Origin of the sequence: Vibrio sp. MMG023 (assembly GCF_021654215.1) — a bacterium.
Classification (GTDB): domain Bacteria; phylum Pseudomonadota; class Gammaproteobacteria; order Enterobacterales; family Vibrionaceae; genus Vibrio; species Vibrio jasicida.
The window spans coordinates 634,387-847,009 of the sequence record NZ_JAKFZP010000003.1; the positions used below are offsets into that span (position 1 = coordinate 634,387).

A 212,623-nucleotide genomic window follows, 5' to 3' on the forward strand; every position below is an offset into this window, starting at 1 on the left:
GTAGGTGCGTTCAAATCTACTGACCGCCGTTGGACGTTTACCGGTGTTATCGGCGTGCTAAGTGGTCTACTAATCATGGGTTTCTACCCTGTAGTAGGTGGCTGGGCGCTTGCTTACATCTTTAAAGTAGGTGGTGGTCTACTAAGTGCTCCTGAAGCAATTGGTGACAGTTTTGGCGGCTTCATTTCTGATCCAGTCCAACCGTTAATGTGGATGGGTGTTTACCTGTTCCTTAACATCGTTATCGTTATGAAAGGTATTTCTGGCGGTATCGAAAAGGCTGGTAAAATCCTCATGCCTCTTTTATTCCTTATCCTGATCGTTGTATCAGTGAAAGGTCTGATGCTTCCTGGTGCAATGGCGGGTCTTGAGTTCCTATTCATGCCAGACTTCTCGAAAGTAGACAGCAATGTCGTTCTGGCGGCGCTAGGCCAAGCATTCTTCTCTCTAAGTCTAGGTATGGGTTGTATGATGACGTACGGCTCTTACCTGAAGAAGAAGGAAAACTTAGTTCAAACTACCGGCATGGTTACGGCGATGGATACTGGTGTTGCAATCCTAGCGGGTGTAGCAATGTTCCCAGCAATGTTCGCATTCGGTATGGAGCCAGCAGCAGGCCCAGGTCTAGTATTCGTCGTTGTTCCTCAACTGTTTGCTGAAATGGGCGGCGTAATTGGCCTTCTATTTGCTCTGATGTTCTTCATTGGTCTAACAGTAGCAGCGCTGACGTCTTCAGTATCTCTGCTAGAAGTAGTGGTTTCTTACCTAATTGATGAGAAAGGCCTGAAGCGTTCTACAGCAGTACTGTCTGCGAGTGTCGTAATGGCAACACTGTGTGTGTTCGCATCGCTATCACTTGGTGGTGTTGGTCCGACACTATTCGGTACGGGCGCATTTGATATCTTTGACCTACTAACGGATAAGATCTTCCTAGCGGTTGGCGGTATGTTGGTATGTATCTTTGCTGGCTGGCGTCTAAACCGCGCTGAACTAGAGAAAGAGATCACTAACGACGGCAAAGTTTCTTTCCCACTATTTGGTCTATGGTACAACCTAGTTAAGTACGTAATCCCAGTGGCAATCGCAATCGTAGCCTTCATGGGTATCAAGTCTGGTTTCGACAGCGGTAAGGGCGAAATCATGCTGGTGGGTATCGGCATCATCGCACTGGCGGGTATCTTCTCTAAGAAGTTATAACCAAATAGACTTTGATTGAAAACGGGAACCTTAATCGGTTCCCGTTTTTTATATTCATAATTTATAGGATTGAGAAAACTCATATTAATAACGGGTAGTAATTGTGAGATCGCTCGCATAGAGATGTAGATCACAAAAAAATGTACTCAAGTTGCAGAGGTACGTTCCGATAACCCTTACAAAGCATGTGTAAATATGTGGATTAACCAGTAAGAAAATCCATGACAACGGTAAGGAAGGTTATTAGTGACAATGTCTGTTCGTAAAAAACTGTACGCGAGTTTTGGTGCCATTTTGGCGATCATGCTAGTGATGATAGGGATTATTACATTAGAAGTATTGAACTCGCACAAAGTGGCTGACGAGGTGAGAACGGACGATGTTCCTGAAACAGTTCAGTATCTAATTCTGATCGATGAGGCCGGTGATGTTTATCGCGATGCATTAGGAAGCATTGTTGGTGTCTCTGGCGCTCAGGCTGAATATCAAGTTAATAAAAAGGAGTTTGCAGCAGCGATTGCTGCAGTTAAACGTTTGGAGACGGTAGGTGGTGAAGATTACCGTAACGTTGAGAAAGCTGAGCGTTACATGAGCGATTTTACACGAGACTTTGAATCCCAAGTTCTGTCCAATCTCGGCTTAGAAAATGTTGAAGAGAATGTCGCGCGTCTTCGCTCACTTTATGAAACGAATCTAGCACCGCTTGAGTCTATCCTAGATGCTGCATCAATCGACGGTCGTCAAAGTACTAGTGAAGCTTTGCTTGATCTTTCGGATTCATTTAACAGTATCGAATTGACGATTTATGTGCTTGGTTCGATAGCACTTGTTGCCACTGCTGTTATCGCATACTTGTTGTCTAATTCGATTACTAGTCGCTTGAGTAAATTGGATGAACTGGCGCAGCGCGTTGCAGAGGGTGACCTAACGGTAGCGCCTATCGACGATAAATCAGGTGACGAGCTAGCAAACCTCGCGACATCTTTGAATAAGATGCAAGCATCTTTGACCAGTCTTATTGGTTCTATATCGTTAGTATCCGAAGAAGTGAAGTCCGTGACTGGAGAATTGGCTACCGTCAGTCAAGATATTGTCTCCGGTGCAAGCAGCCAAGCGGACAAAGCGCACTTGATCGCGACAGCGTCAGAAGAGTTGAGCTTGACCATTTCTCAAGTTGCCGAGCAAGGTGCAGCGACGTTTGAAGAAGCACGCAAGTCGGAATCAACTGCAGAGCAAGGGCGTACTGTTATTGTTGAGATGGTTGAAAGCATTCAGCAAGTATCACAGCAAATGTCGGATATGTCGGTGCAAATGAACAGCCTAGGTTCTCATGGCGAGAAAATCGGTGCGGTTATCAAAGTCATTGAAGATATCGCAGAGCAGACGAACCTTCTGGCATTGAACGCGGCGATTGAAGCGGCACGTGCAGGTGAGTTTGGTCGTGGCTTTGCTGTGGTTGCAGATGAAGTTCGTGCTCTTGCTGAACGAACAACAAAGGCAACACAAGAGGTTGGTGAGATCATCCAAGCAATTCAAGTCGGTACTCAAGAGGCGGTGACTTATACTGAGGACGGTTGTCGTTTGGTTGAAATTGGCGTGAGTCAAAGCTCAGGTGCAGTGAACTCACTGGAGGAAATCGTTTCTGGTGCGGCGCATGTTCAAAGTATGGTGAACTCAATTGCGACTGCTGCAGAAGAGCAAACCGCTGTAACGAAAGAAATTGCCGCGGATATTACGTCGATCAGTGATATTTCAGCTCGTTCATTACAACTAGCGAATGACAGCTCTCAAAGTGTTGAGGGCCTGAATCGTAAAGTTCAAGAGTTGGAAGCTCTAGTGGGTAAGTTTAAGCTCGCCTAATTGCTTAGAATCGGTATACTTCTGGCTCCAAACGTGGAGCCAGTTTTTTATGTTCGACATTCTACATACCCATCCAGATTTTCTGATCATCAATAAACATCCCAACGTCTCTGTTCATAAAGACGATGGTGACACTATGTTGCTTCAAGAAGTAGCAAAGCAGAGTGGTGATGAGCAGCTGTATCTTATCCACCGTCTCGATAAAATGACTTCTGGTATTCTACTTCTCGGCCGCAACGCGAAAGCAGCAAGCGCCTTATCTCAAGCATTTGCCAATCGCGAAGTCGAAAAGTTCTACCTTGCGATTGGCTCGAAAAAGCCTAAGAAGAAACAAGGGCTAGTAGTGGGTGATATGGAACGCTCTCGTCGTTCCTCATGGAAACTGGTCAACAGCAAAACGAATCCCGCGATTACCCAATTCTTTTCCCTCGCTGCAGAGCCGGGAGAGCGCCTGTTTTTATGTAAGCCGCACACTGGCAAAACACACCAAATTCGCGTGGCATTGAAATCAGTTGGCTCAGGAATTGTTGGCGATCCTATTTATAATGCAGGCGATGAAGCAGACCGTGGTTATTTGCATGCATTTTCGTTGTGCTTTCCGTATCAAGATGAAACTCATCGCTTTGTTTGCGACCCGCGCGAGCATAAAGTACTTGGCAGTAAATGGCATAATGAAGTCGTCTCTCAAGGTGTAGACTCTTGGCTTTCTCCGTGGGAACTAAACTGGCCTACGATCAAATAACCATCACAAAGAAAACGAATAAGAGAATTCGATGCAAGCATCACAACTTCCGCTGTTTTTCCAGCATCTAGAAGCGGAGCTAACACAAGCTCCCAATGAAATTCGCCGACTGTTTCACGGTCGTGGTCGCCGTTTTGAAGGTTTAGAGCAAATCACGTGTGATTGGTTACAAGGTCAGTTGATCATCAACCTATTTAAAGAAGTGGATGAGACGTTTCTTACTGAATTGAAAGTAGGGTTGAACATGCTTTCAGAATCTGCTCTGTGGGCAGAGAAACAAGGGCGTACGATCGTAATTCAACATCGCTACGCTGACGGCGCACCTTCTGAAACTTTGTTGGGTGAGCTAGATGCTCGACCTGTGGTTGAAGAAAGTGGCTTGAAGTACCAGCTAGACATCGGACGTAACCAGAACTTCGGTCTGTTCCTTGATATGCGTTACGGCCGTGACTGGGTACGTGAAAATGCGAAGCACAAAAACGTACTTAATCTGTTTGCTTACACTTGTGGCTTTTCTGTTGCTGCAATTGCTGGTGGCGCAGATAAAGTGGTTAACGTGGATATGGCGAGAGCATCGCTGTCTAAAGGTCGTGAGAACCATAAGCTGAATGGTCATAACATCAACCAAGTGAGCTTTATGGGGCACGACATCTTTAAGTCGTGGGGCAAGATTAAGAAAGCGGGCCAATACGATGTGATCATCATTGATCCACCATCATTCCAGAAAGGCAGCTTTGCACTAACCAAAGACTACAAAAAGATTCTACGCCGTTTGCCTGATTTATTGGCAGAAGGTGGTCAGGTGTTAGCGTGTGTAAACTCGCCATCGGTGACCAGCGATTTCTTGATTGAAAGCATGAAGGAAGAAGCGCCAGAGCTAACATTCCGCGAGCGTTTGGATAACCCGCCAGAATTTATGGATGTAGATAGCGAAGCTGCACTGAAGGTTTTACTGTTTAGCTGAGTTTAGATAAAGAAACTTCCGAGTTTAATAACACTTTTCCATAAGCAAAAAGCGCCTAGTACGGCGCTTTTTTAATGTTCGTATTAACGGCTTTAACCAATCTGAACTTCAAGATCGGATTCAATCGTCGAAGAGCAGGCGAGTACATAGCCTTGCTCAATTTCTTCTGGGGTCAATGTCTCAAGGCTGGTTGAAGAAACGCTGCCTTTGCGAACCTTACACTTACAAGAACCACAAATGCCGCTTCGACAAGCGACGATCAGCGGTAATCCAGCACCTTCCAATACGTCTGCGAGGACTTGGCCTTTTTGCGCATCAATCGTTTGAGCAAAGTCTGGCACTGACACATTGGCCTTTTCATCTGACACTTCAGCTTCGTCGTTCGCTGCTGGAGTAAAGCTTTCTTGGAAGAAGTTCACCATATCAAAGCCAAGTTCACTCAGGTAGCTTTGGACATCAAGCATAAACTGATTTGGACCGCATAGGTAAATCGTGCGCTGTTTAAAGTCGGGCACCAGTTCTTTTAACCACTCGGTATTCAAACGACCTTCTGGATAAAGCGTTTCACCACGGTTTTTCAATAGTAATTTCAAATTGAAATCTGGATAAACCGAATGGTAGGTCTCTAGCAAATCAAAGTAGATGGTTTCCGGCTTAGAACGGGCAATGTGCAGGAACTCAATATCAACACCAGCGTCGTTGCCTAGCCATTCTTTTGCCATCGCGAATACAGGCGTAATGCCACAGCCCGCACTAATGAGCAGTGCTTTCTTTCTACCGTTGACCTCGATTGGTGGATGATCAATGCAGTTGAAATCACCCGTAGGAGGAAGCGCTTGAACCGTATCGCCAATGAGAAGCTTATCGATGATGTAGTTGGAGACCTTGCCGCCTTCGACACGCTTTATCGTCAGTTGCAGGCAATCGTCACCGGAAAGAGAGCTGAGAGAGTAAGCACGAAACTCCATCTTGCCATCGATTTCAACGCCAAGGTTGATGAACTGACCGGCTTTAAATTCAAACAAGAGCGACTCTGACAGGTCTGCCAACTTGAGGCTCACTGCATCAGCAGTTTCATGGTATTTGTCTACACAGCGTAACGTGACAGGTTGACTGCCTTGCCATTCAAAAAACATAACAATCTCTTTGGTTGTCGAGTACTCAATAGATAAAAGCGCCCCCAATTAAGGAGGCGCGTGATAAGCAAGGTGATTACGCTGCTAGGATGGTTTTAAGATCATCCTGAACATTACCAATGCTACGCATATCGAATTTCTCTTGGATAATCGCAATCAAGTTTGGCGTCAGGAATGCAGGCGCTGTTGGACCCGTGTAAATGCCTTTCACACCAAGAGCGAATAGCGTAAGTAGGATCACAATCGCTTTTTGCTCGAACCAAGACAGAACAAGCGTTAGAGGTAGCTCGTTGATATCGCGTTCGAATTCTTTCGCAAGTGCCAGTGCAAGCTGGATTGCTGAGTACGCATCGTTACATTGGCCCACATCCAATAGGCGAGGGATGCCATTGATGTCGCCAAATGTGTTCTTGTTGAAGCGGTATTTACCACAAGCCAGCGTTAGGATTAGCGTATCTTCTGGTGCTTCTGCAGTGAAGTCGGTGTAGTAGCTACGTTCTGCTTTGTCACCATCACAACCACCTACTAGGAAGAAGTGTTTGATGTTGCCTTGCTTCACTTGGTCGATAACCGCTGGTGCTGCGTTCATTAGTGCGTTGCGACCGAAACCAACCGTGATGTTGTGTTCGATTTCGTCGTGCTGGAAGCCTTCTTGCGCTAATGCACATTCAATGACTTGGCTAAAATCGTCACCTTCTAGGTGAGCGACACCTGGCCAACCAACAATGCTACGAGTGAATAGACGGTCTGCGTATTGGCCAACATTCGGGTTCAATAGGCAGTTTGATGTCATCACAATCGCGCCAGGGAAGTTAGCGAACTCTTTTTGTTGGTTCTGCCAAGCACTACCGTAGTTACCTACTAGGTGAGGGTACTTCTTCAGCTCTGGGTAGCCGTGTGCAGGCAGCATTTCACCATTGGTGTAAACGTTAATGCCTTTGCCTTCAGTCTGTTGCAAGATTTTTTCTAGGTCGTGAAGGTCGTGACCAGAAACAAGGATACATTTGCCTTTCACAGGCTTCACGTTGACAGTGGTTGGCTCTGGGTGACCGAACGTTGCTGTTTCACCATGATCCAGCATTTCCATCACTTTGTAGTTCATAAGACCGATGCGCATTGAGCAGTCTAGCAATTCACCTAGATCTTCAGGGTCAGTACCAAGCCAAGCCATGATTTCGTGGTATTCCGCGAAGATATCATTGTTGGTTTGCTCAAGTACGCGTGCGTGTTCCATGTACGCAGCAGCACCTTTTAAGCCGTACAGGCAAAGTAGGCGCAGGCCGATAACGTCTTCGTGTACTTGGTCTTTACCACGGTTTACCGCTACTTGAGGAGCAAATGCTAGGATTTCTTCTGCACTGTTTGGCAGCTCGAAGTTCGCAACGTTAGGTACGTTCAATACGACTTCGTCAGCAAGTGTTGCGGCAGACATAACTTGGTCTTTTAGCAGTGCTTTGTATGTCGCTGCTTGAGAAGTTAGCTCAAGGATACGTTCAGGATCGAAGTTTACGTTAGTCAACGTAGAGAAGAATGCTCTTGGAGCCCATTGGTTGATTTCATCATTGATGATGTTGAATTCAAGCGCGCGTGCTGCCCAAAAAGAAACCCCTTGCAGAGTGTAAACCAACACGTCTTGTAGATCGGATACCTCTGAAGTTTTGCCACACATACCTTGTGCGAAAGAACAGCCTTTTACAGCTGGGGTTTGGATTGTCTGTTCACATTGAATACAGAACATATTGGGTTCTCCAGTGATTGTAGTAATAGTCGTTTTGTTTTTCCTTTTAGAGCAGAATGCGTGCCAATTATTATCTTATTGATTTTTAATGGTTTTATTGCTTTTAAAGTGCGTTGTTGATGTGATTGTGACAACGTGAATGATGTGCAAATGACAACGAAAATACAGATGTGATGAGAAAAGCAACGCGTGAGAAACGCTTTAACGGGCGATAGTGGAAGTGCTTGTTAAATAGAAGAAAAGTTAAGGCGGTTTTGTGTAGGCAAGGGGTTCCCGATTGAGTTCCTCTGTAGATTTCGGAAGTGACGCAATAGGGCTGCTGAAAACTTGGTGAGTTTAAAGAGTCAGAAGAAAGCAGAGATTTGAGCGGTTTAATTATTTTGAATGAGGAAGAGGGAATGAAAATCGAGTAACCAGATGGAACAGTTAGCCAATGTGCGTTGATGTTAAGCGTTATTCCGGACGAATTTAAGTAAGCCATCCGGAATCCCTCTGTTAAAGAGGTAAGATTTTCCTCCTAGAGAAATGAGCGAAGTAGGGGCCTCTATTTGCTAATGCCGAGCTTTTTACCCATGCGATACAAGTTGCCTCGATCCATTTGTAAAAACTCTGCTGCTTTTGCCCAAACACCGCCAGTTTGGCTCAAAGCGTGTTCAATCAAGTCTCGTTGATAACTCTCTACAAGCTCGCGCATTGGCTGACTCTCTTTCGGCAAGTAATGCGATGTGTTTTTTACATCATCCAATGCCAACGAAGTATCAAAGTGATTGAGCATGATGGTGCTCGCACCTTGTTGAATGGCATGTAACGCTGCTCGCGTTAAGGTATGTTCAAGTTCTCGAACGTTACCATACCAAGGCAGAGATTCTAGTTGAGCCAGTACCTTAGGGTGAACGTGAAGGTTTGGTGCGTTAAATTGCTGACGTACTTTTTCTAACAAATATCCCGCAAGAACTGGAATGTCGCCATCACGTGCACGCAGTGGTGGCACTTTGATTGGGAATACGTTTAAACGATGGAACAAATCCGCACGGAATGTGCCATCTTTCACTTCTTTTTCTAACTGTCGGTTGGTGGCTGCGATAATGCGCACGTTAACCATCAAATGCTGATCGCTACCCACACGTTGCAACTCACCTTGTTGGATAACTCGCAGCAGTTTTGCTTGTAAAATCAATGGCAATTCACCGACTTCATCTAAGAAGATTGTACCGCCATCAGCCAGTTCGAACTTACCTGCACGATGACTATTGGCTCCGGTAAAAGCGCCCTTGACGTGGCCAAACAGTTCGCTCTCCGCCAGACCTTCGGGTAGGGCGGCGCAGTTTACGTAAATCATTGGTTTATCATTACGATGAGATTGAGCATGGACGGAGTGGGCAACAAGCTCTTTACCGGTTCCTGTTTCTCCCGTTACCAATACTGCATAATCTGACTGAGCAACGGTCGCAATATTGTTTCGTAATTGATTGATTTGCGGGCTTAAGCCAACCATGTCACCGTGTTGTGAGCGCGCCTGTTGGATCAGGGTTTGCGTGACGCTCTTTTGCTTTTGGTTCTGCGCTTTAAGGGCTTTTAATTGTGCAATGTTACGCAGTGTTGCCGCTGTTAGTGCTGCGAACGTTTCGATTGCTACTGGGTCGATATTATCAAACGCACCAACCGCAAGTGCGTCCATGGTTAATGCGCCGACAAGCTGCCCCTCAACGTACAAGCTAAAGCCCATGCAGTCATGGACGTCAATACATTGGTCTTCGGTTAACAGTGTTCCATCAAATGGATCGGGTAGGGCGCAATCAGCGTCGAAGCGAACAGGCTCGCGGCTATGAATGATGGCATCCAAACGTGGATGAGCTTTAGGAAAGTAACGGCGACCGAGTACTGAGCTCGACAAACCTTTTACTGCGACTGGCGTTAGGAAGCCATCTTCATCAAAGATAAACAGACAGCTCGCATCGCAAGGGAACACTTGTGCCACCCCGTCAATCAGGTTTTGGTATTGCTGCTCATGAGAGCGATTTGAGCTCAGATTGAGTGCGATATTGAGAAGTACGTGGTCGACAGTAGGAGTCATAACAAGCCCAGAGTTATCTTGAATGGGCTCATGCTAGCAACTTGATGTCATTTGAACATCGAAAGGTGTGAGAGATTGATGTTCCATTGACGACGATCAAGTGACACAACAAAACTGTGATTCAAACAAGTGAAACTGATTGAACTTAAGAGCTAGGAGTGAGAGATTCAGCCTCCACAAATAATATTATCCGAAATTGATATTTTTCCGTTGACCTGAAGTTAACTTGAGCTTTTATCCTCCACCTGTAATTCACGTCAGGAGGACAGGTTATGCAGAATAACTACATTAAAGAATTAGCCGTAAAGAGCTACCAAGAGGACCTACAAAAAGAGTATTACCGCGCTAAACAGCGAACATGGCATTTTCCGAGTTTTGTCTCTGGAATTGTGGTGACGCTGGTGGTGAGTGGGATGCTTTATTGAGGGGGGATTGAAAAGAGATTCCCGACTGCATTCCTTCGTCGCAATCAGGAATCTCTCTTTAAGTTTTTACGGTTTCAACGTATGAAATCCAGAGTAAATACGCGTAAATGTAGTAAACCAACACGCCGCACCAAAGATGTAGGCAATTACGGCAAAATGTTGTGGGAACAAACAGAACAGGACGAAGCAACCGATGGTCTCTGTGCCTTCTGTCAGACCGCTCATGTAGTACAGAGATTTGTGCTTGTAGACAGGGTTATCGATACCACGTTTACCCGCCATGATCGCAAATGCTAAGAAGCTGCTTCCTGTACCAATAAACGAAAAGATCAAGAACGCGCCCGCGACAGCGTTTTGTTCTGGGTTTGCTAGTACAAAGCCAAAGGGGATCAGAGAATAAAACAAGAAGTCTAGGCTTATATCAAGGAAGCCGCCCGCATCGGTGATGCCTTGAATTCTCGCTAGAGCACCATCCAATCCATCACAGATGCGATTCAGCAGAATAAACGCTAATGCAAGCGTGTATTGCTCTGCCATCAATGCAGGTAAGGCAAAACAGCCAAGGGCGAAGCCAAACAAGGTGGTTTGGTTAGCCGTCACGCCACATTTATCAATGAGTTTTGCGCTCTGTGCCAATGGCCACTTAATGATTTTGATACTCAGGCTATCAAGCATGGCTTGTCTCCCAAGGCCAGTTTAGGCAGCGACTGCCCTCAGGTATATCGTCTTCATCGTGCGTCACCATTAAAGCAGGAATGTTAGCTTGTTGAAGCTGCTCCACAACCCAATTGCGAAACTGTACGCGCAGATCTTTATCTAGCTTGCTGTATGGCTCATCGAGTAGGGCAACTTTCGGTTTTGCCAATAACATGCGGGTGAGAGCAATACGCGCGCGCTGGCCGCCTGAGATTTGATCAGGGAAAGACTCTGCAAGTTTAGTTAAGGAGATGTGCTTCAAAGCCTGCATCGCACGCTCTTTGCGCTCTGCGCCTTTGATTGAATCGGGTAGCGCGAAGGCCAGATTCTCCCACACGGTGAGGTGCGGGAAGAGCAAGTCATCTTGGAATAGGATACCCACCTGACGTTTGTGCGCAGGTAAAGCATCCAGCTTTTCGTTATCGAGCGTGATTGAGCCTGAATAGTCGAACTCGGAAGACAGGTGACCAGCAATCGCATCCAACAAGGTGGATTTTCCGCAGCCGCTTGGGCCCATCAGGGTAACAATTTCACCTTTCTTTACGGTCATGTTGAACGCAGAGAAAAGTGTGTCGCCATTGGTTTTACGGATGGCGAGGTTTTCGAGACAAAGACTCATTCGGTAGTAAACCTTTAATAGACAACCGGCGATACTTAACGTGTAAACGACTAAGTAGAATCGCAAAAGAGAAGAACATTAACGGCAAGAGCGCTTGCCAAATTGCATAAATCGCGGTGACACGACGGTCGAAGCCACTTGAGAGGGCTACCGCTTCTGTTGTTATTGTGCTGATGCGACCTGCACCCAGCACGAGTGTTGGTAGGTATTGCGCCAAGCTCACACTAATTCCCACTGCCCAAGCAAAGGCAATGGCAGGCAGAAGAATCGGCAATTTCACTTTCAACCAAGCTTGCATTGGTGATTTACCAAGGCTAAGAGCGACACGAGTCAAACCGTTGTCGAAGCTGCGCCAAGGCCCATCCAATGACAGGTAAACGAATGGGAAAGCGAAGAAGACATGTGCCCAGCATACCCAGAAGAAATACGCATTGCTGTCGAGATACAGAGTGGCGACTTGCATACCAAACAGCACAGAAAGCTGTGGGATCAACATAGGTACAGCGATGATGTACCCCGGCACCTGCCAACGGTATCGTAGGCGGTACTCATGAGCGATCAGCGCCAATACAAGGGCAACAGATGCACTGATAACTGCAATCAACATGCTTTGTTCTAGCGTGCCAAGAATGCTTTGCCACTCGTACTCCCAAAAACGTAAGCTATAGCGGCTTGGTAATAAGTCAGGGAAACGCCAGCGCTGTGCAAAGCTCCACACCACCATTAAGGGCACCATTAACAGTGCGAGTAGGGCAATCATAGAGAACAATGTCTTACCCGGTAAGCGGAAGCCGCTACGGCCGGAGTATTGCCAGCGTTTAAAGCCTTTGGTCACGCTCCACTCGACGAGTCGTGCAAAACCAATCAAAAGGCTTGCAATAGCAAATAGCACCACCGCACCTGCCGCTGCTCTTGGTAGGAGTGACAAATCAGGGTCGTTAAACCACTGCCATACCAACACTGCAAACGTAGGAGGGTTGGTTGGACCGATAATTAGCGCCACATCAACAACCGACAAGCTGTAAGCCAGAACGGCCAACATTGGGAAACGCAGCTTCGCTAACCATTGTGGCAAAACGCATTTCCACCATGCTTGCGCGGAACTGTAACCCATCGAATGGCTGACTTTTTCAATCTTCTCAACTTTTAATTGCTGAAGAATAGGAATGCTCATCAACAATAAAAACGGCACTTCTTTAATAGCAAGCATGACGATCAAACCCAGTGCGTGTGGGTCTTTAATCAACAACGCTAAGTCATTCACCGTTTGCGCATTTGGATCGTAACCAAACATTTGGTTGAGTACACGAACGCCCATGCCTGTTGGTGCGAATAGAAAAGCGAAGCCTATAGCAAACGCGACATGCGGCATAGCAAGAAGAGGGGAAAGACTCATTTCAATCTTGCGCCAGAACTTGCTGCCCCATGAGGCTTGAAGAATCGCGAAAGTGATCAAACAAGCAAGGTAGCTGCTGAAAATGGCGGAATAGAAAGTCAGTCCAATCGACGTCCACACACCTTCCCAGTCAAACACAGCATGAAAGCCATCCAGTGAAAAGTGGTGTAAACCGATAGGTGGGACATAGCCGAGCGCAGACACCACCACCCCGAGTAGCCCCGGGATGGTTGGTAATATACAAACTGCGATAATAACTAGATACAGCGCTCTTAACATGGGTGTGTATTAATTTCCGTAGCGTTTGAGCCATTCTTTTTCTAACGCTGCTTGCCAGCTTGGATGTGGCTCCGCGATAGATTTGAACTGTTGAGTATTCTTAGCCGTGCCGGTTAGGTACTGGCTGCTTAGCACTGAAGGATCACCCCAGATGTTGATGTCACCTTTGCGAGATTGTGCTTCAGGGCTTAATAAAAAGTTTATAGCAACTTGCGCGCCTGCACTGGCGTTTGCGTTCCAAGGAATCGCTAAGAAATGGATGTTCGAAAGCGCACCTGCGTCCATCGCGTATGCTTTGGTGCTTTCTGCTAGGTTGCCGCTTGATTGTGCTGAGAAAACCGCGTTCGGGTTGAACGTGACAGCTAGGTCAATCTGACCATCATCTAACAGCTGTACGGTTTCTGCTGTTCCGCCAGGGAACTGTTTACCGCCGCGCCATGCAACAGTGTGGAATTCATCTAAGTAAGCCCATAGAGGCGGCGTAACGGTTTTGAATGCTTCGTCGGTCACTGGTTTTTGCAGTGCAGGATCGTTGTTACTTAACTCAATGAGTAGAGATTTAATGAAGCTAGTGCCATGGAACTCTGGTGGGCGAGGGTAAGTAAGGCGGTTAGGAAACGCTTTTGCGTAACTTAGCATTTCTGCGTACGAGCTTGGTGGGTTGTTGAGCGTCTCTTCATCGTAGATAAAAACAAGTTGACCGACACCCCATGGCGCTTCAAGGCCATCAGTTGGTTCTGAAAAATCAACATCTACTGGTAGTGTTTTGTCGACATATTGCCAACTTGGTAGACCGTCAACAAAAGGACCAAACAGCAGTTGGTTGTCTTTCATTGATTTAAAGTTTTCACCATTAATCCAAACCATATCCACACTGCCACCGCTGTTTTTACCTGCAGCTTTTTCTGCGATAAGGCGAGTGGTGGTTTCAGAAATGTCGGTGACTTTTACGTGGTTAAGCGTCACGTTGTAGCGAGATTTAAGCTCTTTGCCTGCCCATTGGATATAGCGGTTGATCTCTTGGCTACCACCCCAAGCATGGAAATAAACAGTCTGACCGTCGGCTTGTTGTTCGATTTTTTGCCATTCTTCTGTGTTAGAAGAGGCATAGGAAGAGGTGGCAAAAGTGGCGGTTAAAATGCCAATGGTGCTAAGTAGCTTTTTCATACGTAATCCGTGTTTTTATCTTTGTTTTCATTTTGGAGCTTTGTTTCGCTATGAAGTGGCAACCGTTTATTTTCGGCACTCAACATAGGGCTATTCATCAACTGAATGCTCCGTTCCCTCTAGATGGATAGTAATCTATCTTGCTTTATTATCAACGCGAATTTGACAATAGATTCAGAGAATTACTCGCCTTGTGAGGTCATACCGATCAACATTTATCTTTGGCCTTAAACGTGAGCAATAGGGGCATAAAATATGACCAAGCTGGTATGAATGAAAAGAGTGCAACTCCCGATAAGTCGCACTCTTTTGGCGTCAATAATGGATAGACCGGATTACTTCGCTAATTCTTCCATGTTGATGCCTTTTTTCTTCGCGATGTATTTAGGAATCAGAGACATGCCAAACAGGATAAGACCTGCAACCGCAAACTTCACTAGCAGCATTGCGGACACACCGTTTGTTGCAATATCCCCCGCCATGTAAGCGAAGATGAATGCACCTGGTGCCATCGTTAGTAGAGAAACCAGAGCGTAAGTGCCAAGGTTTAGGCTAGTTAGACCGTAAGCGTAGTTCTGTAGGCTGAATGGGAATACAGGTACGAGACGCGTTAGGATCAAGAAGCTTGTACCGTTTGCTGCTACGCCATCGTCGATTTTCTTGAAGATTGGGTTATCGCCAAACTTCTTCATGATGGTGTTACGCAGTAGGAAGCGTGCCACAATGAATGCCGCCACCGCGCCAAGCGTTGCAGAAAATAGCGCTAAAACGCCACCTTTGATAGGGCCAAATACGATGCCTGCCACGATAGTGAATGCACTGCCTGGTAGTAGGAAAACACACGCAAACACGAATGCTGCTACGAATACTGCGTAACCCCAAACGCCAAAGCTTGCGATCCAATCTTGTAGGCTCTTGATGTCAGTGATGATTTCAAGGATGCCAGTTTGTTTTGCTGCAAATAGAGCGAGAGCGATAACAGCAACAATAAGAGCAATTTTTACGAATTTCATAAGTTCAACTTCACTTAAACCTAATAATTAAAAAGATGTAGCTACAAAAACGTAGCTACAGAGACTTAGCTACACAGACATACACTTGATTAGGCCTGCTTTCGATTTGTAGCGGTTGAACCAAGCTTTCACAGGGCTAGCAAGTACGTTTACTGGCGGCTCATCACCTTGCATGATCACAGGGCCGAACATGAGATCCAGAATGTGCCAAGATTTCGTACCTACACCCATCATGGATGCACGACAAGCCGAGCAGTAAACCACAACGTAGTCTGTCTCAAACTCTTCCACACGGCGTTTGATTACGCGTGTTGCGACGTCTGGGTTTGCTGGCACTACCATGCCGCCAAAGCCACAGCAGCGCGTGTTTTCACGTGTGTGTTCTGGTTCTGAAGTTTTGTAGCCAAGCTCGTTCAAGATCCAGCGGATACCGTCTTGCAGTTCTTTTTCGTAGCGAGTAGAGCAAGAGTCGTGAATGGTGAATACCACGTCACTGTTTTTCGCTTTACCGCGTAGCGCTTCTGGCAGACCGATTTCTGGAAGCAGTTTCCACAATGAAACCGGCTTTTGTGTGCCGCCAGATTTCTTGATCATGCCGTAGCAGCTTTGACACGCCACAATGACTTCTTGTGCGTCTAGCTTATCGAAGTCCGCTTGAAGCTGGCCGTAACGCTCTTTGAACTTCTCAGTCTGACCGATAGCAGCGGTTGGTTTACCACAACACTTCTGCACTGCGCCCATGTCTGGGTACACTTCTTTTAAGTAGCTCGCAATTGCTGCTACGCCTTCTGGTGAGTAGGATGGCAAGCTGCATCCTGGCATAAATACTTTATTACTCATTTTGTCGATACCGCTCGTTTTGCCATAGTGAAGATTTTTGAGAAGCCAAGCTTCTGGTGCATGTTGATTGCTTTGTGACCCGGCATTGGTGATTCACCATTGTTTGCCTTAACAAAGTCAGCACGTGCGCCTAGGAACATTTCCTTCATTGGGAAGTCTTTCGGACATACGATGGTGCACTGGTCACAGGCGTTACATGAGTAAGCCATCAATGGGTCCATTGACTTGTTGTTCACAAAGTCAGAGAAGATGGTCTTCGGACAGTCACTGAAGTCATTCATCATGATGCACTCGGTCATACATAGCTTGCAGCTACATTGCAGACAGCGAGATGCTTCTTGTTTGATTTGAGCTTCAGTAAAGCCTAAATCCACTTGTGCAAAATCTTGTTTACGCTCTTCCGCGTTACGCAATTCACCGTGTAGGCGAGGGGTATCTACCGTACCTTTTGGTAGTGGCACGTCTAGACGAGATGAGTAGCTGTATTCTTGCTCGAAGTCGCGACCTTCAGTCAGTGGGCGAGTCGTTAGGAAGCGCTCAACACTCATTGCAGCTTTGCGACCTAATGCCATCGCTTCAATCACGATGTTACCGCCACACGCGTCACCGGCTACGAAGACGTCTTCAAGGCTAGAAGCTAGTGTTTGTTTATCGACTACGTAACGGCCGCCGCGAGTTTGTTCTAGTGCGCCACCAGTGATGTCAGCCACAACTTGACCCGTAGCGAAAACAACCGTATCCACAGAGATAGTTTTGCTTTCTTCGCTGTACTGAGGCGCAAAGTTGCCTTGCTCGTCGAAGATAGAAAGTACTTTCTTGATCGTAATGCCTGTAACTTTGCCGTTCTCATGTTCAATAGCGACTGGGCCCCAACCTGCGTTGAACTCGACGCCTTCTTCTAGTGACTCGTCGATTTCGATTTGGCTTGCAGGTAGATTCTCTAGGCTCTCAAGCGAACATTGGTAAACGTCGCTTGCACCGATACGCCATGAAGAACGCGCACAGTCCATCGCAACGTCACCACCACCGATAACCATCACGCGTTTACCTGCACGTGGGAATTGGCGAGTTTCAGAAATCTCTTTCAAGTATTCAACCGCAGAGAACACGCCATCGTTGTCATGACCTGGTAGCGGAATGATAGAGCCTACGTGTGCACCGTGAGCTAGAATCACAGCATCGTGTTCGCTACGTAGAGTATCGAAGCTGATGTCTTTGCCGATTTCAACACCGAAACGAGTCGTCACACCTAGCATTGCTAAGTAGCTGTATTCGAAGTCGATAACGTCGCGTGGTAGACGGTATTCAGGGATACCCACACGCATCATGCCGCCGTATACGTCTAGCTTTTCGTAAATCGTTACTTCGTGGCCTTGACGACGAAGCTCAATAGCCGCTTGCGCACCAGCTGGGCCTGCACCAACGATCGCGATGTGTTTGTTGGTTAGGGGAGCAATGTTGAGATCCCAGTGATCTTGGTTATCCAGTTTTTCTGCAACAAAACGCTTGATGCCTGCAACGCTGATCGGCTGACCGAACTCAGTATTACGACGACAAGAAGCTTCACAAGGGTGTGCACAGATGCGGCCAAGCGTTTGAGGTAGGAATAGTTTGCTGCGGATCAGATCCAAAGCGCCTTGGAAATCACCTTCGCCTGCCATGCGAACGTATTGTTTTACGTCTGTGTGCATTGGACATGCGGTTTGACATGCCGGATCGGCATCCCCCATACAGCCATCGACGATAGTTTGAGCGGTGTCGAATAGCTTTTGGCTAAAAATTACATTGTTCATTAACTGCGGTTTCCGTGTTTATTAGCTCTTGCCGTTGATAACGTTCACTTCAGGATTCTTCTGCTCGTAGTGAGCATGGCTGTACTCGATCCATGAGCCGTCGTAGTTGTAGACGCCTTCTGCACCTAATACTTCAGTAAGAATCATGGTTGTGTGGGCAGAACGAACACCAGATTGGCAGTAAGCGATCACTTTCTTTCCTTTGATGATGTTGCCGTAAAGGGCTTGCAGCTCTTCTGCTGATTTAAGAGTCGTGTCTTCGTTTAGTGCTTTTGTCCAGTTGATGTGAACACTGTTTGGAATGGTGCCTGGACCAAATGCACCAGAAACCGCTACTTCGCCGCTAAATTCGTCGTTACCACGCGTATCTAGGATCACCCAATCAGAGCTGTTTTGCGCTTCGATAACCATATCTAACGTTGCTAGCGTATTGTTGTCTTGTTTCGTGTTCGGAGATTTGTATTCAACCGCTGCAACGCTTTGATTTGCAGAGCCAGTTGGGAAACCTGCGCCCATCCAAGCGTTTAAGCCACCGTCTAGGTAACGAACGTCTTGGTGACCAAGGTTATGGATTTGCCAGTAAAGGCGCGCAGCATCGTGGTGAGAGCCTGCCGCGTAAACCACGATTGTGCTGTCCGTTGATGCGCCGAAGCTACCTAAGATGGTTTCCATCTCTTCCGTGCTGTTGCTCATACCGCCGAAATCGTAAACGCTTTCAGCCGCAGAGTAATCGTTACGCCACATAGTGTAAGAACCAGAGATAGGACTATCTGGTTTGATAGGGTTTAACGCGCCGATCACAACCACGTCTTTATCACTGTCCATTAACGATTTCAGTTGCTGTGATGAAATGAAATGCTCTGGGTGAGCGTATTGTGTGAATTTCTGCTCTTGAGCAGCGGCATCCACTGTTACGGCCTCTGCTGAGAACATCGTATTGTAAGCTGAGTAGCCAACAGCTGCGACAGCCGCCAACACACCCAACGCAATCGTCGATTTTTTCATGAGTTGCTTCCATATTTTAATTTAAAGTTTTTGTGCCGAAACTTCGATTTTTCGACAGTTAGAATGCTTTTGAAGGGGAAAGGCCGACATGAACGTTTTTTGTTCGTTAGAGATGTTCATTGTGTGAAATAGGTAAAGTGCCTCTACCCCTTTATGGGTAAGGTATTCTGAGGAAAACGTTTAAATGGCGATATTGTGGTTTCCCACAATAATGATGTGGGATTGATCTAAAGCAACAAAGTAGTAGGGGGGAGTGGTGCTAAAATGTGCCACAACGGTGTTTTGGTAGTATCTCGTAAGTGATTGATAATTATTCTCAAAAGTTAACTCTTTTCATTTGTGCTCTCTTCTTTTTCTTTACCTCTTTTGTGTTTGCTAGTGAACAAAATGCACACAGAACAGACTATGATGTTGGTGTTTTAGCACTGCGCGGACACGCCCATGCGCGTGAAGCTTGGCAACCGACTTTGGATTGGTTAGAGGTGCAAAACCCTGGATACAAATTCAATTTACATACTTACGATTTCGACCAACTGGAAGACGCATTTCTGCACGGTTGGCTCGACTTCATTTTGACCAGCCCGGGGCAGGCGACCAAGCTTGCTCGTGAATACCCTATTAATTGGTTAGCCACACAAAAAACCGCTTACAGCGACTTGCCAAATAAGTCGATTGCTTCGGTGGTGGTGGTACGTGAAGAATCACCCTTTAAAACACTTAGAGACATCAATAAAGCCAATGTCGCTGCTGTGTCTGAAAAAGCCTTTGGTGGTTTTCTTGCCCTGCGTTATGAGTTGGATAAGTTGGGTTACTTCAACTCTTCATTCTTTGAAAAAATCCATTTCACTGGTCCACCAACGGATCAATTGATTTTGGATGTGATCAAAAATGATCTGGATGTGGCGATCGTTCCTGCTTGTACGTTGGAAAATATGGCGAAAGAGGGCAGTATCCAGCTGCATAGTTTAAGAGTACTTAACGAAAAGCGTCCGGCCGATTCAATTTGTGCAGTCAGTACACCTCTTTATCCAAACTGGACCATGGCAATGACTGAACGCACGCCTTTTGATGTCGGGCAAATGGTCGCACAAACACTATTTGCGATGCCTGCTGAGCACCCTGCGGCAATAGCGGCGAATAATGTAGGTTGGATGTTGCCTGCGCCGAGTATCAATGTAGATAAAGTTTACAAGCATTTGGATATGCATCCTTTGCAGAAATCATGGGGACAAAAGGCCAAAGAATGGTTGGGTAAGAACCAAGCGATAGCGATGGCATCTTTGTTGACCTTATTGCTTATGACGGGTTACCACTTTTGGTTGGAATGGAAGTTTCAACGCAGCCAAGAAAAACTAAAATCCACCATGAATAACTTACGACGCAAAAGCAGCATGCTTGAACACGCACAGCGGATCACTATTGTTGGGGAACTTGGCAGCAGCATTGCTCATGAGATTAACCAGCCGTTAGCTGCGATTAAGAACTACAGCCAAGGGGCGAAAGTCCGCATGGAACGAGGGACAACACCCGAAGAGATGTTGCCTATTTTGGATAAGATTCAGCAACAAGTGACTTCTGCCAGTGACATCATTCAACGTTTACGAAGCTTGATTCATCGTACTCCGATTGAAAAAAACTGGATTGACCTTCCAAGTCTCATCGAAGAGTCAATGAAGCTGGTGGATTATGAATTTCAACGCCATCGCATTCAATTAGGGGTGATGTATTCAGGTGAAGTACAACCCATTTTTGCAGACGTAACGGGGTTGCAGCAAGTCATCCTTAACGTCTTAAACAACGCAAAAGATGCGTGTTTGAGTCACGAGCCAAAGCGAAAGGAGCTCTACGTTGACCTGCACATAAGCTTTTGTGACGAAATGGTCATCATAGATGTCATGGACAACGGTATTGGCATCGAAGAACAAGATATTCCGCTGGATCAAGCCTTCTACACCACCAAAGAAAATGGCCTAGGACTAGGACTCGCGATTTGTCGTGATGTTATCGATGCCCATCAAGGCAGTATTCGTTTTCGGTCAATAGAGCCTACTGGCTGCCAAGTGACCATTATTTTACCGTATCAGGAGACTTGTCATGAGTCGTAACCTCTGTCCCCTTTATATCGTCGATGATGAAGAACCCGTATTAGAGTCGATGGCGTTCATGTTAGAAAGCTATGGCTATGAGGTTCAGGCGTTCTGTAGTGGCCCAGATTTTCTGAAAGAAGCCGATTTACCGTCAGCAGGGTGTGTGCTACTCGATAGTCGTATGCCAGAGATGCGAGGGCAAGATGTTCATCAAATCATGAATGAGAAATTTAGCCCAATCAGTGTTATCTATCTTACTGGGCACGGCGATATCCCTATGGCGGTAGATGCGCTAAAAGATGGTGCGCTCGATTTTTTCCAAAAGCCGGTTGATGGCAATGCGTTGGTGTTAGCGATTGAAGATGCTATGGAACAGTCGATCAAAAACTGTGAAAAGCTCGGTGCAAAACAAGTTCTACAGAATCTTACTAAGCGTGAAAGAGAAGTGCTTGGCTTGGTGGTTAAAGGGATGAAAAACCAAGAGATGGCGGACTTGTTGTGTGTCTCCTTACGAACGATTGAAGTACACCGTTCCAACGTGATGAAGAAACTCGAAGCGGAAAGCCTTGCTGTACTGATTCGTAAAGTTGGACATTTAATCTAACAAAGCCGTATTCGGTGAACAAAGCGCATAATTGTGGATAAATGAACCTATCTAGGTCGAAGTAAATACGGTAACTCAATGATAATTAGGGAAAGGTTTGCTCATTTAGTATCTGGAAGATAACATCAGTAACCAGAATAAACCTTACTCTTAATTAGAATCCAACTATGTTTGTCGATACCGTTAAAAGCGCTTTTTCATCATTGAGTGCAAATAAACAGGCTATTGCGAAAGCAACGGCGTTACCCATTCTCCTTTCTCTTATGCTGGATCTTGTTTTGAACTCAGCGCAAGGGGATGTCGCTCCTATTCTTGTTCAGATCTTGATGGCTCTTTTATCTGCAATCGTTGCAATCAACGTTCACAGCATCATTTTGAAAGGCCCTCAGTCTGTGCCTCAGTGGGGACGTTTCACGTTTGGAAAAATCGAAATGTGGTTTATCGGCCACTACTTAGCCATGACGGTGGCGGTGGTCGCAGTGGCTGCGATTTTCGCGATGATTAATCTTGTCCTTGCAGCTATCGCATTATTAGCGTTAAGCGTGGTGTGTTGTCGATTAGTCTTGGTTTTTCCAGCCATCGCGATTGGTAAAGGTGTTTCTTTCCCTTACGCTTGGAACCTTACCAAAGGCCATACTTGGTACATGATGAGCGTTGTGATTATAGTGCCGCTTCTGTTTGGTTTGGCTATGTCACCACTTGCGTTTTTACAGCTTCCTTTCTTAATGAGTCTGTTGAGTTTCTTGGTGACGATTATCGGTATTGCGATTCTTTCCAAAGCTTATGAGCAATTAAGTGGCTTTGATGGAGAAAGGTACTCTCAGCAGTCATTCTAAAAACGGTTGTTACGATAATCCCTTATCCTATAAGGCATAGAGATGATAAGAACGCTTCCTTTGTGAGGCGTTTTTTTGTGGCTCTTTGTAGGACTGTTGACTTTGTTTTGTAAGAATTTATTACAATTTAGATTTTTATAGTGATATAAAGCACACTTCTTTTGGGGGCACTCTCGTTGTTTGTCCTCATTTTTTGGTCCATCAATAGGAAAAGGAAGGTGCTTTTTGCTCATTAGTCCGCCTTAGAACGATCTCTCAGATGCGTTTGCATCACTCCCTTCACCGTGCGCAATGCACCAACTAAGGCAATACGTTTATGAGAGATTTATGTTTAAATTTACAAAAGATACTTGGTTCAACAATGTTAAAGGAGATTGTTTATCAGGAGTTGTTGTAGCGCTGGCACTGATACCAGAAGCTATTGCATTCTCTATTATCGCAGGATTAGACCCTAAAGTTGGTCTTTATGCCTCGTTTTCCATCTGTGTCGTGATTGCGTTTACAGGCTCAAGGTCCGGAATGATTTCCGCGGCTACGGGCGCAATGGCGCTGTTGATGACAACCTTAGTCAAAGACCATGGTTTACAGTATCTGTTGGCCGCTTCATTTTTCGCTGGCGTACTTCAACTGTTGATCGGTTATTTGAGGCTAGGGGATTTAATGCGTTTCGTCTCAAAGTCGATCATGACCGGGTTTGTAAACGCGTTGGCTATCTTAATTTTTATGGCGCAGCTGCCTGAACTAACCAATGTTTCTTGGCCTGTTTACGCACTGACAGGATTAGGGTTGGCCATCATCTACATGTTTCCTTATGTTCCGAAAATAGGAAAAATGCTACCTTCACCTTTAGTGTGTATCGTCGCAGTGACTGTGATTGCCCTAATGTTCAATATTGATATTCGGACAGTAGGCGATATGGGAGAGTTACCTGATTCACTCCCTGTTTTTATGATCCCAGATATTCCTTTTAACCTTGAAACACTCCAAATCATTTTCCCTTATTCACTAGCACTCTCTGTTGTTGGTGTGCTGGAGTCATTGATGACAGCTTCCATCGTGGATGAGCTGACAGACACGGAAAGTGAAAATAATGATGAGTGTAAAGGACAAGGGATTGCGAATATGGTCTCGTCGTTGTTTGGTGGTATGGCGGGTTGCGCTATGATCGGCCAATCAATGATCAATATTCAGTCTGGTGGACGTACGCGGTTGTCTACGTTATGCGCTGGTGTGTTTCTACTTATCATGGTGGTGTTTTTGGGTGACTACCTTAAACAGATCCCGATGGCCGCGTTGGTAGCGGTGATGATCATGGTTTCTATCAGCACATTTTCATGGAATTCGATTGCCGAAATGCGTAAGCACAGTCTGTCCACAAACCTTGTGATGGTTTCAACCGTGATTGCGGTTGTTGCGACGCATAACTTAGCAATAGGTGTGTTAGTCGGAGTGCTATTGGCGTGTGTGTTTTATGTGAACCAGAGTCGAACCCTAATGAAAGTGTCGGATGAGGTGATCATAGATAACGACCACACCATTCATAAAGTGCATGGGCAAATCTTCTTTGCTTCTGCGTATAGCTTTACGGATATGTTTGACTTCGGTAATGCCACTAAGTACATCACGATTGATTTATCGGATGCGCATTTCTGGGATATCACGGCAATATCTGCGCTTGATAAAGCCATCATGAAGTTCCGAAAAGGAGGGGCGATTGTCGCGGTGAGAGGCATGAACGAAGCCACATTGGATATGATTGACCGTCATGCGGTGTATGACGATCCTGAAAAGCTTGCGAAGCAATCTGTCGGACATTAGAAACAAAAAAAGCAGCCAATGGCTGCTTTTTTAGAGACTCATCATTTCAGCGACGTATTGTCTTAGAAACTGAATATGGGATTAGTTTACCCAGTCACGCAGTGTGAACGTTAGTTCGTGATCTGCGTTTTTCAGTACTAGACCGTCGTTAGTCAGAGTAACGTCGCTCCAATCAGAAAGCGTTTCAGACATTACTTTTTCAATCTTCATTTGATCGCCTACGCACATCATCATGGTCATACCCATTTTCTCAATGCGCAGTTGGTTGTCTTTCAGTTCTGCTTGACCGAAGAAGTTGTTACAACCTGCGTTGCCGTTCGCTGTTAGGTTTTCACCAATTTCTAAGCGAGGGGCTTTCTTTTGTTCTTCCGATGCAATGTTTTTGCCATCGATTTGAACCAGCTCCCAGTTATGGTGCTGTAGATCTTGAGCCGTAATTTCTTTCACATTATCACCGTTGCTAGCGCATGCAGTCATCAGAACTGGAAGTGAGATTGCTGCTACTAACGTTTTTAGGCTAAGCTTCATTTTATTGACTCCGTTTTTAGAAAACGTGGTAAGTATAGGTAATAAAACACTGTTTTTGTCAGCATACGGTTATGGTTTCGTATGTTTTTAAACACAGCGTATTTTATAACAGAGATCCCATTATCGGTATTGATATTCACCGAAAACTTAGAAATTTCTTACAGTTATTCGACTATTAACGTATTGGATTTAAACAAGCTAACGATAGAACGGTTTGAGCATGGAGCAACTGGAGTTTTTTACCGTCCCAAGTCCTTGCGTTGGAATTTGCACTTCCGACGAAAAAGGGTATTGCAAGGGATGCATGCGTAAGAGAGAAGAGCGGTTTAATTGGCTAAGCTTTACCCCTGCACAACAGTTACACGTGATCAAGCTATGTCGTCAACGCTATAGAAGAAAGGTATTGGCAGGGAAGGCAAAAGCAGAATCGCTACAGGATGGATCATCACCGCAGCAAGACTTGTTTTAGTTGATAGTGGGATTCAACTATTCCCGGCCCAGTCTGAGATACTTATCCATAAGAGCCGGGAAGCTCCTATCCATTTTCCACCTCTGAAAAAGTGGTTGGCGTTATTTCATTGACCATTGGTCACTGACCCAGCCTCCTGCTTGTTCGTCAAAGTGGCTTCCGGCAAAGCGGTGGTTTTGCTCCACCTCTAATCGACTGGTTGGCAGTTCATCCATCAGTTGATGAATATAGTTTGCCATGGGATCAGTACATGCTTCACGTTCTCTGCGAGTTACCACTTCTTTAATCAGTTGCAGTCTGTAGCTGTTGCTGGCTCGTTTCATTTTTGACCTCCAGAACTCGATGGCAGCAGTTTGAACACATTGACGTCCAGATCGCTGCTCATTGGCGTGCACGTGGAGACACAATGCCGTCGTTTGAAGTCCTAAAGACAAATTGTTTGAGAGCAGTGTTTGTAACGCCATTCAAATCTTTCTCAGAATCATTAGCTGCGCGAATAAAAATGAATCGCGAAAGTTAGTCAATGAATCTGCTTATTTGAAAGACCTTATCAAACATAGAAGCCCCGCACATGGGCGTCAATAATACAAATGAACATTTTTTGAACGATTTATGAAGGGGCTGCTTTTTCAGGGATTTAGCACCAATAAAAAAACCGGAGCCACTTGGGCTCCGGTTGGTCTTAGAGTCAGTCTGACACGCTTTTGTTTCGATTGTTATGCAACCGAATAGCTGTCAACATCTAAGTGTAGACAAGGTCTTAGTAGCTTAGCTACCTGAAGCAGGACAACCTTTCACAGCTTGACCGTTGCTGAAGTACTCGATATTGCCTAGATTCTTGTCAAAGTCTGCCGCAGAGATCTGAGGGTTTTTAACGAAGAACTCACGCAGTACAGAAGCATCTGTCATTTGAGTTGATTCAACATCGATCACTGGGTAATCATCACCGCCAGCCGCGCTGAAGCTGATCACTGAGAACGTGTAAGTATCCGCTAGGTTGAAGCCCTTACCGTTGATGTCTGTGATAGTGACATCGCTTGCGTCACAATCAACAGATAGCGTGATGTTGTCTAGTTGAGCGTAAGCACCAGAGCCCGCAGATTTCGTAGCAACTACGTCTAGGTAATCTTTAACTTCTTGGCCGGTCATCGTTGCTTTGGTTACGAAGTTACCGAAAGGTTGTACGGTTAGTACATCGCGGTAAGCGATATCGCCTTTCTGGATTGAGTCACGCACACCACCTGAGTTCATTACACCAAAGTCAGCGTTAACTAGCTCATAAGTGCGGTATGCCTCACCCAATAGGTGGCCAAGGTTAGTTTGCTCTGAACGAACTACGCCACGGTCGCCTTCAAGTTTGCCGTCAGTTTCTGACACTTTAACATCCAACAAGTCTTGACCTTGTTGTTGGTAAGGAAGAAGGATCGACTTCACTGTTGCATCGTGCTTGATGTACTCACCGATCACTTCATCGTTGTCATCAAGAAGGTTTACAGGGATTAGTGCGTACTTAGCTAGGTGCAGTTTACCGTCGTAAAATTCGAAGTCTGCACGACCTACGTATTTACCCCACTCATGCGCTTGCATGATGTAAGTACCGTTTTGTTGGTCTGGAGCACAGTCATCACCTGGTTTGAAGTCAGCGTAGTTGTTTGTGCCAGGTTCCATACATACTGGGTTTTGAGAGTGACCACCAATGATTGCGTCCAGCTCACCTTCTTCAAGAGAACGTGCAAGTAGAACATCGCCAGGTGCTTCGCTGCCGTGTTGACCATCTTGGTAGTGGCCCATGTGTGTTGTAGCGAACACTAGGTCAACTTTCTCGTTTGCTTCGATTTCTGCAAGTACTTTTTGGATTTCAACTTGTGGATCTTCGAAGTAGATATCAGCAACATTGTCTGGGTTTACCAGTTTTGCAGTATCTTTCGTTGTAAGACCGATAACCGCCACTTTAAGACCGTTAACCGTGAATACTTTGTAAGGGTCGAAGTAACGTTCATCAGTTACTTTGCCGTCTGCATCTTTCTTGTAGATGTTTGCAGCTAGCATCGGGAAGTCAGCAAGCTCCGCCTGCATGTCTAATACGTCTAGAGAGTTATCAAATTCGTGGTTACCGACAGCCATTGCATCGTAACCAATAAGGTTCATACCTACGAAGTCTGGCACGGCATCTTGCATGTCTGACTCTGGTACACCTGTGTTGATGTCACCGCCAGACAGCAGAATTGACTCACCACCGTTTTCAGCAACTTCTGCACGAATAGATTCGATAAGTGTTTTACGTGCTGCCATACCGTACTCGCCGTCGCTGTTGTGCCAAAAGCGACCGTGGTTATCGTTGGTATGAAGAACAGTAAATTTAGTACAAGAGTCTGCGGTCTCACAGGTAACTGGAGAGTTGTCGCTGTCTGAGCCACATCCAGCTAGCGCAGCACCGACAGAAAGTACCAAGAGGGATTTATAAAACTTCATAAGGGATCCTTTCTTTGTGATTTTGATTTTATTACGGCGTGAAATATACGGAATTAGTGTGAAACTTTAGTGATCTATATCTTATTTATAGTTTTGTTGAATAAAGGAAATAACAAGCCTGCAATGGATGTCGACAAATAAACAGAAATCGTATTTAGAAAGGTTTTTGCGAAGTGGTTTATTAAAATTGTGAGCAGCTCAATTGAATGTGTTTTCTTAGTGTGAATCAATACGCATTTTGGCGAGGTATGAACCAAGGATTGATTATTATTTTACCAGATTCATGTTTTTATAATGTATGCGAAACATATAGTTAAGATTTTTCTGTACAGCATGTTGAGAGGTAGGGATGCTCAAAAAATCAGCCGCGCTCACAGCGGAAATCGATTGCTCTTGGCAGAAGCAGTTCACAGCCATCGATAAAATGTACAACGGTTACTCTTACGACCCTGAATATTGGAAAAAGTTCTCCGATCAGGCTGCGGTTTTTTTATACCAATCCGATGCAACGACGTTTATATCCTGTCCCGAAGATCTATGGAATAAAATAAGACATTTTCAACCAAGTGAGATCGAACGGAAATTAAATAATAAGCAATTCTTCTGTGATTATGACGATGTCGACTACTATTTATTTAATGACGATAACGTCAACAATGATGACGAAATAATTCCGCTTACTATCGAATCCGATCTTTCATTACTTGAATTCTTTTTAAGCCAGAATAGTAGTGAGGATATAGAAAAAGCGGACTTTGAGCTGGATAGTCATTTCTTTTATGGCATCTTCGACAATGAAAAGCTCGTTGCGGTACTGGCGTCATATTGTTATCCGGGAAAGGAACCGTTTGAATCTTTGTCCATATTGGTTTCTCCATATGCGAGAGGGAAAGGGTATGGGAAGCGGCTGCTTGCTCACTTAGTCCGTGAGGTGAAGGCAAGACAGCGTAAAGTTAGGTATCGAGTAAACATTGAAAATACACCTTCAATAAAGTTGTGCCAATCACTGGGATTTGAAGCATACAGTCGTCAGAGAGTGTTTACTCAAGAGTTATAAGAAAGGCGCGCAATGGGATATACAGTAAGAAACGCACTAAGGGACGAAGCTAGGCTTATCGCCAAGATTCATGTCGATTCATGGCAAGTCGCCTATAAAGGATTGATGCCTGAAAGTTATATTTGTCAGTTTACTCTTGAGCGCAGAGAAAAGATGTGGACACGAGTGATGACAGAACAATTGGCAAATTTGATTGTGGTAGAGAAGGGTAAAGAGATAGTGGGTTTTCTCAGCTACGAGCTACCGAACCATTCTAGTGAGGATAAGACAGCAGTTGTCACTTGTTGTTATGTTTCGCCTCTTTACTACGGGCAAGGAGCGGGTAGTGCATTGATTGATGAGCTAGAAACGCGTTTGTTGTCCACACCGGTGATGCAAATCAGCCTTAAAGCGTTGGATACGAATCAACAGGGGCTGAACTTCTATAAAAAATGTGGCTTTGTGCGGTCAGGAGAGGAGGAGGCAGAGGTCATTGAGGGCATTGTGTTGAATGACCTCACTTTGGTGAAGTACATCGCACGAACATAGTTGGTTCGAATCCATGGCGCTCCCATGTTTGGGGCTCTCTTGTGTTTGGAGTTTGCGTGGGAATTTTCATCGGCCATATATAGTAAAACCCCGGAGATGGTAAGGCTCCGGGGTTTTGAATTTTTTAGATATCTCGGTTGGTAAGTCCGATAATCTTTTTATGCAAAAGGTTTGGATTTTATCCGTTAATTCCTTGGTAGGGAATTAGATACGGATGAAGTCCATGTGCTCAACTTTTGGCTTGAACGCGTGACGTTGAACGTCTTGTGGCTTAACTTTAACTTCAGCGCCGTCGATCACTAGAACGATACCTTCGTAGAACTCAGGCTTGTCCATTTGGTTAACGATCTCGTCGTGGTTAAGAACGATAGCAACTGCTGCTGCTTCACCGCCGTATACAACTGCAGGGAATTTGCCAGCGTGACGTAGGCGGCGGCTCGCACCTTTACCTAGTTCAGTACGTACTACTGCTTCGAATTTCATAGTATTTACTCTCAAATTAGTAAAAATTAAACTTCACGAACCACAATGCGACCTTGAGTTCGTGGTAAAGCTTGAAACAGGAACTGTTCAAGCGAGCGCGGATACTATCATCCTGGTCTGGGTTCAGCAACCATAAATGCACCCAAATCAATAAAAAGACAGCAATCTTTGGATAGTAAGAGTGCAAGTTTTATCGCTTAGATAAAAGTTTGTTCACTTTGAGGCGATTTTAACCTATTTACCTTCCTTTACTTGTATTTTTCTTCCCTTTCTCGACAGGCATCATTTTTGTGAATGGATAATCATCGACATCTGTTATTAACGAAATGAACGCAAAATGAATGCTGACCTCAGTAACCGTTAAGCCACTCGGTTCTATTCTTGGCCCAACACCTAACGAGAGCATCAATGGAGCGCATTATGAACCCAGTCAGTATCGTGATTATTACCCTAAATGAAGAAAAACGTATTGGTCGACTACTCGAAGATTTAACTAAACAAACACATCAGAAATTTGAAGTGGTTGTGGTGGACTCGAACAGCGAAGATTCGACTCGTGAAGTTGCACAAGCTTACGAAAGCTCATTACCAGAACTTACCGTTCATCAAATGGAGACTCGTGGTGTCAGCTTAGGACGTAACACGGGGGCAGAGTTGGCGAAATACGAACGCATTCTTTTCTTGGATGCAGACGTACGTTTGCCAAGCGATTTTCTAAGTCGTGCAATGAGCAAGTTAGAAGATGCGAAGTTAGAAGTGGCCGGTGTGTACATGGGGGCAAAGGAATTACCACTGGCGCACAAACTTGGCTATGGCTTGTTTAATACGGGCTTGTTCATTACCCAGTACACATTCCCAACGGCTGTTGGTGCGTGTATTTTCTCGACCAAGCGTGCGCATAAAGAGCTTAACGGTTTTGATGAATCCATTACGCTTTGCGAAGATTGTGATTACGTGAAACGCGCTTCAAAAACATGGCGATTCCGCTTTTTACCAATGACATTCGAATTCGATCCGCGTCGTTTGGAGCAAGATGGTTTCTTTAAAATAGGCATGACCTATTTCAAAGCGAATGTACGTCGATTCTTCTTTGGGGAAATGCGTAACAACGAAATGGAATACAAATTCGGTCACTATAAAGATCAACACTCATAATCGTTGGAGGCTGTATGCTGGAAGCAATCAGTCTGTTCTTCGGGGCATTTCTAGATGCGACGATTGGACCAAATCTCTTTGTTCCCGGTGAGCCGTTTTTGCTCGCCGCGGGCTATCAAATACACCAAGGCATCATTTGGGGCGTAATCGCCGTCCTCATTGGTGGTTGGCTTGGTGATCAACTCAGTTACTTTATTGGTAAACGTTCGGGTTCAAAAAACCAGAGAAAATTAATTCGTTGGCAAGCTAAGACGAAGCGCCCAATTGCTCGTTGTCGTTTGCTGATGAAAAAGCGTGGTAACGCCATTTTGATCTTTGCACGCCTACTAGGCCCAGTCGCGTGGGTCGTGCCATTTATGGCGGGTTCAGTGAACGTGAGTTGGAAGCGCTTTACCGTCTGTTCATCAATAGGTTTGATGCTCGGTGTTGGGCAATTTGTCATTGCTGGATACTTGCTTGCTGCAGGTTTACAAACTTGGCTACCACTGGATTCCCTAAAGTTAATCTTAATCGAACATAAACTTCTTATTGCTTCGGTATTGGTGGCTGTGACATTTACCGTTGTTGCGTGGAAAAAGAACTGGTCACGTAAATGGACCAAATCACTGACGGCACTAGTGTTGTGTTTGGTTGCTGCGAATTACGGGCATTTTTTCTATCTTGCTGACGATAATGTTGAGCAAGTCGAGTCCACTGAGATTCGACCAATCGCGTTTAACGAGCTTGGTTTTAAAGTGTATCCAGGACGTTCCAATGTGTTTGACGCTCAGGCCGTAAATTTGGTCTACGTCGGTGAATCACCGAGAGTCTTAATGCAAGAACTCGGTTGGCTAGAAAATCAAACATTCTCAAGAAACGACATTGAGTTCTCTGATTATGTGAGTTTATTGAAGCAAAAGTTGCCACCTGTGTCGGATTTGTTTTGGAATGGCAAACCACAAGCGATGGCGTTTCAAGAACCCGGAAGCTTACTTAAACGCTCTCATATACGCTGGTGGCAAGCAGGGCACGAGGCAAGCTCGAATCAACCGGTTTGGGTTGGGGCGATAAGTTACGATGATGGACTCAAGTTAGCGCATTATTCAGGTATTGTGACTGTGTTGCATCGGATTGATCCCAATGTAGATAGTGAAAGAGACCGTTTGGCAAATCAAATCGAAATGAGTCATTTAGCCTTAGCAGGGGAATTGTATTCGTTGGCGCAACCTGTCGCCATGGACAATCAACATGACTATTACTCTGATGGGAATGTCTTGTTAATTAGCGAGCCTTCACTCGCTTTAAATTTACTTAATCAGCGGCCAGATACAAAAATGGCACCTAACGATGAAGTATCGATAAGTGCCATTTCGGAACTCTTACCGGATGTGATTTAAACTCGACTCTTTTGCAAAATAAGGGTGGCTTTTAAACCGCCCATTTTGCTTTGTGAAAGCTCAAGCTGGCCACGATAACTGTGGGCCATCTCACTCACAATATTTAGGCCTAAACCTGAGCCAGGGGTGGTTTCATCCAATCGGTAACCACGTTTGATTACCTGGCATAACTGCTCGGCGGGGATACCAGGTCCATCATCCTCAACGATGATGTGAATGTTGTCTTTGTCTTGCGTAGAATGGACACGGATAATGCTCGCTGCCCATTTGTAACCATTCTCTAGTAGATTACCCACCATTTCATCAAGATCCGTTTTCTCAACGGCAACGTTCAACTCAGAATCAAGTTCATTGATTAATGTGACTTCTCTTACGGCATACACTTTATCGAACGCCATAGAGATCGCATCAACGCGTTCTGATGGGTTAGATTTTACCGATAGGATGTTCATAGAGCCGGCCATACGAGCTCGGCCTAAGTGGTAATCAATATGTTGTTGAATCTGACTAATCGGCGCATTCAATCTCGTTTGAGTTTCAGGGACTAAGCTCTGCACTTCGTTTTTTAACACGGAGAGTGGTGTTTTTAACGCGTGAGATAAGTTACCCGCGTGGTTACGCGCTCGTTCAAGTAGCTCTTGGTAGTGAAAGAGCAAGGCATTCAGATCGGAAATTAGAGGTGAAATTTCTTTTGGATATTCTTCTTCCAGCCCCTTCTTGTTGCCCGATTTGAGCTCGGCAAGCTCTCTTTGCAGCTTCGTTAGGGGGCTCAATGACCAAGCGATCTGAAGCAAGATAACTGCTAAGACGCCGGCGAATAGCAAGCCTAATATAATCCACAATTGACCGGTGAGAGATTGAATAGTGTGTTCAATTGGATCTTCATCAACACCAATGATGATATCGATAGGACCGTTATAGTCGGGCAGATAAAGGGTTTTCTTTATGGTGATGAGTTTTTCATCTCGTGCACCAAACGCGTTTTTATCGAGCCCCTTATAAGTGATTTTTTTATCCCAAAGTGAACGTGAGCGTTCGAGGCTGGTCTCTGTGGAGGCGCTCCAGTATAAACCACTGTAAGGGCGACTAAAGCGAGGGTCGGAAAGTTGAGTAGAAAGAGAGAGTTGTCCCTTACTGTCAACTTCAAGCTGAGCGGCTATTTCGTCCATAAAGACATTTAATTGTGAACGAGTGTCATCCACCATGTAATGATAAACTTGAGTTGGAATTGTCACGCCGGCAGCGAGGATCATTGCGGTGAGCCAAACCACCGCTGCAAGCACTAAGCGGCTTTTAATACTTAGCCGCTTGAGAACGTGCATTGGCAGTTTGTTTTTACTCGGCATTCAACTGATACCCCAAGCCACGTACTGTCTTAATGATCTTTGGTGCGATTTTCTTACGAATACGACCGATAAAAACTTCGATGGTGTTGGAGTCACGGTCAAAGTCTTGTTTGTAAATGTGTTCCACCAACTCAGTACGCGAAATGACCTTCTCTGGGTTATGCATGAAATACGCGACCACTTTGTATTCCAATGCAGTAAGGCTAACCGCTTGTCCTTGCCATAGAACTTTCGAAGAACGCGTATCTAGGCTCAAATCCCCAATCTTCATTACTGGGGAGGCATTACCAGATGCTCGACGTAATTGAGCTCGTAATCGAGCCGTTAACTCCATCATTTCAAATGGCTTTGTTAAGTAGTCATCCGCGCCTGCGTTTAAGCCTTCAACGCGTTGGGATAGGGTGTCACGTGCACTGAGTATGACAACAGGGGTGTTAATGTTCTCATCTCGAATCCCCTTAAGTACTGTTAAACCGTCCAGTTTTGGCAGGCCTAAATCAAGCACGATCACATCCCACTCTTCAGACGTCGCGCGATAAAGCGCATCAATGCCATCTTGAGATAACTCTGGTACCCAACCATTGTTTTCTAAAGTTTCGATAATTTGTTCGCCTAGGCGAGGTTCATCTTCGACAACAAGTATTTTCATGTTCTTTCTTCTTATTATGTTTGATGGATTATTGCGGTTTGAGCGCTTTATTGAAGTTACGACCTTTGATTTCTAGCATTTCAAGCGTAGCAGCATCGTATTCCACTTTGATCACGCTGTCATCGAATAGGATTTTTAGCTCGTAAACCCATTCATCGTCATCTTCTTCCAACTCTACTTTAATAATACGCCCATAAAGATCATTCTCCACCGCTTCATACATATCAGAGAAAGGGCGAATATAGCCTTTCTGCACAGCGCGATAGACTTCGTCTTGATCTTCATCGAATTCAATTCGGGTTCCCGGTTTTTCAACGTCACGAACAATGGCGTGTCCATCTTTGTCGTCATGATGGTCACTGTGATCGTGATGATTCGCAAAGCTTGGCGCAGACAACAAAAGTGGCACTAAACCTAACAGCATGGGTAGCTTGCGTGTAATGAAGGATTTAGACATAGCAAAGCCTTTTTGGGAGAGTTAGCAAAATTATATCCGCTTGTACATGAATGGAAAGTGAATGTGGATTTAGGTGCAAAGTTTTCTGCGCCCGAACCGTTAAAAATATAAATTCCGTAATTTAAATAGCTTATAGAGAAGATTGACACTAATTAGGCAAAAGGCGGGTTCGCGTTTTGCAACATGCCTATAAACAAAAACACAACAAATGTATATTTTTCGCGCGATATGCTGTTGATATAAATGTTACATATAATTGGTCTGGACAAATCATAGAGCACTTTAATTGGATAGCTCGGTGCAGTTCATAGTGTATGCATGGAGTTCTAGGATAAAGAATGCTTCTTTTTAAATTGTCGAAAAACTCATTAGTGATTTCGTTTTGCCTCTATATCGTCGTAGTTTCAGTGATGAGCGTATGGGCGATCAATCGCAGCGAAAAAGAGTTTGCCTCTATTGCGAACTATCTGGAACTTTATAAAAGTACCGCGATATTAACTGGGCTACGAATTGAGTCTGATTTGAAGAACCAATCCGATGTAAACTTTACCCAACAACAAATAGAGAGCTCGCAACGAGTTAAATCTCTTAACGATGCAGAATTAACCCCAAATGAACGCATCGCGTTTTCTGCTCTAGATGACTTGTTTCGCTACAATAGAGAACTAACAGAACGACCTAACGTTCATATCTACTATCGTTCTTATGAGGGAAAGAAACTTATCTTCTCGAAAGCGAATGATGATCTTGCTATCGACGCATCGATGTTTGATCCCATGCTATGTAGTCAAACTCGTTCCTGTACTTTGAATATGCACGACTCGGACTTAGTGGATCGCGTCATCTTCTCGGAAAACTTCAATAACACAGAAACCGGTGAAACCGCATTCAGCATCTCCAGTCCCGTTTATTTAAATGGTCAGATTTTGGGAGATGTCGTTGTTGAAGTTTATGTGAACTACCATTTTTTAGATGGTCAAAGCCTCACATCAGAAAAAGTAAATGGGCATTACTATGTCACGATTGGGCATGATAAGTACCCTTTTTATGACCTTACTGGAGGATTAGTGCTACCTCTCGATAATACGAGCGTGGTTATCTATCAGCTTCCGGTAGTAAAGGTGCTGATCGATAATCTATGGGTGTTGTTGGTAGCTTGGGGGTTGGTGCGCACCTACCATCGATTGTATTCCTCTAATATAAGGCATCAAAACCACTTAGCGCATGCAATAAAAAATGCCAGCAAAGATGAATTGACGTCTCTACATAACCGGAAGGTGTTTGAAGATGAAGAATTTGAGCTGGTAATAAAACAAGGCCACTACTCTGTGATTTTGATTGACGGTGATAAGTTTAAAGAGATCAATGACAACCATGGCCACAATGCTGGTGACATGGCATTGATTCATATTGCTCGAACGATGCAATCTACGTTCCGTCAGAGCGATTGGTTGATTCGTTTGGGCGGAGATGAGTTTGTAGCGGTGATTCCTTCTTGTTCCTTAGAATCTGCGGAAAACTTAGCTTTACGACTCAAGGAGAACATCGTTGCCAAGCCTTTAGATCGTTATAATGTAGAAGTAAAAGTAACGACAGGTGTGGCCAAAGCAACAGGGAATGAATCCCTGATAGACGTTATCGAACTCGCTGACCGGGATATGTACCGCTCAAAATAACCGAGAGTTTTCAGTAATCATGTCGCGCCGTTGTATTCAATCTGGACGCTATAATGTGCCGATTACTGCTTTAATTCGTCTTCAAAAATCTTGTCTCGTAACTTCCAAAAACGACCAGACTTTCTTGCTATTACAAATTGAGGTAAGCGAAAGCGATGCTGATTCGCGACCACTTTGGTCGGGGAAGCCTCTTCAAATGGGCGATGTTTGTCGGCAAGGTGAGGACGCACAAACTGGTCTTTGAAGGTTTGCTTCTGTTTTTTGGTATTCAATGACCAAAACTCGTGTACCAGTGCATTGCCTTCGCCTTGATAGGTTTCACCAGAGTATGTCACTTTCAGTTGCGACTTACCGTCACTGGACTTAAATACCGACAAATCCATTTCTGTACATTCGAAGATCAGCGCATCTTTCAGGTTTAATGCTTCTTTGAGTTTTTTGTCTGGATCGACAAGGGTGGCATCGCACTCATGACAAATACGCGCCGCAATGTCGTTATCAGCGCCGCATTCACCGCAATATTTTGCTCTAAACCGATAACCACAATGCTCGCGTTCTCCGGTTTCGTCATCTTCAAAATAGCCTTGGCAGCGACGGCCAAAGTGCTCAAGCAAGAAACCATTGCTGTCTAACTTGCCCCAAAAGTTATTGTTGAACCCGCAAGCAGGGCAGGGAATAGTGATGATCTCGCTGGTGGAGTCTGGCTTTGGGTCGCCCACTTCTGGTTGGTATAAGTCATAGCTGTTACCGGCATAATCGAGCACTAAACATTCGGTTTTGCCTTCTGATAAACGCAGACCACGACCTACAATTTGCTGATACAAGCTGACTGATTCCGTGGGCCGTAGAATCGCGATCAAATCTACATGCGGTGCATCGAAGCCGGTTGTTAACACGGAGACGTTAACTAGGTATTTAATCTCACGGTTTTTAAACGACTGAATGATCGCATCTCGCTCTGGAGTTGGTGTATCACCAATCACAATGGATGTTTCCCCTTCAGGTAATAAACCATGAATTTCTTGAGCGTGTCGTACCGTCGCAGCAAATACCATCACACCTTGACGTTCTTTGGCGTATTGAATGATCTGTTCAACGATTTGTGGCGTGGCGCGTTTGGCTTTGTCGATCACCATATCCATTTCGGCTTCTTTGTATCGTCCAGTACTGGCTGGCTTAAGCTGCGAGAAGTCGTAGGACAGTACTGGCGCATCCATCATACGTGCAGGTGTTAAGAAGTTTTCATCCAATAAATAACGAATCGGTAGTTCGAAGATACAATCACGGAAAAAACGAGGTTCTTCGGTACGAACTTGTCCGCGAGTGTGGTATTGGTAAATCCACCCCATCCCAAGACGATATGGCGTTGCGGTTAAGCCAAGGACCTTGATACCTGGATTGAGCTCTCTTAGGTGAGTGATGACTTTTTGGTAGCTGCTGTCTTTATCATCGGGTACGCGGTGGCATTCATCAATGACCAGCAAGGAAAATTGGTTTTTGAATGAATCTAAATTGCGTACGACTGATTGAACGGATGCGAATACCACCTGTTGATCGGTTTCTTTTCTGCCTAAACCCGCCGAAAAAACTGAGCCTTTTAAATCGTAGCCTTCATACTTGGCGTGGTTTTGTTCCACCAACTCTTTAACGTGTGCGAGCACTAATACGCGTCCCTTGGCGAGTCTCGCAAGTTCTGCAATAACCAAACTCTTACCGGCACCTGTTGGTAGTACAATGACCGCTGGTGTGGTGTGTTTGCGAAAATAATGAATCACTGCTTTTACAGAGTCGGCTTGGTAAGGGCGAAGGGTGTACATGAAAATCTGTGAAATTGCTCAACTATTCTAATTAGGATCGCTATAATACCCGACTTTTATACCCAAGTGACTTTTGAGTGCGGTTTTACTTACCGATTGTTAGCTTAAATGGGCTTGGGCAGAGGTCATTTGGGTATAATTCAATGAGGTATTCATGCGTTTAGATAAATATTTGTGTGATGCTCTGGGTGCGACTCGCAAGCAGGCAACAAAGATCATCAAAAGTGGCGAAGTAACCATCAATGGTGAAGTACAAAAAAGTGGTTCTTTTAAAGTACCAGAAGGTGGTGTCGTCCAGTGGGATGGTCGTGACGTTGGTAAACCTGGCCCACGTTACATCATGCTATACAAGCCTGCGGACTTTGTTTGTTCGCATGAAGACGGGCATAACCCGACCGCTTTCGTTCTGCTCGATGAGCCGAAAGTAGAGAACTTGCACTTTGCTGGTCGTTTGGATGTCGATACGACAGGATTAGTTTTGATCACTGACGATGGCCAATGGTCTCATCGTATTACTTCACCTAAACACAAGTGTGAGAAAACCTATCGTGTTTGGTTGGTGGATGCGATTGAGCCAGACTACGTGGAGAAGTTTGCCCAAGGGATAGAACTTCGCAATGAACGTGAACCGACATTACCAGCACACTTGGAAATCGTGAACGAAGCCGAAAACGAAGTGCTATTGACGATTGTCGAAGGCAAGTACCATCAAGTGAAGCGCATGTTTGCTGCTCTTGGCAATAAGGTTGAACACCTTCACCGTGAGCGTATCGGTTCTATCGTATTGGATGAAGCTCTAGAGCCCGGTGATTACCGTGTGTTAACCGAAGAAGAAGTCGAATCGGTATTAAAGTAATTCTTTCTGATTGGAAATAATCGCTGTTCTGGGAAATTGTTTAGTTCTCGATAGGAACTAGTGTTTTGGTAGGAAATCACTCAGAATGGGGTTTCCTACCAAATTTGTGTTAATGACTGAACCAGTCATGTATTCGCTGCTCGTAAACGCAGGCTGAACTGTATTTAATCTGAGAAAAACCTTTTCTCTTGTTGGTCCTTACTGACGATAAGTACAGACGGTGTTAACTTCACCGCCTCTTCGTTTTAGCTCGGTTATATTGTCGCTGCGCATAATCATCATGCAGGTTTAAGCGTCGAGTTAGTCAAGACCGCCTTGGTATACTTTCGTCAGTAATGCTCAAGTGACACTAAAAAAGTGAAAAAGTACTTGAGCATCTGTATTTCTCAATAGTATGGATACTACGCACTGTTTTTTGTAACTCTGTTATGAAGCCAGTGTTCGAGAAGTGTCACTCATCTGTCTCAATCAATGTGGAATGTTGATGGGAGGACCACAACAAGAGGTAAATCAATGACAGAAAAAGCCCAAAGTGCTCCCCAGTCACAAATCAGTTTTTTATTGTTTCTTGTTCTCGGTGCAATCGGTGCATTAACCCCGCTTGCTATCGATATGTATCTGCCAGCTATGCCTACTATCGCGAAAGATCTAGGCGTGACAGCAGGGGCAGTGCAAATTACGTTAACGGCGTACACCGCAGGCTTTGCGTTAGGCCAGTTGCTTCATGGACCGCTAGCTGATAGCTATGGTCGCCGACCTGTACTCATTTTAGGTGTGTTCTTTTTTGGTTTGGCGGCGGTAGTTAGTGCAACTACAAATGGTATTGATGCTCTGACGTATGTACGTACTGCACAAGGTTTTGCAGGAGCAGCAGCTGCCGTGATCATCCAAGCTGTCGTTCGCGATATGTTTGACCGTGAAGACTTTGCACGTGCAATGTCGTTTGTGACCCTAGTTATCACTATTGCGCCGCTTGTTGCGCCTATGATCGGTGGTCACTTAGCGATTTGGTTCGGTTGGCGCTCTATCTTCTGGGTATTGGCTATCTTTGCTGTCGTAGTGATTTTGCTGGTGTTATGGATGATTCCGGAAACGCTAAAACCAGAAAACCGTCAGCCATTAAGATTCCGAACAACAATTCGCAACTATGCACGCTTGTGTTCAAATCCTGAAGCATTAGGTTTAATGCTTTCTGGGGCGTTCTCGTTCTCAGGTATGTTTGCATTCCTGACGGCGGGTTCATTTATCTATATAGATTTGTATGGTGTTCGACCGGACCAATTTGGTTATCTATTTGGTTTGAACATCGTGGCGATGATCATCATGACCAGCATCAACGGTCGTTTGGTGAAAAAAGTCGGCTCTCATACCATGCTTCGTTTTGGTTTAGCTGTGCAATTAACCGCGGGTATTGGTCTGTTTGTTGGTTGGATGTTCAACCTTGGTTTGTGGGGTATGGTGCCATTTGTCGTGCTGTTTATTGGTACCTTGTCTACGATTGGTAGTAACTCAATGGCGTTGTTGTTGAGTGGTTACCCAACCATGGCTGGTACAGCATCTTCACTTGCTGGCACCTTGCGTTTTGGTACTGGTTCACTTATTGGTGCGCTGGTTGCTGCAATGCCGAGCGGTGTTGCATGGCCGATGATCATCGTTATGTTTGCTTGTTCAGTGCTGTCTGCACTGTTTTATTGGACTTTAGGAAGAAAGGCGTAATGTCTAATTACACCAAAGAAATTCAACACTTGGTTAATTCTGCTCTGGAAGAACTGGATCAGGAACATCGTTCAGGTAAATTGGCGAATGCGCCAGTTGCTAACAATCATTACTTGGTTCGTTGGGTGACCAAAGCGCTAAAATCACAGCGTTTCGGTCGCACTGTTGGGGATGATTTAACGCGTTGGCAAAAAGCGGGTCGTTCAAAAGGGAACGATGCTGGCTTGCTGTTTATCTTCAAACGTATTTCTGCTTATTACGCACAATTCTTCCCAGAAGGCGAAGAACAGAAAGTGATCAAAGATTCAGACATTGAAGCGTTTTTGGATCTTATGGAGCAAGCTCAATGGGAAGTGTCGACTTCTGAGCAACTGATTGGTTGTGGTAAAGTACAAATCTTCACCGAGGGTCAAAACTCTCTGGCGCTTTGTGCAGACCAATGTGAAAGCTGTTTTGATGGTGAAGTGCTTGCTAAACCGATGAGTTGGTTTGTTCGCGGTAACCACGCTGAATTTGTCGAGAAAGCAACGCAAGCTGGCTACATGGTCCATAAGGTGACCGATTACAAGTCAATGGTGAAATACCACGGTGAATACCTGATCTTCCCTGCGAATGAAGGAAACCAGTTAGCGGAAATTCCGTTGTCATTTAAAGCAGACTAGACCGTATTAAGCATCTCAATAAGTAATCGAGCTTCACCTACAAGTGAGCGAAAAACGTTACTTATCGGAGATTGCGGTGCTTTGAAGCGTACATACTGTGGTGTGTACGCTTTTTTGTTTTTGAGGGCCTGACATTTACTTCTATCGAGCGATTAAACAAACTTATGGCTGTGGTCGTAGAAATTCATTATCCGTTTTAGGGCCCAATCTCGATATCGGTCGGATTCAATTAAAATGTCATGCCTTGCATGAGGAATGCTTAAAAGCCTTGAACTGGCACAATGCTCATTGAATAAGTCTTGGGCAGGTAAGGACACAACGTTATCACCCTCTGGTTGCACGATTAAAATTGGCGTTTTAATGTCTTTGGCTTGAGCTAAACAATTTTTGCCGGCAGCAACGGCTTCGCTAATCCACTTAGGGCTAACACCACCGAGTCTCAGGTTGGGGTGGTTGCTCAACAAATCACTGTAGGCTTTAAAGCGATTAGGGCTACTTGTATGATCATTACCTTCGAAGGTTTTGGTCACAAATGCCGTTTGGGTAGGGGCGAAATTCGGTGTTTTCTGAAGTTGACTGATGAGTTTAATGGTGGCCGTTTGAATGCCGCCAACCACTTTAGGTAATTTGATACCAAACATTGGGCTTGTTAGGGCGCACGCTTTAACGTTGTGATCATAACTCGCGAGATATTGAGTTGCGACAGCACCTCCCATCGAGTGGGCGAGCATCATAACTTCGTCTTTATGTTGGCTCTCTACAACCTCTTCAAGAAACTGAGCTAAGTCTTCAACATAATGCTCAAACTGGTCCACGTGTCCAAGTTCGCTGTGTTCTGCCAAGCGTTGCGACTCTCCCTGACCTCGATGGTCAAAGGAATAGATATTGAAGTATTGGCTGAGTTCGTAAATGACTTCTTTGTACTTCCAAAACGATTCATTTCGCCCCTGAACAATGACTAACGTTCTTGTATGGTTTTGAGGGTTCACGTTAATCCAAGCGATATCATTATTCATCGCACCTTTAAAGTAACCGCTCTTTCTGTTTTGCCATACGTCATCTATTTGTTGGTGATAATCCTGCTTATGGTGGCTCAATTCCGAGGTAATGGGGTGATAGCGTTTATAGGGCTTGTGAGGAATATTGAGTTTTCTTCCTATGCTGGTCACAAACAAGCGGCCCAGTTGAGCACCGTGTAAATAGTCGGCATCAAGTTGTTTTTTCGTACTCTCAACAACCGAAGATTGTAAGTTCCGCGCTGGAGAAATCTCGTAAATGTTTACATCATCAGGAGGAGAGGCGAGAAAGCGTCGAGTTTGTCGATAAGTTTCTTCGTGTTTGAGCAAAATAGCCGACAGTTCACTCATTGTTTTGGATGGCGCGCGCTTTAGCACGGCTTCTATTAAAGGATGATGTTCGTCAAAATCGATGGGCATCGTCCGGATCACGACGATGTGTTTGTAACCTCGACGATAAGCTTCTTCAACTGGGATTGGTGCAGAAACACCGCCGTCTAACCAACGTGCGCCATTAAACACAACGGGCTTTTTGTGCAGAGCGGGAATAGCACAAGATGCTCTCAGTACATCCTTCCAATTATCAACGGTGACATCAAAACACTCTGTCGTTAGGTTTCGTGCGTGTGTCGCGACAGCGACGACTTGCTTTGTTTTGAGTAAATCAGAACCTTTTTCCCAGTTTAACGGGATGCTTATCTCGGCATTGTCTACTAAAAAATCTAAGTCAAACCCTTCACCGTTGAGCAAGTATTTCGTGAGTTTAAAGAACTCAGGGCGTCGTGTTGTTTCTGTGATGATTTTGTAAGCATGCCCTTGATGCCCACAGATGTACGAGGCGAGGTTGAGAGAGCCAGCAGAAGTACCAATCAGCAAATCAAAAGGATTGAAATCAGCATGTAGGAAGGCATCTAACACGCCTGCAGTAAAAATGCCTCGCTGGCCGCCACCTTCTGTCACCAACGCGATCTTATCGACGTGTTGCTGACGAAGCATAAAGTTATCGTGGTGTTTACTGCTAATGATGTATCGATTGCCCATTGTGATTCCAAAATCTGCTTAACGTTATAGTCACTAAGTTCAGAACAAAGCCGGTCTAAAAAGGTATGAGCTAAGAATAATATGGAGATTGTACTGAAATAAATTCAATTAAATTTACAGAGTGTTAATCAATATAGAACCTTTTCAATAGCACTCTCAAATAGCCTTTATCTGCTTTGTTTGAAAGTGCTATGAGAGGCCAAGCGCAATGGGGCGTTACTCCCGCTCTAGATGCTCTGCTTCTTTGGCGATCGCTTTTACCATACCTTTGAAGATGAATAGGTGTGCTGGCATCATCGCAAACCAGTAAAGCAAACCAGGGAAGCCTTGCGGGTGCCACCATGCGGTGATATCGAATTCGCGCTCTTCGCCATCGTCTTTGATTGTAATTTCTAAACGACCAAGTCCGGGACCTTTCATACCGAAAAACAGTGAGAGGAACTGGTTCTCTTCGCAGCGAATGACCTTCCATGAATCAATGAAATCACCTACTTTGAGCTCTGGCCCCGGTGGTGAAACTCGAATGGGTTTTCCTCCACCAAAGAAGATATCAAGCCACTCTCGGGTGCGCCAAAGGATGTTGGCAAAGTAATAGCCTTTTTCAGGGCTCCCGATCTTTTGTGCGACTTTCCAAAGTGATTCTGCAGAAGCTTTTGTCTTAATGCTTGCTCCTGCTTGTTTTGGATAATAGCCGTAGCCTGGTTGCCAACGTTTGAGAGCTGCTGGTTCAAACCCCCATACGTTACTACGCACAAAAGTTCCCTCCGTAGCGATGGTGTCCGCTACGGACTGTTCATAGCTGATTAACTCTTGTGGAAATCGCTCGTGAATGGCTTTGGTATTGGCAATGTAATCGTGCTCTAAACCAGCAAGCAGCGCTTTACCAATACTTGTGGGAACTGACGTCACAATGGCTAACCAATACGATGCCATTTTGGGTGTTAGCAGTGGCGTTGACCACAGTCTGTAAGGTTTCTTCGTGATTTTACAAATGACTTCAAATTGCTCGCGATAACTTAATGTATCCGGCCCACCAACTTCATAGATTTCACTTTCTGTTGGTTTGGTTTCTGCCAGTTCCAGCAAATAGTGATTGAGGTTGGGTAGGGCGATTGGGTTAGCTTTGGAGTCGACCCACTTAGGCGCAATCAGAATCGGCAGGTTATAGACGAAGTCACGCATGATCTCGAATGCCGCAGACCCTGGCCCAATAATCACGCCTGCGCGAAGCTCGGTAACAGGAACACCAGCCTGACGAATGATCTTCCCCGTCGCTTTACGTGCTGCTAAGTGTTGAGAGTTGCCGGTTTGAGGCTGAATCGCACTCAAGTAGATCACGTGTTCTACGCGACTTTTCTCAAGCGCATTGTTGAAGTTCTCTGCGAGGTTTAACTCGTACTCAACAAAGTCGTGACCTTGTGCCATACCATGCACAAGGAAGAACACCAAATCAAAATCATTTACGACTTCGAGCGTCGCTTCTGCGTCTGCGAGGTCTAAATAAGTGAGTGTGAGATTAGGGTGTGGCTGAGTTCGAGATTCTAAATAGTCAATATGACGAGCTGCTGCAGTGACGCTGTAACCTTTATCGATCAGTTGTGGAAGAAGTTGAGAGCCTATGTAGCCGGAAGCCCCGAGTACCAACACCTTTTTCATTATGAATCCTTTTATTACTGGTGGATTAGTCACCACTGGGTATAATCATGAGACACTTTTCCCGTTCTATCAATAAGTTGTCGTCGGAGCGAGCATGACTTTTTTCTCACAATTGGTTATTCATGCTGATAAGTCGTTTTTACGTCGACTATTTGCCATCGCATTACCCATAACTTTACAGAGCATGATGTTCTCCAGCCGAAGCTTGGTGGACGTACTGATGCTCGGTCAATTGGGAGAGGCGGAAATTGCTGCGGTCGGTGTTGCAGCAAGAGCGACATTTGTAACGACCATTATGTTACTTGGGGTGACAACGGGTGGAGCATTGCTTACGGCGCAGTATTGGGGGGCAGGTAATAAAGTCGGTGTGCGTCAGAGTACGTCGTTGACTTGGATGATTTCCATGGTATTCGCTGCCCTTACGGTGGTGTTATTCGTTCTGTTCCCAGAACCAATCATGCGCCTGACAACGGATTCGGAAGAGGTGATTCGACTTGGTGCTGATTATCTCGTTATTTCATCGGTTAGTATGTTTGCTGTAGCCTGTGTCGCAAGTATGGCTGTCGGTCTTCGAGCCATGCATCAACCCGGGCTTAGCACCTTTTTCAGTGGCATCGGCATTCTGTCCAACATCTTCCTTAACTGGGTGCTCATTTTTGGTCAATTTGGCTTTCCTGCGATGGGTATTAAAGGGGCTGCCATTGCCACCGTTATCAGTGGTGCTATTGAAGTAACTTGTTTATTCAGTTACCTGTGGTTTAAAAAACACATCATTGCGTTTTGTTTGGATGATATTCGTGCCAGCTTGGTGTTGGATAAAATTACACGTTTCTTGAAGCTCTCTCTTCCGACCACATTTAACTTCCTTGCTTGGGCGGGTGGTTTGTTTGCCTATCATGCGATTATGGGGCAAGCAGGCGTTCAAGGTTTAGCGGCATTGTCAGTAATGACGCCGGTAGAGTCAATTGCTCTAGCTATGATGATTGGTTCATCTAACGCTGCTGCAGTATTGGTGGGCAATCAATTGGGAGCGAAGAACTTTGGCCCTGTTTATTATCAAGCTTGGGCGACGGTGATCCTCAATGTGGCGATTGCTATCGTGGTGGCGATTTTACTTCTGTTTTCTAACCAACTTATTCTCGACGCCTTCAGTGCGTTGACACCAGAAACGCGCCACCTAGCTGAACAGTTTATGGTGATTCTTGCCGTCGGCGTGGTTCTTCGCTCTGTTCCTATGATGGCCATTGTCGGTGTGCTTCGTGCGGGTGGGGATGTGAAGTTTTGCTTGTACCAAGATCTGATTGCGCAATGGGTGATTAGCATTCCTCTTGCCGCCTTTGGTGCTATCTACCTAGGCTTTGAACCACAATGGGTTTACTTATTGTTTCTAACCGAGGAAGTGGTTAAGTGGGGGACATGTTTACACCGCATGGCGAGTAAGAAATGGATGAAAAATTTGATCGATGCTTAAGAAGGGTCGCGAGACAAGTTGCATTTGTAGTCTGATAGTGTGATCAACTATTCAAATTACTTCCTACCAACCGGATTTTAGTGTAGATTCTGATTCCAATTTTTAAACACCATTTGAGCGGCAAAATCAATGTTGAAACTGTCAGACCTATGTAAAGGCTATGTAGACGGGGGCGAATTTCATCCTGTACTACAAGGGGCAGAATTAACATTACAACAGGGTGAACAAGTTGCATTAATGGGAGAGAGTGGTTCTGGTAAGAGTACACTCCTTAATTTAATTGCAGGCCTTGATACCGCTGACTCTGGTGAGATCCAATACCCAAGTTTCGCGATGCACAGTGCTCCAGAGCGCTTAAGAACACTTTATCGTCGAAACAACATCGGCAACATCTTTCAGCAATTCAACCTGCTGCCTACTTTGAATATTGCAGATAACATCCGTTTCTGTCGCCAGTTAAAAGGCTTGCCTGAAGACAAAGGTTTATGGCGCCAAATTCTCTCTGCACTCGATCTTATGCCGCTTTTAGGGCGTTATCCAGAAGAGGTATCAGGTGGACAGCAGCAGCGCGCTGCGATTGCTCGTGCGCTGTATATGGAGCCGAAGATCTTACTTGCCGATGAGCCGACTGGTAGCTTAGATGAACGAAATGCTGAAGCGGTAATGCGCTTGTTGACCAGCCTTGCTCGTCAGCTTGAGTGTACGCTGTTGTTGGTGACGCACAGTGAAAAGGTCGCTGAGCACATGGAAGGCCGCATTCGTCTTCAAGGAGGGCAATTGCATGTTATGGCCCGTAGTTAAGGCGCTACTCGGTCATTACCGTCGTTACCCACTTCAAATTATTCTTGTTTGGCTTGGTTTAACCCTCGGAGTATCACTCCTTGTTGGTGTGACTTCAATTAACCAACACGCGAAACAGAGCTACGAAACTGGTGAGAAACTTTTTTCCAACCCTTTGCCTTACCGTATTCGTACTAAACACTCTGCAAACAAAATTCCTCAAGGCTTTTATATCCAGCTTCGTCGTGCTGGTTTTAATCAATGCGCACCATTTGATGTTCTACATTTAGACACCAACACCGATATAAGTTTGATGTTAGTGGGGGTTGACCCTGTTGCATTGCTGCCGCTACAGCAAGGTAAATCGCTTAAAGATCTTCCAATGCTGACGTTAATGAAGCCGCCATATCCAATCTTAGTCAGCCAAGATTTAGCTGCACATATGTCATGGAGCAATGGTGACTTTATTACGCTGAATGATGGCAGTCAGCTCGGGCCTTTGAAGGTTGATAGTGACAACTTGCTTTCTGGTACGCGTTTAGTCACGGACATCTCTCTATTAAGAATGCTGCAACGTAGTTCAGGATTGTCTGCGATTGCCTGTGGTGAAATGCCAGAGGAAAAAGTTCTAGCGCTAAAAAACATGCTACCTAATGGCATGACGTTGGTGCGCAATAGCCGTACAGAGTTAGAATCGCTTACTAAAGCGTTCCACATGAATTTAACGGCCATGGGAATGTTGTCCTTCCTTGTTGGTTTGTTTATCTTCTATCAAGCAATGTCTCTGTCTTTTATCCAACGTCAACGTTTAGTTGGTATTCTTCGCCAAACGGGCGTGAATGGCATGCAGCTCGCGCAGGCATTGATGTTAGAACTGACCATTCTAGTTTTGGTTGCATGGGCTTGTGGTAACTTCTTCGGGTTGATCTTAGCGAATGAACTGATTCCTGCAGTGTCATCCAGCTTAAGTGATTTATACGATGCCAACGTTGGTCTCACCATTGGTTGGTCATGGGAATCGAGTTTATATAGCTTGGCAATGTCGGCGTTGGGCGCTCTGATTTCTTGTTTATGGCCTTTGATTCGTTTGTTGAAATCACAACCCATCCGTCTTTCTTCTCGTTTATCTTTGATGCGCTTTGCTGGACGTGAGTTCTCTTGGCAGGCGTTTGCTGCTTGTGCTTTTTGTGTGGCGGCCGTTGCGGTTTATCAAGCTCCAAGAACGCAAGAGTCAGGTTTTGCTATCATCGCGCTAATGTTAATCAGCGTGGCGTTGTTTATGCCATTTTTGATGTGGCATATGTTCCAAAGTTTCTCTTATTCATTACGTTGGGTTCGTGTCCGTTGGTTCTTCGCTGATGCGGCGGCAAGCATGAGTTACCGAGGTGTTGCTACGATGGCCTTTATGCTGGCACTTGCGGCGAACATTGGTGTTGAGACCATGGTAGGCAGTTTCCGTGATACGACCGACAAATGGTTGAGCCAACGTCTTGCTGCAGATATCTACATCTACCCTACGAACAACTCAGCAGCTCGCATGAGTGCTTGGTTAAAAGAACAACCAGAGGTCGATACCGTTTGGTGGCGTTGGGAAAAAGATGTGCCTACGGAACGTGGAGCGCTTCAAGTAGTGAGTACAGGGGCTTCGGAAGGGGAACTTGATTCACTCACAGTAAAACTTGGCGTGCCTAATTATTGGTATCACTTACATCATTCAAAAAGTCTGATGGTCAGTGAGTCTATGGCATTGAAGCTCGACATTCGCCCTGGTGACTATATTGATCTTCAGCCACCGTTAGGCGGAGGGTGGCAAGTTGTTGGGGTGTACTACGACTATGGCAACCCCTACAACCAAGTGATGATGTCGCACCGAAATTGGCTGTATGCTTTTGCGGGCTCAGGTAACGTTGGGCTTGGCGTTTTACTTGAAGACAATGTTAATGGCGAAGGTTTGAAACGTCGCTTAGAAAACGTGTTCCGCTTGTCACAAGACCGAGTCTTCGACAACAACAATATCTATAACCAAGCCATGCGAGTGTTTGACCACACCTTTGCGATCGCGGGCACACTAGGCAACATTACATTGATTATTGCTGTGTTTGGCTTGTTCTTTGCCACCCTTGCTGGCGAGTTTTCACGGCAAAGGCACTTTTCTTTACTTCGTTGTATGGGCGTGTCGGGTAAAGAGCTTGTCCTCCTTGGTGGGTTACAGTTGTTTGCTTTTGGTATGATCTCCGCCATTATTGCCGTCCCGCTCGGATTAGCGTTGGCACATTTGATTGTTGATATCATTATTAAGCAATCTTTTGGCTGGTCTTTAGAGTTGCAAACGATCCCATGGGAGTATGTTCAGACGATTGCTTGGGCGATGTTTGCCATCATGATCGCGGGGGCATTGCCAGTGATCAGAATGATTAAGAGTACTCCGATGAAGTCGTTGAGGGATGCTCTGTGACGAAGAATATGAAGCCGAAAAAGATCTTCTCGATATCAGTGTTGGTGTTTATTGCTTTCATTGCATTAACGGGTGCGACACTGTATTTCACGCATTGGGCCGAAGCGACGGCAACGAAAGAGAGTGACATTAGCGCAGTACTACAAAGAGAAAGCAAAACGATCTTTGAACCAGTGTTGCCAGATGAACATGTCTCGCTTCCTCAGGATTTTCGCTTCCATCCAGATTATCAACATGAATGGTGGAATTACTTTGCCAAATTACAAGATAAGCATGGCAAGGTTTACAACGTTCAATGGAGCTACTTTAGAGTTGCAACAGATGAGCGTGATACCAGAGGTTGGCAAAATCCACAGCTTTTTATCTCCCATATTGTGATTAGCAATGGATCTAAAGTATGGAAAGAACAAAGAGTGGCGCGTGGTGGCATTGGACAAGCAGGAATGACAAATCGCCCGTTCCGTCTGTGGATAGATAATTGGACGTGGCGAGCGTTAGGTTCTACGCCGTTTCCGGGTAACTTAGAGGTGACAACGGATACCTTTGGTATGGATTTAAATACCACTACTAGCGGCCCGTTCGTCGTGAATGGCGATAAAGGCTTTCAAGTTAAGCACGCGCTCCAATCTGTCGCATCCTTTAGCTTCAGTGCGCCTTTCTTAAATGTAAAAGGCAACCTAACCTTAAATGGTCGGGATATTGAAGTGACAGGGGCTGCGTGGACGCAAAAAGAGTGGGGTAGTGGCCTAATCGGTGAAGGGCAACAAGGCTGGGACTGGTTTGTTTTCAATCTTGATGATGGACGAGCACTTACGGTGAGTCGCTATCGTCATCATGGACAGGTTCCCCATCTGTTTGGCACTTTAGCGACACGTTCCGGTAAGGTGATCAACTTAACTGAGAAAGAATTAACCATGACACCTTTGCAGGTCACTGGCTTATCAAACGGAAGAAGGCTACCGCTGCAATGGATCATTAATGTCCCCGAGCACAACATCAATTTGACGACGAGAATCATAAAATCGGACATGTGGCTTCCGTTTGTGATCCCTTATTGGGAAGGACCGATACTCGCATCGGGTTCCAATGAGGCGTGGGGATTTATGCAACTCACCGGTTACTAAAAAGAACAGAAAGCCACCTCATCAAAGGTGGCTTTTTTATCGTTGAAACACGCAGTTTTCGTCGTAAAACTGCATGTTAATCACGAAAATCAGTCACATATTATACTAAGTTAATAGTAATCTATGTGAATACATAGACTTATAGGGAGATTGTCAGGTCTTGTAAATTTATATGTTCTTGTTGAAAAATACGATGTGTCGTAAAGAATACATCGGAAAAATCGAAGTTTATACTCTGAACAAGCGATTATTCTAAAATTTTCAGCAGCTATACACTCTCATCATTCTTTGTTAATCGTTTATTAAGATAATAAATATAAGGGCGAAATCATGAACGATGTCATTCGTGACTTTTTCAAAATGGAATCCGCTGGTGGTATTCTTCTGGTAATTGCTGCGGCAATTGCGATGACCATTGCTAACACCCCACTTGGCGAAACTTATCAAGCTATGCTGCATACTTATGTATTTGGTATGTCAGTATCCCATTGGATCAACGATGGCCTTATGGCTGTGTTCTTCCTACTAATCGGTCTTGAAGTAAAGCGTGAGCTACTTGAAGGCGCACTAAAATCGAAAGAAACCGCAATCTTCCCGGCAATTGCTGCGGTTGGCGGCATGTTGGCTCCTGCACTCGTTTACGTTGCTTTCAATGCTGGCGACCCTGAAGCGATTTCTGGTTGGGCAATTCCAGCGGCGACAGATATCGCATTTGCGCTTGGTATCATGGCGTTACTAGGTAAACGTGTGCCAATCGCTTTGAAGGTGTTCCTGCTTGCACTTGCAATCATTGACGACCTTGGTGTTGTTGTGATCATCGCGTTGTTCTACACCGGTGACCTATCAACAATGGCCTTGTTAGTTGGTTTTGCGATGACTGGCTTGCTCTTTATGCTGAATGCAAAAGGGGTGACTAAGCTAACACCGTATATGATCGTTGGTGCTATTCTCTGGTTCGCGGTTCTGAAATCTGGTGTCCATGCAACATTGGCAGGTGTGGTGATCGGTTTTGCTATTCCACTGAAAGGTAAGCAGGGTGAACACTCTCCACTAAAACACATGGAGCATGCACTTCACCCATATGTAGCATTCGGTATTCTTCCTCTATTCGCGTTCGCAAACGCAGGTATCTCATTAGAGGGTGTATCGATGTCAGGTCTGACTTCAATGTTGCCATTAGGTATTGCACTGGGTCTGTTGGTTGGTAAACCTCTGGGTATCTTCACATTCAGTTGGGCGGCAGTGAAACTAGGTATTGCTAAGCTGCCGAAAGGCGTGAACTTTATGCATATCTTTGCGGTGTCAGTGTTGTGTGGTATCGGCTTTACGATGTCTATCTTCATCTCATCATTGGCGTTTGCAAACGTGAGTCCTGAGTTTGACACTTATGCTCGACTAGGCATCTTGATGGGCTCTACCACTGCCGCTGTACTTGGCTATGCGTTACTGCACTTCTCGTTGCCAAAGCAGGCGTCAGAAGAGGTTGCTGAGGAATACTAAAGCGAACCGCTTTTAGAGCAGCAATTTGAAATACGAAAACCTCTCAATTGAGAGGTTTTTTTATATCTTGGATTTACTATTTGCTAGTGCATAGCGGGGAACGACAGACGAAAAAAAGCCCAGAAGAAAATTTATCTGGGCGGATACAAACATAGGAGTTAATAAGAAAAAGCAGCAATGTAACAACCAGAAAGAAACAAGTTTGACGGCCTGAAAAACTTTAAATGCCCTAGTTGTTACAGTAATTCAGACCGAGCTAATTCCATTCAGTTCCATTTTTTTTAGAAGTTTTTTTCACAAAATAATATTCGCTTTAAATTCATTCCTTTACGCCTGCACTTTCTATGTCTGGTCAGACCAATGCTTGAAAATGTGATGTTAATCGTTTGTTAATCTGTCGTTTCGGGAGTATATTTTCAAACAGTTGTTTAATACGAGTGATTGAAATGGCCCCGAGAAGTACAACAAAAGAAAAAATACTCGATGTAGCAGAAGGACTATTTGCAGAATACGGCTTCAATGACACATCACTAAGAACCATTACTGGTAAGGCAAACGTAAACCTTGCTTCGGTAAACTACCATTTTGGCGATAAAAAGACGCTCGTTAGAGCCGTTTTAGACCGCTATTTAGAAGCGTTAATGCCGAGCATTAAAACATCTCTGATAGAGCTAAACACCCGTGACGATTACAACATGGATGAGGTATTCGAATCGTTGCGCTTACCCTTACGGGCGTTAAATGATGTGCGACCAAACGGTACTGCCTTGTTTATGTTGTTGATAGGGCGAGGTTACACCGATGTGCAGGGACACTTGCGCTGGTTTATCAGCACCAGATATGACGAAGTGCTGAAATTGTTTATGTTCTCCATAGGCAAAGCAAACCCTGAACTAACAGAAGAACAGCTGTTTTGGCGATTACACTTTACCCTTGGAACTTGTGTTTTCACCATGGCATCTAGTCAAGCGCTAACGGAAATTGCGGAAAGTAAATTCCAAAAAGGCGTCGATGCGAAGTCTGTCGTCGACCTACTGATTCCATACCTGTCGGCAGGAATGTCCGCCAAGTAAACCTGATTAAATCAATAAAAAGAAAAGTGAAAGCCGCGAGCGGTAATGTGAACAAAAGGATCTGAACTATGAGCTCTCTACGAAGAAAATGGATTAGTGACCCAGCATTTAAAATGTTTAAGAAAGTACTGCCACCATTGTCGAGTACGGAAAAAGAGGCAATGGAAGCCGGTAGTGTATGGTGGGATGCCGAGTTGTTTTCTGGCAAGCCTAACTTTACAACGCTTCATCACTACCCAAAACCAGCACTGACGTCTGAAGAACAAGCCTTCATGGACAATGAACTTGAGACGTTACTTGAAATGCTAAACGATCAGCAGATCGTAAAAGATGACCGTGATTTACCACCTGAAGTCTGGGATTTCTTACGTAAAGAGCGTTTCTTCTCCCTGATCATTTCAAAAGAATACGGCGGCCGAGAGTTTTCTGCACTTGCAAACTCAACCATCGTATCTCGTATTGCCACACGAAGCATCAGCGCAGCCGTATCAGTCATGGTGCCAAACTCTCTTGGCCCAGGTGAGCTACTTTCTCACTATGGTACTCAAGAGCAAAAAGACTACTGGCTACCACGTCTCGCTGACGGTACGGATATTCCATGTTTTGCCTTAACCGGCCCTGAAGCTGGCTCAGATGCAGGCGGTATTCCAGACCAAGGCGTAGTTTGTTACGGCACGCACGAGGGTGAAGAAGTTCTTGGTATCCGTGTTAGTTGGAACAAGCGTTATATTACCCTAGCACCTGTTGCGACTGTTCTTGGTCTCGCATTCAAACTCCAAGACCCAGATGGCCTGCTTGGCGACAAGAAAGATGTGGGTATTACCTGTGCATTGATTCCTGCTGATCACGAAGGTGTGGAAATTGGTGAGCGTCACGATCCGCTCGGTTCTGCGTTTATGAACGGTCCAACACGTGGTAACGATGTGTTCATTCCTATGGACTGGCTAATTGGTGGCTCAGAGTACGCGGGTAAAGGTTGGCGTATGTTGGTGGAATGTTTGTCGGCAGGACGTGGTATTTCCCTTCCTGCGCTCGGCACCGCGATCGGTCACCTTACCACACGAACCACAGGCGCTTACGCATATGTCCGTAAACAGTTTGGTATGTCCATCGGTAAATTTGAAGGTGTCGCTGAGGCGATGGGACGCATTGGTGGTTTAACTTATCTACTTGAAGCAACACGTACTTTGACGACGACGTCTCTTGATATGAAAGAGAAACCAGGCATCGTGACAGCTATTGCTAAATACCACATGACGGAAATGGCCCGTACTATCCTGAACGATTCTTTCGATATCCATGCGGGACGCGCGATTCAAGATGGTCCAATGAACTACCTAGCGAAGCATTATCTAGGCATTCCTGTTGCTATCACCGTCGAAGGTGCAAATATTTTGACTCGCAACCTAATGATTTTCGGTCAAGGTGCGACACGTTGTCATCCATACGTACTGAAAGAGATGGAAGCAGCGGCCAACCCAGATTCGAAAGAAGGTGCGAAAGAGTTTGATGATCTGCTGTTTAAGCACATTAAACATGCCACGGGTAACACCTTTGGCGCACTTGGCGCAGCGCTAACTGGTTCTCGTTTTGTTAAGGCGCACATGAGCGGCCCTACGCAGCAATATTACAAGGACATTACTCGTCTAAGCCGTGCGCTAGCCGTAAGTGCTGACTTTGCGATGCTGACGCTTGGCGGTGATTTAAAACGTAAAGAGATGATCTCTGCTCGTTTGGGTGATGGCCTAAGCTACCTGTATATGGCATCAGCCGCGTTGAAGAAGTACGAAGATGAAGGTCGACAACAGGGTGATCTAAACTTTGTCCATTACGCGGTACAGCACTGCTTATACAATGCGTCTAAGTCACTGAATGAAGCGTACTCAAACTTCCCTGTGAAATACGTAGGTGGTGTCCTTAAAGGCTTGTTATTCCCACTTGGTAATCACTTCAAAGCACCGAGTGATGAACTGTGTGTAGGTCTGGCAGAGGCTATGATGACCCCAGGCGCTCAGCGTGACCGTCTGACGCACCTTTGTTACATCGGTAAAGACGAAGACGACAGTGTGGGTTTGATGGAGCGTGCATTTTTAGCGATGTATGACGTTAAGCCATTAGAGCGCAAACTGATGAAGGCGGCTAAAGATGGCAAAGTTGCACGTAAAGGTCTACTACATGACCGCCTACAGCAAGCGTTTGAAGAAGGTGTGTTAACTGAGCAAGAAATAGATCAGATTATGGCGGCGGATAAGCTGCGTTACAAAGCAATTCAAGTTGACCACTTTAGCCATGACTTCTCAGAAGTTCGTACTAATGTGACGACGAAAAAATCGCATTTGAATTCAGCGGCATAACGTCCACACTAAAATGTTCGAAATAAGCACCTCAGCCGAGGTGCTTATTTGTTTCTATCGGTCATAAATGATGCTGTGAGTGCTCCAACCACTTGCATTTTCGCAGCATTTTTACAGAAATTAGGTGCGAAGTAGGGCTGAACCTTTTATCCTAGCAACGTTTTTTAAAGGAAGTTGAATATGATCATCAAACCTAGAATTCGTGGATTTATCTGTACTACTACGCACCCAGTGGGTTGTGAAGCTAACGTAAAAGAACAAATTGCTTACACTAAAGCACAAGGCCCAATTAAAAACGCTCCAAAACGCGTTCTCGTTGTGGGTGCATCAAGTGGCTACGGCCTATCTTCTCGTATCGCTGCGGCATTTGGTGGCGATGCTTCAACTATCGGTGTTTTCTTCGAAAAAGAAGGCACGGAGAAGAAGCCAGGTACAGCAGGTTTTTACAATTCTGTTGCATTTGAAAAGCTAGCTCGTGAAGAGGGTCTATACGCGAAAAGCCTAAACGGTGACGCGTTCTCAAATGAAGCAAAACAGAAAACAATCGATCTGATCAAAGAAGACCTTGGTCAGGTAGATATGGTGGTTTACTCACTGGCTTCTCCAGTACGTAAAATGCCAGAAACGGGTGAACTGATTCGTTCAGCACTTAAGCCTATCGGTGAGACATACACGTCGACCGCTGTTGATACCAACAAAGACGTCATCATCGAAGCAAGCGTAGAGCCTGCAACTGAGCAAGAAATCCAAGATACAATAACCGTGATGGGCGGTGAAGATTGGGAACTATGGATTAATGCACTATCAGACGCTGGCGTGCTAGCAGATGGCTGTAAAACAGTCGCATACAGCTACATCGGTACTGAGCTAACTTGGCCGATCTACTGGGATGGCGCTCTAGGTAAAGCGAAAATGGACCTAGATCGTGCATCAGCAGCACTGAACGAGAAACTGTCTGCAACTGGCGGTAGCGCAAACGTAGCGGTACTTAAGTCTGTTGTGACTCAAGCAAGTTCTGCAATTCCTGTAATGCCTCTATACATCGCAATGGTATTCAAGAAAATGCGCGAAGAAGGCGTACATGAAGGTTGTATGGAACAAATCTTCCGCATGTTCAGTCAACGTCTTTACAAAGAAGACGGCAGCGCTGCAGAAGTAGATGAAGTGAACCGCCTACGTCTGGATGATTGGGAACTGCGTGAAGACATCCAACAACACTGTCGTGACCTATGGCCACAGATCACGTCTGAAAACCTAAAAGAGCTAACTGACTACGTTGAGTACAAAGAAGAGTTCTTGAAGCTATTCGGCTTTGGTGTTGACGGTGTGGATTACGAAGCAGACGTGAACCCAGCAGTAGAAACAGATTTCACACAAATCTAATCGTTTCTAACGGAATTGAAAAGGCGCTCAATGAGCGCCTTTTTTCTGTCTAGAATCTTTGAATAAGGAGCGCTAACTGATCTGTAACGCTCATTCATTGTGATTAACTCAGAATAATCAGAATGGTACCAGCTAGGGTCATCAAGATATTGGCTATCGCGTACGTACCTGCGTAACCAAGCGCAGGAATTGTCGACTTAGCGTATTCGTTCACTACGTCCATTGCTGGAGCACACGTACGAGCTCCGATAATAGCACCAAAGAGTAGGGCGCGGTTCATCTTAAGCACGTAAGCGCCAACTAGATATGCAAGAACAACCGGCACTACGCTTACAATAAATGCTAAACCAATGATCTGTGGACCAACTTGAGTCAAGTGCTCGAACATCTTGCCACCAGCACTTAAGCCTATTCCGACCATAAAGAACATCAAACCTAAATCTTTGACCATATTTAACGCCCCTTGCGGAACATAACCGAAAGTAGGGTGGTTTGCTCGTAGGAAGCCCAGCGTGATGCCTGAAAGTAATAGGCCGACTGCGTTACCTAAGCTGAATGACACTTGACCAAACGTCATGGTCACCAAGCCAAACATAATGCCCAGAATAAAGAAGCTACAAAACGCGAGTAAATCTGCCATTTGGCTGTGGATCGAGATGAAACCGATTTTCTCAGCGAGACCATGTACACGGCTCTTTTCACCACTCACCTGAAGGACATCACCTTTAGCGAGAACAATGTCTAAATCCATCGGCATTTCAATTTGAGCACGCACTACGCGGTTTAAGAAACAGCCGAATTCAGATAGGTTCAAATCAGACAAGCGTTTGCCTGCAATGGCATCGCTCTTAACCACGATCTCTTCTTCGACTATTCGAAGGTCAAGCAGGTTTCGGTCGAATACTTCTTTACCGTTGCGGAAGCTAGGGTCAAGACGCGCATGGCTGTCTGGGAAGCCTACTAGTGCGATTTCGTCACCTTCTTGCAGGATTGCATCACCGTCTGGGTGGGCAAGAATGCCGTTACGACGAATACGTTCTATGTAACAACCCGTCTGGCGGTAAATGCCCAACTCACGAAGGTTCTTACCATCTGTCCAGTCAATCAGCTCAGGGCCAACACGGTACGCACGGATAATGGGTAAATACACCTTTCTTTGACTAGAACTCCCTAAGCCGCGTTCTTGTGCGATTTGTTGAGCTGAGTCGGATAGGTTTTGTTTTTGCAATTTAGGCAGCAGTTTGGCAAACATGATCATGCTGATCAAACCGACCAGATAAGCCATGGCATAACCAACCGATAGATTTTCTAATACGAGAGAAAAATCCATGTTACGCGGAATGGTAGCAAGACCAGAGTTTAATGCATCTTGTGCACCTACCAGAACAGGCGTTGCGGTAAGGGCACCCGCCATCATACCGGCAGATAAGCCAAAATCTAGGCCCATATAATGGCTACAGAAATAAGTTAAGCCGACAGCCGAGACCAACACGGTCATGCTCAAAATGAAGTAATGCTTACCATCTCGGAAGAAGATACCGAAGAAGTTAGGCCCAGCTTCGATACCTACACAGTAGATAAACAGCATAAAGCCAATCGTTAGCGCTTCTGCGTTAAATGAGAAGCCGAGGTGTCCCATGATAAGCGAGGTAATGAGCACGCCAATAGAGTTGCCTAACTGCAGCTTTCCAAAGCGAATTTTGCCAATGGCAAGACCAATTGCTAATACGACGAAGATTAGAAGAATGGGGTTTTGTTCAAGAAGATGTACGACGTCTATGTTCACTGTGTGGCTCGGTAAAGTGTGTGCCAAAGAAAAAGATTAAGAATTGCGAATTGTAACTAAATATAGCAAAAAGATAAGTGAATTTTTTTAGGTTTTACTATTACTTGACGTAAGGGAATAACATTTTGAATACATAATAAAAAAGCCGCTACTAGCGGCTTTTAAAAATTCAGTTATTCGAATTACTCGTCGAATAGACCTAGGTGCTCTTTTGCGTAAGCTTCAAAGTCATCACAACCACCGATGTGCGTTTGGTCGATGAAGATTTGAGGAACAGTTTCTACTGGCTTACCAACTGTTTTCTCTAGGTCAGCTTTAGAAATCCCTTCAGCGTGGATGTCTACGTAGCGGTAGTTGAAATCATCACGTTTTGCCTTAAGTGTTTCAGCGTGCTCTTTAGCACGAACACAGAAAGGACATGCAGGGCGACCAAAGATAACTACGAACATAATCTTATTTCTCCTAAATCTATTCTTATTGAAAGCGAACGAAAACGTCAATGCTGCGATTCGCTCTCGTATGTTGGGACAACTATGCCCGATCCAGAACCGGAAATAAAGCAGCAAATGCCTCTTGTTTCGATAGGCGAAATCTATCGTATAAAAACTAAACACGCACTAAGCTTAAAGCCAAGAAAAGTCACTTTTAGAACAAAAGTTAATCGATCTTTGGGCTTAGCTAACTCTGTGAAGTGACGCATAAAAACACACATTTTGAAGGGTTAATGGCGGCAAGGTGCACTCGGTCAACTTTTTTTTGCGCAAAGCATAGCAATCTAGTCTGAGTTGTTGTTTTGGGGAGGAAGTGTATGTTTCAGTTTATGACTGCAACAAGGATTATCTTCGGCGAAGGGGCGCTTCAATCTTCGTTGTCTGTAATCAATCAATTTGGCTACAGCGTATTACTGGTGACAGGTAAAGACACGCAACGTGCCACACCGATCATTAATTATCTTAAAGCGCAGAATATGCGTTATCAGCATGTCGCTATAAATGGTGAGCCTAATATCACCATGGTGGAAGAAACTGCCATTCTAGGACGAAAGTTTCAGCCGGATATAGTCGTTGCCATTGGGGGAGGCAGCGTGATTGATATGGGGAAAGCGCTGGCTGCTATTATCCCAAATCAAGGGGATGTGTATGACTACGTTGAAGTTGTTGGTCGAAACGTCCCATTAAAAACCAAACCGATTCATTTTATTGCTATCCCTACCACGGCAAGCACAGGTTCCGAAGTGACTCGTAACGCAGTGCTCAAATCTGGGCAAGACCAAGTCAAGGTTAGTTTACGCAGTCCGGAGATGTTAGCGGATGTCGCTATTGTGGATCCCACCTTAACTTATGGTACGGATCAATACACATCTGGAAGGGGAGCGATGGATGCTTTCACTCATTTGATGGAAGCGTATGTATGCGGTGACCCTAACCCTTTAACTGATATGGTGTGCGAAGAGGGGCTCAGACGGCTAAGCCGCTCTGTCATGGCTGGTTGTAAGCAAGATAATCATAAGGCGAGATCAGATTTGTCTTTCGCTGCCTTGTTGGGAGGAATGGCGATCACTAATGCTAAACTAGGTGCTGCGCATGGTTTAGCTTCGGCATTAGGTGGAAAGTTAGATGCCCCCCATAGTGTGATTACTGCAAGATTGGCGCCGCACGTAATGCAAGAGAACATAAAGGCAGCAAAGCAAGCGGGCAGAGCGGATGTGATCAGTCGCTATAGGAGGTTGGCACAACTTGTCACGGATAGAACGAATGCGAATGAACATGACGGTGTGCTATGGGTGAAAATGGTGCTCGATAAACTTGAGTTGCCTCATCTTGGTAAGTTTGGGGTTTGCCAAACCTCTTTTGAACAAGTGGCCGATGACGCCCTCATGTCCGTTGCTATTAAAGGAAATCCTCTTCCGCTCAATCAAGACCGATTAGTCTATATCTTACGTCAAGTGTGCGATTGTAGCGGGGAATGCATGGAAGAAAGCAAGCTTCATGCTAGTTCAGTTGAAATTCTTGAATCACACTCAGATCTCTCTAGTGTCAACGATTGACTGAGATAGCGAATGCGGTTATCTGTACAAAAAAAGGGGAGCAATTAAGCTCCCCTTCGTATCTCTATTAGTACTGACTTAGCTTGTCGTAACGGCTATCTTTTAGCGCGTCTTTTACTCGCTTTAGGTTCTCACGAAACCCAGTACCACGACGAAGCGTAAAGCCCGTTGCAAGTACATCAATGACCGTCATTTGAACCACACGACTCGCCATTGGCATGTATACGTCTGTGTCTTCAGGTACATCTAGCGTGATAGCCAATGAACTCGCTTTCTCTAGTGGTGAGTCTTTTGCTGTGATGGCAATAACCGTCGCGCCGTTCTCACGAGCTAGATTCGCAATCTCAACTTGGCTCTTGGTTCGTCCGGTATGAGAAATCAACACAATTACGTCGTTGTCACTGCAGTTAATGCAGCTCATACGTTGCATTACAATGTCTTCGAAGCAAGTAATTGGGATGTTAAAGCGAATAAATTTGTTTTGTGCATCCCGCGCAACCGCAGAAGAAGCGCCAAGACCAAAGAATGAGATACGCTTTGCCTGAGTAAGAAGATCCACGGCACGATTCACTTGCATCGCGTCAAGGCTATTCTTCGCTACGTCCAAACACGCCATTGTCGATTCAAAAATCTTGTGGGTGTAGGCATCAGGACCGTCGTCTTCTTCAACATTACGGTTTACATAAGGCGTACCATTGGCAAGGCTTTGCGCAAGGTGCAATTTAAAGTCTGGGAAACCTTTGGTATCCAGACGTCGACAGAAACGGTTAACAGTTGGCTCACTCACGTCAGCCATTTTCGCCAACGTTGCAATGCTTGAATGAATTGCAGTTTGTGGAGACGCCATAATTACTTCCGCAACTTTGCGCTCTGACTTACTGAAATTCTCCAGGTTTTTTTGAATTTTTTCTAATGTATTCATAGTGTTCACGAGGGTATAGAGAACAACTCGCTGGCTCTGTTAACGGGTAGAAACACAAAGTTTCTCGGTCGAGAGGGGCGTTAACGAAAACGACCAGCGCCATAAATTCAGTATAAACCCGATCCTTTATCTGGCTAAAATAAATACGGTTACTATTTCGTGAGAATTTGACAAGCCTCAAACAAAATGTTGTAAAAACTACAGAATTGGATGTGGGATCGAAGGTATGTTGCTCTAGTGGCACAATAATGATGTTTGAGTTACACCAAAAAGAAAGAAATTTTCAATTTGATGTAACTCACATTGGCGCTTAAGAATTGAGAATGTCTTCGACAGTTTCTTCAATCTTAGCCATCAAGCTTGGTGCTTGTTGAGCAATTTCACGTTGCTCATCAAGAACAGCATTCAATATGTCGTTCGTAGTTAGAGGGTTCGCCAGCACAACACGAAATACGATGGTATTCATACGTTGCCATTGGTCTGGATTCAGCCTAGTACGAGAGACAAAGGATTTACCAGTTTCGCGTTGGCGCTTCTGAATAAATTGAGTGAGCTGGTTGATCAGTTCGTTCAATTTTTCTTTTTGCGTGCCCTGTGCCTTTTCCAGTGCTGCTCGTAGGTGAGTTGGTAAATAGCGATAGGTCAGTAAACAAAGTTCAGGCTCAGAGACCAGTTCAAAATCTTCTTGTTGCTTGATGAGATCGGCGAAATAGCGCGCTTTTGCAATACTCTGATCGATAAGCAGTTCGTAACCTGGGCGGCTAATGATGTGCATGGCTGCGTAAACTAGCATCGCCATTCCAGAACGAGAGCCTTCAAGCGTATGGCTGCCAAGATCTTTCGAGCCTTTACGCAGTATGTACTGTGCGTGATGCTCGATGGATTTCATTGCATCAGGATCTTTAAACAGAACCATGCCTGCACCCATAGGAATGTACAGTTGTTTGTGCGCGTCAATCGTGACTGAATCAGCAAGCTCAACGCCACCGAGTAGATGACGATGATTGTTCGACATTAGTGTCGCACCACCCCAAGCTGCATCCACGTGGAAGTGGCAATTATGCTGTGCACAAACTTCGGCAATTTGGGCTAGGGGGTCTACGCTACCCGTTTCGGTCGTACCTGCAACACCAACAACAGCGATCGGCTTAATGTTTTGTGCTTCAAGCTCCGTGATTTTTGCCTTGAGGTCATCGACAACAATACGGTTGTTTGCATCTGTCTTGACGGCAACTAAGCCATCTTGGCCTAAACCAAGGACATCGGCGGCTTTCTTAAGTGAATAGTGGCCACGCTCTGATACCAAGATCGCAAGACCTTCGTAGCCATAGTGCTTCATCGCTTTGAAAAGGCCTTCCTTTTCTACACCTTTGAATGCACCATCTGCTTTCAATGCTTTGTTGCGAGCAACCCAAAGCGCAGTAATGTTGGCAATGGTACCGCCAGAACAAAATGCACCTAGAGAATGTTTGGCGCTGTGCATCCACTTACGGTAGAACTTTTCGTCCTGACCGTAGATAAGACTGTGTAGCATGCCTAGCACTTGACGCTCTAGTGGAGTGAAAGCTTTTGAGGTCTCAATCTTCACCAAGTTTTGGTTTAAGGCAATCATGATTTTCGACAGCGGCATTAAAAAATACGGCAGGGCAGAAGTCATGTGACCAATAAAGCTTGGTGCAGAGGTGTGAACCGAGTGAGATACTAAGGTATCTAAAAGGTGCTCGGTATGGTCTGATACAAACTCAGGTTGCTCAGGAATCTGAGCAGAAGAAAAGTCTTTCTCGATTTCACGTAAAGGCTTTTCTTCTGCCACGATGTGTTCACGAAGGAATTGATTTAAGTTTTGGGAAAGACTTTCATCAATTTTCGTCAACGTGGAATCTGGACCTTCAGGAATCGTGAAGATCTTTAACAAGCTCTCGAAGCTAACGTCAGCGGTTTTTTGTTCCTTAACCATAGCAAAGAATCTTTGTAGTTATTTTGGTAATGCGAGCGGCACAATCTAAACCAAAACGGGCGCAAAGTCCCGTTTTAATTATTGAAACCCATGTTGCTGAAATGAAACTTTAGGCGGGGTCTTACTCACACTTCTGCTTTTCAATCTTAGCAATTGATTGATTATACTTGTTAAGCGCAGAATCGATCTGTTTTGGATGGCTTAGCAAGTCAGCAAACGCTGAGCGTAGGTCGTAGTTCTTTGGATGGTTAGCAGATTGACGATCGCTGAAGGTTTTCTTCGCCGCTTCACCTAGGGCATCACTGCGTGTCGCCAGTTGCTTCACATCGTGTTGTTCTAGCTTCAACCATGCTTCAACCGGTTGCTCTGTTGCTACTCGGCTTGGATCGTTTTCTAGAAAATAATGTACTGCTTCACGGTTGAGTTCGAAGTGGTGTTTACGGCCTTCTAAGAACCATTGGCTAACTTCGTTTAAGTCAGGGTATTGAGTCACGGTTAGGTCTACGAGATCTTGATACCACTGTAGGGAAGCATCAATGTAGCCATCGTATTTAGTTGCAAGACATTGCTGATCAGCAGCAAAAGTAAAAGTTGAGCTTGTAGCGAGGAGCGCCGCAACGACAAAGCGTTTCATTATTATTCCTTTTGGTTGTATTCCCTTTGTAACCCCAATAGACATATGCCTTGCCTGTCACTGATTACCGATCCAAGAGTTAAAAATTAAAGGGCTCGATAACAAAGCGGTGAACCAGAAAATTCTCTTCGAATTGAGCATTTTGAGGTTACTTGGGTATTTGAATTTTTGCCGTATTGTAATGGATGTTAATGAATATTCCTGAGATCTAGCTAGCAAGAGACACAAAGAAAAGCATCATAACTGGCACTAATAAGCTCAAGATAAAGCCACTTACAATGGCAACAGGTACACATCGAACACCGCCCGTGGTTTGAATGACGGGTAGGGTAAAGTCCATCGCCGTCGCGCCGGCGTAGCCAATTGCTGTAGATGGATAACTGCGAATAAGTAGTGGAATGGCAATCAACGCGACCAATTCACGCATCAGCTCAATTAAGAAAGAAGCGCCGCCAAAGATAGGCCCAAAGGCGTCACCCATCAAAATGCCAGCCAGTGAATACCAGCCAAAACCAGAAGACATCGCCAAAGCTTGATAAAGAGGAAGCTCCAAAATCATTGCAGCAATTACGCCGCCAAGCATACACGTTGCAATGATCACTGTCGCAATCGCCATACCTTGCTTGTTGAGTAGGATTTGTCTAAGCGTCAAACCACTATTGCGTAGTTGAATGCCGATAAAGAAAAGCAAAAGGAATAAAATCCACTCGCTCGCTGTGTCCACCCAAGACAAACCAATAGGAAGAAACAAGCCAGCAACTAGGCCACCACCCACAACAACGACAAGTTTGATTGACTCTAAAGCCATTGACGAAAGAGGAAGTTTCTTTTGATTCTGATCGGTTTGCAAAGGAAGCAGCTTATCGACCAAAGGTAAAGCGAGTAGGTTGCATACGCTCAGGCAGGCGAAAAATGTGCCAGCGTAAAGAAGAATAGTTTGTAAATTACTACCAAGGTTGTCCAATGCCGCAAGGCTCAAACCCATCAAAGAAAGAATGACGTAAATGAGGTATGAGGTCGACTTGTTGATTTTCTCCAACATCGAAGCTCGAGAAATTGGAATTAAATAGCCCACCACCAATGGGGCGAAGATAAATAGCATCCCTGAGAACATAAAACTCAATGATTCCTTTATGAGGTAAGCAGAATAACTTAGCCACGTATAAACGAATCAAAACACTATTTGAGCTTTAACGTGGCTGGATGTGATGTATCGGGAGATTAAAGGCCGCTGGCACTGAGAACTTCTTTAATTTCACTTTGGAAGTCAGTATCACTCATATTGCTGAGTTCATACAAGACTTCTGCACCAGTTAAATTAAATTCTACTTCGTGTTCTTCAATTCGCTCATCTTGATTACGGAACATGAGTAAATGGTTTGCAATGCGGGCGATATCCAGATAGCTCACTTCTGGACGGGAAGTTTGATATTTTTCGTTTGAAGACACTTCACGGAAATCGTTGTCGAAGCCCCATTTCTCAAGCACGAGTTTACTGGTTGCAGAGCAGCGAGTTTGGAATATTTGCAAAGCAATATCAGAGTCGAGGTAATTCCCTCTATCAAGATACAGGTGGTATTCATTGATAAGGCAGAACAAACCGATATCTGCAAGTAAGCCAACAAGTAAGGCTTTCTCTTGCTCGAGATGCCCATAGGTAGCGGGCTCATGTTTTTTAAACTCTTGAACCACCAATACCATTGCTGCGCCAAGCTCACGGGAGACCGCTGCGCTCTTTACTAAGATGGCATTGCATTCTTTGGTTAAGTTCACCGAGTGCTTTAATTGTTCAATAGCTTGTGCGGTAACGATATCTCTTACCCTCAGGATACCTAAGCGTGAAACCGCGGTCGTGAGATCATTACAGGTGATGTTGCGGCGGTTAAAGATAACAGAGTTAGCGACACGAACAACGACAGCAGCAAGGCCCGGGTCTTCGAGTAGGGCATTAGCAATGTCGGCAATCGTTGTATGTTCTTCAGTACAAAGCTGCTGAATTTTAAGTACGACATCAGGGATGGGAGGAAGGGATATTTTACCGGTAGAAATGGATTGTTCTACCAGTTGAGCGAACTCAGATTCCAATGCTTTTATAAGCTTATCTTTATTATTGGGTAGCCAAAAAAATGATAGATGTTCCATTACGACGCTGTGCTAGAGAGCTTTCGTACAGTGTACCCTCACAGTATGTTAGTAATCAATTAAATACAGGTTTGACTCTCGCAATTGCTGTATTAATCACCATGGCGTTCGGTTTTTGGCAGTGATTGTGTCAAAAAAACATCGCTTTAGGATGGTTAAGTGTGAAACTAATCACGTATGTGGAATTTGTACTTTGGCATATGTGACATAGATCCTAACTTATTTTTCAACGTTAAGTATGATTAAGGCAGTTGGTGAGCGCAATTCACAAAAATATCGCCAACATATCGACATTTTATAATTCGCACTAAGCTGCTGTTCATCTGGTGACATCGCTAATCGGGGTAATTTATTCAGATTAAAGAGGTCAATGGACATGACAGACCAAGCTTTTTTTAACTATGTAAGCAATTTTAGTGAGTATCAGAAACGTTCAATGTTCGGCGGCATTGGTTTATTTAGCAATGACGCTATGTTTGCTCTTGTAAGTAACGACTGTTGCTACTTGCGCGGCGGAGACGAACTCGACGCAGAATTTACTCAACTTAACTGTGAAAAATATAAGCACGTCAAAAAACAAACGACGGCAACAGTTAACTACTATGACGTAACAGACTTATTCGATGCTGGCTTTGCTGGTCTTGATACGTTGTTACAAAAATCTATAGATTGTTCAATTAAGGAACGTAAATACCAAAAGTCCTCAGCCAGTAGACGCCTACGTGATCTGCCAAACATGCAACTGACGTTAGAACGTATGGTGAAAAAAGCAGGAATCGATGACGTAGAGACGTTTTTGGAACTTGGCCCAGTGGAAGTATTCAATAAAGTAAGAGTTGCGTACGGCAGTGATGTCGACGTGAAGCTTTTATGGAAATTTGCTGGTGCAATTGACGGCGTTCATTGGAAACTTATCCAAGAGCCACGTAAAAAGCAGCTACTGGCAATGTGTGAGTAAGCTTATTTAGTTTCACGATGATTGACTCGTCTTAGATGAAGTCAGCGAGTCATAAAAGTGAGCGTTGAAAGCGACAAAAGGAAGTTGGATGCTTTTAGCCACTTCATTCGAGTTAGTCATTGCAACGAATCAATAATTAAGAACAAAAAAACCGAGGTGAGTACCTCGGTTTTTGTTTTTCGGCTTCAGTTAGATTTCAATCAACTTGAGATTAGAACTTGAAGCGAGTGGTGAACATCACTTGATCACCATAGAAATCATTAATACGCGCTTCTGCACCCAGAGAGAATAGCTCTGTAGAGTGGAAACGAGCGTAAACAGAACCAATCCAATCGTCATCGTTATCGATAGACACGTAGCCAGCTTTACCACCCACTTCTAGTTGAGGACCAAGCCATTGGCGAACGCCAAGGTTAAGTTCCATACCAACATCAGTACTGCTTGAGTTTGAAGGCTGTACAACACGCATTAGCATTGCACCTGTTAGATCAGCCCAGTTGTTTAGTGGCGAGTGGAAACCAAAACCCGCTGCTGAATCGAAATCACCATCGAATTCAGAGTCGATGCGAGCAATGATGTGCGCATTTGGGTGAATTGATTTGCTGAAACCAGCACCGAATGTTACTGGGCTTGCACCGATACGAGCTTCCATGTAGTCGTAGCTAAAGTTGCTCATTGTTGCTGGAGCGTTGTAATCGTTCGCAGCTAGAGCTTGGCTAGATGCCAACAAAAGGGCAGCGGCTAATAGTGTTTTACGCATAACTAACGATAAACCTTGTCTTATAGTTCCATGGATCCAAGTAACCACTTGAACCGTAATCTGATTTGTTCGACATCATAATAAAAACGAAGGTCTACGACCAACAAAAATGTGTCGATGTTTTGTCAATTGACTCAATTGTGCCAACTTAACAGCAAAAAACGCGCCAGATTCTCTTTATCTGTCCGCGTTTTCTATCGGGAGCGGTTATTCACCAAAGCTACTGCGTCGTTTTGCCATAGCGTTCAAAATGGCTTCGGAATCTAGAATTGCAGTCCATGATAAAAGGTTATCGTCGTTTTCTATCATGAAAGCAGTCAGTTGCGACACAAGCGCCTCTCGAAGCGCTTCGCCTTTCCAAGGCTTTGCGATGTAGTAGTCTAAACTGGCGTGGTTCACCGCTTCTACGGTATCTTCTAGCCCGGCTTGTCCTGTGAGCAGAATTTTACGTGCAGATCGAGTGTCGCTATTTTGACTCAACTCAATCAAAAAGCTGATGCCAGTTTGTTCTGGCATAATATGGTCGCAAAGAATGAGAGCCAAACGAACGCCTTCGTCGGTCATTTCCTCTATCACCTGTTTCGCTTCTGTGACAGACTCTGCACCCTCGACAACAAAGTTATCTTCAAAGGGCATGAGATCTTGAAGGACACTATCCAAGACTTCTCTTTCGTCATCCACGCACAAAATCAGATATTTCGTCATGTTTCATCTCCTTCTGATGTGATAGGTAGCCAAACTTTCATGCAGGTGAAATGGTTCAACTCTGAATCCACTTCAATCCAACCATTGTGGCTTGCCACGATTTGCTGGCAAATTGAAAGCCCGATACCTAAGCCAAAGTTACCTTCTTTCTTTGTTGTAAAGTTAAGTTCGAAAATAGCTTTCTTCTGTTGTTCAGGGATGCCGCATCCGTTGTCTTTAAACGAAATTACAGCATAAGGTTGATGGTTTTTTTCGATTAGTTGCGACTGAATGCTGAGTCTCCCTTTTTCTGGGAATGCGTCAATTGCGTTGGAAATGAGGTTTGTCCACACTTGTTGTAACGCGATAGGCTGACACAACGTGTTGGGTAAGCTCGCATAATCTGTCGTGACCTGATGCAATTTGAGGCGATTCTCGAAGATGACCAATGTATCTTCTATGCCTTCATGAAGGTCAGCATAGTGTAGTGTTTCATCATCTGAACGAGCGTAACCTTTTAAGCTCTTAACCATGTCGGCAATACGGGCGGCGCAGACGTTAATCGAGCGAAGTGATGCGCCTACTTGGTGATATTGCTCTAACGTTCCCAATGAGCGCAGTGACGCCGGTTCTTGGCGATTGAGTTTGTCGATGAAGGCCAAGTCTGATTCTAATCCTAGATTGACCACTTTTTTCCCTAAAGCGCGGTCGGGTAGGTAATGGTTGAGTTGTTTCACTCGTTCCCTAAGTTCTGCTGTTGAGGCCGGCTTGGCTTTTTGGGCATGAATGAGCAGTTCTACGCCTTTTTCTTGAATGTCGTCGGTTGGGAGTTTGGTGAGTAAGTCTTCTAGCGTATGGGTTAGATTTTCGACGCCACGCAATATCGCAGCGATTGGGTTATTGAGCTCGTGCGCTACGCCTGCGACTAATTGGCCGAGCATGGCCATCTTCTCACGTTCAATTAATTGTTGATGAGCAGACTCTAATGATTCTAAGGTTTTTTGTAGCTTCAACTTGGTATTGATACTGCGTTGTAATCGGCGGTTAAAGTGGCGAAGGAGCAAATTAGTAAACAGTGGTAGCAAATTAGAATCACTCTGCATCACCTTACGGAACACTTTTCTGTCCAGTTTTATGACTTCTGTTTTGGTCAGTGTTAACGCTGTCGAGAAGGAGCTTTCTCCAGTAACAAACGACATGCCACCTACGATGTTGCCTTTTGAGTGACGAACGACCTCACGTTGCATGCCAAGTTCGTCTCGCTTATAAAGCGCAACCTCGCCACTGGTGATAAACCATAGAAAGCTGTTTGGCTCTCCCTCTACCGTTAGTAAGTGTTCGGGTGAGTAGGTTCGGCATGCTTCGCTATCGTCATCTTGGGTGAAAAAATATTGCAACGCGCTAATCACTTGCTCTGCCAATTCACTATCAGAGAGGGCATGGTAATCATTCAAAAAGCCCGCCTGATAGTTACTCATTTGGTTTTCAATATGCGCACGTAACAACTTGTGCTGATCGAGAATTTGGCTATAGCTGAGCAAATCTTCTTTGTCGTGACGAAGGATAAATTGAGTCAATTCTTTTTGGGCAGTATTGAAAAGAACTTTATCGGGTAGAGGTTTGGTCAAGCAGTGGTCGAGACGCCCTTCGTTTACCGCCGTTAAAATAGCTTCGATATCGGATGAACAACTGATCAGTATTCTCCGAGCGTTTTGCGTGTGAGGTTTTCGGTCTAGACCAATAAGAAAATCAACACCATTAAAGTGTGCGTGGTGACTCGCGATGACTAGAGCGACGGTTTGCTCTCTTTCTTCTAGGTATTCGAGTGCGCTCTGCGCTTCTTCTATGGATTCGACAGAGAGAATATCAAATTTGCTTGAAAAGGCGGACAACTCCAATCGAAATTGCTCAGCGCTGATAGGATTATTGTCGAGGCACAATACAGCGTAACGGTTCACAGGTGTTTGAGCTCCGGTTAAAACTTGGCACAAACAACATATCAATTAAACACCGCAATGGTTGAGAGCTGAGTATTGTTCTTGATTAATGAACTAAAATAACCATCAATAGTCTGATTTAACTCAATGTTTTATCCGCTTAGGGTTTGGGTTAGACTGAGCACAAATACTCAATAAGTGATGTTATGGAAAATCTTAAAAAAATAGGTGCCATCGGTGGTGCCATTTCTCTTGCGCTTTGTTGGCCACTTGCGGTTGGGCAGATTGGTCAAACCATCATTGAAGATGGTATTGCAAACATGAATGATGACATGGTGAAGGGCGAGATCGTGGAATACGACCGCGGTTACCTTTCTTCGGTTGTCCTTACTCGTTACACCGTGGTTGACCCAGATATCAAAACTCAACTTGAGCGTGATGGTTTGCCAACAACTTTCGATGTTACGAGTGACTTATCTCACGGTTTAACCAGCCTTACGGCGGACTCTAAGCTGGTGGACGCTGATTTCCTACCACTTACGATGCACAGTAAAACCCAACTAAACGGTAATACTGCCTTTACCTTAGATTTGGATAGCTGGAACTATCAAAACGATGCTCAAGGAATGTCATTATCGACGAGCCCATTACAAATCACTGGTGACGTGACGGTGCTTGGTGATCTGAACTATCAAGTTTCAGTGCCTTCAGTACAAGTGGATTTTGAAAACGGCGAAGAAATTCATTTAACCGAACTGACTGGTCAAGGGAAAGGTAAGCAAGCAAAGGGGTACTGGTTAGGCGAACAAACGTTCTCATTGCAGAAGCTGGATGTCGTTGATGCGCAACTTGCTCCGATGTTTATGATTGAGAACGCGACATACAACGGTAACACTTCTCTGAATGAAACTGGCGACAAACTCAACAGTAAATTGAACCTAGAAGCCAACCAACTACGTTTGACGGATGGGACAGATGTCGACAACTTTAAGTTGGACTTTTTAATCGCCGATGTTGACAGCCAATCGTTTGATCAGATTATGTCTATCTATCAAAACTCGCCAATGCTAGATGAGCAAGAAATCCAAACGTTACTTCCTCACATTGATACGTTGTTTAGCAAGGGCTTTAAATTGTCAGTGAATGAGCTTTCTCTTGCGTTTGGTGAAGGTAAATTCCGTAACGAGTGGCAACTGTCTGTACCAGAAGGAACGGATAATATCACTCAAGACCCAATGAAGTTAATGACGGCAACAAGTGGTTCGCTAAGCACTTATTTCTCTGATGAGCTTGTGGATCTTTACCCATTCATCCAAGAAAGCGTGGATGAGCTGATGGTGATGGAACTTATCGAGAAAAAAGACAACGGCTACCAATTGAAAGCACAAATTTCTGATGGGAAACTGAAGTTCGAAAATGGACAAGAGTTTCCTTTAATCGCTTTGCTTATGCCTGCATTGATGCAATAGGCAAGTTTACAACGTAAGTTTTTAGCTTTTTCAGATTAAAAAGAGGTCGTAAGACCTCTTTTGTTGTTTTTATCCCCACGAAAACATGATATTAATTTCGTCATACTTACTTAGCAGGAGCAATGAGCATCATGGAACAAAATACGGACAACGTATTTAACTTCAGTGCAGGGCCAGCAGGTCTGCCAAAAGCAGTCATGCAGCAAGCACAAAAGGAGCTAATTAATTGGCAAGATCTTGGAACTTCAGTGATGGAAATCAGTCACCGTAGTAAAGAGTTCATCAAGGTTGCGGAAGAAGCAGAGCAAGACCTTCGTGATCTTCTTAATATCCCAAGTAACTACAAAGTACTATTTTGCCAAGGTGGTGCTCGTGCTCAGTTTGCCGCTGTTCCGCTTAATCTATTAGGTAATGCAGAAACTGCGACTTACATCGATGGTGGCTACTGGGCTGAAAGTGCAGTGGCAGAAGCCAAAAAATATTGTGAACCAGATGTTTTCAACGCGAAGACAGTGATTGATGGTAAAACGGCCGTACTACCTGCAACAGAGTGGAAAATTGCCCCTGACGCAGCGTACGTGCATTTCTGTCCCAACGAGACCATTGATGGTATTGAAATTAATGATCTACCAGTGACCGACAAACCGATTGTTGCGGATATGTCTTCAACGATTCTCTCGCGAGAAATTGACGTATCGAAATACGGTGTGATTTATGCAGGCGCGCAAAAGAATATCGGCCCATCAGGAATCGCGATTGCTATTGTTCGTGATGATCTGCTTGGTCTAGCGAAAGAAGTACTACCAAGCATTTTGGACTACAAAGTTCTGGCAGAAAAAGAGTCTATGTTCAACACACCCCCAACGTTTGCTTGGTATTTATCTGGTCTAGTTTTCAAATGGCTAAAAGCGCAGGGTGGTGTTAAAGCTATTGAACAAGTGAACCGTGAGAAAGCGGCGCTGCTTTATGATTATATCGACCAGTCTGATTTTTACCGTAACGGTGTGCATCCAGAGAACCGCTCTTTAATGAACGTCCCATTCCAACTGGCAAAGCCAGAGTTAGACGGAACATTCCTTGAATTAGCGGACGCTAAAGGTCTAAAAGCACTAAAAGGGCACCGCGCGGTTGGCGGTATGCGTGCTTCAATTTATAACGCAATGCCGTTAGAAGGTGTGCAAGCGTTGGTCGACTTTATGCGCAACTTTGAGCAAGAGTATGCTTAATCCAGACCTGTGATATAATCCTCCAAAGCGTCGCAATAGCGGCGCTTTTTACTTTCTACAAGATCGTTTTCTAATGGAATCATTCGCACAGAACCATTGGACGGTTTTGAATAACCAACATTGGTTCGCTATCTTTGTAACACCATCTATTTTCGAGAATTCTAGTGAGAAACCTCTGCTTAACCTTACTGCTTTGCTTCTCTAACCTGACTGTTGCTCAGGAGATCCAAGTATGGAGCGGCATTGAATATTCAACGGTTGCTGAAATCAACGAACGTTTTGAAGAGCAAACAGGAAACACATTGGCGATCAGAGAGTTTGATGTAAACAACATCCGCTCTGAATTGTTATTGGCCAAGCAAACTGGCATTACCGTACCGGATGTCATTTGGGTGCCGTCAGACTTCCTTGGGCTGCATGACTACTTTGACTTGGCTAAGATTCCTAGCAGTTGGATAGAAGAAAAGAGCATTGAGCCCAAAGCTCTGGAATTGGTAACGGTAGATAATGCCATTTATGGTGTGCCTTTAGGTTTGGGTAACCACCTTGTGTTGTACGTAAACACTAAATTGACCCAAGAGCTCCAACCTACGTGGGAAAAATTGTTGGAAGAGGCTAAGAAGGGGCAATCCTCACTCGCGATGCAATATCCAAACATGTACTTTTTAATGTCGTTTGTACCTATGTTTTCTGAGCATCGCTCAAAACCGGTGACCGATATTGATGTTGGTGCGTTAGCGGCGGCGCTTAGATTTTATGGTGAGTTGCCCCAAGAAGGAGTTGTCAAAGATAACTACTCTCAAGAGCAAGCTCGCCAGCAGTTTATTGAAGGGGAAGTTGCCTATCTTATCGATGGTGATTGGGCTCTGGGCGAGCTAAAACAACATTTTTCTAAAGAACTGAAAATCAGCAGTTTGCCTACTTACAACAATCATCACATGCATTCTTTAAGTGGTGGTAAAGTGTTGGCGTTTAACGAGGAGGCGATGGCCAACCCTGCCAAGCAGAAAGCCATGCGAACCTTGGCGATGATTGTACAAAAACCAGAGTTTATTGAAGATGTGATCATCAACCAAAACTTGATTTCTACTAATCGTTCTATCAATCGCAAGTGGTATGACTCTGACACCACCTATTATAGTGACTTGTATGAAGAGCTAACCCCCGCTTATGCTATGCCGAGTACGGTGGAAATGGCGGTCACATGGGAGGCATTGATTCGTGGCTACAAGCGTTTTAAAGCTGGAATGCCAGCAGAAAGCGCCGCTGAGTTTGTGGTTGAATTTATCCAAAAGCATTCCGAGCATATCCATAAAAGCAGGAAGTCTTCATCATGATCAGTTTGCGTAATATCTTAACGTTGATCGTGGTGCTCGGATCGTTGTTACCTGCTTATTGGGTAGGTACTAGCATGATTGATAAACACCAAGCAGATTTGTTAGTGCAAAAAGAAATCAAGCTAGAGAATACCAATCAAGGTATTCAGAAAACCGTCAAAGAAGACCTTACCTTCATTGCCAATTTAACGCGTTGGTACTCGAAAGATCGCCTGTTAGTTCAGGGGATGGATAACGTTCTTTACTCGAGCATCATTTGGCAAATGATTGAAACCTTTGAAGAGTTGGCGACCAACGTCAGTACTACGTACATCATAGACAAAAACTGGCAGCCGATGTATGAGAGCAACGGGTCAGTTTACCATCTGGAAAACAGTAAGTTATTAGAAAAAATACGCGCAGCAGATGCGGTATACAAACAAGGGAAAATGTTTCATACCACCTATTTTGATGAAGGCTTGGTACTCAAAGGTGGTCAAAGTGGTCTTGTTTTTGTGAGTCCATTGCTGCCATATACTTTGCTGCCTGATTCCGAATATGAACCCCAAGGTTATCTTGTTGTACTAGTGTCGTATCAGGACTTGATTCAGATATCGCAACCGTTCCTTTACGCACAAGAAAGTGTCAACTTTCATTATGGCTCTGTCAGTCAAACGAAGGGTGATGCCTCTCGACATCTAACCAATATTGAAGTGCTGAACAACAACTTTGTTGAACCATTAGAAGTTTCGATGATTCACTCTGTGTCTAACGTGGCACGTAATCAGGAGTTGATGCAGTCTAAGCAACAGCTACTCAATATCATAATCGCAACCTTAGTGGTGACGTTATGTATCGCCGTGGTCGCGAGTCGCTGGCTTACGCGTCCAATTCGAGAGATGGAAATCGTCGTACGCAGTTTTAAAAACAACACTCGCCCAGACTTACGACCAAAACGTTTTCAATTTAAAGAGTTCCGCCAACTGATGAACTTGTTAGATTCGTTGTGGTTACAATTGACCAACCACATGGATGAATTGGAGATTCGTAACCAAGATTTACGGAAAGCTAACCAGCAAGTGCAGGACACCAATGCTCAGCTCGCCAATTTTAACCAAGAGTTGGAGCTCCGAGTTGAAGAGCAAACGGCGGAGTTGCGTGTCAACTTAACGCGAGAAGAAGCCCACCAAGAGAAGTTAATGACTTTAATTAACTTTACCACGAGTCATGCAGGTATTGGTTATCATGCTATTCCAGGAGTGATTAACTCTGGGTTGAATCGTCTGATAACAAGTTCAGATATGCGGTTTAGTTTTAGCCATCCAAAGGGAGGGCAGATCAAAACGATGCGCTCATCCACAGGAACCGTACTTGGTTATTTCGATTATGGTCAGTATGAGATGAATGAAGAAGAACGCATTCTGATCGAACTATTCAAAAAGCAGCTCTACTCTTGGTTGGAACTAGAAGATTTTGCTCGTCGAGACAAGCTTTCACGTTGTCTAAATAGAAAAGCATTCGATGAAGATTATGAGTTCGCTTGCCAGTCGTTGGTAAACGGGCGATGGAAGTCAATAGCGATTATTATCATCGACATTAACGGATTAAAAATGTTGAACGATAACTATGGTCACGACCGTGGTGATTTGTTAATCGCAAAATCAACACAATTGATTAAGTCCGTACTAAAAGAGGAATTCATGCTTTACCGAATCGGTGGTGATGAATTTGCGGTGATTGCGAAAAATATTGATAGCACGGCGCTTGATGCACTAACCCTCTCTCTGGAAGTTGCGCAAGAAGACAAGTGGATAGAACTCTCAGAACATAAGCGTCACCCAGTTAAGTTCTCAGTTGGTGGGGCATCAAGCGAGGGGACCTCTCTTGATAACTTGTTCTCCATGGCAGATGAAGCCATGTATGAGCGTAAGAGAGCGTTCTATGAGAGCACAGAAGACGATTCAAGAAAGACGTAGTTTCGATATACGATGAATACATAAGAAAGCCCTCACTCCTTATAGGGGGGGAGGGCTTTCTTTTTCGCCTGTTATTAATGAGGCTGCCTTGTCACTTTAAGTGAAGCGTCAAAGGTTTTGCTACTGCGATAGACTGAATAGGGGAAGCATCATCTAATGGGTAAGAGATACTTGAGCTGATAATACCTGCATTGTACAAGCAATAAACAATGTCTAGTTTGATATTATTCTGCTCCAATTCAATTCCTGTAAATACGGTACCGCAATCGGCGATCTCAGTTAAGTTCAAGGCTTTTTGCAGAGATATTTTAAGTAGGCGATCTTCAGAGTCGTAGCTAAATGATCTGACCGCAAAGTCATCAATGTCGATGACTGATTGATTGTCGTCATCGGTATCGAGGAAAATCGGGTTTACTTTATCCCTGTATCGAATTGATAGCGAATCTTTTTCATGCTTTTCACCTGTGAACAAGTCTGTTTCGCGCGTCAAAGATTGATCATAGTGATTGTATTCTGACTTTGGATAGCATCTATGAAATGAAAAAACCTTAAATTGCTAAGTAGTTTTATTTTCATGCACTTACGTGAAAATAATTTAATAAACAAAGATACTATTTGTGCTTTTCACTTGTTTGTAAGAATGATTGAACTGATACGTTATAGTAAGTTCCCTAATCAACCTTAAGCATATTAATGAATGCTAAAATGGTATTTGCCTATAAATTTGTTTCAATCACAAATATGATGACGACAAATAATGATATCAACGAACGCGGCGCGAGAAGTAAGTTGCAGCAAAAAGGCAAGAATAGAAACTTTATCGAGCGTAAAGGCTAGTGAATTTTCAAGATCGTTGCTATTCGGAGGAAGGCCAATAACGACGAAGCAAAACGTTGTCGACATTGACCTTAACGTGGCGAAAAATTGATGAGCTGTTTGTTATTCGATGTTTATTATCAGCAAATGCAATGTGGGTGCTCTAGACATGTGTCGCATTCGCGCTCCGTACAGACACCACAGCAAGTTAATAAGTAAAGAAACTCCGGTTGAGTAAATAGCTCACTGGTTTCGATGTACATGACAGCACGCGTATAGCGTTTTGAACCAACTTTAATTGCGCCAACAGGATTTTCACTTTCATAGGCTGCAACGCTAAATCCCATTTTTAACATGACATCCACAGAGCTCTTTAAGGTCACGCTCGCATAGTAGTGATGAATATGCGCATTTTGAGCGAGGAAAGTAAACTCAGTGTGCAATTGCCTGCGAAATACTCGTTCGCTTTTCGAATGTTGGCTAATCGCGTAGTAGGAATATGTACCTTTGTCTTTCAATGGTTTCGTTAATCTCAGATCGATGGTATCGATGGGAAGACGATTTCGCTTTGTCCTATCAATTTCGTTTTCTAACGTTGGGTCGCTAAAAAACATACCAATGTTATGACCAACCAGTTTACCTCTTGATAAGTACTTATAAGCGATCGCGCGGCCATCCTTTTGATATTCGACCAGATCGATTGAAGAGAGGTTGTGTTTGATATTGAGCGACTTTAATTGGTCGTGAAAGTTGTTCAAACTATGAATAAAGTCTTGCTCATTATTTTGACTCAGCTCCTCCTCTTCGATGTACTCGTGCTCGACTTGGCGTACACTGTTGTAATCAATGCCAGATATGATTGACATCGCATCCTGATACCGTTGCTTTAGCGACAGCTCGAATTGCTCGACATCTTCTTTTAGCGATAAATCTAGCCCTAGGCTACATAAGTACGGCAGCAAATTATTCTCGAATGCACGAAGCACTCTTACTCGTCGACTAAGGCTTGGTTGAGTGATGCCTCTTTCCCATCTACTGAAGGTGACGCAATCTATATTTGCTAAATCACCACCTAATAGATTTAGCCTAATCGATGCTTGCTCCTGAGTTAACCCTAACGCGGTTCTTATTGATTTTAGATAACTCCCGAACACCTTACTTTCTCCCATATATCTAAAACATGTCCATAGCTAATTGTTATTCTTCGTTTAAGTTATGTGCATGACATTCCTCTACCGAATAGTTTTAAGGTCATAAACGATATTCGGTTTGCGACCTTCCTTCTAAAATTGATACGGCTGATAGGAGGTTGAAAATGCATTAATATTCATGTCGTATTTATTCATAAATATCATAAGAATCGTATTATGTTTGATATTAAATTGAGAAGGCATTTGTGCTATTGAGCAATGAATAGATGCCTAGTTCTCGCATTTTTTGTCTTAATTTTGGGATGGATAGCCCTGAAATTACAGCATTTTTGAGAATTTAGAGTAAAACTTGATGATGTATTTACAATTATACGTGCTGTAAATTATTTCTTGGTCTTATCTTAAAAGTGAGAAATGTTCATATCAGATAACATATTTCATATGGGTATATTAGATATTTATTTAAGGTTATTTGCCGAACTTAGCCTTATTCGGCTGCCAGTAGAGTCATTATTCTAAATTAATGGCGGCGATGAATCGTCCGACATTAATTTAGAGAGTCTTTATGTTTTGGTTAACAACGTTTGCTATGACGTTGATGTTGGTGAAGTAGGTATATCATTGAAGATTGTGCTAACAATATCGATGTATCTATTTTAAGTAAGCATTTGCGATAGGCCGTTTTACCTATCGTTACTGAACCTGATTTATCAGGGCTATCATAGGCCACTTTTTCGGCCCCTAAGCTGACAAGGTATTCCGAGAACTGATTATCAAACGAGTAATAGTAGAGGCTGGTAATGTTGGATCTTGCAGCAAGATAATCCACTAAGGTTGGGTGAAGCATCATAAAGACTTGCTGGTTTGCGGCGTATCGACTCAGGCAGCAAAGTGCGAGTTCTCTATTTTCAGTATAAGGTTTCGCTAAACTAAACGGTAATGTATGTTCCGGTCTAGTAAAGAGTGATTCGAGATCTTCTATTTTGAATAAAAAAGAGATGGAGTGCCCTCTGACTTTATGGCTTTCTTCATCTAGGTAAACGTTGGCGATAACTTTATCTTCTTTATGAAAGCTCAATAAGTCTAAGTCAATCAAACCAGGGTAGTGTGCATCGGCATTGATAAAGAAGTTCTTCAATCGGCTGGCATGATCTGCGGTTTCATTCGAGAACATCGATTCTTCAATGATTTTAGTGTCTTTCTGAGGTTTCAATTCTTCGTATTCAGAAGACATTAGTAGCGCACGTTGCGAGTGAAAACGATCATAGAGAATATCATCTAATATCGTTCCTTCTGATGGGGCTTCTATTGTCAGCAAATACGGCTTGAGATCCAAAGTCAGTTGTCGTAGCACTTTGATTGCTTTTACCGAGTTTGGGGTTGTGGCGTTTCTTTCCCAGCGGCTAATGGTGACAGAGTCAACCGAGGTGAATTCTGGGCTAGATAGATTTAGTTTTGTGGCAAGTTCCCTTTGCGTTAATCCATGTTGAATTCTCAACTGCTTTAGATAATCTCCAAACATAAACTTACCTTGTTTTTATTATTGAAATGAACCAACTAACAATTGCTCGTTACATTATGGTCGTTGAACATTAAGCATAGTGGTTTTTCAGAAGCAGTAATAATTCTGGCCTTGTTAGCCATACCGCACTATCTAATTTGAGCAAGCAACGCATGTATTTTTCATGGCCGATTTTAACGATGCCATGCTTATTGGGTGTGTCGAACGCGACCTTTTCGGCCCCAATGTTGATCATGTAATCGGCTGTTAGCTTATCGACTGCGTAGTAATAAAGATCATGAACATTTGCGTGTCTCGCAAGGTAATCGATCCCTGTTTGATGATCGATCCAGAAGGTGGGCTCATCAGAGCAAAAGTGGGTGAGTGTGCAAATCGCCATTTTTTTGTTTTGAGAATAAGCTTTCGTTTTCTTTATCGGGATTTTCAAGAAAGGGGAGCAAAAGTAATCATTGAGATCTTCTGCATGAAAGAAGAAAGAGAGAGAGTGCCCAAGTAGCTTACCCGAATCTTCATTAATGTATTTTTTCCCGTAGATTTTGTGTTCTATCTGATGTTGGTATAGGTCTAAGTCGAATAGTGCTTCGTTTTCAATACCGATGCTGTTGAGAAAGTTCTTCAATCCCTCTTCATATTTCTCTGAACGCGATTCAAATAAGGGGAGCTCTTTTACGTCATCTTCTGCAGTTTCTTTTGATGACTGATAAGAGGAACCCATTAACACATCCCAAGGAGAACGGTATCGATCTTTCAAATAGTTGTTGATTTGGGTCCTGTTTTCTTCAACCTCCAATGAAAGTAAGTACGGACGAAGATCATTGGTCAGTGAGCGTAAGACTTTGACTGCTCTAATCGGGTTAGGTGCTGTGCTATTACGCTCCCAGCGACTCACTGTGACAGAGTCAATAGATACAAATTCTGAGTCGATCAAATTTAGTTTTACCGCAAGCTCCTTTTGCGTAAGGCCCGCCTCGACCCTAAGTTGCTTCAGGTAATCCCCAAACATATAAACCTCATAATAAATTGAATATTATTAAATTCTTACCGGAGTCTACATAAATTGTAGTTGTTATTTTAATGTTAGGTAGTGTTACCGTTAACCATGTCAATAATATGTCTGAGTTTGGTTATATCCTTTCATACTCCGGTTTTTAAAAGGATATCGCAGCGTCTTGCTATGCGTTTTGTAACAGAGAGATGACTTCTGGACGAGATAGCCAATTGGCACTGTCCACTCGATATAAACAACGTTTGAATGACTGATTTCCAATTTTGACGATGCCATCTTCATCTGGTGTATCGAATGCAACCTTTTCCGCATTTAAACTTTCCATATAATTCACCGACCATTGGTCAATCGCGTAAAAGTAGATGTCATGTATATTGGCATGAGTGGCGACAAATCTCGCCCCTGATGCATTGTTTTCCCAAAACACGGCTTCGTTGGATGAATAACGAGATACCGTGCACATGGCCATGACTCTATTTGAAGAATAACTGCGAGATTGTTGAACTGGTAGTGGAAAATAAGGGGACGAAAAGTATTGCCTTAGCTCGTTGGCATCGAGTAAAAAAGCAATTCTGTGTCCTAATATTTCCTTCGTATTTTTGTCGATGAATTTTCGGGCAAACAATTTTTTGTCTAATTGGTATTGATATAAATCAACATCAAAAAGTGCCTTATTGTCGAGGTCAATATTGCTAAAAAAGTGTTTGAGATTCGCTAAGTAAACGTCTTGATCGCTTTCTAGTAATGGGCATTCTAAGACTTCTCCTGCCGGAGTTGGTACGTCGTAAGACGACGCCATTAAGGTCGCCCATGGCGATTTAAAACGATACTCTGCTATTTCAGCAAGCAGGTTTTTATCTACTTTCGCTGGCAACTGACGCAAAAAAGGCATCAAGTTTGTCGTTAGCACTCTTAAAATCTTTATCGCTTTAATAACCGTGGGGGCGGTCGTTCCTCTTTCCCATCGACTGATAGTCACTGGGTCGATGGAGGCAAACTCGGCGCTTGCAAGGTTAAGCTTAGTGGCAAGCTCTTTTTGTGTTAATCCAATCTCTTCCCGCACTTGCTTTAAATAGCCGCCAAACATCAAATACCTCTCTCATTCTGTTTTTATATTAGGTTATTGATTGCTATGTCATTATAGAAGGCGCATAGCAAAGCTCAAGGAATCCCATTTTTCGATGCCTACAGTTGTGCGTTTCGTTGATTTACTCTTTCGGGCTGACAAATACTTTTGAATGGTGTTATGTATGAGTAATTTAACCAAGGAGGATAAATGTAAGCAGGTCTTTGCTGATATTAGTAAGGGAGCATTCTATCCAATCTTTCAACCGATCTATGGTATGCGGCAAGATCTCCTTCTAGGAGCAGAAGTGTTAACGCGATGGAATACGCCTCGTTGTATTGAGTCTTCATTTCGTTGTATCGAAGAGGAGGGGTACGCAAACCAATTTACCAAGCGTTTATTTCAAAAACTTACCAAGCAATTGAAAATGTTGCCGAGCTCTGTCCGATTTATTTCGGTCAATATTCCGCCTTCATATCTAGCGAGCGTTTCATTTTTGGCAGATGTTTTACCTCTATTACAGTCTTGCAACCGAGGTAAAATGACTCTCTGGTTAGAGATTACCGAGAAAAACCAATATCCGACGGAAGTTGCTGATCAACATATGTTTCAAATGAACAGAAAGGTTTGCCAGCGTTTGGGTATCAAAATTGCCTTGGATGATTTTGGTAGTGCGAATCACAGAGATGAAGCCATCATTCGTTATGTTGAGCCCGATATTGTCAAAATGGATCGCAGCTTATTAACCATGAGGGGAGAACAGTATGAGATATTTTGGCAGTGTTTAAGCCTTTGGAAGCAAAAGTACCAATTTGACCTTGTTGCAGAAGGAATAGAGACTCCGGACGACTTGAATTTTGTACGACGTTTGTGTGTGGATTATGCACAAGGTTACTATTTACACCGACCTACACTACGCAGCGATCTTGACGACAATTTGTCATTCGACACATTGGCACAAAGCCAACGGTTACTCAAAAGAGCGTAGCTCGCTATTCCCCATTTACTTGTTGATTCAACCAGCCAATGAAGAGCGCTAATTTAGGTGAGTGCTTCTCGTTAGCCGTAACGACATAATATTTCTGTTTGCATTGCAGAGTTTGGTTTTTAAAAGGGGTGATCAGTTCGCCGGATTTAAGTCGTTTGTCCACCAGCGATAGTCGACCGATAGCAACGCCTGCATTGTGCATTGCGGCACTAACGGCCAAATCGGAACGGTCGAATGAAATGCTTGGAATATCGTCAATGCCTGTTATGCCTTGTTGCTTTGCCCACAGCGCCCATTCATCGTGATGAGAGTTGTAATCCCATGCTTGGTTGTCGTGAAGTAGGGTGGCGTTTACCAAATTCGCTGGCTTTTCAAATAGGTTAAATTGTTCTGCATATGTTTGAGTGCAGACCGGGATTATCTCTTCGCTCATCAGTTCTTTCGACCACAACTTTTCTGGCATCTGCTCATCGAAATAGATCGCAGCATCGATGCCATAGCCTTGGAAATTGACGTTCTCATTGCCAGTAAGAATATTCAGCTCGATGGAAGGGTGTTTTTGCTTAAATAGGTACAACCTAGGTACGAGCCAACATTGGGCAAAAGAAGGGCGAGAGTAAATCGTCAGCTCTCCGGAGACTTCGCCATTTCTGACTTCCATTACCTCTTGATTTAACTCGTTGAGTGTTCTGTTCAAGGCGAGATAAATACGTTCACCTTCTTCTGTGAGCGTGATTTTGCGGTGAGAGCGGGTAAACAAGGCAATGCCAAGCTCTTCTTCAAGCTTGTTGATACGGTGAGAGATGGCGCTAGGCGTCATGGAGAGTTCTTCTGCCGCAAGAGAAAATGAACTGTGTCGTGCTGCCACTTCAAAAGTATGAAGCTTGGAAAGTTGAAAGCTATTGATGCGTTGGTTCTTGGCGAAAATATTGTCTCTGGTGTACATGTGCGTCAACGAGTAGAACTTGATAAAACACATAATAACGGTGTTGTTATAGTTAGCTTCACCTATTGGTTGAAAAATTCACTAAACGTCGTATAAATCACGCTTTTGTTTCAATTCACTTCATCTAAAGGTGAGTTTTGATCGTTTGTCAGGGCTATGGATTCCTCGTTTAATTGCAGTCAATTAAAACAACAACATAGGTCTGAACATGGAATCCAACCTTTGGGTCATTACTACCCTCATAACGAGTATCTTAATGATCGTTTTTGCGATCGTTAAGTTTAAACTCCATCCTTTTTTAGCGCTGTTACTCGCCAGTTTTTACGTTGGCGGGATGATGGGCATGCAACCTTTAGAGATGGTCAGTGCTATCGAAAGTGGCATTGGCGGAACGCTTGGTTTTCTTGCTGTCGTGATTGGTTTAGGCACCATACTCGGCAAGATGATGGAAGTGTCTGGAGCGGCAGAACGAATAGGCCTTACCCTACAAAAGATTCGCTGGCTCTCACCTGAAGTAATTATGGTGTTAATCGGTCTTGTTTGCGGAATTACTCTATTCGTAGAAGTTGGCGTGGTACTGCTAATTCCACTGGCTTTTTCGATTGCGAAAAAAACCAATACCGCACTTTTAAATCTCGCCATTCCGCTTTGTACCGCCTTGATGGCAGTGCACTGTATTGTTCCTCCACACCCTGCCGCATTGTTTGTGACCAATGAACTTGGTGCTGATATCGGTTCTGTGATTTTCTATGGCTTACTCATAGGTTTGGTTGCGTCTTTAGTTGGCGGTCCGCTGTTCTTGAAGATGATGGGTGCTCGTCTACCTTTCAAAACCGTACCTGAAGAGTTCACCTCACTAGAAGTGAAAGATGAAGCACAATTACCATCTTTGGGGGCGACGCTATTCACCGTGATGTTACCTATTGCGCTGATGCTGTTAAAAACGGCGGCAGAACTCAATATGGAACATGGCAGTGCGCTGTACACCACTTTGGAGTTTATCGGTAACCCAATTACAGCAATGTTTATCGCCGCTTTTGTTGCTTATTACATGTTAGGTATTAAGCAGAACATGGGCATGAGTGTACTGCTTGAGAAAACGGAAGGTGCATTTTCTTCGATTGCCAACATCTTGCTGATTATTGGCGCTGGTGGTGCATTCAACGGCGTATTAAAGGGCAGTGGTTTGGCGGATGTATTGGCACAGTTACTTTCTAATCTCGATATGCATCCGATCCTTCTTGCATGGCTTGTCGCGATTATTCTGCATGCGGCAGTGGGCTCTGCCACCGTTGCCATGATGGGCGCGACGGCAATTGTGGCTCCATTACTCCCACTTTATCCGAACGTAAGTCCAGAAATCATTACTCTGGCTATAGGCTCTGGCGCAATTGGTTGTACGATAGTGACCGATTCGCTCTTTTGGTTGGTGAAGCAATATTGCGGAGCCACGATGACAGAAATCTTCAAGTACTACACGACAGCGACATTCATTGCCTCTTTTGTTGCATTAGCAGGCACATTCCTTCTGTCGTACATGATCTAATAAAGGTAAACAATAATGACTACGCATAACGTAAACGCACTAGTAGCAGAATTCCCTTTGGTTGAGCGACTCATTGGGTTAGAAGAGGTGGTTTGGTTCAACCCAAATATCACCACACTTGAAGAAGGTCTACCATACGTTGGCTTATGTGCTGCTAACATCAAAGACGCGAGTGAACGACTAAAACGCTTTGCTCCATACTTAATGAAAGCTTTCCCTGAAACGGCGGCCTCTAATGGAATCATTGAATCAAGCGTGGTCGACATCGACAAGATGAAGTCGTGCTTGGAAGCGCAATACGATACTCAAATTCTTGGGCGTTTGATGCTTAAAAAAGACAGCCATTTGCCTATTTCAGGTTCTATCAAGGCGCGTGGCGGTATTTATGAAGTGTTGACACATGCAGAGAAGTTGGCGATTGAAGCTGGGCTTCTGAGTGAAAGTGATGATTACAGCAAATTGGCGAGTGAAGAGCTTCGTCAGTTCTTTCAGCAATACAGCATTGCCGTAGGTTCAACCGGAAATCTGGGCATGTCTATCGGCATCATGAGTGCAAAACTCGGCTTCTCTGTATCGGTTCATATGTCGGCAGATGCGAGAGAGTGGAAGAAAAACAAACTGCGTTCTCACGGCGTAAACGTGGTGGAGTACGAGCAAGATTACGGTGTTGCTGTAGAGCAGGGACGCAAAGAAGCGGAAAAAGATCCAACTTGCTTCTTCATTGATGATGAAAACTCTCAAACCTTGTTCTTAGGTTATTCCGTTGCAGGTGAACGCTTAAAGCAACAGTTTGATGAGACGGGTATTGTCGTTGATTCGAACCACCCTCTGTTTGTTTACCTACCTTGTGGGGTGGGCGGTGGTCCTGGCGGCGTGGCGTTCGGCTTGAAGATGGCTTTTGGTGACGATGTGCATTGTATCTTCGCGGAGCCGACACACTCTCCGTGTATGCTGCTTGGTGTGCACACCGGCTTGCATGATGACATCGCGGTGCAAGATCTTGGCATCGACAACATTACTGCTGCTGATGGTTTAGCGGTAGGTCGTGCGTCAGGTTTTGTTGGTCGAGCAATGGAAAGACTGCTTGATGGTTACTACACCATCACGGATGAACGCATGTATCACCATCTAGGCGAGTTAAGTGAGCTGGAAGATATTCGTTTAGAGCCATCGGCGCTAGCGGGCATGGTTGGCGCGGTGCATGTTTCTAACGATAAAGCTTACCAGGCGCGAATGCAGTTTACTGAAGAGAAATTAAACAACGCGACTCACTTAATTTGGGCGACCGGTGGCGGCATGGTACCGGAAGAGGAAATGTCGGCTTATCTGGCCAAGTCAGGTCGTTAACAAATTTTGCACTTGTTATAGGAACAGCGAGAGTAAAAAGAAAAGGGCTCATCAATTGATGAGCCCTTTGTCTATTTGAATCCCAGTATTACAGAGATTGTAATAGCTGGTGGTAACGACCTTTTTCTGCAAGCAGTGCTTGGTGGCTACCTTGTTCGATGATTTCGCCTTGTTCCATCAAACAGATGTTGTCCATGCTTTCCAACTCAATCAAACGGTGAGTAATGAATACGACCGTTTTATTGGTGAAGTGTTGCTTGAACAGTTCCATCACTGTTTGTTCAGTACGCTTGTCTAGACCTTCAGTTGGCTCATCAAGCAGTAGGATAGGAGCGTCACGCAATAGCGCGCGAGCAATACCGATACGACGCTTCTCACCACCAGAAAGTTGACGACCGCCGTCACCTAGCCAAGCATCCAGTCCTGGTTCATCTAATAGATTCGCCAAATCCACTTTAGTCAGGATATCAGCCAGCTGTTCATCCGTTGCTTCTGGAGCCGCAAGCAATAGGTTGTCACGCAGTGTGCCATTAAGTACATCTACACGTTGGCTAACTACTGTGATCGCAGCGCGCAGATCGGATTCGCTCCAATCTTGCAGAGGCGCACCACCAATGCTCACTTGACCTTGGTTTACATCCCAGTAGCGACAAAGCAATTGAATAAGCGTCGATTTACCTGAACCGGTTTGGCCAACAATCGCCGTTTTTGAGCCCTGTGGCAGTGACAGTGTCAGGTCTTTCAGCACTTTTTGCTGGCCATCAGGGTAGGTGAAATCAACCTTGTCGAACTCAATATTTAACGGCTTATCACCTTCACGCTTCGATGTTTCTGGGAAGACAACGTCCGGCTCAGCTAGCGTGATTTCGTTTAATCGACGTGCTGAAGTCAGTGTTTGACCTAGATATTGGAAAGCACCAGCAATTGGCATCAGAATTTCAAAGCTTGCCATGGTTGCAAACGCGAACAGTGCAATCCAAGGATCTGGTGCACGACCACCAACACCATCCGCAGCAAACCAAAGCATTGCAACAAGGGTTAAGCCGTTAGCGAGCATCAACAAGCCAGATGCCATACCAGTGAGGTTTGCGTTAACAAACTGGTTGGATAGCAGCTGTTTTTGCTTTTCTAGAATCACGTTACGGTAACGCTCTTCTGCACCAAACAGGCTCAGTTCGCTATAACCTTGTAGCCAGTCCAGTGTTGCAACGCGCAGTTGTGCTTTGTTTTGAGTCAGATGTTCGCCGTTATGTTTGCCCAGCTTGTAGAACAATACCGGCCACACCAACAGCATTACCGTTAGGATACCGCCAAGCAGTAGCGCAAGGTGCCAGTCAAAGAAGGCAAGTACCGCGGTTAGCGACAAGATACCGAAGATGCCAACAATCACAGGGCTGACAAGACGCAAGTAAACGTGATCCATCGCGTCTACGTCTGCCACTAGACGGTTTAGCAGATCCGCATCACGCAGAGTCGAAACGCGACCAGGGATCAGTGGTGCAAGCTTCTTGAAGAAGAAGATACGCAGATCCGTCAGTAGTTTGAATGTTGCATTGTGGCTAACTACACGCTCACCCCAACGGCCCGCAGTACGTGCCATCGCGGCGCCACGAACGCCGGCGCCCGGAAGCATGTAGTTGAAAGTTTCACGAGCAATAGTCAAGCCCGCGACGGCAGCCGCAGAGATAAACCAACCGGATAAGGTGAGTAGGCCAATAGAAGCAGCCAGCGTTAGAAACGCCAGAAGCATGCCGAGTGACAAACCAAACCAATGCTTTTTATACAGTTTTAGATAAGGGAGTAAATCACGCATCTAAGTTCCCCTTGTCTGATTCACGTTGAGCTAGGTTGGCAGCCAACATCTCTTTAAACAAACCATCTTGTGAAGCCAACGTTGCGTAATCGCCACGTTGAACGATTTGACCCTCTTGCATCACCAGAATCTGGGAGACATTCTGCAGCGGTGCGAGTTGGTGGGTGATCATCAAGTTAGTGGTGGACTTAGTGTATTTACCGATGCCTTCCATAACCAATTTCTCGCTTCGAGCATCCAAACTTGCAGTTGGTTCATCAAGTAGCCAGAAACGGCCGTTTTGTAACATCGCACGAGCAAGAGCAAGGCGCTGTGCCTGACCAACAGACAAACCGCCAGAGCGATCTGAGATTTGGTAATCCAGACCGTGCATTTCAACAAACTCTGCAGCGTGGGAGTCACTCAGTACAGAGTGGACTTGCTGGTCTTGAATATCCTGCTTACCTAGAGTGACGTTGTCACGAATGCTGCCGTGCAAAAGCATTGGGTTTTGACCAATCCAGCTGATGGTTTCGCGCCATGTCGCCAAATCCAACTCGGAAAGTTCACATCCGTTAATCTTTAAGCTGCCTTTGTATGGCATAAAACCAAGGATGGTATTTACTAAGCTGGTTTTACCTGCACCACTTGGGCCAACCAGTGCGGTGCTTTGATTCGCTTCTAGCGAGAAGGATAGGGGACCAGCAAGCTGTTTACCTTCAGGGCTGAAGATAACAAGATCTTGAGCTTCGATATGAATCGCTGCGTTTTGTTCTACAGCCTTGTTGCCGTCTTTAACTTGGTCTACATCTAGCTCTAGAAATTCAACAATGCTTTCTGCTGCACCGACTGCTTGTTGCTTCGCATGGTAGAAGGTACCAAGGTCACGTAATGGCTGATAGAACTCAGGTGCAAGGATCAGAATAAATAGACCAGCAAACAGCGTTACACCTGTGCCGTAGTAACCGAAGTTGAGCTCTCCGATATAGCTAAAGCCAAAGTAAACTGCCGTAATCGCAATTGAGATAGAAGTGAAGAACTCAAGAACTGCTGAAGATAGGAATGCAATCTTCAATACATCCATTGTACGAGTACGGAAAACTTCAGATGCACCTTTTAATGTCTCGGTTTCTGATTGAGTACGGTCGAACAAACGGATGGTTGTCATTGCTTGCAAACGGTCATAGAAGTGACCAGATAAACGTTGCAGCGCTTTGAAGTTCTTACGGTTTGCGTCAGCGGCTTTCATACCCACCAATGCCATAAACATTGGAACCAATGGTGCAGTAATCAGGAAAATTAAACCGGCTGCCCAGTTAATTGGGAAAACCACCACTAGGATGATGAAAGGCACCAAAACAGACAACGACATTTGTGGAAGGTAGCGAGAGAAGAAATCTTGCATGTCTTCTACTTGCTCTAGGATCAACGTTGCCCAACTACCTGCTGGCTTACCTTTGATATAAGCAGGACCAAGTTGGTGAACTTTATCGAGAATCAGTTGGCGGATGTAAACGCGGATCTGTTCGCCGCAACGATATCCAGCGATTTCGCGTCCCCAAGTACAAGCTGCGCGACCGATAACAGTGACACCAAGTCCGACGAAGTACCAAACGAGTTCGGATTTGTCGACTTGTTCAATAATGAGTTGGTGGAGAATGGAGGCGAGCAGGGCTGCTTGAGCCAATAAAAACACGCTTGATAGTACGCCTAGGCCTATCGCAACCATCAGCCAGCGCTTGGCCAACTTACTCTGTTGCTTAAGCCACTTATTCAAGCTGCTTTGCTTTTTCTTATCCATCGTGAAGGCTTAATGATAATTGTTTTAATGAGGCGGTAGTATACAAAAGAAAACCCAGCGGGAATACCGCTGGGCTTTAAGGATATGACACAAATGTGAAAAGTTATTTGTCAGTAAGTGCGTCTAAGAAGCGTTCTGCATCTAAAGCTGCCATACAGCCAGTACCTGCAGAGGTGATTGCTTGACGGTAGTTATGATCCATCACGTCGCCTGCTGCAAACACACCTTCGATGCTGGTTTGCGTTGCGTTACCTTCAAGGCCGGATTGAACGAGGATGTAACCATCTTTCATATCGACTTGGCCTTCGAAGATTTGCGTGTTTGGTTGGTGACCGATTGCGATGAATGCACCCATTACATCGATATCTTCTGTCGCACCGCTGTTCACGTCTTTAATGCGAACACCCGTTACCCCCATGTCGTCGCCTAGCACTTCATCTAGTGTACGGTCAGTGTGAAGAACGATATTACCGCTTTCAACTTTATCCATCAGGCGTTTTACAAGGATCTTCTCAGCGCGGAATGAATCGCGGCGGTGGATCAGGTGCACTTCTGATGCAATGTTTGATAGGTAAAGCGCTTCTTCAACAGCAGTGTTACCACCGCCCACAACCGCCACTTTCTGATTACGGTAGAAGAAACCATCACAAGTTGCACAAGCTGAAACGCCGCGACCTTTAAATGCTTCTTCAGATTCAAGACCTAGGTATTTCGCTGATGCGCCAGTAGAGATGATCAACGCATCACAAGTGTACTCACCAGAGTCACCTTTCAGACGGAATGGACGTTGAGACAGATCCACTTCGTTGATGTGATCGAACACGATTTCTGTTTCGAATCGTTCTGCGTGTTCTTTCATGCGTTCCATCAAACCTGGGCCAGTAAGACCTTCTGCATCACCAGGCCAGTTTTCTACTTCAGTTGTGGTCGTTAGCTGACCACCTTGCTGCATTCCCGTTACTAGCACAGGGTTTAAGTTAGCACGCGCTGCGTATACTGCTGCGGTGTAACCTGCTGGGCCAGAACCAAGAATTAATAATTTACAGTGTTTTACGTCGCTCATTATGGCTCCATAGAGGGCTGAACATTTCTCCCGATTGTATGGAAATTCTTAGTGCTTTAAAAGCATAAACGAAAGGAGCGGATCGAATTATTGGTTATAGGTTAGAACTTGCTGATGTTTATGGAGAGGCGTTCCAGACTAGAATAAAATTCTGTTTATAGTAGAGAGTTCTAGTTTCAAATACTGCGCAAGCTCCGTTCTGAATATTTAAACTGCTGTTGATATTAATTGTAGTGCTAAGTGTCGTTTTTTCTTTTTTGTTGAAGCTATCAACGTCAAATTCTGGTAATTGCAGAATATTTGCGTATCCTAAGATGTAAATTAAATGTTAATTCAAACAAGCTAGATGTGCCTCATTAAAGGAGCCAATGATGTTACATTCACGAGAGAACACCCTACATTTAACTCAGCTCAGCATGGCAGCGATTGAGCAACTTTCTCCTTCCTTCGAAGGCCTACCTCGTACGGAACACGCCGACGGTCAATATCGTCTTCGTCGTTACTCCGTGGTTGGGTTTGAAAACGGTCAGGTGGTCGATTTAAACAAAAACAGCTTTGTACAATCTTCTGATATCAACCGTTTCCAAGGTGATGTGATTCGCCAGTTTGAGCCGATTGAAAAAGGGATTCTTTCCAGTGAAGGTTTCCGTGAAATGTGTGAGTTATTCGTTAACGCAAACCACTTACCAGACGGTCAGGAAATCGAGATCCATCAAATTCGAATTACTGCGATTTACGATGAAACCCAAGTTGCACCGGAAGGGGTACACCAAGATGGTTTTGACCACATTGCATTAGTCGGTGTCGGGCGTCATAACATCATGGGTGGCGACATCATGCTTTACAGCAGCCACAACCAAGCGCCTTTTTTCCGTAAAGTATTGGAAAATGGCGAAGTGGCAATGCTGGCAGACAGCAAACTGTGGCACAACGCGGTGCCAATTCGCTCAGTGATTAATGACCAAGAAGGTCATATGGATGTATTTGTACTGACAGCGACGGATAAACGAAATGAACTTCAATCTTAATCAGATCCGAGAACAATTTCCCGCACTGGCGCAATACCACAATGATCGCCCAGTGACCTTTTTTGATGGACCCGGTGGTTCACAAGTGCCGCAGTCGGTACTCGATAGCATGGTGAGCTACCTTGGAAGATTCAATTCGAACCTCGGCGGGCATTATTTCTCAAGCCAAGCGACGGTTGATGTAATGCAATCGGCACGCGAATCAGCGCAAGCTCTGCTAAACGCACCGTCCTCGGGCAATATTGTGTTTGGCGCGAATATGACCTCGCTGACATTCCAGCTAAGTCGCGCTATTAGTCGAGATTGGAAAGAGGGTGATGAGATCATTGTTTCAGCCCTAGACCATTACTCTAACGTGTCGAGTTGGCAACAAGCAGCAGAAGATAAAGGCGTGGTGGTTCACCAAGTCAGAGTTAATGAAGAAGATTGCACGCTGGATCTTGCGCATCTTCAGAGCTTGTTGAATGAGAAAACGCGTTTAGTGGCGGTGACTTACGCATCGAACACCACCGGCTCGATTGTTGATATGCACCAAGTGGTCAAAATGGCACACAGTATCGGCGCTCAAGTTTATGTGGATGCCGTGCATTATGCGCCCCACCATCTAGTCGATGTGCAAGCATTAGGGTGTGATTTCTTGGCATGTTCTGCGTACAAGTTTTTTGGACCACATGTAGGAATTGCGTACGTAGCAGACCAGTGGTTACACAGTGTTAAGCCCTACAAAGTTGAACCTGCGACTAACATTGGACCGGGGCGCTTTGAAACCGGAACACAGAGCTTTGAAGGCTTGGCGGGCGTCACAGCTGCGGTTGAATACTTAGCCCAGTTTGGTGATGAAGATGCATCACTTCGTCAGCGTTTAGAGCAAAGCTATGCGTTATACAGCCAACATGAGCAGCAATTGAGTGAGCATTTCTTGCAGCGTTTAGGGGCGCTGGACGGCGTGAACTTGTTTGGTATTAACAATGAAAGCAATCAACTGAGAACGCCAACTTTCGCGCTCACTTTTGATAAATACGCTCCAGAGTTCATCGCGAAGACGTTGGGCGAGCACAATATCTGCGTCTGGAACGGGCACTTCTATGCACTAGGACTCGTTCGCCAGTTAGGCTTAGAAGAGTCGGGCGGCGTGGTTCGAATCGGTTGTATGCACTACAACACGACGGCAGAAATCGACATGTTGTTTGATGTGTTAGAAAACATCCTCGACGCGTAAGAATCGAAGACGACACAAACTAAAAGCTCGAGCCAGGTGCTCGAGCTTTTTCGTTTCTTTTATTCCATGAGCCGAGAGCTTATTCGCTCACTTCAACTTCATAAGAGGTGAACTTACGCACGTTGATCACGCCAGTATCGAAGATCAGGTATTGGCCTTTAATACCTTGCAATGTACCTGTAACAACTGGGTTTTTATCGAAGTTGTGCGAGGTGATTTTAGTCGGATGCTGCTGAACTGGGTAGCTTAGAGAAGTGATGTTTTCGCTCAACACTTCAATTGCGTCATCGCCATACTGCTGTTTAATCTCAGCGATTTTGTCTTCCACTAATGGCAGTAGTTCTGCAAAGCGATCTTGCAGTTCAATTGGGTCGCCATCGCCTTTCAGCAGTGTTCGCCAGTTTGTCTTATCAGCAATGTGTTTCGCTAATTCGATTTCAATCAAGCCAGAAATATGACGAGTTTTTACTTTGAAGATAGGCAGACCTTGTGTCGCACCTTGGTCTATCCAACGGGTTGGAATTTGGGTATGACGAGTGATGCCCACTTTCAAACTTGACGTGTTAGATAGGTAAACGAAGTGGTCCACCATGCAGTTCTCTTCACCCCATTGCGGCTCGCGACAGGTGCCTTGTTCGTAGTGACAAGTTTCTGGCTTCATGATGCACATGTCGCAACTCGCCAACTTCTTCATACATACAAAGCAGTGGCCTTGAGAGTAGCTCTTCTTGGTTTTCTTACCGCAAGAACAACAGTAGATGTTGCCTGTGTGAGTTAGGGTGAGGGTTTTACCAAGAAATGGGCTCAAATCCACTTCTTCGTCACCCACAGGCAGACGGTAGCTTACTGCACCATCCAGAGAAGCACGCATTTTGTTTAGCGTGCCTGTAGCAATTATTGACATGACATTACTCATTATTGTGTTTTTGCACAGTATATACCGAAGCGGTCTCGATATGCAGAGGTAAGCAAACAAGTCTGTGGTTTTGTGTTCTCTTTGGTGTCTTTTTAATCAAGGCGATGTTGATTGACGTGAGATGCTTCGCACAAATGCTCAAGTGAGAAAAGTCCTACATACCTGAAGCAAGATCACGCTTCTTAAATGAGTAATATGTATCGAGAGTGAGAATGTGAGTCAAAAATCACTTTTTAACTTGATAAATAACTTTATTTGAAATGTGAAATAACTTTCAGTACATTTGCTTAATATAAACAGAACGATAGTCAGTAACTAGGTTAGTCACGATGAAGTGGATACACAGATTAATTTTTGCATTATCGATATGCACCATCAGTTTAGTGGCGTTATACAGTTTGCTTGGTGATACCCGTAAGCTAGAAGTCACGCCGGATCAATTTAATATTCATGTCACAAGCGATGCCATTGCTGGTGGTCTGAGTGCATCTGATATTACTTATCAAAACCACAGTTTGGTTCTTAACTGTGACCTAAAAGAAAGTAAGTACGCGTGGCCTTATTGCGGTATCTCCGTTTACACCGATGTGAAGCAAGCGACTAAAGGTTTGGACCTTTCCAGTTACCATACCGTTCGTCTTAAAATTCGTTATGAAACGGCGGGAGAGGGACAAAGTCCAAGCAAAAACTTGCGCTTGTACCTACGTAACTTCAATTCGGCCTATTCAGATCCGAATGACGAATACACCATCAAATACAATGGCATGCAGTTTTCTCCTTCAGACTTTAGCGAAGTTATCGAGATCCCAATAGAAAATCTCCAAGTAATGACGTGGTGGCTGAATGACAACGACGTTGCAATTGAGCACTCTGCGCCTGAATTTGCCAATATTACTCGCATTGATTTGGCTACCGGAGCGGGTGCGGCACTCGGTAAACATAAGATCGTTATCGATAAAATTGAGTTTGAAGGTGCGTATGTTCAGCAATCCACACTCTTGTTCGCTCTGTTGTTCTCTTGGATGGCACTTGGCTTGGCTTTCTCGCTGCATGAAATGCGCAAAAACAAAATCGCGTATAACAAAGCACGCAAGCGTCATCGCCATTTAGAAAAAGTGAACAGTACGCTGCGTGCTCAAAATTATGAATTTGCAGAACTGGCACATCGTGATGCGCTAACTGGAGCAATGAACCGACATGCGGTACAGAACTGGTTGGAGCAACAGGCTCGACAAGTTCGTTGGGGGCATGACTCCTTCTCTATCCTTTACATGGATCTGGATAAATTCAAACGAGTAAACGACAAGTATGGTCATCAGATGGGTGACGATATTCTGCGTGAGTTTGTCATGGTGATCGCTAGCTCTATCCAACCAGATGATCGTTTGGTTCGTTGGGGTGGGGAAGAGTTCGTCGTGTTCTGCCCAAACACCGATATTGAGCAAGCCGTGAAGAAAGCCGAAGTCGTGCGCCAGAACGTTGAAAAACACCTCTGGGTTCATGGTGAATCGTTAACTTGCAGTATTGGTGTCGCCCAAATGCAAAACGAACGAGTCTCTGAGACGATGGCTCGTGCAGATGAAGTCTTGTATTTGGCTAAGCGCAATGGTCGAAATCGAATAGAAGTGAATTACGGCATGCAAAAGAAGTCGGATATCGCTTCTTAACTGAGGCTTCATAGCTAAGACTTCATAACTAAGGTTTCATAACCTGAGCTTCATAACTCAAGCTTCCTAAGTGCCGCGCTCACCATTGGCGTGGAAAAGAAAAAAGGTGGCCGACCGACCACCAAAAGGGAAACTGCTGAACATGACTAGGGGGTAGTAGTTAGGTATTCAATTTGATTACCGAGAACAGCAGTTGTAGTGCTAGTTTTGATAAAAGAGCTGCGTTTGGACGCAGCTCTTTTTTATTTGAGCAATGTTTACCAGAACAACCAAGCGAATAGAGTCAGTGCGCCGATACATGCAACGTTCAATACCATACCGATTCGCATCATCTCTTTCTGTTTGATATGACCCGTCGCAAATACAATCGCGTTAGGTGGCGTTGCTACTGGCAGCATGAAGGCACAAGATGCAGCTACCGCAATCAGTGCTGAGAGAATGACTGGCGATAGACCAAGCGCTTCTGCAATGGTGGCAAAGACTGGCACTAATAGCGCCGCACTTGCGGTGTTACTTGCAAACTCGGTTAGGAAAACAACAAACGCAACCACAGATAGAATCGTAAGTAGGACACCTGCTTGCTCAAGGAAGCCTGCTAGACCGTTAGCCAAGAAGACACTTGTGCCTGTTGCTTTTAGTACGTTGCTTAGACAGATACCGCCACCAAACAGGATTAAAACACCCCAGTCAGTTGTCTTTTCAATGTCTTTCCACTCTACTGCGCGAGATGCACCAAGTAATAGAATCGCACCAATTGCAACGAGGGTATCGAACTTCGCAAAACCGCCAAGCATCGCGTTGATTGGTTTGCTGAAAATCCAGAATGTCACTGTTAATAGGAAAATCGCTAAGGTGATCTTCTTGCCGTTTGTCCACTCAACAGGCTGGTGGTCAAGTTCAAACGTGTGGCTTAAATCTGGCTTTGTCATGGTGTAAAGCACCAAGATCGCGATAGGCATGAGAATCAAAGAAATTGGTAAACCCAGCTCCATCCACTCTGTAAAGTTCAAACCGACTTCTGCAGCTGCGATAGCATTCGGTGGGCTACCTACTAACGTTGCAATACCGCCAATCGACGCACTGTAAGCGATACCAAGTAGCACGAACAGGTAAGTGCTGTGACTCTTCTTCGCGTCTAGCTTGCTCATAACGCCTAGAACCAATGGCAACATCATCGCTGTCGTTGCGGTGTTTGAGATCCACATTGATAGGCCTGCGCTCACCCCAAACAACATGAAGACTGCGACAGACATTTTACCGCGCGCAATGAGCAGTACTTTGTCTGCGATCGCTTGGTCAAGCTTTTGCTTATGCAGCGCGGCAGCCAACGCGAAACCACCCAAGAACAAGAAAATGATCGAGTTAGAGAAGTTGTTTAGTGCTGCTTGGGTATTGAATACGCCCAAAAATACCGCGAGTAGCGGGATTAGCAGGGCAGTGATGCTTACGTGAATGGCTTCCGTTAACCAAAGTACGGCAACGAAAATCAAAATACATAAGCCGGTTACGACTTGAGGCTCAAAGGGTAGGGTGTTGAACAAAATAGCGAACAGCAGGACATTAGACGTCAATATCATGCTGTTGCGTGTGAAGAACCAATTCTTCAATGTCACAGCGAGTGCGGTCATGGGTTGTGCTCCTTTTGCATTGCCTTAGTGTTGGTTTTTTATGGCAAAGTAACTGGCTTGTAGTTATTTATTGATTAAATGTTACTTCGGATGCGAAAGGGTGTTTTGCATGAATCGACGGCAGAATAAGAAAGTGTGAGGTTGGGAATTGGAAATGGGTAGAAAGCTACCCATTTACCTTTAATGAATTGTTATCGGAGTGTAATGCAGAGCGAGAATGTTGAAAGCAGCAACACTTTGGTCGACTTAATGAACCGGAATGTTACGTTCGTTTTCGATGATTTCTTGCTTTTCTTCAACTTTATCTTCGACCGCAACGATTGGCTCTTGAGGACCAAGGAAGCGCGGTTGCGTATTCATGATGTACAAGTCCAAAAACGCTTTCACACGCGCCATAAGTTCACGTGTTCGCATGTTGATCTTCTGCTTACTTGCCGTTGGTCCAGCTACGGCCAAACACTGCGCATCAATATTGTAAGCGTCAGCAATAAACAGTGCGCGTTCACAATGGAATCGTTGAGTGACAATCAAGAAACGCTCAGAGGCGAATATCTTTTTAGCGCGAACGATGGAATCTAGGGTTCGGAATCCTGCATAGTCCAGATGAATCACTTCTTCTGGCACGCCTGCTTTGAGTAGATCTCGTTTCATCGTCCACGGTTCATTGTAAGAGCGATGTGCGTTGTCCCCACTCAACAAAAACTGTTTCACTTTTCCTTGTTTGTACAGTTCGATAGCGGCGTTGATTCTGTGGGTGTAGTAAGTATTGAGGATCTTCCCAATGTATTTACTGGTGCCGAGAACGACCGCGACTTCATGCTTAGGTACTTGCTCGTAGTCGGTAAAGATTTCTTCTTGTGCTTGAAGCACGACCCAACGGTCAATGGCAATAATCGTGACGAAAAGACCGAGTAAAGAGATCGACAAAACCAAAGCCAGACGCTTCCATGAGAACTTGAGCTTCCACTTTGACTTTATGCGAGAAAACAGCAAAACGTTCGATGTCCTTATTTCAATGTGTATCCCTCATCATATCTGATAGAAATGAAAAGAGAGAAGCCCATTTATGCCAAAATATGGTTAGGATGAGAAAAAAGAGCATAAAAAACAAAAGCCCTCGGAGTGCGAGGGCTAATAATTATACAAAACGTCTTAAAGCTTAGAATGCTGTGCGTTTGTAACGACGGTAAACCGGTTGCCAGAATGCTTGGTCAATTGCGTCATTTAGCGCTTCATCAGTGATTTCTAGCGCGACACCTTGTTCAATCGCTTTCTTCGCAACAGCGAATGCAATCTTCTTCGATACCAAATGAATTTCTTCTAGAGGTGGAAGCAGAGCACCGTTACCGTTGATCGCTAATGGTGAGCATGTCGCCAATGCGCGGCTTGATTCCATCAACATTTCGTCCGTTACGCGCTTCGCGTTTACCGCAAGTACACCTAAACCAATACCAGGGAAGATGTAGCTGTTGTTACATTGCGCGATAGGGTAAGTGTTGCCTTCATGAACCACTGGCTCAAATGGGCTACCTGTCGCAACTAACGCTTCACCGTTTGTCCAACGAATGATGTCATTTGGTGTTGCTTCTACGCGGCTTGTTGGGTTCGAAAGCGGGAATACAATCGGACGCGCGCAGTGCTTGTGCATCTCTTTGATCACTTCTTCACTGAAGAGACCAGGGGCACCAGATACACCAATTAGCACGGTTGGTTTCGCATTGTGCATCACATCAAGAAGTGAGAAGCCATTTCCTTCATTTTCCCACTTCTTCGTGTTGTCGAACTTCTGAACCAAGCGCTGTTGGAAATCAAGAAGGTTAGGCATGCCTTCTTGCAACAGACCCCAACGGTCAACCATGTAAACTTGCGAACGTGCTTTCTTATCAGAGATTCCTTCCGATACCATTTGCGCGATGATCGCTTCAGCAATACCACAACCAGCAGAACCTGCACCCAAGAAAGTAATGCGCTGATCAGACAGTTTAGTGCCTGCCGCTTTACATGCTGCCAGTAGAGAACCTACTGTAACGGCCGCCGTACCTTGAATGTCATCGTTGAAACAACAGATGCGATCTTTGTAGCGCTCTAGAAGTGGCATTGCGTTTTTCTGTGCAAAGTCTTCGAACTGGATCAGGGCATCTGGCCAACGGCGTTGTACTGCTTGGATAAACTCTTCAACAAACGCATCGTAATCAGGACCAGTGATACGAGGGTGACGCCAACCCATGTACATTGGGTCTGCAAGACGTTGCGGGTTGTTAGTACCCACATCAAGTACGATTGGTAGTGTGTAAGCCGGGCTGATACCGCCACACGCTGTGTAAAGAGAAAGCTTACCGATTGGAATACCCATGCCGCCGATACCTTGGTCACCCAAGCCCAAGATACGTTCGCCATCAGTGACCACGATAACTTTAACGTTGTGGTTTGCTGCGTTGTTTAGCAGGTCATCGATACGGTCACGGTTCGGGTAAGAGATGAACAGACCACGGCCACGACGGTAGATGTTTGAGAAGTTCTCACACGCTGCACCAACAGTTGGTGTGTAGATGATCGGCATCATCTCAGAAATGTGGTTTTGAACTAGGCGGTAGAATAGCGTTTCGTTCGTGTCTTGGATGTTGCGCAGGTAAATGTGCTTATCCATGTCACTTTCAAAGCTTTTGTACTGTTGGTACGCACGCTCTACTTGCTCTTGGATGGTTTCAGTTGTCTCTGGTAGAAGACCTTCCAAGTTGAATGAACTACGTTCTTCTCCGGAGAACGCACTGCCCTTGTTCAAAAGAGGGGTCGCTAAAAGAGCCGGACCCGCATATGGGATATAGAGTGGGCGCTTGTCGTTGTTCATTGGGTGCCTTAAATGTAGGGTTGAAGGATGCGTGCAAAATTCTAACGGGTTCACTATTTAGTTGTAAACATTCGTTGATGCACATCAACGTAATGTCGCAAAAAAATCCAATTCCCGACGAAAATATCGTCACTGAAACAATAATACTGTCATTAAATGGCCAGAAACGATTCCTAAAGCAGGAATTTCTCACTCAGGTATAATGCCTCGCAATCCATTATCACGTTCTTATCTTTTATGTCTCAATTACCTATCGATAGCTTACAAGCGGAATTTGACCAACTCGTGAATCACCATCATTTGGTGGTTGAGGCCGAAACCGGCTCAGGTAAATCCACGCGATTGCCACTTTGGGCAGCAAATCACGGTCGAGTATTGGTGATTGAGCCACGCCGAATCGCTTGTACCTCGTTAGCTGAATTTCTTGCCGAGCAATCTGGTCAACCTTTAGGTAAACAGATTGGCTACGCGATCAAGCTTCACGCTCACTATGATGAAAAGACTAAAGTCGTGTTCGTGACGCCCGGTGTTGCGCTGCGTTGGTTCGCGGAAGACAAACTGGCTAGCTTCGATATCGTGATGGTGGACGAATTTCATGAACGCCGCTGGGACATTGATCTCCTTACCGCGATTTTAAAGCAAGAAAAACAGCACCGTCTGATTGTCACGTCAGCCACGTTAGAAGGCGAAAAGCTGGCGAACTATTTGGATGCTAAGCGCCTGCGATCAGAAGGTCGTTGTTTCCCTGTCACTGTGACTCATCGCTCAATGGACAGTCGTTACTTGCCGAACAAGAAAGGTTGTGAGAGTGATGTTGTGCGCACGGTAAAAGAAGCACTCGAAGACGAAGAGGGCGATATTCTCGTTTTCTTACCGGGTCGAAAAGAGATCACTCAATGCGCGCAAATGCTGCAAAGTATTGATGATGTGATGGTCGTGAAGCTACATGCATCGGTGAGTGATGAAGAGCGCCATCGTGCGTTGACGGTACAAAAGCAACGTAAAGTGGTGTTGGCAACCAACGTTGCAGAAACCTCTCTGACCATTCCAAACATCCGCGTAGTTATCGATAGTGGTTTGGAACGCAGAACCGTACAACGAAATGGACGAACAGCTCTGACGTTAAGCAACATTTCCAAAGCCAGCGCGGCGCAGCGAATGGGTCGAGCAGGTCGTGTTGCTGAAGGAGCGTGTATTCGTTTGTTTGGTGAACATGCACCGTTGGAACTGGTGACGCCACCTGAATTACATCGTGAAGAACTCGTAGAACCAATGCTCGCTGCGGCTTGTTGTGGATACAGACTTTCCGAACTTTCCTTCCTCGATTCTGTACCTGAAAAGTCACTTAACTCAGCACTCCAAACCCTACAGAGGATGGCAGCGATAGACGAGCAAGGTGACATCACCGAGCACGGTAAAAAAGTGTACCCTCTACCAATTGATGCCTTATTTGCAGACTTAGTGACTCGTATCCAAACCAAATCAGAACGAGAAGCGATGATCGATTTAGCGGCAGCGCTTTCTGTGCCCGCTCAATTGTATCAATTGCAAGGCGGTGAGTTTGCCGAAGCATTAGCGCAAGAAGAGCCATTTGGCTGCGATGCCTCGTTGATGATTCGCTTGGTGCGAGGGGAGCAGCTTCCCGGTATTAATCTTGATGCAAGCGTGCTTGAAGAAGCGCAAGGGTTAGCAAAGCAGATGCGAGAAGTGTTTGAATTGCCGGATCTTGAAGTCGCATCGCGATACAAACGCGATGAATTGACCAAAGCCATTGCTACGTTACATCCAGAACTTGTATTTGTTCGCCGAGAAAGACGTCGTGACGCGCTAGGCAATGGTTTGATGGAAATGATGGTTGGGCGCAATAGCCGTTTCCCCGAAAAAAGTGAGGCAGCTTTGGTGCTAGATAGCCACAGTGTACCCGGAAGAGGCGTAAAACAGACGCTCAATCTTGCCTCCGTAATGCTACCTGTGTCCCTCAATCTGCTGCGCGAATTAGAGCTTGGTGAGTGGCAACAAGGCGAAACCAATTATGAGGAAGAAGCCCCGCGAGCGACCATGCATTTGGTCTATGCAGGACGAACCATTTGTACGGAATATCAAGCGCTTGAAGGCGAAGTTGCCGTCCAATCTATCGTTGAGATGATTGAAGACGAAACGCTATTGCCCGGTTTTGCTCCATTGAGAAAACAGCAAATTCAGCACTGGAAGATCTATAACGCGCTTGGGTTAAATCCTGAGCCTATTGAAAAAACGGAACTCGACGGTTTGTCTTTCGTTACTTGGTTAGTCGAGCAACTGGAAACGCTTGGTGTAGAAAGTGTGGAAGATATCGAGCTGTTTGTAGCCGATGACATCCCGTTCGAGGGCATCCCTGAGTGGGAATACGATGACTTTGTTGAACGCTATCCACTTAAACTTGTACTTGCAGAGCTAAAACTGGATGTTGAGTATTTTGTATCACGCAAGCTCGTGCAGGTTATCTACGCCGAAGGAGGTCGAAAAGGGGACCCTAAACGCTGGGAGTTGCCACGTTGGTCTGGTTGGAAAGTGCAATACAAGAAAGCCAGCAGAGTATTAGATGTGAAGTAACACAATCCGGAACAGTATTTGCTTGATCTCGTTTCCCTTGAAGTTTATGGCCTGTTTTTAGGCGATAAGGAATGAATTTGCCGCTCTTGTTGAGCGGCGTGAAGGAAAACGATGAAGTATAAAGCAATTCCACTATTGTTATGCCCCGTATTGGCTTACGGAAAAAGTATTAATCACATCTCCACTTACGAAGATAACTATGTCCTCGGTACGTACACCTCAGACATTAATCAAGATGCTTACAATGAACTCGGTTCTGAAATGGACTCATTACAGCATTTTGAAGTGAAGTTTCAAATCTCCGCTTCGATTCCATTTTATCGATTTAACTCTGGTACTGCGCTGATGGGTGCATACACACAAAAATCTCTCTGGCAACTTGCTAACTCTGACATATCTTCTCCGTTCAGAGAGACCAATTACAAACCTCAAGTATTTCTCGTGCACCAATCCAACATGTTTTTATTCAACCACTTAGAAGCGGGCTATAAGCATGAATCAAATGGTCAATCAAGTAAGCTTTCTCGCAGTTGGGATAGGTTATATATCGCCGCCGAACGTTTTTCAGGCCCTGTGGAATACGGTGCACACGCTTGGTGGGTAATCACCACTGAAAATGATGAAATGGAAGACTACTATGCGCCTTATGAACTTTGGGCAAAGGTCTACACTGGCGCTGGTGTGTTCAATACTCGAGGCTTTTACAACTTTGCTGATGATAAAGGTGGCATCGAGTTAGGTTATACCTTGTACTTTAACGACATCCTTGGTCTGTATGTTCAGGGATACCATGGTTATGGCGAAACGCTCATCGACTATGATCACTCTCAAACTCGCGTGGGGCTTGGTATTCGATTGGTGAATTTATAAAGGGCTTTACTTGCTTGGTGTGCTTAGCAACGTTTTTAGTTAAGCGTTGAAAATATTAATCAATTGGATGCTTATATATGGCGAAGCTGTACATCATTTGTTACAAAGCTGGTTTTAATATTTCCTTTTGAGGTCAAATAAGGGCATAAAAGACCATTGTTTTATATCCTATTGCTATATCAAAGTAATTGAACGATATTTTGTATATCTCATTTCAGAGTGTCGAGGCATAGGATGGAGCAACAAGGAAAGACATGCATTGAATTCGACTACACCAGCTTCCTAGGGGCAACGGGAAGTAAGAAGTGGACCTTTCTGGAAGCGTTCGCCACCATCGCGCCCATTTTTGGCATGATGTGGAAACAGAACATCGCGGAATTGAGCCAACCAGAGGATCGCCTTTGGGACGCTGCATTAAAATCGATGTCTTCACGTCAGAGCGATGAATCCAATTTAGTGATGTTGGCAAAGCTTGCAAAACATGAAGGAATCCATGAATTACGTGTAGTTATGCCTTATTCGTTAGACTTAAAACAAATCGAGTACATTGAATCTAGAAGTAAACTAAAAGTAGAAACTGCAGAGCAAGATGTGCTTAATTTGAAGCTCTAACACCCAAGGAACATTTCCCCCAAACACAAAAGCGACCTGCAACGGTCGCTTTTTTTATGTTTGTTTTATTGATTCTATAAATTGGTTTTCAATTTGTTGGAACTGTGATGAATATAGAGTATTTACACTTAAGGTAACAAAAAATTAACATTAAGAAATGCAATTGTCATAACTAGCTTCTAACTTAATGTTTTTTAGAGTAATTAGCCAAACGACCCCAATGCCTAAATTGGCTCGTTACTCAGCGCAGGAAAACGCGCATCGATAAAAACACAATAACAAAGGAAGTTACTATGTCATTGTCTCGCAGAGACTTTATAAAAGTCGTTTCTTCAGGAGCCGTTGCTACCACGCTGACCGCTTGTGGGAGTGATGATAACAATACCGCCAATGCAGCCTCATTCGAGCATGGCGTCGCCAGTGGTGACCCAACTCAAACTCAAGTGATCATCTGGACACGGGTGACTACGCAGGCGAGTTATGTCGATGTCTCTTGGCAGGTGTCTGCAACGGAAGACTTTTCTAGCATCGAGCAAAGTGGCACTTTTACCACAGATACCAGTCGCGATTTTACGGTTAAGGTCGATGTGCAAAACCTTAATCCAAGCTCCCAGTACTACTACCGATTCATGGTGGGAGAGAATAGTAGCATCGTTGGTATGACACAGACCTTACCGGAAGGCAGCGTGACCAAAGCGTCTATGGCAGTTGTGTCTTGCGCAAATTATCCGGCGGGGTATTTCAACGCCTACAAAGAGATTCTTGTACAGCATCAAAAGGAAGCGTTCGATGTGGTTTTGCATCTCGGTGATTACATTTATGAATATGGCGCTGGTGGTTATGCGAGCGAAGATGCAGCTGCGCTAGGTCGTGAGCCGAGTAAAGGCACAGAATGTATTACGTTAGATGATTATCGAAAGCGCTATGCTCAATATCGCCAAGATGGAGATCTGCAGGCTTTACATGCGGCGTTACCAATGATCGCAGTGTGGGATGACCACGAGTTAGCTAATGATGCATGGAAAGAGGGGGCGGAAAACCACCAAGACAACGAAGGCAGCTTTAATGACAGACGTGCCGCGGCAGCAGCAGCTTGGACTGAATGGCTCCCTGTGCGGGAAAACACCTTCTCAAACATGCTGATTTATCGCCAGTTTGCTTTTGGTGACTTAATCAATCTAATGATGCTCGACACTCGATTGGTAGGCCGCGACCAACCTTTGGATTATTTCTCCCTAACCGCACCAACAATGGAAGCGATTGGTAGCCTAGTTGCTCAGTCACGAAGTACTGAAAGAGAACTGCTTGGCACAGAGCAGTTAGCGTGGTTGATGAATGCGTTTAATAGCCAAAATACAAAGTGGAATGTGCTTGGACAGCAAGTGCTGATGTCACGTATGGAGCTTCCGAGTTCTGTTATGTTGGCGATGTTCAAACTATTTACCGCAACCGATGAGCAGAAGATGGACGCATTATTGGCAGTGAACAATGCAATCGCCGGTTATCTTGCTGACCCAAGCTCAGACACGATTAAACTGCCGTATAACCTCGATGCTTGGGATGGTTACTATGTCGAACGCGAGCGTGTTTACGAAATTGCTAAAGCGAGCTCTGGCAACTTTGTGTGTTTGGCGGGCGACACACATAATGCATGGACTAGTGAGTTGAAGGATATATCGGACAACCCTATTGGCGTTGAGTTCGCGACAAGCTCGGTCAGTTCGCCGGGCTTGGAAGAATATTTAGCGTTGGAGCCAGTTGCGATTGCTCAGATGGAATACTCACTGCCGAATTTAGTCTCTGAGCTGCAATGGACAGACATTAAGCAACGCGGTTTCATGCGTGTGACCTTTACGCCAGAGAAAGCGCAATCAACGTGGTACATGCTTTCCAGCATTAAAGACAAAAACTATCAAGTGACAACCAAGTCGGCATCCACAACGGATGGTCTGACGCTCGATATAGAGTTGGGCAGCTAACGAATACGTTCTAGATGACTGCGCTTGAAATAAGAAAGTCCGCACTTAGCGGACTTTCTTGTTGGTCAATTTAGTAACGCAGTACAGAGGCTGACTTTAGTCGATTAGACCGTATTCTTTGCTCAAGATTTCGATGATCTCTGCTTTCGGATTATCGCTCAACTTGATTGGTTGCCCTGTGATTTTTTCTGCAATGCCGATATACGTGCGAGAGATATCCATCAAGGATTCCACTGGCAGGTCGTTATCACGAGCAAGAGCTTCACGCTCTGGCATGCGTTCTTTGTTAAGCAGAATATTAGGATCAGGGAAGTGGTTTAGTAAGAACTGACGGAAACCTTCTTTCGAGTTCTCAACGATGTTACCCGCTTGGTATTCTTTCGTATCCCAAATACGTGACGAATCAGGCGTACCGACTTCGTCCATGTAAATTAGCTTTTCGTTACCGGCCGCGTCGTGCACGTAACCAAATTCAAACTTAGTATCTACGAACGTTTGGTCAACGGCTTCAAGCGCATCGCTGATTACGTTAAAGCCTTCTTTCAATAGCTTTTCGTATTGCGCAATGTCTTCTGCACTTGAGAAGTTGAAAGCTTCATAGTTCTCCACGATGTTTTGGCGAGTGATGTTCACGTCATCCGCTTCAGGAACGCCTGGAATGCCTTTCAAGATGCCTTTAGTTGAAGGTGTCATTAGTAATTCAGGTAGCGCTTTATCTTTCTCAAGACCTTCAGGAAGCTGGATGCCACAGAATTCACGCTCGCCATTTGCGTAGGCACGCCACATAGAACCCGTGATGTACTTACGGCAGATTGCTTCAATCTTAACTGGCTTTGCTTTTTGTACGATCCAAACAAATGGGTGAGGGATGTCCAAGATATGGCTATCAGCAAGGCCGTTGTCTTTGAACAATTTGAACCAGTGGTTAGAGATCGCGTTGAGTGCAGCGCCTTTACCCGGAACGCCTTTGAGTCCACCTTCGCCGTGCCAGATACAATCGAATGCAGAGATACGGTCACTGATCACCATGATGGCTAGCGGGGCATCAGGAGCGACATCGTATCCTTTTTCTTTGATCAGTCGTGCGCTGTCTTCTTCAGTTAACCAGTAAACAGAGCGAACTTTGCCGCTGTGAACAGGCTTGTGGGTGCGAATTGGCAGGTCGTCATTGACGGCAAGTACTTGATTAGCAAGGCTCATTGCGACATTCCTATCATCTTAATCAAACGTCATAAAGAGAAGATATCCAGCGAAAAGAGCACGCTGAATAAATCGAATGAGGGCATCATACCAGAACTATTTTAACTCGCCAGAGAAAAAGCAAACGTTTGCCCTAATTTGTTAAAGCACAAAAAAAGCCCCCTTAAAAGGAGGCGAGATGCAGGATGGATAACGTCGATCTTGTTAGTGGTACTTGTTCACTCTGCCTTCGACGAAAAAGACTTCACACTGATAACGTTGAGCAATATCGCGAAGCATTGATTGATTCATTAGAGCAATCTTGTTCGATGCGACGACAGCGCTAGCGTTACCAGACTGAATAGCTTTGATTACGATTTCCACTTCAGAAAGCTGTTGAGACGGTTTCATCTGAATGATGTTTTGACAGCGAATGTTGGAAGCAGCAAGTTGCTCAAAATCAGGACGAGGGCACTCAGCGGTAAACAGAATCCATTGCTGTTGCTGAGACAAGATTGCCAACTTAGAAAGAAGTTGGTCCGACACATCCATAGGTTGTGTTGCTTGTGCCAATACGTTGTAGCGAGAGTATGTATGAGATTGAGTTTGTAACTGCATCTTACTGTTCCTTTATACATGCTGTATGTGTATACAGTAGTTTGTTTTTGATGCCTGATCAACCGATTTTTATGAATTGAGTTGAAAAACTTTCCCTTACTTATGATTTGCTATTTGTATAAGTTATTGAAAATAAATCATAAAGTTCGGTTTTTTGATATGTTTGATAAACATGGTTAAATGTGAGGTCACTTGCATTCCGGAGCTGTATATACAGGTGGTTACTACTGTATATACAGTAATTTCGGCTTAGCTATACAGTGGTTTTAACCAGTTTATACAGTGCTTTTTCGTGATGGCACACAGTGGTGTTAGTGCTTTTGAGGGAGAAGAAAGGAAGAGAAAACAAGAAAGGCAGAGGCAGAACGTTCAAGAAAGCGTTTTGCTTTTACAGACAATGATAAAAAGCAGGCTGCGATTACGCAGCCTGAAAATACAAGGATCGATGTTTAATAATGGTTAGAATTCGGTTTTTGCACGTGCGATTTCTGTTTCAAATAGGCCGATGCTGCCAGCCCTTACAAGCTGAACCATAGTTTGAAACATAGTGCGAATTTGTTCGATGTTACCTGAATTGGCGCGGGAGCATAAACTGCCAAGTTCGGAGTTTGCTAATCGCAATAATCGGCTTCTGTTAGGGCCAGAGACTTTTCTTTTAATTGTATTTTTCAAAACCATCAACTCGCCAGTTGCAACGGCTTCAGGAGGCTGGCTAGCAATAATTGCTTCCGCTTCATCTGTGTACATATGGTCACCTGTTTTTTTGTTTGAGCGACAAAACTATACTCCAGATAAATCGAGGGTTTGACCCGGTAACTAGGAAAACAATCGTGTTCACTATGAAATAAGTGACATCGTTTTTAATTGGTTAATTAATAGGCTGAGAAGCACCAGAGGGATAGGGAATATGAATTCCTTCTAGAAAACCGCGATGAAATAAGTATTGAAGTGGGATCAAAAAAGCGCCTTACAAAAAGGCGCTCTTGAAAATCAGTTCCGTTGATTTGCTCTTGTTAGCTTGCTCGTTGTGTCATGCGTTCGCGCATTTGCATTTCGCCTTGGTTAAACAGGCGAACATCTATTTTTGCGATGTCGTAACAGGATTTGCATGAGCTATGGTACTTGCCGTCGACATAATCATGGCGAGTTACAAAGCTAGGTTTTTTACACCAGTCACAGGTGCCTTCTTCAGTGAACATTGATTTTCTCCCCACCTACATAAATTTTGAGTCGCTAGGTGTTATTTTTCGCCCAACATTATGGCATACAAAAGATAGTCAGGTTAAATGTCTGTTAATTTGTTTGAGAGGGAGATCGATTGCGAGCCTTGATTTGTGAGGTTGAAAGGCTCGTAAGATAAAGGTGTGTGGCTTATTTTTACTCTTTTGTAACATTTTGTGAAATGGTTTTAAACGCCTGATTTAAACGCTTCATCTCTTCTTCCGAGCCTCTAGAATCAGGGTGATAGAGTTTAGATAATTGTCTGTAGCGCAACTTCACTGCTTTACTGTCTGGAATAGTTTGCGGGGTATAGCCAAACATCGCACAAGCGACGAGAAGTTTTTGGTTCTCAGATTGACCTTTTATCTTCTTAAACTCTTTAAATACTTTTTCGAGTTGGCGCTTAAGTTGTTTATTGGCAAATTGAAGTTCTTTCACTTGTGTCTCTAATTGCAGAGAGCGTGACACTTCATTTGCTGCAGTGGCTTTGGCCTTTTGTGTGTGCCTGCGGTAACCGAATGCACCGCCACCAAGAAGTAGAGCAAAGCCCAGAGCGCCAGAGGCATACCAAACGTTGAAGTTTTCAGCTTTCTTTGCTTGTTGAATTTCAATGGTCTCTTTCTGTTCTTCGTCAGTGGCTTGCTTATCCAACTCTACAATTTCAGAAACTTGTTTGGCTCTGAGTTGATTGAAGCGATCTTCCAAAAACTGGTTATAGGCTTCTTCTGCCTGAGGGTTTTTAAGTGCAGACAATTGATACCAAGCTTCGACGAGATCGGAATTCGATACTTCTGCTTGATGGTGCTGGACAAAATCAGCCAACAAAAAGCCACGGTCGGTAGGATCGTTTAACGCAACAGAAGTGAACCAATAAATCGCTTGGGTGAAATCCGTGTTGCCAGTTAAACCACGAGCGTAATCTTCTGCTAATTGTTTTTGAGCAGGTAAGTAATCTTGATGTGCCGCTTGCTCTAGCCAATAACGTGCGTCAGTAGGTGATTCTGGATTGGGTTTCAAAGCCAGTTGCTGCGCAAGCTCGAATTGGGCTTCAGGTTGTGTCGGGTTCTGAGAAGCAAATGCAGTGCTCGTAAGGCAGGCACTTAAAGCAAAGGTGAGGGCTGTGGCTCTGAAAGACATTGGTATGTCAGGTCTAGCGAACGACGCTAGACCTGCTCCGGTAATCATTATTATTACCGATATGGTGCAACCAAATTACTTCAGTGGCAAGATCTGGATTTCAACACGGCGGTTGCAAGCACGACCTTCAGAAGTTTGGTTAGAGCAAATTGGGTTTCGCTCGCCGTAGCCACGTGCAATTGCACGACCTGGTGCTACGTTTTGTGATACTAGGAACTGACGTACCGATTCTGCGCGACGCTCAGATAGTGTTTGGTTGTAAGAGTCACTACCAGTGCTGTCTGTGTAACCATCGATCACGAGGCTTGTATCCGGGTATTCAACGAGGATACGAGCAACGCCACGTAGTGTGTTGTGGATGCTTGCGTCCAGTTGGTAAGAACTTGAAGAGAAACCAATACCGTTTTCCATGCGAAGTAGCAGCTGGTTTTCACCAACACGTTCTACTTGTACACCTGAATTCAATAGTGCGCGACGTAGCTCTGCTTCTTGTTGATCGAAGTAGTAGCCAACACCTGCGCCAGTAGCACCGCCAGCAGCCGCACCAATTAGAGCGTGTTTACGACGTTCTTTTGCGTCATCACCTGTTGCCAAACCGATAGCCGCACCAGCGATGGCACCGATCAATGCACCTTGTGTGGTCGAGTTAGTCTCGTATTCACCTGTGGTTGCGTTTTGGCGTTGAGTTGCTTGACAGCCAGTAAGAGCTAGCACTAGCGCAAGTGCAATAGACATCTTTTTCAAGGGAAAATCTCCGTATAAGCTGAGGCGCAATTGCGCCTCATAATGGGATGCGAATTATGAATGAGTAGGTATTGATATTTGTTATGCGAACGTCAGATTGATAGAAGCTTTGTAAGCTTTTTCTTATAGTTGCTGATGTTATAACCGTTTGTGCAATTATTTAGACGGATTGTCTAACATCTTTCTCGCTTGTTCACCACCAACGCCACGGTTGACGGAAACCTTACGACCTTTTTTTAACCCAACTTCGTAATCTGCAGTTAGGTTTTTCATCGCTTCTCTGAGCTGTTGCTTGAACGTTTCGCGATCGATGTTTTTAAATTCTTTATCAATGTAATTATTGATTTTATTGGCTGACTCTTCATCTGGAGAGATAACAGGCAGTTTTTCCAACGCACCTTCAACCCAGCCAGAAACAAATGAGTTTACGCGGCGCGTTACTTCCATTGAAGAGGTCCCAGAACCGGCAAAACTATTGCGGAATTGTCCGGTGCTCTCGTTCATTTCACGGTAGATAATATCGAACGCAAAGGCCGCGAAAATAGCGCGGTCAGCCTCTCCGATAAATTCGACGCGTTTAAGCCCTTTGTGATTCAACAAGACGGCTTCAACACCAAATTTGGTATTGATACCACGAATCACGCGCAACAGCGTTGAACTGATGTTTGCTGGCAGCAGATGCGAAGATTGAGTTTTACCCATTTTGATAAACTCAATATCATCTTTATCCAAGCCATACTTAAGCATAAGGCGGTGCGCCATCTTGATAGCATTTGCAGCCTCATTTACGTTGGCGGAGTTGCCCAGTTCTAAGCACTTGGCGATTTTTTTCAGAGCTTTTTGTTTATCCATCGACGACCAATAACGAGAACGGAAATTTAGGAAGTCGGATATATTACCTTTTTTCAGTCAAAAACGGAATAACGGGAGTAGGAGAAAGGCAGCGAGAAAAACAAAGCCCCTTTAATGGCAGGGGCTTTGGTGGGAAGTAGAATTACAAACCGAGTTGGTCGAGTAGGTCATCGGCATCGCTTTTGGAACTAACTGCTTCCGATGCTTTCTTGTCTTCCATACTTTTGCGAGTGGCTTCTAAAATATCATCTGGGCTTTCATCTTCTGCCACTTCAAACTCTTCGAGTTGGATAAATTCAGTTTTGTCCATCGCAAGCTCAAGGTAGAAGATGTTGTTATTCGCTGTTGAGAAGGTCACGCGGCGTGCTTGAGGTCGATCGAGGTTGGTATCAACTTGCAGAATCACTTGCTTATTGAGCGACAGCATTTTTGGTTGGTTCTGCGTAATATTGGTTTGTAGCTCTTTACGAATCTTGTTCGTGAAATCACCCACTAATTGATTCATCAGTTCACCCAGTACATCACCGACTTCATCTGATGTGTGTGAGATCGCCAGTTCCTCTTCTGGCATGCCCATATTGCGCATGTAGTTGGTGTAGATCTCAAGTGCTGCTTTTGCGGTAAAGTTAATCACTACAAGGCCCGTGAAGCCACCATCAAACAGTACAAAACAACCAAAATCCGGCTTGAGGCTGGTTTTATTGATCTTTTGTACCATTGCAGAGTAGTTAACTTGAGAAGAGGTTGCCGAAGTAAGAACGCCAGAAACCGACTGGCAAAGTTTTAGAAGGATATCTTCAGTGGTTACAACTTTATTTTTTTTCATCCTGAAAGCTCATATTGAAAGGCTATTTCCCCTTCAATGTAAGGCATCAAGCCTTAAAAAATAAAGCATAAGTTTAAATCTTGTATAGAGATTCTGATTTGAACGCCTTTTTAAATGTTGTAAAGTGACGTAATTCAAAGAAAACAACTTCATCCTCGTCTCGGTCTCAGTTTTATGGCTGCGGGTCGAAAATGCGTGGATGACTAAAAATTAGATAACCCGCAGCTGATTGGATCAGCGCAGTAGGGGCAGGAAGCAAATGTTACCAAGATTACACTCGCAAACGGATGTCGATCCTCTCGTTCTGAGTTTTCTCAAAGAACTCGAGCACTCCGGGTTTACTGGCGATATTGAAAGTCAGTACTCTAGTCGTCTCGCAGTAGCCACTGATAACAGTGTCTATCAGCAACTCCCTCAGGCCGTTGTACACCCCAAAACCACCCAAGATATCTCGCTCATCGGTAAATTGAGCAACAAAGAGGAATATGAGCGTATTACGTTCTCTCCTCGTGGTGGCGGCACTGGCACTAACGGTCAGTCGTTAACCAAAGGCATTGTGGTTGATTTGTCTCGCCACATGAACAAAGTCTTAGAAGTGAATGAGCAAGAGGGATGGGTTCGCGTTCAAACGGGTGTCGTCAAAGACCAATTGAACGATGCCGTTCGTCCTTATGGTTATTTCTTCTCCCCAGATTTATCGACCAGTAATCGGGCAACGATTGGCGGTATGATCAATACCGATGCTTCCGGTCAAGGCTCGCTAAAATACGGTAAAACGTCTGATCACGTTCTTTCTCTTCAAGCTGTTTTTGCCGATGGTTCAATCTTAGAGTCTGACCTTTCTCACGGTTTGCCGACTGAAGGCGAATTTGCTGACACGGCAATGCGTGTAACGGAATCTGTGTGTCGTGACAAACGCCAGCAAATCAACGACAAGTTTCCTCCGTTAAACCGCTTCTTAACCGGCTATGACCTTAAAAACGCATTTGATGAAGAGGCAGACAGCTTCGATATCACTCGTGTTTTGTGTGGCGCTGAGGGCTCATTGGCGTTCATCACCGAAGCGAAGCTCAACCTAACCCGCATTCCTAAAGCGCGAACTCTAGTTAATGTCAAATACAACAGTTTTGATTCAGCTCTACGTAATGCGCCATTTATGGTGGAAGCAAAAGCGTTGTCCGTTGAGACCGTGGATTCAAAAGTTTTGAACTTGGCGAAGCAAGACATTGTTTGGCACACCGTCAGTGATTTGATTACTGACGTACCTGATAAAGAGATGCTTGGCATTAATATGGTTGAGTACGCTGGTCAGGATGAAGAAGAGGTTGCTTCTCAAGTCGCGTTTCTAACGGCCAAGCTCGATAGTATGCTAGAAACGGAAGAAGCGGGCATCATTGGCTACCAAGTATGCAGTGATGTGGCGAGTATCGGTCGTATCTACAACATGCGTAAAAAAGCCGTGGGGCTATTGGGTGCTGCGAAAGGGCGCGCCAAGCCTGTGGCGTTTGCTGAGGACACTTGTGTTCCGCCAGAAAACTTAGCGGACTTTATCGTTGAGTTTCGCGAGTTGCTAGACGCAAAATCACTCAACTACGGCATGTTTGGCCATGTAGATGCTGGTGTTCTCCATGTTCGACCGGCATTGGATCTGTGCGATCCTCATCAGGAAGCCTTGATGCATGAAGTCTCGGATGAAGTGGTTAAGCTGGTGGCAAAATTCGGAGGTTTAATGTGGGGCGAGCACGGTAAAGGTTTCCGCTCTGAGTATGGCCCTGAGTTCTTTGGTGAAGAACTCTTTACTGAATTGCGCCGTGTTAAAGCCGCGTTCGACCCTCATAACAAAATGAACCCAGGCAAAATCTGTACGCCGCTAAATAGCGATGCAGAGCTTGTCAAAGTCACCGATACCAAACGTGGTTACTTCGATCGCCAGATTGATGTTCAGGTACGTGATAGCTTCAAGCAAGCGATGGAGTGTAACGGTAACGGCTTGTGTTTTAACTACGACACCAGCTCGCCTATGTGTCCTTCAATGAAAGTCACTGCAGACCGTCGTCATTCGCCAAAAGGGCGTGCGGGTTTAGTTCGTGAATGGCTACGCCAACTAACAGAGCAAGGCATCGATATTCTCGATCTAGAAAAACAAACTCTGGAAAACAAAACGTCCATCAAAACCATGATTGACCGAGTCCGCCATTCGATTAATCGTCGTCACGAGTATGACTTCTCTCATGAAGTGTATGAAGCCATGAACGGCTGTTTAGCGTGTAAAGCGTGTGCTAGCCAATGTCCAATTAAAGTTGACGTACCGAGCTTCCGTTCTCGCTTTCTTAATATTTATCACTCACGTTACCAACGTCCAGTTAAAGACTATTTGGTATCGAACATCGAATCCATGCTGCCATTGATGGCCAAAGCGCCGAGTGTAGTAAATAGTGTGCTTAAGCAATCTTGGGTGCAAAGTTTGACTGCGTCGACAGTCGGATATGTTGATGCACCGCTGCTGTCTGTACCGACCTTGAAAGAGCGAGTAGAGACGTTAACTACAGCTTACGATCTGCAAGCGTTGAGTGGTTTACCTTCTGAAGACAAGCAAAAGTATGTACTAATTGTACAAGACCCTTTTACCAGCTATTACGATGCTGAAGTAGTGGAAGACTTCATCAAACTCGTCAGAAAGCTCGGTATGAATCCTGTGTTGTTACCGTTTAAACCAAATGGCAAAGCACAGCACATTAAGGGTTTCTTACGCCAATTCAAGAGCACCGCACAAGACACTGCAAAGTTCTTAGAAATGGTTGCGGATTTGGATATCCCTATGGTTGGTGTCGATCCTGCGTTGGTACTTTGTTATCGAGACGAATATGCCGAGGTATTGGGCAGTAAACGTGGTGATTTTGATGTGTTGACCGCTCATGAATGGCTCCACCCAAGATTAAGCGAGTTCCAGACATTAGAGTCGAAAGAGGAAGCACCTTGGTACTTGTTCGCGCATTGTACTGAGAAAACCAAAATGCCAAATGCTGAGAAGGAGTGGGGGGCTATTTTCGCTCACTTTGGGGCGATACTAAATACAGTACCCGTCGGGTGTTGTGGTATGGCGGGTACATTTGGTCATGAAGTGGATAAGCTAACCATGTCGCGGGATATCTTTGACCTGAGTTGGAAGCCTAATCTAGATAAGTTAGACAATGAAAGATGTCTCATCACTGGCTACTCATGCCGAAGCCAAGTCAAACGTTTTGAAGGGGTAAAACCTAAGCATCCAGTTCAAGCTTTGCTAACCTTGGTATAAATAGCTTCGTAAGCCCAGTTTTACTGGGCTTTTTATCACTTATAACTCGCGTTCATTTTTGACACGCAGACGCTTTCATAAGGATATGAAAATTGAAAAAGCTTGAGCTTAAAGTGCCACCTGTCGCTTTGTTTTTGCTGATGGTGCTTCTGATGTACTGGCTGAAAGAAGCCATGCCAGAAATGAAAATTACTGTGCCGTTTGTTGAGTTTGTTACCGCTGGGCTAATTTTGATCGCGGGGGTTGTTGGTATTGCTGGTGTTTACGAGTTTCGAAAAGCTAAGACGACCGTTAACCCAGTAAAACCAGAAACTGCTTCGTTGGTGGTGGATACTGGTGTGTTCGCTTACACACGTAATCCAATGTACGTCGCGCTATTGCTTGTCATCATTGCGATTGGACTATGGTGGCAACACCTCAGTGTTATCTTATGTGGCGTATTGTTTGTTGCTTACATGAATCGCTTTCAAATTAAGCCAGAGGAGCGAGCATTAGAGCGATTGTTTGGTGAAGACTATTTAGATTATAAGAATCAAGTACGTCGCTGGATTTGATGACAGTAAAACAAACCGCAGATAAAAAGAAAAACACAGATAAAAAGAAAGCCCAGCAAAGTCGCTGGGCTTTCTTATGAATTTGGTTTTGAAATTGGTCGGCAAAGACTTTGTCTGTTAAGAACTAAGCTGCCTTAGCGAACTTTGCTAGAAAGGCGTCCTTACGCTCGTTGAAGCGTTGAACCAAATCGTCTACCGCATCTTGGTCGTATGGCTTAAGGCCACTTGCCACCATTCGCTTGATCCCTTTGCCTACCACTTCGCCGTCTTGTTTGAATGCAAAGTTTAGCGTTACCACACCGCGTTTACCTTCGACATCAAAAGTCGCGCCAGTAAAATCGACTTCCGGGTGAGTCAGATCGAGACGGTTAAATTCCACTTCCATGCTCTCATAGATAACGAGAGGGCGCTGGCAGTTGATCATCATTTGTTTCTCTTCCATAAGAGGAACCATAATGTGTGGGAAGTTCATGCCAGAGAACTGAACGTAGTTTGTTACTACGTGTTCAATAAATGCAGCATCGCGGTTGGTTTCACCTTCGCGAGACATGTGTAGGTACTCTTTGCCTGCTTCATTGACGACCGCACTTTCTTTTTCACACTTATTTTCAATGTGAAGTGCAACGCCATCGCTTACCATTCCTGAGAAATCAAAACGCATTTTTTGGCTCACACCTTCTTTGCTCAGTAACACTGCAAAAAGCAGGTCTCCTGGAACACAAAAGCGTTTGTTGTCTTCATCATGAATAGGGTTGTAATCACCAGCTACGCGCTTGGCAAAGTGACTTGCTTGCTCGCGAGTAAATTGGAATTGGTGATTATTGTTTGAAAAATAAGGTGTTAGAAACATAATTTTTACGTAGTAACCGAAACTGTCAGGGATTATAGGCGAATATCTTCCTGCCAATGGTCCATCCAGTGGAAAGTTCACAGCATCTTAACAATGAGACGACAAGGGGGGTGAATAAAGCCACAGTCCACTCGTTCATCGTTGGCTTGGAAATACCTAGGAAAATAGGCGCTTTTATCAATAAATCATAGTTCAAATGTATCGTTTGAGGCTAAATATAGTTGGTGCAATGGCTTACTTCTCTTCATTTTGTGAGATATTGACTATTTATCATTGTAATTAATGAGTAATTGAAATATTAAATTGTTATAAAACAGCGTCTTAATAATAGTTATGCCGAATAATATTGGCGTATTATTATTTGGCGTTTTGCACTATCTACATCCTCTTTTGTCCAAAAAGACACTATTGGTTCTTTTGTAACTAACAATCTCTGCCTAACCTGACCTAAAGATAATCAAACAGAAACAGTAATCTATATTGTTATTATTATCCGTATTGGGAGCGTTCCCATTGTTTGTCCTTATTAATTTTAATGTCTTACTTATCATTACCTTAAGTGGCGAATCACTTACAACAAGTTGAGATAAGGTGCATTGCCGCAACTGGGCTACTGGTTTAATGTTTTGCGAAATTTTATAAAAACAATAAAAAATAGCGCCCTTGCAACCTTGATAGCCTCTTTCCTAACAGACTGTCTTGTACGCAGGAGGTAATAAAACACAACAACAAAAGTTTGGCTGTCTATGAAATCAATGATCCCTCGGCATCATCCAAAGACTTAATCCTAAGTCTCTCTGCTCTCAGCGTTTGCCCACGAGAGCATCTTAATTAAAAACGTTCAATTTCCGGTTGCGAATAAGTAATCGGAGGCTTGCTGCTTCCTGCAAGAAGCGAATAACTTCTCAAACCAAGGATAATTATATGAAGTTACGAAAATTGGTATTGGCGTGTGCCATTGCTTCCCCCTGTGTTAGTGCTTTTGAAGTTTGTAATATTGGTGATGAATACAACGTACTGGATCGTGAGAGCTTCCACGATATACGTAAGTCAAATTACCGAAACTTCAGTGAAGACCTAACGCCACAAGATTTGTTTTTATCTGCGCCAGAACACCACGCAGACGCGCGACCTTCGCTTGCTGAGGCAGATGAAGTTTTCCCAGAAACTGCATCTCTACTTGAGGTCGGTCCTGCTAATGTTGCCGTTCTTGAATCCGAAGAAGCGGCGAGTTTGCTTGCGACAATCGGGCATTCGACGGCAGGTTTTGCCAAGGGTGCGCTAGAAGCGTTAGGACCAGTAGGCGATACCGTTGCAGTGGGATTGTGGGCAAATGATGTGGCTCAAACCTTTGAAGATGAAACGAAAACGTCCTACGACCGCTTTGCTACGGTGATGAGCCTGATTGATTGGTTTGGTGTTCTCAAGCTACCTGAGCGAGAAATTGATCGTAAGATCCTAACGGCTCGTTGGAATCGAGTTGCCGCGGGTGATCATTATAGCTTTACCGTTCACGACGACATCGTCACTCAACAAGACAAAAAAGATAAGCAGCATTGGGCGGATCTTGCATCCGGTCAAAAGCGCATGCTTGAAGCGCTGGCGAAGGGTTATGCCTCTGATGTAGCGCTTAAATATCAGCAGCATTATCAAGAAGCGTTAAAAGCGCAAGCCGTGTTAGCAGAGACGTTGATTAACTCTGTCGAGAGCGAAGTTCAGAAAGCCATTTTTAATAAGCTCGCGTTAGAAGGCGCGAATGCCAAACTGTTTGCCTCTGATCTTGCTTCAACTTGCCGCACAGAGATTGATGCGTTGCTGGCTTTGTACCCAGAGCAGGAAGAAAACAACAACCGCCCAATGTATGTGCCATCGAAGCGAGAAGCTAATCGAGCACTAGCGCGCTTGCAGCATTGCCAACAAGACCATCTGGACTTGGCAGTGGCGGTGCTTGATGAACTTAGAAATGGGGAAGTGGAAGGCTTAGATCGTCAAACACTGCATCAACTTTACCGACAAGTTCTCAATTCGAAGATCAAAATCGTCGAGACCGCGAACGCCCAGCTTGATGTGCTTAGAGCCAAGTTAAAAGAAGAAATGTATGCAGAAGGCATGAATGCCATCGATCGTTTGTTTGATTCAGAAGCGGTTGCTAAAGCCCATCGCTATTTTAAAGACCAAGCGGATTATTTAGCGATAGATGAAATGTCTCGCAGTATTTTTGGGCGTCCAGCCACGGCGACTGAACGTCGTCAAAAGTACTTTGTTATTCAAGAAGGGTACGAGAAGTGTACTCGAATTGGGATACTTGGGGGGGACCCGAACTTCAGAGGGTGTACTGAGTACACGTGGATTCCTGCCGAGAAAGAGCGTTATGACTCTGCAAAAGATGAAGTAATTTCGCAGATGGTGATGCCAAATCGCGATGCGATCAAGCGTGTCTTTACACAATCTATGGATGAACTGATCAACGAAGGTTGGAGCTCTCAACATGAAGAGGCTTGGCTTGAGCTGCAGATCCTAAGCTTTTCCGACAAGCAACGCATCATCAGAACTGCAGAAACTGACAAAGCGCGGGTGATGCGTTGGATGTTTGATTCCAGTGCGGCACTGGAAGGCGAGTGTGGCAGTGGTAATGCTTGTGCCGCTTGGTCTCCTAGCTACCTAGCAAAAGAAAACCTATCTCGCGAATCGTCATTGCACCACATTGCTGATTGGCATGAAAGGAACAAAGACTCAGGGTATTACGTGCATTCAAAGCGCTTGGCAAAACTGGAAGGTTTTATTAGCTCGGCATTAGAGAGTGAATGGCAAGCAACCCATGTTAACGGTTTTTATAGTTACCTATATCCGGGAAGCTTTGATCTCGATAAACACGCTCCTTTAATTGCGTCAGCGCTAAGGGCGTCCAACTTGAATACCAGCAATCTTGCGGCCGCATTACCGCTAGCGAAAAGCGTGGTAAAAAATCGTATTTTAGAAGCGATGGGTGTGGCTGACAGCAATGGTGAGGAATGGCTTGCTGCCCAGCTTGGCGACTTCCAGAGATACATTGGCATTATTCATGCGCAGAATATTTCTACAGGTCACTACGCATCAGGAGAAGTAGGGACGACCGCACTCCTATCTGAGCCACTACCTGCACATCTACTGCGCTATATGACGTTGGACGTTTATTACAACATCGACGACAGTGACTCTGCGTATTACCACCCAGCGAACAGTGGCGAAGACATGAGTTATGACGTGCGTCTACATGCATCGATCGATGATTTGTTTAACGCTGATTCTGAATTGGGTAGAAAGCTCGACCTGCTGGTTCAAGTTAATAATAACTTCACTAACCTACCGGGCAGAACTTGCATGATCATGTACCCGCAACTGAGAGACGCCTTGTTTAAGGTCTCCGGTGATGAATCAATGTATTGGTTAACGCCGTTTTCTGATTGGTTTGACAGTGTTACTCGCCAACAGCTAGAGCTGTTTAGTGCGATTCGATTCGGAGTCATCAAGCAGAATGAGCTAAATATCTCCTGTGATTTAAGCCCAAACAATCCTAGATATTGGTAATGGGAGGAACAGACTATGTTGAGGATTATTTCACTTTGTATTCTCTGTTTTAGCTTCGTCGCTCAGGCTGCGCCTTTTGAGGTATTGAAAGCCCCTTTACGTAGCCAAGTACAAGTCGATGAATTGGCGTCACAGTTTTCTGATTGGGCGAAAGCTTCCAGTGGTTGGCGATATAAATTGATGACGGCGAATGAAGTCGAAGCCTTGGAAGATTTTTCCGTTTCTGGCTATCAGCTTGCGAATGACTACTTAAGAGCTCTGGATACCTCCACTTGGGGGAGTGCGGGAAAAAGTGCGAGGAAGTTTATTAAGCAGGTTCGTAGTGCCATGAAAAAACTGCCTCACTACAAGGGTGTAACCTACCGTGGTGCGTGGGCAAAGCAGTCTCTTTTGAACAAACTCCAAGTGGGAGATGTGGTCGTGGAACCTGCATTTACATCCAGTAGCACCATTCCAGACATCGCGAAGCGTTTTGCCGTGGTTCGGCCTAACTCGCCCCAATCTTTACAGCGTGTGCTGTATGAAGTTCAAGTAAAAAATAGTGGTCGCGCACTTGGTGGTTTGTCTGAATTTGGTGGAGAAGCTGAGGTGTTGTTACCACCAAACACTTACTACAGAGTGACAAATATCGAATTGAATCGAGGTTCTGCGATGGTGGCGCTAGAGACCGTTTCGTCACATGAAGCGACGACGGGAACAACATATAACCTCTATTCAGGTGAAGAGATAAGCCATTCCTACTGGCGTACTCTAGTCTGCAGTTGAACAGGGAGCTTAATATGAAAAAAATGATTTTAGTCTTTTTACTGACTTTTTCGATCCACCATTTGGTGAAGGCAGAAGATTTTGTAGAGTTTAAAGGACGGGATTTGTCACCAGTTCAACAAGAGCAGATGGCAGATGACCTAATGGACTGGTCTGTCGAGAATCACGCAAAGGCAGAGCGGAAGATGATTCCGGAAGAGTACTCAGCAATTAAACGTTACGGTCGTGTAGACCATGATGTTGTGAATGAGTACATGCGAGCTGGCGAACCCAAAGAGTTCTTGATGCAGGGATATGGAGAGGCGCTTAAAAGCCGTGTTTCTCATATGCGAAGTGTGATGAACAAGCTGCCAAACTATAAAGGCACGGTTTATCGGGGCTCATCCATTAAGAATAGCCTTCTGGAAAAGCTTAATGTTGGCGACATCTTACATGAAAAAGCCTTTCTATCGACTTCTACTATTCCAAGTATCGCCAGAAACTTTTCCGCTTCTGGAGCATATGAGGGAGTGTCTGCGGCTCAGTTTAAAATTGAACTGAAGTCGTCTGGGCGGGCTATTAATGCTTATACCTTTAAACCTTATGAAGCAGAAATTTTAGCAAAGCCCAATACTTATTTTCGTGTAGAAGCCGTAGAGAGGCTTTCATCGAGAAAAAACTACATAAAAATAAGAGAGATTAAGAATCCAGCAAAATATCTAAAGGCTGAACCAGATATACACATTTACGATAGCTTTAGTGGAGAAGAAGTGTCACTTAGATCTCGATCAGCATTGTATTGTCTTTGATGGTAGTTACCTCTCATGCCTGTTGTATGAGAGGTATTATTTAAAATAAGTTATTAACATTCTCCTGGTTATTTTTCTGGGAGATTTATTTCGTCAATTGGTAAATAAAAGTGAAATCTAGAAAAGTAATATTCGGCTTATTAGTTCACGCTAGTTTGTGTTCTCATGCAATTGCGGGCTTGAAGTACAATGATAAATATTACAGTAATTCAGATATAGAACAGATCATGGAAGTTATGTCTGAGCCTGGCATTGATGATTATGGAGAATTTAACAGACTAAGAACAGAATTATACGAACAAGCTGATGTTCAAAAAGATGTTCTTTCAGAAGAAGAGGTCGCTGCACTTGCCGAGTATCAAGACTATGCTTTTGCATCGACTCGAGAAAGTTTTATCTCAGGCGTTTTTGATGATGAAACCCAGAATATCATTGATCATATAGATTCAGCGTTTGAAAGCGGTGCAAAGTATCAAGGCGTTACCTTTAGAGGAGAACGTGAACTTGGGGCTTATATGTCAGACATACAAGTTGGAGATATTGTTAGTCCTAGCGCTTATGTTTCAACGTCTATATCAAAAGATGCTGCCTATAACTTTCATTCTGGCCAGCTTGCAAGATTTGAATTGCGACAGGGTAAAAGCGGTATTGTAATACCAAATGTTATTGATGGGGAGCTGGAGGTTCTTATTAATAGAAACTCTTATTTTGAAGTAACAGCTATTAAAACGAGTTATATGGGAACTCACGTTGTTTACCGAGAAATAAATCCTAACTCAATAGGTAATAAGAAAATAAAAGATATGCATAGCGGCGAAGAAATCACAGCCGCTGAAGTGTGCGCATTTTAAAGTCATATTTATGAACGGTCCATTTTACTCTTTAACCATATAAAGAACATATTACTAATGAATTTAAAGTTAATACCCAGTTTCATCGCTTTGGCTGCATTCAGTCCTGCTACCTATTCATTGTGCTTTATCGATGGTGTGTCTGATACACAAAGCTTAAATAGCTTCGATAGTCGGCGTCTAGAAGGGCACCTCCATCAGGAATTTTTCTCAGAACCTCAGTTTGGCTCTACATTCGGTGAGCTAGAACACTCTTCACAACAACAGCTGTTTTCTGAGGCATGGCCTTCAACAGAAGAGGCATTAAATGCTGTACCAGTAGCCGCAGAAAGTGCGTTAAGTGGCCCTGCAATATTAAATCGTCTGGGTCGAGCTGGAAGCTCTACACTTGAAGTACTTGGCCCTGTTGGCGATGCCTTTGCTGTGGGGGTTTGGGCAGAGAGTATGGCATCTACATTTTCCAAAGAGTCATCGACGCGTTTAGATAAAGCAGCGTCTGTCTTCTCGATTGTGCCATTGGTCGGTGATGAGCTAAACATGCTGTCCAATGATATTAAATACTTTGCAGCGAAAGAGAAGATTGAGGAGTTTGAATCTCAAACTCACTATGTTTTTAATGATCATCATCCTGATTTCAATCGATTTCATCACAAAAAGGAAGACGCAATTAAGCTGATTAATCAATACGATAGGCACATTAACGCGTCGATTGAAATGTACATCGACCAACTATTGCTTGCTGCGGATACGGAATATCGCCGAATAACAGCAGGTTATGATCGTCAGCTTGTGAGGCAAATGGCGAGGATGGATCTGGAATATCTCAAGGTTTATGGTCACATATCAGAGCAATCAAATCTCAATAGCCCGTTATGCTCCGACGTTGCTGATAATCCGCTTAATTTGCTGGATTGTGTCAAATCACAAGGTCAGGAGCGGATTCAGCTGATCGCTCAACAATTATCCTCGTCAGAATTAAATCAACTTCACCTAAAATTACACGAAGCGAAGCGCTCGCTTGTCCAAACTTCCATAAATAACTTGCAGGAGCACAAAGACATACTGCTCAGTAATGTCATTGCTCGTGCAAAGAGCCATCTTCCTGAAGTCTACCAATACACGAGACTTAATCGACGTTTACTTGAGGAGAGGGCACGTATGAGTGGGTTGCGTGAGTATGCGAAAGTGAATTGGAATGTGGATTATTTGTCAGAAGAGCAATTACATGCCGCGACATTTGAAGTGAAGCCAGCAAGAGAGTGTTGGGGTATACCGTCCGTTTATCCCGGTGGTATTCAGGCATCGCTTGACGCATGTAAAGACTCAGGACCGCTCTATGACACCTACCATGTATCTAAAGATCAAGAGCTCGTTGATGTGATCAGAAAATCGTTTAACTTCGATGTGGATACTTATGTGGGAGCGAAGGTCAACCAAGGTTGGCAGTCGGGATTATTGCGCTCTAAATTACATGATGTGGCTTATGCGTATGTATTTGGTCAACTCTCAAATCAAGCATTTGAAACCTTGATAACACAGCTATCAATAATGAAAGTGCTTCCTTATCAAACTACCTTAACCGAGTACTTAAATAGCCAGGGCTTGAATGCTAACGATCCTGAGCAAAGGAAAGACTGGTATCAGCTTAGCCGTTGGTATGAACTGCTTTTAACAGAAAAACCATCCGGAGGGGTATTAAGTGCTATCAAACAATATGAAGTGTTCCGCGCTTTCATACAGCCAGTCTTCGAACAAACGATTGTTGCGGCTTACCTTCGTGATGTGTACTACTCAATACCTTACCCAAGCCTCTATTCAGCGAAGAACCTTCGATTTTATTCTCCAATTATGGCGAATACTTTTGACCAAGTTGTAGCGAGCTCCAACGCGAACACGCTGCTGAGAAACTTAGATTCGGCTGTGGGTGAAATCATCGAAAAAGTACATGAGGTTAATACCGCTAACGACTTACATTATCTACTTGGTGATTTGGCCTTGTACGCACAAATCGCTCAACACCAACAATCTGAAGTGCATGTACTGACGTCTGGTGTTAATTCTGCCCAGCTTTTTAATAGTTCATTATCAGTGGTGCATAGACAGTATCTCAATGAAGCGCATCAGCGGGGCCTTTTTCAGCAAGTGAAAGCATCAGATCAGCATCCTCTTTGGCAAGCGCTGTCTAATGTCGGTAACAAACTGTCTGAAGGTGAACTGGAGTTGGCGATTACTCAGTTGGGTGATGTTATTCGGAACAACGAAATGACAATGCTTCCGCAGATTAACGAAGTGCTTCTCCAAGAGCTAGAAGAGCTTATCGAGCTACAGATTAAGATTGAGGGTTAATAGGATGAAAACTTTAACAAAAGTGATGTCAGTCATTTTTACATTCTTAATATTGATTGGAAGTGCTTTTGCTGGTGGTGCAGAGATGGGGGAGTTTTATGCTGCCCCTGATGGTGTGAAGGTCATTTATGGGTACAACACCCCGCAGTACGGTAATCTCTATCGAGTATCAACTAACCTGTATGTACAAACAAAGGATGACGCTTATCTTGCAGATATTAAACTTCTGATTCAAAAACTGAAAATATCACCGACTGGGCGAGAAGTGTTGCGCCAAATCGCGACTTATACTCCCGTCAATGCTCCAGAAGATACTGTAGCCCCCCTTATTGAGCATCTTCAAGGCGTTGATACGAACAAGGTCAATGTGGTGACCGTGATTCGCGAGCCGGAAAGCGCTGGTCGTTTGTTTGAGACCGTTCCTTCCAGTTTCGTTGATAGGCAAAAGTCTGAGCTTGTCTATTTAAGGCAATTTGATGGAAAAGGCGTGTCAAACACGGTGTTCTTTTCTACCCAAGAGGTGGTTAATATTCCGGGAACGGACAAGCCTTTTGATCAAGCGGTCGCGCTAGGTCATGAGTTAATTCATGCTCGTGATTACGCTTCAGGCGCGATGCCTCCAGGTAGTGTGCTATTAAAGCATCGTCATCCCGAAACCGGACAGGTTACGGAGTACTCGATTGAAAATGCCGAATATCAAACGACGGGAATTTTCCATTATAACAATGCAGAAAGCGGCAGAGATGCTGAGACTGCGATAAGTGCAATTCGTAGTGATGCGATCATGAGGCGGGAAGAGATGTACTTCCGCTGGAAATCTAATGGGCAGAACAAGCCGAAAGCTTATTTGAAAAATGAAAAGGTAGTGAGTGAGTTTCATTTGGCCGATGATCTTGGCGCATATAAGAGAAATACTTATTGGCCTGCAGGGCAGTACCAATATCATCCTTATACAGTTGAGGTAAGGCCAGCTGCTGCAGGATCTCTATCACCCAAATGGAATACATTGGAGGGTAAGCAAGCCCATGTCGAAGTTCGTCGAGCATTGAACCAGTCTTTGAGTGAAGGCAAGGAGACGGCGATTGTGCTTATTGATGCGACCGAGCAACGATTATCGCAAAGCTTACAACACTCTCCGGCGCTGACAAGGCGTGGTTTAGGGAACCAAAGTGCGATCTTAAATTATGCTGCTAAGAACAACATTAAAGTGGTCAATGCTTATAGTTCTGAAAATGAAACGCCTCTGGCGAGTTTGAAGAAGAAAAAACGCAGCCGAATGTACCGCGCAATTCTTGGGCAACCCGAAAGTTCGGGTGGATACAAAGATGTTCAGTTTAGTTTGGACAATCAATCCTTACTTTCACAAGAGCTCGAAGGTCAAGATACTGTACTTGTGATGGCGTATTCCGATGGTCAAATGACAACAAACATCGTCGATAGCTTATCAGATGACCTCAATAAGCAAGTTCTGGTCTCACGACATTCTAATCTCGATTATCAACCTTCAAACTTGAGTGTAGAAGAGAGTACCGCTTGGTTGAATATCCGAGAAAAACAGAATGTGAAAATGCTTGGCTCTGGCAGCCGTAGCCGTTTTAACATTTGTAGTATTCAGTAATGTTCTGATGATGTTGCTACAAAGGTAACAAGAAGAATCAAAAAATAAAGCCGATTGAGTTTGCTGCTCAATCGGCTTTTTCTTAATAAGAAGTGTATTAGTGCACGCTAGGGAGCAAACTCTCTGGCATTAATGCATTGTGCAGTGCCAGTTTGAGAAGGGAGTTTGCCTGCTCAATATCGGGTGCGAAGTAACGGTCTTTGTCGTAGAACGAGACTTTCTCGCGCAGCATTTGCTTAGCAATCTCGATGCGTTCGGAGGACTTGTTTGGTGCACGGAAATCCAAGCCTTGCGCGGCTGATAAGTATTCAACCGCCAAAATACCACGCGTGTTTTCTCCCATCTCTTTCAGGCGGCGAGCCGCAAAAGTTGCCATCGAAACATGGTCTTCTTGATTTGCGGATGTTGGCAAGCTATCGACAGAAGCAGGGTGAGCCAGTGTTTTGTTTTCACTTGCTAACGCAGCCGACGTCACCTGCGCAATCATAAAGCCTGAGTTCACACCGCCATTGTCGACCAAGAATGGAGGAAGCTTAGATAGCGCGCTATCAATAAGCAGTGCCATACGACGCTCTGACAAGCTACCAATCTCTGCAATCGCAAGGGCAAGGTTATCTGCGGCCATTGCCACGGGCTCGGCATGGAAGTTACCGCCGGAGATGATGTCGTTATCTTCAGCAAACACCAACGGGTTATCTGATACTGAGTTCGCTTCTACTTGCAGAATCTCCGCGGAATTACGAATTTGCTGTAAACATGCGCCCATGACTTGAGGTTGGCAACGAAGTGAATATGGATCTTGTACTTTTTCGCAATCGGTGTGTGATTCACCAATCTCGCTGGTTGCTTCTAGCATATGTCGATACGCTAATGCGGCATCCATTTGGCTACGATGACCACGAACACGATGAATGCGAGGGTCGAACGGACGACGGCTACCTAATGCAGCTTCTACCGACATCGCCCCGCAAACCGTCGCGGATGAGAACAGATCCTCTGCGATGAATAGGCCTTCCAGTGCAAATGCCGTTGACGCTTGAGTACCGTTAAGCAGTGCTAAACCTTCTTTTGGGGCCAGCGTGATTGGCTCTAGACCAGCAATTTGCAGAGCTTCTAAGCCAGAAATAACTTTGCCATTGTGACGTGCTTGGCCTTCACCAAGAAGCACCGTACTCATGTGAGCCAGCGGCGCTAAGTCACCCGATGCGCCTACTGAGCCTTTTTGTGGAACGCATGGATACACCTGCGCATTCACAAGGTCAATCAGCATGTTGATGACCTTCAAGCGCAAGCCTGAGAAGCCACGTGCAAGGCTGTTGATTTTCAGTACCATCATCAAGCGAACGGTTTCATCTGACATAAATTTGCCGATGCCCGCAGCGTGTGAAAGCACAATACTGCGTTGCAGCGTTTCTAAATCTTCTGGCGCAATACGTGTGTTCGCGAGTAGACCGAAACCCGTATTGATGCCATAAACGGTGCGATCTTCTGCAATCACTCGGTCTACAACTTGAGTGCTTTCCTCAATGGCCGGAATGGCTTCTGGATCGAGAGTAAGGTTGACAGGTGAGCGGCTCACCTGACGCAGTTCGTTTAAGCTAATATGGCCTGGCTTTAGCGTTAAATTGAGCATGTCTTTCATCCTTACTTCAGCTTTTTCAGTTCTTCGTTGAGCATTGGTAGATCTAATTTTTGTTCGGCTGCGCATTGTTTGGCGATGTCGTAGCCGGCATCAGCATGACGCATAACGCCCGTCGCTGGGTCATTGTGAAGTACGCGAGCAATACGCTCAGACGCATCATCACTGCCATCACAACAAATAACCATTCCCGAGTGTTGAGAGAAGCCCATACCAACACCGCCTCCGTGGTGTAGAGACACCCACGTTGCGCCGCCTGCTGTATTCAATAGCGCATTAAGTAGCGGCCAATCCGATACGGCATCAGAGCCATCCATCATACCTTCGGTTTCTCGGTTCGGGCTGGCTACAGAGCCGGAGTCTAAGTGGTCACGGCCAATAACAACCGGTGCTTTAAGTTCACCGTTTTTCACCATTTCGTTGAAGGCTTGGCCAAGACGTTCACGGTCTTTTAAACCCACCCAACAGATACGTGCCGGTAGACCTTGGAACTGAATGCGTTCACGTGCCATGTCTAGCCAGTTGTGCAGGTGAGGGTTATCAGGGATCAGCTCTTTTACTTTCTGATCGGTTTTGTAGATGTCCTCTGGATCGCCAGACAACGCTGCCCAACGGAATGGCCCAATACCTTCACAGAATAATGGGCGAATGTAAGCCGGTACGAAACCAGGGAAATCAAATGCGTTTTCTACGCCTTCTTCCAATGCCATTTGACGGATATTGTTTCCGTAATCCAGTGTTGCAGCGCCGCGGTTTTGCAGCTCTAGCATGGCTTGAACTTGTACAGCCATTGATTGTTTCGCCGCTTTCACTACGCCGGCTTCATTTTGCAAGCGCATTTCTGCTGCATGAGACATGCTCCAACCTTGAGGTAAGTAGCCGTTCAATGGGTCGTGCGCAGAGGTTTGGTCTGTTACTACATCTGGTGTGATGTTACGTTCCACAAGCTCTGGGAAGATGTCTGCTGCGTTGCCTAGTAGACCGACAGAAATAGGCGTGTCGGATTCTTTGATCATCGCTAGCGCTTCATCCAACGATGTGGCTTTCTTGTCGACATAGCCTGTGCGTAGACGGTAATCGATACGTGATTCATCGCACTCGACGGCTATCATAGAGAAGCCTGCCATGGTACCTGCTAAGGTTTGCGCGCCACCCATACCACCTAGACCGCCAGTTAAAATCCAACGACCTTTTGCCTCGCCGTTAAAGTGCTTTTTAGCGACCGAGACAAACGTCTCGTAAGTGCCTTGAACAATGCCTTGTGAGCCGATGTAAATCCAGCTACCTGCAGTCATTTGTCCGTACATCATCAGGCCTTCTTTATCGAGCTCATTGAAGTGCTCCCAATTGGCCCAATGTGGAACTAGGTTTGAGTTCGCAATCAGAACGCGTGGCGCATTTTTGTGAGTCGGGAAAACGCCAACTGGTTTGCCTGATTGAACGAGAAGAGTTTGGTCATCGTCGAGTCTTTCTAACACTTCAACAATCTTATCGAAGCATTCCCAATTTCGTGCTGCTCGACCGATACCACCGTATACAACGAGCGAGTGAGGATGCTCGGCTACGTCTGGGTCAAGGTTGTTCATCAGCAAACGAAGTGGGGCTTCCGTCAGCCAAGATTTGGCGCGCAGGTCGGTACCGCGTGGAGCACGAATTGTTCTGCTGGTATCAAGTCGTGGATCTTGTCCTTGGCGCTGTGTCATTTTAAGACTCCTTTAGTTTCACGTGTGTACCAAGTCTGTGCTTGGCTATTTCTACTCGAGTAAAGTGCTGTTCGAGTTAATCGTTATTGGGTTTGCTTATTTAGGTTTGTGGTCTTTCTCTGCCATGGCATTGGCAATGTCCCAACATAGGCGGGCTGCCAATCGAGCGGTTTGACTATCGACGTCATACGTGGGGTTGTACTCGGCAATGTCTGCCAGCATAAGCTTGTTTTTGTAATGTAGGATTCGGTCGAGAAACGGCGAAATGATGTCGTAGCTGACTCCTCTCGCTGCTGGGGCGCTTACACCCGGAGCTGTTGTCGCAGGGAATACGTCCAAATCAATCGTTAGATAGAGGTAATCGCAGTCATCGATAAAGTGCTGTAGCTGCGTTAAATGGTAGCTGTGGTTCATGTAGCAAAGCTGTTTGTCTTCCACATACCAAACGTTGAGTTCGTCCGCTTTCTGGAATAGCGCTTTGGTATTGCTGCTGCGACTGACACCAATGCAAGCGTAATGAAACTTCCAATCATTGCGTTGGCAGAAGTGATGAATTTGATTAAACGGTGTGCCTGAGCTTGGTTTTACATCTGCCAGCGAACTTTCAAAAGCGCGTAGGTCAAAATGTGCGTCGAAGTTGATTATGCCAATCTTTGGCCGCTTTTCTGGGTGATGAGTTTTGAAGTATTCGGCCAACCCAGAAAATGACGCCCATGCGATCTCATGCCCGCCACCTAGGACGACGACAGGTGAATGGGGTAGTGCCTGAGCAACTGTGGCCGCGCATTGCGATTGGCTGCTCTCTAGTAAGTCGTCTTCGCAAACAACAGTACCGAGGTCGTAAAGCGGCGCATCTTGGTGCCAAGCGAGATTGGCTAAGGCACGACGGATTAAATCCGGTGACTTTTTCGCGCCAATACGGCCTTTATTTCTGGCAACACCCGCATCGGTAGCAAAGCCAAGGATTGAGACGCCTTCGCTTTTGTTCGGCAACTCTTCAACAGAAATATTTTTAATCACGTGGTGAACGCGTTTACCCAGTTCTCCATCTTCTGCATCGTGGCGACCTTGCCAGTGAAATGGAGCGGTATTTGGATCTGATTGAGCCATGTTACAGTCCTCCGTGAGAGACATATTCACCATTGACTATACGACCTACCAAACGTTTTTCGCCTACTTGGTAACTGAGGTCTGCTGGGTGTTCGATATCCCAGATTGAGAAGTCAGCGTCATAACCGACTTCAATCACGCCACGAGATTCCCCATAACCCAATGCTTTTGCTGCGTTTTGAGTGACGCCACGCAGTGCTTCTTGAGGTGTTAAACGGAACAGAGTGCAAGCCATGTTCATCATCAGGGTTAAATCTGCGAATGGTGACGTGCCAGGGTTGATATCCGTCGCTATCGCCATTGGCACCTTGTGCGTTCTAAGCAAATCGATAGGTGGTAATTGGGTTTCACGTAAGAAGTAAAATGCGCCAGGGAGCAAGGTTGCGACGGTAGAAGAGTTGGCAAGGGCACGTACGCCAATTTCATCCAGATATTCAATATGATCGGCAGAAAGACCATTGTATTGGGCGGTTAAAGCCGTACCACCTAAATCAGAGAGCTGCTCAGTATGGCCTTTTACATGCAAGCCATGTTTTTTTGCCGCTTCAAAGACACGCTCTGTTTGGACTAAGTTAAAACCAATCGATTCACAAAACACATCGACGCTGGTGGCGAGCTTTTCTTCTGCCACGAGCGGAATAATGTCATCACAAATATGTTGGATATAATCGTCAGCACGGTCTTTAAATTCTGGTGGAAGAGCATGAGCGGCGAGCAGGGTTGTGGTGATTTTGACTTTGCGCTCTTGCTCTAAGGCTTTCGCTGCTCGCAGCATCTTGATTTCATCAGCTAGCGTGAGACCGTAACCAGACTTAACTTCGATAGAGGTAACTCCGCTTGCGAGCAATCCATCTAAACGTGGCAAAGCGAGTTCGATAAGTTGTTCTACAGTGGCGGCACGAGTGGCGTGAACGGTAGAGAGAATACCGCCGCCTTGCTTGGCGATTTCTTCATAAGGCACACCATTGAGGCGCATTTCAAACTCGTTGGCTCGATTTCCGGCGTACACAAGATGAGTGTGGCAATCAATCAAACCTGGCAACAATAGCTTGCTTTGAAGGTCAATGGTTTGTTCGTAGTGGTCTGGATTCAAAATGGATTCGGTATGTTCGCTATCGTTACCTTGTTCTTTCGTGCTGATGGCGACAATTTTTCCTGACCGAATGCCGACGCGAGCAAGGGGGAAGGGCAGGTAACCTTGTTCTCCTTCTTGCATAGTGACGAGGCGTGCATTTTCAATCAGCAAATCCATTCTGATGTTTCCTTCTGATTTGTATCTTTAAATGTATATACAAATAAATAGGAGAAAAAAGCATCACTGACAAGACTAATGTTGCTGAAATGTGATCAAAACGAAGAAGTAATGCCTAGTTTACAATAAGATCTTAGAGCTTAATTTGTACTTATTGCCTGGGTGATAAAGTAATGCGGTGCTGACCAGTTTGTCTTGACTCCATGTGCGTCGGTTGAGCAGTAAGCATGGTTCGTCAGCTTGCATTTTAAGATCTTGCTTCACGCGTCCATCTGGGACAATGGCTTCTACGGTATGTTCGATGGCGCTAAGAGGGCAATTATTAGAAAGGTATTGGTTTGGTGTCATGCACGTGAAGTCTTGATTGAGGTAACTTGGTGCGTATTGACTGTTCACCCAACGAAGTTCTAGCTGTATTGGTGTGCTATCTTCAAAATGAATGATCTCGCTGTAGAATACGGTAGTACCAAGCATGACGCCCAGTTTGGTTGCGATATCATCGTCCGCTTTGATTGCAATTTGTCGGCGAACTTCACTATGATGCTCTCGACCACGATTGCTGATCTCATCAGCAATGTTACGAATGTCTAATAGGGGAGATTCAGACTTCTCAGCCGGATCACAAACAAAGGTGCCGAGGCGAGGGCGGCGTTGCAGTTTGCCTTCGTTAACTAAGTCTCTAATGGCTTTATTTACCGTCATTCGACTGACTCCGAATTGTTCGGTCAGCTCAAATTCTGTCGCGATGCGGTGTCCAACCATCCACTCTCCCGAATCAATTTTATCGAGGATAAACTGTTTGATTTGCTTATAAAGTGGCGCAGACATAATGACTTCCTTTTAATTGACTATACAAATAGTGCGTAATCTATGTACAAATTGCAAATACCTAAACCTATTCTGTGAATAGATAAAAGGAATTAGTCCGCATTCTTGAGGTCTATTGCTTGCAGTACTTTCATCAGTTGTGTAAACAAAGGTTCTCCACAACAAAATTAATAAAACAGGCAGTCACAAAGGAATTCCATGTTTAAAAAACTAAAAGCATCGCTTGGTATCGGCTCGGCAAAGGTAGATACGATTTTAGATGAGATGAGCGTTTATCAAGGTTCAACATTACGTGGTCACGTCCAAATCAAAGGTGGTGATGTTGAACAACAAATTGATGCCATCACCATCAAACTGAACACGGAAATGAAAGTAGAAGCAGATGACAGCGTTAGTTACCAGACATTCACGATCGATCAATTGAAGGCGGTTGAACCTTTCATCATCCAACCGAATGAAGAAAAACAAGTGCCGTTCGAGTTAAAACTGCACGATGAAACGCCAATTACGGCAGTAAGCGCAATGAAAAACCAGTGCCACGTTTGGGTAGAAACCACATTAGACATCGGTTTTGCGATTGACCCACGCGATCGTGACTACATTGAAGTAAAGCCATTACCCACAGCATCACGAGTAATTGGCGCCATTGAGCAAGCTGGTTTTACTATGGTTAAAGCCGATGTAGAGAAGGGCTTCTTACGTGGTAACACATTCTCGTCACGTTCGGGTATTTACCAAGAGCTAGAGTTCCGTAATAACGGCTTCGTTTCCACTAAAGAAATCGAATTGTCATTTATATTGGATGGGGCAACGCTCCATTGCTTAGCGGAGATCGACCGCTCATTTAGCATGTCTGGTGATCAGTATCGTTCATTCTCTTTACCTGTTGATGCGACAGATTCACAGGTTGCAGCAGCAATCGCTCCGACTCTTAACCTGTAATCGCTTACTCTACGGTTTTCATAAGCTCTGATGGAAGAGGAACGCTCACTATCAGAGCTATTTTCATTTTTAGATCGCGTCGATTTTTTTTCAAAATTATTGAGGCTCTCATTCGTTGAACAATGAAGTTTCAGTGACAAATTGAAATCGCTCTTTGCATTCTAAATGTGAGCTAGGTACAATCCCCTTCTCGATATTGGTCCGGTATTCGTGTTACCGAGCGGCCTTTACCGATTCTCGAAAAATCTTCTAATTTGAATAACATGTGTTGCTTGGTGTGCAACACCACTGTAAAGGATATAGCATGCCTATTATTACTCTTCCTGACGGCAGTCAGCGTCAATTTGACAACCCAGTTTCTACTATGGAAGTTGCGCAATCGATCGGTCCTGGTCTTGCAAAAGCAACTATCGCTGGTCGTGTAAATGGTAACCGCGTTGATGCGTGTGACTTAATTGAAGAAGACGCAAGCCTTGAGATCATCACAGTTAAAGATGAAGTCGACGGTTTAGAAATCGTTCGTCACTCATGTGCTCACCTTCTTGGTCACGCTCTAAAGCAACTTTACCCGCAAGCTAAAATGGCGATCGGTCCAACCATCGACAATGGCTTCTACTACGATATCGACCTAGAAGAATCTCTAACGCAAGACGATCTTGAAAAGATTGAAAAGCGTATGAAAGAACTAGCGAAGACCAAGTACGAAGTTGTTAAGAAAAAGGTTAGCTGGCAGGAAGCACGTGATACATTTGAATCACGTGGCGAACCATACAAAGTGGAAATCCTAGACGAAAACGTATCTCGTGATGATCGTCCAGGTCTTTACCACCATGAAGAATACATCGACATGTGTCGCGGTCCTCACGTTCCTAACATGAGTTTCTGTCAACATTTCACTCTATTGAATGTTGCGGGTGCTTACTGGCGTGGTAACAGCGACAACAAAATGCTTCAACGTATCTACGGTACGGCTTTCCACGATAAGAAAGCACTGAAAGCGCACCTTACTCGCCTTGAAGAAGCAGCGAAGCGTGACCACCGTAAACTTGGTAAGCAACTAGACCTATTCCACATGCAACAAGAAGCACCAGGTATGGTGTTCTGGCATCACAATGGTTGGTCTATCTTCCGTGACCTTGAAGTATTTGTACGCTCTAAGTTAGACGAATACGGTTACCAGGAAGTAAAAGGTCCACTTATTATGGACCGTGTTCTTTGGGAACGTTCTGGTCACTGGGACAAGTACGCTGATGCGATGTTCACCACTTCTTCTGAAAACCGTGAATACGCACTGAAACCAATGAACTGTCCAGGTCACGTGCAGATCTTTAACCAAGGTCTAAAATCGTACCGTGATCTACCGTTACGTATGGCTGAGTTCGGCTCATGTCACCGTAACGAACCATCTGGTGCACTACACGGCATTATGCGTGTACGTGGTTTTACTCAGGATGACGCTCACATTTTCTGTACTGAGAGCCAAATTCAAGAAGAAGTAACAAATTGTATCAAGATGGTGTACGATACGTACCAGACATTTGGTTTCGACAACATCGTAGTGAAACTGTCTACTCGTCCAGAGAAACGTGTAGGTTCAGATGAAATCTGGGATCAATCTGAAGAAGCATTGAAACAGTCTCTAGAATCAATGGAAATTCCATACGAGATTCAAGAAGGCGAGGGTGCATTCTACGGTCCTAAGATTGAATTCACGCTATACGACTGTCTAGACCGTGCATGGCAGTGTGGTACTGTTCAGTTAGACTTCAACCTACCAGGTCGCTTAGGTGCAACTTACGTAGGTGAAAACAATGAACGTCTTGTTCCGGTGATGATTCACCGTGCAATTCTAGGTTCACTAGAGCGTTTCATTGGTATTCTTATCGAAGAATATGCTGGTTTCTTCCCAACTTGGTTGGCGCCAGAACAGGCAATTCTTATGAACATTACTGATAAACAGTCAGATTATGTTCAGGAAGTAGTACAAAAACTACAAAAAAGTGGAATTAGAGCTAAAGCGGACTTGAGAAATGAGAAGATTGGCTTTAAAATCCGCGAACACACTTTGAAGCGTGTACCGTATATGCTTGTTGTCGGTGACCAAGAAATGGAAGCTGGCGAAATCGCAGTACGTACTCGTAAAGGTAAAGATCTCGGCAAATTTAAAGTGGATGATTTCATTGCATACATCCAAGACGAGATTTCAAGCCGTAAGCTCAATCTGGAGGAATAAGCTATTAAAGGCGGAAGACGCGGCCAACAGCCGGTAAAACAAAACCCACACCGTATGAACGGTGAAATTCGTGGCGTTCGTGAAGTTCGACTAACTGGCGCTGACGGTGAATCAGTTGGTGTTGTATCGATTCAAGAAGCGATCGCAGCTGCTGAAGAAGCAGGCATGGATCTTGTGGAGATCAGTCCTAACGCTGAGCCGCCAGTCTGTCGTGTTATGGACTACGGCAAATTCCTCTTTGAGAAGAGCAAATCTGCTAAAGAGCAGAAGAAAAAGCAAAAACAGGTTCAGATTAAGGAAGTAAAATTCCGTCCTGGAACTGATATTGGAGACTATCAGGTAAAACTACGCAACCTGACGCGTTTCCTTGAAGAAGGCAACAAAGTGAAGGTAACAATTCGCTTCCGTGGCCGAGAAATGGCGCACCAAGACATCGGTGTTGACGTTCTTCATCGCTTAAAAGAAGACACTGTAGACTTTGCTGTAGTGGAATCTTTCCCAAGTCGAATCGAAGGTCGTCAGATGATCATGGTTCTAGCCCCTAAAAAGAAGTAATTAACGGCTCATCAAGTAATTAAGACCTAGCCGTTTCCCTTTTAAAGGTAAGCGGTTGGGTTTTGTTCGCCCTAATTACGTTGTTTATTAAACCTACTCAATGCGGAGTTATTCATCATGCCTAAGATGAAAACCAACAAAGGTGCTGCTAAGCGTTTTAAGAAAACTGCTGGTGGTATTAAGTACAAGCACGCTACAAAACGTCACATCCTGACTAAGCGTACTACTAAGAACAAGCGTCAGCTACGTCCAAATGCAATTCTTCCACGTTGTGAAGTTGCTGCAGTTGTTCGTATGTTGCCATACGCTTAATTCTTTATAGTTATCAATCGTTTAGTTTAGGAGAAGCATAATGCCTCGCGTAAAACGTGGTGTACAAGCTCGTGCACGTCATAAGAAAGTTCTAAAACAAGCTAAAGGTTACTACGGTGCACGTTCACGTGTTTACCGCGTAGCTTTCCAAGCAGTTACTAAAGCTGGTCAATACGCTTACCGTGACCGTCGCGCTAAGAAACGTCAATTCCGTCAACTATGGATTGCACGTATCAACGCAGCATCTCGTCAAAATGGTCTATCTTACAGCCGTTTCATCAACGGTCTTAAGAAAGCATCTATCGAGATCGACCGTAAGATCCTAGCGGACATCGCAGTATTCGATAAAGCAGCATTTGCTGTTCTAGTTGAAAAAGCGAAAGCTGCTCTTTAATTAGCAGTTTAGGATTAAGAAAAGGAGAGCATTAGCTCTCCTTTTTTATTGCTTTCTGTTTCCCCTACCATAGACTTTCCCGTTTCCCGTTTCCCGTTTCCCGTTTCCCGTTTCCCGTTTCCCGTTTCCCGTTTCCCGTTTCCCGTTTCCCGTTTCCCGTTTCCCGTTTCCCGCTTATATCCTAACTCTGACCCAATAAGTTGCTCCAATGGCTTGATTTGTTATTTTGCATCAACGCATCAAGTCAAGGATAAGGAGCATCTGTGTTATCGCGCTATTGGGAATATCGCGTTCAATCATTCTGTTATCTACTGATGGTAGGGTTTATTAGGATTACAAACAAAAAGGATTAGAAATGGACATTCGACAACTACAAGCGCATATAAAAGAGTTTGATCACGACCCGGAACAGAAACAGCATTATTTCCTCAAACTGATTGAAGAAGTGGGTGAGTTGTCTGAATCGATTAGGAAAGACGCCACTGGACAACCGACAGAGGACACAATTAAAGGAACAATCGCGGAAGAACTCTACGACGTACGCGTATACCCAAATATCCTCAATGCGCTAGGTTCAGCGAGATTGCATTGGTTTGTAGACGCGGCGGCGATTTAAAGATCTAGTGGTTCTAAATCGAAAATCGACAACAAAGTATACAAGCCAAGGCAACTCGCCCTTTGGGAGCGTGTCACTAACACTATTTCTTTGCCAAACAAAATGGAAATAGAAAGACTATTCCTCAAGTTGTTTGACTTTGAACTAGAGTCAGTGACAACGCTCTGAATCCTGCTCATTGAAGACGTTTGGGTATAATATATTTGTGCATTAGCCAATGTTTACGAAATAGATTTAGCAAAAACGCACGAAGTGAAAGAGATACTGAACAAACGAAAATACAACCGCTAGGGAAGGGGAAACTACATGGTTCAACGAATCAGTTACGAATTTTTGCCGCAAATTGCTGGTCCTTATGTCCATGCGGCAAGACATTGTGAGACCTTGTATGTTTCCGGATTGACAGCAATGGGCTCACCGAGCCAAAGTGAAAGTCTAATCGAGCAAACAAAAACGATTCTGTCTTACTTATCGAAAATACTTGCGGAAGAACAAAGAGAGAAACGTGACCTCATCAAGCTGACGATATTTATAACCGATATAAACCAACTGCTAGAGATTCGCTCGGTATTATTCGACTTCTATGAGGGCTATTTACCGGCTTGTTCATTAGTCGAGGTGAGCCGTTTGATTCACCCCGACTTATCTATTGAGATTGAGGCAGTCATCTCATCTGAAGCATTATAGAGAGGCTTTAATGAAAATAAACCGCTTGGATCACCTTGTACTGACAGTTAAAGACATTCAAACCACACTGGATTTCTATATACAGGTTCTCGGTATGGAAAGTGTTACTTTCGGTGAAGGACGAGTAGCCTTGATTTATGGAAAGCAAAAGATAAATCTTCACCAACTAGGGAGCGAGTTTGAACCTAAAGCACGTCAAGTTGCTTCTGGCAGTGCTGATTTGTGTTTTATTACAGACACACCTATCTTGGATATTATCTCTCACCTTGAAGCTCATGCTATTGAGGTAATTGAAGGGCCTGTTCAACGGACCGGTGCAATTGGTAACATCCTATCTGTTTACATTCGAGACCCAGATGGTAATTTGATTGAGTTATCTAACTATCTTACTGAGGCTTAACATGATTTATTCAACAACCGAGACGATTCCAGGACGAGAAATCGCTGAGATAAAGGGTGTAGTAACGGGGAATGTGGTTCAATCTAAACACATTGGTCGAGACTTCATGGCGGGTCTAAAAAGTATCGTTGGCGGTGAGATTCGCGGTTATACAGAAATGATGACTGAAGCTCGAAATATCGCGATTCAGCGTATGGTCGAAGATGCAGCGAATATGGGTGCTGATGCGGTGGTTGGCATCCGTTTTACAACTAGCTCAATTGTTGATGGTTCTTCTGAAATTCTTGCGTTTGGAACGGCTGTGAAGCTCGTATAGTTGAAGAGGCTTTTGTCGTTTTAATACAGTGCAGATTGTTTTTTCGTTCGCTATTTTTTAGCTCCCCCCTTGTGTGTCATTCATGTCGGTGAGTTTGTCTCGCCATCTAGTACGAAAAGTCTGTCGACGTTGTCAATAAGTCCAAGACAACGTCGTTCCTAATTGGGTTCCTCTTCCTATCGTTTATATGCAGATCACCATTTCTAGGTATTTATTGTATCCATTCGTTGCTTTGAAATTTTGACTAAAGTGACTTCGATCGCACTGCGCTGCTAAACCTAATTGTGTTCACGAACCATCAGTCCTGCTGAATAATTATGCCTTTTTTGATGAATTGTTTTTAGGGCAAATGTTCTAACGCATAATGCTTGTTTGAGTCGTAAACTCTCGCCATATTTTTACTTTCTAGGATTTAATGCGACGAATAGCATTAAAACTATGATGTTTATAATGTAATGAATTTGCCAAATATAATGAAACTGAATGCATTTTAAGTGCCAGCATTAACATCGTAAATGTGAATGAAAGTATATTAATTCAAAGTTTTCTTATAAAAATATGAACTTATGCCTTGCGAAGTGATTCTAAATTGTTACAAATACTATACAGCTGTAACATTGCCATAAGGAATTGTAGATGAGAGAACTCACTCCCGAGTACTTGTTAGCCGCATTACGACAAGCGATAAAAACTAAAGGGCTAACATATCGAGAGTTATCTGAGAAAATGGGCATGCCGTTGTCCACTTTTAAACGTCATTTAACTAGTACTAACCTTGCTCTAGATAAGCTACTCGAGTATTGCCGCGCGGTTGACTGCACCCTCGATGAATTGCAGAAGCTGGCAAATCAACTTCAAGCTGAGGATCAAGATTACTTTAGCCACACGCAAGACGAAGTCTTTTTCCAATTTCCTCATCTTTACGATTTTTATCGAGAGTTACGGATGCTTCGTGGGAAAGACGGCTATACCATCCTAATGAAAAAGTATGACCTCTCGAAACAAAGTATGTCGGACTATTTAGGCGCGCTAGAGTTACTTGATCTGGTTTATGTTGATGAAGAAAACAACATTACGCTGCATGGTCCGCTTTACTACAGCTACGCTGAAAACTCGAAGCTTAACGACAAGTACACAGAGATCATCAAGGATCAAACGACCACGCACGAGAAGTGTGTTCGTGTTGCATTATCTCGAATGAAAATTACTGAAGAACAATTACTTACATTAGAAGAACAGGTCGCGAGCACTGTTCTCGATTTTCACTCCAAGAATGTCGTAGCAGAAAATTTCAATGTCTCCGATTTTACGAATGTCTTACTGGTTGCGGGACCACACCAACCTGTTACCTTCTCTGATGGAATTGTTCAAACTGATGGTAACTTTATTGAAGATATCCGATGTGCGATCGCTTCGGCTGGGGATAAGCCAAGCCTATCAATATAACTAGTAGTTATTTTTAGTGATTTATAGATTCATACTTGTAATGTGTAATTGATGAGCTAACATGACGATGTGTCAATTATGACGATTCGTCAGAAAGGTAATGAACTTTCTGCCAATCATATTCGTGTTACTATTCGTTAGCGTCACATGGGGATACGGATCAAAGAATTATGTTTAATTTTGGCTGCAAAAAGAATGACAAACAGCAAGACTGTCGTGTTGTTTCCGGCTTAACGAAGAAACAACAGGCGATTGCCGATCGTGAGGTAGAGTTGATTCAGCTTGCGAAGTCATTGGTGCAAGAGCAGGGGTTTGCAAATCTCACGATGGATAAGCTAACCGCAGCGAGCCCTTATTCAAAAGGGACCATCTACAACCATTTTTGTAGCAAAGAGGACGTGATTCTTGCTTTATGTATCCATTCATTGAAGAGTGAAGCCGTGTTCTTCGAGCGTACGGCAAACTTTGATGGTAATACTCGCGAGAAAATCATTGCGATGCATGTTGGGTATCGTATTTATGCTCGCATGGAGCCTGTATTATCAACGTGTGCAATTGTTGCTAAAACGCCGTGGGTGATAGAAAAAGCATCTCCAACGCGCCTTAACGAATTAAACCAGTTGGAAGAAGAAGTGATATCCGGTGCGGACGCTTTGGTAAACCATGCAGTAGAAATAGGGGATCTTAAGTTTTCTCCAGCTGTTGGCTCAGATGCTATTGTGTTTGCTAATTGGTCTATTGCGTTTGGCTCTAATGCGCTGGCGCAAAATGCATCGAACAGTCGTTGTATCCAGCGCCTACAAGACCCCTTCTCTGTGCTTCACAATGCGAATATGTTGCTTGATGGCCTAGGATGGTTGCCGCTCTCAACAGAGTGGGACTACCGTAAAACTTGGCGTCGAGTGGAGCAGGAATTGTTCAGTGAAGAAGTTGCATTCTTAGACTCAGTGAATCGCTGATTCCCATGAATGCAAAAAACCAATCCAATAAAGATTGGTTTTTTAATCACACTATTTGACGGATCGTCAATAACGATGATTTTTACACCAATAACCAATGCCTCTAATTAAATCGGTGTAGAGATCGCGTTAGAAACGTATCTGGAATTAGAGAACAGCATAAGCTGCTTTTTTAACTTCGTTTTATGACGAAACGTCACAAAGGGAGAGTGTGATGAAACACCACCAAGCTCAACAAGCTTCCTCTGCTCAATGGGGGAAGATTCCAACCAAGTACAGTATATGGGTACTACTGGCCACAGTATTATTCGTTGTAATCGCGACAATAGGAGGAAAGAACCTTTATTTTCGTGGTGACTACAATATCTTTTTTGATGGCACTAATAAGCAGTTGCTTGCCTTTGATGAAATTCAAACGACCTTTGCTAAAACCGATAACTTAGCCATTGTTATTGCACCAGATAACAATGATGTCTTCACCCCAGAAACCCTCCAACTTGTCCAGAACTTAACGGTTGACTCATGGCAAGTCCCTTACTCAAGTCGTGTTGATTCCATTGCGAATTATCAACATACCGAAGCAATCGAAGATGATCTTCTTGTCGAAGACCTACTTTATGAAGACTATGAATTAACGTCGGCGCGCATTGCCAAAGTTAAGCATATTGCCCTGACGGAACCAGTGATTAAAAACGCTTTGATTTCTGAGAAGGGCGACGTAACGATTGTAAATATCACGGTTCAATTGCCTGAAGTTGATAAGACCGCTGAAGTTCAAGAAGTGATGAACCACATCAATAGGATGATTGAGCAATACCAGCAGAATTACCCAAATGTTGAGTTTCATAAAGCAGGCATTATCGCGATGAACTACGCCTTTATGACGGCTGCGCAAGAAGACAGTTCTACGCTGGTCCCTACGATGTTGCTTGTTATTCTCGTGTTCCTAACCATTATGTTACGTTCTTTCTTGAGTGTGATTGCGACCTTGGTCGTGATTATCGGGTCCGTGATGGCAACTATGGGATTATCTGGTTGGGCAGGTATGTTCCTGAGTACGGCGACGGTCAATGTCCCAACTTTAGTCATGACACTCGCGGTTGCAGATTGTGTTCACGTTATCGCCACGATGCGTCAGTCTATGCAAAATGGATTTAGCAAAGCGCATTCGATAGAACGCAGTATTGCACTCAACTTCATGCCAATCCTTATTACTTCAGTAACAACGGCGATTGGCTTTCTGATGATGAATATGTCGGATTCTCCAGTGTTACGAGACTTCGGTAATTTATCCGCGCTGGGCGTCATGATTGCCTGTTTCTTATCTGTTACTTTGTTGCCAGCCTTATTAAAACTGTTACCGATACGAGTCAAACAAAATACATCGAAAAACGGTTCTGATTTTATGGATAAGCTAGGCGATTTTGTGGTGACAAATCGAAAAGCCTTGTTACCCCTTTCTGTTTTAGTGATCGTTGTCAGTGCGAGCTTAATCCCGCTAAACAAAGTGAATGATGAATCTGTGAAGTACTTTGATTCACGAAGTGACTTTCGCCAAGCCGCTGACTTTATGGAAGAGCGAATCAGTGGGATGACAAACATCAGTATTGCCATCAAAACTAATGAGTCGCAGGGAATAGCAGACCCAATATTTTTGAACTCGATTGGTCGTTTCACCGATTGGTTGCGTGCTCAGCCTGAAACTGATCATGTCGCAACTCTGGCGGATGTGTATAAGCGTCTAAATAAAAACATGCATGCCGACGATGATGCTTATTATTCACTACCACAAGATCGCGAATTAGCCGCGCAGTATTTGCTGCTTTACGAAATGTCACTGCCTTATGGGTTAGATCTCAACAATCAAATTAATGTTGATAAATCCTCAATTAAAATGGTTTTGACCGTCGATAACTTAGGCAGCGTTGAATTGGTTGACCTTGAGAATCGTATCTACGCTTGGTTTGCGAATAACGCTCCTCAATATGAAGTCGTTGCGTCGAGCCCTTCGTTGATGTTTGCCCACATTGGTGAAACCAACATGGCAAGTATGCTTTCTACCTTACCTATCACATTGGTGCTTATTTCTGCACTGCTCATCTTTGCGCTTCGCTCTCTCAAGCTGGGATTGATCAGCTTGGTACCAAACATCGCACCAGCCGTCATTGGGTTTGGTTTATGGGCGCTGATTTCAGGAGAAATCAACCTAGGATTGTCTGTCGTAGTGACGTTGACACTCGGGATCGTGGTCGATGACGCCGTGCACTTTTTGTCAAAATATCAACGCGCACGTAAAGAAGGTCAAACTGCCGAGCAAGCGGTTAGATATGCGTTCCATACGGTGGGGCGAGCACTCTGGATAACGACTGTCGTTTTAGTCGCAGGTTTCTCTGTTTTGGCAATGTCGAGCTTCCGTTTGAATGCTGACATGGGCCAACTGAGTGCGATAGTCATCTTTATTGCCTTAGTTGTGGATTTCTTATTCCTACCAACGTTATTGATGTTATTCGATAAAGAAGCTTATGTACAAAACAAGACAATAAATAACCCGGATACGGACTCACAGAAAAGTGTTACGGCAACTCAGTTGTAATTCTGAAAACAGACAAGGATAGAATGATGAATTTACTCAATACACGATTGAAAGTAGCGGTAATAGCAGCCTCTTTTCTCATGACGCCATTTTCTTGGGCTGACGAAGCCAAAGGTTTGGAAATTGCACAAGAACGCAAGGCTCGTGACGAAGGTTGGCGTGATTCTGTTGCGACAATGCAAATGATCCTGCGAAATGCTCAAGGGGAAAGCAGTACCCGAGCGATGCGCTTAAAGTCTCTTGAGGTAGTTGATGATGGTGACAAAGGGTTAACCATTTTTGATGAGCCACGTGATGTAAAAGGCACAGCATTCCTGAATCATTCACATACAGTGGGTTCCGATGACCAATGGCTCTATCTACCTGCATTAAAGCGCGTCAAACGTATTGCATCACGTAATAAGTCGGGGCCATTTATGGGCAGTGAGTTTGCGTACGAAGATCTAAGTTCGTTTGAAATTGAGAAGTATCGATTTAACTATCTCAAGGATGACGCTATCAAAGGGCAAGATACGTTTGTTTTAGAGCAAATTCCAACCGATAAAAATTCAGGTTACACCAAGCAAGTTGTGTGGTTGGACAAAGCGCATTATCGTCCAATGAAAGTAGAGTTCTATGACCGTAAAGGCGCGCTACTTAAGACTTTGGTTTTCTCTGATTACAAACAGTACTTAAATCAATATTGGCGTGCGCACACGATGGCGATGACCAATCACCAGACCGGTAAGAGTACTGAGCTGACAACAAGTGAGTTAACGTTCCAAACTGGATTAAAAGACACCGATTTCAACAAAAACATACTTAAGCGCGTTAAGTAAGGAGATCGAATGAGTAGGGTAAACATGGCCAGTATGATATTCGCTGGCCTAACCACTATGCCTTTCTCTGGCTCTTTATTGGCGGCTGAGTTAGCAGGACAGGTCAACATCGAGCATCGTCAGTTTTTCTCCGATGGTGCTCAGGGGCAGGGGAAAGGACAAGCTTCACTGGTTTTGCAGCCGGAGTTTTACTGGGACCTCAAAGATGGGGAAGCCAGTTTCACGTTCACTCCCTTTTATCGTTTAGACAGTATGGATGACGAGCGGACTCATGGTGATATTCGCGAAGCGTTGTATTTAACTTATTGGGATGACTACGAGTTACGTGTCGGCATCAGTAAAGTCTTCTGGGGTGTGACCGAGTCAGCACATCTGGTTGATGTCATAAACCAAGTCGATGCGGTAGAAGCCGTTGATGATGAAGATAAACTCGGCCAACCCATGGTCCATTTTACGTCAGTCAAAGACTGGGGAGTGGTCGATGCCATGGTGTTGCCTTATTTTCGCGAACGAACATTTGCAGGCAAAGATGGACGTTTGAGGATTGAACCCGTTGTATCTGATGATGCGCTGTATGAATCTAGCCGAGAAGAAAAGCATGTGGATGTCGCTTTTCGGTACGCACAAATGTTTGGCGATTGGGATGTTGGCTTAAGCTATGTTTATGGAACAAACCGTGACCCGTATTTTCGGTTTGATCAAGGAGAGTTAAAGCCTTACTACGCCCTAATGAGCCATGTTGGGCTGGATGTTCAAGGCATCGTGGGCGATTGGTTATGGAAGCTAGAGAGTGTCTACCGCGATAGCTTCGACAATCATGTCGGCGTCGTGACGGGTTTTGAATACACGATAGTAGGCGCTTTTGAGACAGTATGGGACGTAGGCATTATTGGTGAGTATCTCTATGATAGCCGTGGTAACAACGCGCAAAATATCGGTCAAAATGATGTCTTTGCAGGCATTCGTTTAGCGCTCAATGACGAAGACGGCACAGAAATCTTAACGGGTATAACGCAAGATCTCGACAACTCCGATGTGTACAACGCAAAACTTGAGGCTTCCAGCCGCATTTCAAATCATTTCAAGTGGCAAATCGATGCTTGGTTGTTTAAAAACGAAACGCCTACCGATCTGCTTTACTTCGCCAGAGACGATGACTTTGTCGAGCTATCTATTCAATACTATTTTTAGCATTGTCGACTGACCTAAAGTGTTTTCACTTGGGGACGAAACTGCAGTATTTATGCACAAAGCAGCAAGCCATAATCCTAGGGATTTACGTGCGAAGCTGCTTTTTTTGCGTTTTTGTGTTCTTTTTATTCAATAACCTCTTCTTTTCATAATTCAATTTGGCTTTGGTGGCGGGTTTGGCTACTATGTACAGCTATCAAAAAACCAATCACTCCCTTATGGATACTACCAATAGGTAGATGAGGAAACGATGCAACATCTAGAAGAGATCATTGCTAACGCGAGTGCAGCAATTGAAGCCGCAGAATCGCTAGTCGTACTTGATGAAGTGCGTGTTCAGTATCTAGGTAAAAAAGGTGAGCTAACTGCTCAACTTCAAAGCCTAGGTAAACTACCACCAGAAGAGCGCCGTGAAGCGGGTCAAGAGATCAATAAAGCGAAAGGCGTAGTTCAGCAAGCTATCGCAGCTCGTAAAGATGCACTACAACGTGCAGAGCTTGAAGCGAAGCTAGCAGCAGAAACGATTGACGTAACACTACCTGGTCGTCGTATCGAGAACGGTGGTCTACACCCAGTTACTCGTACTGTTGAGCGTATTGAAAAGTTCTTTGGTGAACTTGGCTTTAATACTGAGTCTGGTCCAGAAATCGAAGATGCATTCCACAACTTTGATGCACTAAACATTGCCGCTGATCACCCAGCGCGTACTGACCACGATACTTTCTTCTTCAACCCTGATTTGATGCTTCGTACTCACACGTCTGGCGTACAGATCCGTACAATGGAAAATGGCAAACCACCATTCCGTTTCATTGCTCCGGGCCGTGTATACCGTAACGATTACGACCAAACGCACACGCCAATGTTCCACCAAGTGGAAGGCATGTTAGTTGATGAGAACGTGAACTTCGCTCAACTAAAAGGCATTCTGCACGACTTCCTATGTAACTTCTTTGAAGAAGAAGTAGAAGTTCGTTTCCGTCCATCTTATTTCCCATTTACAGAGCCTTCGGCTGAAGTAGACGTAATGGGCAAAAACGGCAAATGGCTTGAAGTTCTAGGCTGTGGCATGGTTCACCCGAACGTACTACGCAGTGTAGGCATCGACCCTGAGAAATACTCTGGCTTTGCATTCGGTATGGGTGTAGAGCGTCTAACGATGCTTCGTTACGGCGTAAACGACCTACGTGCGTTCTTCGAGAACGACCTTCGTTTCCTAAAACAGTTCAAGTAATCCAGGGGATAAATCACTATGAAATTCAGCGAATCATGGCTTCGTGAGTGGGTTAGTCCTTCGATTACCACTGACGAACTAACTCACCAAATTACAATGGCGGGTCTAGAAGTTGACGACGTACTACCTGTAGCAGGTTCGTTCAACGGCGTTAAAGTTGGTCACGTTGTTGAATGTGGTCAGCACCCAGATGCGGACAAGCTACGTGTAACGAAAGTTGACGTGGGTGAAGAAGAGCTTCTAGACATCGTTTGTGGCGCACACAACTGTCGCCAAGGTTTGAAAGTAGCAGTAGCAACAGTTGGTGCTGTTCTTCCTGGCGATTTTAAAATCAAAAAAGCGAAATTACGTGGTCAACCATCTCACGGCATGCTTTGTTCATTCACTGAACTAGGTATCGACGTTGAGTCAGACGGCATCATGGAACTAGCAGAAGACGCAGTAATCGGTACCGATTTCCGTGAATTCCTAGGTTTAGACGACGTAACGGTAGACGTAGACCTAACAGCAAACCGTGCTGACTGTTTCAGCATTCGCGGTATGGCACGTGAAGTAGGTGTACTAAACCGCGCTGACGTGACTGAGCCATCAGTAGAAGCAGTAGCGACTTCAATCGAAGACAAAGTGTCTATCGAAGTGAAAGCGCCAGCTGCGTGTCCACGTTACTTAGGTCGTGTGGTTAAGAACGTGAACGTTCAAACTGAAACGCCACTATGGATGCAAGAAAAATTGCGTCGTTGTGGTATTCGCTCAATCGATCCTGTTGTAGACATCACTAACTACGTGCTTCTAGAACAAGGCCAACCAATGCACGCATTCGATCTAGCGAAGATCGAAGGTGGCATCGTAGTTCGTATGGCTGAGCAAGGTGAGAAGTTAACTCTTCTTGACGGCAGCGAAGCAGAACTAAACGCAGATACACTAGTCGTAGCAGACCACAACAAAGCACTTGCAATTGCAGGTATCTTTGGTGGTGAGGAGTCTGGTGTAACAACAGAAACTAAAGACGTTCTACTAGAGTGTGCATTCTTTGCACCTGACCACATCCGTGGTCGCGCACGTAGCTACGGTCTGCATACAGATTCTTCTATGCGTTTTGAGCGTGGTGTGGATTACGCACTGCAAGTAAACGCAATGGAGCGTGCAACAGAGCTTCTTGTTGAAATCTGTGGCGGTGAAGTTGCACCTGTTGTTGCTGTAGAGTCTGAAACAGACTTACCTAAGCCAAACAAAGTTGCTCTACGCCGTACTAAACTAGACAACCTACTAGGTCACCACATTGTTGATGCTGACGTAGTAGAAATCCTAGAGCGTCTAGGTTTGACTGTTGAAGCTTCAGAAGAAGGTTGGATGGCAGTAGCGCCAACATGGCGTTTCGATATCGCTATCGAGCAAGACCTGATTGAAGAAGTTGGCCGTATTTACGGTTACGACAACATCCCTAACCAACACCCAGCAGCAGCGCTTAAGATGCACAACCACGTTGAAGCGGATCTTCCACTGAAACGCGTTCGTGATCTTCTTGTTGACCGCGGTTACCACGAAGCAATTACATACAGCTTCGTTGAGCCAGAGCAACAAAAGCTAGTTGTTCCAGGTGTTGAGCCGCTAATCCTGCCATTCCCAATTTCAGCGGATATGTCAGCGATGCGTCTTGGTCTTATCCAAGGTCTGCTGAACACGGTTGTTCACAACCAGAAACGTCAACAGCCACGCGTTCGTCTATTCGAATACGGCCTACGTTTCATCCCATGTGAATCTGCAGAAAACGGTATGCGCCAAGAGCCAATGCTTGCAGGTGTTATCGCTGGTACTCGTGGTGAAGAGCACTGGGATATCGAAACTAACACGGTTGATTTCTTCGATCTTAAGGGTGATCTAGAAGCGATTCTAGAGCTATCTGCGAACGAAAAAGCATACTCTTTCGCTGCACTGTCACCTGAAAGTAAAAAAGCTAACCCAGCACTTCATCCAGGTCAATCTGCGACAATCATCGTAGATGGCAAAGAAGTGGGCGTGATCGGTACAGTTCACCCTGAGCTTGAGCGTAAGTTCGGTCTAAACGGTCGTACTATCGTATTCGAAATCGAATGGTCTGCAATCAACAGCAAAGTGATCCCAGAAGCGGTAGCACTTTCTAAATTCCCTTCAAACCGTCGTGATATCGCGGTAGTCGTGGACGAAGCTGTTGCATCTGGTGACATCGTTAACGCTTGTCTAGAGCAAGGTGGCGAGTTCCTTAAAGATGCGAAACTGTTCGACGTTTACGTAGGTAAAGGTGTTGAAGAAGGTAAGAAGAGCCTAGCCATTGCTCTGACTCTACAGTCACTTGAGCGTACGCTTGAAGATGCAGATATCGCTGGTGCGGTTGACGCTATCGTTGCTCACGTTTCTGAGAAGTTTGGTGCGTCTCTACGTGACTAATCTTGCGTAACGCATCTTCTTAAGAAATGAAAACCCTGCCAGTTTGGCAGGGTTTTTTGTATTTTTGGAATAGGGAATAGGGAATAGGGAATAGCTAGAGCCAAATTGTCTCCACTTTGATCCTCTCATCTTCAAAGAAAATCTTATTCACACCAATCTTTTCACTTCGGTTGTATTCGTCAATACTGTGGTCAAAGCCGTAAGCGGTGGCGGGGGCCATATGTTGAGTCACACCTTGCTTCGTCACCGTTAGTGCATCATGACCATGCCCGCAAATTACATCTTGAATTCGATGCTTAGCCAAAAGCGCAAGTAAGCTTGCATCGTTCTCCAAACAAATCGCTTTCATCCAGTCTGAGCCGACAGGAATAATGGGATGGTGGACAACGATAATCGGGTTGGTTGCATGGCGAAGCTGCCGTTTAAAGCGGGCAACTCCACGGTTATCAACTCGGCCAGAGCCAAGAGGATGGTGTTCATCTAATGGTTTAGCGCTCGAATCTAAAAACAATACTTGTCGCCCATGAATTTCCGCTTTTTCAACAACATGAATGCTGCTATCACGAAATTCTTCTTTCATTAGGATGAAGTCATCATGGTTACCTGCAATGGCATAAACGTGTTTGTTTTGGATATGTTTATTTAAGAACGCAAGCAAAGCTTGATAGTCGCTAGCCCTAGGGTTGCAGCATAGGTCTCCAGTCAGTAGGAGAGTGTCGCAGGTTGTTTCATTTTGAGCCGTATTAAGGGCTTTGCGAAGGCGGTTAAAGCTGGATTCATCGCTTAAGTGGCAATCACTAATTTGGATAACGGTACGCACGATTATGAAATAGCCTGACATTCTGTTGAGTTATTTAGTGCAGTGTAACATTGTTAATCGCTGTGTGGTCCGCGAGCTTTGATGCCTTTATGTCAATGAAAGCGTAAACATTAACAGTAATGGTAGCGTGAGAATGCTAAAGAAGTTACCAAATAGCACCATAGAGGCGACGGTCATCGGCTCTATGTTTAATCGTTCAGCAAAAAGATAATTCATCACTGCTGGTGGCAACATTGTAAATAGCACCATCATTTGCAATTGCATGGTAGGAAGTGGGATAAGCCAATAAATTACCGCAAACGCGACCGCACCAGTTAACAACGACTGCACTGTACAAAGCAACCCTACTCTCAAACCACCAAGTCTTAAGTTACACATCTGAGCACCCAGAGAAAGCAGCATGACAGGGACAGCGGCTTGTCCAAGTAAAGCGGTCGCTTCGTAAAATGGTGGCCAAACGTTGAATCCAGAAAGGTTGATAATGAGTGCTAAAGAAGCAGAGATAAAAATAGGCATTTTAAACATTTGCTTCAATGGGTTGCCACTACTTAGAAGCATCACGCCCAAACTGATATGTAAACAGGCAGAAACCACAAACAACAATACTGCAGAAGGGAGAGCTAGCTCTCCAAAAGTATAGGTGAACAACGGAATTGCAAGGTTTCCGCTATTTCTAAACATATGTGGTGGTGCCCACGCTTTGAAAGAGAGTCCTGTTAACTTGGCTATGGGTAGCATGAGTAATCCAGGGACGATAACAGCAATAATTGCGGCCAGTAGGAGGGGGGCTTGCCCAATATCAAGAGGCATGCTGACCAAAGACGAAAAGACCAATGCAGGAGTAAACACATCCATGTTGATGCGATTGATCGGCCGAAAATCTGGTTTGATATAACGTCCGACTAAATAACCCGCACAAGCTAAAGCAAAAACAGGGAACAGAATACTGATGACTTGGTGAAACATTGGGCGCTCTGAACGGGAGTTATTTATTTGCAAACAGTACCAATGTTTCTCTATGTCGTCATTGTTATCTCATCAGAATATTGGCACCGTTCAAGCTTTCTTTTTATGGAAAAATCAGCAGTATCTGCATTAAAAGTAACTTGAATGGTACTGGTCAGATCTATATTGCTCGTCACTCAAACCACTGAAAAATTGGAAAGTTTTTTGTCAATTGTTTGTAAAGTGACCAGTATCTGACATTTTTGTTAAATAGTGATTAATGTTGTTTTTTGTTTTTAAACTAGTAATTTGAACTGGATATTTTTCCTTGAAAAGAGAGAATTAAAGTAAAATCTCGAAATACTGGTGGGTAAAGTAGCTTCCTCTTCCAGTGAACGATATATTAGCAAAGAAAAAAGTTGGCGAAAATCATAAGCTTGGCATACACTTCCTGATGTAACCCCGATATGTTGTTGAATTGGTAGGGTAAAACTGCTCTGGCGCTACACATAAGGTAGCATTGTTTAACATAGCTTTGAGGAAAGTTTTATGGCGCTCACAAAAGCCGAACTTGCAGAAAACCTGTTTGATAAATTGGGATTTAGTAAACGGGACGCCAAGGAAACGGTGGAAGTGTTCTTTGAAGAGATTCGTAAGGCACTGGAAAGTGGCGAACAGGTAAAACTGTCAGGTTTTGGTAACTTCGATCTTCGTGATAAGAACGAACGACCTGGTCGTAACCCGAAAACTGGTGAAGATATTCCAATTACTGCTCGACGTGTCGTTACGTTCCGCCCGGGTCAGAAGTTGAAAGCTCGCGTAGAGAACTTAAAGGCAGACCAGTAAGCCATGTAACATGGATTGAGACCACGCTTTGTCGTGGTCTTTTTGTCTGTAGGTTTCGGTATTTACTAAAGAACAAATAAAAAACCACCGCAATTTCGGTGGTTTTTTAGTATTAAGTACATCAGTTTATGTCAATTATGCCGCTTCTAAGTGTGTCGTTAGGTATGGATGCCATGCCTCTTGATATAAGTTTTTAGATTGCGTACGCATGTTTCTAATTGATGCCATTTCTAAGTCATTCAAATGGCGATCCTCCACTAGAGCTTGACGCTCTAATTTCTGAATCTGTTCATATAAGTCGTGTTCTGGACCGTTTTTTACATCCGCAATAGCTTTTAAATGCAGCTGCACTTCGGCAACGAGGTTGGTCTTAGGTAAACGAACTAAGAGGTTTAGGTCTCGATAACCGGAAGCTGTTGGTTTTTTAAAGCGGTTTTTCACTTTAACTATCGTTGTTTCACGCTCTAACGCTTCGTATACCGAAACCAAGCTTGCTACATCGTCAGCAACAATGGTTGCACGTGCTAAGTCAGTGATTCGGTTTACTTGACCGTCCAATTCGTGAACAATTTTCTCTTCGGCACGGTGCTGAGATTTAACGCCAGCAAAGTAAGGCTGAGCATCATTAAGAAGGGCAGTACTTTTACAGATAGTCTCTAGCTCGAACTGCGCTTGGTGAGCTTTGCTGTAAAGTACGTCGAAATCTGAATAAGGCTGAGTTGGTTTGGAGTCGATTGACTGAATACCATACAAACCACTAAGGCTATGTTTGAACAATTTTGAACAAACTTCGTTTTGACTAGCTGAACGATCTTGTTCGTTATTTGTGACATTTGGAAGTGCGGCGAACGCCGGCGCACGGCTTAGTACTAGAAGCATCAATGCTGTAGTACGTAGAAATAAGCTCATTCACTCTCCTTAACTTGCTTGCACTTAGAAAATGGGTAACGAAAAGGTCACTAAGATTCGCAAATCAGGTACTACCTATTTAATGGGGGCTCTGTGAAAGATTCCAAGGCTGAGTTTTAACCTAATAGTAGAATCGTGTTCCAGATCACCATTTCGCTTGTCTTTATTCTGATAACCAGAAAAAGGAAGGGTTCATTCTTGAACGATAGCTATTCTACCAATGCTGTATTAACCAAAGATGAACAACATAGACAAATTTGAAAAAATCATTAGTCTTAGCCCACAAAGTAGCGTTAATGCTCATTGTATTTATCAGCCGACAAGTAGAAGTAAAATGAGAGATCAAGAATTTTGGCACAACAAATGGGCGAGTAACCAAATCGGTTTTCACCTAGATGATGTAAACCCACTATTGCCAGTATTTTGGCAACGCACCAACCCAAAACGTGAAGACATAGTGTTGGCTCCTCTGTGTGGTAAGTCTGAAGACCTAATTTGGCTTGCGACGAAACATGACGAGGTTCAAGGTGTTGAGCTAAGCCAAATTGCGGTAAGGGCATTTTTTGCTGAGCATTTCTATACCCCGACCGTTACGTCGATTAACGGCATGCATGAGCTGTATCAGTTCGACGAGCTGTCCATTTATACGGGTGACTTTTTTACTGCGCCAGTTTCTAAAGCCGATATCATTTATGATCGTGCAGCCTTGGTTGCATTGCCTCAAGAGATGCGAGAAGAATACGTAGTTCGTCTTAAGCAACTGTTGAACCCTGGCGGACGTATTTTACTTGTGACTCTTAACTACCCACAGGATGAGATGTCAGGACCTCCATTTAGCGTGCCAGTCGAAGAGATTGAACAGTTGTTTGCGGGTGATAAGGTAACTTGTTTGAATGTCGACCAAGCCGACGAAAACCATCCGAAAATTGCGAAGAAAGGTCTAAGTCGCTTCTCTGAAGAAGTGTACTTAATAGAGAGCGAATAAAGGGCTTTCGAACCCACAGAAAGAAAAAGCGCAGCCAAATTGAGCTGCGCTTTTGTATATATTGAGCTGATTAACGAAATCAGTAAACGATCTGTACTTTAGATGCGCTGTTCACTGCATCTTCAATCGAATCTTCAATCGTTTTACGGCGAGTTAAAACGACACCTAAGCGACGGCGACCGTCGATTTCTGGCTTACCAAACAAGCGAACTTGTGTTTGTGGTTGAGCCAGTGCTTTTGCAATATTATCAAAGCGGATATCGGTGGAGGTGCCTTGCCCAAGAATGACTGCTGATGCTGAAGGACCATACTGAACGATGCTGTTAATCGGCATACCAGTAAACGCGCGAACATGAAGTGCAAACTCAGACATTTCTTGAGAAATCATGGTTACCATGCCAGTGTCGTGTGGGCGAGGGGAAACTTCATTAAAAATAACCTTATCGCCTTTAACAAATAGCTCTACACCAAAGAGGCCGTAGCCACCTAGTGCATTAACGACTTTCTCTGCTGTGTATTCAGCCGCTTTGATGGCGTTGTCTGACATTGCTTGTGGCTGCCATGATTCACGGTAATCACCATCTTCTTGGCGATGCCCGATCGGAGCACAGAAATGCACTCCGTCAGCTGCGCGCACGGTTAACAGTGTGATTTCGTAATCGAAGTCAATAAAACCTTCAACAATCACACGTCCAGCGCCTGTACGCCCACCTTCTTGTGCATAATCCCACGCGGTTTGAACATCTTCTTCTGATTTGATAACGCTTTGACCTTTACCTGAAGAGCTCATCACTGGCTTCACAACACATGGGATACCAACATGTTCTACTGCCGCTTTAAAGTCCTCAAAGCTATCAGCAAACTGATAAGGGGAAGTGTTTAGCGCCAACTCTTCAGCAGCAAGGCGGCGAATGCCTTCACGGTTCATTGTTAACTTAGTTGCTTTCGCTGTAGGAACAACATTCAAGCCTTTCTCTTCTAATTCGACTAATTTGTCGGTCGCGATAGCTTCAATTTCAGGAACTACGTAAGCAGGTTGCTCTTTGTTGATGATCTCTTCCAGTGTCTGACCATCAAGCATGTCGATGACGTAGCTACGATGCGCCACTTGCATCGCTGGAGCATCGGCATAACGGTCGCATGCGATTACTTCCAAACCAAGACGTTGGCATTCAATTGCCACTTCTTTACCAAGCTCGCCAGAGCCCAAAAGTAATACACGGGTAGCATGAGTGCTAGTAGCAGTACCGAACATAGTGTTCCCTTACAAAATAAAGTGATGAAACAGAAATTGCAGAGGATCATACTGATTTTTACGGATGAAGCAAACGTTTGCGCATGGTTTTTGATAATAAAAAAGGCCCTACTTCAAGTAGAGCCTATCTCTTAAGCATCGTATGAATTAAACGTTCACAAAACTCACTGGAATATCAGGATTTAGTGCTTCTAGCGTTGATTGAGTATCAGCTAGGTGACTGATCTTGCCTTGTGAGTTTTCAACCAAGGCTGCTGCTTTGATGTCTTCAAACTGCTCACCCGACATCAAGATCTGAATCAGAGCAACTTGAAGTGGAGGAAGGCTAGGGTTGAACGCTGCATTCTCTGCATACGCGCCTTGGAATACGCGACCGCTGTTCATCTCAAGCGCAATACCGCTTAAGTTGTTAGTGTATGGCGCGTGGCTGATGTTCATCGCATTGACGGCTTTTTGGATTAAAGCATCGTCTTCATCACAAACAAACTCGTGCTTCACCTCAGCCATAAGACCTGACTCAATGCCTAGATCCGCTGGACCAAACGCTTCAGGAAGGTAGTGATGAAGTGACTTTTCTTCACGTTCTGGTAATTGGATCTTCAGTTCTTTCGCGGTGCTTAGTTCATTCATGAACTGACGGCAGTGACCACAAGGGCTGTAGTTGATGGTAATGTCTTTTACGCCATGTTCGCCTTTCATCCAAGCGTGGCTAATCGCGCACTGCTCAGCATGAACGGTTTGACCCAGTTGAACGCCGAAAAACTCCATGTTCGCGCCAAAATAAAGACGACCTGATAGGCCGCGAACAATCGCACCTACATAAAACTCAGAAATCGGAGCGTAAGAAAACGCTGCGGCAAAAGGAAGTAGAGCAACACGAAGCTCTTTGTCTGAAAGGTTGGTAGCGTTCAGCAGCTCATCAAACTGTTGCTCAGAAATAGTGGCATCAAAATCGTCAGCGAGAACGATAGGAGCAAGATGTGTTGAAAGTGCTTCAGGAGCGCTTGCTAGCGCCTGTTCAATGCGACTTTTCATGTTGAATCCTTGTTATTGCATGGACAGTTATTCTATGCGAAAGATGGAAATGTTCTGTGCTTTAGATCACGTTAATGTCTGTAATGACAATTTACGTTACATAGTTAGAGTGAGCTCACACATGTATTCGATTGCACAGAGGCTTAACGTTATCTCTGTCCCATAAATAACTATATCAACTCAGATTCATACTGCGAATTTTTTGGAAAGGAGTTAAAGCCTGCTCAGTCTATTTACGTCAAGAAAGAGCAGGCTTTGGCATTTATCTTTATTGGTATAACCAAACGGCTAAAGCAAAGAAGCTTGGCGCAAGTATCGATGTGATAATACCGCACAACACGAGTGCGAGTGATGAAAAGGCAGCATCACCGGGTTGTTTCTCTGCGCAAGTTGCCGTACCAAGCGCGTGGGAAACGGTACCCATTGTTAATCCACGCGCAATAGGGTGCTTAATGCCGATAAGATTGAAGATTGGATACGCCAAAATCGCACCGAATAAGCCAACAATAAGCACAAGAATGGCGGCAACAGCGGCTTCACCACCTAAGTGACTAGAGATTTCCATCGCGATAGGGGTGGTTACCGATTTGCCCACTAAGCTTGCGATGAGGCTGATGTCTGCTTTGAACGCAACGGCAATCAGTGTCGCTGTTAGCATCGACATCACGCTGCCTAAAGAACAAGCCAGAGCAATAATACGCCAGTTCGCTTTGATTTGAGGCAGTTGCTCATAGAGTGGATATGCTAGTGCTACGACAGCCGGTTGGAGTAAGAAACTGATGTACTCGTTATCGGCATAGTAAGTCTCGAACGGTACCTTCAAAAAGGTAAGCAATGGAATTAACACAGCAATACTGATCAGTAGCGGATTCGCGATAGGATTATTGACCTTAATGGCGATTTGACGTGCTGCTAAGAAAACAACAATAGTGACAATTAACCACATATTAATGCTTCTCCTTTAGCAAGTAATCTAAGAGCCATGCCAAACTGACCAGTACAATCAGTGAGCCGCCAACTGCGCTCGCAATAATAGGGAGCGCGTTTGCCAACAACATATCAAAGTGTTGCATCAAACCAACACTGATTGGGACGAACAATAAGATCATGTAACGAATAAAAAGCGTTGCTCCCGGCCTTACCCATTCAACTTTAACTAAGCCAAGGGTCATAGAGAAAAACAGCACAAGCATGCCAAGAACACTTCCGGGAACGGAGATGCCAGCGAATTTTTGAATTGTGTTGCCGATACCAAGTGCTCCCATAATAAGTGCGAGGGAAATAAGCAAATGGATCAGCTGTAGTAATCGGTCTTTAATCATTTTGACAGCATATAAAACAACAAACACACCCGAAGGTGCGTTTGAACAAGGTAAGAAATTAGGAGGCTAGGCTCTCTACGTAACGATAGACAGATTTTAATAGTGCTATCTTTTTTTCGTCACTTTCATGTTCGTGAACTAAGTTTTCTAAATTCAGCATGTACTCTTCAATTTGGCTTTCGAAAACTTCACGACAGTGTTGTGCCCAACGTCTTTGTTCTTGTTCATCCAGTGTGCCAGCGTAGTGACGGGCACGGTAACGGAACAACAGTGGTTTAATTCGTTTATCGTCGAATTCGATATCAAGAGCTGCGAGGTTGTTTGGATCCGTTTCTCGGATGATATCCATTGCTGCTCGATCGGCTGGGGAGAAAAATCCATCGTACAGCTGCGTATCAACGTCATCGCTCTTTTCGAATTCACGCTCAATAGAGAATAGACTAATAAGTTTGTCTCGGATCTCTGGATGCTGACGAAGTAAAGCAAGATTGCTTAAGCATTTTTGGCGATCAATACCAATCAACTCTGCGTTTTCGGCTGTCAAAGTCTTTGCAGGAGCAAGAATAGGGCACTTATTCAAATGCACCAGTTTGACAGGAACTGGAAGCAAGTCTCCTAATTCATCGCGTTTGGTGTACAAGCGTTCTTTTAGCTCTTCTGCCGAAAGGTCGAGGATCGGCTGAGGATCTTTTGCCAAGTCGATCGTGATAACGGCGTTGTTGTTTGTTGGATGCCAAGCGACAGGTACGATCCAGCTTGTATACTGGCATTCACGCCCTAACATGCCAGAAACGTGCATTAATGGTGTCATGTTGACGATATCAACAAGTTCGTTCAGTTTGCGTTTGTTACGCATAGAGAAAAAGTAATCAAACAGCTTCGGTTGTGCCGCTTTGACTTTCTTCGCCATTTCGATGGTCGCAATGACGTCGGCCATCGCATCATGGGCGTTACTGTGCTCGATACCGTTGGCTACCGACAAGTGTTCCAATTTAAAGCTGGTAAAGCCTTCATCATTTTCTGGCCATTCCACGCCTTCCGGCCGAAGCGCATGACATGCGCGCATTACGTCCAACAAATCCCAACGTGAGTTGCCGTTTTGCCAGCTCCATGCGTAAGGGTCGATAAAGTTACGGTAACAGGTGTAGCGTGTCACTTCATCATCGAAACGAATACTGTTATATCCAAGGCTAGTGGTCTTTGGCTTCGAAAGCTCTGCGTGAATTTTTGCAATAAATTCTGGCTCGGGTAAGCCTTCTTGCATTGCTTTTTGCGGCGTGATACCGGTAATCAAAGCTGCTTCGGGAGAAGGGAGGTAATCAGCAGGTGGTCGGCAATACATGACTAATGGTTCGCCGATGATATTGAAGTTTTCATCTGTACGAACACCAGCGAATTGGCTCGGACGATCTTTGGCTGGACTTGTACCCCAAGTCTCGTAGTCAAAGAAGAAAAAAGTGGGCTGATTATCTTGGTGCATTCTGCTTACCGTTTACGGAACCGATGGGAGTATTAGACCATTCAACGCCTTGACTCGCAACGAAAGATGCAAGGTGAAGTTGTGAAAATGAAAAAGAGGTCGTATAAGCATCAGCTTGATAATTTATGTCTGGTTAGCGTGTAAGCAGTAAGGCATTTCTTTATCGAATAACTGGCGCTATTTGAGCGGTGTGTATTTTCCTAACCAAAATCCAATGTCATTAATAATCGGGTTTCGTTAGACATAATGTTCGGTGAGCGGTGTACCAAGCCCGTATGCTCATTACCTATCCAGCGCCCACCCTTAAGAAGGGCAACATCACCACAAGCAAGTTGCTGTATATCAGACTCTACGTCATATAAGCCCGACTCTGAATCTGGCAATCCGTTACTCCCGCGCCCCAATTTAGAGCGATCGACAGTACTATTTTGAAGCCATTGCGTGCCGCTACCAAAATAGCTCGTAACCAATCGGCAAGGTACTTGGTCAACGTGAAAGCGGGGACACATTGCGCTATTTAGCGTTGTGAGGCGTAACCCTGCATCTTTTAGTTCAAACAGATAACAGAACATATCAACCAACTCAGCAATATTTCTTAGTAGCACTTCTGGCGCGTTTCCATCAGTTGCGAATTGCAACGCTTCTAAGGCGTTTTCTGGAGATACGCTTAAGGATTTACCAAAGTTGGGGTTTGATGTAACAAACGCTTTGCTTGCATCAATAAGTTGTTGATCAAATTGACGCCGCCAAATCGCGATATTGATGTCTTCTTGATAAATGTCTGCCAACACCGTCGGTTCTTTTCGTGCACTGGAACATGCAGTTTTGTGTGTGTTTTCCAAGGCTTCAGTTGTAATGGACTCGGTTAAAGTTGAAGTCATGATATAACCTCCGATGTTATTCGTATGCGGATTTAATTTTTTGTAATGTTATATCATAACAAATTTTCCTAACAAACCTATTTGCAGCAAATCTTATTTAGACTCTAGTAAGTCTTTGAAAAAGGTTGGGGAGATTAGCCATGCTTTTATTTTAGCGAGCCTGAAAACCAAAAAAGCCGACGGGAAAACCATCGGCTTGATTATTTGAGTGGTTGAAACAGTGAGTGATCTACGCTTTTTGTTCTTCCAATCGTGTCTCTTTTTCAGAAGACTTCAATAGTCGACTAGTAAGCGTACCTGCTGTCATCGCACCAGAAACATTAAGTGCAGTACGCGCCATATCAATTAGTGGTTCGATAGAGATAAGTAACGCGGCAATCGTTACTGGCAATCCCATTGCAGGGAGTACGATAAGTGCAGCAAACGTTGCGCCGCCGCCGACACCGGCAATGCCAAATGAGCTGATGGTGATAATCGCAATCAATGACAGAATGAAGTTAATTTCTAAAGGGTCAATGCCTACTGTCGGGGCAACCATCACGGCTAACATCGCAGGGTAGATACCAGCACAACCATTCTGACCTATTGTTGCGCCAAACGATGCCGAGAGGTTAGCAATTGCAGGTGGCACATTAAGCTTAGTGATTTGCGCTTCCACGTTCAGTGGAATCGTTGCAGCTGAACTGCGTGATGTAAATGCGAAAGTTAGTACTGGCCAAATCTTCTTAAAGTACTCTGTTGGGCTCACACCAACGAAAGACACTAGCAGTCCGTGTACAAGGAACATAAGCAAAATAGCAACGTACGATGCTACGATGAAACCCAACAAGTTAAAGATGTCACCAGCACTTGAGGTTGCGACCACTTTTGCCATTAATGCCGCGATACCGTAAGGCGTTAATGCCATGATCATCTTAACTAAACGCATCACGATAGACTGAGCGGCTTCAACGAAAGTACGAATAGGAGATTCCAATTCTTCTTTTTCTGCCATGACTTTTCGTGCGGCGATACCTACCAAAACACCAAAAATAACCACAGCAATGATAGAGGTCGAGCGTGACCCCGTTAGGTCAGCGAATGGGTTGGTTGGAATAAAGCTAATTAGCATTTGGGGAATAGTCAGGTCACTCACACTGCCTGCTCGGCTCTCTAATACAGCAATACGAGCGGTTTCGCGCGCACCCTCGGTCAAGCCCTCTACTGACAAGCCAAACGTTGAGGTGACAACAATACCGATAAGTGCAGCAATCGCGGTAGTTACTAATAAAACAGAAATCGTTAGGCCAGATATTTTGCCCAGTGAGCCGCCTTTCTCCAATTTGACTACCGCAGCAATCATAGAGACAAGTACTAATGGCATTATCACCATCTTCAACAGGCCAACATAACCACTGCCAACGATGCCAACCCACTCAAGCGTTTGAGCAATCACAGCGCTGCCCTCACCATGAATCAGTTGTAGAGCAAGACCGAAAAGTGAACCGGTAACCAGGCCGATCAGAACAAGACGAGATAGGGTGTTCTGTTTTTGTTGCTGGCTAAAAAGTAAGAATAGTATGGCGACAAACACCGCCAGAGAGGCAACCACTGAGAAATTCATAATTTGACCTTATCAATCAGCGCTAAATGCTGACTGTTTTTTTATATAGAGCTATAAACTGATGGCGTAAGATAACGTTCGGGATATAACTTTAAAAATGAAAAACAGGTATTAGATAGATCTAAAATGAATATAAATACGCGACGCACTTCTCGTTAATCATTGATTTAGAGCGAATTCCAACCAGATTTCTAATCGTAGTGCTTTATGAGGTCGAGCATTTCTCTCCGATGCAAATAAACGATAGGGTCTTGTTGATAGCTGAAAACTTGGTAAATCATCGCTTTGGCTACATCTTGGGCATGAATTGGCACAAAGTTAGCCAAATTACCCAGCATAAGTGGCCTTATGACTTTGAAAAGCGTTTGAATGAGCTTTTCATCAGTTCGGGGGTTTTCACGTTGACCGACTAAGGGGCCAGGTCTTGCAAATACCACTTCATCAAAGCCCATTTTCTCGATGTTTTTTTCCATGTGGCCCTTACAAGCAAGATAATGAGATGATGAAGAGGCTTTTGCACCTAAGCTGGAAACCACAGCTAGGCGTTTCACACCGATCATCTTCATTTGTTGCGCGACTTTACACACCAATTCCACATCGATTCTGCGCAAAGCATCTTTACTACCTGCTTGTTTTAGCGTCGTTCCTAAGCAAATAAAGCCGACGTTTGGGGTAGGTTGTTGTTCGTCCCAGTCATGAATGGCTAACTCAGCATCTAAGATGGAAATAATCTTGTTGTCAGGATCGGCGACATCAGTCAACGATTTTCGAGAAAGGGAGTAGAGCGAATCAATACTTGGTTGTGAAACCAATTTATTGATGACAGCTTTGCCGACAAGCCCAGTCGCACCAGCAATGATGACGCATGCGTTCGTGTTGTTACTCATTGTCTTCTTCCTCATAGAGAACAAATGCTTACGCTATTGTAGCTGATTTACCTGAACAAACATTAGGCATGAATACAATGTTTGATATTTAACTTGTTTGTTTTGTCTTTTCAAAAATAAAAAGACCCGCGGGACAAACGGGTCTTTTTTATTAGGAGAATGATAAGGGTATGGATCGCCGAGGTTGGCGGGTTGGGTTAGGCTTGCCTCTCTTAGCGGGGCGACGACTTTGATTGGCAAACATAATTTCTCGCTTTTTTGTTAGGGACGATTTCTTTAAAGCATCACACGTGCCAACTTTCAAAATACAGACGATGAAGCAATCAGCTCTCGCTTCATTTACGCCTATTTTTTGTTGGGTGATCTATTGGATAGTCTTTATTTATCAATACCTTAAGTTGTTTGGTTGGGCTGATTTTGACCATCGGACGCTATCAATTAGAGCGCTGAAAAATAAATGACTGAGACTGAGTTGGTTTAAGTTGAATGCTTTCCTTAGTGGAACAAGATTGTTGAAATGACATTTTTATCAATGTGACTGTCGAATTGACAAAAAGCGCTGTCAAAAAGAGAAAATCAGATGAAATTGCACGGGAGAGGGGTACACTTGTTCTCTCAATTTGTCGGGAGTCTCATTTCTCTCGCGGTTTTCTAAGACCAAGGACGTCGTATGAACATAGATCTCAGTACGCTTGCGCCAACACAGGTGTACCATTTGATGACTCAAACTGTCATTCCTCGCCCAATCGCTTGGGTGCTCACAGACTCAGGTGAGAAAAACTTCAATCTCGCTCCATTCTCCTACTTTACTGCAGTCTCCAGCCACCCACCTTTATTGATGATTTCTGTGGGGAAAAAGCCCAATGGTGACATCAAAGACACCACGCGAAATGCATTAGAGACAGGTAAGTTGGTTATCCATATTGCACCCAGCGATCTCGCGGATAAAGTCACTTTATCTTCTGCCACATTAGAGCATGGGGAATCTGAACTGGAGACGACTCAACTTGAGACGATTGATTTCCAAGGTTTCGAATTACCACGCCTAGAGGGCGCGCCAATTGCATTCGGCTGTAAGTTGCATGAAGTGATAGAGATGGGGGAGACACCACAAAGTTTGATCTTTGCAGAAATTGAACTCATTTATGTCGATGAACGGGTCATATCCATGGAAGGTGATCGTTTAAAAGTCGACGCTCTTGCGGTTGACCCATTAGCAAGGCTTGGTGGAAATGAGTACGCCACGCTAGAAAAGACGTTCTCTGTTGCTCGTCCAAAATAAAGAATAAGGAACCATCATCATGGATCGCTCTTTTGCCTCAGAAATTCAAGCTCGCATTGATAACAAAACTAAACCAGTAGGCGCTCTTGGTTTGCTCGAAAAAGTAGCCTTAGAACTGGCGCTAATTCAAAGCCAAGATAAGCCGCAAGCGGTTGAAACAATAGAAATTCGCAAACCAACCATGTTGGTATTCGCTGGTGATCACGGCATCGCTGAAGAAGGGGTGAGCATTGTACCAAGCGCTGTGACTCAACAAATGGTGGCGAATTTTCTCGCTGGTGGCGCCGCCATTAATTGTTTCTGCGATCTCAACCAAATTGAATTTAAGGTCATTGATTGTGGCATGTTATCACCGATCGATACCTTAGTTCCTGACTTTAAAAATCATCCCAACTTGATTAAGAAACGTCTGGGAAATGGCACGGCAAACTTTGCTAAACAAACGGCGATGTCACTAGAACAAGTCGCGCTAGGTTTGGAATATGGTGCCCAAGTCGCGCAGCAGGCGATCCTTAATGGCTCGAACTTATTGATGTTTGGTGAGATGGGGATTGGCAATACCAGTTCTGCATCGGCATTGTTAACTGCTCTGAGCCCATTGGAAGTCGACCATTGCGTTGGCTATGGTACGGGTATTACGCAAGAGCAGCTAAACCGTAAGATCAAGTTAGTCGCACAAGGTGTGAATCGCTGCCGTGACCTTGATTGCAAAGGCGCACTGGCACAAGTCGGTGGGTTTGAAATCGTGCAAATGGTTGGCGCATTCTTAGAAGCGAAACGCCACAAAACGCCTGTTTTAGTCGACGGATTTATCGTCTCTGTAGCCGCTTACGTCGCGACTTTATTGGATGAAGAGACGCGAGATTACATGCTGTTCGCTCATAACTCAGAAGAGAATGGGCACAAGTTTGTGCTGGAATGTTTGCAAGCGGAGCCTCTCTTGGATCTTGGTTTGCGTTTAGGTGAAGGAACTGGAGCAGCGCTTGCTTTGCCACTGGTAAAAGCGGCGGCTCAGTTTTACAACAACATGGCAAGTTTTGAGAGTGCGGGAGTGACGGTTTAGTGTCTGCTTCTGAGAATACCCACACTTCAGAGACTCGTTCTTTGCGCTATCAGAGTGAGCTTTTCTTACTCGCAATTAGCTTTTTCAGCCGTATACCTGTGCCCGCAGATTTACCTTACAGTGAAAAGCGCATGAACCAAGCAGGCCGATATTTTGCTTTGGTCGGTGTGTTGCTTGGGCTACTGTGCGCAGCTGTGTTTTCACTGGCAAGTTTATTGTTCCCAAACTCAGTTGCCATCGTGTTAACTATGGCTTTTAGCCTATTGCTTACCGGCGCGTTCCATGAAGACGGTTTAACGGATATGGCGGATGGCATTGGCGGTGGTATGACGTTAGAGCGCCGCTTAACCATCATGAAAGACAGCCGCATTGGGACGTACGGCGCGGCAACGCTAATGATGGCGCTGCTGGCGAAGTTTGTATTTTGGAGCGAGTTAGCCAATGAACCTCAATTTTGGCTGATGATTGTTGTGGCGTACACCGTGAGCCGAGCACTGGCTGCCACTCTCATATACGACATGCCTTACGTTAGTGACGCGGATACCTCGAAAAGCAAACCGTTAGCGAATAAACAATCGAGCTTAGAGGTCGCGATACTTCTCTTAACTGGTGGGTTTGTCGCGTTGTTACTGGGTGTGACTCAGGCAGCTGTGATTGTATTGGTATTGGCACTGTTTCGTTCTGGTTTTAAACACTGGCTGACCAAACGTATCGGCGGATTTACTGGCGATTGCCTTGGTGCCGCGCAGCAGCTTGCAGAGTTGCTTGTTTATCTCACTCTTATCGCATTTAGTCATTCATTATGAAGCAACTTATTCTAGGTGGTGCGCGCTCAGGAAAATCGAGCTTAGCAGAGAGCAAGGCGCAACAGTGGGCAAAAAATAAAAACGGAACGCTTCACTATGTGGCGACGGCATTGCCTTTTGATGATGAAATGAAGCAACGCATTGCTCATCATAAACTGCAGCGTGGGGCTGGGTGGATTGAACATGAATGTCCGCTTAATTTGCCTGAGCTCATTTGTGATTTTTCTTTTCAAGATGTTGTGTTAGTTGACTGCCTCACGCTTTGGCTCAACAACTGGATTTTTGAACTCGGTGATGACTGTTGTAATAAGCGGTTAGAGGAAAAAATTGAGCGGGTGGTGAATGCGGCAGCACAATCTGAAGCGACGCTAATTTTTGTGTCTAACGAAGTCGGCATGGGCATTGTGCCGCTTGGTGCCATCAGTCGCTACTTTGTTGATAATGCGGGACGGATGAATCAAAAGTTGGCGACAGTGTGTGAGCATGTCACGTTTGTCGCAGCAGGCTTGCCACTTGAACTCAAACCATAGTAAGGGAAGAGATGAAAACGCTGAATATCTATTTACTGCGACACGGAAAAGTGAACGCAGCCCCAGGTTTACACGGACAAGCCGATTTAAAAGTGGATGATGTTGAGCAACGCAAAATTGCTCAAGCCTGGCAGCAAATGGGTCGAGAAGTCGAAGGGGTCATCAGCTCTCCTTTGTCACGTTGTCACGACCTTGCTGAGATACTTGCTGAGCAGCAACTTTTGCCTTTAAGTGTAGAACCACAACTTCAAGAGTTGGATTTTGGTGATTTCGACGGCATCCCATTTGACATGCTTTCTGAGCACTGGAATAAGCTTGATGCGTTTTGGAAAGCACCGGCACAACACACCTTACCGAATGCCGAGAGCTTGGATGATTTCTCTCATCGTGTAACTTGTGCTTGGTCTCAAATTATTAATGATATCAATGACAACTTGCTAATTGTCACGCATGGTGGCGTAATTAGAATAATTCTTGCCCATGTATTGGGTGTAGATTGGCGCAATCCGCGATGGTATTCGACATTAGCGATAGGAAATGCGTCAGTAACACATATAACAATTACCATCGATGATCAGATTTACGCCTCAGTTCGTTCGATAGGCGTACCACTATTTGAAAATTAGTCATGGAAGTAGCCAACGCTTGGATCTCGACCGAGCTTGAGAGAGAAAAGGGCTGGCTCGATTACATCAAAAGGAACCATAAATGACCGCTCCTAGCTGGGATTTATCCATCGTTTATAACGATCTCGCTGACCCACGAATTCAAGATGACATTGCCCTTGTAGAGCAATGCATTGACCTACTCAATAAACAGTCTGCTGATTGTAACTCTGTTGAAGTGATGCAAAACGCAATCTTAACCAGCGAGGCTGCAAGCCGTTTGGCTGGCACGATTGCGAACTTCGCTAACTGTTACGCGTCAGTGGATGCGACAAATGCAGAGGCGAAAGCACTGCTAGGTCGTATGACGCGTATCTTCTCCGAGCTTTCTCAAGCTTACAGTGCCTTTGAGCTTAAATTGACTCACGCTGATGAAGAGTTCATTACTCGCGTTTTGGATCATGAAAATCCAGACATTAATGGTCAGGCGTTTTCAATCCTGAACTCTCGCAAACTGGCTGACACACGCCTAAGCACCGAAGAAGAAAAGTTGTTAGCCGCGATGAGCGTGGATGGGAAATCGGCGTGGGGCAAGCTTTACAATAACCTTACAGGTTCATTAAAAGTTCAATTAGAACATGCGGATAGCGAGATCGAAGAGCTCGGCTTCTCCCAAGCGGCAAGTATTCTTTATGGCTCTGAGTTTGAGCGTCAAGAAGGTGCATGGCGTGGTGTGCAAAAGGCGATGTCCACACATCAAGAATCGTTCGCAGCGATTCTCAATGCACTTTCAGGCTGGCGTTTAACGGAAAACAAAAAGCGTTCTGTTAAACGTGATGTTCATTTCCTTGATCCAAGTTTGCATGGCAGCCGAATCAAAGCTGAAACGCTTGACTCAATGATGACGGTTGCAAAAGACAGCCGTGAAATAGGCCAGAAAGCGGGCTTACTAATGGCAAAAGTACATGGTTTTGATGAGATGAAACCATGGAATCACCTCGCTGCGATGCCTGCTCTAAGTGGTGAAGCGAAAGTTTACCCCTTTGATGAAGCAATCGACGTCATTTGTGAAGCGTTCGAAACCGTGAATCCAGACATGTCCGAGTTTGTCCGCATGATGGTACAAAACGGTTGGATTGATGCAGCACCCAATGCCAATAAACGCCTTGGTGCGTACTGTACCAAGCTGCCAGCGACACGTACGCCACTTGTCTTTATGACGTGGAGTGGTAGCCGCTCAGACCTGATGACGCTTGCTCATGAGCTTGGTCACGCATTCCACAACTGGGTGATTCGTGACTTACCGCTTTGCCAAACTTACTACCCAATGACGTTGGCAGAAACCGCCTCGATTTTCGCTGAAAACATCGTTCGCGATCATCTGATTTCAAAAGCAGAAAGTGTGGATGATAAGCTCGAAATGCTGTGGGAAGAGCTCTCTTCGGCGTTGGCGCTGATGATCAATATTCCAGTTCGTTATGAGTTCGAGAAAGCGTTCTACGAACGTCGCCAAGAGGGTGAACTGACAGCTGATGACTTCTGTGAACTGATGTCAGAAACATGGAAAGATTGGTATGGCGATGTGATGAGCGAAGCTGACCCCTATTTCTGGGCGAGCAAACTGCACTTCTCAATTTCTGGTGTGAGTTTCTACAACTACCCATATCTGTTCGGCTTCTTGTTCAGTAAAGGCATTTACGCGCAGCGCGCTTCGAAAGGTGAGAGCTTCTACAGTGACTACGTGGAATTGTTGCGTGATACTGGCAATATGATGGCAGAGGACGTAGTAGCCAAACACTTATCGATGGATCTTACGCAACCAGAATTTTGGCAGCAGAGCGTCGAGCTCGTTCGTGACAAAGTAGACGAATTTGAACGTTTACTCGCACAACGTAGTGAGTAAGTACGAAAAGTTGATCAGATCGTGATGATCTTATTTAGGGCTGTGGTAAAGTTCACAGCCCTAACACTTTGTAATTGTTCAAAAAACATACGCCTCAATGCTTGGTTTGAGTGCATGGTCCGGAAAGGTATGGGATTTTCGTGAAAATTGACGGTTTCTACTCATAAGTGGGATCGCAACAACAAAAATCCTTTGTACAATTTATTAACATACCTGCCGTGCTATTAAGGAGTAACGCATGACGAAGTCTCTCTTTCGCCAATCGTTTTTAACTGACACGTTAGATGTTCATATTGATGTTGCGCCAGCGGAGCAGGTGCTGACTAACGGTGTAAAACTGAAACTCTATCAACGTGGTGTGCTCGAAGTAATTCCTGATGAATACACTCAGGAGACCAAGAACATCATCATTTCATGCGGTGTCCATGGGGACGAAACTGCACCGATGGAGTTAGTGGATTCAATCATTAAAGACATTGAATCCGGTTTCCAAAAAATCAAAGCTCGTTGTCTATTTATTATCGCCCATCCAGAATCAACACTGGCCCATACGCGATTTCTTGAAGAAAACCTCAATCGTCTCTTTGACGACAAACAACACGAACCAACCAAAGAGCTTGCTATCGCAGATACACTCAAACTGTTGGTGAGAGATTTCTACCAAGACACGACGGAAAACACTCGTTGGCATCTTGATTTACACTGTGCGATTCGTGGGTCAAAGCATTATACCTTTGCGGTGAGTCCGAAAACGCGCCATCCGGTACGTAGTAAAGCACTTATTGATTTTTTAGACAGCGCACATATTGAAGCGGTGCTACTGTCTAACTCTCCATCGAGTACATTTAGTTGGTTTAGTGCGGAAAACTACGGTGCGCAAGCACTGACTATGGAACTTGGCCGTGTTGCTCGCATTGGTGAAAACGATCTCGATAAGATGACTGCATTTGACCTCTCTTTACGTAATTTAATTGCAGAATCAAAAGCAGAGCACTTATCTAAGCCATGTATTAAGTACCGCGTAAGCCGTACAATTGTGCGCTTACATGAAGATTTCGATTTCATGTTTGATGATAACGTCGAGAACTTTACCGCATTTGTTCATGGGGAAGTGTTTGGTCATGATGGAGATAAACCGTTAATGGCCAAAAACGACAATGAAGCAATAGTCTTCCCAAATCGCCATGTTGCTATCGGGCAGCGAGCAGCGTTAATGGTGTGTGAAGTGAAAACACGCTTTGAAGATGGCGAATTAGTCTACGATTGATGCGAATAAGCCCTAAAATAGGGTAAATAAGCATACTAAGTCATTTGCAATTTACCGAGGCTTAACTGTAAGGTTAAGCCTCGTTTGTATTTATCGGCCACTATGGATTTTCAACAACTTATCCTGAACAAGGAGCGACGCTGGCAACGCAATCTTTTGATTATGTCAGTGATTCTCGTGCTGCTCTCTGCCATTCATTTGATGGTCGGAGAGGTTTTCCTTTCTCCTTTTCAATCTCTTTCTGCGTTTGAACAAAAACTGTTATTGGATTTGCGTCTGCCACGTTTGGTAGCCGCTGCGATAATTGGCGCCGCATTAGCGGTCTCAGGGGCAACATTGCAAGTCTTGCTTGGGAACGTATTAGCCGAACCCGGCGTTCTCGGGATCTCGGGGGGCGCGAGTTTGGCGATGGTGCTAGCTATGTTTGCTTTGCCTGTTTTGCCTTCCCCAATGATTTTTATGTTAGCCGCGATCGCTGGCTCGATGCTATTCACCGTCATATTGGTTGGCATAGCGCGAGCGATGCATCTCACTACCGCAAGGCTGCTGCTTGTCGGTGTTGCTCTGGGTATTCTGTCGAGCGCCATTGTGACTTGGGCATTCTACTTTAGCGATGACTTAAGCCTCCGTCAGTTAATGTACTGGTTAATGGGCAGCATTGGTGGTGCAAGTTGGTATCAGCACACCGTCACTTTAGTCATGCTACCTGTGCTGATTTGGCTCTGCAGCAAGGGCAAGCCGCTGGATAAGTTGATGCTTGGGGAAATCCATGCAACTCAACTGGGTATTGATGTTCATCAGATGCGCTGGAAGCTCATTTTGGCAATTTCCATTCTCGTTGGTGGTTCTGTTGCATTGGGTGGGATCATTAGCTTTGTGGGCTTAGTCGTGCCGCATTTGCTTCGATTAGCGTTTGGTACAGAAAACCGTTACCTGTTGCCTCTGTCGGCAATATCTGGCGCAGCTTTATTGGTGTTTGCGGATATCGGCGCGCGTTTGTTGCTCGATTCCGCAGAGCTACCTCTCGGAGTGATGACCACTTCTATCGGTGCGCCTATCTTCATTTGGATGCTGGTGAAAAGTCATGATGCACGTTAAGCACATCGCAGTTGGAAGTCGACTGCTACCGTTGTCCTTTGAATGTAAGCCGGGTGAGGTTGTGCATGTCGTGGGTCCAAACGGCTCTGGGAAAAGCACATTACTTGGCGCGATATCGGGCACCTTAAATCAGCGTGAAGGTGTAAGTGGGGAAGTACTTGTCGACAATAACGACTTGCTCACAATGCCACTTTCAGAACAAGCGCATATCCGCGGGTATTTGTGTCAACAATCAAGACCTGCGTTCAATGTTGATGTCTTTCAATACTTAGCACTTTCACTGCCAACGGGTGCCAATATCAGCGATGCGAAAGTACGAGATGCTGTTAACATCGTTATTGAGCTGGTGCAATTGCAAGACAAGCTTCATCGAAGCATTCAGACATTATCCGGTGGTGAATGGCAGCGTGTCCGTCTAGCTGGGGTGTGCTTGCAAGTGTGGCGAACAATTAACCCATACTCTCAGCTATTGATTTTGGATGAACCCGCAGCGCCGTTGGATATTGCCCAAGAAGGACTGCTATATCAGCTCATTAATGCAGTCGCTGCGCAAGGCATCGGGGTGTTGGTCGCAAACCACGACCTAAATCGAACGCTTAGGCATGCTGACAAGGTACTACTGCTCAGTAACGGCGTATTGCATTCTTCCGGTGATGCCGATGAGGTGCTATCAGAAGAAGGATTAGCTGCGGTGTTCCAAACTCAAGTTAAGAAAGTCTTAGTAGAAGAAAGGCCGTATCTAATTTTTGATTAGTATCCTAAAGGAATACAGTGCAGCCAGATGCCAAACTGTTTCTTCGTAGTGAGACTAAAACAGAGGCATCTGATGTGAATGGGACTTTTTGATATCTAATGGGTTATCGACACTCTGAAAGTACTCCACCCAAACTTTATTACTTCTCGGAAACTCTCGTCGTAGGGCTTTCTTAACGTGTTTACGCGTACTGACCAAATCTCCCGTCATTGTTTGATTGTGATACCCCGTTTCAACAATTTGGAACTCACTATCTGTTAAACAGTAAATCAGAAAGCCGCGGTCTCTTTTGTAAGTCTTAAACTCTACCGCTTCTTTAGGCTGCAATTCTTTGAGCTGTTTTTCGACTAACGGCAACACCTGAGATATATGAATCATAGGTAATCCACGATATGGTAACTGAGATAAGGTTATCAGAGAGATAGACCTCAGAAATATCAATAAATACTGAACAGGTGTTTAGTGGAGTTAAAGCATGGATTTAGCTTCATTGGCCAGAGATTCAATGAGGCTTAACTTTTAAGTAATGACGCTCTGAGTAGACATAAAAAAGCGCCCACAATATCGAGTATTGTGGGCGCTGTATTTTATCTGTAGTGCCTAATGGACGACTTACTGTGTAAGTGGCTTAAGGTCGGCAGGGCGGTAGTAAACCGATTTTAGAACCTTGCCTTTACGTACCGTTTTGCCTTCAGATACAAAATCTTCTGCGCATTTCGCAATGATGTATTCGCCTTTTTGAACCGCCATCAGTTTGATGCCTTGTTCAGCGTAGAACGTTTCTGTTTCTGCGTATTCCTGTTCGTTGCGACACACTTTGCTCATGTTGCTTGAATGCACTTCGTCCCAGCAAGGGATAAAGTCGATACCACGGTTCACCGCTACGTTAAGCAGTAGATCGATCAGGTAGCTGATCGCTAGGTTATCTTCAACTTTGCTGTCACCAAGGTGTACTAGACGACCCATTAGAACGTAAACGCTGTCAATGATTGCGTCTGCTTGCTCGGTTTTGCAATCCGCTTCCGCTAGTTCAGTAAGCTCTTCGATCGCAAGAGAAGTGTGTAGCGTATCTGCTTGTGCGTCTAGGCTTGCAACATCCGCCACTGGTAGGTCGAAAGTGCTACGGAACTCGGTGATGTCACGGTATAGGTGATCAAAAATCTCTTGGGTTAGCTTTGACAGTTGCATTCTAATGTCCATTGAATCGATTGAAGTCGCAATCATATCAAACCGAACTTTAATCCCCAAGCGATCCCATTCTAACTGGTTAGAATTCTGTCTCTTGGGGAGTGAGTTTTAGCGGAAGAGGTAAGGGAAGAGCTTCTTACGTTCTTCTTCTGAAAGCGCTGAGACACGTGCGATATTAGTATCTGGAATAGACTCTGGATCAGGGTAGTGCTTAAGTACCTTTTCCATGCTCTCCTCACGGATCAAATGAAACACTGGGTATGGAGAGCGATTCGTCAGGTTTTCATCATCTTCTGGTTCTGCACCGCCAAAACAGTAATCAGGATGGAAGGTGGCAACTTGGAAAATGCCTTCCCAATCTTGCTGTTTGATCAAGCCTTCAACCCAATCAATGAAGAAGTTGTAATCCCAGAAATCTTGCAGCATGTTTGGAACCACAACCAAGGTTGTCTCCAGTTTTTCTGGCTCGGTACTACTGAGTTCGATCAGTTGCAGCAAAATGTCTTCAAGTAGAGCTTCTTCTTGCGAGGCTTCACTAACGAAGATTTTGATTTGTTTATTGCGCTGTGGCTTAGCGGCGAACGGGCAGAGATTTAACCCGATCACGACATCGTTGAGCCATTGATCGACTTGCTCTGTGATCGCATTGATATCGGTGTTTGGTGATTCTTGTGTTGAGCGCGTTGGCATACGACTTTCTTGCTTTTATGAATGTGGCGCAAGCATAGCAGACCAGCGCCACAACATAAAATCAATGGGACTTAACGCTTCATTAAGCCGTTATGTCTGCGTTATCGCCAGCGTCGATTCGCTCTGTGATGTGTTTTAAGAATGCGATAGCAGCGAACATGGCAATGTACAGTGCACTGCCACCGATGAGTACACTCGACCAACCGCCGTTTTGCCAGCAATAGAGCAATAGGAATCCACCTAAACTGCCGCCAATATAGTAATGCACGAGATACAATGCGGTCGCTGTCGCTTTTGCTTGTGTTGCGTTTTGTCCAACCCAGCCGTAGGCGAGCGTGTGAGTGAAGAACGCACCAAAACTGATCAATAACAAACCTGTCAACATTGCGGGTATGCTTTCAATCACCGCGATCCACATGCCAGCCATGCTGACGATAGAGCCCAAAAACATGCCAAGTATCGGCGAAAAGCGTTTACTCCAATGTCCGGCGCAGCGGGAAGAGAACGTACCACCTAAATAGCAAACAAAGATGAGAGAAGCTAACCCGACAGGCACATTATGTGGCGCACTGACCAAGCGGAATCCCATTACCGAATAAAGATTAACAAACAACGCAAAATTCAAACCACCAATCAGCATGGCGAACCACACACGTTGATTTTTGAAGTGTCCGACAATAGCTTTATTGTGGTGTCTTAAACTGCTTGAAGAAGGGGTGAAGTTTTTCTGCTTTGGCAGCAAGTAGTGCACGCTGACCACGCCGATAAGGGTGAATAGCATCATGACTTCGATGGCGACATCGATGCTGAAGTTGTCTGCCAACAAACCTCCGCTGATGCGCCCTGCGATCCCCCCCAATGAATTGGCTGCGATATAAGTACCGATCGCCATTGAAAATGCGTGTTTATCTAGCTCTTCCGCCATATAAGCAACGGCAACAGCAGCAAACGCAGCAAGCGCAACACCGATCAAAGCTCGGCACACGACTAAGAATAAAAACGAATCACCAAGTAACATTAGTGCGGAGATAGCTGGGAGCGAAAACAGACCAAACATCATTACAGGTTTGCGCCCAATCGATTCAGAAAGCACAGCCATCGGGACCAAGCTAAAGGAGAGAGCTAGTGTGGTGGCGGCGAATAGCCAGTTAACCTGCGTTTCCGAGATCTGAAAGTGCGCCGCAAAGCTTGGCAGCATCGGCTGAAGGAGATAAAGGTTCGAGAAAACCAAAAACGAGCCGAGCGCCAGAGATAGCGTAATGCGTTTGTATTCCGGAGAGCCGAAACTGACCATGAGTCCTGCCTAATGCGAGCGAGCAAATATAAAGAAACTGTGATCAATCTATCAGTTAGTTGTGGATTGAAAAAATATATTAAAAATATGGTTGGTATATATTTTTGATCTAATGGAATCGAAACAACTCAAACATTTTTTGGCAGTTGCTGAACACGGCAACATTACTCATGCAGCTAAGGCTTTGCACATTGCTCAGCCAGCGTTAAGTATTTCAATTAAGAAGTTCGAACAGTCTCTTGGCGTGACGCTGTTTCGCCGAGAAGAAAAGAAAATCAGCTTAACCAAAGAAGGGGAAACCCTGTTTGTTCACGCTAAGCGAGTAATTCAGCAGTTACACGATGCGCAGTTAGCAATTGATGAACTCAAAGGTTTAGCCAAAGGGGAAGTGCGACTTGGTACGCCTTCAATGATGGGCAGCTATTTTTTCCCTCGAATTGTTATGGCGTTTAAGAGCCAGTATCCAGATTTAAAGCTGACGCTGGTGGAGGCGGGGACACAGTCTATCCGTCGAATGTTACTTAATGGTCAGCTCGATATTGGCGTGATCAGCTGTGACGATGTACCAGAAGACTTAGAAACTGACCATCTGTTTACTAGCCAAATGGTCGCCGTCGTGGCTCCGGAACATGACTTAGCTCAGCGCAGTGCCATCACATTTGACCAGTTTTTCGAGCATGATTTGGTGATGTTCCAACATGGCTACTTCCACCGAGAATTCTTAGACCACGTCAGCGAAGAGCATGGCTTTACGATGAAGTCCTCATTCGAAACCAACTTGCTGCCGCTCATTCTGAGTATCGTTAAACAAGAATTTGCTATTACCGCGCTTCTCGAATTGGTGACACAACATGAACAGGGGGTGGTGGGTATTCCATTTGAACCGAGCGTTAAGCTCGACCTTGCACTCGCGTGGCGAAAACAAGGCTATCTATCCATCGCCGACCGTACTTTCATTGACTTTGTGAAGCGGTATGTTTAATTCGTATATTGAATCTTTTTGATAAAAATTATTTATCCCATTGAATACAGTATGTCATTCCGGTATATTGTTCTGTAAATCAAATGGGAGAGTAATGGTATGAATCAAAAAGGCTTTAGTCTGATTGAACTGGTTGTTGTGATCGTTCTGCTTGGGGTACTTGCTGTAACTGCGGCGCCTAAGTTTTTGAACTTACAGGATGATGCAGAAATTGCTGTATTAGATGGTTTCAAGGGAGGGCTTGAGGCATCTTTGGGTATCGTCAAAGGTAAGCACATCATTGAAGGGGAGCCAAAAGAACTCGTACTTGATGACAACACATCTATCAGCTTTTTCCGTGGTAATACCATTACTGAATATCCAACAGCGTTGAGTAAGGGTGATTGCGCAAAGTTGTGGAATGCAATTATTGATGGTTCTCGTGCAAGTGAAGATGAGTCATTAGATACAGAGTTGGTTGCAACGTACGAGAGCAGTAATGATCCTGAGGTAGGAGGTACGTGTCAATTCACCTACCGCAATGCTGGCTCAGTAGACTATGTGAGTGGAAAAGGTACGGTGACAGTTACCTATTAAAACCAAACTGTTCAATGGAAAGCCTCCCTTTAATTGGGAGGCTTTTCTTTTTTATGCAGTTATCTCTTTCTCATTCAGTGGTATCAAAACCCCAAGAGCCACCATGGCAACGCCACCAATTACCGTGAACAATACTCGCTGCGAAAAGATAAATTCAGCCATTTCCGGATTAAAAGGACCTACCGATACAGTAAGAATAAGCAGCATGATACAAGCCGTGGCAATGGTGTAGTTGTGTTCGAGATACACAAGGATGCCGTAAAGCGAAGCGATGACCAAAACCCACATGGTTATTGTCATTGCCATGTCGGAGTTGAACGAGCCCAATAGCAATCCCACAGGCAAATAAACTAATGCGCCAAACAAGGTTCCTGATAACCGTTGCCATGCTTTTGGCGCTAAGTCTTTGCTAAACGGGCTGTGGATCATCATAAATAGGTAAGCACCTAAAACGGCTCCTGCGCCACCCCATATGCCTAACGACAACACCAAGCCGATTCCTAGCGCTTTGCGGCTGGAGTACTTGAGATCAACACGACCAATTTTATGTGTGGTGCTCATCGAGCCATTCTGGGTGTTGGCGTTTGTCCAAACCAACGTACTAGCAATGATCGCCACAGTGATGCCAAGCACAACCGATACTGAACGTTGAAGCATAAGTTCTGTGGCTGGGATATCTACTGGCATCATCATCGATAACAACATAAACGTCAGCGGCAGAATGTACTTTGGTACTCCTTGATGGTGTTTATCGCGCTCTGTTATGACGAGTAAGAAGGCAAACAGCGCACTAGTAAAAGGCGCATAAGTGATAGGCACCATGGAAAGTGGTACGGCAATCAAAGTCATGACCAAAGGATGAAGGCTACCTAATAGCGTGTCCTTTGTTGTGCTGAATTTAAGATTATATAGGTAGTGGATAATTCCCACTTCCACCGCCACAAAAGCTTCTCCGACATCATAAAAATACGCGCTGATGATAAGAAGCACGATAGAAAGCAAAAACATGCGGTTGCCTAGCACAAGGTAAGGCTTTGGCGGGATGAATTTTTGAGCGAGTGAATCGAGCATGGCGTATTTCCCATCCTTCAGTGAATAACAATATGGAAGGTATGAGATTACCAATTTGATGAAATATTCATTGCCAGTTTGCGACAATAGTGATGAAAGCTTGAGCACTACAAAGAGCCCAAGCTTAATGCGACTACGCGGTCTTTTTGTCGCGAGATTCGAAGAAATAGGTCACAAATACCATGTAGGCAACGACCAAAACTAACTGCCATATCCGAACGTAAAACTTATCGTCTAGCGCCCCGCTGCTCATGGAGGTACCCATTAATACCATAAAGCCCGTAAATGCAGTGGCGTAGACTGGGGCTTTGGCGGGCTCGGTGTAAATCTTGGTCCCAAGTAACGTAATAACCACCAACATCACAAGCATGTAGATGTACATATTTGGCACCAGAGAAATGGTAACGAAGGCAGCGAAAGCGAGTAGTCCTCCTAACACATTGCTGATAACAAAAAACAATGATGTCTTGCCCGCTTTGTCGCTGGTTGCCATCAGAGAAAGCAGCATGACAAACGCAACGGTGAGCAATATTTGTGACAGTTGGAAATAGAAATAAAAACAAACCAAGGGAAACGACATCATCCAAGCTCGAATCGCAGCATTCCAACGAACTTCTTTGCTTAAGGGTGAAGGGGGGAAGCCAGCAAATTCAGTCGCATCCTCTTCTGGGAAGTAAACATGCGACATCCCATAAAGCGCTACGGCGACGATACCAGAAAACGCAAAACCGATGCCCACGTCTAACGCGGCTTGCTTGTCTATAATGGTAACCGATGGAATCAAAATCAGGGCAATCATCAAGAAAGTGGCAAACATTACCCATTTCGGATCGGTGAATAGGTAATAGCTCCACAACATGCCCAGCGACAGAACAGCCAGAAAACCTATTTTGTACTCTGGCAAGCCGCTCGATACCAAAAAGCCAATGACCGCAGTGGAGATCAACGCATAGCCAAGTTGTTTGATATGCAGAATATGAAACTGCGGTTTATCGACGATGAATTTTGCAGTCAAAAGAGGCGTACAAAATGCCAAAGGCCAGTTAAACCATAACGCGATAAAAGTAGCCAAACCTACAGTGACAACATAGCGCAGGATTCGACGTTCTTGTGCTTGAGTCAGACTATCTAACATAAGAGAACACGCTCACTAGATTGATCCAAATCTTGCCCAGAAAGTTAAATAGAGCATTGCTCTCGGTGTAGATCACCACATCTGCTTGTCCACCGATGCGCATGAAGTCAACCGCATGTTTATCATCGAGCTTAATGGTCACGGGCATACGTTGTGTGTCACGTAGCCAACCATTTTGATTTTTTACGGTGGCTAAGGTGCCTGGCTGATTATTCGCGCCCCATGCAACCCCTAAATCTACGGAAGATACCGTACCAGAGAAGGTTTGTCCCGGAGCATAATCGAGCGCAATTTCAACTTTATCTCCGGCGCTAATATTACCCATGCTGTTTTCGCGGAAGAAGGCTTCAAGCCATAAGCCGTCGCTTTCAACAAACGTCATCAAGGGAGAACCTGCCGTGGCATAAGCGCCTTGCGACAAATTAAAATTGGTCACTGCGCCATCAGAAGGTGCTCGCATTGTCGTGCGTGATAAGTTCAGTTGCGCTTGTTGCAGGTCCAGTAAAGCCGATTGGATCTGAGCGTTCTCTTCACCTTCAGCTCCCACCTGAGCTTTTGCTTTTTCAAGGTTCGCTTTGGCGTTAACGACATCGGCATTCGCTCTATCAATGGCTGCGCGAGTTGTGTCTGCATCTGATTTTGAAACCACGCCTTTTTCTGCCATGGCTAAAACTCGTTGACCTTGGCGTTTAGCATTTTCTTGTGCCACGAGCGCGGTGGTCAATTGAGCTTGTGCCGACATCACACCTGCCATTTGCGAGCCAACATTCTGTCCTGCGATTTTGAGCTTTGCTTCTGCTTGCTTAACCGCAATCTGGTGATCGGTGGTACTAATTTGCAGTAGCACATCGCCTTTTTTGACTTGGGTATTTGGTTTAATGCTGACACTGTCTACTTGGCCAGAAACTTGTGGGATCAATGAGACGACATTGCCTTCCACGCGGACATTATCGGTCGTCGGAATGATGCGATCTGCCACAATCGCTGTACCAATGGACACCATAGTGAGTGCCAATAATGCATTGGTTGTGCGCTTGACCTTATTAACCGGTTTCGGCGTCTGGCTTACTTGGTTTTCTGCTGCTGTGTCTGACATATTCACACTCACTGATGATAGAAAAGAACGGTCAGAGTTTATGAACGACGCAAGATTGGCGCGAATTAAACTGAGACCAGTTGGCGTGAGTGTAAAAATACAGTGTGTAAGGAAGTGAAAATTGCCATTATGCGACATTCGAAAATTTTGCAGAGTAATGGTTTGAATAAGAGCGACAGACAAAGAAATAGGGCGGGCAGATACAAAAAGAGCCTCTCTTTGGAGAAGCTCTTTAGTGTGGATTAAGTAACCAAGCAAATAGATTAATACGTCACTTAGTTGCTGTACATTTTTTCAAAGTTCTTTGGGTTCCAGCCAATCATGACTTGATCGCCAATCTTCAGTACAGGTACAGAGCGAGCCCCCAGAGCATCGAGCTCTTTGCGACCGCGCTGCATCTTTGCGTTGCACAAGCGGTAGTTAATATTTTTCGAATCAAGATAACGTTGAGCATCTTTGCAGTGTGGGCATTTGTCTTTGACGTAAAGAACGACACGTTTCATTCAATTTCTCTCCATTATCGTCGGGAGGCGAAGTTTAGCGAGGTTTCGCAACAAAGGAAAGCTCGAAACCTAAGATGAAACTCTTGCTCATCTCGGGTATATTTAGCGCCTTTCTTTTGTCATAGCAGACTTAATACGCATGCATCCGTCACTTCGATACATTCAAGGTTATCCGCAGAACATTGTCGAGCAAGTCAGTTCACTCATCGATAGCGGTAAACTGGTGCCTTGGTTCGAAAAACGCTACCCAGATAGACACCAAATCAAAAGCGAAAAGGCACTCTACGAATACGCTATAGCGATCAAAAACCGCTACATGAAGAAAGCCGCGCCAATTAGCAAAGTGGTCTACGATAAGAAAATTCACGCCGTCAACAATGCACTTGGTTTGCATAGCGTGATAAGCCGTAACCATGGCGGCAAACTAAAGTCGAAAAATGAGATTCGCATTGCGAACGTGTTTAAAGATGCACCTGAAGCGTTATTACGCATGCTGGTGGTGCATGAGTTGGCGCATACTCGTGAGAAAAACCACGACAAAGCCTTTTACCAACTGTGCTGTTATATGGAACCTGAGTATCACCAACTCGAATTTGATGCTCGTCTGTTTATGATTTACCTCGATTTAAAAGCGAATTCGAATGAAGACCAATAATCACAACGCGAAACAAGTTCAGCCAAAATCGGCGAAGTCTAAGCCGAGCAAAGATGCTACCAAGATCAAACCAAAGCGTGTGAAAAATAAGCCGACAGCAAAAGCTACAAAAAGCACAGGTCTGAAAACTAACGCCGCGAACAAAAGCAGCGATGTGGAAGTGATCAAAATTGCTAAAAGTGGATTGCATGAACGTAATGCACATCGAGGTCGCTACGATTTCAAAAAGCTAATCACAGCAGAGCCTCAGCTCAAATCATTTGTGATAAAGAATCCGAAAGGGGAAGATTCAATCAACTTCTCCGATCCAAAGGCCGTCAAGATGCTCAATAAAGCATTGCTGGCGGCGCATTATGATATTGAATATTGGGATATCCCTGATACTTACTTGTGCCCGCCTATTCCTGGGCGCGCGGATTACGTTCATCGTGTAGCGGAGTTGCTCGATGGTGAAGTAAAAGGCAAATACGCCCACCATAAAGTGCGAGCACTTGATGTCGGTGTTGGAGCAAACTGTATTTACCCAATCGTAGGTGTGACTCAATATGGATGGCATTACACCGGTAGCGATGTTGACCCAAAATCGATTGAATCAGCACGAGCAATCACAAAACGTAACGCCTCGTTAAACGGTAAGATCGAACTGGTACAACAAACCAGTGAGTCCAATATTTATCGCGGTATTATCCAACCAAGCGATCGCTACGATATTACGACTTGTAACCCGCCATTCCATCGTTCTGCTGAAGAAGCCGCGATGGGCAGTCAGCGTAAGTTAGACAATTTAAAAGCGAATCAGCGTAAGAAGGGCGTGAAGGTTCAAGCTCATCAAGCGAAAACGCCTCAAATAAAAGCCAATAAACCCGCGCTTAACTTTGGTGGTCAAAATGCTGAGCTATGGTGTGAAGGTGGTGAAGCTGCGTTCATTCGCAAAATGGCGAACGAAAGCCAAGCATTCAGTGCGCAAGTGCTTTGGTTTACCACGTTAATCTCAAAGAAAGACAATGTTCGCCCGATGCGTAAACAACTTGAGAAGTTGGGTGTCAAAGCGATCCGAATCGTGGAAATGAGCCAAGGACAAAAAGTCAGCCGTTTTATCGCTTGGTCCTACATGGACAAATCGCAGCGTAAAGCGTGGATTGAATTAAAGTAATTATTCACAGCATACTTCTAACCAATAAAAATAGCACCACTCTGTTGGTGCTATTTTTTAACAATAAATTTATTAATTTAATATTTATAACAAATTTGGCTATTCTTCTGATTAATAGATTTGATTATAAGGGCTATCAACTTTAAATAACATGGGGTACTATTCCCCACAAGAAATAGTGTTAATACATGAATAGTTATGTCTGATAATGAACTGATCATTTTTCCTTGGAATCACAATTTTGAGACAGGGATTAAAAAGGTCGATGAACAACATTACCATCTCTTTTTATTGGTAAATAAATTAGCCAATACGTTGATTTATGATGATCAAATAGAAGTTGACGGTGTGTTTAGTGAATTAAAAGACTACGCTCAATACCACTTCTCTTTTGAAGAAAGCATCTGGAACGAACACTTTCTCGATGATGTTTGGAATGATGATCACAAGAAAAGTCATGCGTCGTTTGTCAACGAAGTCATCAAGATTCAATCTGAATCTAAAACCCTCAACTGGCAAGAATCTATCGAACATATTCTGCAGTTCTTAATTCGCTGGCTCGTATTCCATATCATCGGTGACGACAAGAAAATGAGTGTCGCATTGAAAGAGTTGGAATCTACCGATTCTTTAGAGACGGCAAAAGTGAATGCGGTAGATACACTGCAAGGTATCAACGGTTTAGTCGCAGATACCGTTCTCAAAATGTATTTTGAAGTGTCCACGCAATCCATCGAGCTTGTTAGAGAAAAACATCGCCGTTTTGTGGCAGAGAAAGAGTTGAGATGTCTCAACAAAAAGCTGCAAGAACTTGCTATAACGGATGAATTATCGGGACTATATAACCGTCGATACTTTAACATCATGACGCCAGACATTCTTTCTAAAGCGCAAGCAGGAAAGCAAACTGTCAGCTTTATTTCCATTGACTTAGATTACTTCAAACAACTTAATGACGAGCTTGGCCACCTAAAGGGCGATGAGGCCATCACCAAGGTTGGGGCGTTATTATCTTCGCAATTCAATGGTGTTGACGAAATCGCTTTTCGAATGGGTGGGGAAGAGTTTTTGATTGTGCTTGTCGACTCAGAGCATGAACATTGCGTTGAGCGCGCAGAGTCATTGAGAGAATCGATCTCTAAACTTTCAATCCTATGCGAAAATAATGCTCAGGCTCACTTGCTAACGAGCTCTATTGGCGTATTTAGTCAACGGGTAGAAATACACTTAGACATTCGATACTTCTTAGATAAAGTAGACCAGTGTTTATATAAAGCAAAACTGAGTGGAAGAAATAAGGTTGTTGCAGAATCTATACTCACTATTGAATCTAAATAAAAACTACAGGTGATTTTTATAAATATAATAAAAAGGAAAAGTAATACCATAATTACCACTTTTCTTTTGAGAGACTCTTAAAAATCAATGACAATGAATCTGATTTATTGAATGAGTTGAAGTTATCAGCAGCCCTCTCATTAAAAAGCAAACCTGTAAACCTCCATGACAGAATTTGTAATCTGTTTTTATATTTCTTTCTTTACCGTAGCTATTTCAGTCATTAATGATCATTCGCTTCGAACCGATGCAACTTCGTCGGTTTATCTGTTGAACCGACCCCATATTTACTGTTTGCTCAGTTATGAGAGATCGCACTTTCAAACCGGACTTTTGTCCTGAAACTTTGCCCTGTTTCCTCATTATGATTGCGCCATCAGAACGAAAGAGGAAAACACTATGACTGCTCATATCGCAGGTTCTGCAGAAGATTTTGCTTCAACTGTTATCATGCCGGGCGATCCGCTACGCGCGAAATATATCGCTGAAACCTACCTAGATGATGCCAAACTGGTTACGGACATTCGTAACATGTTGGGCTACACCGGCTACTACAAAGGTCAGCGCATTTCAGTGATGGGGCACGGCATGGGCATTCCATCAATGGTGCTTTACGGTCACGAACTGATTAATGACTTTGGTGTGAAACGCATCATCCGAATCGGCAGCATCGGCGCGACGCAAAAAGATGTTCACATGCGTGACGTTATCCTAGCCCAAGCGGCAGGCACAGATTCACCGACGAATGCTAAGCGCAGCAGTGGCTACCATATGGCAACGTCTGCAACGTTTGAATTGCTGCACAACGCTTACATGTCTGCGAAAGAGAAGGGTATTGATGTCAAAGTGGGTAACATCTTCACAGGCGATCTTTATTACGATCCGGATGAAGACATGATCCCAGCCCTAGAGCGCTTTGGCGTGCTTGGTGTGGATATGGAAGTCGCGGGCTTGTACGGCTTAGCACACCAATTCGGCATTGAATCGCTGGCGATTTTGACCGTGTCTGATCACTGTATTACTGGCGAAGAAACCACAGCAGAAGAGCGTCAGCTTTCTTTCAATAACATGATTGAAATTGCGCTAGAAACTGCGATTAAAGCTTAACCCTACAATTAAGTTTTCTTTGAGAGCTGGCTTTCTGGCTCTCTAATTCTAAGAACATCTATCTCATGAGCCCTTGGAGTGAATTATGAAAAATAAAATAACACTCACCGCAATTAGTTTTCTCGCCAACTTCATCATGGCGGGTTTTGCGACCCAATTTGGTATGTTGGTTGAACCGCTTGCCAACACCTTTGATGCGAACGTTAACGAAGTCGCGTCGATTTTCTCGCTACTAAACGGTGGCGCACTTGCCGGTACGATCGCGGCTTTCTTTTTAATTGAAAAAGTCGGCATTAAACGCATGACCGTATTGTGTTACGGCGCGATTGCCGCGGCAGCACTGAGTCTATACCTCGCTCCATCTTTGTTTATCGTGATGCTTGGCATGACTGTGATTGGTTTCTGTGGCGGTGTCGGTCTTTGTATCGCGGGTACTATCGTGGTATCGGTGTGGAAAGACAAAATTCAAAGCACCATGCTGGTGGTTCAAGATGCGACCTTTAATGTTGCAGGCGTCGTCTTCCCATTGATCACCACTTACGCGCTGACGAACGCAATGAACTGGAGCATCAGTTACCTAAGCGTGGGTGTAGTGGCGTTGGCAACCATGTTTGTTGCTCTGCTGACTAACTTTAACCAATGCGGTGGTGAAAGCGGCTCAGAGCAAGAAGCAAAGTCTGAATGGAACTTCGGCATCATCAGCGGTGGCGTAGGTTTGTTCCTAGGTATGCTTGCGCTATACACCTTCTTAACTTGGGCGCCAATGTTCGTGAAAGAGAAGTTTGATATTCCATTTGAGCAAGCGGGCAACATCATCACTCAATACTGGTCTGCAGCTCTGGTTGGCGCGTTGGTTTCTACCGTGATTGTTTCGCGCATGAAGATTCAGACTTTCTTACTGACCATCATCTCTGTTGCTATGGTGATCACCAGCGTTATCGTTACTACGGATAAACTAGAATGGTTGTCATACCTGACTTACGGTTACGGCTTTGCTTGTGCTGCGCTTTACAATGCTTTCATCGCTTACGGTGTATCGTTTGTGCGTAATGCAACCAGTAAGAACGTGTCTTACATCTTAATCAGCGGCAGTGCGGGTGCGATGTTTAGCCCAGCTATCAGTTCGGTAATGGAAAGCGTGGTTGGTCTGCAAACCGTGATGTACGCCATCCCTGTTATCTACGCAGTAGTCGTCGCAATGCTGGTGGTTTCAATGAAGTTTAAGGCAGTAGAGCAAACGCAAGCCGCTTAAATTAATTAAGAGAACAAAAAGGTCTGCACTGTGCAGACCTTTTCTCATTTACGATTGAAGAACTCAGCTATTCTTCAACAAAATTACGTAGTCCGTCCAAATCGAGAATACGTAATCCTTTCTTTTCTTTGGCGATAAAGCCTTTGCTTTCAAGCTCTTTCACCGCGCGGCGATAAACACGGTCTGAGGTGGCAAATCGCTCCGCTTCCAAATAGTTCTTTTGGAACCCATCCACTGGCAGGTCATTTAAATACTGATGATAGATGTCGTATGCTACGTTATAGGTGATTGGGTAGAGTAATCGGCGAGAAAGAATCTCCACCGTATCTTGGTAATCAATCGCGATGGCGCTGGCAAAGTAAAGCGACAGTCGAGGCTGTTCTAACAAGCATTTTTGCAGCTTTTGCGCGTCAATAATCGCAACTTCAACCGGTTCTACCGGAACGATGTCCATTTGGCAGCGATAGCCAGTAAAGAACTCCATCTCACCAAAGACTTGTTGTTCACACTCAAGCGTACCAAGCAGAAAGGTTTTGCCGTTTCTTGCTGTAACGCCCATGGAGATGCGTCCTGAATCGACCAAATATAAGTTCTCGACATGCTCACCTTGGGTTAGGAGCTTTTCGTTTTCATCAAAAATTCGGCGCGTACAGATGCAATCTCGGATCGTTTTTTCGATGAGATGTTTATCTTCACTCCATTGCGCCTCAAAGCGTCCTTTACCTAGTGTTTGTAATTGCATCGACGTACCTTAAATGACAATACCTGCGTGCTCAAAACGTGCCATTAATGGCTTGCTCTCTTGCTGATACCAGCCTGTCGGCATGTTGGGTTTTAGCTGGGCTTTTTCTTGTTTGCTGATCACAACATAGCGCAAAAACGTGTCGAGTGTGCTCTCCATTATTTCAAAGCTCATGTCGCCATCTTTACTGATGGTTTTTAATAGTCCAACGACCGTATCTTCCGGTATCAATGGTTCGATAACCGCATGTTTGCGCTCGGTAATTGTCTTAGAACAAGGTAGTGAAGCACGGGCAGTTTCCCAGCACACTTTATTGGTTTTACTCACGAGGTTGTGTTTGTAGCAGTAATAGCTAAACAAAAAGCGTGACAGGTTCTGCCAGCGTTCAGCTTGGACTTCTAACCAAAGGTGTTGCAGCTCGATATCAGCGTCAGTCATGGGAATGCGTCAGAAAAGGAAAAGAGGGCGCATTCTAGCGTGTTAGGTATACAAAGCCAAAGCGTCTGGTGATTTAGGTACAAATTGGCTGTTCAAAAAACAGCGATAACTTGTCAAAAGCCTGACAATAGCGTTTGAAAACGAAAATAGTATTTTTGTGCTCTATATTTATTTTGAATTTCCAGATTTATAACATTGGTCAAGTTTTTGATTATTGTGGATAAATAATTTTATCAAAATAACTATGTGATTTTCCTTCAGATAGCATGTGGTCGGTAGTAATATCAAACTACGATTATGAGTTACAATTAACAAAATATTGAGAAAGAGAAGCGCATTTTTAGTCTGATGTGGTTCTCCCTTGTTTTGATGTGCTACTGTTTTAATAAAGTATGTGTTTGGTAGGTTTTTATGTTTGGAGTTAGCAAAAATGCTGCGGTTTCTGGCTTGTATCAAGCTAGTGAACTCAGAGCGAAACTATTCTCCAAGGAGTTGGAGATTTTGAGGCTTAGGGCTGAGTCAGAATTCCATCAGGTTCTTGATGAGCTATTAAGAATCAAAGATAACAACACCAAGTTGCAGGAAGGTGGACTGAAAGACAAGCTTGAGCAAGAAAAACTCAAGTGGAATGGTTCGCAAATGATGGCCATAGAGCAACGTATTGAATCTGTTCGATTGCTTATCGAAGATTGTCATGCGTATGTTCGCAATGTACAAGAGAGTTTCTCAGAAGATGAAAGCCTCGGTTACTCGAATATGACCAAAAAAGAGATAGAGCATGAGTTGGAAGCTTTGTCCTTTGCCAAAGTTCTGAATTCTTCCGCAAGACAATACTTCTACAATTCACTTGAGTATGAGTTATATACGGATAAGACACCAAACATCGAGTTTTTATACTCGGTGAAAGACCAGATATCCATGTTGCACGAAAACAAAGCAGCATGAGATGAATAAAGAAAGCCCTCGAATCCGAGGGCTTTTTTACGAATAGCGATCTTTAATGCACCTTCAGAACTAATAAGGCTTAGAAGTGTCCCAAGTACTGCCAATCAGCGTTGTTTGGGTTTGCCTCCGTTGGCCAAGGGAAGTACCAATACTTGCCGTCAATGAGGCGGTAGTAATGGTAACCACCACGGAAGTGATACACGTAAATATCGTTGATGGCTCCCGTGTTGTTGTTCTCGCCCCAAACCCCCATGCGATCTTGCTTGTGCCAGTTTAAGATTTCGGCTTCAAACTTAGCTAGGTCACTGTTGAGCTCAGCAATGTACTGTTCAATATCCGTATCGCTACCAATAAAGCGCCAATCAGCGTCAGAGGTGTTTTGAACTGGCAACGCGTTGTCCACTCCCGGACGTTTTTGCATAAAGTAACGGCGCTCACCGCTTTCATCGGTATCAATGAAAATAGCGTTCTCAGATTGACCCCATGTTGTTGAACTCGCTTGTTCCCAAGTTAGCAACTGAGGTTGATTGAAGTAGCCGGCAACGCGCTGCGCATTGTCGATGTTACTACGATCAATGTTCAACGGGTTAAAACCAAACTGGACATGGTTTTCCGCTGAGCCTAGGTACTTCCAGCCTTCATTGTCTGCTTGATTGGTTGGGAAGTCCGCCGCAGAAATGTCACGCATTAGGAAATAATCGCGAGTGCCGGTGACTGGGTTAGGGTATACGTAAAGTGCACCAGCGCGGCGTTCTGCGCTTGTCTCACCATTGTTCAGTACGCCCGCTCCGTAGTTGTCTGCTACGAACTTGTCGAAGTCAGCCACAAAGCCAAAGTCGATGCGGTTTAACGCTGCGTTGTCGGCAAACATGACTTGTTCATCAATGTATTGTTTGTAACCGTGCTCCTGACCAACAAAAATAGGACCAACAAGCTTATCGATCGCTGGGTTTTGATCAGGGATCAAGCTATCTAGCACTTGCTCACCATTCACGTCAGTACAACTTAAGGTGACACGAGTCGGTAGTGGCAGTTGCTCTAGGTTAAAGTGGAACTTGTTGCTTTGTGAGTCGTTTAATCGGCTACTTGCAACCGCAATGTTTTGTACTGAGCCATCCTGGCGCTCCACCGTAACTGCACAGCTACGTTGAGAGACCATACTCGGCTGATGCATTCCACCTTGATGTCGTGCGTAACGCCAATCTGCACCATTGTTGTGTTTCACGCCACTAAACTGCTGGCAGTGGGAAGAGGTAAAGTAGCCCGCACCGTCATGGCTCGTGCCGGATTTATCAAGCACGCAAAGTGGCACTTCGCCAATTTCGGTGTTCGGCGTGTAAGTCACAGCACCTTCACCGTATTTAGACAGCAATGAGTAGTTATGATCTTGAGATATCATGCGCTCACGCTGACCATTGATGTTCCAGTACATGTCTTCGCTGCTTTCACAACGCACCTTATCTGCACTGACTGTACCGACGAAGTTTGCACTTTCGCCGTTGCTTGCCGTGTAGGTGAACTGACAAATACGAGCTTGCTGATTGTTGACCTTCATCGTTTGCCACAAATCTTGTTGAATTTGCTCGTCAGACAAAGAAGACACCGTTTGCCAACCTTCTGGATGATAAGTTACGTCTGGTGCAGAAGGCAGATCAAACACGTTGCCGTAGTTGGAGTAAATCAGCGGGTAAACTTGGCTTGCAAGTTCGTTACGCGGATCGTAAATGCCCAACATGGTGACAACAGGCACGCCTGCCGCGCTAGGTACTGGCGTGTCGGTTTGTGCTTCTTCGTAACTTTGGCTTTCTTGATTCCAACGAACATAACCAGTCGAGCTGTTTAAATTGACGTTAAAGCCGTTATTGAGCCACGTTTGTACACGGCGAGACTGAGAAGGGTGCTCTAACGTGTAATGACTAATGGTGCCCAATAGTGCGGCTTCGCCACCGGCTTGCGCATCACGCATAAAGCGGAATTCACCCGCAAATGGTGGTACCACTTCACCACCCACATCGTTAGTCGTGGCTTCACCTGTCCAGTGTAAGTTACCGATAAAGCGGCGATGCAGAGCATCCCAACCCCAACCAGATTCTAAATCGTGCGTAGAAGCATACCAAGGGTAGTGACCCAGACCGTAGTTATGCCCCAGCTCGTGCGACCATTCGTTACCGGTTGTCGCTGTTAACGTCACGATGCCACCGCCGCCACTGCCGCCATGGTCAATAACGCCGTTGGTGTATACGCCGCGGTTGGTGTGCGCAGTAATATGGTTGAAGCGTTTATTGTAAGCTTGCGAATAACCAGCACTATCAGTAATGCCGACATTCGCGTTATTCACACCTGTAGAGACCAGTGCTTTACCAATGGCTTCACGCATGTCACCGCCGTGCCAGCCACCTTCACCATCGGAGCTTGTGGTGTAAACCTTACCGTTTGGCAGCGTCACTTTCGGGAAATAAGCGGCAGTGTAATCCGCCATCACCAGTTTAGATGCTGGGATTTTCTGGAAGTAATCGGCGCTGAGTTTTGCCATGTTTTTGATCATGGTGTTGCCATCACGTGGCGCCGTGAGCATACCCATGTCGATGTTTTGAATGATAAGCTCCGGCGCGCCGCCAAAGACAAGTTCATTGGCAGCTAAGTCGCCTTGGCGATCAGTGTTATCGGTTAAGCGCAGCGACAAGCCTGGCTTCATCCAATCCCATTGCAACGGCAGTGACCACGCGTGATGGGAGAATACCACTTTAGAACGCCCATTATCTGGCTGATCAGAAGCCGCAAGCGCGCTTGGTGGCAGCATTGGGAGGCGAGTGATTACAGTGCCTTCAAAGCTCACTTCTACCCAAACTTGCTGAACGGTTTTGTCTTCTGGCGTGAATAAAAGCAGAGCTTCACGGTCGATCACCAAGTCAGGGAACAGGTTCACATCGTTTTGATTCGGGGCAGTGGCAGTATGGGTTTGAGCAAAATGGATAGAACCAGTCAAATCGCCATTCAAGTGATTTACTAGCGGCAATTCGTCTGCGTAACCAAGGCGTGCAGCACTTGTCATGAACTCAATCTTTTGTGGCTCGATACAATCGATCGCATTACACGAAGAAAGCTCCGCCGTGTACCGAGTGTCTGGTTTCAGGTTACCAATGAACAAGCCAGATTGAACGTTGTCATAACGAACGGGCTCTGAACCTGATTCGGTCAACGTCAAAACCACATTGTCATTCGCGTTTTGCGTAGCCCATTTTAGCTGAACACCTTGATCTGAAACGCTGGCTACGTTCAATGCATTGATGCTTGGCGCAGATAGGTCACCACAATCAGAAGTCTCGATGTTTTGAATCATATCTGACTGCCAAATGTATTCGCCATTTGGACGCTTCGAGCCTCGGGCTGCAGGGATATATTCTACGTAGCAACCTGTGTCGTCTGGGTTCATCACACCAAACTCTTTGTGCATCAGATAGAAGCCGCCGTTGTACATGATGAACTCCCATTCAGGACCGACGAAGTCCACCACATTGCGGTAGGCTTGGTCTTGATCGCCGAATAAGAATGGGAACTTAGGGTAGCCATCAAAGTTAACCCAGTATTCATAGCCTTGGAAATCAAGGTAGGTTTCGCCATCGCGTTGAGACGTACCTTGACCTTTGTCTGCTAGCTGCTTGAGCATTTCCATGCGTTCAAAGGTTTGGTTTCCGATTTCGACCAGTGTCAGATCGTGGTTCGCGTATGCGAAAGTGGCTGTACTTCCTAATAAGGATGAGATCAGCCAAGCGAGCGTGTTTTTCTTCATATTAGACTCTACTTTTGCCAATTGAATAGACATTTATGTGTCGCCAGAAGCTCGACACAGTATGGAGGGGGATTACATAAGCACTCTCAATGCAAGTGGCTTATGGATTTGATTATCTGATGGGAACCGCCGGCGAAATAGATAGCATGAATTATGCCTGTGATTTTGCTTCCAGCTCTGATTTGATCACGAAATCAGATTGGTACCTTATGTCCAAATTCACATTTATCCATCTATACAAAATGGTGTTTTCTATGTATGCGTACGCCATATTGCTCTGGGGAATCGTTGTTTTTTGGTGGCTTAACTGCGTAATAGAAGGGGACGTTACTCAACGGAAATAAAAATCCCCTCCATGTACAAGCAAGAAGGGGATTCGAGTTAGCGTTTCAAATTCAGCGTTAGTTACGCTTTATTCTCTAGATTATTTCACTAGGAAGTGCTTAACGAATTCCGTGATTTTCACCATGTCGTCAACCGCGATGAATTCTTCAGTTGTGTGTACTTTCGCCATACCAGTAGAAAGGTTTACCGTTGTTAGACCTTTCTTGTTGAAGTTGTTTGCGTCGCTGCCACCACCAGTGCCTTTTGTGAATGCATCGATGCCCATGTCAGCGAATGCCGCTTTGATTGCTGAGACGTGAGCGTTGTCTTCTTCGATAACAAATGCGTCGTATGCGCGGCTTGATTCGATTTCAACTTCTGCGCCGTGTTTTTCACATACTGACTCGAAGGTAGAGATCATATGGTTCACTTGCGCTTCTAGCTTCTCACCGTTTAGAGAGCGTGCTTCAGCAACGATTTTTAGTTCTGGCATCACGATGTTTGTCGCTTGACCGCCGTTCACCATACCGATGTTTGCTGTGGTTTCTTCATCGATACGAAGCAGCTTCATGTGGTTGATTGCATCTGCCGCTACCATGATTGCGCTGATGCCTTCTTCAGGTGCTAGACCCGCGTGTGCTGGGCGACCTTTGATTGTTGCAACGATTTTTTGCTGACCAGGTGCTGCTGTCACGATAGTGCCGATAGGACCGCCTGTGTCCAGTACGATCGCTTCTTTAGACGTTACGTGCGTCATGTCGAAGTACTCAGAGCCGAATAGACCGCCTTCTTCATGCACAGTGAAAGCAAGCTCTAACGTTTTGTGCTCTAGGTTTTCAGCTTGGATGCAACGAACCGCTTCCATGATTGCAGCAATGCCAGACTTGTCATCACCGCCAAGGATTGTATTGCCTTTAGATCGAATGATGCCATCTTCGATGATCGGCTCAATGCCGATACCAGGCGTTACTGTATCCATGTGGCAGCTCATGAGGATAGAGCCTTCTTTCTTACCTTCTAGACGTGCATAAACGTTGAAGCCGTTAGAAATGTGTTCTGGTACTGGTAGTTTGTGAACCGTAAAGCCTAGTTCGCCCAGTTGCTCAGCCAGAGTTTCTGCAATTTGTTTTTCATTCATAGATTCGCTGTCGATGCGAACCAGTTGGCAGAAATGTTCAACTAGACGTTCTTGATTAATTTGTGTCATTTGGATGTCTCTTTCTTTCTTGGTCGAGACCGCAGCGGTATAGAGTGCGAGCCCGAAAGGGAACAGAACACCTCTTATTACACACCTAGTCCGTGTCAAAACTGTCTTGAATCAAAAAATACCGCTGCCTGACATTCTCTTGACCTACGAATTACCGGATCTGATGCGGCGGTCACGAAAGTAAAAATGGGCTAGGTAAATATGTAAACAAGACTAACACCCAGTTTTTTGGGGTGATAGAGAAAAACTAATCGTTTGTTATGAGCTTTTAGCGAATTTCTACAAATATCGAAAGTGACTGATTTATATAAGGGCGAGTGGTATTTATGTACAGAGTCGAGCTATTTATGTAATTGATGAAAAGTTAACAGTATAACTGCATAGTCGATTGTAATTTAACGGGTAATTATTGAAGCAGTATCACATCTATGGGTTAATACAGTCTCTGTTTATTCATGTCCTCTCGCACTGCCTTTCTGGATAGGCCGAACTCTGCAAAGGGTTCGGCCGCTATACTTAAATAATAATCAAATCTAAGTTTTCTGAGTATAAAAACGCAAAAAGCCGAGTCGCTGACTCGGCCTCGTATCCAGATAATTGGGTTAACTTTTTTGCAAGCTCAATAAAGTTACGCCTATCAACCATTCAATCGTGCGTTGGCATGACTTGTTAAGCTTGAACGATGCAACAGTCTCAATCTGCGTTTGAATCTCATTGAGATAAGGTGTGTGATGCTCACAAACTGTCATCAAAAATGCCAAACGCCAAATCGCCATAAACGCTTCATCGCCAAACGCATGTTCCCAACTGTCAATGAAGTCTTTTTCATTACCTGACATGTTCAACTTATCGGCCATGATTTTTAGTAGTCGGCCTTGTAGAGCGCGAGGAATATCGGCTTTCTTTGCAAAGTGATGGCTTATGCCCGTCCTCGATATTCCCGATTGCTCACTCAACGTCGTGTAGGACATCTTCTCGTAACCAAGCTTGATCAACTGCTCTGTCGCGACATCGAGGATGGTGTTGATGGTAATCTGGGTATCTTCTTGAGTTCGGCGTGCCATAACTATTTGCCAGTGTAGTGGTTAAAAAATGATACTACCACTTATCGGCACTCATTCCATATATCATCAGAATAATTGTCCGTATATTGACACTGTTTGAATGAGAATTGCGCGTTACTGCCCACAAAAGTCATTGTGGTAACAATCTGTTTACATCTTGAATGGGCGTGTAAATTTAAAAACGATATGCTAATGCGTTGATATTATGTGTTTTCCTTATTTTTCACGTAAACGATTGCGGGTGAATAATGTCGTGTAACATATTTTTTACATTACGTTGCAAAAAGTGCATGAAGCTAGATTTCCTCGTATGTATTCCAATTTTTCTCCTCCTGCGCCAAGTTAGAAATATCGAACAAGAACGTATGTTCAAACACAACAATGACATAAGGAGAAAGTCATGGTGGACACCTACAACCCATTAGGCACGGATGGATTCGAATTTGTGGAATACACAGCGGCGGATAGCGAAGGTATTGAACAACTGAAAGCGCTGTTTGTTTCGTTGGGTTTTGCAGAAATCGCAAAACACCGTTCTAAAGAGGCTTGGCTGTACCGACAAGGTGACATCAGCTTTATCGTTAATGCTCAGCCGCACAGTCAGGCAGAAGGCTTCGCTAAAGTTCATGGACCTTCCGTTTGTGGCATGGCATTTCGCGTGCAAGACGCTAACGTGGCGCTAAAGCAAGCGCTGGATAACGGCGGTGAAGAGTACAAAACGGAAATCGGTCCGATGGAGCTAAGCATTCCGGCAATTTACGGTATCGGTGAGAGTCTTCTGTACTTCGTTGATCGTTACGGCAAACAGAGCATTTACGATGTCGACTTCCGCTTCTACGATGATGCAGAGGAACGTCTAGCGAAAGCAGACGTTGGCATGTACGAAATCGACCATCTGACTCATAACGTGAAGCAAGGCAACATGGATGTGTGGTCTGGATTTTACGAGCGCATTGGTAACTTCCGCGAGATTCGCTACTTCGACATTGAAGGTAAGCTGACAGGGCTTGTTAGCCGCGCAATGACCGCACCGTGTGGCAAGATCCGCATTCCAATCAACGAGTCTTCTGACGACAAATCCCAGATTGAAGAGTTCATCCGTGAATACAACGGTGAAGGTATTCAGCACATCGCGATGACCACCGATGACATCTACCAAACCGTTCAAACACTGCGTGATCGCGGCATGGACTTTATGCCGACACCAGATACGTACTACGAGAAAGTCGACGAGCGCGTAAAAGGACACGGGGAGGACGTAAGCAAACTGCGTGATCTGCAAGTCCTTATTGATGGCGCGCCAACCAAAGACGGCATCTTGCTACAAATCTTCACCCAGACCGTTATTGGTCCAGTGTTCTTTGAAATCATTCAGCGTAAAGGCAACGAGGGCTTTGGCGAAGGTAACTTCAAAGCCTTGTTTGAATCAATTGAAGAAGACCAAATCCGCCGAGGAGTACTAAGCGATGCATAAATGGATCACATTCCCTCATCGGGAGGGAGTGTGCTCCAAGCAAGCACATGCTGATTTCCCGGAAGAGGCAATTTACGAACGTGAAGCAGGTCGAAGTGGATTTTTCGGTCCTGCTGCACACTTTCATCATCAACACGCACCGACAGGTTGGTCTGAGTGGGAGGGCGATTTACGTCCGCGCGCTTTCGATTTCAACCTAGTCGAAACGGCGAGTCAGATTTCGCCTTGGGCAGTGCCGCATCTTCTACACAACGCCAACTGTAAGATCCGTGTATGGCGTATGGACGAGAAGATGGACTTCTTGGTGCGTAACGCCGATGGCGATGAGCTGCTGTTCATCCATCATGGCACGGCAGATCTTTACTGCGACTATGGTCATCTCAAAGTGAGCGAAGGCGATTACGTAATGATTCCACGCTCAACCAGTTGGCGATTAGAACCAAGCGAGCCAATGTTTGTTCTGATGATTGAAAACACCGATGCCGCCTATTCTTTGCCAGAAAAAGGCATGGTGGGCAATCATGCTGTATTCGACCCAGCCGTTCTGGAAACCCCGTCAATTAATGATGAATTCCGAGCGCAATACTCAGAAGATCAAACTCAAGTTCATGTGAAGCGCCATGATAAAGTCAGCGTGATTACTTATCCATTCAACCCGCTTGATGCGATTGGTTGGCACGGTGACTTGGCTGTGGTGAAAGTGAACTGGCGTGATATTCGACCTTTGATGTCGCATCGCTATCACTTACCACCTTCTGCCCACACGACATTTGTTGGTGCTGGATTCGTGGTGTGTACGTTTGTGCCACGTCCAATCGAAAGCGACCCTGGCGCACTGAAGGTGCCGTTCTATCATAACAATGACGATTATGACGAAGTCTTGTTCTACCACGCAGGGGATTTCTTCAGCCGTGACAACATCGAAGCAGGCATGGTGACTTTCCATCCGGCAGGCTTTACCCACGGTCCTCATCCGAAAGCGTTCAAAGCAGGTCAGGAATATAAGAAGAAGTTTACCGATGAAGTGGCAGTGATGATTGATACACGCCATGCGCTCGAGTTCTCTGATGAGCTCGATAAGGTTGAAAACAAAGAATACGTCTATAGCTGGCAAGAGAAGTAAGGGGCAAGGATGAAATTAGCAACCAAGAAAAGTGGCACTCGCGATGGTCTATTGATGGTCGTGAGCAAAGACCTAGCACAATGTGTTCCGGCAACTGAAATTTTCCACGCGATGCATCTCGCGCCAACCATGCAAGTGGCATTGGATAACTGGGATAAAGTCGCTCCACAACTGGAAGAGCTTTATAACGCGCTAAACAATGGTTCGGTTTCAGGAAGTGAAGCGTTTGAATCCCACTACCTAGCATCACCATTGCCTCGCGCCTATCAATGGGCGGATGGCAGTGCTTATGTCAATCACGTCGAATTAGTTCGTAAAGCGCGTGGTGCGGAAATGCCAGAAAGCTTCTGGACCGACCCTTTGATGTATCAAGGTGGTTCTGACGCATTTATTGGTCCTTGCGACAACATCGAATTTGCCAGCGACGAGTGGGGCATTGACTTCGAAGGTGAAGTTGCCGTGATCACTGGTGATGTGCCGATGGGAGCAAGCATTGCAGAAGCACAAGAATCCATTCGTCTTATCATGCTAGTTAACGATGTGTCGTTGCGTGGTTTGATTCCGGCAGAACTGGCGAAAGGTTTTGGCTTCTTCCAATCAAAACCGTCATCGGCGTTTTCTCCTGTTGCAGTAACGCCAGATGAACTGGGTGAAGCATGGTATGAAAACAAAGTTCATTTGCCTTTGGTTTCTACATACAACAATGCCCCATTTGGTTGTCCGAATGCTGGAGTAGATATGACGTTTGATTTCGCTGATTTGATTGTCCATGCCAGCAAAACCCGTCCACTTTCTGCGGGTGCAATCATTGGCTCGGGTACAGTATCGAACAAACAAGGCACGGAGAATGGTACCTCTATCGAAGAGGGTGGCGTAGGCTACTCATGTATTGCAGAAGTGCGCATGATTGAAACCATTCGTGATGGTAAACCGTCGACGAGCTTTATGTCGTTTGGTGACTCTATCAAGCTTGAAATGTTTGACGCAGATGGCAACTCGATCTTTGGTGCGATTGATCAGCAAATCAGCCAATACCTAAAACACTGAGAATGAGGGGCAAGGGAAGTATGAGCGATAACATCACCCTCTATGGCTATTGGCGCTCTTCGGCGGCTTATCGAGTTCGCATTTGTTTGAACTTAAAAGAGCTGAACTACGAGTCCAAATCGGTTCATTTGGTACGTAATGGCGGCGAGCAGCATAGCGCGGAATACCATGAGTTAAATGCCTCTGAGCTTGTGCCAGTGCTGGTGGATGGTAGTATTCAACTCAACCAATCTCTTGCCATCATTCAGTATCTCGATGAGCAGTATCCGCAAGTTCGAGTGGTTCCAGAGAAATTGCCGCTTCGTTACCATGCTTTGGCTATGGCTCAGGATATCGCGATGGAGGTCCACCCAATCAACAATTTGCGCGTATTGCAGTACCTAGAAGGGAAGCTGTCGTGTAATCAAGAAGCGAAAGTCGAGTGGATTCATCATTGGGTAAATCAAGGCTTTACAGCATTAGAAGAGAAGCTAAACCAGCATCGACAACAACATGGAAACTGTATCTACAGTGTGACTGACTCTCCCTCTGTTGTTGATATTTGCTTAGTGCCTCAAGTGTACAACGCGTTACGTTTTGGAGTGGATATGACTCCTTATCCGGTAATTAGCTCGATTGTAGAAGCATGTAATCAACAGCCTGCGTTTATTGATGCCATGCCAGAGAACCAACCTGACGCGAACAGCTAGCACTCTCCCTACATCTTAATGATTAACAAACGGGCTCTTGATGGAGCCCGCTTTTGTTCTCTCAACTTGACGTAAAAATCGTGTTCAAAACGTTGGCTACTGTTATCATCACCCCGCAAAATTTATCGGTTTTGTTGCTCTGGCTAAAATTTCCATTTAGGCTTTAAGTAACTAGTTGTTTTGGGCGCACTTTATCTATGACCAACATCTTTATCATTGTTGTTCTACTTGTTGTTTTCTTCTTTATCATTCAAAAGTACGTGATCAAAAACGATGACACGCGAGACTTCCCATACCGTTCGAAAGGTCCTTTATTAAAAGGGCAGGAAGGGGCGTTTTTTAATGCATTGAGAGCCGCAGTTGGTGATCATGCGGTGGTGTTTGCCAAAGTAAACATGGCAACGTTGATCGCACCAAAAGAGATTAAGAATAAAAAGCAGTTCTTCATTGCCAGTAATCGAATTTCACGCAGCTACTTCGATTACGTTATCTGCGACCCTAGAACGCTTGAACCACGTGTGATTATTGAGCTTGATAATGGCCAGCAATTGCATAAAGGCAAAGTCGAGCGCCAAAAACTGCTGATGCACGTGTGTAAATCGGCGAACCTTCCTTTGATTGGCGCATCGGTGAAACACAGCTACCAAGTAGGGCGTTTACGTCGTTTATTGGCAGCGCACATTGATCTGATTGAACCGGATAAAGAAGTCCGCTTTTGTAAAAAGTGTGGCAGTCCGATGATCATCAGAACAGCGAGTCAAGGTGAGTTTAAAGGTCGACGCTTCTTTACTTGTAGCCGCCAGCCAAACTGTACTTACACAGAAAACTACAATGTGGTGTTTGATACAGAAGACGAATAAACAATTCGTTCCCAGATAATGAGATAGAGAAAGGCTTCAACTGGATTGGTTGAAGCTTTTTTCTTTCTTGGTAGTCACAAGTTCCGAGCTTCGCTGCAGTTACCCCGATAGCTCCTATACTTTGATAAAGAAAGAAGAATAGGGACGTACGATGCGATTTGGATGGAGCCTATCTGCATTGCTAGTGGCATTGAGTGTGCAAGCTCAGCAGCCTTTAAAACCACTAGAATGCCAACTTACTGAAACACCACAAGACCACTTTTTGTTCTATCGAGAGCAGATGGTGTACCACAGTGAACAATTTGCGATTTTTCAAAACTTCAAGGGAAGGGTGAGTACGCAGGTGGACCTAAAAACTGGCAAACTGATTCGTACCACGTTTATTGGTGAACCTTTCGAGCCTAAATACCAAATTTTGTTTGGCGATTGCCCAAACGTATCGCAAGTTTTGCAAATTTGGATGCTCAGCGAAGTGCCCTACGATAATTAGCCGAAAATATAAAAGTTAAGTAGATCACACTTTTAGCTCGTGGCTGCCAATGCTTTGTCGATAAAATCGTCTAAAAGCGGGTGTTGAGTTTAGATTTTCGCCAAACGAATCAAAGTTAGTGAATTTATGCTTGCACCCCTCATAGGATATAGCTAATATCCATTTCGTTCTTAAGGAATGGGTCCGTAGCTCAGTTGGTTAGAGTACTACCTTGACATGGTAGGGGTCACCAGTTCGAATCTGGTCGGACCCACCATTCCTTAAAGCCATGCTAAAACCAAAGTATGCTGAACATTAAATTTGGGTCCGTAGCTCAGTTGGTTAGAGTACTACCTTGACATGGTAGGGGTCACCAGTTCGAATCTGGTCGGACCCACCAAATTTAGTCTTTCATGGACAAACGCAAAGCCCGCTATTATAGCGGGCTTTGTTGTATCTGTGGTTTTGATACCGAGTCGATATTTCCTTCCTACAAACACTAAATATCGGTTAGTACGAACAAAAAATGTGATTGTCTTTTTTAATCTTGCTTGGAGTCAGTTGAACTCAACGCACCGTACACCCAAAGTACTCCTCTTTTTAATATTAGAGAGGTATACAAATGTGGGAAAACATTTCTCTAGAAGCATTGTATGAAAAATGTTTGGAGATGCTGCTGACCTTTGGGCCAAAATTCATATTAGCTTTGATGGTGTTGTTTGTTGGCTGGTGGATTGTAGGCAAAGTCAGCCGAGCGATAGAAGTCACGTTAGAAAAAATGAAAATCGAGCATGGTTTGAGAGGCTTTCTCTCGTCTCTTGCCTCTGTCATTTTAAAAATCCTTTTGATCATTTCTGCTGCATCCATGATTGGTGTCGAAACCACGTCCTTTATTGCAATGCTAGGTGCTGCTGGCCTTGCTGTAGGTATGGCTCTGCAAGGCAGCTTGTCTAATTTCGCTGGTGGCGTGCTGATTCTGTTTTTCAAACCATTTAAAGTCGGCGATGTAATTGAAGCGCAAGGGCACATGGGCAAAGTGGTTGATATTCAAATCTTTGTGACTGTCTTGCTGACCTATGACAACCAAAAAATCATCATTCCTAACGGCTCATTGTCTAACGGAACGGTAAAGAACCTATTTTGTGAAGACAAGCGCCGTATAGATATCGAATTCGGCATTAGTTATGGCGATGATATCCATAAAGCACGACGCGTTCTCATGCAGGTGATGGAAAACTATGATTTGATCATCAATGAGCCAGAGCCTACGGTGCATGTAAGCCAACACGGCGATAGCCATGTCGGAATGTTAGTGTGGGCGTGGGTTGATTCTGAAAATTATTGGCCAGCGTATTTTGGTCTTTATGAGCGAGTGAAAGATGCCTTTGATTCCGAAGACATCACGATTCCATTCCCTCAAAGAGATGTTCACATTCAACGATAAAACGAAAGGAGCGACAGCTCCTTTTTTCTTTTCTAGACACAAAGATTATTTGCAAGATAAGAGCAAAGTGTTGTTGTCTTTCTATGTTCGTTTTATTAGCAAGAGTAAATATAATAACAATGAAATATGAGGTTCTTTATATTTTGTTTATTTATATTAGTTCTTATTTGATTATATTTTTCAATCATAATGATAAATAATTTGATTGGAACGCAAGTCACAAGAAATAACTATATATAGCTCTGATTGATTGGTGTTCTGTTCTGGTATATTTACTCTACATTTCTATTGGTTTATGGATGTAAAATGAACTTATGGATATGTTTTTTAAGGAAATTGTTTGTTTGTGTTGGTTTTGTCATATATATCTGAATTATTTAAAATTGTGATGTTAATTCCTATCAATAACCATGACGCTTTTATTGATTAAACTTACGTATATTATTTTTCACTGTTTTCTGATTAAAACTATAAACACGCAATAGGTGACAGTGGTTATAAAATATCCGCTGAAGCTATTTTGTACAATAAACGGTAGAGAGTGAAAAAGTGAAAGCAAATAATAACATTCTTAAAATCGCGGTGGGTATGGCGATGCTATCCGGGCTACCTACAGCAGCTAATGCTCACGGCTGGTCTGAGTTCCCGAGTGCTCGTCAAAACACGTGTTACGAACAAGGTGGAGTTTGGTCTGGTACGCCACCAAATGCAGCATGTGCTCAAGCGAAAGACATCTCTGGTTCTTATCCTTTTGTTCAGCGTAATGAATTCGCTAAGAACATTACTGATTACAACAATATGGCAGCAGTGAAAGCGGCGATTCCTGACGGCACATTGTGTTATGCAAATGACCCTCAGAAAAAGGGAATGGGTGCGCCACATACGGCTTGGACTCGTACTGAACTAAACACAGGAACATTTGAATTTGTGTTTAATGCGACGGCTCCTCACAACCCTTCATTCTGGGAGTTTTATCTAACCAAACCTGGTGCGGATCTAAGTAAAGCACTGGCATGGGGCGATCTAGACTTGATTCAGACGGTAGGTAATGTTCCCGTAAATGGCGGCAAATACCGCATGGACGTTACGATTCCGTCAGATCGTTCTGGTGACGCGATTCTATTTGTTCGTTGGCAGCGTGATGATGCAGCTGGTGAAGGCTTCTACAACTGTTCTGATATCACTATTGCAGGTGGTGATACTCTTCCTCCTGAAGCTGATCTTGTTCGCGGTGACCTGTACCTTCCTCAAGGTTTTGTAAATCCTGAAATCGGTGACACGGTCAAGTATGACATCATCAACAAGAACGGTGATGTTGCACGTAGTTTCGACATTGAGGTTGAAGCTTCGAACGTAAATGATTGGGCACGTCTACTTGCTTCAGAAATCAACGGTTGGCACGCAGAGTTCAAAGACGGCGCAGTCTTCATCGGTGATTGGCATGAAGAAATGTCACATTACATGTACTTCCAGAACGATCCATCACGTAACTTCTTTAACTCAAAAGATAGCCGCGCATCTGGCATGATTTCAGTTATTGATGGTGATGATGGTGGTGTAGAGCCACTGACTGGCGATATTTATGAACTTGTGAAGAGCGATAAAGTCGTCAATGCTGGTGACAGCGTAATTATTGCCACAAGTGAAGCCGCGAACCTAACACAAACTCAAGGTTCATCGGTGAGCATTCAGAACAACGGTACTTCGTCTATAGTGGTAAACACTAGCGCAATCACGCAGAACGAAACACTGTCATTTGTTGCTAACGCGGTAAACAGCGCACGTGCTGAGACGTTCACTTTCGAGGTTATTGCAGGTGATGACGAAATTACACCACCAAAACCTGAGCCAGACCCAGATCCTAAACCAGATCCAGATGAGAATGGCACTTGGGATGCTGCTAAAACATACTTAGGTGGTGAAGTGGTTTCTTACGCTGACCAAAACTGGAAAGCACAATGGTGGATTCAAGGTGGTGACAACCCTGAAGCGACTTACCAGAAAGACCAATGGGGTGTTTGGCGTCCAACTAACTAATCTCGATTCTCATAATGAGAGATATCAGTTTACGCGTTTATTAAATTGATAAATAAGAAAGCCACCATGGTTGATGTATGGTGGCTTTTTTGACGATGAGTAATTGAAACTCGACGTCGAATGCAATAAGCAATTCTAAAAAACTCGAGAGTTCAGATGCTTATTCCTAATCATTCTGGTGGGTTAATATGCGTCTGAGCGTTAACACCTCCTATAGTCTTGACCTCACCTTAAAATGACAATAATGCGAAATTTTACTTGAGCCCCATGGATGTGAGGGCTCTTTTTTCGTTTGTCGCCTTTGCACCTCCCCTTGGCTTTGTTATTGCATAGTGAACAATAACCGGGGGGCAGCGCATCTCTCGTTATCAAATTGAAAATAGGTACTCGGTTGGCTTTCTAACTTACGACCAATGAGCATTATGGGGCGACCTCTTTGCTCACGGAGATAGTGAAGGAGAAAGCAGTGAAAGATTCCAATGATTTAGTATTCAAACCAACAGTGTTTTGTTGGGCGTTAATCTCACCCCAAAAACAAGGTTCTTTTGAAGACTACCTATGGTCAATGGGAAAAGAAGCCCAAAAACGTGGTTGGACTTACATTGTCTGCGTTATTGAACCCATATCACCGACTCTGAAAACATGGCTGCTTGAGTCAGGCTGTGAGCTTATTTGCTTAGATTATGACAAAATCACTAATTCAGGCTTCATTGTACGTTTATTGAAAGAGCGTAAAGTCGATATTCTTCACACCCACTTTATTGGTCCAACAGATCCGAGCTTGTTGTTGTGTAAATTGAGGTGGGGCGGAAAAATTGTTTTTACGGATCACAGCTCCAATCCTCTTGGTATGCCCAGTAAAGATTATTTGGTCTTAAACCAACTCCGTTCTATGCGGCAAAGTATTCTGAGTCTCGCGATTGACGCATATCTGCCTGTCTCTGATTTTGTTGCATCACGCATTGCTCGAAACTTGCCAAATGCTCACCACAAAATACATCGCCTCTATAACGGTATTGACCTCGCGCGGTTTCAATCGGCGATATCTAAAGAGAAAGCAAGGCAGATTAAGTCCGCGCAACTTGGCGTATTCGACGACATCATGATAGTGGCCTTCATTGGTCAGCTGACACAGGAGAAGGGCATCGACCATTTTCTCAATGTTGCCAAACGTTGTGTTGATGCTGGTATCGAATGCCAGTTCTTGATCATTGGCGATGGCGCATACCGTAAAGAAGTGGAAACCCTTTGTGCTCATCAGGATTACCAGAGTGACATTCAATATTTAGGTTTACGTTCTGATGTTCCGGATATCTTGAGTGTCACGGATGTGTTTGTTATGCCATCTCTTTGGGGAGAGGCGTTTGGTCTTACTGCGATTGAAGCGTCCGCATGCGGTGTTCCTGTTGTTGCTTCTAATATAGGTGGTCTGCCAGAGGTCATACTGCATCATCACAGTGGGATCTTAATTGAAGCTGGGGATGAGACTGGTTTATATGACGCTATCTGGCGATTAATCGAAGATACGGACGCTAGAGTAGAGTTTGGCAAAAACGGCCGACGTCATGCAGAACAGAACTTTGGCTTGGACAATATGGTGTCTAAGACTTTTTCGCATTATCAACGTTTGCTTAATTCGAATGAAAGTTTGTGGGAGAGCATGAAAAAAATGCTCGAATTGAGAGGTTAGGAGAGAGGGAGCTCTAATGCTAAACGTAGAAGATATTCTCAAACAATTACGTGAAAACGGTATTGTTGTGCTTGATGGTTATATTCCGCTACCTAAGCTCGAGCAAATGCAGCGATGCTTTGATCAACACCTTACCCATCCACAGTTTAATACTTGGACGGGATACCAGCAAAATGAACGATGGCGATTACTCATTGAAAACTTACTTACACTGTCGCCTGCTTTTTTGTACCCAATCCAACATGATGATTTGATGCATATATGCCGTGACTACATTGGCGACCGATTTCAAGTGACTGAGGTTAGGGGGTGGAAAACCATTCGTACCACTCGTAATTTTCATGGATGGCATAACGACGCTTGGTATGACGTTGACCGATGCCAAGAGCCACCACCCCAGATAAAGTTGGGTGTGTATCTTACCGATGTAGACAGTGGTGAGTTTGCTTACGTAGAACAAAGCCATCGACAAAAATTGGCTCCGGGTCATTGGAATAAAGCGCAAGTCGACGAAATGAACTTGCCAATAAGACACGTGACCGGCAAGGCAGGAACCGCCTTTTTATTTGATACGAGTGGGGTTCACCGACAAAACTATCCGGTGCTGACATCTCGCAATGTGGTGTTTTACAATTTTCACGATCCTGCTTTCCCTATTCAGAGTTTGGATAAGGAGTATGATCGGTACGCGCCGCTTTTGCTCAACGCTGCTTTTTTGAAAGGATTGACCAAAGAACACGAACGAATCTTAGGGTTCGGCGATGAGCGATATTTTGAAGATGGCTTTATACCGAAACAACGTTATCCAGCTCTGCATAGTTTGGTTAAAGCTGGGTTATTTACCCGTCTTCTTGGACAAGATTGCCAACAATTATTTAATCGAGTGGCGGCAAAGATCTTTTGAGGACGTTATTTTTAATCGTTTTGCGTAGGCAGAATACAGTGATCTTGTTAAAATGCCGATTCGCGGCTGCACATTGAACTTCAGTCCACTCAAAGAGAGAACACCTATGACGGTAGACAATGTGCTTCCTGAACACTATGCAGAGCTGCTAGCTGTTTGGGAAAATTCAGTCCGAGCGACGCATGACTTCATCACAGAAGAAGATATTGAGTTTTTTAAACCCATCATCATTGATCAAGCATTTCCTGCAGTCACTTTAAAGTGTGTGAAAGACGCGACAGGAGCAATACAAGGTTTTGTTGGTGTTCATGATGAAAAAATCGAGATGCTGTTTCTTCTAGATCAAGCAAGAGGAAAGGGCATAGGTAAGATGTTGCTACAACACGCGATCAAACATCTCGGCGCAGTAAAAGTCGATGTGAATGAGCAAAACCCACAAGCCGTTGGTTTTTACCAATGTATGGGCTTCAAAATCGAATCTCGCTCACCACTCGATGATATGGGCAAACCATTTCCAATTTTACACATGACGTTGTAACGCTCGATAGTCATACATCCGCCTCAACCAGGTTTTGTTAGAAGAAACGCCCAAAGCTAATAACTTTGGGCGTTTCCGTTTATGAACGTTGGATATAGGCAGTAACTCAAAAAAGACATTGGAAAAGAAGATATTATTGATGCTCTTCACGACAGGTTGCTTTTACCGTGAGAATGAATGTAAGTAACAAACAGCTCGACTAGATTCGGATTAAACTGGCCTTTATCTTTTTCGGCTAAAAGGATGTTGATCGCTTTCGAGTTAGGCATACCTTTTCGATAAGCTCTGTCTGAAACCATTGCGTCCCATGTGTCGACAATCGCGAGCACTTGCGCGATAAATGGAATCTCGTCGCCCTTAAGACGAAATGGATAACCATTTCCATCCCAACGTTCATGATGAAGACCACCAACCATTGTCGCTGTTTCTAGAGCTTTAATACCTCTTGCAATCTGGTAGGTGTACTTTACATGCTCGCTCATCACTTGACGTTCAATTGGTTCAAGCTTGCCATGTTTATGGAGGATCGTCGTTGGTGTTTTTAGCTTGCCCAAGTCATGTACTAGAGCAGCATCAAAAATCAGCTCTAACTGCGCATCTGTAAAATTCAGAAACTCACCAAAATCATGAGCGACTAGGCATACATTGAGCGTGTGTGTATAGGTTTCCGGAGAGTGCTCAGCCATTTCTTGCAGCAACTCAAGTGCTGTAAATGAATGTGCGTGGTTCAATGCCATTGCATACACATGATTGAATTTGACGTTTTGCATACCTACACCTTAAGTCGTTCGTTTGGGCCGGTAAGTATGGTGAGGGTCAGGGCATGTGTTAAATGAATGGTCGTGAATCGAGATTAATAAGGGTTAAATCGGTGTTTTAGAAGTTTTTATTTTTAGTTAAGTCTCTAACAATCATGAACCTACATCATGGTTGGTTCATCCTCAAATACGCATAAGTAGTCAGTGATATTATGAACATCGCTTACTCTAATGATTATTTCAAATAAAAATTTAGAGCGTTAATTTCACTAACGTTTATTGGTCATATGCGCAAGGTTTATAGACTATATAGATGTCGAAGGTTGATTCGATTCTATCTGTGTATGACTTTAACTGTATGCCTTGTTCGCTAGTCGTAAATGAAATGGTTAACTCTGCGTAGGCTCTGATAAAGGTTCCACAAGTTATCAAATAAGCTGCGAACGTATGGTTTATTTTGTTCGTAATCAAAACAAGTTTCTTTGATAGCCCCGACCAAAGAATGACTCGTAAATAATGCAATTAAACTCCCTTACCTCATTCACGTCATAGCTGCCACGCCAAATCATTCTGACTCTTGTGATTACTAGCCAACTTGGAAGCATCGGTTGAAAAACAGAGACACTACAAAAGCTTCAGTGACTTATTACGGTAGGTTGCCATCTACGTTTTTTATAGCGTGGTTGATGCAAGTCCTCTTGTGGTATGTGTGTTAAATGTTGTTAGAGGGAAATTATGAATAAAGTATTATTAGCGTCAGTTGCAATGATGCTAGCTAGCCCTTCGTATGGTATTGAAGGGTTAGAGGAGCGACATCAATCGTACTCCTCGTTTAAGTCGCATTTTTATCTTGGTGGCCGTCTTGGTTGGGCTGGGTTTCAAGATTCATGCGGTAGTGAAGCCGATACTTGCAACGACGATACGTTAGGTGGGGGTGTTTATACAGGTTATCAAATTAACAATTGGTTTGGTTTGGAACTTGGATTAACGGATTATGGAGACCCATACGCTACCTATGATACTTACAAGGTAAATGCAGACATCTCGGGGGTAGAATTAGCATCCAAACTCTCTTATCAATTGTCGAGTAAGTGGTCTGTTTTCAGCCGACTAGGTGCCTCTTACCAAGTTATTAATAAAGCGTCAAATCTACATCCCGAACGCAATGATGACGATTGGAACACTTTAATATCCTTAGGTGCTAGTTATCATTTTTCAAAGCATTGGTCACTCCGCGCAGAGTACCAGTTTATTGATGGCATTGGTGGGGGAGATGTCCTTCAATCTGATTTACACTTTTCTTCGCTTGGAATTACGTATCAATTTGGTCAAAAGTCGGCACCACCAGTATTGAAACCAAAAGAAAATAATGTAGCTGAACCGATCAAACAACTTATTTTACCGCCAGTTATCGTGACAGAAGAGCTTTCTTTGGGGGCTGAAGCATTGTTTGCTTCCAACTCTACTTCCCTAGAAAGTAATGCCGAACTAGAAAAGTTATTAGAAGCTTTAAATCGTTATGAACAAGGACAAGTCAAAATAATTGGTCACTCGGATAGTACAGGAGCGAGTGCTTATAACCAAAATTTATCCGAGCAACGGGCTCAAGAAGTGGCGAATTATCTCGTTTTTAATGGTGTAGAGCGTGAGCGGATCACGGTAATTGGCGCGGGCGAAACTTTACCAATTGCTGACAACAACACCGAAGAAGGTCGAGCCCAAAATCGTCGTGTAGAAATTAGGTTCGAAACAACGGTAACGAACGAAATTAATAAGGATGTTGGGGCATAATGATGAGTATAAAAAAACCGTTAACACTAGGGGTTATGCTTTTAACTATCGGTGGGCTATTTGGTTGTAATAACAAGGACACAGGTTTGTTGGACGTTGGAAGTAGTTTGCCACAAAAAGAAACTACTCAGGGAAGCGGTACGATCAAAATAGATGGTAACAGTGAAGATGGGCAAACTTTTCCAGTTGGGATACCTATTGCCTTAGAGGCGACCCTTGATTTTTCCGATGGGACCCAATTCTCAACAAATCGCGACACCAATGATTCTGAATTGATGTCTTGGTCTATTGCCGGAAATACTGAAGCAAGTATCAGTGATGAAGGTGTGCTTACTACCAATGGTGTTCCAGCCAATACGGTACTGACAATTACTGCGACAGGTAAAGCTCCTTATGAGAATGAAACGGACAGCATTGAAATTATTGTTTCTGATGCGATGCTCGTAGAAGGTAGCAGTATCGTTGCAATTGATGGCAACAGTGTCGATGGTCAGAAGTTTCCTG

At 44.6% G+C, this 212,623-nt stretch carries 181 protein-coding genes and 2 tRNA genes (1 of these 183 cut by a window edge); 100 read left to right on the forward strand and 83 right to left on the reverse strand.

All coding sequences use genetic code 11. The features are described 5' to 3' along the window. The 4 genes from L1076_RS12560 to L1076_RS12575 form a co-directional block, all read left to right on the forward strand. A protein-coding gene (locus L1076_RS12560; RefSeq protein ID WP_038873593.1) for a sodium-dependent transporter crosses the window boundary here: on the forward strand, positions 1-1,197 show its 3' portion. Its footprint begins 231 nt before the window's first position; the window shows 1,197 of its 1,428 coding nt (coding positions 232-1,428); the start codon falls outside the window, past its left edge; the stop codon is at positions 1,195-1,197. Between the two features lie 246 nt (positions 1,198-1,443). Beyond that, positions 1,444-3,057, forward strand: a complete 1,614-nt coding sequence (locus L1076_RS12565; RefSeq protein WP_164492037.1) for a methyl-accepting chemotaxis protein — start codon at positions 1,444-1,446, stop codon at positions 3,055-3,057. A gap of 49 nt (positions 3,058-3,106) precedes the next feature. Then, a complete protein-coding gene (locus tag L1076_RS12570; RefSeq protein WP_045407711.1) occupies positions 3,107-3,799 on the forward strand; it encodes a TIGR01621 family pseudouridine synthase in 693 nt (230 codons plus the stop codon). Positions 3,800-3,830: 31 nt separating this feature from the next. Beyond that, positions 3,831-4,763 (forward strand): class I SAM-dependent methyltransferase, encoded by a 933-nt coding sequence (locus tag L1076_RS12575; protein ID WP_237303706.1) that lies wholly within the window; start codon positions 3,831-3,833, stop codon positions 4,761-4,763. A gap of 92 nt (positions 4,764-4,855) precedes the next feature. Here L1076_RS12575 and L1076_RS12580 read toward each other — a convergent pair whose 3' ends face one another. The 3 genes from L1076_RS12580 to norR all read right to left on the reverse strand — a co-directional run bounded on the left by L1076_RS12580 (position 4,856) and on the right by norR (position 9,711). Beyond that, a complete protein-coding gene (locus L1076_RS12580; protein WP_237303707.1) occupies positions 4,856-5,899 on the reverse strand; it encodes a hybrid-cluster NAD(P)-dependent oxidoreductase in 1,044 nt (347 codons plus the stop codon). Between the two features lie 76 nt (positions 5,900-5,975). Then, positions 5,976-7,637, reverse strand: coding sequence for a hydroxylamine reductase (hcp, locus tag L1076_RS12585; RefSeq protein ID WP_237303708.1), 1,662 nt, complete (start codon positions 7,635-7,637; stop codon positions 5,976-5,978). Between the two features lie 544 nt (positions 7,638-8,181). Then, positions 8,182-9,711 (reverse strand): nitric oxide reductase transcriptional regulator NorR, encoded by a 1,530-nt coding sequence (norR, locus tag L1076_RS12590; RefSeq protein ID WP_237303709.1) that lies wholly within the window; start codon positions 9,709-9,711, stop codon positions 8,182-8,184. Positions 9,712-9,983: 272 nt separating this feature from the next. On the opposite strand from norR, the gene L1076_RS12595 reads away from it, so the two are divergent. Beyond that, the gene (locus L1076_RS12595) at positions 9,984-10,136 is read left to right on the forward strand and encodes a hypothetical protein (protein ID WP_237303710.1); all 153 of its coding nucleotides are present in this window, start codon (positions 9,984-9,986) and stop codon (positions 10,134-10,136) included. A gap of 66 nt (positions 10,137-10,202) precedes the next feature. Here the strand turns inward: L1076_RS12595 and L1076_RS12600 are convergent, their stop codons facing one another. The 8 genes from L1076_RS12600 to L1076_RS12635 form a co-directional block, all read right to left on the reverse strand. Next, the gene (locus tag L1076_RS12600) at positions 10,203-10,811 is read right to left on the reverse strand and encodes a CDP-alcohol phosphatidyltransferase family protein (protein ID WP_005450653.1); all 609 of its coding nucleotides are present in this window, start codon (positions 10,809-10,811) and stop codon (positions 10,203-10,205) included. After that, positions 10,804-11,451, reverse strand: a complete 648-nt coding sequence (locus L1076_RS12605) for an ATP-binding cassette domain-containing protein (protein WP_009705796.1) — start codon at positions 11,449-11,451, stop codon at positions 10,804-10,806. Before L1076_RS12605 ends, L1076_RS12600 begins: the two co-directional genes overlap by 8 nt. Then, positions 11,417-13,126: a thiamine ABC transporter permease gene (locus L1076_RS12610; RefSeq protein ID WP_237303711.1), complete on the reverse strand. Its 1,710-nt coding sequence runs from the start codon at positions 13,124-13,126 to the stop codon at positions 11,417-11,419. Before L1076_RS12610 ends, L1076_RS12605 begins: the two co-directional genes overlap by 35 nt. Positions 13,127-13,135: 9 nt before the next feature. After that, the gene (locus tag L1076_RS12615) at positions 13,136-14,293 is read right to left on the reverse strand and encodes an ABC transporter substrate-binding protein (protein WP_237303712.1); all 1,158 of its coding nucleotides are present in this window, start codon (positions 14,291-14,293) and stop codon (positions 13,136-13,138) included. Positions 14,294-14,628: 335 nt separating this feature from the next. Continuing rightward, a complete protein-coding gene (locus L1076_RS12620) occupies positions 14,629-15,306 on the reverse strand; it encodes a TVP38/TMEM64 family protein (RefSeq protein WP_038881392.1) in 678 nt (225 codons plus the stop codon). Between the two features lie 69 nt (positions 15,307-15,375). Further along, a complete protein-coding gene (locus L1076_RS12625) occupies positions 15,376-16,146 on the reverse strand; it encodes a (Fe-S)-binding protein (protein WP_005442306.1) in 771 nt (256 codons plus the stop codon). Next, on the reverse strand, positions 16,143-17,939 hold the full coding sequence (locus L1076_RS12630) for an FAD-dependent oxidoreductase (RefSeq protein WP_045419815.1): 1,797 nt from the start codon (positions 17,937-17,939) through the stop codon (positions 16,143-16,145). Before L1076_RS12630 ends, L1076_RS12625 begins: the two co-directional genes overlap by 4 nt. 21 nt (positions 17,940-17,960) lie before the next feature. Then, positions 17,961-18,944: a rhodanese-like domain-containing protein gene (locus L1076_RS12635; RefSeq protein ID WP_237303713.1), complete on the reverse strand. Its 984-nt coding sequence runs from the start codon at positions 18,942-18,944 to the stop codon at positions 17,961-17,963. A 299-nt stretch (positions 18,945-19,243) separates the two neighbouring features. Between L1076_RS12635 and L1076_RS12640 the strand changes: the two genes are divergently transcribed. From L1076_RS12640 to L1076_RS12655, 4 genes are all read left to right on the forward strand, one after another. After that, positions 19,244-21,049: a PhnD/SsuA/transferrin family substrate-binding protein gene (locus L1076_RS12640; RefSeq protein WP_237303714.1), complete on the forward strand. Its 1,806-nt coding sequence runs from the start codon at positions 19,244-19,246 to the stop codon at positions 21,047-21,049. Further along, a complete protein-coding gene (locus tag L1076_RS12645; RefSeq protein WP_237303715.1) occupies positions 21,039-21,635 on the forward strand; it encodes a response regulator in 597 nt (198 codons plus the stop codon). Before L1076_RS12640 ends, L1076_RS12645 begins: the two co-directional genes overlap by 11 nt. A 167-nt stretch (positions 21,636-21,802) precedes the next feature. Continuing rightward, complete coding sequence (locus tag L1076_RS12650; protein WP_042601815.1) at positions 21,803-22,471, forward strand: hypothetical protein; 669 nt, start codon at positions 21,803-21,805, stop codon at positions 22,469-22,471. Between the two features lie 327 nt (positions 22,472-22,798). After that, a complete protein-coding gene (locus L1076_RS12655) occupies positions 22,799-24,289 on the forward strand; it encodes a SulP family inorganic anion transporter (protein ID WP_042601813.1) in 1,491 nt (496 codons plus the stop codon). Positions 24,290-24,370: 81 nt separating this feature from the next. On the opposite strand, the gene L1076_RS12660 is transcribed toward L1076_RS12655, so the two are convergent. After that, the gene (locus L1076_RS12660) at positions 24,371-24,817 is read right to left on the reverse strand and encodes an META domain-containing protein (RefSeq protein WP_038874586.1); all 447 of its coding nucleotides are present in this window, start codon (positions 24,815-24,817) and stop codon (positions 24,371-24,373) included. A gap of 220 nt (positions 24,818-25,037) precedes the next feature. On the opposite strand from L1076_RS12660, the gene L1076_RS12665 reads away from it, so the two are divergent. Continuing rightward, positions 25,038-25,286 carry a DUF1289 domain-containing protein gene (locus L1076_RS12665; protein ID WP_237303716.1) on the forward strand — a complete coding sequence of 83 codons (249 nt, stop codon included), beginning with the start codon at positions 25,038-25,040 and terminating at the stop codon, positions 25,284-25,286. A gap of 101 nt (positions 25,287-25,387) precedes the next feature. On the opposite strand, the gene L1076_RS12670 is transcribed toward L1076_RS12665, so the two are convergent. After that, entirely contained in the window at positions 25,388-25,609 is a 222-nt protein-coding gene (locus L1076_RS12670) for a hypothetical protein (protein ID WP_038868743.1), read from the reverse strand. 445 nt (positions 25,610-26,054) lie between these two features. Continuing rightward, complete coding sequence (ushA, locus tag L1076_RS12675) at positions 26,055-27,758, reverse strand: bifunctional UDP-sugar hydrolase/5'-nucleotidase UshA (protein ID WP_038868741.1); 1,704 nt, start codon at positions 27,756-27,758, stop codon at positions 26,055-26,057. A gap of 349 nt (positions 27,759-28,107) precedes the next feature. On the opposite strand from ushA, the gene L1076_RS12680 reads away from it, so the two are divergent. After that, positions 28,108-28,815, forward strand: coding sequence for a GNAT family N-acetyltransferase (locus L1076_RS12680; RefSeq protein WP_039977390.1), 708 nt, complete (start codon positions 28,108-28,110; stop codon positions 28,813-28,815). 12 nt (positions 28,816-28,827) lie between these two features. After that, entirely contained in the window at positions 28,828-29,343 is a 516-nt protein-coding gene (locus L1076_RS12685) for a GNAT family N-acetyltransferase (protein WP_237303717.1), read from the forward strand. A gap of 204 nt (positions 29,344-29,547) precedes the next feature. On the opposite strand, the gene rplY is transcribed toward L1076_RS12685, so the two are convergent. Beyond that, positions 29,548-29,826 carry a 50S ribosomal protein L25 gene (rplY, locus tag L1076_RS12690; protein ID WP_038868737.1) on the reverse strand — a complete coding sequence of 93 codons (279 nt, stop codon included), beginning with the start codon at positions 29,824-29,826 and terminating at the stop codon, positions 29,548-29,550. A 420-nt stretch (positions 29,827-30,246) separates the two neighbouring features. On the opposite strand from rplY, the gene L1076_RS12695 reads away from it, so the two are divergent. Both L1076_RS12695 and L1076_RS12700 read left to right on the forward strand, forming a co-directional pair. Next, a complete protein-coding gene (locus L1076_RS12695) occupies positions 30,247-30,981 on the forward strand; it encodes a glycosyltransferase (RefSeq protein WP_237303718.1) in 735 nt (244 codons plus the stop codon). A 14-nt stretch (positions 30,982-30,995) separates the two neighbouring features. Then, positions 30,996-32,357 (forward strand): LssY C-terminal domain-containing protein, encoded by a 1,362-nt coding sequence (locus L1076_RS12700; protein WP_237303719.1) that lies wholly within the window; start codon positions 30,996-30,998, stop codon positions 32,355-32,357. On the opposite strand, the gene L1076_RS12705 is transcribed toward L1076_RS12700, so the two are convergent. The 3 genes from L1076_RS12705 to L1076_RS12715 are packed head-to-tail and all read right to left on the reverse strand — an operon-like array spanning position 32,354 to position 34,809. After that, positions 32,354-33,703 carry an ATP-binding protein gene (locus tag L1076_RS12705; RefSeq protein WP_104037652.1) on the reverse strand — a complete coding sequence of 450 codons (1,350 nt, stop codon included), beginning with the start codon at positions 33,701-33,703 and terminating at the stop codon, positions 32,354-32,356. The two genes, L1076_RS12700 and L1076_RS12705, sit on opposite strands and share 4 nt — an antisense overlap. Continuing rightward, positions 33,693-34,352 carry a response regulator transcription factor gene (locus L1076_RS12710; protein WP_038868732.1) on the reverse strand — a complete coding sequence of 220 codons (660 nt, stop codon included), beginning with the start codon at positions 34,350-34,352 and terminating at the stop codon, positions 33,693-33,695. The genes L1076_RS12705 and L1076_RS12710 overlap by 11 nt, the downstream gene beginning before the upstream one ends. Before the next feature lie 28 nt (positions 34,353-34,380). Then, complete coding sequence (locus L1076_RS12715) at positions 34,381-34,809, reverse strand: hypothetical protein (RefSeq protein WP_038874596.1); 429 nt, start codon at positions 34,807-34,809, stop codon at positions 34,381-34,383. Between the two features lie 338 nt (positions 34,810-35,147). On the opposite strand from L1076_RS12715, the gene L1076_RS12720 reads away from it, so the two are divergent. Beyond that, on the forward strand, positions 35,148-36,485 hold the full coding sequence (locus tag L1076_RS12720) for a GGDEF domain-containing protein (RefSeq protein WP_237303720.1): 1,338 nt from the start codon (positions 35,148-35,150) through the stop codon (positions 36,483-36,485). A gap of 62 nt (positions 36,486-36,547) precedes the next feature. Here the strand turns inward: L1076_RS12720 and L1076_RS12725 are convergent, their stop codons facing one another. Further along, entirely contained in the window at positions 36,548-38,302 is a 1,755-nt protein-coding gene (locus L1076_RS12725) for a DEAD/DEAH box helicase (protein WP_042601805.1), read from the reverse strand. Between the two features lie 154 nt (positions 38,303-38,456). Here L1076_RS12725 and rsuA point away from each other — a divergent pair, with 154 nt between their 5' ends. The 3 genes from rsuA (at position 38,457) to L1076_RS12740 (ending at position 41,536) form a co-directional block, all read left to right on the forward strand. Continuing rightward, on the forward strand, positions 38,457-39,158 hold the full coding sequence (gene rsuA / locus L1076_RS12730) for a 16S rRNA pseudouridine(516) synthase RsuA (RefSeq protein ID WP_038868727.1): 702 nt from the start codon (positions 38,457-38,459) through the stop codon (positions 39,156-39,158). A 513-nt stretch (positions 39,159-39,671) separates the two neighbouring features. After that, entirely contained in the window at positions 39,672-40,874 is a 1,203-nt protein-coding gene (locus L1076_RS12735) for a Bcr/CflA family multidrug efflux MFS transporter (protein WP_038868726.1), read from the forward strand. Continuing rightward, the gene (locus L1076_RS12740; RefSeq protein ID WP_038868724.1) at positions 40,874-41,536 is read left to right on the forward strand and encodes a DUF2913 family protein; all 663 of its coding nucleotides are present in this window, start codon (positions 40,874-40,876) and stop codon (positions 41,534-41,536) included. Before L1076_RS12735 ends, L1076_RS12740 begins: the two co-directional genes overlap by 1 nt. Before the next feature lie 152 nt (positions 41,537-41,688). Here L1076_RS12740 and L1076_RS12745 read toward each other — a convergent pair whose 3' ends face one another. Continuing rightward, positions 41,689-43,593: an alpha/beta fold hydrolase gene (locus tag L1076_RS12745; protein WP_237303721.1), complete on the reverse strand. Its 1,905-nt coding sequence runs from the start codon at positions 43,591-43,593 to the stop codon at positions 41,689-41,691. Positions 43,594-43,809: 216 nt separating this feature from the next. Next, complete coding sequence (locus L1076_RS12750) at positions 43,810-45,249, reverse strand: DUF2867 domain-containing protein (RefSeq protein WP_104037657.1); 1,440 nt, start codon at positions 45,247-45,249, stop codon at positions 43,810-43,812. Positions 45,250-45,343: 94 nt separating this feature from the next. On the opposite strand from L1076_RS12750, the gene L1076_RS12755 reads away from it, so the two are divergent. The 8 genes from L1076_RS12755 (at position 45,344) to fabV (ending at position 57,389) form a co-directional block, all read left to right on the forward strand. Then, complete coding sequence (locus L1076_RS12755) at positions 45,344-46,720, forward strand: MATE family efflux transporter (RefSeq protein WP_038868720.1); 1,377 nt, start codon at positions 45,344-45,346, stop codon at positions 46,718-46,720. A gap of 129 nt (positions 46,721-46,849) precedes the next feature. Further along, entirely contained in the window at positions 46,850-47,521 is a 672-nt protein-coding gene (locus tag L1076_RS12760; RefSeq protein WP_038874609.1) for an ABC transporter ATP-binding protein, read from the forward strand. Then, complete coding sequence (locus L1076_RS12765; protein WP_039977378.1) at positions 47,502-49,955, forward strand: ABC transporter permease; 2,454 nt, start codon at positions 47,502-47,504, stop codon at positions 49,953-49,955. The genes L1076_RS12760 and L1076_RS12765 overlap by 20 nt, the downstream gene beginning before the upstream one ends. Positions 49,956-49,963: 8 nt before the next feature. Further along, complete coding sequence (locus tag L1076_RS12770; RefSeq protein WP_038868755.1) at positions 49,964-51,079, forward strand: lipocalin-like domain-containing protein; 1,116 nt, start codon at positions 49,964-49,966, stop codon at positions 51,077-51,079. A 330-nt stretch (positions 51,080-51,409) separates the two neighbouring features. Continuing rightward, positions 51,410-52,579, forward strand: a complete 1,170-nt coding sequence (gene nhaA / locus L1076_RS12775) for a Na+/H+ antiporter NhaA (protein ID WP_038868717.1) — start codon at positions 51,410-51,412, stop codon at positions 52,577-52,579. Positions 52,580-53,025: 446 nt separating this feature from the next. Beyond that, positions 53,026-53,652 carry a TetR/AcrR family transcriptional regulator gene (locus L1076_RS12780; protein WP_237303722.1) on the forward strand — a complete coding sequence of 209 codons (627 nt, stop codon included), beginning with the start codon at positions 53,026-53,028 and terminating at the stop codon, positions 53,650-53,652. Between the two features lie 68 nt (positions 53,653-53,720). Beyond that, positions 53,721-56,006 carry an acyl-CoA dehydrogenase gene (locus tag L1076_RS12785; protein WP_237303723.1) on the forward strand — a complete coding sequence of 762 codons (2,286 nt, stop codon included), beginning with the start codon at positions 53,721-53,723 and terminating at the stop codon, positions 56,004-56,006. 180 nt (positions 56,007-56,186) lie between these two features. Beyond that, positions 56,187-57,389 (forward strand): enoyl-ACP reductase FabV, encoded by a 1,203-nt coding sequence (gene fabV / locus L1076_RS12790; RefSeq protein WP_038868713.1) that lies wholly within the window; start codon positions 56,187-56,189, stop codon positions 57,387-57,389. Positions 57,390-57,492: 103 nt separating this feature from the next. On the opposite strand, the gene L1076_RS12795 is transcribed toward fabV, so the two are convergent. Further along, positions 57,493-59,175, reverse strand: a complete 1,683-nt coding sequence (locus L1076_RS12795; RefSeq protein WP_038868712.1) for an aspartate:alanine antiporter — start codon at positions 59,173-59,175, stop codon at positions 57,493-57,495. Positions 59,176-59,357: 182 nt separating this feature from the next. Next, a complete protein-coding gene (locus tag L1076_RS12800) occupies positions 59,358-59,624 on the reverse strand; it encodes a GrxA family glutaredoxin (RefSeq protein ID WP_005428550.1) in 267 nt (88 codons plus the stop codon). A 359-nt stretch (positions 59,625-59,983) separates the two neighbouring features. Here L1076_RS12800 and L1076_RS12805 point away from each other — a divergent pair, with 359 nt between their 5' ends. Continuing rightward, positions 59,984-61,222 carry an iron-containing alcohol dehydrogenase gene (locus L1076_RS12805; RefSeq protein WP_237303724.1) on the forward strand — a complete coding sequence of 413 codons (1,239 nt, stop codon included), beginning with the start codon at positions 59,984-59,986 and terminating at the stop codon, positions 61,220-61,222. Positions 61,223-61,289: 67 nt separating this feature from the next. Here the strand turns inward: L1076_RS12805 and L1076_RS12810 are convergent, their stop codons facing one another. The 5 genes from L1076_RS12810 to L1076_RS12830 form a co-directional block, all read right to left on the reverse strand. Continuing rightward, a complete protein-coding gene (locus L1076_RS12810) occupies positions 61,290-62,144 on the reverse strand; it encodes a MurR/RpiR family transcriptional regulator (protein WP_038868710.1) in 855 nt (284 codons plus the stop codon). 310 nt (positions 62,145-62,454) lie between these two features. Then, positions 62,455-64,101, reverse strand: a complete 1,647-nt coding sequence (panP, locus tag L1076_RS12815; RefSeq protein ID WP_038874619.1) for a pyridoxal-dependent aspartate 1-decarboxylase PanP — start codon at positions 64,099-64,101, stop codon at positions 62,455-62,457. Positions 64,102-64,222: 121 nt separating this feature from the next. Continuing rightward, complete coding sequence (locus L1076_RS12820; protein WP_005442243.1) at positions 64,223-64,735, reverse strand: hypothetical protein; 513 nt, start codon at positions 64,733-64,735, stop codon at positions 64,223-64,225. 208 nt (positions 64,736-64,943) lie between these two features. After that, a complete protein-coding gene (locus L1076_RS12825; RefSeq protein WP_237303773.1) occupies positions 64,944-65,849 on the reverse strand; it encodes a lysine exporter LysO family protein in 906 nt (301 codons plus the stop codon). A gap of 107 nt (positions 65,850-65,956) precedes the next feature. Next, positions 65,957-66,877 (reverse strand): HDOD domain-containing protein, encoded by a 921-nt coding sequence (locus tag L1076_RS12830; RefSeq protein ID WP_038874621.1) that lies wholly within the window; start codon positions 66,875-66,877, stop codon positions 65,957-65,959. A gap of 370 nt (positions 66,878-67,247) precedes the next feature. Between L1076_RS12830 and L1076_RS12835 the strand changes: the two genes are divergently transcribed. Beyond that, complete coding sequence (locus L1076_RS12835) at positions 67,248-67,835, forward strand: TfoX/Sxy family DNA transformation protein (protein ID WP_038868704.1); 588 nt, start codon at positions 67,248-67,250, stop codon at positions 67,833-67,835. 211 nt (positions 67,836-68,046) lie between these two features. On the opposite strand, the gene L1076_RS12840 is transcribed toward L1076_RS12835, so the two are convergent. The 3 genes from L1076_RS12840 to L1076_RS12850 all read right to left on the reverse strand — a co-directional run bounded on the left by L1076_RS12840 (position 68,047) and on the right by L1076_RS12850 (position 71,237). Next, a complete protein-coding gene (locus L1076_RS12840) occupies positions 68,047-68,595 on the reverse strand; it encodes a hypothetical protein (protein ID WP_038868703.1) in 549 nt (182 codons plus the stop codon). Between the two features lie 207 nt (positions 68,596-68,802). Then, the gene (locus tag L1076_RS12845; protein WP_038868702.1) at positions 68,803-69,300 is read right to left on the reverse strand and encodes a response regulator; all 498 of its coding nucleotides are present in this window, start codon (positions 69,298-69,300) and stop codon (positions 68,803-68,805) included. Then, positions 69,297-71,237, reverse strand: coding sequence for an ATP-binding protein (locus L1076_RS12850; RefSeq protein ID WP_045495341.1), 1,941 nt, complete (start codon positions 71,235-71,237; stop codon positions 69,297-69,299). The genes L1076_RS12845 and L1076_RS12850 overlap by 4 nt, the downstream gene beginning before the upstream one ends. 185 nt (positions 71,238-71,422) lie before the next feature. Between L1076_RS12850 and L1076_RS12855 the strand changes: the two genes are divergently transcribed. From L1076_RS12855 to L1076_RS12870, 4 genes are all read left to right on the forward strand, one after another. Next, positions 71,423-72,685, forward strand: coding sequence for a DUF945 family protein (locus L1076_RS12855; protein WP_237303725.1), 1,263 nt, complete (start codon positions 71,423-71,425; stop codon positions 72,683-72,685). Between the two features lie 131 nt (positions 72,686-72,816). After that, positions 72,817-73,911: a 3-phosphoserine/phosphohydroxythreonine transaminase gene (gene serC, locus L1076_RS12860; protein WP_237303726.1), complete on the forward strand. Its 1,095-nt coding sequence runs from the start codon at positions 72,817-72,819 to the stop codon at positions 73,909-73,911. 164 nt (positions 73,912-74,075) lie between these two features. Then, positions 74,076-75,248, forward strand: a complete 1,173-nt coding sequence (locus L1076_RS12865) for an extracellular solute-binding protein (protein ID WP_038868698.1) — start codon at positions 74,076-74,078, stop codon at positions 75,246-75,248. After that, positions 75,245-77,203 carry a diguanylate cyclase gene (locus L1076_RS12870; protein WP_061034873.1) on the forward strand — a complete coding sequence of 653 codons (1,959 nt, stop codon included), beginning with the start codon at positions 75,245-75,247 and terminating at the stop codon, positions 77,201-77,203. Before L1076_RS12865 ends, L1076_RS12870 begins: the two co-directional genes overlap by 4 nt. Positions 77,204-77,294: 91 nt before the next feature. Here L1076_RS12870 and L1076_RS12875 read toward each other — a convergent pair whose 3' ends face one another. From L1076_RS12875 to L1076_RS12895, 5 genes are all read right to left on the reverse strand, one after another. After that, complete coding sequence (locus L1076_RS12875) at positions 77,295-77,693, reverse strand: hypothetical protein (RefSeq protein WP_237303727.1); 399 nt, start codon at positions 77,691-77,693, stop codon at positions 77,295-77,297. Positions 77,694-78,159: 466 nt separating this feature from the next. After that, a complete protein-coding gene (locus L1076_RS12880) occupies positions 78,160-79,173 on the reverse strand; it encodes a transcriptional regulator (RefSeq protein ID WP_038868752.1) in 1,014 nt (337 codons plus the stop codon). 571 nt (positions 79,174-79,744) lie between these two features. After that, positions 79,745-80,692 (reverse strand): helix-turn-helix transcriptional regulator, encoded by a 948-nt coding sequence (locus L1076_RS12885; RefSeq protein ID WP_039974469.1) that lies wholly within the window; start codon positions 80,690-80,692, stop codon positions 79,745-79,747. 70 nt (positions 80,693-80,762) lie between these two features. After that, on the reverse strand, positions 80,763-81,695 hold the full coding sequence (locus tag L1076_RS12890; protein WP_038868694.1) for a helix-turn-helix transcriptional regulator: 933 nt from the start codon (positions 81,693-81,695) through the stop codon (positions 80,763-80,765). 169 nt (positions 81,696-81,864) lie between these two features. Next, positions 81,865-82,785, reverse strand: a complete 921-nt coding sequence (locus tag L1076_RS12895) for a helix-turn-helix transcriptional regulator (protein ID WP_039974472.1) — start codon at positions 82,783-82,785, stop codon at positions 81,865-81,867. 163 nt (positions 82,786-82,948) lie between these two features. Between L1076_RS12895 and L1076_RS12900 the strand changes: the two genes are divergently transcribed. Beyond that, complete coding sequence (locus tag L1076_RS12900; protein WP_102389257.1) at positions 82,949-83,752, forward strand: EAL domain-containing protein; 804 nt, start codon at positions 82,949-82,951, stop codon at positions 83,750-83,752. 4 nt (positions 83,753-83,756) lie between these two features. Here the strand turns inward: L1076_RS12900 and dsdC are convergent, their stop codons facing one another. After that, entirely contained in the window at positions 83,757-84,698 is a 942-nt protein-coding gene (dsdC, locus tag L1076_RS12905; protein ID WP_038868748.1) for a DNA-binding transcriptional regulator DsdC, read from the reverse strand. A gap of 208 nt (positions 84,699-84,906) precedes the next feature. Here dsdC and dsdX point away from each other — a divergent pair, with 208 nt between their 5' ends. Next, on the forward strand, positions 84,907-86,244 hold the full coding sequence (dsdX, locus tag L1076_RS12910) for a D-serine transporter DsdX (RefSeq protein ID WP_275424159.1): 1,338 nt from the start codon (positions 84,907-84,909) through the stop codon (positions 86,242-86,244). A gap of 15 nt (positions 86,245-86,259) precedes the next feature. Continuing rightward, positions 86,260-87,591, forward strand: coding sequence for a D-serine ammonia-lyase (locus L1076_RS12915; RefSeq protein WP_237303729.1), 1,332 nt, complete (start codon positions 86,260-86,262; stop codon positions 87,589-87,591). 88 nt (positions 87,592-87,679) lie between these two features. On the opposite strand, the gene cydC is transcribed toward L1076_RS12915, so the two are convergent. From cydC to trxB, 3 genes are all read right to left on the reverse strand, one after another. Continuing rightward, on the reverse strand, positions 87,680-89,404 hold the full coding sequence (gene cydC, locus L1076_RS12920; RefSeq protein WP_042604561.1) for a cysteine/glutathione ABC transporter ATP-binding protein/permease CydC: 1,725 nt from the start codon (positions 89,402-89,404) through the stop codon (positions 87,680-87,682). Next, complete coding sequence (cydD, locus tag L1076_RS12925) at positions 89,397-91,184, reverse strand: cysteine/glutathione ABC transporter permease/ATP-binding protein CydD (RefSeq protein WP_237303730.1); 1,788 nt, start codon at positions 91,182-91,184, stop codon at positions 89,397-89,399. The genes cydC and cydD overlap by 8 nt, the downstream gene beginning before the upstream one ends. 103 nt (positions 91,185-91,287) lie before the next feature. Beyond that, positions 91,288-92,247 carry a thioredoxin-disulfide reductase gene (trxB, locus tag L1076_RS12930; protein ID WP_009705851.1) on the reverse strand — a complete coding sequence of 320 codons (960 nt, stop codon included), beginning with the start codon at positions 92,245-92,247 and terminating at the stop codon, positions 91,288-91,290. 371 nt (positions 92,248-92,618) lie between these two features. On the opposite strand from trxB, the gene L1076_RS12935 reads away from it, so the two are divergent. Both L1076_RS12935 and L1076_RS12940 read left to right on the forward strand, forming a co-directional pair. Next, positions 92,619-93,275 carry a 2OG-Fe dioxygenase family protein gene (locus tag L1076_RS12935; RefSeq protein ID WP_009705852.1) on the forward strand — a complete coding sequence of 219 codons (657 nt, stop codon included), beginning with the start codon at positions 92,619-92,621 and terminating at the stop codon, positions 93,273-93,275. Beyond that, positions 93,259-94,494 carry a cysteine desulfurase-like protein gene (locus L1076_RS12940; protein ID WP_237303731.1) on the forward strand — a complete coding sequence of 412 codons (1,236 nt, stop codon included), beginning with the start codon at positions 93,259-93,261 and terminating at the stop codon, positions 94,492-94,494. Before L1076_RS12935 ends, L1076_RS12940 begins: the two co-directional genes overlap by 17 nt. 79 nt (positions 94,495-94,573) lie before the next feature. Here the strand turns inward: L1076_RS12940 and L1076_RS12945 are convergent, their stop codons facing one another. Further along, positions 94,574-95,398, reverse strand: a complete 825-nt coding sequence (locus L1076_RS12945) for a DUF2797 domain-containing protein (RefSeq protein WP_009705854.1) — start codon at positions 95,396-95,398, stop codon at positions 94,574-94,576. 341 nt (positions 95,399-95,739) lie between these two features. Between L1076_RS12945 and L1076_RS12950 the strand changes: the two genes are divergently transcribed. After that, positions 95,740-97,077 (forward strand): GGDEF domain-containing protein, encoded by a 1,338-nt coding sequence (locus L1076_RS12950; RefSeq protein ID WP_237303732.1) that lies wholly within the window; start codon positions 95,740-95,742, stop codon positions 97,075-97,077. Between the two features lie 257 nt (positions 97,078-97,334). Here the strand turns inward: L1076_RS12950 and L1076_RS12955 are convergent, their stop codons facing one another. The 3 genes from L1076_RS12955 to L1076_RS12965 form a co-directional block, all read right to left on the reverse strand. After that, a complete protein-coding gene (locus L1076_RS12955) occupies positions 97,335-98,705 on the reverse strand; it encodes a DASS family sodium-coupled anion symporter (RefSeq protein ID WP_005443284.1) in 1,371 nt (456 codons plus the stop codon). A 246-nt stretch (positions 98,706-98,951) separates the two neighbouring features. After that, positions 98,952-99,698 (reverse strand): ElyC/SanA/YdcF family protein, encoded by a 747-nt coding sequence (locus L1076_RS12960; protein ID WP_237303733.1) that lies wholly within the window; start codon positions 99,696-99,698, stop codon positions 98,952-98,954. Positions 99,699-99,864: 166 nt separating this feature from the next. Beyond that, on the reverse strand, positions 99,865-101,553 hold the full coding sequence (locus tag L1076_RS12965) for an NAD-dependent malic enzyme (RefSeq protein WP_009705856.1): 1,689 nt from the start codon (positions 101,551-101,553) through the stop codon (positions 99,865-99,867). Between the two features lie 237 nt (positions 101,554-101,790). Here L1076_RS12965 and L1076_RS12970 point away from each other — a divergent pair, with 237 nt between their 5' ends. From L1076_RS12970 to L1076_RS12985, 4 genes are all read left to right on the forward strand, one after another. Beyond that, the gene (locus L1076_RS12970) at positions 101,791-104,145 is read left to right on the forward strand and encodes a helicase-related protein (RefSeq protein WP_105069201.1); all 2,355 of its coding nucleotides are present in this window, start codon (positions 101,791-101,793) and stop codon (positions 104,143-104,145) included. Positions 104,146-104,256: 111 nt separating this feature from the next. After that, positions 104,257-105,015: a phospholipase A gene (locus L1076_RS12975; protein ID WP_237303734.1), complete on the forward strand. Its 759-nt coding sequence runs from the start codon at positions 104,257-104,259 to the stop codon at positions 105,013-105,015. A gap of 234 nt (positions 105,016-105,249) precedes the next feature. Continuing rightward, positions 105,250-105,627 (forward strand): transporter, encoded by a 378-nt coding sequence (locus tag L1076_RS12980; RefSeq protein WP_237303735.1) that lies wholly within the window; start codon positions 105,250-105,252, stop codon positions 105,625-105,627. Between the two features lie 293 nt (positions 105,628-105,920). Then, positions 105,921-107,606 carry an alkaline phosphatase D family protein gene (locus L1076_RS12985; protein WP_237303736.1) on the forward strand — a complete coding sequence of 562 codons (1,686 nt, stop codon included), beginning with the start codon at positions 105,921-105,923 and terminating at the stop codon, positions 107,604-107,606. A gap of 96 nt (positions 107,607-107,702) precedes the next feature. On the opposite strand, the gene L1076_RS12990 is transcribed toward L1076_RS12985, so the two are convergent. The 8 genes from L1076_RS12990 to L1076_RS13025 form a co-directional block, all read right to left on the reverse strand. After that, positions 107,703-108,806 carry a phosphoribosylaminoimidazolesuccinocarboxamide synthase gene (locus L1076_RS12990; RefSeq protein WP_045407099.1) on the reverse strand — a complete coding sequence of 368 codons (1,104 nt, stop codon included), beginning with the start codon at positions 108,804-108,806 and terminating at the stop codon, positions 107,703-107,705. A 204-nt stretch (positions 108,807-109,010) separates the two neighbouring features. Then, complete coding sequence (locus L1076_RS12995) at positions 109,011-109,403, reverse strand: SulA-like leucine-rich domain-containing protein (RefSeq protein WP_054755976.1); 393 nt, start codon at positions 109,401-109,403, stop codon at positions 109,011-109,013. Positions 109,404-109,862: 459 nt separating this feature from the next. Then, positions 109,863-110,150, reverse strand: coding sequence for a hypothetical protein (locus L1076_RS13000; RefSeq protein WP_038868673.1), 288 nt, complete (start codon positions 110,148-110,150; stop codon positions 109,863-109,865). Positions 110,151-110,416: 266 nt separating this feature from the next. Further along, positions 110,417-110,602 (reverse strand): hypothetical protein, encoded by a 186-nt coding sequence (locus tag L1076_RS13005; protein WP_038868672.1) that lies wholly within the window; start codon positions 110,600-110,602, stop codon positions 110,417-110,419. Between the two features lie 178 nt (positions 110,603-110,780). Then, complete coding sequence (locus tag L1076_RS13010) at positions 110,781-111,761, reverse strand: J domain-containing protein (RefSeq protein ID WP_237303774.1); 981 nt, start codon at positions 111,759-111,761, stop codon at positions 110,781-110,783. A 75-nt stretch (positions 111,762-111,836) separates the two neighbouring features. After that, positions 111,837-112,505 carry an OmpA family protein gene (locus tag L1076_RS13015; RefSeq protein ID WP_038868670.1) on the reverse strand — a complete coding sequence of 223 codons (669 nt, stop codon included), beginning with the start codon at positions 112,503-112,505 and terminating at the stop codon, positions 111,837-111,839. Positions 112,506-112,661: 156 nt separating this feature from the next. Beyond that, positions 112,662-113,357: a DUF2786 domain-containing protein gene (locus L1076_RS13020; protein ID WP_038868669.1), complete on the reverse strand. Its 696-nt coding sequence runs from the start codon at positions 113,355-113,357 to the stop codon at positions 112,662-112,664. A gap of 142 nt (positions 113,358-113,499) precedes the next feature. Beyond that, entirely contained in the window at positions 113,500-114,183 is a 684-nt protein-coding gene (locus L1076_RS13025) for a DUF3334 family protein (protein ID WP_104039905.1), read from the reverse strand. Positions 114,184-114,442: 259 nt separating this feature from the next. On the opposite strand from L1076_RS13025, the gene L1076_RS13030 reads away from it, so the two are divergent. Together L1076_RS13030 and L1076_RS13035 are read left to right on the forward strand one after the other, a co-directional pair. Then, positions 114,443-117,478: an FAD-binding and (Fe-S)-binding domain-containing protein gene (locus tag L1076_RS13030; RefSeq protein WP_237303737.1), complete on the forward strand. Its 3,036-nt coding sequence runs from the start codon at positions 114,443-114,445 to the stop codon at positions 117,476-117,478. Positions 117,479-117,570: 92 nt separating this feature from the next. Continuing rightward, positions 117,571-118,032, forward strand: a complete 462-nt coding sequence (locus L1076_RS13035) for an isoprenylcysteine carboxylmethyltransferase family protein (RefSeq protein WP_045402635.1) — start codon at positions 117,571-117,573, stop codon at positions 118,030-118,032. A gap of 124 nt (positions 118,033-118,156) precedes the next feature. Here L1076_RS13035 and L1076_RS13040 read toward each other — a convergent pair whose 3' ends face one another. Further along, positions 118,157-118,882 (reverse strand): DUF3581 domain-containing protein, encoded by a 726-nt coding sequence (locus L1076_RS13040; protein WP_038868665.1) that lies wholly within the window; start codon positions 118,880-118,882, stop codon positions 118,157-118,159. 924 nt (positions 118,883-119,806) lie between these two features. On the opposite strand from L1076_RS13040, the gene L1076_RS13045 reads away from it, so the two are divergent. From L1076_RS13045 to L1076_RS13070, 6 genes are all read left to right on the forward strand, one after another. Beyond that, positions 119,807-122,449 carry a hypothetical protein gene (locus tag L1076_RS13045; RefSeq protein WP_237303738.1) on the forward strand — a complete coding sequence of 881 codons (2,643 nt, stop codon included), beginning with the start codon at positions 119,807-119,809 and terminating at the stop codon, positions 122,447-122,449. A 15-nt stretch (positions 122,450-122,464) separates the two neighbouring features. After that, complete coding sequence (locus L1076_RS13050; protein WP_237303739.1) at positions 122,465-123,214, forward strand: ADP-ribosyltransferase; 750 nt, start codon at positions 122,465-122,467, stop codon at positions 123,212-123,214. A gap of 14 nt (positions 123,215-123,228) precedes the next feature. Beyond that, positions 123,229-124,002 (forward strand): ADP-ribosyltransferase, encoded by a 774-nt coding sequence (locus L1076_RS13055; RefSeq protein WP_237303740.1) that lies wholly within the window; start codon positions 123,229-123,231, stop codon positions 124,000-124,002. A 110-nt stretch (positions 124,003-124,112) separates the two neighbouring features. Next, a complete protein-coding gene (locus L1076_RS13060; protein ID WP_039974502.1) occupies positions 124,113-124,853 on the forward strand; it encodes an ADP-ribosyltransferase in 741 nt (246 codons plus the stop codon). 57 nt (positions 124,854-124,910) lie between these two features. Beyond that, on the forward strand, positions 124,911-127,199 hold the full coding sequence (locus L1076_RS13065; RefSeq protein ID WP_237303741.1) for a hypothetical protein: 2,289 nt from the start codon (positions 124,911-124,913) through the stop codon (positions 127,197-127,199). A 4-nt stretch (positions 127,200-127,203) separates the two neighbouring features. Further along, on the forward strand, positions 127,204-128,817 hold the full coding sequence (locus L1076_RS13070) for a M91 family zinc metallopeptidase (protein ID WP_237303742.1): 1,614 nt from the start codon (positions 127,204-127,206) through the stop codon (positions 128,815-128,817). Between the two features lie 97 nt (positions 128,818-128,914). Here L1076_RS13070 and hutH read toward each other — a convergent pair whose 3' ends face one another. From hutH to hutC, 5 genes are all read right to left on the reverse strand, one after another. Further along, entirely contained in the window at positions 128,915-130,450 is a 1,536-nt protein-coding gene (hutH, locus tag L1076_RS13075) for a histidine ammonia-lyase (RefSeq protein WP_039974505.1), read from the reverse strand. Positions 130,451-130,461: 11 nt separating this feature from the next. Then, positions 130,462-132,159 (reverse strand): urocanate hydratase, encoded by a 1,698-nt coding sequence (gene hutU, locus L1076_RS13080; RefSeq protein WP_237303743.1) that lies wholly within the window; start codon positions 132,157-132,159, stop codon positions 130,462-130,464. 96 nt (positions 132,160-132,255) lie between these two features. Continuing rightward, positions 132,256-133,269, reverse strand: coding sequence for a formimidoylglutamase (hutG, locus tag L1076_RS13085; RefSeq protein ID WP_237303744.1), 1,014 nt, complete (start codon positions 133,267-133,269; stop codon positions 132,256-132,258). Between the two features lies 1 nt (position 133,270). After that, the gene (gene hutI / locus L1076_RS13090; protein ID WP_237303745.1) at positions 133,271-134,521 is read right to left on the reverse strand and encodes an imidazolonepropionase; all 1,251 of its coding nucleotides are present in this window, start codon (positions 134,519-134,521) and stop codon (positions 133,271-133,273) included. Between the two features lie 120 nt (positions 134,522-134,641). Further along, on the reverse strand, positions 134,642-135,349 hold the full coding sequence (hutC, locus tag L1076_RS13095; protein WP_042604579.1) for a histidine utilization repressor: 708 nt from the start codon (positions 135,347-135,349) through the stop codon (positions 134,642-134,644). 198 nt (positions 135,350-135,547) lie between these two features. Between hutC and L1076_RS13100 the strand changes: the two genes are divergently transcribed. The 16 genes from L1076_RS13100 to pheT all read left to right on the forward strand — a co-directional run bounded on the left by L1076_RS13100 (position 135,548) and on the right by pheT (position 152,469). Continuing rightward, positions 135,548-136,291: a sporulation protein gene (locus L1076_RS13100; RefSeq protein ID WP_042604580.1), complete on the forward strand. Its 744-nt coding sequence runs from the start codon at positions 135,548-135,550 to the stop codon at positions 136,289-136,291. A 304-nt stretch (positions 136,292-136,595) separates the two neighbouring features. After that, on the forward strand, positions 136,596-138,524 hold the full coding sequence (gene thrS, locus L1076_RS13105; protein WP_038868651.1) for a threonine--tRNA ligase: 1,929 nt from the start codon (positions 136,596-136,598) through the stop codon (positions 138,522-138,524). Positions 138,525-138,527: 3 nt separating this feature from the next. Further along, positions 138,528-139,079: a translation initiation factor IF-3 gene (infC, locus tag L1076_RS13110; protein ID WP_080774336.1), complete on the forward strand. Its 552-nt coding sequence runs from the start codon at positions 138,528-138,530 to the stop codon at positions 139,077-139,079. Between the two features lie 117 nt (positions 139,080-139,196). Further along, the gene (rpmI, locus tag L1076_RS13115) at positions 139,197-139,391 is read left to right on the forward strand and encodes a 50S ribosomal protein L35 (RefSeq protein WP_009705876.1); all 195 of its coding nucleotides are present in this window, start codon (positions 139,197-139,199) and stop codon (positions 139,389-139,391) included. 40 nt (positions 139,392-139,431) lie between these two features. Next, complete coding sequence (gene rplT / locus L1076_RS13120; RefSeq protein ID WP_004727974.1) at positions 139,432-139,785, forward strand: 50S ribosomal protein L20; 354 nt, start codon at positions 139,432-139,434, stop codon at positions 139,783-139,785. Positions 139,786-140,140: 355 nt separating this feature from the next. Next, positions 140,141-140,401 carry a hypothetical protein gene (locus tag L1076_RS13125; RefSeq protein WP_227741108.1) on the forward strand — a complete coding sequence of 87 codons (261 nt, stop codon included), beginning with the start codon at positions 140,141-140,143 and terminating at the stop codon, positions 140,399-140,401. 306 nt (positions 140,402-140,707) lie between these two features. After that, positions 140,708-141,088 carry a RidA family protein gene (locus L1076_RS13130; protein WP_039974510.1) on the forward strand — a complete coding sequence of 127 codons (381 nt, stop codon included), beginning with the start codon at positions 140,708-140,710 and terminating at the stop codon, positions 141,086-141,088. A 10-nt stretch (positions 141,089-141,098) separates the two neighbouring features. Continuing rightward, entirely contained in the window at positions 141,099-141,488 is a 390-nt protein-coding gene (locus L1076_RS13135) for a VOC family protein (protein ID WP_039974511.1), read from the forward strand. A 1-nt stretch (position 141,489) separates the two neighbouring features. Then, positions 141,490-141,804: a heavy metal-binding domain-containing protein gene (locus tag L1076_RS13140; RefSeq protein ID WP_038868645.1), complete on the forward strand. Its 315-nt coding sequence runs from the start codon at positions 141,490-141,492 to the stop codon at positions 141,802-141,804. Positions 141,805-142,440: 636 nt separating this feature from the next. Further along, entirely contained in the window at positions 142,441-143,250 is an 810-nt protein-coding gene (locus L1076_RS13145) for a helix-turn-helix transcriptional regulator (RefSeq protein ID WP_038868644.1), read from the forward strand. 170 nt (positions 143,251-143,420) lie between these two features. Further along, entirely contained in the window at positions 143,421-144,209 is a 789-nt protein-coding gene (locus L1076_RS13150; protein WP_038868643.1) for a TetR/AcrR family transcriptional regulator, read from the forward strand. A 214-nt stretch (positions 144,210-144,423) separates the two neighbouring features. Further along, positions 144,424-146,802: an MMPL family transporter gene (locus L1076_RS13155; protein ID WP_237303746.1), complete on the forward strand. Its 2,379-nt coding sequence runs from the start codon at positions 144,424-144,426 to the stop codon at positions 146,800-146,802. 80 nt (positions 146,803-146,882) lie between these two features. Beyond that, positions 146,883-147,620: an outer membrane lipoprotein-sorting protein gene (locus tag L1076_RS13160; RefSeq protein ID WP_227741112.1), complete on the forward strand. Its 738-nt coding sequence runs from the start codon at positions 146,883-146,885 to the stop codon at positions 147,618-147,620. Between the two features lie 9 nt (positions 147,621-147,629). Further along, entirely contained in the window at positions 147,630-148,811 is a 1,182-nt protein-coding gene (locus L1076_RS13165; RefSeq protein ID WP_054755987.1) for a hypothetical protein, read from the forward strand. A gap of 250 nt (positions 148,812-149,061) precedes the next feature. Continuing rightward, positions 149,062-150,045 carry a phenylalanine--tRNA ligase subunit alpha gene (gene pheS / locus L1076_RS13170; protein WP_038868637.1) on the forward strand — a complete coding sequence of 328 codons (984 nt, stop codon included), beginning with the start codon at positions 149,062-149,064 and terminating at the stop codon, positions 150,043-150,045. 18 nt (positions 150,046-150,063) lie between these two features. Beyond that, entirely contained in the window at positions 150,064-152,469 is a 2,406-nt protein-coding gene (gene pheT, locus L1076_RS13175; RefSeq protein ID WP_104037548.1) for a phenylalanine--tRNA ligase subunit beta, read from the forward strand. 94 nt (positions 152,470-152,563) lie between these two features. Here the strand turns inward: pheT and L1076_RS13180 are convergent, their stop codons facing one another. Beyond that, on the reverse strand, positions 152,564-153,289 hold the full coding sequence (locus tag L1076_RS13180) for a metallophosphoesterase (RefSeq protein WP_237303747.1): 726 nt from the start codon (positions 153,287-153,289) through the stop codon (positions 152,564-152,566). A gap of 87 nt (positions 153,290-153,376) precedes the next feature. Next, positions 153,377-154,255 carry an AEC family transporter gene (locus L1076_RS13185; protein ID WP_038868634.1) on the reverse strand — a complete coding sequence of 293 codons (879 nt, stop codon included), beginning with the start codon at positions 154,253-154,255 and terminating at the stop codon, positions 153,377-153,379. Between the two features lie 528 nt (positions 154,256-154,783). Here L1076_RS13185 and ihfA point away from each other — a divergent pair. Then, positions 154,784-155,080, forward strand: a complete 297-nt coding sequence (ihfA, locus tag L1076_RS13190; RefSeq protein WP_005427969.1) for an integration host factor subunit alpha — start codon at positions 154,784-154,786, stop codon at positions 155,078-155,080. Between the two features lie 135 nt (positions 155,081-155,215). Here the strand turns inward: ihfA and L1076_RS13195 are convergent, their stop codons facing one another. Continuing rightward, a complete protein-coding gene (locus tag L1076_RS13195) occupies positions 155,216-155,989 on the reverse strand; it encodes a RelA/SpoT domain-containing protein (RefSeq protein WP_237303748.1) in 774 nt (257 codons plus the stop codon). A gap of 334 nt (positions 155,990-156,323) precedes the next feature. On the opposite strand from L1076_RS13195, the gene L1076_RS13200 reads away from it, so the two are divergent. Continuing rightward, positions 156,324-156,974: a thiopurine S-methyltransferase gene (locus L1076_RS13200; RefSeq protein ID WP_038874729.1), complete on the forward strand. Its 651-nt coding sequence runs from the start codon at positions 156,324-156,326 to the stop codon at positions 156,972-156,974. 79 nt (positions 156,975-157,053) lie between these two features. Here the strand turns inward: L1076_RS13200 and purT are convergent, their stop codons facing one another. The 8 genes from purT to L1076_RS13240 all read right to left on the reverse strand — a co-directional run bounded on the left by purT (position 157,054) and on the right by L1076_RS13240 (position 165,437). Beyond that, on the reverse strand, positions 157,054-158,229 hold the full coding sequence (gene purT, locus L1076_RS13205) for a formate-dependent phosphoribosylglycinamide formyltransferase (RefSeq protein WP_104037546.1): 1,176 nt from the start codon (positions 158,227-158,229) through the stop codon (positions 157,054-157,056). A 147-nt stretch (positions 158,230-158,376) separates the two neighbouring features. Then, a complete protein-coding gene (gene cdd, locus L1076_RS13210; protein WP_039974524.1) occupies positions 158,377-159,264 on the reverse strand; it encodes a cytidine deaminase in 888 nt (295 codons plus the stop codon). 268 nt (positions 159,265-159,532) lie between these two features. Next, positions 159,533-160,210, reverse strand: coding sequence for an LrgB family protein (locus tag L1076_RS13215; protein WP_038874735.1), 678 nt, complete (start codon positions 160,208-160,210; stop codon positions 159,533-159,535). 1 nt (position 160,211) lies between these two features. Next, positions 160,212-160,586, reverse strand: a complete 375-nt coding sequence (locus L1076_RS13220; RefSeq protein WP_237303749.1) for a CidA/LrgA family protein — start codon at positions 160,584-160,586, stop codon at positions 160,212-160,214. Positions 160,587-160,644: 58 nt separating this feature from the next. Beyond that, positions 160,645-162,066, reverse strand: a complete 1,422-nt coding sequence (sbcB, locus tag L1076_RS13225; RefSeq protein WP_045407066.1) for an exodeoxyribonuclease I — start codon at positions 162,064-162,066, stop codon at positions 160,645-160,647. 200 nt (positions 162,067-162,266) lie between these two features. Continuing rightward, a complete protein-coding gene (locus L1076_RS13230; protein WP_237303750.1) occupies positions 162,267-162,947 on the reverse strand; it encodes a DUF1826 domain-containing protein in 681 nt (226 codons plus the stop codon). A gap of 229 nt (positions 162,948-163,176) precedes the next feature. Further along, positions 163,177-164,550 (reverse strand): L-cystine transporter, encoded by a 1,374-nt coding sequence (locus tag L1076_RS13235; protein ID WP_237303751.1) that lies wholly within the window; start codon positions 164,548-164,550, stop codon positions 163,177-163,179. Between the two features lie 191 nt (positions 164,551-164,741). Continuing rightward, the gene (locus L1076_RS13240) at positions 164,742-165,437 is read right to left on the reverse strand and encodes an NAD(P)H-binding protein (protein WP_039974532.1); all 696 of its coding nucleotides are present in this window, start codon (positions 165,435-165,437) and stop codon (positions 164,742-164,744) included. 670 nt (positions 165,438-166,107) lie between these two features. Here L1076_RS13240 and L1076_RS13245 point away from each other — a divergent pair. From L1076_RS13245 to btuD, 9 genes are all read left to right on the forward strand, one after another. Further along, entirely contained in the window at positions 166,108-166,719 is a 612-nt protein-coding gene (locus L1076_RS13245) for a flavin reductase family protein (RefSeq protein ID WP_045407060.1), read from the forward strand. A gap of 19 nt (positions 166,720-166,738) precedes the next feature. After that, on the forward strand, positions 166,739-167,782 hold the full coding sequence (cobT, locus tag L1076_RS13250; protein WP_237303752.1) for a nicotinate-nucleotide--dimethylbenzimidazole phosphoribosyltransferase: 1,044 nt from the start codon (positions 166,739-166,741) through the stop codon (positions 167,780-167,782). Then, positions 167,782-168,588, forward strand: a complete 807-nt coding sequence (locus L1076_RS13255; RefSeq protein ID WP_237303753.1) for an adenosylcobinamide-GDP ribazoletransferase — start codon at positions 167,782-167,784, stop codon at positions 168,586-168,588. Before cobT ends, L1076_RS13255 begins: the two co-directional genes overlap by 1 nt. Then, on the forward strand, positions 168,585-169,118 hold the full coding sequence (gene cobU / locus L1076_RS13260) for a bifunctional adenosylcobinamide kinase/adenosylcobinamide-phosphate guanylyltransferase (protein WP_237303754.1): 534 nt from the start codon (positions 168,585-168,587) through the stop codon (positions 169,116-169,118). Before L1076_RS13255 ends, cobU begins: the two co-directional genes overlap by 4 nt. An 11-nt stretch (positions 169,119-169,129) precedes the next feature. Continuing rightward, entirely contained in the window at positions 169,130-169,744 is a 615-nt protein-coding gene (gene cobC, locus L1076_RS13265; RefSeq protein ID WP_237303755.1) for an alpha-ribazole phosphatase, read from the forward strand. Between the two features lie 82 nt (positions 169,745-169,826). Next, a complete protein-coding gene (locus L1076_RS13270) occupies positions 169,827-171,626 on the forward strand; it encodes a M3 family oligoendopeptidase (RefSeq protein ID WP_237303756.1) in 1,800 nt (599 codons plus the stop codon). 238 nt (positions 171,627-171,864) lie between these two features. Continuing rightward, positions 171,865-172,893 carry a succinylglutamate desuccinylase gene (locus L1076_RS13275; RefSeq protein WP_039974538.1) on the forward strand — a complete coding sequence of 343 codons (1,029 nt, stop codon included), beginning with the start codon at positions 171,865-171,867 and terminating at the stop codon, positions 172,891-172,893. A gap of 102 nt (positions 172,894-172,995) precedes the next feature. Continuing rightward, a complete protein-coding gene (gene btuC, locus L1076_RS13280) occupies positions 172,996-173,991 on the forward strand; it encodes a vitamin B12 ABC transporter permease BtuC (RefSeq protein ID WP_039974539.1) in 996 nt (331 codons plus the stop codon). Next, a complete protein-coding gene (gene btuD, locus L1076_RS13285; RefSeq protein WP_171374352.1) occupies positions 173,978-174,745 on the forward strand; it encodes a vitamin B12 ABC transporter ATP-binding protein BtuD in 768 nt (255 codons plus the stop codon). Before btuC ends, btuD begins: the two co-directional genes overlap by 14 nt. A 54-nt stretch (positions 174,746-174,799) precedes the next feature. Here btuD and L1076_RS13290 read toward each other — a convergent pair whose 3' ends face one another. The 4 genes from L1076_RS13290 to L1076_RS13305 all read right to left on the reverse strand — a co-directional run bounded on the left by L1076_RS13290 (position 174,800) and on the right by L1076_RS13305 (position 177,917). After that, positions 174,800-175,123, reverse strand: coding sequence for a hypothetical protein (locus tag L1076_RS13290; protein WP_039985168.1), 324 nt, complete (start codon positions 175,121-175,123; stop codon positions 174,800-174,802). Positions 175,124-175,357: 234 nt separating this feature from the next. Beyond that, positions 175,358-175,933: a nucleoside triphosphate pyrophosphohydrolase family protein gene (locus L1076_RS13295; protein WP_039985180.1), complete on the reverse strand. Its 576-nt coding sequence runs from the start codon at positions 175,931-175,933 to the stop codon at positions 175,358-175,360. A 108-nt stretch (positions 175,934-176,041) separates the two neighbouring features. Further along, a complete protein-coding gene (locus L1076_RS13300) occupies positions 176,042-176,623 on the reverse strand; it encodes a DUF1415 domain-containing protein (RefSeq protein ID WP_042601689.1) in 582 nt (193 codons plus the stop codon). 82 nt (positions 176,624-176,705) lie between these two features. After that, on the reverse strand, positions 176,706-177,917 hold the full coding sequence (locus L1076_RS13305; protein WP_237303757.1) for an MFS transporter: 1,212 nt from the start codon (positions 177,915-177,917) through the stop codon (positions 176,706-176,708). Between the two features lie 112 nt (positions 177,918-178,029). Here L1076_RS13305 and L1076_RS13310 point away from each other — a divergent pair, with 112 nt between their 5' ends. Both L1076_RS13310 and L1076_RS26985 read left to right on the forward strand, forming a co-directional pair. Continuing rightward, complete coding sequence (locus L1076_RS13310; protein WP_237303758.1) at positions 178,030-178,899, forward strand: LysR family transcriptional regulator; 870 nt, start codon at positions 178,030-178,032, stop codon at positions 178,897-178,899. A gap of 99 nt (positions 178,900-178,998) precedes the next feature. Further along, positions 178,999-179,475, forward strand: a complete 477-nt coding sequence (locus L1076_RS26985; RefSeq protein WP_104037531.1) for a prepilin-type N-terminal cleavage/methylation domain-containing protein — start codon at positions 178,999-179,001, stop codon at positions 179,473-179,475. 51 nt (positions 179,476-179,526) lie between these two features. Here the strand turns inward: L1076_RS26985 and L1076_RS13320 are convergent, their stop codons facing one another. The 4 genes from L1076_RS13320 to L1076_RS13335 form a co-directional block, all read right to left on the reverse strand. Further along, a complete protein-coding gene (locus L1076_RS13320; RefSeq protein WP_237303759.1) occupies positions 179,527-180,546 on the reverse strand; it encodes a hypothetical protein in 1,020 nt (339 codons plus the stop codon). A 133-nt stretch (positions 180,547-180,679) separates the two neighbouring features. Next, positions 180,680-181,681 carry a DUF2955 domain-containing protein gene (locus tag L1076_RS13325; protein WP_104037529.1) on the reverse strand — a complete coding sequence of 334 codons (1,002 nt, stop codon included), beginning with the start codon at positions 181,679-181,681 and terminating at the stop codon, positions 180,680-180,682. Continuing rightward, a complete protein-coding gene (locus L1076_RS13330) occupies positions 181,671-182,777 on the reverse strand; it encodes an HlyD family secretion protein (protein WP_104037528.1) in 1,107 nt (368 codons plus the stop codon). The genes L1076_RS13325 and L1076_RS13330 overlap by 11 nt, the downstream gene beginning before the upstream one ends. Positions 182,778-183,052: 275 nt before the next feature. After that, on the reverse strand, positions 183,053-183,280 hold the full coding sequence (locus L1076_RS13335; protein ID WP_038874778.1) for a glutaredoxin family protein: 228 nt from the start codon (positions 183,278-183,280) through the stop codon (positions 183,053-183,055). Positions 183,281-183,419: 139 nt separating this feature from the next. Here L1076_RS13335 and L1076_RS13340 point away from each other — a divergent pair, with 139 nt between their 5' ends. From L1076_RS13340 to tsgA, 5 genes are all read left to right on the forward strand, one after another. Next, positions 183,420-183,935 (forward strand): M48 family metallopeptidase, encoded by a 516-nt coding sequence (locus L1076_RS13340; protein ID WP_005427832.1) that lies wholly within the window; start codon positions 183,420-183,422, stop codon positions 183,933-183,935. Next, entirely contained in the window at positions 183,922-185,088 is a 1,167-nt protein-coding gene (gene rlmF, locus L1076_RS13345) for a 23S rRNA (adenine(1618)-N(6))-methyltransferase RlmF (protein ID WP_237303760.1), read from the forward strand. The genes L1076_RS13340 and rlmF overlap by 14 nt, the downstream gene beginning before the upstream one ends. Before the next feature lie 198 nt (positions 185,089-185,286). Then, complete coding sequence (locus L1076_RS13350) at positions 185,287-186,426, forward strand: diguanylate cyclase (protein ID WP_237303761.1); 1,140 nt, start codon at positions 185,287-185,289, stop codon at positions 186,424-186,426. Between the two features lie 399 nt (positions 186,427-186,825). Further along, positions 186,826-187,533 carry a purine-nucleoside phosphorylase gene (gene deoD, locus L1076_RS13355; RefSeq protein ID WP_005439921.1) on the forward strand — a complete coding sequence of 236 codons (708 nt, stop codon included), beginning with the start codon at positions 186,826-186,828 and terminating at the stop codon, positions 187,531-187,533. 85 nt (positions 187,534-187,618) lie between these two features. Continuing rightward, complete coding sequence (gene tsgA / locus L1076_RS13360; protein WP_104037525.1) at positions 187,619-188,785, forward strand: MFS transporter TsgA; 1,167 nt, start codon at positions 187,619-187,621, stop codon at positions 188,783-188,785. 67 nt (positions 188,786-188,852) lie between these two features. Here the strand turns inward: tsgA and L1076_RS13365 are convergent, their stop codons facing one another. After that, positions 188,853-189,527 (reverse strand): Crp/Fnr family transcriptional regulator, encoded by a 675-nt coding sequence (locus L1076_RS13365; RefSeq protein WP_038873229.1) that lies wholly within the window; start codon positions 189,525-189,527, stop codon positions 188,853-188,855. Positions 189,528-189,536: 9 nt separating this feature from the next. Continuing rightward, positions 189,537-189,965, reverse strand: coding sequence for a hypothetical protein (locus L1076_RS13370; protein ID WP_104037524.1), 429 nt, complete (start codon positions 189,963-189,965; stop codon positions 189,537-189,539). 411 nt (positions 189,966-190,376) lie between these two features. On the opposite strand from L1076_RS13370, the gene L1076_RS13375 reads away from it, so the two are divergent. Then, complete coding sequence (locus L1076_RS13375) at positions 190,377-190,910, forward strand: hypothetical protein (protein WP_009705948.1); 534 nt, start codon at positions 190,377-190,379, stop codon at positions 190,908-190,910. Positions 190,911-190,989: 79 nt separating this feature from the next. On the opposite strand, the gene L1076_RS13380 is transcribed toward L1076_RS13375, so the two are convergent. From L1076_RS13380 to L1076_RS13390, 3 genes are all read right to left on the reverse strand, one after another. Continuing rightward, on the reverse strand, positions 190,990-194,700 hold the full coding sequence (locus L1076_RS13380; protein WP_237303762.1) for a M66 family metalloprotease: 3,711 nt from the start codon (positions 194,698-194,700) through the stop codon (positions 190,990-190,992). Between the two features lie 424 nt (positions 194,701-195,124). Beyond that, positions 195,125-196,231, reverse strand: a complete 1,107-nt coding sequence (locus tag L1076_RS13385; RefSeq protein ID WP_104036070.1) for a M20/M25/M40 family metallo-hydrolase — start codon at positions 196,229-196,231, stop codon at positions 195,125-195,127. Positions 196,232-196,833: 602 nt separating this feature from the next. Continuing rightward, positions 196,834-197,295, reverse strand: coding sequence for a TetR/AcrR family transcriptional regulator (locus L1076_RS13390; RefSeq protein ID WP_102389202.1), 462 nt, complete (start codon positions 197,293-197,295; stop codon positions 196,834-196,836). Between the two features lie 400 nt (positions 197,296-197,695). Here L1076_RS13390 and hppD point away from each other — a divergent pair, with 400 nt between their 5' ends. From hppD to L1076_RS13455, 13 genes are all read left to right on the forward strand, one after another. Next, positions 197,696-198,769 (forward strand): 4-hydroxyphenylpyruvate dioxygenase, encoded by a 1,074-nt coding sequence (gene hppD, locus L1076_RS13395; RefSeq protein ID WP_038897049.1) that lies wholly within the window; start codon positions 197,696-197,698, stop codon positions 198,767-198,769. Then, complete coding sequence (locus tag L1076_RS13400; RefSeq protein ID WP_005427917.1) at positions 198,762-199,892, forward strand: homogentisate 1,2-dioxygenase; 1,131 nt, start codon at positions 198,762-198,764, stop codon at positions 199,890-199,892. Before hppD ends, L1076_RS13400 begins: the two co-directional genes overlap by 8 nt. A 9-nt stretch (positions 199,893-199,901) precedes the next feature. Beyond that, entirely contained in the window at positions 199,902-200,939 is a 1,038-nt protein-coding gene (locus L1076_RS13405; protein ID WP_237303763.1) for a fumarylacetoacetate hydrolase family protein, read from the forward strand. Positions 200,940-200,959: 20 nt separating this feature from the next. After that, positions 200,960-201,628, forward strand: coding sequence for a maleylacetoacetate isomerase (gene maiA, locus L1076_RS13410; protein ID WP_237303764.1), 669 nt, complete (start codon positions 200,960-200,962; stop codon positions 201,626-201,628). A gap of 197 nt (positions 201,629-201,825) precedes the next feature. Continuing rightward, positions 201,826-202,488 (forward strand): DUF2726 domain-containing protein, encoded by a 663-nt coding sequence (locus tag L1076_RS13415; protein WP_005439975.1) that lies wholly within the window; start codon positions 201,826-201,828, stop codon positions 202,486-202,488. 151 nt (positions 202,489-202,639) lie between these two features. Continuing rightward, the gene (locus L1076_RS13420) at positions 202,640-202,978 is read left to right on the forward strand and encodes a hypothetical protein (RefSeq protein WP_105069354.1); all 339 of its coding nucleotides are present in this window, start codon (positions 202,640-202,642) and stop codon (positions 202,976-202,978) included. A gap of 179 nt (positions 202,979-203,157) precedes the next feature. After that, positions 203,158-203,234 (forward strand) — tRNA-Val (locus tag L1076_RS13425). Between the two features lie 46 nt (positions 203,235-203,280). After that, positions 203,281-203,357 (forward strand) — tRNA-Val (locus L1076_RS13430). 222 nt (positions 203,358-203,579) lie between these two features. Next, the gene (locus L1076_RS13435) at positions 203,580-204,401 is read left to right on the forward strand and encodes a mechanosensitive ion channel domain-containing protein (protein ID WP_038874882.1); all 822 of its coding nucleotides are present in this window, start codon (positions 203,580-203,582) and stop codon (positions 204,399-204,401) included. A 588-nt stretch (positions 204,402-204,989) separates the two neighbouring features. Next, positions 204,990-206,438 carry a lytic polysaccharide monooxygenase gene (locus L1076_RS13440; RefSeq protein ID WP_237303775.1) on the forward strand — a complete coding sequence of 483 codons (1,449 nt, stop codon included), beginning with the start codon at positions 204,990-204,992 and terminating at the stop codon, positions 206,436-206,438. Positions 206,439-206,904: 466 nt separating this feature from the next. Then, positions 206,905-208,128, forward strand: a complete 1,224-nt coding sequence (locus tag L1076_RS13445; RefSeq protein WP_186175891.1) for a glycosyltransferase family 4 protein — start codon at positions 206,905-206,907, stop codon at positions 208,126-208,128. Between the two features lie 16 nt (positions 208,129-208,144). Beyond that, complete coding sequence (locus L1076_RS13450) at positions 208,145-209,032, forward strand: phytanoyl-CoA dioxygenase family protein (RefSeq protein WP_104026266.1); 888 nt, start codon at positions 208,145-208,147, stop codon at positions 209,030-209,032. Between the two features lie 106 nt (positions 209,033-209,138). Then, positions 209,139-209,570, forward strand: coding sequence for a GNAT family N-acetyltransferase (locus tag L1076_RS13455; protein ID WP_186175892.1), 432 nt, complete (start codon positions 209,139-209,141; stop codon positions 209,568-209,570). Positions 209,571-209,716: 146 nt separating this feature from the next. Here L1076_RS13455 and L1076_RS13460 read toward each other — a convergent pair whose 3' ends face one another. Continuing rightward, positions 209,717-210,340: an HD domain-containing phosphohydrolase gene (locus L1076_RS13460; RefSeq protein WP_054756066.1), complete on the reverse strand. Its 624-nt coding sequence runs from the start codon at positions 210,338-210,340 to the stop codon at positions 209,717-209,719. Between the two features lie 723 nt (positions 210,341-211,063). Here L1076_RS13460 and L1076_RS13465 point away from each other — a divergent pair. Both L1076_RS13465 and L1076_RS13470 read left to right on the forward strand, forming a co-directional pair. Then, the gene (locus L1076_RS13465; RefSeq protein WP_237303765.1) at positions 211,064-212,119 is read left to right on the forward strand and encodes an OmpA family protein; all 1,056 of its coding nucleotides are present in this window, start codon (positions 211,064-211,066) and stop codon (positions 212,117-212,119) included. Then, positions 212,119-212,623, forward strand: a 505-nt coding sequence (locus tag L1076_RS13470; protein WP_237303766.1) for a hypothetical protein, incomplete at its 3' end; no start/stop codon positions are given. The genes L1076_RS13465 and L1076_RS13470, both read left to right, overlap by 1 nt.

What these genes read in the sequence shown, in the direction of transcription:
- L1076_RS12570 (WP_045407711.1), top strand. Translation starts at nt 3,107, where the DNA reads ATGTTCGACATTCTACATACCCATCCAGATTTTCTGATCATCAATAAA.
- L1076_RS12575 (WP_237303706.1), top strand. Translation starts at nt 3,831, where the DNA reads ATGCAAGCATCACAACTTCCGCTGTTTTTCCAGCATCTAGAAGCGGAG.
- L1076_RS12580 (WP_237303707.1), bottom strand. Translation starts at nt 5,899, where the DNA reads ATGTTTTTTGAATGGCAAGGCAGTCAACCTGTCACGTTACGCTGTGTA.
- hcp (WP_237303708.1), bottom strand. Translation starts at nt 7,637, where the DNA reads ATGTTCTGTATTCAATGTGAACAGACAATCCAAACCCCAGCTGTAAAA.
- norR (WP_237303709.1), bottom strand. Translation starts at nt 9,711, where the DNA reads ATGACTCCTACTGTCGACCACGTACTTCTCAATATCGCACTCAATCTG.
- L1076_RS12595 (WP_237303710.1), top strand. Translation starts at nt 9,984, where the DNA reads ATGCAGAATAACTACATTAAAGAATTAGCCGTAAAGAGCTACCAAGAG.
- L1076_RS12600 (WP_005450653.1), bottom strand. Translation starts at nt 10,811, where the DNA reads ATGCTTGATAGCCTGAGTATCAAAATCATTAAGTGGCCATTGGCACAG.
- L1076_RS12605 (WP_009705796.1), bottom strand. Translation starts at nt 11,451, where the DNA reads ATGAGTCTTTGTCTCGAAAACCTCGCCATCCGTAAAACCAATGGCGAC.
- L1076_RS12610 (WP_237303711.1), bottom strand. Translation starts at nt 13,126, where the DNA reads ATGTTAAGAGCGCTGTATCTAGTTATTATCGCAGTTTGTATATTACCA.
- L1076_RS12615 (WP_237303712.1), bottom strand. Translation starts at nt 14,293, where the DNA reads ATGAAAAAGCTACTTAGCACCATTGGCATTTTAACCGCCACTTTTGCC.
- L1076_RS12620 (WP_038881392.1), bottom strand. Translation starts at nt 15,306, where the DNA reads ATGAAATTCGTAAAAATTGCTCTTATTGTTGCTGTTATCGCTCTCGCT.
- L1076_RS12625 (WP_005442306.1), bottom strand. Translation starts at nt 16,146, where the DNA reads ATGAGTAATAAAGTATTTATGCCAGGATGCAGCTTGCCATCCTACTCA.
- L1076_RS12630 (WP_045419815.1), bottom strand. Translation starts at nt 17,939, where the DNA reads ATGAACAATGTAATTTTTAGCCAAAAGCTATTCGACACCGCTCAAACT.
- L1076_RS12635 (WP_237303713.1), bottom strand. Translation starts at nt 18,944, where the DNA reads ATGAAAAAATCGACGATTGCGTTGGGTGTGTTGGCGGCTGTCGCAGCT.
- L1076_RS12645 (WP_237303715.1), top strand. Translation starts at nt 21,039, where the DNA reads ATGAGTCGTAACCTCTGTCCCCTTTATATCGTCGATGATGAAGAACCC.
- L1076_RS12650 (WP_042601815.1), top strand. Translation starts at nt 21,803, where the DNA reads ATGTTTGTCGATACCGTTAAAAGCGCTTTTTCATCATTGAGTGCAAAT.
- L1076_RS12655 (WP_042601813.1), top strand. Translation starts at nt 22,799, where the DNA reads ATGTTTAAATTTACAAAAGATACTTGGTTCAACAATGTTAAAGGAGAT.
- L1076_RS12660 (WP_038874586.1), bottom strand. Translation starts at nt 24,817, where the DNA reads ATGAAGCTTAGCCTAAAAACGTTAGTAGCAGCAATCTCACTTCCAGTT.
- L1076_RS12665 (WP_237303716.1), top strand. Translation starts at nt 25,038, where the DNA reads ATGGAGCAACTGGAGTTTTTTACCGTCCCAAGTCCTTGCGTTGGAATT.
- L1076_RS12670 (WP_038868743.1), bottom strand. Translation starts at nt 25,609, where the DNA reads ATGAAACGAGCCAGCAACAGCTACAGACTGCAACTGATTAAAGAAGTG.
- ushA (WP_038868741.1), bottom strand. Translation starts at nt 27,758, where the DNA reads ATGAAGTTTTATAAATCCCTCTTGGTACTTTCTGTCGGTGCTGCGCTA.
- L1076_RS12680 (WP_039977390.1), top strand. Translation starts at nt 28,108, where the DNA reads ATGCTCAAAAAATCAGCCGCGCTCACAGCGGAAATCGATTGCTCTTGG.
- L1076_RS12685 (WP_237303717.1), top strand. Translation starts at nt 28,828, where the DNA reads ATGGGATATACAGTAAGAAACGCACTAAGGGACGAAGCTAGGCTTATC.
- rplY (WP_038868737.1), bottom strand. Translation starts at nt 29,826, where the DNA reads ATGAAATTCGAAGCAGTAGTACGTACTGAACTAGGTAAAGGTGCGAGC.
- L1076_RS12695 (WP_237303718.1), top strand. Translation starts at nt 30,247, where the DNA reads ATGAACCCAGTCAGTATCGTGATTATTACCCTAAATGAAGAAAAACGT.
- L1076_RS12700 (WP_237303719.1), top strand. Translation starts at nt 30,996, where the DNA reads ATGCTGGAAGCAATCAGTCTGTTCTTCGGGGCATTTCTAGATGCGACG.
- L1076_RS12705 (WP_104037652.1), bottom strand. Translation starts at nt 33,703, where the DNA reads ATGCCGAGTAAAAACAAACTGCCAATGCACGTTCTCAAGCGGCTAAGT.
- L1076_RS12710 (WP_038868732.1), bottom strand. Translation starts at nt 34,352, where the DNA reads ATGAAAATACTTGTTGTCGAAGATGAACCTCGCCTAGGCGAACAAATT.
- L1076_RS12715 (WP_038874596.1), bottom strand. Translation starts at nt 34,809, where the DNA reads ATGTCTAAATCCTTCATTACACGCAAGCTACCCATGCTGTTAGGTTTA.
- L1076_RS12720 (WP_237303720.1), top strand. Translation starts at nt 35,148, where the DNA reads ATGCTTCTTTTTAAATTGTCGAAAAACTCATTAGTGATTTCGTTTTGC.
- L1076_RS12725 (WP_042601805.1), bottom strand. Translation starts at nt 38,302, where the DNA reads ATGTACACCCTTCGCCCTTACCAAGCCGACTCTGTAAAAGCAGTGATT.
- rsuA (WP_038868727.1), top strand. Translation starts at nt 38,457, where the DNA reads ATGCGTTTAGATAAATATTTGTGTGATGCTCTGGGTGCGACTCGCAAG.
- L1076_RS12735 (WP_038868726.1), top strand. Translation starts at nt 39,672, where the DNA reads ATGACAGAAAAAGCCCAAAGTGCTCCCCAGTCACAAATCAGTTTTTTA.
- L1076_RS12740 (WP_038868724.1), top strand. Translation starts at nt 40,874, where the DNA reads ATGTCTAATTACACCAAAGAAATTCAACACTTGGTTAATTCTGCTCTG.
- L1076_RS12745 (WP_237303721.1), bottom strand. Translation starts at nt 43,593, where the DNA reads ATGGGCAATCGATACATCATTAGCAGTAAACACCACGATAACTTTATG.
- L1076_RS12750 (WP_104037657.1), bottom strand. Translation starts at nt 45,249, where the DNA reads ATGAAAAAGGTGTTGGTACTCGGGGCTTCCGGCTACATAGGCTCTCAA.
- L1076_RS12755 (WP_038868720.1), top strand. Translation starts at nt 45,344, where the DNA reads ATGACTTTTTTCTCACAATTGGTTATTCATGCTGATAAGTCGTTTTTA.
- L1076_RS12760 (WP_038874609.1), top strand. Translation starts at nt 46,850, where the DNA reads ATGTTGAAACTGTCAGACCTATGTAAAGGCTATGTAGACGGGGGCGAA.
- L1076_RS12765 (WP_039977378.1), top strand. Translation starts at nt 47,502, where the DNA reads ATGTTATGGCCCGTAGTTAAGGCGCTACTCGGTCATTACCGTCGTTAC.
- L1076_RS12770 (WP_038868755.1), top strand. Translation starts at nt 49,964, where the DNA reads ATGAAGCCGAAAAAGATCTTCTCGATATCAGTGTTGGTGTTTATTGCT.
- nhaA (WP_038868717.1), top strand. Translation starts at nt 51,410, where the DNA reads ATGAACGATGTCATTCGTGACTTTTTCAAAATGGAATCCGCTGGTGGT.
- L1076_RS12780 (WP_237303722.1), top strand. Translation starts at nt 53,026, where the DNA reads ATGGCCCCGAGAAGTACAACAAAAGAAAAAATACTCGATGTAGCAGAA.
- L1076_RS12785 (WP_237303723.1), top strand. Translation starts at nt 53,721, where the DNA reads ATGAGCTCTCTACGAAGAAAATGGATTAGTGACCCAGCATTTAAAATG.
- fabV (WP_038868713.1), top strand. Translation starts at nt 56,187, where the DNA reads ATGATCATCAAACCTAGAATTCGTGGATTTATCTGTACTACTACGCAC.
- L1076_RS12800 (WP_005428550.1), bottom strand. Translation starts at nt 59,624, where the DNA reads ATGTTCGTAGTTATCTTTGGTCGCCCTGCATGTCCTTTCTGTGTTCGT.
- L1076_RS12805 (WP_237303724.1), top strand. Translation starts at nt 59,984, where the DNA reads ATGTTTCAGTTTATGACTGCAACAAGGATTATCTTCGGCGAAGGGGCG.
- L1076_RS12810 (WP_038868710.1), bottom strand. Translation starts at nt 62,144, where the DNA reads ATGAATACATTAGAAAAAATTCAAAAAAACCTGGAGAATTTCAGTAAG.
- panP (WP_038874619.1), bottom strand. Translation starts at nt 64,101, where the DNA reads ATGGTTAAGGAACAAAAAACCGCTGACGTTAGCTTCGAGAGCTTGTTA.
- L1076_RS12820 (WP_005442243.1), bottom strand. Translation starts at nt 64,735, where the DNA reads ATGAAACGCTTTGTCGTTGCGGCGCTCCTCGCTACAAGCTCAACTTTT.
- L1076_RS12825 (WP_237303773.1), bottom strand. Translation starts at nt 65,849, where the DNA reads ATGTTCTCAGGGATGCTATTTATCTTCGCCCCATTGGTGGTGGGCTAT.
- L1076_RS12830 (WP_038874621.1), bottom strand. Translation starts at nt 66,877, where the DNA reads ATGGAACATCTATCATTTTTTTGGCTACCCAATAATAAAGATAAGCTT.
- L1076_RS12835 (WP_038868704.1), top strand. Translation starts at nt 67,248, where the DNA reads ATGGACATGACAGACCAAGCTTTTTTTAACTATGTAAGCAATTTTAGT.
- L1076_RS12840 (WP_038868703.1), bottom strand. Translation starts at nt 68,595, where the DNA reads ATGCGTAAAACACTATTAGCCGCTGCCCTTTTGTTGGCATCTAGCCAA.
- L1076_RS12845 (WP_038868702.1), bottom strand. Translation starts at nt 69,300, where the DNA reads ATGACGAAATATCTGATTTTGTGCGTGGATGACGAAAGAGAAGTCTTG.
- L1076_RS12855 (WP_237303725.1), top strand. Translation starts at nt 71,423, where the DNA reads ATGGAAAATCTTAAAAAAATAGGTGCCATCGGTGGTGCCATTTCTCTT.
- serC (WP_237303726.1), top strand. Translation starts at nt 72,817, where the DNA reads ATGGAACAAAATACGGACAACGTATTTAACTTCAGTGCAGGGCCAGCA.
- L1076_RS12870 (WP_061034873.1), top strand. Translation starts at nt 75,245, where the DNA reads ATGATCAGTTTGCGTAATATCTTAACGTTGATCGTGGTGCTCGGATCG.
- L1076_RS12885 (WP_039974469.1), bottom strand. Translation starts at nt 80,692, where the DNA reads ATGTTTGGAGATTATCTAAAGCAGTTGAGAATTCAACATGGATTAACG.
- L1076_RS12890 (WP_038868694.1), bottom strand. Translation starts at nt 81,695, where the DNA reads ATGTTTGGGGATTACCTGAAGCAACTTAGGGTCGAGGCGGGCCTTACG.
- L1076_RS12895 (WP_039974472.1), bottom strand. Translation starts at nt 82,785, where the DNA reads ATGTTTGGCGGCTATTTAAAGCAAGTGCGGGAAGAGATTGGATTAACA.
- L1076_RS12900 (WP_102389257.1), top strand. Translation starts at nt 82,949, where the DNA reads ATGAGTAATTTAACCAAGGAGGATAAATGTAAGCAGGTCTTTGCTGAT.
- dsdC (WP_038868748.1), bottom strand. Translation starts at nt 84,698, where the DNA reads ATGTACACCAGAGACAATATTTTCGCCAAGAACCAACGCATCAATAGC.
- dsdX (WP_275424159.1), top strand. Translation starts at nt 84,907, where the DNA reads ATGGAATCCAACCTTTGGGTCATTACTACCCTCATAACGAGTATCTTA.
- L1076_RS12915 (WP_237303729.1), top strand. Translation starts at nt 86,260, where the DNA reads ATGACTACGCATAACGTAAACGCACTAGTAGCAGAATTCCCTTTGGTT.
- cydC (WP_042604561.1), bottom strand. Translation starts at nt 89,404, where the DNA reads ATGCGTGATTTACTCCCTTATCTAAAACTGTATAAAAAGCATTGGTTT.
- cydD (WP_237303730.1), bottom strand. Translation starts at nt 91,184, where the DNA reads ATGGATAAGAAAAAGCAAAGCAGCTTGAATAAGTGGCTTAAGCAACAG.
- trxB (WP_009705851.1), bottom strand. Translation starts at nt 92,247, where the DNA reads ATGAGCGACGTAAAACACTGTAAATTATTAATTCTTGGTTCTGGCCCA.
- L1076_RS12935 (WP_009705852.1), top strand. Translation starts at nt 92,619, where the DNA reads ATGTTACATTCACGAGAGAACACCCTACATTTAACTCAGCTCAGCATG.
- L1076_RS12940 (WP_237303731.1), top strand. Translation starts at nt 93,259, where the DNA reads ATGAACTTCAATCTTAATCAGATCCGAGAACAATTTCCCGCACTGGCG.
- L1076_RS12945 (WP_009705854.1), bottom strand. Translation starts at nt 95,398, where the DNA reads ATGTCAATAATTGCTACAGGCACGCTAAACAAAATGCGTGCTTCTCTG.
- L1076_RS12950 (WP_237303732.1), top strand. Translation starts at nt 95,740, where the DNA reads ATGAAGTGGATACACAGATTAATTTTTGCATTATCGATATGCACCATC.
- L1076_RS12955 (WP_005443284.1), bottom strand. Translation starts at nt 98,705, where the DNA reads ATGACCGCACTCGCTGTGACATTGAAGAATTGGTTCTTCACACGCAAC.
- L1076_RS12965 (WP_009705856.1), bottom strand. Translation starts at nt 101,553, where the DNA reads ATGAACAACGACAAGCGCCCACTCTATATCCCATATGCGGGTCCGGCT.
- L1076_RS12970 (WP_105069201.1), top strand. Translation starts at nt 101,791, where the DNA reads ATGTCTCAATTACCTATCGATAGCTTACAAGCGGAATTTGACCAACTC.
- L1076_RS12975 (WP_237303734.1), top strand. Translation starts at nt 104,257, where the DNA reads ATGAAGTATAAAGCAATTCCACTATTGTTATGCCCCGTATTGGCTTAC.
- L1076_RS12980 (WP_237303735.1), top strand. Translation starts at nt 105,250, where the DNA reads ATGGAGCAACAAGGAAAGACATGCATTGAATTCGACTACACCAGCTTC.
- L1076_RS12985 (WP_237303736.1), top strand. Translation starts at nt 105,921, where the DNA reads ATGTCATTGTCTCGCAGAGACTTTATAAAAGTCGTTTCTTCAGGAGCC.
- L1076_RS12990 (WP_045407099.1), bottom strand. Translation starts at nt 108,806, where the DNA reads ATGAGCCTTGCTAATCAAGTACTTGCCGTCAATGACGACCTGCCAATT.
- L1076_RS12995 (WP_054755976.1), bottom strand. Translation starts at nt 109,403, where the DNA reads ATGCAGTTACAAACTCAATCTCATACATACTCTCGCTACAACGTATTG.
- L1076_RS13000 (WP_038868673.1), bottom strand. Translation starts at nt 110,150, where the DNA reads ATGTACACAGATGAAGCGGAAGCAATTATTGCTAGCCAGCCTCCTGAA.
- L1076_RS13005 (WP_038868672.1), bottom strand. Translation starts at nt 110,602, where the DNA reads ATGTTCACTGAAGAAGGCACCTGTGACTGGTGTAAAAAACCTAGCTTT.
- L1076_RS13010 (WP_237303774.1), bottom strand. Translation starts at nt 111,761, where the DNA reads ATGTCTTTCAGAGCCACAGCCCTCACCTTTGCTTTAAGTGCCTGCCTT.
- L1076_RS13020 (WP_038868669.1), bottom strand. Translation starts at nt 113,357, where the DNA reads ATGGATAAACAAAAAGCTCTGAAAAAAATCGCCAAGTGCTTAGAACTG.
- L1076_RS13025 (WP_104039905.1), bottom strand. Translation starts at nt 114,183, where the DNA reads ATGAAAAAAAATAAAGTTGTAACCACTGAAGATATCCTTCTAAAACTT.
- L1076_RS13030 (WP_237303737.1), top strand. Translation starts at nt 114,443, where the DNA reads ATGTTACCAAGATTACACTCGCAAACGGATGTCGATCCTCTCGTTCTG.
- L1076_RS13040 (WP_038868665.1), bottom strand. Translation starts at nt 118,882, where the DNA reads ATGTTTCTAACACCTTATTTTTCAAACAATAATCACCAATTCCAATTT.
- L1076_RS13045 (WP_237303738.1), top strand. Translation starts at nt 119,807, where the DNA reads ATGAAGTTACGAAAATTGGTATTGGCGTGTGCCATTGCTTCCCCCTGT.
- L1076_RS13050 (WP_237303739.1), top strand. Translation starts at nt 122,465, where the DNA reads ATGTTGAGGATTATTTCACTTTGTATTCTCTGTTTTAGCTTCGTCGCT.
- L1076_RS13055 (WP_237303740.1), top strand. Translation starts at nt 123,229, where the DNA reads ATGAAAAAAATGATTTTAGTCTTTTTACTGACTTTTTCGATCCACCAT.
- L1076_RS13065 (WP_237303741.1), top strand. Translation starts at nt 124,911, where the DNA reads ATGAATTTAAAGTTAATACCCAGTTTCATCGCTTTGGCTGCATTCAGT.
- L1076_RS13070 (WP_237303742.1), top strand. Translation starts at nt 127,204, where the DNA reads ATGAAAACTTTAACAAAAGTGATGTCAGTCATTTTTACATTCTTAATA.
- hutH (WP_039974505.1), bottom strand. Translation starts at nt 130,450, where the DNA reads ATGCTCAATTTAACGCTAAAGCCAGGCCATATTAGCTTAAACGAACTG.
- hutU (WP_237303743.1), bottom strand. Translation starts at nt 132,159, where the DNA reads ATGACACAGCGCCAAGGACAAGATCCACGACTTGATACCAGCAGAACA.
- hutG (WP_237303744.1), bottom strand. Translation starts at nt 133,269, where the DNA reads ATGGCTCAATCAGATCCAAATACCGCTCCATTTCACTGGCAAGGTCGC.
- hutI (WP_237303745.1), bottom strand. Translation starts at nt 134,521, where the DNA reads ATGGATTTGCTGATTGAAAATGCACGCCTCGTCACTATGCAAGAAGGA.
- hutC (WP_042604579.1), bottom strand. Translation starts at nt 135,349, where the DNA reads ATGTCTGCGCCACTTTATAAGCAAATCAAACAGTTTATCCTCGATAAA.
- L1076_RS13100 (WP_042604580.1), top strand. Translation starts at nt 135,548, where the DNA reads ATGTTTAAAAAACTAAAAGCATCGCTTGGTATCGGCTCGGCAAAGGTA.
- thrS (WP_038868651.1), top strand. Translation starts at nt 136,596, where the DNA reads ATGCCTATTATTACTCTTCCTGACGGCAGTCAGCGTCAATTTGACAAC.
- rpmI (WP_009705876.1), top strand. Translation starts at nt 139,197, where the DNA reads ATGCCTAAGATGAAAACCAACAAAGGTGCTGCTAAGCGTTTTAAGAAA.
- rplT (WP_004727974.1), top strand. Translation starts at nt 139,432, where the DNA reads ATGCCTCGCGTAAAACGTGGTGTACAAGCTCGTGCACGTCATAAGAAA.
- L1076_RS13125 (WP_227741108.1), top strand. Translation starts at nt 140,141, where the DNA reads ATGGACATTCGACAACTACAAGCGCATATAAAAGAGTTTGATCACGAC.
- L1076_RS13130 (WP_039974510.1), top strand. Translation starts at nt 140,708, where the DNA reads ATGGTTCAACGAATCAGTTACGAATTTTTGCCGCAAATTGCTGGTCCT.
- L1076_RS13135 (WP_039974511.1), top strand. Translation starts at nt 141,099, where the DNA reads ATGAAAATAAACCGCTTGGATCACCTTGTACTGACAGTTAAAGACATT.
- L1076_RS13140 (WP_038868645.1), top strand. Translation starts at nt 141,490, where the DNA reads ATGATTTATTCAACAACCGAGACGATTCCAGGACGAGAAATCGCTGAG.
- L1076_RS13145 (WP_038868644.1), top strand. Translation starts at nt 142,441, where the DNA reads ATGAGAGAACTCACTCCCGAGTACTTGTTAGCCGCATTACGACAAGCG.
- L1076_RS13150 (WP_038868643.1), top strand. Translation starts at nt 143,421, where the DNA reads ATGTTTAATTTTGGCTGCAAAAAGAATGACAAACAGCAAGACTGTCGT.
- L1076_RS13155 (WP_237303746.1), top strand. Translation starts at nt 144,424, where the DNA reads ATGAAACACCACCAAGCTCAACAAGCTTCCTCTGCTCAATGGGGGAAG.
- L1076_RS13160 (WP_227741112.1), top strand. Translation starts at nt 146,883, where the DNA reads ATGACGCCATTTTCTTGGGCTGACGAAGCCAAAGGTTTGGAAATTGCA.
- L1076_RS13165 (WP_054755987.1), top strand. Translation starts at nt 147,630, where the DNA reads ATGAGTAGGGTAAACATGGCCAGTATGATATTCGCTGGCCTAACCACT.
- pheS (WP_038868637.1), top strand. Translation starts at nt 149,062, where the DNA reads ATGCAACATCTAGAAGAGATCATTGCTAACGCGAGTGCAGCAATTGAA.
- pheT (WP_104037548.1), top strand. Translation starts at nt 150,064, where the DNA reads ATGAAATTCAGCGAATCATGGCTTCGTGAGTGGGTTAGTCCTTCGATT.
- L1076_RS13185 (WP_038868634.1), bottom strand. Translation starts at nt 154,255, where the DNA reads ATGTTTCACCAAGTCATCAGTATTCTGTTCCCTGTTTTTGCTTTAGCT.
- ihfA (WP_005427969.1), top strand. Translation starts at nt 154,784, where the DNA reads ATGGCGCTCACAAAAGCCGAACTTGCAGAAAACCTGTTTGATAAATTG.
- L1076_RS13195 (WP_237303748.1), bottom strand. Translation starts at nt 155,989, where the DNA reads ATGAGCTTATTTCTACGTACTACAGCATTGATGCTTCTAGTACTAAGC.
- L1076_RS13200 (WP_038874729.1), top strand. Translation starts at nt 156,324, where the DNA reads ATGAGAGATCAAGAATTTTGGCACAACAAATGGGCGAGTAACCAAATC.
- purT (WP_104037546.1), bottom strand. Translation starts at nt 158,229, where the DNA reads ATGTTCGGTACTGCTACTAGCACTCATGCTACCCGTGTATTACTTTTG.
- cdd (WP_039974524.1), bottom strand. Translation starts at nt 159,264, where the DNA reads ATGAAAAGTCGCATTGAACAGGCGCTAGCAAGCGCTCCTGAAGCACTT.
- L1076_RS13215 (WP_038874735.1), bottom strand. Translation starts at nt 160,210, where the DNA reads ATGTGGTTAATTGTCACTATTGTTGTTTTCTTAGCAGCACGTCAAATC.
- L1076_RS13220 (WP_237303749.1), bottom strand. Translation starts at nt 160,586, where the DNA reads ATGATTAAAGACCGATTACTACAGCTGATCCATTTGCTTATTTCCCTC.
- sbcB (WP_045407066.1), bottom strand. Translation starts at nt 162,066, where the DNA reads ATGCACCAAGATAATCAGCCCACTTTTTTCTTCTTTGACTACGAGACT.
- L1076_RS13230 (WP_237303750.1), bottom strand. Translation starts at nt 162,947, where the DNA reads ATGACTTCAACTTTAACCGAGTCCATTACAACTGAAGCCTTGGAAAAC.
- L1076_RS13235 (WP_237303751.1), bottom strand. Translation starts at nt 164,550, where the DNA reads ATGAATTTCTCAGTGGTTGCCTCTCTGGCGGTGTTTGTCGCCATACTA.
- L1076_RS13240 (WP_039974532.1), bottom strand. Translation starts at nt 165,437, where the DNA reads ATGAGTAACAACACGAACGCATGCGTCATCATTGCTGGTGCGACTGGG.
- L1076_RS13245 (WP_045407060.1), top strand. Translation starts at nt 166,108, where the DNA reads ATGAACATAGATCTCAGTACGCTTGCGCCAACACAGGTGTACCATTTG.
- cobT (WP_237303752.1), top strand. Translation starts at nt 166,739, where the DNA reads ATGGATCGCTCTTTTGCCTCAGAAATTCAAGCTCGCATTGATAACAAA.
- cobU (WP_237303754.1), top strand. Translation starts at nt 168,585, where the DNA reads ATGAAGCAACTTATTCTAGGTGGTGCGCGCTCAGGAAAATCGAGCTTA.
- cobC (WP_237303755.1), top strand. Translation starts at nt 169,130, where the DNA reads ATGAAAACGCTGAATATCTATTTACTGCGACACGGAAAAGTGAACGCA.
- L1076_RS13270 (WP_237303756.1), top strand. Translation starts at nt 169,827, where the DNA reads ATGACCGCTCCTAGCTGGGATTTATCCATCGTTTATAACGATCTCGCT.
- L1076_RS13275 (WP_039974538.1), top strand. Translation starts at nt 171,865, where the DNA reads ATGACGAAGTCTCTCTTTCGCCAATCGTTTTTAACTGACACGTTAGAT.
- btuC (WP_039974539.1), top strand. Translation starts at nt 172,996, where the DNA reads ATGGATTTTCAACAACTTATCCTGAACAAGGAGCGACGCTGGCAACGC.
- btuD (WP_171374352.1), top strand. Translation starts at nt 173,978, where the DNA reads ATGATGCACGTTAAGCACATCGCAGTTGGAAGTCGACTGCTACCGTTG.
- L1076_RS13290 (WP_039985168.1), bottom strand. Translation starts at nt 175,123, where the DNA reads ATGATTCATATATCTCAGGTGTTGCCGTTAGTCGAAAAACAGCTCAAA.
- L1076_RS13295 (WP_039985180.1), bottom strand. Translation starts at nt 175,933, where the DNA reads ATGCAACTGTCAAAGCTAACCCAAGAGATTTTTGATCACCTATACCGT.
- L1076_RS13300 (WP_042601689.1), bottom strand. Translation starts at nt 176,623, where the DNA reads ATGCCAACGCGCTCAACACAAGAATCACCAAACACCGATATCAATGCG.
- L1076_RS13305 (WP_237303757.1), bottom strand. Translation starts at nt 177,917, where the DNA reads ATGGTCAGTTTCGGCTCTCCGGAATACAAACGCATTACGCTATCTCTG.
- L1076_RS13310 (WP_237303758.1), top strand. Translation starts at nt 178,030, where the DNA reads ATGGAATCGAAACAACTCAAACATTTTTTGGCAGTTGCTGAACACGGC.
- L1076_RS26985 (WP_104037531.1), top strand. Translation starts at nt 178,999, where the DNA reads ATGAATCAAAAAGGCTTTAGTCTGATTGAACTGGTTGTTGTGATCGTT.
- L1076_RS13320 (WP_237303759.1), bottom strand. Translation starts at nt 180,546, where the DNA reads ATGCTCGATTCACTCGCTCAAAAATTCATCCCGCCAAAGCCTTACCTT.
- L1076_RS13325 (WP_104037529.1), bottom strand. Translation starts at nt 181,681, where the DNA reads ATGTTAGATAGTCTGACTCAAGCACAAGAACGTCGAATCCTGCGCTAT.
- L1076_RS13330 (WP_104037528.1), bottom strand. Translation starts at nt 182,777, where the DNA reads ATGTCAGACACAGCAGCAGAAAACCAAGTAAGCCAGACGCCGAAACCG.
- L1076_RS13335 (WP_038874778.1), bottom strand. Translation starts at nt 183,280, where the DNA reads ATGAAACGTGTCGTTCTTTACGTCAAAGACAAATGCCCACACTGCAAA.
- L1076_RS13340 (WP_005427832.1), top strand. Translation starts at nt 183,420, where the DNA reads ATGCATCCGTCACTTCGATACATTCAAGGTTATCCGCAGAACATTGTC.
- rlmF (WP_237303760.1), top strand. Translation starts at nt 183,922, where the DNA reads ATGAAGACCAATAATCACAACGCGAAACAAGTTCAGCCAAAATCGGCG.
- L1076_RS13350 (WP_237303761.1), top strand. Translation starts at nt 185,287, where the DNA reads ATGTCTGATAATGAACTGATCATTTTTCCTTGGAATCACAATTTTGAG.
- deoD (WP_005439921.1), top strand. Translation starts at nt 186,826, where the DNA reads ATGACTGCTCATATCGCAGGTTCTGCAGAAGATTTTGCTTCAACTGTT.
- tsgA (WP_104037525.1), top strand. Translation starts at nt 187,619, where the DNA reads ATGAAAAATAAAATAACACTCACCGCAATTAGTTTTCTCGCCAACTTC.
- L1076_RS13365 (WP_038873229.1), bottom strand. Translation starts at nt 189,527, where the DNA reads ATGCAATTACAAACACTAGGTAAAGGACGCTTTGAGGCGCAATGGAGT.
- L1076_RS13370 (WP_104037524.1), bottom strand. Translation starts at nt 189,965, where the DNA reads ATGACTGACGCTGATATCGAGCTGCAACACCTTTGGTTAGAAGTCCAA.
- L1076_RS13375 (WP_009705948.1), top strand. Translation starts at nt 190,377, where the DNA reads ATGTTTGGAGTTAGCAAAAATGCTGCGGTTTCTGGCTTGTATCAAGCT.
- L1076_RS13380 (WP_237303762.1), bottom strand. Translation starts at nt 194,700, where the DNA reads ATGAAGAAAAACACGCTCGCTTGGCTGATCTCATCCTTATTAGGAAGT.
- L1076_RS13385 (WP_104036070.1), bottom strand. Translation starts at nt 196,231, where the DNA reads ATGACACAAATTAATCAAGAACGTCTAGTTGAACATTTCTGCCAACTG.
- L1076_RS13390 (WP_102389202.1), bottom strand. Translation starts at nt 197,295, where the DNA reads ATGGCACGCCGAACTCAAGAAGATACCCAGATTACCATCAACACCATC.
- hppD (WP_038897049.1), top strand. Translation starts at nt 197,696, where the DNA reads ATGGTGGACACCTACAACCCATTAGGCACGGATGGATTCGAATTTGTG.
- L1076_RS13400 (WP_005427917.1), top strand. Translation starts at nt 198,762, where the DNA reads ATGCATAAATGGATCACATTCCCTCATCGGGAGGGAGTGTGCTCCAAG.
- L1076_RS13405 (WP_237303763.1), top strand. Translation starts at nt 199,902, where the DNA reads ATGAAATTAGCAACCAAGAAAAGTGGCACTCGCGATGGTCTATTGATG.
- maiA (WP_237303764.1), top strand. Translation starts at nt 200,960, where the DNA reads ATGAGCGATAACATCACCCTCTATGGCTATTGGCGCTCTTCGGCGGCT.
- L1076_RS13415 (WP_005439975.1), top strand. Translation starts at nt 201,826, where the DNA reads ATGACCAACATCTTTATCATTGTTGTTCTACTTGTTGTTTTCTTCTTT.
- L1076_RS13420 (WP_105069354.1), top strand. Translation starts at nt 202,640, where the DNA reads ATGCGATTTGGATGGAGCCTATCTGCATTGCTAGTGGCATTGAGTGTG.
- L1076_RS13435 (WP_038874882.1), top strand. Translation starts at nt 203,580, where the DNA reads ATGTGGGAAAACATTTCTCTAGAAGCATTGTATGAAAAATGTTTGGAG.
- L1076_RS13440 (WP_237303775.1), top strand. Translation starts at nt 204,990, where the DNA reads ATGGCGATGCTATCCGGGCTACCTACAGCAGCTAATGCTCACGGCTGG.
- L1076_RS13450 (WP_104026266.1), top strand. Translation starts at nt 208,145, where the DNA reads ATGCTAAACGTAGAAGATATTCTCAAACAATTACGTGAAAACGGTATT.
- L1076_RS13455 (WP_186175892.1), top strand. Translation starts at nt 209,139, where the DNA reads ATGACGGTAGACAATGTGCTTCCTGAACACTATGCAGAGCTGCTAGCT.
- L1076_RS13460 (WP_054756066.1), bottom strand. Translation starts at nt 210,340, where the DNA reads ATGCAAAACGTCAAATTCAATCATGTGTATGCAATGGCATTGAACCAC.
- L1076_RS13465 (WP_237303765.1), top strand. Translation starts at nt 211,064, where the DNA reads ATGAATAAAGTATTATTAGCGTCAGTTGCAATGATGCTAGCTAGCCCT.